191 protein-coding genes, 6 tRNA genes, 3 rRNA genes, 1 other RNA gene and 2 pseudogenes (1 of these 203 running past the window's edge) are annotated in these 230,686 nt (G+C 64.3%); 92 read left to right on the forward strand and 111 right to left on the reverse strand.

All coding sequences use genetic code 11. From position 1 onward, the window contains the following. Window positions 1–6: 6 nt before the first annotated feature. Together KDC96_RS09395 and KDC96_RS09400 are read left to right on the forward strand one after the other, a co-directional pair. Complete coding sequence (locus KDC96_RS09395; protein WP_212448199.1) at window positions 7–3,372, forward strand: autotransporter domain-containing protein; 3,366 nt, start codon at window positions 7–9, stop codon at window positions 3,370–3,372. A gap of 184 nt (window positions 3,373–3,556) precedes the next feature. Further along, window positions 3,557–5,050, forward strand: a complete 1,494-nt coding sequence (locus KDC96_RS09400) for an FMN-binding glutamate synthase family protein (RefSeq protein WP_212448200.1) — start codon at window positions 3,557–3,559, stop codon at window positions 5,048–5,050. Here KDC96_RS09400 and KDC96_RS09405 read toward each other — a convergent pair. From KDC96_RS09405 to KDC96_RS09425, 5 genes are all read right to left on the reverse strand, one after another. After that, on the reverse strand, window positions 5,047–6,549 hold the full coding sequence (locus KDC96_RS09405; RefSeq protein ID WP_212448201.1) for a pentapeptide repeat-containing protein: 1,503 nt from the start codon (window positions 6,547–6,549) through the stop codon (window positions 5,047–5,049). The two genes, KDC96_RS09400 and KDC96_RS09405, sit on opposite strands and share 4 nt — an antisense overlap. 75 nt (window positions 6,550–6,624) lie before the next feature. Further along, an RNA gene (gene rnpB / locus KDC96_RS09410) (RNase P RNA component class A) lies at window positions 6,625–7,044 on the reverse strand. Between the two features lie 38 nt (window positions 7,045–7,082). After that, window positions 7,083–7,805 (reverse strand): N-acetylmuramoyl-L-alanine amidase, encoded by a 723-nt coding sequence (locus tag KDC96_RS09415; protein ID WP_371815468.1) that lies wholly within the window; start codon window positions 7,803–7,805, stop codon window positions 7,083–7,085. Between the two features lie 4 nt (window positions 7,806–7,809). Next, window positions 7,810–8,463 carry a histidine phosphotransferase family protein gene (locus tag KDC96_RS09420; protein ID WP_212448202.1) on the reverse strand — a complete coding sequence of 218 codons (654 nt, stop codon included), beginning with the start codon at window positions 8,461–8,463 and terminating at the stop codon, window positions 7,810–7,812. 139 nt (window positions 8,464–8,602) lie between these two features. Continuing rightward, window positions 8,603–8,998, reverse strand: a complete 396-nt coding sequence (locus tag KDC96_RS09425; RefSeq protein ID WP_212448203.1) for a Mov34/MPN/PAD-1 family protein — start codon at window positions 8,996–8,998, stop codon at window positions 8,603–8,605. Window positions 8,999–9,015: 17 nt separating this feature from the next. On the opposite strand from KDC96_RS09425, the pseudogene KDC96_RS09430 reads away from it, so the two are divergent. The 7 genes and pseudogenes from KDC96_RS09430 to KDC96_RS09460 all read left to right on the forward strand — a co-directional run bounded on the left by KDC96_RS09430 (window position 9,016) and on the right by KDC96_RS09460 (window position 14,826). After that, window positions 9,016–9,968: pseudogene (locus KDC96_RS09430) on the forward strand (RluA family pseudouridine synthase). Between the two features lie 59 nt (window positions 9,969–10,027). Continuing rightward, on the forward strand, window positions 10,028–10,981 hold the full coding sequence (gene rpoH, locus KDC96_RS09435) for an RNA polymerase sigma factor RpoH (RefSeq protein ID WP_256438996.1): 954 nt from the start codon (window positions 10,028–10,030) through the stop codon (window positions 10,979–10,981). 109 nt (window positions 10,982–11,090) lie between these two features. After that, the gene (gene mtgA, locus KDC96_RS09440) at window positions 11,091–11,762 is read left to right on the forward strand and encodes a monofunctional biosynthetic peptidoglycan transglycosylase (RefSeq protein WP_212448205.1); all 672 of its coding nucleotides are present in this window, start codon (window positions 11,091–11,093) and stop codon (window positions 11,760–11,762) included. Between the two features lie 5 nt (window positions 11,763–11,767). Next, window positions 11,768–12,724, forward strand: a complete 957-nt coding sequence (locus tag KDC96_RS09445; protein WP_212448206.1) for a cation diffusion facilitator family transporter — start codon at window positions 11,768–11,770, stop codon at window positions 12,722–12,724. Then, entirely contained in the window at window positions 12,724–13,317 is a 594-nt protein-coding gene (locus KDC96_RS09450; RefSeq protein ID WP_212448207.1) for a sigma-70 family RNA polymerase sigma factor, read from the forward strand. The genes KDC96_RS09445 and KDC96_RS09450 overlap by 1 nt, the downstream gene beginning before the upstream one ends. After that, window positions 13,314–14,108, forward strand: coding sequence for an anti-sigma factor domain-containing protein (locus tag KDC96_RS09455; protein WP_212448208.1), 795 nt, complete (start codon window positions 13,314–13,316; stop codon window positions 14,106–14,108). Before KDC96_RS09450 ends, KDC96_RS09455 begins: the two co-directional genes overlap by 4 nt. A gap of 169 nt (window positions 14,109–14,277) precedes the next feature. Beyond that, window positions 14,278–14,826 (forward strand): fasciclin domain-containing protein, encoded by a 549-nt coding sequence (locus KDC96_RS09460; protein WP_212448209.1) that lies wholly within the window; start codon window positions 14,278–14,280, stop codon window positions 14,824–14,826. A 117-nt stretch (window positions 14,827–14,943) separates the two neighbouring features. Here KDC96_RS09460 and KDC96_RS09465 read toward each other — a convergent pair whose 3' ends face one another. The 3 genes from KDC96_RS09465 to KDC96_RS09475 form a co-directional block, all read right to left on the reverse strand. Continuing rightward, window positions 14,944–15,633, reverse strand: coding sequence for an aspartate/glutamate racemase family protein (locus tag KDC96_RS09465; RefSeq protein WP_212448210.1), 690 nt, complete (start codon window positions 15,631–15,633; stop codon window positions 14,944–14,946). Between the two features lie 137 nt (window positions 15,634–15,770). Next, on the reverse strand, window positions 15,771–17,042 hold the full coding sequence (gene clpX / locus KDC96_RS09470) for an ATP-dependent Clp protease ATP-binding subunit ClpX (RefSeq protein WP_212448211.1): 1,272 nt from the start codon (window positions 17,040–17,042) through the stop codon (window positions 15,771–15,773). 208 nt (window positions 17,043–17,250) lie between these two features. Then, window positions 17,251–17,955 (reverse strand): ATP-dependent Clp protease proteolytic subunit, encoded by a 705-nt coding sequence (locus KDC96_RS09475; protein WP_212448212.1) that lies wholly within the window; start codon window positions 17,953–17,955, stop codon window positions 17,251–17,253. Window positions 17,956–18,068: 113 nt separating this feature from the next. On the opposite strand from KDC96_RS09475, the gene KDC96_RS09480 reads away from it, so the two are divergent. Further along, window positions 18,069–19,565, forward strand: a complete 1,497-nt coding sequence (locus KDC96_RS09480) for an amidase (RefSeq protein ID WP_212448213.1) — start codon at window positions 18,069–18,071, stop codon at window positions 19,563–19,565. Between the two features lie 81 nt (window positions 19,566–19,646). Here KDC96_RS09480 and tig read toward each other — a convergent pair whose 3' ends face one another. Both tig and KDC96_RS09490 read right to left on the reverse strand, forming a co-directional pair. Next, a complete protein-coding gene (tig, locus tag KDC96_RS09485) occupies window positions 19,647–21,230 on the reverse strand; it encodes a trigger factor (RefSeq protein WP_212448214.1) in 1,584 nt (527 codons plus the stop codon). A gap of 57 nt (window positions 21,231–21,287) precedes the next feature. Next, window positions 21,288–21,372, reverse strand: a tRNA-Leu gene (locus KDC96_RS09490). 163 nt (window positions 21,373–21,535) lie between these two features. Here KDC96_RS09490 and KDC96_RS09495 point away from each other — a divergent pair. The 3 genes and pseudogenes from KDC96_RS09495 (at window position 21,536) to KDC96_RS09505 (ending at window position 23,777) form a co-directional block, all read left to right on the forward strand. Continuing rightward, a complete protein-coding gene (locus tag KDC96_RS09495; RefSeq protein ID WP_212448215.1) occupies window positions 21,536–21,820 on the forward strand; it encodes a DUF3297 family protein in 285 nt (94 codons plus the stop codon). Window positions 21,821–21,872: 52 nt separating this feature from the next. Further along, window positions 21,873–23,298, forward strand: a pseudogene (der, locus tag KDC96_RS09500) (ribosome biogenesis GTPase Der). Next, the gene (locus KDC96_RS09505; protein WP_212448216.1) at window positions 23,298–23,777 is read left to right on the forward strand and encodes a DUF2721 domain-containing protein; all 480 of its coding nucleotides are present in this window, start codon (window positions 23,298–23,300) and stop codon (window positions 23,775–23,777) included. Before der ends, KDC96_RS09505 begins: the two are co-directional and overlap by 1 nt. 69 nt (window positions 23,778–23,846) lie before the next feature. Here KDC96_RS09505 and KDC96_RS09510 read toward each other — a convergent pair whose 3' ends face one another. The 6 genes from KDC96_RS09510 to KDC96_RS09530 form a co-directional block, all read right to left on the reverse strand. Then, window positions 23,847–24,308 carry a hypothetical protein gene (locus tag KDC96_RS09510; protein WP_212448217.1) on the reverse strand — a complete coding sequence of 154 codons (462 nt, stop codon included), beginning with the start codon at window positions 24,306–24,308 and terminating at the stop codon, window positions 23,847–23,849. A gap of 273 nt (window positions 24,309–24,581) precedes the next feature. Next, window positions 24,582–25,070 (reverse strand): bacterioferritin, encoded by a 489-nt coding sequence (bfr, locus tag KDC96_RS09515; protein ID WP_212448218.1) that lies wholly within the window; start codon window positions 25,068–25,070, stop codon window positions 24,582–24,584. A gap of 161 nt (window positions 25,071–25,231) precedes the next feature. Beyond that, the gene (locus KDC96_RS09520; RefSeq protein ID WP_212448219.1) at window positions 25,232–25,423 is read right to left on the reverse strand and encodes a bacterioferritin-associated ferredoxin; all 192 of its coding nucleotides are present in this window, start codon (window positions 25,421–25,423) and stop codon (window positions 25,232–25,234) included. Between the two features lie 113 nt (window positions 25,424–25,536). Further along, window positions 25,537–26,523, reverse strand: a complete 987-nt coding sequence (locus tag KDC96_RS09525; RefSeq protein ID WP_249171741.1) for a DUF418 domain-containing protein — start codon at window positions 26,521–26,523, stop codon at window positions 25,537–25,539. Further along, window positions 26,460–26,804: a hypothetical protein gene (locus KDC96_RS16405; protein ID WP_249171742.1), complete on the reverse strand. Its 345-nt coding sequence runs from the start codon at window positions 26,802–26,804 to the stop codon at window positions 26,460–26,462. Before KDC96_RS16405 ends, KDC96_RS09525 begins: the two co-directional genes overlap by 64 nt. Window positions 26,805–26,936: 132 nt before the next feature. Continuing rightward, on the reverse strand, window positions 26,937–27,917 hold the full coding sequence (locus KDC96_RS09530; protein WP_212448220.1) for an SPOR domain-containing protein: 981 nt from the start codon (window positions 27,915–27,917) through the stop codon (window positions 26,937–26,939). A 259-nt stretch (window positions 27,918–28,176) separates the two neighbouring features. Here KDC96_RS09530 and KDC96_RS09535 point away from each other — a divergent pair, with 259 nt between their 5' ends. The 3 genes from KDC96_RS09535 to KDC96_RS09545 are packed head-to-tail and all read left to right on the forward strand — an operon-like array spanning window position 28,177 to window position 30,821. Further along, the gene (locus KDC96_RS09535) at window positions 28,177–28,893 is read left to right on the forward strand and encodes a ParA family protein (RefSeq protein ID WP_212448221.1); all 717 of its coding nucleotides are present in this window, start codon (window positions 28,177–28,179) and stop codon (window positions 28,891–28,893) included. A gap of 15 nt (window positions 28,894–28,908) precedes the next feature. After that, entirely contained in the window at window positions 28,909–29,415 is a 507-nt protein-coding gene (locus tag KDC96_RS09540; RefSeq protein WP_212448222.1) for a hypothetical protein, read from the forward strand. Next, window positions 29,412–30,821 (forward strand): tetratricopeptide repeat protein, encoded by a 1,410-nt coding sequence (locus KDC96_RS09545; RefSeq protein ID WP_212448223.1) that lies wholly within the window; start codon window positions 29,412–29,414, stop codon window positions 30,819–30,821. Before KDC96_RS09540 ends, KDC96_RS09545 begins: the two co-directional genes overlap by 4 nt. A gap of 76 nt (window positions 30,822–30,897) precedes the next feature. Here the strand turns inward: KDC96_RS09545 and KDC96_RS09550 are convergent, their stop codons facing one another. Then, on the reverse strand, window positions 30,898–32,127 hold the full coding sequence (locus KDC96_RS09550) for a dihydroorotase family protein (RefSeq protein WP_212452570.1): 1,230 nt from the start codon (window positions 32,125–32,127) through the stop codon (window positions 30,898–30,900). After that, window positions 32,124–33,140: an aspartate carbamoyltransferase catalytic subunit gene (locus KDC96_RS09555; protein ID WP_212448224.1), complete on the reverse strand. Its 1,017-nt coding sequence runs from the start codon at window positions 33,138–33,140 to the stop codon at window positions 32,124–32,126. The genes KDC96_RS09550 and KDC96_RS09555 overlap by 4 nt, the downstream gene beginning before the upstream one ends. Window positions 33,141–33,260: 120 nt before the next feature. Between KDC96_RS09555 and sppA the strand changes: the two genes are divergently transcribed. From sppA to KDC96_RS09570, 3 genes are all read left to right on the forward strand, one after another. Beyond that, entirely contained in the window at window positions 33,261–35,147 is a 1,887-nt protein-coding gene (gene sppA / locus KDC96_RS09560) for a signal peptide peptidase SppA (RefSeq protein ID WP_212448225.1), read from the forward strand. A gap of 77 nt (window positions 35,148–35,224) precedes the next feature. Then, window positions 35,225–35,299 (forward strand) — tRNA-Val (locus tag KDC96_RS09565). A gap of 123 nt (window positions 35,300–35,422) precedes the next feature. Next, window positions 35,423–36,124 (forward strand): hypothetical protein, encoded by a 702-nt coding sequence (locus tag KDC96_RS09570; protein ID WP_212448226.1) that lies wholly within the window; start codon window positions 35,423–35,425, stop codon window positions 36,122–36,124. Between the two features lie 21 nt (window positions 36,125–36,145). Here the strand turns inward: KDC96_RS09570 and KDC96_RS09575 are convergent, their stop codons facing one another. Continuing rightward, entirely contained in the window at window positions 36,146–36,823 is a 678-nt protein-coding gene (locus KDC96_RS09575) for a Fe2+-dependent dioxygenase (RefSeq protein ID WP_212448227.1), read from the reverse strand. An 86-nt stretch (window positions 36,824–36,909) separates the two neighbouring features. Between KDC96_RS09575 and KDC96_RS09580 the strand changes: the two genes are divergently transcribed. Next, the gene (locus KDC96_RS09580) at window positions 36,910–37,689 is read left to right on the forward strand and encodes a hypothetical protein (protein WP_212448228.1); all 780 of its coding nucleotides are present in this window, start codon (window positions 36,910–36,912) and stop codon (window positions 37,687–37,689) included. Between the two features lie 9 nt (window positions 37,690–37,698). Here the strand turns inward: KDC96_RS09580 and KDC96_RS09585 are convergent, their stop codons facing one another. After that, the gene (locus tag KDC96_RS09585; RefSeq protein ID WP_212448229.1) at window positions 37,699–38,334 is read right to left on the reverse strand and encodes a TetR/AcrR family transcriptional regulator; all 636 of its coding nucleotides are present in this window, start codon (window positions 38,332–38,334) and stop codon (window positions 37,699–37,701) included. 119 nt (window positions 38,335–38,453) lie between these two features. On the opposite strand from KDC96_RS09585, the gene KDC96_RS09590 reads away from it, so the two are divergent. After that, window positions 38,454–40,802, forward strand: coding sequence for a TonB-dependent receptor (locus KDC96_RS09590; RefSeq protein WP_212448230.1), 2,349 nt, complete (start codon window positions 38,454–38,456; stop codon window positions 40,800–40,802). A 109-nt stretch (window positions 40,803–40,911) separates the two neighbouring features. Here KDC96_RS09590 and KDC96_RS09595 read toward each other — a convergent pair whose 3' ends face one another. Then, window positions 40,912–41,253: a hypothetical protein gene (locus KDC96_RS09595; RefSeq protein WP_212448231.1), complete on the reverse strand. Its 342-nt coding sequence runs from the start codon at window positions 41,251–41,253 to the stop codon at window positions 40,912–40,914. Window positions 41,254–41,398: 145 nt separating this feature from the next. Between KDC96_RS09595 and serS the strand changes: the two genes are divergently transcribed. From serS to KDC96_RS09610, 3 genes are read left to right on the forward strand one after another with little or no spacing between them, the layout of a single operon-like run. Further along, entirely contained in the window at window positions 41,399–42,694 is a 1,296-nt protein-coding gene (gene serS / locus KDC96_RS09600) for a serine--tRNA ligase (protein WP_212448232.1), read from the forward strand. Further along, entirely contained in the window at window positions 42,694–43,458 is a 765-nt protein-coding gene (gene surE / locus KDC96_RS09605; protein ID WP_212448233.1) for a 5'/3'-nucleotidase SurE, read from the forward strand. The genes serS and surE overlap by 1 nt, the downstream gene beginning before the upstream one ends. 11 nt (window positions 43,459–43,469) lie before the next feature. Continuing rightward, window positions 43,470–44,678, forward strand: a complete 1,209-nt coding sequence (locus tag KDC96_RS09610) for a TrkA family potassium uptake protein (protein WP_212448234.1) — start codon at window positions 43,470–43,472, stop codon at window positions 44,676–44,678. On the opposite strand, the gene KDC96_RS09615 is transcribed toward KDC96_RS09610, so the two are convergent. After that, window positions 44,582–44,980: a DUF1761 domain-containing protein gene (locus KDC96_RS09615; protein ID WP_212448235.1), complete on the reverse strand. Its 399-nt coding sequence runs from the start codon at window positions 44,978–44,980 to the stop codon at window positions 44,582–44,584. The two genes, KDC96_RS09610 and KDC96_RS09615, sit on opposite strands and share 97 nt — an antisense overlap. A 74-nt stretch (window positions 44,981–45,054) precedes the next feature. Between KDC96_RS09615 and rimO the strand changes: the two genes are divergently transcribed. The 7 genes from rimO (at window position 45,055) to KDC96_RS09650 (ending at window position 55,516) form a co-directional block, all read left to right on the forward strand. After that, on the forward strand, window positions 45,055–46,464 hold the full coding sequence (rimO, locus tag KDC96_RS09620; protein ID WP_212448236.1) for a 30S ribosomal protein S12 methylthiotransferase RimO: 1,410 nt from the start codon (window positions 45,055–45,057) through the stop codon (window positions 46,462–46,464). Next, entirely contained in the window at window positions 46,461–47,288 is an 828-nt protein-coding gene (locus tag KDC96_RS09625; protein WP_371815469.1) for a transglutaminase family protein, read from the forward strand. Before rimO ends, KDC96_RS09625 begins: the two co-directional genes overlap by 4 nt. A 209-nt stretch (window positions 47,289–47,497) precedes the next feature. After that, a complete protein-coding gene (gene zwf / locus KDC96_RS09630; RefSeq protein WP_212448237.1) occupies window positions 47,498–48,952 on the forward strand; it encodes a glucose-6-phosphate dehydrogenase in 1,455 nt (484 codons plus the stop codon). Further along, window positions 48,945–50,750 (forward strand): phosphogluconate dehydratase, encoded by a 1,806-nt coding sequence (gene edd, locus KDC96_RS09635; protein ID WP_212448238.1) that lies wholly within the window; start codon window positions 48,945–48,947, stop codon window positions 50,748–50,750. The genes zwf and edd overlap by 8 nt, the downstream gene beginning before the upstream one ends. 2 nt (window positions 50,751–50,752) lie before the next feature. Further along, window positions 50,753–51,736, forward strand: a complete 984-nt coding sequence (gene glk, locus KDC96_RS09640; RefSeq protein WP_256438998.1) for a glucokinase — start codon at window positions 50,753–50,755, stop codon at window positions 51,734–51,736. After that, window positions 51,733–54,525, forward strand: coding sequence for a phosphoenolpyruvate carboxylase (locus tag KDC96_RS09645; protein WP_249171743.1), 2,793 nt, complete (start codon window positions 51,733–51,735; stop codon window positions 54,523–54,525). Before glk ends, KDC96_RS09645 begins: the two co-directional genes overlap by 4 nt. A gap of 121 nt (window positions 54,526–54,646) precedes the next feature. After that, window positions 54,647–55,516, forward strand: coding sequence for a L,D-transpeptidase family protein (locus KDC96_RS09650; protein WP_212448240.1), 870 nt, complete (start codon window positions 54,647–54,649; stop codon window positions 55,514–55,516). Between the two features lie 32 nt (window positions 55,517–55,548). On the opposite strand, the gene tilS is transcribed toward KDC96_RS09650, so the two are convergent. From tilS to KDC96_RS09675, 5 genes are all read right to left on the reverse strand, one after another. Then, window positions 55,549–56,445: a tRNA lysidine(34) synthetase TilS gene (gene tilS, locus KDC96_RS09655; RefSeq protein ID WP_371815470.1), complete on the reverse strand. Its 897-nt coding sequence runs from the start codon at window positions 56,443–56,445 to the stop codon at window positions 55,549–55,551. Between the two features lie 105 nt (window positions 56,446–56,550). Further along, window positions 56,551–57,546, reverse strand: a complete 996-nt coding sequence (locus tag KDC96_RS09660; protein WP_212448242.1) for a tol-pal system YbgF family protein — start codon at window positions 57,544–57,546, stop codon at window positions 56,551–56,553. Window positions 57,547–57,744: 198 nt separating this feature from the next. Beyond that, window positions 57,745–58,578: a helix-turn-helix domain-containing protein gene (locus KDC96_RS09665; RefSeq protein WP_212448243.1), complete on the reverse strand. Its 834-nt coding sequence runs from the start codon at window positions 58,576–58,578 to the stop codon at window positions 57,745–57,747. A gap of 165 nt (window positions 58,579–58,743) precedes the next feature. Continuing rightward, on the reverse strand, window positions 58,744–61,014 hold the full coding sequence (ptsP, locus tag KDC96_RS09670; protein ID WP_212448244.1) for a phosphoenolpyruvate--protein phosphotransferase: 2,271 nt from the start codon (window positions 61,012–61,014) through the stop codon (window positions 58,744–58,746). Window positions 61,015–61,095: 81 nt separating this feature from the next. Beyond that, window positions 61,096–61,263: a YdcH family protein gene (locus tag KDC96_RS09675; RefSeq protein ID WP_212448245.1), complete on the reverse strand. Its 168-nt coding sequence runs from the start codon at window positions 61,261–61,263 to the stop codon at window positions 61,096–61,098. A 187-nt stretch (window positions 61,264–61,450) separates the two neighbouring features. Between KDC96_RS09675 and KDC96_RS09680 the strand changes: the two genes are divergently transcribed. Together KDC96_RS09680 and KDC96_RS09685 are read left to right on the forward strand one after the other, a co-directional pair. Continuing rightward, the gene (locus tag KDC96_RS09680) at window positions 61,451–61,648 is read left to right on the forward strand and encodes a YdcH family protein (protein ID WP_212448246.1); all 198 of its coding nucleotides are present in this window, start codon (window positions 61,451–61,453) and stop codon (window positions 61,646–61,648) included. A gap of 151 nt (window positions 61,649–61,799) precedes the next feature. Further along, the gene (locus KDC96_RS09685) at window positions 61,800–62,258 is read left to right on the forward strand and encodes a DUF1465 family protein (RefSeq protein ID WP_212448247.1); all 459 of its coding nucleotides are present in this window, start codon (window positions 61,800–61,802) and stop codon (window positions 62,256–62,258) included. Here the strand turns inward: KDC96_RS09685 and glpK are convergent. Next, window positions 62,255–63,724, reverse strand: coding sequence for a glycerol kinase GlpK (gene glpK, locus KDC96_RS09690; protein WP_212448248.1), 1,470 nt, complete (start codon window positions 63,722–63,724; stop codon window positions 62,255–62,257). The two genes, KDC96_RS09685 and glpK, sit on opposite strands and share 4 nt — an antisense overlap. A 158-nt stretch (window positions 63,725–63,882) precedes the next feature. Between glpK and KDC96_RS09695 the strand changes: the two genes are divergently transcribed. Further along, window positions 63,883–64,761: an MBL fold metallo-hydrolase gene (locus KDC96_RS09695; protein WP_212448249.1), complete on the forward strand. Its 879-nt coding sequence runs from the start codon at window positions 63,883–63,885 to the stop codon at window positions 64,759–64,761. 75 nt (window positions 64,762–64,836) lie between these two features. Next, window positions 64,837–65,619, forward strand: a complete 783-nt coding sequence (locus KDC96_RS09700; RefSeq protein ID WP_212448250.1) for a hypothetical protein — start codon at window positions 64,837–64,839, stop codon at window positions 65,617–65,619. Here KDC96_RS09700 and KDC96_RS09705 read toward each other — a convergent pair. Further along, a complete protein-coding gene (locus tag KDC96_RS09705) occupies window positions 65,609–67,219 on the reverse strand; it encodes a class I adenylate-forming enzyme family protein (RefSeq protein WP_212448251.1) in 1,611 nt (536 codons plus the stop codon). The genes KDC96_RS09700 and KDC96_RS09705 overlap by 11 nt on opposite strands. Before the next feature lie 94 nt (window positions 67,220–67,313). Between KDC96_RS09705 and nadA the strand changes: the two genes are divergently transcribed. Together nadA and KDC96_RS09715 are read left to right on the forward strand one after the other, a co-directional pair. Then, window positions 67,314–68,342 carry a quinolinate synthase NadA gene (nadA, locus tag KDC96_RS09710; RefSeq protein ID WP_212448252.1) on the forward strand — a complete coding sequence of 343 codons (1,029 nt, stop codon included), beginning with the start codon at window positions 67,314–67,316 and terminating at the stop codon, window positions 68,340–68,342. Between the two features lie 38 nt (window positions 68,343–68,380). Further along, a complete protein-coding gene (locus KDC96_RS09715; RefSeq protein WP_212448253.1) occupies window positions 68,381–69,715 on the forward strand; it encodes a DUF2254 domain-containing protein in 1,335 nt (444 codons plus the stop codon). Here KDC96_RS09715 and KDC96_RS09720 read toward each other — a convergent pair. After that, window positions 69,712–70,632, reverse strand: coding sequence for a DMT family transporter (locus KDC96_RS09720; RefSeq protein WP_212448254.1), 921 nt, complete (start codon window positions 70,630–70,632; stop codon window positions 69,712–69,714). The two genes, KDC96_RS09715 and KDC96_RS09720, sit on opposite strands and share 4 nt — an antisense overlap. A gap of 67 nt (window positions 70,633–70,699) precedes the next feature. Here KDC96_RS09720 and KDC96_RS09725 point away from each other — a divergent pair, with 67 nt between their 5' ends. Continuing rightward, window positions 70,700–71,806 carry an alkene reductase gene (locus KDC96_RS09725; RefSeq protein WP_212448255.1) on the forward strand — a complete coding sequence of 369 codons (1,107 nt, stop codon included), beginning with the start codon at window positions 70,700–70,702 and terminating at the stop codon, window positions 71,804–71,806. 25 nt (window positions 71,807–71,831) lie between these two features. Here the strand turns inward: KDC96_RS09725 and KDC96_RS09730 are convergent, their stop codons facing one another. Together KDC96_RS09730 and lipB are read right to left on the reverse strand one after the other, a co-directional pair. Beyond that, window positions 71,832–72,146 (reverse strand): hypothetical protein, encoded by a 315-nt coding sequence (locus KDC96_RS09730; RefSeq protein WP_212448256.1) that lies wholly within the window; start codon window positions 72,144–72,146, stop codon window positions 71,832–71,834. After that, window positions 72,143–72,832 (reverse strand): lipoyl(octanoyl) transferase LipB, encoded by a 690-nt coding sequence (gene lipB / locus KDC96_RS09735; RefSeq protein ID WP_212448257.1) that lies wholly within the window; start codon window positions 72,830–72,832, stop codon window positions 72,143–72,145. Before lipB ends, KDC96_RS09730 begins: the two co-directional genes overlap by 4 nt. Window positions 72,833–72,930: 98 nt before the next feature. On the opposite strand from lipB, the gene KDC96_RS09740 reads away from it, so the two are divergent. After that, window positions 72,931–73,773, forward strand: coding sequence for a glycerophosphoryl diester phosphodiesterase membrane domain-containing protein (locus KDC96_RS09740; RefSeq protein ID WP_212448258.1), 843 nt, complete (start codon window positions 72,931–72,933; stop codon window positions 73,771–73,773). Here KDC96_RS09740 and KDC96_RS09745 read toward each other — a convergent pair whose 3' ends face one another. After that, entirely contained in the window at window positions 73,774–74,412 is a 639-nt protein-coding gene (locus tag KDC96_RS09745; protein WP_212448259.1) for a class I SAM-dependent methyltransferase, read from the reverse strand. Between the two features lie 112 nt (window positions 74,413–74,524). On the opposite strand from KDC96_RS09745, the gene KDC96_RS09750 reads away from it, so the two are divergent. Then, window positions 74,525–75,892 (forward strand): MFS transporter, encoded by a 1,368-nt coding sequence (locus KDC96_RS09750; RefSeq protein WP_212448260.1) that lies wholly within the window; start codon window positions 74,525–74,527, stop codon window positions 75,890–75,892. On the opposite strand, the gene KDC96_RS09755 is transcribed toward KDC96_RS09750, so the two are convergent. Then, window positions 75,889–76,233 carry an arsenate reductase family protein gene (locus KDC96_RS09755; protein WP_212448261.1) on the reverse strand — a complete coding sequence of 115 codons (345 nt, stop codon included), beginning with the start codon at window positions 76,231–76,233 and terminating at the stop codon, window positions 75,889–75,891. The genes KDC96_RS09750 and KDC96_RS09755 overlap by 4 nt on opposite strands. 149 nt (window positions 76,234–76,382) lie before the next feature. Between KDC96_RS09755 and KDC96_RS09760 the strand changes: the two genes are divergently transcribed. After that, window positions 76,383–78,506 carry a TonB-dependent siderophore receptor gene (locus KDC96_RS09760; RefSeq protein WP_212448262.1) on the forward strand — a complete coding sequence of 708 codons (2,124 nt, stop codon included), beginning with the start codon at window positions 76,383–76,385 and terminating at the stop codon, window positions 78,504–78,506. Window positions 78,507–78,512: 6 nt separating this feature from the next. On the opposite strand, the gene KDC96_RS09765 is transcribed toward KDC96_RS09760, so the two are convergent. Further along, window positions 78,513–79,070 (reverse strand): (2Fe-2S)-binding protein, encoded by a 558-nt coding sequence (locus KDC96_RS09765; RefSeq protein ID WP_212448263.1) that lies wholly within the window; start codon window positions 79,068–79,070, stop codon window positions 78,513–78,515. Between the two features lie 33 nt (window positions 79,071–79,103). Next, window positions 79,104–79,868 (reverse strand): class II aldolase/adducin family protein, encoded by a 765-nt coding sequence (locus tag KDC96_RS09770; RefSeq protein WP_212448264.1) that lies wholly within the window; start codon window positions 79,866–79,868, stop codon window positions 79,104–79,106. 137 nt (window positions 79,869–80,005) lie between these two features. On the opposite strand from KDC96_RS09770, the gene KDC96_RS09775 reads away from it, so the two are divergent. From KDC96_RS09775 to KDC96_RS16410, 9 genes are all read left to right on the forward strand, one after another. Then, the gene (locus KDC96_RS09775; RefSeq protein WP_212448265.1) at window positions 80,006–81,370 is read left to right on the forward strand and encodes an MATE family efflux transporter; all 1,365 of its coding nucleotides are present in this window, start codon (window positions 80,006–80,008) and stop codon (window positions 81,368–81,370) included. Between the two features lie 60 nt (window positions 81,371–81,430). Further along, a complete protein-coding gene (locus KDC96_RS09780) occupies window positions 81,431–83,803 on the forward strand; it encodes a chemotaxis protein CheA (RefSeq protein WP_212448266.1) in 2,373 nt (790 codons plus the stop codon). After that, the gene (locus KDC96_RS09785; RefSeq protein WP_212448267.1) at window positions 83,800–84,252 is read left to right on the forward strand and encodes a chemotaxis protein CheW; all 453 of its coding nucleotides are present in this window, start codon (window positions 83,800–83,802) and stop codon (window positions 84,250–84,252) included. The genes KDC96_RS09780 and KDC96_RS09785 overlap by 4 nt, the downstream gene beginning before the upstream one ends. Before the next feature lie 55 nt (window positions 84,253–84,307). Further along, window positions 84,308–84,673: a PleD family two-component system response regulator gene (locus KDC96_RS09790; protein WP_212448268.1), complete on the forward strand. Its 366-nt coding sequence runs from the start codon at window positions 84,308–84,310 to the stop codon at window positions 84,671–84,673. Further along, a complete protein-coding gene (gene cheB / locus KDC96_RS09795; protein WP_249171744.1) occupies window positions 84,670–85,815 on the forward strand; it encodes a chemotaxis-specific protein-glutamate methyltransferase CheB in 1,146 nt (381 codons plus the stop codon). The genes KDC96_RS09790 and cheB overlap by 4 nt, the downstream gene beginning before the upstream one ends. Before the next feature lie 4 nt (window positions 85,816–85,819). Further along, window positions 85,820–86,686 (forward strand): protein-glutamate O-methyltransferase CheR, encoded by an 867-nt coding sequence (locus KDC96_RS09800; protein ID WP_212448269.1) that lies wholly within the window; start codon window positions 85,820–85,822, stop codon window positions 86,684–86,686. A gap of 54 nt (window positions 86,687–86,740) precedes the next feature. Beyond that, window positions 86,741–88,288 carry a bifunctional diguanylate cyclase/phosphodiesterase gene (locus KDC96_RS09805; RefSeq protein WP_249171745.1) on the forward strand — a complete coding sequence of 516 codons (1,548 nt, stop codon included), beginning with the start codon at window positions 86,741–86,743 and terminating at the stop codon, window positions 88,286–88,288. Next, on the forward strand, window positions 88,285–90,099 hold the full coding sequence (locus KDC96_RS09810) for a methyl-accepting chemotaxis protein (RefSeq protein WP_212448270.1): 1,815 nt from the start codon (window positions 88,285–88,287) through the stop codon (window positions 90,097–90,099). Before KDC96_RS09805 ends, KDC96_RS09810 begins: the two co-directional genes overlap by 4 nt. Before the next feature lie 93 nt (window positions 90,100–90,192). After that, a complete protein-coding gene (locus tag KDC96_RS16410; RefSeq protein ID WP_249171746.1) occupies window positions 90,193–92,085 on the forward strand; it encodes a methyl-accepting chemotaxis protein in 1,893 nt (630 codons plus the stop codon). Window positions 92,086–92,202: 117 nt separating this feature from the next. Here KDC96_RS16410 and KDC96_RS09820 read toward each other — a convergent pair. The 6 genes from KDC96_RS09820 to KDC96_RS09845 all read right to left on the reverse strand — a co-directional run bounded on the left by KDC96_RS09820 (window position 92,203) and on the right by KDC96_RS09845 (window position 97,676). Beyond that, window positions 92,203–92,279, reverse strand: a tRNA-Met gene (locus KDC96_RS09820). A 284-nt stretch (window positions 92,280–92,563) separates the two neighbouring features. Next, window positions 92,564–92,678, reverse strand: a 5S ribosomal RNA gene (gene rrf / locus KDC96_RS09825). Window positions 92,679–92,801: 123 nt separating this feature from the next. After that, a 23S ribosomal RNA gene (locus KDC96_RS09830) occupies window positions 92,802–95,588 on the reverse strand. Window positions 95,589–95,853: 265 nt separating this feature from the next. Beyond that, window positions 95,854–95,929 (reverse strand) — tRNA-Ala (locus tag KDC96_RS09835). Window positions 95,930–95,937: 8 nt separating this feature from the next. Beyond that, a tRNA-Ile gene (locus tag KDC96_RS09840) sits at window positions 95,938–96,014 on the reverse strand. Between the two features lie 176 nt (window positions 96,015–96,190). Continuing rightward, window positions 96,191–97,676: ribosomal RNA gene (locus KDC96_RS09845) — 16S ribosomal RNA — on the reverse strand. Together the 16S, 23S and 5S rRNA genes with 3 tRNA genes alongside form the textbook arrangement of a ribosomal RNA operon. Window positions 97,677–98,286: 610 nt before the next feature. Between KDC96_RS09845 and KDC96_RS09850 the strand changes: the two genes are divergently transcribed. From KDC96_RS09850 to KDC96_RS09860, 3 genes are all read left to right on the forward strand, one after another. Next, window positions 98,287–99,861 carry a lipopolysaccharide biosynthesis protein gene (locus KDC96_RS09850; RefSeq protein ID WP_212448271.1) on the forward strand — a complete coding sequence of 525 codons (1,575 nt, stop codon included), beginning with the start codon at window positions 98,287–98,289 and terminating at the stop codon, window positions 99,859–99,861. Window positions 99,862–99,957: 96 nt separating this feature from the next. Next, window positions 99,958–100,929, forward strand: a complete 972-nt coding sequence (locus KDC96_RS09855) for an aspartyl protease family protein (protein ID WP_212448272.1) — start codon at window positions 99,958–99,960, stop codon at window positions 100,927–100,929. A 65-nt stretch (window positions 100,930–100,994) separates the two neighbouring features. Then, window positions 100,995–102,818 (forward strand): ABC transporter ATP-binding protein/permease, encoded by a 1,824-nt coding sequence (locus KDC96_RS09860; RefSeq protein WP_212448273.1) that lies wholly within the window; start codon window positions 100,995–100,997, stop codon window positions 102,816–102,818. A gap of 3 nt (window positions 102,819–102,821) precedes the next feature. On the opposite strand, the gene KDC96_RS09865 is transcribed toward KDC96_RS09860, so the two are convergent. The 6 genes from KDC96_RS09865 to KDC96_RS09890 all read right to left on the reverse strand — a co-directional run bounded on the left by KDC96_RS09865 (window position 102,822) and on the right by KDC96_RS09890 (window position 109,788). Beyond that, window positions 102,822–105,698, reverse strand: a complete 2,877-nt coding sequence (locus tag KDC96_RS09865; RefSeq protein ID WP_212448274.1) for a pitrilysin family protein — start codon at window positions 105,696–105,698, stop codon at window positions 102,822–102,824. Between the two features lie 97 nt (window positions 105,699–105,795). Beyond that, a complete protein-coding gene (locus KDC96_RS09870; protein ID WP_212448275.1) occupies window positions 105,796–106,200 on the reverse strand; it encodes an ACT domain-containing protein in 405 nt (134 codons plus the stop codon). Continuing rightward, window positions 106,200–107,537 (reverse strand): ATP-dependent protease ATPase subunit HslU, encoded by a 1,338-nt coding sequence (gene hslU, locus KDC96_RS09875; protein WP_212448276.1) that lies wholly within the window; start codon window positions 107,535–107,537, stop codon window positions 106,200–106,202. The genes KDC96_RS09870 and hslU overlap by 1 nt, the downstream gene beginning before the upstream one ends. Window positions 107,538–107,542: 5 nt before the next feature. After that, window positions 107,543–108,649, reverse strand: a complete 1,107-nt coding sequence (locus KDC96_RS09880; RefSeq protein WP_212448277.1) for an acyltransferase — start codon at window positions 108,647–108,649, stop codon at window positions 107,543–107,545. Window positions 108,650–108,705: 56 nt separating this feature from the next. Next, a complete protein-coding gene (hslV, locus tag KDC96_RS09885) occupies window positions 108,706–109,266 on the reverse strand; it encodes an ATP-dependent protease subunit HslV (protein WP_212448278.1) in 561 nt (186 codons plus the stop codon). Between the two features lie 36 nt (window positions 109,267–109,302). Beyond that, entirely contained in the window at window positions 109,303–109,788 is a 486-nt protein-coding gene (locus KDC96_RS09890) for an outer membrane protein assembly factor BamE (protein ID WP_212448279.1), read from the reverse strand. A gap of 215 nt (window positions 109,789–110,003) precedes the next feature. On the opposite strand from KDC96_RS09890, the gene KDC96_RS09895 reads away from it, so the two are divergent. From KDC96_RS09895 to KDC96_RS09910, 4 genes are all read left to right on the forward strand, one after another. Further along, the gene (locus KDC96_RS09895) at window positions 110,004–110,531 is read left to right on the forward strand and encodes a ubiquinol-cytochrome C chaperone family protein (RefSeq protein WP_212448280.1); all 528 of its coding nucleotides are present in this window, start codon (window positions 110,004–110,006) and stop codon (window positions 110,529–110,531) included. Next, window positions 110,528–111,049, forward strand: a complete 522-nt coding sequence (locus KDC96_RS09900) for a DUF177 domain-containing protein (RefSeq protein ID WP_212448281.1) — start codon at window positions 110,528–110,530, stop codon at window positions 111,047–111,049. Before KDC96_RS09895 ends, KDC96_RS09900 begins: the two co-directional genes overlap by 4 nt. A 110-nt stretch (window positions 111,050–111,159) precedes the next feature. Then, entirely contained in the window at window positions 111,160–112,320 is a 1,161-nt protein-coding gene (locus KDC96_RS09905; RefSeq protein ID WP_212448282.1) for an acyltransferase, read from the forward strand. After that, a complete protein-coding gene (locus KDC96_RS09910; protein WP_212448283.1) occupies window positions 112,317–113,156 on the forward strand; it encodes a sterol desaturase family protein in 840 nt (279 codons plus the stop codon). Before KDC96_RS09905 ends, KDC96_RS09910 begins: the two co-directional genes overlap by 4 nt. A gap of 33 nt (window positions 113,157–113,189) precedes the next feature. Here the strand turns inward: KDC96_RS09910 and ssb are convergent, their stop codons facing one another. From ssb to KDC96_RS09925, 3 genes are all read right to left on the reverse strand, one after another. Beyond that, entirely contained in the window at window positions 113,190–113,714 is a 525-nt protein-coding gene (ssb, locus tag KDC96_RS09915; protein ID WP_212448284.1) for a single-stranded DNA-binding protein, read from the reverse strand. A 152-nt stretch (window positions 113,715–113,866) separates the two neighbouring features. Continuing rightward, window positions 113,867–114,556: a COQ9 family protein gene (locus tag KDC96_RS09920; protein ID WP_212448285.1), complete on the reverse strand. Its 690-nt coding sequence runs from the start codon at window positions 114,554–114,556 to the stop codon at window positions 113,867–113,869. 1 nt (window position 114,557) lies between these two features. Further along, window positions 114,558–115,202, reverse strand: coding sequence for an ankyrin repeat domain-containing protein (locus KDC96_RS09925; RefSeq protein ID WP_249171748.1), 645 nt, complete (start codon window positions 115,200–115,202; stop codon window positions 114,558–114,560). 98 nt (window positions 115,203–115,300) lie between these two features. Between KDC96_RS09925 and KDC96_RS09930 the strand changes: the two genes are divergently transcribed. From KDC96_RS09930 to KDC96_RS09960, 7 genes are all read left to right on the forward strand, one after another. Beyond that, window positions 115,301–115,927, forward strand: a complete 627-nt coding sequence (locus tag KDC96_RS09930; RefSeq protein ID WP_212448287.1) for an SCO family protein — start codon at window positions 115,301–115,303, stop codon at window positions 115,925–115,927. Next, window positions 115,915–116,358 carry a YcgN family cysteine cluster protein gene (locus KDC96_RS09935; protein WP_212448288.1) on the forward strand — a complete coding sequence of 148 codons (444 nt, stop codon included), beginning with the start codon at window positions 115,915–115,917 and terminating at the stop codon, window positions 116,356–116,358. Before KDC96_RS09930 ends, KDC96_RS09935 begins: the two co-directional genes overlap by 13 nt. Continuing rightward, complete coding sequence (locus KDC96_RS09940) at window positions 116,355–117,077, forward strand: M48 family metallopeptidase (RefSeq protein WP_212448289.1); 723 nt, start codon at window positions 116,355–116,357, stop codon at window positions 117,075–117,077. The genes KDC96_RS09935 and KDC96_RS09940 overlap by 4 nt, the downstream gene beginning before the upstream one ends. Before the next feature lie 63 nt (window positions 117,078–117,140). Next, window positions 117,141–117,701: a DUF4402 domain-containing protein gene (locus KDC96_RS09945; RefSeq protein ID WP_212448290.1), complete on the forward strand. Its 561-nt coding sequence runs from the start codon at window positions 117,141–117,143 to the stop codon at window positions 117,699–117,701. 57 nt (window positions 117,702–117,758) lie between these two features. Beyond that, window positions 117,759–118,238, forward strand: coding sequence for a hypothetical protein (locus KDC96_RS09950; RefSeq protein ID WP_212448291.1), 480 nt, complete (start codon window positions 117,759–117,761; stop codon window positions 118,236–118,238). After that, entirely contained in the window at window positions 118,235–119,215 is a 981-nt protein-coding gene (ribD, locus tag KDC96_RS09955) for a bifunctional diaminohydroxyphosphoribosylaminopyrimidine deaminase/5-amino-6-(5-phosphoribosylamino)uracil reductase RibD (protein WP_371815554.1), read from the forward strand. The genes KDC96_RS09950 and ribD overlap by 4 nt, the downstream gene beginning before the upstream one ends. 11 nt (window positions 119,216–119,226) lie before the next feature. Next, window positions 119,227–119,850 carry a riboflavin synthase gene (locus KDC96_RS09960; RefSeq protein ID WP_212448293.1) on the forward strand — a complete coding sequence of 208 codons (624 nt, stop codon included), beginning with the start codon at window positions 119,227–119,229 and terminating at the stop codon, window positions 119,848–119,850. A gap of 65 nt (window positions 119,851–119,915) precedes the next feature. Here the strand turns inward: KDC96_RS09960 and KDC96_RS09965 are convergent, their stop codons facing one another. From KDC96_RS09965 to KDC96_RS09975, 3 genes are all read right to left on the reverse strand, one after another. Beyond that, entirely contained in the window at window positions 119,916–120,476 is a 561-nt protein-coding gene (locus KDC96_RS09965) for a GNAT family N-acetyltransferase (protein ID WP_212448294.1), read from the reverse strand. A gap of 203 nt (window positions 120,477–120,679) precedes the next feature. Then, the gene (locus KDC96_RS09970; protein WP_212452582.1) at window positions 120,680–121,855 is read right to left on the reverse strand and encodes an aromatic amino acid transaminase; all 1,176 of its coding nucleotides are present in this window, start codon (window positions 121,853–121,855) and stop codon (window positions 120,680–120,682) included. A gap of 105 nt (window positions 121,856–121,960) precedes the next feature. Then, window positions 121,961–122,866, reverse strand: coding sequence for a DUF1134 domain-containing protein (locus KDC96_RS09975; protein WP_212448295.1), 906 nt, complete (start codon window positions 122,864–122,866; stop codon window positions 121,961–121,963). A 271-nt stretch (window positions 122,867–123,137) separates the two neighbouring features. On the opposite strand from KDC96_RS09975, the gene KDC96_RS09980 reads away from it, so the two are divergent. Together KDC96_RS09980 and KDC96_RS09985 are read left to right on the forward strand one after the other, a co-directional pair. Further along, window positions 123,138–123,228: transfer RNA gene (locus tag KDC96_RS09980), tRNA-Ser, on the forward strand. Between the two features lie 92 nt (window positions 123,229–123,320). After that, window positions 123,321–124,460, forward strand: coding sequence for a hypothetical protein (locus KDC96_RS09985; RefSeq protein WP_212448296.1), 1,140 nt, complete (start codon window positions 123,321–123,323; stop codon window positions 124,458–124,460). Window positions 124,461–124,663: 203 nt separating this feature from the next. Here the strand turns inward: KDC96_RS09985 and KDC96_RS09990 are convergent, their stop codons facing one another. From KDC96_RS09990 to KDC96_RS10020, 7 genes are all read right to left on the reverse strand, one after another. Next, window positions 124,664–126,058, reverse strand: a complete 1,395-nt coding sequence (locus KDC96_RS09990; protein WP_212448297.1) for an acyl-CoA thioester hydrolase/BAAT C-terminal domain-containing protein — start codon at window positions 126,056–126,058, stop codon at window positions 124,664–124,666. A 77-nt stretch (window positions 126,059–126,135) separates the two neighbouring features. Further along, on the reverse strand, window positions 126,136–126,888 hold the full coding sequence (locus KDC96_RS09995) for a LytTR family DNA-binding domain-containing protein (protein ID WP_212448298.1): 753 nt from the start codon (window positions 126,886–126,888) through the stop codon (window positions 126,136–126,138). Window positions 126,889–126,913: 25 nt separating this feature from the next. Further along, complete coding sequence (locus tag KDC96_RS10000) at window positions 126,914–127,285, reverse strand: hypothetical protein (protein WP_212448299.1); 372 nt, start codon at window positions 127,283–127,285, stop codon at window positions 126,914–126,916. Further along, window positions 127,282–128,634 (reverse strand): alpha/beta hydrolase, encoded by a 1,353-nt coding sequence (locus KDC96_RS10005; RefSeq protein ID WP_212448300.1) that lies wholly within the window; start codon window positions 128,632–128,634, stop codon window positions 127,282–127,284. Before KDC96_RS10005 ends, KDC96_RS10000 begins: the two co-directional genes overlap by 4 nt. Before the next feature lie 66 nt (window positions 128,635–128,700). Further along, window positions 128,701–129,168: a hypothetical protein gene (locus KDC96_RS10010; RefSeq protein ID WP_212448301.1), complete on the reverse strand. Its 468-nt coding sequence runs from the start codon at window positions 129,166–129,168 to the stop codon at window positions 128,701–128,703. 242 nt (window positions 129,169–129,410) lie between these two features. Then, window positions 129,411–130,589 carry a hypothetical protein gene (locus tag KDC96_RS10015; RefSeq protein WP_212448302.1) on the reverse strand — a complete coding sequence of 393 codons (1,179 nt, stop codon included), beginning with the start codon at window positions 130,587–130,589 and terminating at the stop codon, window positions 129,411–129,413. Then, window positions 130,586–131,038 (reverse strand): hypothetical protein, encoded by a 453-nt coding sequence (locus tag KDC96_RS10020; protein WP_212448303.1) that lies wholly within the window; start codon window positions 131,036–131,038, stop codon window positions 130,586–130,588. Before KDC96_RS10020 ends, KDC96_RS10015 begins: the two co-directional genes overlap by 4 nt. A 226-nt stretch (window positions 131,039–131,264) precedes the next feature. Here KDC96_RS10020 and KDC96_RS10025 point away from each other — a divergent pair, with 226 nt between their 5' ends. Genes KDC96_RS10025 through KDC96_RS10045 form a run of 5 tightly spaced genes read left to right on the forward strand, consistent with a single transcriptional unit; the run spans window position 131,265 to window position 137,126 of the window. Then, on the forward strand, window positions 131,265–131,855 hold the full coding sequence (locus KDC96_RS10025) for a hypothetical protein (protein WP_212448304.1): 591 nt from the start codon (window positions 131,265–131,267) through the stop codon (window positions 131,853–131,855). Window positions 131,856–131,858: 3 nt separating this feature from the next. Continuing rightward, the gene (locus KDC96_RS10030; protein ID WP_212448305.1) at window positions 131,859–133,505 is read left to right on the forward strand and encodes a zinc ribbon domain-containing protein; all 1,647 of its coding nucleotides are present in this window, start codon (window positions 131,859–131,861) and stop codon (window positions 133,503–133,505) included. Continuing rightward, the gene (locus KDC96_RS10035) at window positions 133,505–134,650 is read left to right on the forward strand and encodes an FHA domain-containing protein (protein ID WP_212448306.1); all 1,146 of its coding nucleotides are present in this window, start codon (window positions 133,505–133,507) and stop codon (window positions 134,648–134,650) included. Before KDC96_RS10030 ends, KDC96_RS10035 begins: the two co-directional genes overlap by 1 nt. A gap of 23 nt (window positions 134,651–134,673) precedes the next feature. Continuing rightward, window positions 134,674–136,155 (forward strand): serine/threonine-protein kinase, encoded by a 1,482-nt coding sequence (locus KDC96_RS10040; RefSeq protein ID WP_212448307.1) that lies wholly within the window; start codon window positions 134,674–134,676, stop codon window positions 136,153–136,155. 17 nt (window positions 136,156–136,172) lie between these two features. After that, window positions 136,173–137,126 (forward strand): C1 family peptidase, encoded by a 954-nt coding sequence (locus KDC96_RS10045; protein WP_212448308.1) that lies wholly within the window; start codon window positions 136,173–136,175, stop codon window positions 137,124–137,126. Window positions 137,127–137,173: 47 nt separating this feature from the next. On the opposite strand, the gene KDC96_RS10050 is transcribed toward KDC96_RS10045, so the two are convergent. The 9 genes from KDC96_RS10050 to KDC96_RS10090 all read right to left on the reverse strand — a co-directional run bounded on the left by KDC96_RS10050 (window position 137,174) and on the right by KDC96_RS10090 (window position 152,809). Next, the gene (locus KDC96_RS10050; RefSeq protein WP_212448309.1) at window positions 137,174–139,540 is read right to left on the reverse strand and encodes a serine/threonine-protein kinase; all 2,367 of its coding nucleotides are present in this window, start codon (window positions 139,538–139,540) and stop codon (window positions 137,174–137,176) included. After that, window positions 139,533–140,279: an ECF-type sigma factor gene (locus KDC96_RS10055; RefSeq protein WP_249171749.1), complete on the reverse strand. Its 747-nt coding sequence runs from the start codon at window positions 140,277–140,279 to the stop codon at window positions 139,533–139,535. Before KDC96_RS10055 ends, KDC96_RS10050 begins: the two co-directional genes overlap by 8 nt. Before the next feature lie 39 nt (window positions 140,280–140,318). Further along, window positions 140,319–141,428, reverse strand: a complete 1,110-nt coding sequence (locus tag KDC96_RS10060; protein WP_212448310.1) for a hypothetical protein — start codon at window positions 141,426–141,428, stop codon at window positions 140,319–140,321. Then, window positions 141,334–141,678, reverse strand: coding sequence for a hypothetical protein (locus KDC96_RS10065; RefSeq protein WP_212448311.1), 345 nt, complete (start codon window positions 141,676–141,678; stop codon window positions 141,334–141,336). Before KDC96_RS10065 ends, KDC96_RS10060 begins: the two co-directional genes overlap by 95 nt. A 58-nt stretch (window positions 141,679–141,736) precedes the next feature. Next, window positions 141,737–145,777, reverse strand: coding sequence for an autotransporter outer membrane beta-barrel domain-containing protein (locus KDC96_RS10070; protein WP_212448312.1), 4,041 nt, complete (start codon window positions 145,775–145,777; stop codon window positions 141,737–141,739). Between the two features lie 98 nt (window positions 145,778–145,875). Then, window positions 145,876–146,541, reverse strand: a complete 666-nt coding sequence (locus KDC96_RS10075; RefSeq protein WP_212448313.1) for a response regulator transcription factor — start codon at window positions 146,539–146,541, stop codon at window positions 145,876–145,878. 81 nt (window positions 146,542–146,622) lie between these two features. After that, window positions 146,623–148,563, reverse strand: coding sequence for a sensor histidine kinase (locus tag KDC96_RS10080; RefSeq protein WP_212448314.1), 1,941 nt, complete (start codon window positions 148,561–148,563; stop codon window positions 146,623–146,625). Between the two features lie 177 nt (window positions 148,564–148,740). Further along, window positions 148,741–151,071 carry an EAL domain-containing protein gene (locus KDC96_RS10085; protein WP_212448315.1) on the reverse strand — a complete coding sequence of 777 codons (2,331 nt, stop codon included), beginning with the start codon at window positions 151,069–151,071 and terminating at the stop codon, window positions 148,741–148,743. A gap of 130 nt (window positions 151,072–151,201) precedes the next feature. Next, entirely contained in the window at window positions 151,202–152,809 is a 1,608-nt protein-coding gene (locus tag KDC96_RS10090; RefSeq protein ID WP_212448316.1) for a FecR family protein, read from the reverse strand. 200 nt (window positions 152,810–153,009) lie between these two features. Here KDC96_RS10090 and KDC96_RS10095 point away from each other — a divergent pair, with 200 nt between their 5' ends. After that, window positions 153,010–154,578, forward strand: coding sequence for a ShlB/FhaC/HecB family hemolysin secretion/activation protein (locus KDC96_RS10095; RefSeq protein ID WP_212448317.1), 1,569 nt, complete (start codon window positions 153,010–153,012; stop codon window positions 154,576–154,578). Between the two features lie 28 nt (window positions 154,579–154,606). Here the strand turns inward: KDC96_RS10095 and tssH are convergent, their stop codons facing one another. The 10 genes from tssH to KDC96_RS10145 all read right to left on the reverse strand — a co-directional run bounded on the left by tssH (window position 154,607) and on the right by KDC96_RS10145 (window position 166,070). After that, a complete protein-coding gene (gene tssH / locus KDC96_RS10100; RefSeq protein WP_212448318.1) occupies window positions 154,607–157,333 on the reverse strand; it encodes a type VI secretion system ATPase TssH in 2,727 nt (908 codons plus the stop codon). A 12-nt stretch (window positions 157,334–157,345) separates the two neighbouring features. Then, window positions 157,346–158,386, reverse strand: coding sequence for a type VI secretion system baseplate subunit TssG (gene tssG / locus KDC96_RS10105; protein WP_212448319.1), 1,041 nt, complete (start codon window positions 158,384–158,386; stop codon window positions 157,346–157,348). Further along, window positions 158,350–160,206 carry a type VI secretion system baseplate subunit TssF gene (tssF, locus tag KDC96_RS10110; protein WP_212448320.1) on the reverse strand — a complete coding sequence of 619 codons (1,857 nt, stop codon included), beginning with the start codon at window positions 160,204–160,206 and terminating at the stop codon, window positions 158,350–158,352. The genes tssG and tssF overlap by 37 nt, the downstream gene beginning before the upstream one ends. Further along, entirely contained in the window at window positions 160,206–160,736 is a 531-nt protein-coding gene (gene tssE, locus KDC96_RS10115) for a type VI secretion system baseplate subunit TssE (RefSeq protein WP_212448321.1), read from the reverse strand. Before tssE ends, tssF begins: the two co-directional genes overlap by 1 nt. 2 nt (window positions 160,737–160,738) lie before the next feature. Beyond that, on the reverse strand, window positions 160,739–161,530 hold the full coding sequence (locus tag KDC96_RS10120) for a type VI secretion system accessory protein TagJ (protein WP_212448322.1): 792 nt from the start codon (window positions 161,528–161,530) through the stop codon (window positions 160,739–160,741). Between the two features lie 24 nt (window positions 161,531–161,554). Beyond that, window positions 161,555–162,037: a type VI secretion system tube protein Hcp gene (locus KDC96_RS10125; RefSeq protein WP_212448323.1), complete on the reverse strand. Its 483-nt coding sequence runs from the start codon at window positions 162,035–162,037 to the stop codon at window positions 161,555–161,557. Between the two features lie 46 nt (window positions 162,038–162,083). Beyond that, the gene (gene tssC / locus KDC96_RS10130) at window positions 162,084–163,577 is read right to left on the reverse strand and encodes a type VI secretion system contractile sheath large subunit (protein WP_212448324.1); all 1,494 of its coding nucleotides are present in this window, start codon (window positions 163,575–163,577) and stop codon (window positions 162,084–162,086) included. A 67-nt stretch (window positions 163,578–163,644) separates the two neighbouring features. Continuing rightward, a complete protein-coding gene (gene tssB, locus KDC96_RS10135; RefSeq protein ID WP_212448325.1) occupies window positions 163,645–164,184 on the reverse strand; it encodes a type VI secretion system contractile sheath small subunit in 540 nt (179 codons plus the stop codon). A 100-nt stretch (window positions 164,185–164,284) separates the two neighbouring features. Continuing rightward, complete coding sequence (locus KDC96_RS10140) at window positions 164,285–165,307, reverse strand: ImpA family type VI secretion system protein (RefSeq protein ID WP_212448326.1); 1,023 nt, start codon at window positions 165,305–165,307, stop codon at window positions 164,285–164,287. Window positions 165,308–165,329: 22 nt separating this feature from the next. Further along, window positions 165,330–166,070, reverse strand: coding sequence for an OmpA family protein (locus KDC96_RS10145; protein ID WP_212448327.1), 741 nt, complete (start codon window positions 166,068–166,070; stop codon window positions 165,330–165,332). 504 nt (window positions 166,071–166,574) lie between these two features. Here KDC96_RS10145 and KDC96_RS10150 point away from each other — a divergent pair. From KDC96_RS10150 to tagH, 3 genes are all read left to right on the forward strand, one after another. Continuing rightward, complete coding sequence (locus tag KDC96_RS10150; RefSeq protein ID WP_212448328.1) at window positions 166,575–168,605, forward strand: type VI secretion system Vgr family protein; 2,031 nt, start codon at window positions 166,575–166,577, stop codon at window positions 168,603–168,605. A 61-nt stretch (window positions 168,606–168,666) separates the two neighbouring features. Continuing rightward, a complete protein-coding gene (locus KDC96_RS10155) occupies window positions 168,667–169,242 on the forward strand; it encodes a hypothetical protein (protein ID WP_212448329.1) in 576 nt (191 codons plus the stop codon). Continuing rightward, window positions 169,239–170,909: a type VI secretion system-associated FHA domain protein TagH gene (gene tagH / locus KDC96_RS10160; protein WP_212448330.1), complete on the forward strand. Its 1,671-nt coding sequence runs from the start codon at window positions 169,239–169,241 to the stop codon at window positions 170,907–170,909. Before KDC96_RS10155 ends, tagH begins: the two co-directional genes overlap by 4 nt. Window positions 170,910–170,921: 12 nt before the next feature. Here tagH and KDC96_RS10165 read toward each other — a convergent pair whose 3' ends face one another. Genes KDC96_RS10165 through tssK form a run of 6 tightly spaced genes read right to left on the reverse strand, consistent with a single transcriptional unit; the run spans window position 170,922 to window position 180,715 of the window. Continuing rightward, window positions 170,922–173,153, reverse strand: coding sequence for a serine/threonine-protein kinase (locus tag KDC96_RS10165; protein WP_212448331.1), 2,232 nt, complete (start codon window positions 173,151–173,153; stop codon window positions 170,922–170,924). Further along, a complete protein-coding gene (locus KDC96_RS10170) occupies window positions 173,153–173,881 on the reverse strand; it encodes a PP2C family serine/threonine-protein phosphatase (RefSeq protein WP_212448332.1) in 729 nt (242 codons plus the stop codon). The genes KDC96_RS10165 and KDC96_RS10170 overlap by 1 nt, the downstream gene beginning before the upstream one ends. Then, window positions 173,878–174,390, reverse strand: a complete 513-nt coding sequence (tagF, locus tag KDC96_RS10175) for a type VI secretion system-associated protein TagF (protein WP_212448333.1) — start codon at window positions 174,388–174,390, stop codon at window positions 173,878–173,880. Before tagF ends, KDC96_RS10170 begins: the two co-directional genes overlap by 4 nt. Continuing rightward, on the reverse strand, window positions 174,372–177,863 hold the full coding sequence (gene tssM, locus KDC96_RS10180; protein WP_212448334.1) for a type VI secretion system membrane subunit TssM: 3,492 nt from the start codon (window positions 177,861–177,863) through the stop codon (window positions 174,372–174,374). Before tssM ends, tagF begins: the two co-directional genes overlap by 19 nt. A 24-nt stretch (window positions 177,864–177,887) precedes the next feature. Further along, complete coding sequence (gene icmH, locus KDC96_RS10185) at window positions 177,888–179,378, reverse strand: type IVB secretion system protein IcmH/DotU (RefSeq protein ID WP_212448335.1); 1,491 nt, start codon at window positions 179,376–179,378, stop codon at window positions 177,888–177,890. After that, window positions 179,375–180,715, reverse strand: a complete 1,341-nt coding sequence (gene tssK, locus KDC96_RS10190) for a type VI secretion system baseplate subunit TssK (protein WP_212448336.1) — start codon at window positions 180,713–180,715, stop codon at window positions 179,375–179,377. The genes icmH and tssK overlap by 4 nt, the downstream gene beginning before the upstream one ends. 113 nt (window positions 180,716–180,828) lie before the next feature. On the opposite strand from tssK, the gene KDC96_RS10195 reads away from it, so the two are divergent. Then, window positions 180,829–182,178 (forward strand): M23 family metallopeptidase, encoded by a 1,350-nt coding sequence (locus tag KDC96_RS10195; RefSeq protein WP_212448337.1) that lies wholly within the window; start codon window positions 180,829–180,831, stop codon window positions 182,176–182,178. Between the two features lie 10 nt (window positions 182,179–182,188). Here the strand turns inward: KDC96_RS10195 and KDC96_RS10200 are convergent, their stop codons facing one another. From KDC96_RS10200 to hppD, 8 genes are all read right to left on the reverse strand, one after another. Beyond that, window positions 182,189–182,689, reverse strand: a complete 501-nt coding sequence (locus KDC96_RS10200) for a DUF4123 domain-containing protein (protein ID WP_212448338.1) — start codon at window positions 182,687–182,689, stop codon at window positions 182,189–182,191. A gap of 7 nt (window positions 182,690–182,696) precedes the next feature. Next, on the reverse strand, window positions 182,697–183,128 hold the full coding sequence (locus KDC96_RS10205) for a PAAR domain-containing protein (protein ID WP_212448339.1): 432 nt from the start codon (window positions 183,126–183,128) through the stop codon (window positions 182,697–182,699). 50 nt (window positions 183,129–183,178) lie between these two features. Then, on the reverse strand, window positions 183,179–186,322 hold the full coding sequence (locus tag KDC96_RS10210) for a CHAT domain-containing protein (RefSeq protein ID WP_212448340.1): 3,144 nt from the start codon (window positions 186,320–186,322) through the stop codon (window positions 183,179–183,181). Window positions 186,323–186,329: 7 nt separating this feature from the next. Further along, window positions 186,330–187,406 (reverse strand): hypothetical protein, encoded by a 1,077-nt coding sequence (locus tag KDC96_RS10215; protein WP_212448341.1) that lies wholly within the window; start codon window positions 187,404–187,406, stop codon window positions 186,330–186,332. Further along, on the reverse strand, window positions 187,403–195,127 hold the full coding sequence (locus KDC96_RS10220) for a filamentous hemagglutinin N-terminal domain-containing protein (protein WP_212448342.1): 7,725 nt from the start codon (window positions 195,125–195,127) through the stop codon (window positions 187,403–187,405). The genes KDC96_RS10215 and KDC96_RS10220 overlap by 4 nt, the downstream gene beginning before the upstream one ends. A 26-nt stretch (window positions 195,128–195,153) precedes the next feature. Next, window positions 195,154–196,863: a ShlB/FhaC/HecB family hemolysin secretion/activation protein gene (locus KDC96_RS10225; RefSeq protein WP_212448343.1), complete on the reverse strand. Its 1,710-nt coding sequence runs from the start codon at window positions 196,861–196,863 to the stop codon at window positions 195,154–195,156. Between the two features lie 224 nt (window positions 196,864–197,087). Continuing rightward, a complete protein-coding gene (locus KDC96_RS10230; RefSeq protein WP_212448344.1) occupies window positions 197,088–197,651 on the reverse strand; it encodes a VOC family protein in 564 nt (187 codons plus the stop codon). Continuing rightward, the gene (hppD, locus tag KDC96_RS10235) at window positions 197,648–198,766 is read right to left on the reverse strand and encodes a 4-hydroxyphenylpyruvate dioxygenase (RefSeq protein WP_212448345.1); all 1,119 of its coding nucleotides are present in this window, start codon (window positions 198,764–198,766) and stop codon (window positions 197,648–197,650) included. Before hppD ends, KDC96_RS10230 begins: the two co-directional genes overlap by 4 nt. 151 nt (window positions 198,767–198,917) lie before the next feature. Between hppD and KDC96_RS10240 the strand changes: the two genes are divergently transcribed. Next, a complete protein-coding gene (locus tag KDC96_RS10240) occupies window positions 198,918–199,445 on the forward strand; it encodes a VOC family protein (RefSeq protein ID WP_212448346.1) in 528 nt (175 codons plus the stop codon). Further along, on the forward strand, window positions 199,445–200,089 hold the full coding sequence (locus KDC96_RS10245) for a carboxymuconolactone decarboxylase family protein (RefSeq protein ID WP_212448347.1): 645 nt from the start codon (window positions 199,445–199,447) through the stop codon (window positions 200,087–200,089). The genes KDC96_RS10240 and KDC96_RS10245 overlap by 1 nt, the downstream gene beginning before the upstream one ends. Here KDC96_RS10245 and KDC96_RS10250 read toward each other — a convergent pair. Next, a complete protein-coding gene (locus KDC96_RS10250) occupies window positions 200,086–201,291 on the reverse strand; it encodes an acetyl-CoA acetyltransferase (protein ID WP_249171750.1) in 1,206 nt (401 codons plus the stop codon). The two genes, KDC96_RS10245 and KDC96_RS10250, sit on opposite strands and share 4 nt — an antisense overlap. Between KDC96_RS10250 and KDC96_RS16415 the strand changes: the two genes are divergently transcribed. Continuing rightward, on the forward strand, window positions 201,259–201,606 hold the full coding sequence (locus KDC96_RS16415; protein ID WP_249171751.1) for a hypothetical protein: 348 nt from the start codon (window positions 201,259–201,261) through the stop codon (window positions 201,604–201,606). The two genes, KDC96_RS10250 and KDC96_RS16415, sit on opposite strands and share 33 nt — an antisense overlap. Window positions 201,607–201,619: 13 nt before the next feature. Here the strand turns inward: KDC96_RS16415 and KDC96_RS10255 are convergent, their stop codons facing one another. Next, the gene (locus tag KDC96_RS10255; protein WP_212448349.1) at window positions 201,620–202,888 is read right to left on the reverse strand and encodes an acetyl-CoA C-acetyltransferase; all 1,269 of its coding nucleotides are present in this window, start codon (window positions 202,886–202,888) and stop codon (window positions 201,620–201,622) included. Between the two features lie 117 nt (window positions 202,889–203,005). On the opposite strand from KDC96_RS10255, the gene KDC96_RS10260 reads away from it, so the two are divergent. Further along, a complete protein-coding gene (locus tag KDC96_RS10260; RefSeq protein WP_212448350.1) occupies window positions 203,006–203,767 on the forward strand; it encodes a crotonase/enoyl-CoA hydratase family protein in 762 nt (253 codons plus the stop codon). A 1-nt stretch (window position 203,768) separates the two neighbouring features. Beyond that, window positions 203,769–204,932 (forward strand): acyl-CoA dehydrogenase family protein, encoded by a 1,164-nt coding sequence (locus KDC96_RS10265; RefSeq protein ID WP_212448351.1) that lies wholly within the window; start codon window positions 203,769–203,771, stop codon window positions 204,930–204,932. A gap of 317 nt (window positions 204,933–205,249) precedes the next feature. Here KDC96_RS10265 and KDC96_RS10270 read toward each other — a convergent pair whose 3' ends face one another. Continuing rightward, window positions 205,250–207,805, reverse strand: a complete 2,556-nt coding sequence (locus KDC96_RS10270) for a TonB-dependent receptor (RefSeq protein WP_249171752.1) — start codon at window positions 207,803–207,805, stop codon at window positions 205,250–205,252. Window positions 207,806–208,003: 198 nt separating this feature from the next. Beyond that, window positions 208,004–210,028, reverse strand: a complete 2,025-nt coding sequence (locus KDC96_RS10275) for a TonB-dependent receptor (protein ID WP_212448352.1) — start codon at window positions 210,026–210,028, stop codon at window positions 208,004–208,006. A gap of 115 nt (window positions 210,029–210,143) precedes the next feature. Between KDC96_RS10275 and KDC96_RS10280 the strand changes: the two genes are divergently transcribed. The 5 genes from KDC96_RS10280 (at window position 210,144) to KDC96_RS10300 (ending at window position 217,539) form a co-directional block, all read left to right on the forward strand. Next, window positions 210,144–211,652, forward strand: a complete 1,509-nt coding sequence (locus KDC96_RS10280; protein ID WP_212448353.1) for an NAD(P)/FAD-dependent oxidoreductase — start codon at window positions 210,144–210,146, stop codon at window positions 211,650–211,652. Between the two features lie 139 nt (window positions 211,653–211,791). Further along, complete coding sequence (locus tag KDC96_RS10285; protein WP_212448354.1) at window positions 211,792–212,553, forward strand: molybdopterin-binding protein; 762 nt, start codon at window positions 211,792–211,794, stop codon at window positions 212,551–212,553. A 21-nt stretch (window positions 212,554–212,574) separates the two neighbouring features. Next, complete coding sequence (locus KDC96_RS10290) at window positions 212,575–215,619, forward strand: DUF2339 domain-containing protein (RefSeq protein WP_212448355.1); 3,045 nt, start codon at window positions 212,575–212,577, stop codon at window positions 215,617–215,619. Window positions 215,620–215,646: 27 nt separating this feature from the next. After that, window positions 215,647–216,624: a polysaccharide deacetylase family protein gene (locus tag KDC96_RS10295; protein ID WP_212448356.1), complete on the forward strand. Its 978-nt coding sequence runs from the start codon at window positions 215,647–215,649 to the stop codon at window positions 216,622–216,624. 9 nt (window positions 216,625–216,633) lie between these two features. Then, window positions 216,634–217,539 carry a GNAT family N-acetyltransferase gene (locus KDC96_RS10300; RefSeq protein WP_212448357.1) on the forward strand — a complete coding sequence of 302 codons (906 nt, stop codon included), beginning with the start codon at window positions 216,634–216,636 and terminating at the stop codon, window positions 217,537–217,539. Between the two features lie 39 nt (window positions 217,540–217,578). On the opposite strand, the gene KDC96_RS10305 is transcribed toward KDC96_RS10300, so the two are convergent. The 3 genes from KDC96_RS10305 to rplK form a co-directional block, all read right to left on the reverse strand. Next, window positions 217,579–217,827: a hypothetical protein gene (locus KDC96_RS10305; RefSeq protein WP_212448358.1), complete on the reverse strand. Its 249-nt coding sequence runs from the start codon at window positions 217,825–217,827 to the stop codon at window positions 217,579–217,581. A 167-nt stretch (window positions 217,828–217,994) separates the two neighbouring features. Beyond that, window positions 217,995–218,687 (reverse strand): 50S ribosomal protein L1, encoded by a 693-nt coding sequence (rplA, locus tag KDC96_RS10310; RefSeq protein WP_212448359.1) that lies wholly within the window; start codon window positions 218,685–218,687, stop codon window positions 217,995–217,997. A gap of 4 nt (window positions 218,688–218,691) precedes the next feature. Continuing rightward, the gene (gene rplK, locus KDC96_RS10315) at window positions 218,692–219,123 is read right to left on the reverse strand and encodes a 50S ribosomal protein L11 (RefSeq protein ID WP_212448360.1); all 432 of its coding nucleotides are present in this window, start codon (window positions 219,121–219,123) and stop codon (window positions 218,692–218,694) included. 367 nt (window positions 219,124–219,490) lie between these two features. On the opposite strand from rplK, the gene KDC96_RS10320 reads away from it, so the two are divergent. Next, window positions 219,491–220,150: a PspA/IM30 family protein gene (locus KDC96_RS10320; protein WP_212448361.1), complete on the forward strand. Its 660-nt coding sequence runs from the start codon at window positions 219,491–219,493 to the stop codon at window positions 220,148–220,150. A gap of 3 nt (window positions 220,151–220,153) precedes the next feature. Here KDC96_RS10320 and KDC96_RS10325 read toward each other — a convergent pair whose 3' ends face one another. Genes KDC96_RS10325 through secE form a run of 4 tightly spaced genes read right to left on the reverse strand, consistent with a single transcriptional unit; the run spans window position 220,154 to window position 223,498 of the window. Further along, window positions 220,154–221,890, reverse strand: a complete 1,737-nt coding sequence (locus KDC96_RS10325) for a DUF5060 domain-containing protein (RefSeq protein ID WP_371815555.1) — start codon at window positions 221,888–221,890, stop codon at window positions 220,154–220,156. Beyond that, window positions 221,890–222,657: a kelch repeat-containing protein gene (locus KDC96_RS16420; protein WP_249171753.1), complete on the reverse strand. Its 768-nt coding sequence runs from the start codon at window positions 222,655–222,657 to the stop codon at window positions 221,890–221,892. The genes KDC96_RS10325 and KDC96_RS16420 overlap by 1 nt, the downstream gene beginning before the upstream one ends. A gap of 54 nt (window positions 222,658–222,711) precedes the next feature. Further along, the gene (nusG, locus tag KDC96_RS10330; RefSeq protein ID WP_212448363.1) at window positions 222,712–223,248 is read right to left on the reverse strand and encodes a transcription termination/antitermination protein NusG; all 537 of its coding nucleotides are present in this window, start codon (window positions 223,246–223,248) and stop codon (window positions 222,712–222,714) included. A gap of 40 nt (window positions 223,249–223,288) precedes the next feature. Further along, window positions 223,289–223,498: a preprotein translocase subunit SecE gene (secE, locus tag KDC96_RS10335; RefSeq protein WP_212448364.1), complete on the reverse strand. Its 210-nt coding sequence runs from the start codon at window positions 223,496–223,498 to the stop codon at window positions 223,289–223,291. A gap of 257 nt (window positions 223,499–223,755) precedes the next feature. On the opposite strand from secE, the gene KDC96_RS10340 reads away from it, so the two are divergent. After that, a complete protein-coding gene (locus tag KDC96_RS10340; protein ID WP_212448365.1) occupies window positions 223,756–225,303 on the forward strand; it encodes a sodium:alanine symporter family protein in 1,548 nt (515 codons plus the stop codon). 49 nt (window positions 225,304–225,352) lie between these two features. Here the strand turns inward: KDC96_RS10340 and KDC96_RS10345 are convergent, their stop codons facing one another. Continuing rightward, a complete protein-coding gene (locus tag KDC96_RS10345) occupies window positions 225,353–225,502 on the reverse strand; it encodes a hypothetical protein (RefSeq protein WP_212448366.1) in 150 nt (49 codons plus the stop codon). Between the two features lie 232 nt (window positions 225,503–225,734). On the opposite strand from KDC96_RS10345, the gene KDC96_RS10350 reads away from it, so the two are divergent. Then, window positions 225,735–226,238 (forward strand): hypothetical protein, encoded by a 504-nt coding sequence (locus KDC96_RS10350; protein WP_212448367.1) that lies wholly within the window; start codon window positions 225,735–225,737, stop codon window positions 226,236–226,238. Between the two features lie 318 nt (window positions 226,239–226,556). Here KDC96_RS10350 and KDC96_RS10355 read toward each other — a convergent pair whose 3' ends face one another. Then, complete coding sequence (locus KDC96_RS10355; RefSeq protein ID WP_212448368.1) at window positions 226,557–226,778, reverse strand: DUF6471 domain-containing protein; 222 nt, start codon at window positions 226,776–226,778, stop codon at window positions 226,557–226,559. 64 nt (window positions 226,779–226,842) lie between these two features. Between KDC96_RS10355 and KDC96_RS10360 the strand changes: the two genes are divergently transcribed. Then, a complete protein-coding gene (locus KDC96_RS10360; protein WP_212448369.1) occupies window positions 226,843–227,892 on the forward strand; it encodes an IS1595 family transposase in 1,050 nt (349 codons plus the stop codon). Between the two features lie 324 nt (window positions 227,893–228,216). Here the strand turns inward: KDC96_RS10360 and KDC96_RS10365 are convergent, their stop codons facing one another. Beyond that, on the reverse strand, window positions 228,217–228,660 hold the full coding sequence (locus KDC96_RS10365; RefSeq protein WP_212448370.1) for a hypothetical protein: 444 nt from the start codon (window positions 228,658–228,660) through the stop codon (window positions 228,217–228,219). A 94-nt stretch (window positions 228,661–228,754) separates the two neighbouring features. Here KDC96_RS10365 and KDC96_RS10370 point away from each other — a divergent pair, with 94 nt between their 5' ends. After that, entirely contained in the window at window positions 228,755–228,994 is a 240-nt protein-coding gene (locus KDC96_RS10370) for a helix-turn-helix domain-containing protein (RefSeq protein WP_249171754.1), read from the forward strand. Window positions 228,995–229,083: 89 nt separating this feature from the next. Further along, window positions 229,084–229,302 (forward strand): hypothetical protein, encoded by a 219-nt coding sequence (locus tag KDC96_RS10375; RefSeq protein WP_212448371.1) that lies wholly within the window; start codon window positions 229,084–229,086, stop codon window positions 229,300–229,302. A 291-nt stretch (window positions 229,303–229,593) separates the two neighbouring features. Here the strand turns inward: KDC96_RS10375 and KDC96_RS10380 are convergent, their stop codons facing one another. The 3 genes in view from KDC96_RS10380 to KDC96_RS10390 are tightly spaced (at most 1 nt apart) and all read right to left on the reverse strand, a layout consistent with a single transcriptional unit that may run on beyond the window. Continuing rightward, complete coding sequence (locus tag KDC96_RS10380) at window positions 229,594–230,169, reverse strand: hypothetical protein (RefSeq protein ID WP_212448372.1); 576 nt, start codon at window positions 230,167–230,169, stop codon at window positions 229,594–229,596. After that, window positions 230,166–230,333, reverse strand: a complete 168-nt coding sequence (locus tag KDC96_RS10385) for a hypothetical protein (RefSeq protein WP_212448373.1) — start codon at window positions 230,331–230,333, stop codon at window positions 230,166–230,168. The genes KDC96_RS10380 and KDC96_RS10385 overlap by 4 nt, the downstream gene beginning before the upstream one ends. A 1-nt stretch (window position 230,334) precedes the next feature. Next, on the reverse strand, window positions 230,335–230,686 hold the 3' portion of the coding sequence (locus KDC96_RS10390) for a hypothetical protein (protein WP_212448374.1). The gene runs 143 nt beyond the window's last position; the window shows 352 of its 495 coding nt (coding positions 144–495); its start codon lies beyond the right edge, outside the window; its stop codon occupies window positions 230,335–230,337.

Below are 230,686 nucleotides of genomic sequence, written 5' to 3' on the forward strand. Positions count from 1 at the left end.
CTGTAGATGTTCAAACGACATATTCTCTCGAGCGTTGGTGTAATCGGACTGGCCGGAGGGCTGGCGGCATCGCCCGCCTACGCCACGGAAGCCGAAGACGAAGCTGACACGATCGCGCTCGAAGCGCGGGGAACCTTCCAGGGCTTTCGCATCCAGCCGAACGACGCAATCATCGCCTTGCCCGATCAGGCCGCGTTCGTCCTGCGCAGCACCACCGGAGAAGTCGAAGCCACCCCGGTCGCGCCGACGCCGGAAATCATCGCCCGCGACGATGTCGGGCTGGCCGGATCGGTCGATGTCAACGATACCCAGCCATCGGTGGTGCAGCTGTTCAGTCAGCGCAATTCGGATGGCGGCATCTTCTTCAACTGCACCGGCACGGTCATCAATCCGCGCACGATCCTGACGGCGGCTCACTGCCTCAACGTGCGCTCGTCGGAAGCGTACGGCCTGCCCGAGACCGGGGCGGCGCGCACGGTGCTGGTGTCCACCGGGGTCGATTCCGGCGAGCGGTTCTTCAACTATTTCACGACCGGCAACAGCTATTCCGCAGGCGGGGTGGCGAGCAGCACCGATGTGATTATCCACCCCTCGTCGAACCTCGACGAGGGCGACCTGCCCTTCCCGTGGGCGGACATTGCGCTGGTCGCGCTGGACGAGCCGATCACCGATGTTCCGGCGATGCCGATCCTGCTTTCCCCGCTGAGCGAGCTGACCCACGTGATCCAGGTCGGCTACGGCGGCTTCGGCACGGCGGCTACCGGCGATATCGGCATCGGCTTCCTGCGCCGCGTGGGCGAGAACATGCTCGGCGCAGTCGCATCGCCCGCCGACCTGATCGATACGACCTTTCCCGGGTTCGCTCCGTCGGCAACCACGTTCGGAACCGAAACGCAGGCGTTCTATTTCACCGATTTCGATAATCCCGATCGCGTTGGACCTGGTCAGGACAGATGCACCTTCGACGGGTTCGGCATCACCTGCGAAAACCTCCAGGCGGTGCTGGATATCGACTGGTTTGCTGGCGACGCGCTGCCCAACGAAGTGGGCACTGCCGGTGGCGACAGCGGCTCGCCGCTGATTGCCGACCAGCTTGGCGGGCCTCCGGTGGTAACCGCCGTGCTGAGCGGCGGGTTCGACTTCTTCGGGGTCGGCAACACCTATGGCGACATCAGCTTCTACAACCCGCTCTATCCGTTCTTCGAATTCATCACCGAGAACACGCCGTACAAATACGTCTCTGCCAAGCGCGGGATCGGACTCTGGTCCGATCCGAACCGCTGGACGCAGGATCTCGATCCGGGATTCCTGATCGACGACGGCACCGGCAATCTGGTCAACGGCATTCCCGCCGGTTCGGAGCCGGGCGTGTACGAGACCGGACCGAAGCTCGGCACGATTCTCGGCGTCGATATCTCCGGCAATTCCGATCTGCAATCGATCGACCTTCCGCCCGAGGGTACGCCGAATTTCGGGGGCAACACCCCTGAATCCTCGGTGCTGCTCGGCCCGGGTTCGACCGGCTTCGTGCCCAACAACACCGACGGCACGCCGGGCACTTCCTTCGCGAACCCGGCGCAATACTTCGACGTCATCCTCAATCGGTTCGGCGGCACCGTGGTCGACATGGATGTCGAAATCGACAAGCTTACGCTCGACCACGTGTTCGCCGGCTTCGTCCTGCCCGAGGAATACGCGTTCCGCACCATCATCGGCTACGAACAGTTCAACGGGCTGGCGCAGATCGATGGAACGTTCGAAGCCGGTCTCGTCGCGCTGTTCGGCGGACTCACCACCGGCGAGGGCACGATCGCCTCGCCGGCGGTGTTCAACCTGTCGGCCGGCATCGCGCCGGGCGGGCTGTTCGGGATCGGCACGCTCACGATCGACGGAGACTACATCCAGGCCAGCGAAGGCACCTTGTTGGCCAATGTGCAGTTCAACGGTCGCAATGCCGATGCCGACCTGCTGGCGGTGACCGGAGATGCCAGCCTCGCCGGAAACCTGATCGTATCGGGTCGCCGGGGTGTGCGCTTCGGTCGTGAAGCGACCATCCTCACTGCGAGTTCGGTGCTGGGCGATTTCGACGACGTGTTTCTCATCACCGGCTCTCCGCTGCTGTTCGCCGAAACGCGGGTCGAAGGCGGAGACGTGATCGTCTCGATCAATGCGCTGCGGCTGCGCGACCTGTTCGGCCAGTCGAAGAATCTCGCTTCGCTCGGCGCGGCGCTGGATACGTTGCGCTTCGAGGGCCGGTTCGACGAATTTGTCGGCCTGTTCGATGTCATCGACAATGCCGGGATCGGGTCGCTGGTCCCGACGCTGTCTTCGCTGACCCCGATCAGCGCCTTCGAGCAGTCGTTCGTCGCGAACAGCTTTTCGCAGCGCTTCACTGGCCAGCTCGGCCAGCGGACACTGTCGCTGCGCGGGGCCAACGGCGCCGCGGCTGGCTTCTCGTCGGCAGGCGGCGCGACCTTTGCGATCGCCGGGACCAACCCGCAAGATGCCGGGAAGCTCGGCTTCTTCAGCACCGTCAGCGGGTCGTTCCTCGCCAGCGCGGCGGAGCGCAACACCGGCACCAATGCGTTCGAGGAAGCCGCCTTCACGCAGGCGGGCGAATTGACGCTCGGCGCCGATATGCGGGTCTCGGACCATGTCGCCGTCGGCTTCGCGATGACGAATATCCGCAACAGCGCGTCCAATGCCGGGGCTTCGTTCCGTCCGGACGACACCAGCATTGCCGCAGCCGCCTATGCCGCCGCGCAATTCGGGCAGGGTTTTGCCGACATGTATGTCGGCTTCTCGCGCCAGAATTACGGGGTCGAGCGAACCAGCTCGGGCGATTTCGCGCTCGCCTATGCCAGCGCGCAGGGTGCCGCCGAGGGTCGCCAGACCTTCGCCGGGATGCGGGTCGGCTACGCGATCGACGTGGCACCGGGCTTCGAGGTCGGTCCGGTCGCGAGCGTCGACTTCGTCCGCAGCAATATCGGCGGGTATGACGAAGTCGGTGCAGGCCTGTTCGGGCTGACGGTGCATGAACGCAGCTTCACTTCGGTCGGCACCAAATTCGGCCTGATGGGCGCGCTCGATACGCAGGTCGGCCGCACCGGGACGCTCTCCGCGTTCGGATCGGTCGCCTATGCGCGCGAGCTTGCCGACAGCGAGGACGTCGTCACGGCGAACTTCTTCGGTGCGCCGGACGTGCCGTTCTCGATCGTCAACGCGCTCGATCCGGAATGGGTGTCGGTCAATGCCGGGATCGAATTGTCGCTCGGTAGCCGCCTGAGCCTCAGCGCCAGCGGAACGTCCGATCTCGGACGCGGCGTGCTGACCAACAACCAGGGCCGGATGACGATAAGCTGGAAGTTCTAAGCCAGCGCCCTCGGTCCGCCGACAAAGCGGGCCATGAACAAATGACCCCCGCGCCGGGCGATCGGTGCGGGGGTTTCCTTTTGTCGGATCCCGGGAACTGGACAGGTCGGCGCCGCTGGATCAGTGTAACGACCTGTGATCTGCCGCGTATAACCTCGCGGCCGACACTGCGGGAGGACATGCCATGATCGACATTTTCAGCGGCCTATCCACGCTCTTCATTTTCGTTTTGGGCCTCGCCGCGCTTGCGATCGTGGTGCTGTTCTTCATCGATCGCTACCAGACCGCCGATACCGTTCGGCGCAACTATCCGGTGATCGGACGGATGCGCTACATCCTCTCCGACCTCGGCGAATTCTTCCGCCAGTATTTCTTCGCGATGGACCGCGAGGAAATGCCCTTCAACCGCGCCCAGCGCGACTGGGTCTACGATGCGGCGAAGCACGAATCGACCAATGTCGCGTTCGGTTCGACCCGCAATCTCGAGCCGGTCGGCACACCGATCTTCGTCAATTGCCCGTGGCCCACGCTGGAGGAGGACGCGGTCGAGGCCGCGCCGATGCGGATCGGCGATGGAGCGGCGCGCATTCCCTACGACGCGCCCTCGCTCTTCAACATTTCGGGCATGAGCTACGGCGCGATCTCGGTCCCGGCGGTGCGCGCGCTGTCGAACGGCGCGGCGATGGCGAAATGCTGGATGAACACCGGCGAAGGCGGCCTTGCACCCTATCATCTCGAAGGCGGCTGCGACATCGTGTTCCAGATCGGCACCGCGAAATACGGGGTGCGCGACGAGGATGGCAAATTGTCGGACGACAAGCTGCGCGAGGTCGCATCGCACGAGCAGGTGCGAATGTTCGAGATCAAGCTCTCGCAGGGAGCCAAGCCAGGCAAGGGCGGCATCCTGCCCGCCACCAAGGTCAATGCCGAGATCGCGAAGATCCGGGGTATCCCGGAAGGCGAGGACTCGATCTCGCCCAATCGTCACCCCGAAATCGGCAGCAATGCCGAGCTGCTCGACATGATTGCGCATATCCGCGAGGTCACCGGCAAGCCGGTCGGGATCAAGACCGTGATCGGCGCCTATGGCTGGATCGAGGAGTTGTTCGAAGAGATCAATGCGCGCGGGCAGGAGAGTGCGCCCGATTTCATCACCGTCGATGGCGGCGATGGCGGCACGGGCGCGGCGCCGCTGCCGCTGATCGACAATGTCGGGCTGACCCTGCGCGAGGCTCTGCCGATGCTGGTCGATTTGCGCGATGCGGGAGGGCTGAAGGACCGCATCCGCATTGTCGCGAGCGGCAAGCTGGTGACTCCGAGCGAGGTCGCGTGGGCGCTTTGCGCGGGCGCGGACTTCGTGATCTCGGCGCGCGGCTTCATGTTCGCGCTCGGCTGCATCCAGGCGATGAAGTGCAACAAGAACACCTGCCCGACCGGCATCACCACCCACGACCCCGCGCTGCAACGCGGGCTGGACCCGGCGAACAAAGCGGTGCGGGTGGCAAACTTCGTCGAGCAGATGCGGAAAGAGGTGGGCGTGATCGCGCATAGCTGCGGCGTGCCGGAGCCACGGCGTCTGAAGCGCTACCACGTGCGGCTGGTCTGCCCGGACGGACGCTCGCGGCCGCTGGACGAGCTGTGGCCGCCGGTTAGGCCGGAAGGCCAGGTCGCGGCCTAGGTCTCGGATAGCAGCTTGAGCGTGCCAAAGAAGGCTGGGTGCTCGCAATCGAAGAATTCGGCTGCTTCTTCGGGAGTGCCATGCCTGCTCCCGTCAAAGCGCGGCTTTAGCTTTCCTTCCCAAACGCGGAAGACCTGCACAAGTTCGCCGGCATTGTTGCGCGCCGAGTACCAACCGCTTTCGGGGTCATACTCGGTCGCCGCATTCCACTGACAGCTCTGTCCCGTATCCAGCGTCATCAAGCCTTCGAGCCTGATAGCACCGTCGCCAAGCCCGGTCAGGATGACCGTTTGGTATGACGTTTCGCGGATGGCCGGGAGCAAACGTTTGTACAATTCGCTCCGGCGCATTCGATCGGGCACCGGGACAATGTCGAGATCGAATCGCAGGGTCTCATCCTTGCCTAGATCGATCTCGGTTCCCAAACTCGCGAGCAATTCGGTGATCCGCTCATCGTAGAGTTCATAGAGGCATTTGGGCCGCTCGCATGCCGCGCGCTTTTCGCGCCACAGCCTTTGCTCGCCCACGATGCCGGGTACCCCGCGCCGACGTGCAAGCTGGAAGACCTTGGTCAGTTCTCCATCGAGGCGGCGCAGCGGGTGTCCCCACTGGCTGCATGTCTGTTGATCAGCGAATGTTTCCTGTCGGTCGCAATCGAATTCGGGAATTTGTCTCCTGTATCGCTCCGTCTCATCCATGAGCTTGTGAAACTCACTGTTCGAGAGTGTAACCGCGGTCGCACCCGACTGCTCGGAACCGTTGGCAACAACGACCGATGCACCGATCTCAACGTCTTTCAGAAGACGGACCGCCGATGGATTGATCCGCGTCCGCTCAAAGGTGGCTCCCTTGAAAGTGCGCCATCCGATAAAGCCCGATTCGGAAATGTCGGCATCGGTGAAATCGACGCTGTCATAGGTCCCACGGCCGGTTACGCGGCAATTGAGTTCCTGTGTGCCCGCACAGTGATAAGCGAAACCGCGCATGCTCGCTGCAGTGAAATCGGCGTCGAGAAGCTGGCTGTTGCCGAATGCGCCAATCCAGGCCCCACCATCCAACACGGCCTCGGAGAAATCGGCATTCTCTGCGTTTACCCCGACAAAGCGAGTGCCCGTGAGGTCCGCCTCGCTCCAGTCGGCGTGTTCGATGCTCGAATAGACCAGCGATCCCTGAGTGAATGTTGCGCGATGCGCCTTGCTCTCGGCGAGGATGCTGGAGTGAATGCAACCGCCTTCGAGGGTCTCCAGAAGGATTGAGATATCCTCTCCCGCCAGATTCGCGCCATAGACAATCACCGCCTCGCCGCCACCCTGCTTTGCTTGTGTGGCAATTTCGGCGGCAGTACCCATCGAGCGCGCGTCAATGACGGTCGAATTTTCGCCCAGGCTGCATTGTGCGCGGACCTCCGCGGCGCGCTCGGGGGTCAGCATCGCAATCTCGCCCATCGGCGTCACGATATGCGTCGCCGTGATCAGAACACTGGCGATGGTTTGAAGCATGCCTTTACCCGATTGCCCATTGTTATTCGCATTCCCGATATATTGTCGGACTTAAGCCATTGTGAATCCTGTGAATGCGTCAGGGGCCTCATAAGCCGGGTTCTGTCTCCGCAACCGGTATCTTGCGACCAGCGCTGCGGTGGCAGCCATTCGTCTAGGCCGTCCGTTGCCGAACGGCTCAAGCAGCCAACCCGGGCCTCTCGCGGCGAAGCGCCACTGCCTGCCCCGAAAGACAGGCGCGAGGCCCCTATTTGGCCTTGCTCCGGGTGGGGTTTGCCATGCGGACACTGTTGCCAGAGCCCCGGTGCGCTCTTGCCGCACCCTTTCACCCTTGCCTGTGCGCTTTAGGCGCCATCGGCGGTATACTCTCTGTGGCACTTTCCCTGAGCCTGCGCCGAAACGCCTGCCCGGCGGGCGTTACCCGCCACCCTTGCTTCGTGGAGCCCGGACTTTCCTCGGTATCTTCTCGATAACGCGGCTGCCTCAGCCCCCTGACAAGCGCCGCTTATACCAGACGCAACCTGTAGGGAAGCTTACCGCGCAATCCCCCGATCGCGATCGAGCAGCAGCTGGAACAGGATCGCGCCGATCTGCTGGTCGACCTGACCGTCGATCAGCTCCGGCCGCCAGCGACGCTGGAACGCCTCGACCGCCTTCGCTGGGTCGGCAATGTCGTAACCGAAACGTTCGAGCGCGAGCATGAACGCGCCGTCGTTCTGGAACGGGTCGCCCAGTTCGAGCTTTTCCGGCCGGGGCAGACACAATCCGTACCCGGCCAGCCGATCCCACGGGAACAGCTCGCCCGGATCGATCTTGCGGGCGGGCGCGACGTCGGAATGACCGACGACATTGGCACGCGGGATGTTGTGATCCTCGACGATCCGCGCCACCAGCGGCACCAGCGCCTCGAACTGGGCGTCGGAGAATGCGCGATAGCCGCCCGCGTGGCCGGGGTGGTCAAGCTCGATCCCGATGCTCGCCGAATTGACGTCCCTGATCCCGCGCCAGTACGAAGTCCCCGCGTGCCAGGCGCGCTTGTCCTCGGGCACCAGCTGGGTCACCACGCCTTCCTCGCTGATCAGGTAATGCGCGCTAACCTTCGCCTCGGGAGAGGTCATCTTGCCCAGCGCCGCCTCGATCGGCTTCATCTCGGTATAGTGCAGCACCAGCATGGTCAGCGGCAGCGCGCGTTCGTCGAAATTGGGCGAGTGGACGACCGCGTGGACCAGCTCCGATCGGCGCATGCGCTTGCCCATGCGGTTACCCGATCATCCCTTCGGGCTGCGGCAGCACCGCGCCGAGCACCAACGTCTTGTCGGCCAGCTTGTATTGCAGCCCGCCGCCCAGTTCTTCCGCCACCAGCGCAATCATGTGCGCGGCGGCCGTGCGGCTGGAGAGTTCGCCGCGCGCCAGATCGCCCTGCAGCGCCTTCCCGATCGTCTCGTCGAAGGCGATCCGTTCGCCATTCGCGCGGGTCACGATCTCCGCATTGCCGTCGCGCATTTCGGCGCCGATATCGAGCGTTCCCCCGCGCACCAGCGCATCGAGCGCGATCTGCGCGAGGTTGAGCATCACCTTCACCGCCGGTTTGGGCAGGCTGCTTTCCGACATGGCCCAGTTGATCTTCACCCCCTTGGCATCGCTCGCCAGCGCTTCGATCACGTCCTGCGCCTCCTCGACCGGCACCGCTTCGCCAAACCCGCCAGCCGCGCCGAACGCGAGCCGGAAAAACTTGAGCTTGTCGGTGCTGATCTTGGCGCTCTGTTCGAGCAGCTCGACGCATCGGGCCCGCATTTCCGGGTCCCTTTCGTCGGCGAGCAGTTCGAGCCCGTTGGAAAGCGCGCCGACGGGGCTGAGCATGTCATGGCACAGCCGCGAACACAGGAGCGCGGCAAGATCGGTTTGCGAAGTCATGAAGCGGTCGATTGTCCTACACGATGGAACACTTGGAACACCATCCTAAGGGCAAAACCGCCAGCCTTCCACCTCACCTTGGAAATTGCGCGCAGAAAGCCGGGGAAGCGGTGGAATCGTGCGGTCATCGGGGGCCGGATCAATGCCCGCACAGGGCGTAGGAAAGCGCGCGGAATCCTTCGCGGCGGTCTTGCCAGAATGCCAGCTCGTCGCCTGCGATGATCGCCCACAGCCTGCCATCGCCGGCCGCCAGCGCACGGTCTGTGGCGGACGGTACGGGATCGCCGCCGGGATGCGAGTGGAAATAGCCCAGGACGCAAAGCCCTCCCGCGCGTTCGCTGCGATGGGCATCGATCAGCGCCTGCGGATCGATCTCGAAATGGGTTGCAGGATCGGGATGGACGTTGCGGGTCTCGATCAGCCCGGTGACCCGCATGCCCTTGCCCTGAAGGATTCCGCAGGCTTCGTTGGGGTGAGCGTCCAACACCCACTGCCGCATGGCCTCAACCACCTCACTTGTCACCTCGATGCACATCGCGCATGGCCTTTATCATGCCCTCGGGGGAAATCATTACTGGAACCATCCCCGCCCCTGCCCGGCTCGACAAGGCCCTGGCCGAGGCGACAGAATTGTCGCGCGCACGGGTGCAGGCGCTGATCGCGGAAGGCCGGGTCGAAGTCGGCGGAGCCACCGCCTCTTCGGCGTCCGCCAAGGTCGCGGGGGGCACCCCGTTCACCATCACCGTGCCGCCCGCCGCCGAAGCCGAAGCACGCCCGCAGGATATCCCGCTCGCCATCGCGTTCGAGGACGAGCATATCGTCGTTGTCGACAAGCCAGCCAGCATGGTCGTGCACCCCGCAGCCGGCAATCGGGACGGCACGCTCGTCAACGCCCTGCTGCATCACTGTGCCGGCCAGCTATCGGGGATCGGCGGAGTGGCGCGCCCCGGGATCGTCCACCGCATCGACAAGGACACGTCGGGCCTGCTGGTGGTCGCCAAGTCGGATGCCGCGCACGAGGGGCTGGCCGCGCAGTTCGCCCGACATTCGGTCCACCGCCGCTATCTCGCGGTCTGCGGGGCCATCCCAGCCCTGCCGCAGGCACGATTTCGGGCCGAATCGGCCGCTCCGACGCCAATCGCAAGAAAATGGCGGTGCTCGAAAAGAATTCCTCGCGCGGCAAACATGCGGTTACCCATTACACGGTGCTGGACCGGCTCGAATCGAGCGCGCTGATCGAATGCAGGCTCGAAACCGGGCGAACCCACCAGGTGCGCGTTCACTGTGCATCAATCGGTCATGCGCTATTGGGAGACCCAGTGTACGGAAATGCCCCGAAAGTGTTGAAACCGGTGCTGAAATCGCTGGGATTCGCCCGCCAGGCGCTGCATGCGGCCGAATTGGGCTTCAGCCATCCAATCACCGGAAAAACAATGCTTTTCGAGGCCGGACTGCCCCGCGATATGCGGGAACTAATCGACGAACTTGCACGTTATAATCGATGAAAAGCGCAGCCAAATGCGCAAAACCAACGTATATGTAACCGAGTGGCCCGAAACGCCGGATGCCCATCAGGGGTCCGGCACAAGCGGTCGACAACAGAAAGGTTAGGGAAAAAGTGAGCAAGACCCCATTCGTCCCGGCGCTAGGCGGAGAGCAGAGCCTCAATCGCTACCTGTCGGAGATCAAGAAATACCCCGTGCTGACGGCCGAGCAGGAATACATGCTCGCCAAGCGTTATGCCGAGCACGAAGACCCGGAAGCCGCCGCGCAGCTGGTCTCCAGCCACCTGCGGCTCGTGGCCAAGATCGCGATGGGATATCGCGGCTATGGCCTGCCGGTCAGCGATCTCATTTCCGAAGGCAATGTCGGCCTGATGCAGGGCGTGAAGAAATTCGAGCCCGATCGCGGCTTCCGCCTCGCGACCTACGCGATGTGGTGGATCAAGGCTTCGATCCAGGAATTCATCCTGCGCAGCTGGAGCCTCGTGAAGATGGGCACCACCGCCGCGCAGAAAAAGCTGTTCTTCAACCTGCGCCGGATGAAGAAGCAGCTCGAAGCTTACGAAGACACCGATCTGTCGCCCGAAGACGTGACCAAGATCGCGACCGACCTCGGCGTGCCCGAGCAGGAAGTGGTCAACATGAACCGCCGGATGATGATGGGCGGCGACGGCTCGCTCAACACCCCGATGCGGGGCGGTGAGGAAGGTTCGGGCGAATGGCAGGACTGGCTGACCGACGATCGTCCGCTGCAGGACGAGACGGTGGCCGACGCCGAAGAGGCGCAGGTGCGGCACGAAATGCTGGTCGAGGCGATGGAAAGCCTCAACGAGCGCGAGCAGCACATCCTGACCGAACGCCGCCTGACGGAGAAGCCGCAGACGCTCGAAGAGCTGTCGCAGGTCTACGACGTCAGCCGCGAACGCATCCGCCAGATCGAGGTGCGCGCGTTCGAGAAGCTGCAGAAAGCGATGCAGCGGATCGCCGGAGAACGGCTGCTGCCGGGCGTCGCCTGACACGCACGGCGGCCATCGACGTGGCCTGAAAGATCACCAAGACCCTCCCCGGTTCGCGCCGGGGAGGGTTTTTGTTTGCTCCCCGCGACTTCGCCGCTAATCGACCAGCATGATCCGCACCGTCGCCCGCATTACGGCCAAGACCATCCTGTGGTTCGTCGGACTCAGCCTCGCGCTGGTGATCCTGTTCAAGTGGGTGCCCGTGCCCGTCACCGCGACCATGGTGATGGATGGCAACGGGATCACCAAGGACTGGGAGAGCCTCGAGAACATCGATCCCAACCTCGTCGCGGCAGTGATCGCGGCGGAAGACGGCAAGTTCTGCCAGCACAGCGGCTTCGATGCCGAGGCGATCGAAAAGGCGATCGAGCGCAACCGCCGGGGCGGGCGCATTCGCGGCGGCTCTACCATCAGCCAGCAGACCGCCAAGAACGTCTTCCTGTGGCAGGGCGGCGGTTATTTCCGCAAGGGGCTGGAGGCGTGGTTCACCTTCTGGATCGAGAATGTGTGGGGCAAGCGGCGGATCATGGAGGTCTATCTCAACGTCGCCGAAACCGGGATCGGCACCTATGGCGCTGAGGCCGGGGCGCAGCGCTATTTCGGGAAGTCCGCCGCGCGGCTTTCACCCGATGAAGCGAGCCGCATGGCGGCGGCGCTGCCGCTGCCCAAACAGCGCTCGGTCAAGAACCCGGGCGGGTGGCTGGCCCGTCACGGCAACACGATCGAAGCGCAGATCGGGGTCGTCAAGCGTGACGGGCTCGCATCCTGCGTCTATCAATGATGCCAATGGGTCACGCGCACGCACATCATCATCAAGATCACGAGCGGGGGCACGAGCACGGGCACGACCATGCGCATGGTCCCGGACACAGCCACGCTCCCAAGGATTTCGGCCACGCCTTCGCCATCGGCATCGGGCTCAATTCCGTGTTCGTCGTGGTCGAGGCGACTTTCGGCTTCCTTTACGGCTCGATGGCGCTGGTCGCCGATGCCGGGCACAATCTGTCCGACGTGCTGGCGCTGCTGCTGGCGTGGGGAGCGACGGTCGCCGCCAAACGACCCCCGTCGGACACCTTCACCTACGGGTTCAAGAGCTCGACCATTCTCGCCGCGCTCGCCAATGCGCTGCTGCTGGCGATCGCGATCGGTGCGATCCTGTTCGAGACCTTTCACCGCCTGTTCGAGCCGGTCGAGCCGCAGGGGACCGTGATGGTGGTGGTCGCCGGGATCGGAATCGCGATCAACGCGGGGACCGCGATGCTGTTCATGCGCGGGCAGGATGACCTCAACATTCGCGGTGCCTACCTGCACATGGCGGCCGACGCGCTGGTCTCGGTCGGCGTGGTGGTGGCGGGTTTCGCGATCCTGATCACCGGGCTGTGGTGGATCGATCCGGTAGTCAGCCTCGCGATCGTGGGGATGATCGCATGGGGCACATGGGGTCTGGCCAAGGACAGCCTCAGGATGAGCCTGCTTGCAGTTCCTGCAAGCATTGACGTTGGCGAAGTGCGGCGTCATTTGGCGGGGCTGGAGGGGGTGGAAACCGTGCATGACCTGCATATCTGGCCGATGTCGACGACCGAGACGGCGCTGACCGCGCATCTGGTGATGCCGGGCGAACCGTGTTCGGACGCGTTTCTGCGCGAGATCAGCGATTCGCTGCGCAGCCGCTTCGGCATCAATCATGCGACGATCCAGATCGAGCGCGGCACCGAAAACGATCCGTGCGGGGCCGGCTGCTGATGGAAGCCAACCCCGCATCCGGTCCGACGCCCGCCAGCGCCGAAGCGCGCGAAGCGTTGCGCGCGGCGATGGTGCGGCTGGGCGAAGGCGACAGCGCCGCGCTCGAAGAAATATACACCGCCACCCGCGTGAAACTGTTCGGCATCTGCCTTCGTATCTTGGGCGACAGGAAAGAAGCAGAAGACGCCTTGCAGGACGTATACGTCAATCTTTGGCAAAGAGCCGACCGGTACGATCCGGAACGCGCGAGCCCCATTTCGTGGCTCGCGACCTTTGCGCGCAACCGCGCCATCGATCGCCTGCGCACGGGCAAGGTGCGCGGCGGCGCGGTCCCGGTCGAGGAAGCCGCCCCCCTGCCCGACGAAACGCCGCTGGCCGACAGCCTGCTGATCGATGCCGAACAATCGGCGCAGATTCACCTCTGTCTCGGCAAGCTCGACGACAATGTGCAGCAGCATATTCGCGGAGCGTTCTTCGAGGGCCGCACCTACGCTCAGCTGGCCGAGGCTGCGGATGTGCCGCTCGGCACGATGAAAAGCTGGATCCGCCGTGCGCTGATGAAGCTGCGTGCCTGCCTGGAGGCGAGCGAATGAGCGGCCCCGAAGACATGGATCCGATGGACAACCGCGACGACAAGGTGCTCGCCGCCGAATTCTCGCTCGGCCTGCTCGAAGGCGAGGAACTGCTCGCCGCGCGCGGGCGGCTTGCGACCGATGCCGAATTCGCCGCGCGCAAGCAGTGGTGGGACGACTGGTTCGTGCCGCTGACCGATGCGGTCGGCGGTGCCGAGCCGGGCCCCGAGGTGTGGGACACCATCGCAGCACGGATCGCACAGCGCGGTGCGGGCGCTGCGCCGGTGTCCATGACCGGCGGGCCGGCGGCCGAAACCGGGACCGTCATCGAGCTCCGCAGCCGCCTGCGTCGCTGGCAGTGGACCGCCGGGATCACCTCCGCCGCCGCTGCAATCGCTTTGGCATTTCTCGTCATCCCCGACGGTCCGGCGCCAACCGACGACTTGCCACCCGGCATTGCCGGCCAGGCCTCGGCAGCGCCGCTGATGGCGACGGTGCCGATCGGCGACACCGGATTGCGGCTCGACGTCACCTACTTGCCCGAAAGCGAGCGGATGCTGGTGACCGCGATCGGCCTCACCGCCGACGGGGTGCACGATCACGAATTGTGGCTGGTCCCGGCGCAGGGCGACCTGCAATCGCTCGGCGTCGTCACCCCGGGTCAGATCGTGAGCGTCGATCTGCCCGATGACATCGCGCGCAACATCATCGACGGTTCGCAACTGGTGCTTACGCGCGAACCGATCGGCGGCAAGCCCGAGGGCGAAGCCGCCGGACCGGTCGTGGCCGAAGGCGCGTTCAGCCAGGTCTGAGCCCCGCGCGCCCGTCGCGGACGCCGGACAGTCCGGCGCGCAGTTCGCGATATTTCCCAGGTCTTTGCGATTTTTTCGCATCCGCCCCGCAGTCGCATGCGTAGCTCCAAGCGCAAGACCGGGAGGGCTTGCAGACCAAGGAGAACCCCATGCCTGTACCCCCAAGAGTTTGAAAGCCGCGGCGCTGGCCGCGATCGCTGCGACCACCGGTCTTGCCGCCATCGCCACCGCCCCTGCCGCCGCGCATCACCACAAAGCCGCCGCGCAGCAGGCTCCCAACATCGTCGAAACCGCGATGAGCACCGGCGTGCACGAAACACTGGTCGCCGCGGTCAAGGCCGCCGGCCTGGTCGATACCCTTGCGAGCCCAGGCCCGTTCACCGTTTTCGCGCCGACCGACACCGCATTCGCCAAGCTGCCCGACGGCACCGTCGCGACGCTGGTGAAGCCCGAGAACAAGGGCACCCTCACCAATATCCTGACCTACCACGCAGTCGCCGGTAACGTGACCAGCAGCGATCTCGTCAGCCTGATCAAGAAGCATGGCGGCGAAGCCAGCATCACCACGGTGGCCGGCGGAAAGCTGACGGCCCGCCTTTCGGGCGACACCATCATCATCACCGACGCAAAGGGCCGCGCGAGCGCGGTCACGCAGGCCGACGTGAGCACGTCGAACGGCGTCATTCACGTCACCGATGGAGTGTTCCTCCCGGCCTGACCCACCCCCCATCGCTTTGCGCTGCCCCGCCGTTCCCCCTCCCACTCAGGGGCAGCGCTTCACAGGACCCCGTCCGGCAATCCTCCATGCCGGGCGGGGTTTTGTGTGGGGGTGAGCTCAACTCAGTGCGAAGTCGACCGCCGCCTTGGCATGCAGTCGGGTCGTATCGAACAGCGGCAGCGGGCTGTGATCCTGATCGATCAGCAGCATGATCTCGGTGCAGGCGAGCGCGATACCCTGCGCGCCGCGCATTTGCAGATCGTCGATCATATTGCAGTAGAATCGCCGCGACTCCTCGCGGATTTCGCCGGCGCATAGTTCTGCGAAGATGATCCGGTGCATTTCCGCCCGGTCCTCGGATCCCGGCACTACAACGGCCAGGCCGCGCTCGGCCAACCGCTCGGCGTAGAACGGCTGCTCCATGGTGAAGCGGGTGGCGAGCAGCCCGACCGTATCGTGCCCCGCAGCCTTGATCGCCTCCGCCAGCGGATCGGCAATGTGCAACAGCGGGCAGGAAATGTGCTCTTCGACGCGCGGGGCGACGAGGTGCATGGTGTTGGTAGCGATCAGGATCGCTTCCGCGCCTGCACGCTCCAGCCCGGTCGCCGCCTCGCCCAGCATGTCGCCGAGCCGGTCCCACTCGTCCGCCTTCTGTAGCGCGGCGATGGCGTCGAAATCGAAGCTGTGCATCAGCAGCGGCGCCGAGACGATCCCGCCGCGCCGCGCGCGCACTTCGCGATTGATGATGGCGTAATATTGGGCCGAGCTTTCCCAGCTCATCCCGCCGAGAATACCTAAGGTTTTCATGGAGCGGCTCTAGCGGTGAAGTTCGGCACGAACCAGACGGTTCGCGCCGCGAACGGCGGGGCCGATTGGCCGCCCGAGATTATGCGAGGAAAACCAGCCGCGCGGATGCGCGCGCCCGGCGTTTGAGGGCGAACAGGCTAAGCCGCCGCTTCCTTCTCGGCGTCGTCGTCGTTCGAGTGAACGCGGATCGGGTCCTTCTTGCCTTCGACCACTTCGCCGTCGATCACGATTTCGGTCACGCCTTCCATGTCGGGCAGGTCGAACATCGTATCGAGCAGGATGCCTTCGACGATCGAGCGCAGCCCGCGCGCGCCGGTCTTGCGCAGGATCGCGCGTTCGGCGATCGCCTTGAGCGCATCGTCGGTGAAGCTGAGTTCCACGTCTTCGAGTTCGAACAGCTTCTTGTACTGTTTCACCAGCGCGTTCTTTGGCTCGTTGAGGATCGTCACCAGCGCATCGACATCGAGATCGTGAAGCGTCGCGATCACCGGCAGACGGCCGACGAATTCGGGAATCAGACCGAATTTCAGCAGGTCTTCGGGTTCGCTCTTTTCAAGCAGCTCGCCGACGCGGCGCTTGTCCGGATCGGCGACATGCGCGCCGAAACCGATCGAGCGCTTCTGCAGACGGTCGGCGATGATCTTGTCGAGACCGGCAAACGCGCCGCCGCAGATGAACAGGATGTTGGTCGTGTCGACCTGCAGGAATTCCTGCTGCGGATGCTTGCGCCCGCCCTGCGGCGGAACCGAAGCGGTGGTGCCTTCCATCAGCTTGAGCAGCGCCTGCTGCACGCCCTCGCCCGACACATCGCGCGTGATCGAGGGGTTTTCCGCCTTGCGGGTGATCTTGTCGATCTCGTCGATATAGACGATGCCGTGCTGCGCCTTTTCGACGTTGTAGTCGGAGCTCTGGAGCAGCTTGAGAATGATGTTTTCCACGTCTTCGCCGACGTAGCCGGCTTCGGTCAGCGTGGTCGCATCGGCCATCGTGAACGGCACGTCGAAAGTCCGCGCCAGCGTCTGCGCGAGCAGCGTCTTCCCGGTGCCGGTCGGACCGACCAGCAGAATGTTCGACTTGGCGAGTTCGACATCGCCCGCCTTGCCGCTGTGCTTCAGGCGCTTGTAATGGTTGTGGACCGCGACCGAGAGGTTCCGCTTGGCGCTGTCCTGACCGATGACATAATCGTTGAGCGTCGCGAAGATTTCCGACGGGGTGGGAACCTCGCCTTCCTTCTTGCCTGCAATTCCGGCCTTGGTTTCTTCGCGAATGATGTCGTTGCAAAGCTCGACACACTCGTCGCAAATAAACACGGTCGGTCCGGCAATCAGCTTGCGCACTTCGTGCTGCGACTTGCCGCAGAAGCTGCAATACAGAGTGCTCTTGCTGTCAGATCCGCTCAATTTCGTCATTCCTGTTCATCCTCGAATCCGCGCAACGCTTGCCGCAGGCAACCCGCCCGGATTCGCCGACTCTATCTTGCGCGCCGGGGGAATCAACACATGGCGCGCGTTTTTGGGTCCGGGCAGCCGCTCGAAACGGCCTGCTGTGCCGCATCGGACCAGCCATACTGCACCGCGTCCCACCCTGGGGCGTTTAGCGCAGAAACCTTTCCAACTGTTATTCGGGAGCCCCGCCGGAGCCTTCGTCCTTGTCAGATTCCTCGTTTTCGGGCCGGGTTTCGAACACCTTGTCGACGATTCCGAATTTCATCGCTTCTTCGGCTTCGAGGAAAGTGTCGCGGTCCATGGCCTTTTCGATCTCGTCGAGGGTCTGGCCGGTGTATTTCACGTAAAGATCGTTCATCCGCGCCTTGATCCGCAGGATTTCGCGCGCCTGGATCTCGATATCCGACGCCATGCCGCGCGCTCCGCCCGAAGGCTGGTGGACCATGATCCGCGCATTCGGCAACGCCACTCGCATGCCGGGCTCGCCCGCGGCCAGCAGGAAGCTGCCCATCGACGCCGCCTGCCCCATGCACACGGTCGACACGCGCGGCTTGATGTATTGCATCGTGTCGTGGATCGCCATGCCGGCCGTCACCACGCCGCCGGGCGAGTTGATGTACATGCTGATCGGCTTCGAGGGGTTCTCGCTTTCGAGGAACAGCAGCTGCGCGGTGATGAGCGAGGCCATGCCGTCTTCGACCTGCCCGGTGACGAACACGATCCGTTCGCGCAGCAGGCGGCTGAAGATATCGAAACTGCGCTCGCCCCGGCTGGTCTGCTCGACCACCACCGGCACCAGCGCGCCGGTAACGGGATCGCGCGTGAACTGGCCCTGGGTGCCGAAGGTTTCGCCGGAATTGCCGAGCAGGTCGATCATGAAGTCTATCCTCGTCCGAATGATTGCCCGCCTATGTCGGACGCCGCTGCGCAATCTTCAAGGGCATTAACTTTCGGCTTGGGGAAACCGACCGGAAATGACAGACAAGACCGATGACAATTCGCAAATCGGCCCCGCTGGCGGCGTTTTCTCTTCTCTTGGCCATTCCGGCTTTCGCATCCCCCGGACAGGATGTGCTTGCCCAGCTCGAACGCATTGCCGCGCTCGACGATGACGGGCCCAGGCTCAACGCCGTAATCGTCCAGGCCGAACCGGACAAGGCCGCCGCCGAGGCTCGGGCCGCTGCCGCCGCAGGGCTTCCGCTTCGGGGCCGGACAGTGCTGGTCAAGGACAATATCGAAACGCGCGAATTCGCGACCACCGCCGGCAGCCTCGCGCTGGCGAACAATGTCACCCGCCGCGATGCGCCGCTGATTGCGAACCTGCGCGCGGCAGGCGGGGTGGTGCTGGGCAAGACCAACCTCAGCGAATGGGCAAATATCCGCTCGGACGATTCGACCAGCGGGTGGAGCGCGGTCGGCGGGCTGACGAAGAACCCGCACGCGATCGATCGCAACACCTGCGGTTCGTCCTCGGGCAGCGGCGCGGCGGTGGCAGCGGGTTTCGCATGGGCCGCTATCGGAACGGAGACCAACGGATCGATCACCTGCCCCGCCTCGATCAATGGGATCGTTGGCTTCAAGCCGAGCGTCGGGCTCGTCAGCCGCACGCATGTGGTGCCGATTTCCTCTACGCAGGACACCGCCGGGCCGATGACGCAGTCCGTGAAGGACGCCGCGATGCTGCTCACCGCGATCGCGGGCGAAGACCCGGCGGACGCCGCAACCTTGGGCATTCCGCGCGTCGCCGACTACGCGACGGGGCTCGACGAGTTCTCGCTCGACGGGGTGCGGATCGGCGTGATGCGTGGCCAGATCGGCAATCGCGAGGATGTGAAGGCGGTGTTCGAGCGCTCGCTCGACGATCTGGAGCGCGCGGGCGCGGTGCTGGTCGATATCGAGTTCGCAATGAACAACGCGATCTGGGACGACAGCTTCACTATCCTGCTGTTCGAACTGCGCGAAACGATAGGCGAATACCTGCGCTCCATCCCGGAGATGGAGGGTGGCGAAACCCCGCGCAGCCTCGCCGACCTGATTGCGTTCAACACCGCCAATGCCGACAGCGAGATGCGCTGGTTCGATCAGGGCATTTTCGAACAGGCCGAATCGACCACCGACCGCGAGGCCTACGAAAAGGCGCGCGCCAATGCGCTGCGGATTGCCGGGCCGGAAACGCTCGACAAGCTTTTCGCCGAGCACGGCGTGCAATTCCTCGTCGCCCCGACGCGCGGGCCCGCGTGGGTCAGCGACCTCGTCAATGGCGACCATTTCAACGGCTCGATCGGGTTCGGATCACCCGCCGCGATCGCGGGCTATCCGCACCTCACCGTGCCGATGGGCGCGGTCGAGGGACTGCCGGTGGGGATCAGCTTCTTCGGCGCGAAGTGGGAGGATCACGCGGTTCTGAAAGCCGGTGCCGCATACGAACGGGCGCGGACAGCCACGCTGCCCACGCCTTCGTTCAAACGCTGGAAACCGGCCGAATAAGGGCGCTGTCCACCCGCGCGGGCGGGGGTAGTGCCGGACCGAAGGAAGGTCCCCGCCTGCGCGGGGACTCGCTTCGCTTGCCTACTTTGCCTTCTTTGTCGGGGCCTTCTTTGCCGGAGCCTTTTTCGCCGCAGGTTTCTTCGCAGCAGCCGTTTCGGCCGGGGCTTTCTTGGCCGCTGGCTTCTTGGCCGGAGCCTTCTTGGCTGCGGGCTTCTCGGCGGCGTCCGCCTTCTTGGCGGGGGCCTTCTTTGCGGGCGCCTTCTTGGCCGCGGGCTTCTTGGCCGCAGCCTTCTTCTTCGGCGCGGCCTTGGCTTTCGCCTTTTGCGCCTCGGCGTCCTCGTCCGCTTCGATAGCGGCTTGTAGTTCGTCCTGCGTCACTTCGCGCGTCGTGACATCGGCCTTGTCGAACAGGAAGTCGACGACCTTGTCTTCGTAGAGCGGTGCGCGCAGCTGGGCCGCAGCCATCGGCTCCTGCTGGATATACTGCATGAAGCGCTCGCGATCTTCCTCGCGATATTGCTGCGCCGCCTGCTGCACCAGCATCGACATTTCCTGCTGCGTCACTTCGACGCCGTTGGCCTGGCCGATTTCGGACAGCAACAGGCCGAGCCGCACCCGGCGTTCGGCAATCGCCTTGTAATCGTCCTTCTCGTCCTCGATCTGCTTGAGCGCATCCTCGGGATTGTCTTCCTTGGCCGCTTCCTGCTGCAGCTGCGCCCAGATCTGGTCGAATTCGGCATCCACCATGGTCTGCGGCACTTCGAAATCGTGGTGTGCGGCGAGCTGATCGAGCAGCGAACGCTTCATCTGCGTGCGGGTGAGCCCGGCGGTCTGCTGTTCGAGCTGCCCCTTCATGATCTCTTTCAGCTTGTCGAGGCTGTCGAGACCGAGGTTCTTGGCGAACTCATCGTCGATCGCGGTGTCGGTTTCGACCTTCACCGCTTTCACGGTCACGTCGAAGGTCGCTTCCTTGCCGGCGAGATGCGCGGCCTGGTAATCTTCGGGGAAGGTCACGGTGATGGTCTTTTCATCGCCGGTCTTCACGCCCGTCAGCTGCTCTTCGAAGCCCGGAATGAACGCGCCCGAACCGATCACCAGCGGCGCATCCTCGGCCTTGCCGCCTTCGAACGGCTCACCGTCGAGCTTGCCGAGGAAGTCGATGATCAGCTGGTCGCCCTCGGCCGCTTTCCTCGTTTTGGGCGCATCCTTGTAGCTCTTGTTCTGGCCCGCGATGTTGCCGATCGCTTCTGCGATCTGCTCGTCGGTGACCGGCACGACCAGCTTTTCGAGCTTCAACCCGTCGATGCTGGGCGCATCGACCACCGGCAGCACTTCCAGCTCGACCGTGAGCTCGACAGGCTTGCCCTCGTCGTAGCCCTCGTCCAGCTCGATCCGGGGCTGCATCGCCGGACGCAGCTCCTCGTCCTTGATCAGGCCGTCGACCGATTCGCGGATGGCATCGTTGACCACCTGCGCATGGATCTGCTCGCCGTGCATTTTCTTGACGAGGTTTGCCGGCACCTTGCCCGGGCGGAAACCCGGCATTTTTACCTGCGGCGCGATCTTCTTGATCTCGCCGTCGATCTTTGCCGCGATTTCCTCGGCGGTGATCGTGATCTGGTAGGCGCGCTTGAGCCCTTCGTTGGTCGTCTGCTTGGTCTGCATGGGAATGGTACTGAAGCCTTCTCGAATAACTGGGGTCCGGTCCGAAGCGCGGCGAACTGGTGCGGGCGAAGGGACTCGAACCCCCACATCTTGCGATACTGGTACCTAAAACCAGCGCGTCTACCAATTCCGCCACGCCCGCTAGCCCGAACGAAGCCGCGCGGGAAACCGACCGGCTCCCGCGCGTATCTGCGCGCCTCTATCGCTCGAAAGCGAAAAGGGCAAGCGCGGGCTGCCTGTGGAATGGGATATGGGGAGGCATATCGCGCTTGTTTAGATGAGCCCGCGATATTAGAGGCGCGCGAATGAGCGAAGACGAAAAGCCCACCACCCCGCCCGAACACCTCTCGGTCAACCCGCGCAGCCCACATTTCGACGCCGATGCGCTGCAACGCGGCGTCGGCATCCGGTTCAAGGGGCGCGAGCGCACCGATATCGAGGAATATTCGATCTCCGAAGGCTGGGTGAAGGTGCAGGCGGGCAAGACCGTCGACCGCAAGGGGCAACCGCTGCTGATCAAGCTCGCCGGCGAGGTCGAGGCCTGGTTCGAGGATCTCGGCGACGATCCGCCCGTCGCGAAAAAGGGCTGATCGCGCCGCGCTGCTTGCCAAGTCGGCCGGCAGTGGCCACTTGGCGAGCATCATGAAACCGCAGGTCATCATCATCGGTCGTCCCAACGTCGGCAAGTCGACGCTGTTCAACCGGCTCGTGGGCAAGAAGCTCGCGCTGGTCGACGACCAGCCCGGGGTGACGCGCGACCGGCGGATGGGCGATGCCGAGATCGCAGGCCTGCAATTCACCATCGTCGATACCGCCGGGTGGGAGGACGAGGACGAACTCACCCTGCCGGGCCGGATGCGCAAGCAGACCGAGGCAAGTCTGGAGGGTGCCGACGCGGCGCTGTTCGTAGTCGATGCGCGCGCCGGGCTGACCCCGCTCGACGAGGAGATCGCCCGCTACCTGCGCGAACACGACGTGCCGATCGTGCTGGTCGCCAACAAGGCCGAAGGATCGGCAGGCGAGAGCGGCGTGCTCGAAAGCTATTCGCTGGGGCTGGGCGATCCGGTCGCGCTGTCTGCCGAGCATGGCGAAGGCGTGGCCGACCTGTTCGCAGCGCTGTGGCCGATCATCGGCGAAAAAGCGGATGCGGCCGAAGCCGCCACCGATCTCGCCGAGAGCGAGGAAGAGGACGCGCCGCTCGGCCCGTTGAAGCTCGCGATCGTCGGGCGGCCCAATGCGGGCAAATCCACGCTGATCAACCGGCTGCTGGGCGAAGACCGCCTGCTGACCGGTCCCGAAGCCGGGATCACGCGCGATTCGATCGCGATCGACTGGCAATGGACCGATCCCAAATCGGGGGAATCACGCGATATCCGCCTGATCGACACGGCGGGCATGCGCAAGAAGCGCAACGTCGTCGAGAAACTCGAAAAGCTCTCGGTCGCCGATGCGCGCCGCGCGGTCGACTTTGCCGAGGTCGTGATCTTGCTGCTCGACGCGACGCAGGGGCTGGAACACCAGGACCTCAAGATCGCGTCGCTGGTGCTCGAAGAGGGCCGCGCGCTAATGATCGCGATCAACAAGTGGGACGTGGCCGAAGACCCCAGCGGGCTGTTCAACGGCATCCGCGCCGCGCTCGACGATGGGCTGGCGCAGGTGCGCGGCCTGCCGCTGTTCGCGGTCAGCGCCAAGACCGGCAAGGGCCTCGATCCGATGCTCGGCGCCGCGTTCGAGCTGCGCGACAGCTGGTCGAAACGCGTGCCGACCGCCGCGCTCAACCGCTGGTTCGACGATGCGCTCGAAGCCAACCCCCGCCCGCCCCGGAGGCCGGCGGATCAAGCTGCGCTACATCACCCAGGCCGGTACCCGCCCGCCGCGCTTCGTGGTGTTCGGCAGTCGCCTCGACGCGCTGCCCAAGAGCTACGAGCGCTACCTCGTCAACGGCATCCGCGCCAAGCTGGGCTTCGACGCGGTGCCGGTGCGGGTGACGCTCAAGAGCCCGAAGAACCCCTACAACGCCAACCGCGGCGGCGGAGGGAATTACAGTAGCGGCACGGACAAGTCGTGATGCTGCTGGAGCTACTGTCGGGCGGGATCGCTTCCGAACTGTTCGAGCGCACCGCCAGCACGCCAGCGGTGCAGAAGGCGCTGCAATCGAGCCTCGCCCCGGCGTTCCTGCTGGTCGGCATCGGCAGCATCATGAACGTCATCGTCGCCCGGCTGAACTGGATCGCGGGCCGGATCGAACGGCTCGAGGCGCATGAGGATCCGGACAAGGCCGCGCGCGTGCAGGCGGAAATCGACTGGCTCTATCGCCGCCGTCTGTTCGCGCGGCGCGCGATCATGCTGTCATCGCTGGCGGCGGTCATCATCAGTGTGGTGATCGCGCTGCTGTTCGTCTCGACCTATGTCGACGCCCAGATCGGAACCCTTATCGCGGTGCTGTGGGTCGTGACAATCGCCCTGCTGATCACCGGCCTCGGCCACTTTCTGCGCGAAACCAGCATAGCCGCGCGCGGCAGCGAGAGCTTTCGCAAAAAGCGCTGATGCAACGAGAAGGCGGGACATTGCTGCCCCGCCCCTCCATTCGGATCGGCTTTCGCCGGGTGCCGAGCGCTATTTCAGGTCGATCTTGCGCAACATGTAGGTCGCCTGGATCTTGCGGATCTTGTTGTAGAGCTCGAGCACGGTGGTGTTGGCCCTGTCGATGTTGGCTTTGCCGTAGGCATCGAGAAACGCCATGTAGCGCTCCTTGCTCGGGCCGATCATTTCGGTGCTGGGGAACACGACCACGAGCACCAAGTTGAAGTGGTTTTCCCCGTAGGGCACACCGTAGATCGCGAAGTCCTTGACCTGACCCAGGTCTTTCTGGACCTGGTTTGCCGCGACCCACGTGCTCTTCAGACCTTCGAGATAGGTTTCGAACTGGCCCGAATCGACCTTCACGAGCGTCATCTCGACGACTTCCTGCGACGGTTCGTAGTCTTCGTAGATTTCCATCTCGGCTGCGGCGGGTGCCGCGAGCGCCAGAGTGGCTGCGGCGATGCCGCCGGCGATCGTCTTGGTAATGATGTTCATCAAGTCCTCCAAAAGTCGGTTGGATTGCGACCCAATCGATTTGGAAGGCGTGCGACCTCTTGTGCGAGGTGCGATCCCGATGTGGCTATCCCCCTGATTCCGCTCCCATAAGAGGGAACCTGAACCCGCGCCGCAGGCAAGTCAAACCACGGGGCGGAAAAGGCGCGCTTTTCAGGTTTTTCAGATACTTATCGATCTTAGACCGATCGTGCCAGAGGCCCGCACAGCGCGCAGATCGCGGCTCGGCGACGCTTTGCGGCGATTCGCGCCGGTTTAGCCTTCGCCCTCGCCCGCTGCCTTGCTTTGCAGCTGGACGTAGTTCTGCAGGCCCATTTTTCCGATCATGTCGAACTGGGTTTCGAGGAAATCGACATGCTCCTCCTCGTTATCGAGGATGTGCGCGAACAGGTCGCGGCTGACATAGTCGCGCACGCTTTCGCAATATTCGATCGCGTCGCGCAGCAGCGGGATCGCGTCTTCCTCCAGCGCCATGTCGGCCTTGAGGATTTCCTCGACCGTTTCGCCGACGCGTAGATTGTGGATCGCCTGGAAGTTGGGCAGGCCATTCAGGAACAGCACGCGCGCGGCAAGCTTGTCGGCGTGCTCCATTTCCTCGATCGATTCCTTGCGCTCGTATTCGGCGAGCTTGGTCACGCCCCAATCGTCGAGTACCCGATAATGCAGCCAGTACTGGTTGATCGCGGTCAGCTCGTTGGTGAGTGCCTTGTTGAGGAATTCGATGACTTTCGGATCGCCCTTCATGGCGGAGTTTCCCTTCGCTAGCGTGCCTCGGCACCGGATCGGCGCACCAGCAGCGTGTGCCCTCCAGTTACAGGCTGCGCACCCACGTTGGCAAGGGCAGGGGAAACATTTTCGTTTAGAATCAGCGTATTGCGATCAATTCGCAGTTACGCGTCGCCAGCTTATACTGCGACGTTCTCGCAAGAAGCCAGCGCGCGTTCCTGATTGATAATTTCGCCAGCCTTGCCAAGGCATTGGCCGCAATTGGGACGCTTGCCGAGCGTCGCGTAGGTCGCTTCGGCATCGCCGCCGCTGCTCAGCGCGGCCTGCCGCAGGTCGGTTTCCCGGATAGCATTGCAAATGCAGATATACATCGGCGCTCGAATCACTCCTGCGAAGCGTTTGCAACACCTAGATATGCGAACCATTCTCAATAGCAAGTGGTTTTTGACTCCCCCCGCTGGTCGAACGATCGCTGTCGCCAGCGCTAGCGTTTCAGCTTGAAGACCTGCCCGTAGGTCAGGCAGCGCCACAGCCATTCGAGCGGGCCGTAGCGATAGCGGTCGAGCCACGGCTTCGACCATGCCAGCATCGCCACCCAGGCCAGCACCGTGACGACATACAGCTGCGGCCGGTTCAACTCGCCGAACAGGCCCAGCGCCCAGCCTTGAAACACGAACAGCATCACGATCGAGGTGCCGAGGTAATTGGTGAAGGCCGCGCGTCCCGCCGCCGAGATCCGCTGCCCCAGCCAGCCGGTCCACGCAGGCGAATATTCGACCAGCAGCGCGGCAATGCCCAGCACCATCAGCAATCGTGGCAGCGGGCTCCAGCCGACATAGACGGCGAGCATCGCATACCAGCCAAAGCCCGCATCCCTGAGGAACAGCCCCAGCCCGAAATGCAACGCAGCGCCGACCGCAAGACCGATCCATCCCCACAGGCGCATCTTCGCCGACGCGAATCCCCCGCTGAAAAAGCCGAGCCGATAAAGCGCCACGCCGAGAAGCATCAGCGGCAGGGTTTCCATGCCGAACAGCAGTGTGTTGGCCCACGGTTCGTACCAGTGCTCACCCACCCGGTGGGCGACAACGCCCGCATAATCCCCTGAACGCACCAGCGCAGTCTCGGTCGCTGCATCGGCCAGCGCTTGGGCCTTGCCATCCGCCAGAGCCTCGGTGGTTTCAGCCATTTCCGGGCTGTCTCCGAAACTGGTTTCGGCAACGAGATAGGGAAAGGTGAGCATCGCGCCATAGAGCAGCGCGCCGAACACATACCCGATCAGGCCGGTCCACAGCTGCGCATTCGCGCTCCATCGCAGACACGGGACCACAAGGAACCCGATAACCGCATAGTAGAACAGGATATCGCCATACCAGATCAGGTAGAAATGGATCATTCCGAACAGCATCAGGATGAACAGGCGCCACATCTGTCGCCAGCGAGTGCCGCCACGCGCCCAGGTACGCTCCATGAAGAGATACATCCCGGCCCGAACAGCAACGTGAAGAGCCCGCGCATCTTCCCGTCGATCAGCACAAGCTGGCCGATCAGGAGCCAATCGGAAACCGGGCCGTGTTCGGTCAGAAACGCATCCGGATACATATAGGCCTGGAACGGTTGGCCGAAGGCGACGATGTTCGCCGCGAGGATGCCCATCACCGCGATACCGCGAATGAAATCGAGGCTGCCGATCCGCTCGCTCGCGGTTACCGGCGCCAGCGCTGCCGCGGACACGGATTCGCCCTCGCGCATGGGTACCGAGCCGGTAGCCTGCGGTTGATCTCCTGCACTCATCGATTGCCCCCACCTGATCCCTGCGAAAGTCGGGCACCGTAGCAGGCGCTGTGGGGATAGAAAGTGGTGCCGGCGGGAAAAAGATGCAGGCTAGGGCTGAGCCACCAGGCACGGCTGGCCCTGGCGCTGGAGGGTGTCGCAGGCCTGCGCGGCCTCGTCACGACTGGCAAAGCCGACCGCCTGCAACCGGGTGACGCGGCCTGCCGGGACCAGCAGTTTGCTCGTACCTGCCAGCGCGCTATGGCCTGCGAGCCGGGCCCACAGCTTGTCGGCGTTGGCGCTCACGCCGAATGCGCCGAGCTGGACTTTCCACGATCCGGACCGGCTCGCCGCACGCGGCGAGGCCGGGGCGGGAACAGGACGAGCAACTGGCTGGGCAACGCGCGACGCGGATACGGGAGCCACCGACTCCCGGACCGGTGCCGCCGGAACCGGACGCTGGCCAAGATCGACTGCAGCAAGCTCGGCGGCGCGGCGCTGGCTCGCTTCGGCTTCTATGTCCCGCGCGAGCGATTGCGCCAGCTGGCGCTGTTCGATCGGGATGAACTGGTCCATCTGGGCCAGCGCGCCCGAGGCCTGCGGCAGGCCGGCGGATTGCGCGAGAGTCATCAGCGCATAGGCGCGGATCCAGTCCTTTTCGGCAAAGTCGGCGTTGAAGTGCGCCAGTCCCATTACGTATTGCGCGCGCGGGTCTCCGCGTTCGGAGGCCGCCCGGATCAGCGGCATCGCCGTTTCGTGTTTGCCCTGCTGGAACAGCAGCAGGCCGTAATTGTCGGCTGCCTTGACGTGGCCCCGCTGCGCGGCTTCGGCATAGAGATCGCGGGCGCGGGCGACGTCGGCCGCCACCCCTCGCCCGAGGCGATAGGCCTGCGCGAGGTTGAACAGCGCGTCGGCATCTCCGCGCTGGGCGGGTCCCTGCCATTCGCCCACCGCGCGGGTGAAATCGCCCTCGCTCCAGGCGTCCACCCCGGCCTTGACATCGGCCATCACGGGTGCGGCGGTGGCTGCGAAAATCGCTGCGCCCGCCGCTGCGACGAGGCGCGCCTTGGGGTTCGTGCGGATAGCGGTCATCGATAAAGCTCCTGCGCTGCCCCCGCGCGGGAGGGCGTCGTGGTTGGTCTCGTCGATCATAGTGAACAAAGCGTTAGCATTTGGTTGCCATGCTGCAGCAGCGATGGCGCGTGTCTGCCAGCCGCCCGATTCTCCGCTCGCACGCAGCGCAAAGGGCCGCTCGGCATTAACTCAAAATAAACGGTATCCTGCGATCCCCTTTCGGACAGGCCGCAAATTTGAGCGGCATCCAACGGGCTAATCCAGGGGGAACCAGGCGTTGCGTGTACTCGCTTTGGCATCGCAGAAAGGCGGATCGGGGAAGACGACCCTGTCCGGACACCTTGCCGTCCAGGCCCAGCGCGCAGGCGCCGGTCCGGTCGTTCTCATCGACATCGATCCGCAGGGCTCGCTCGCCGACTGGTGGAACGAGCGCGAGGCGGAATATCCCGCCTTCGCGCAGACCACCGTCTCGCGGCTCGCCAACGACCTTCAGGTCTTGCGCCAGCAGGGCTTCAAGCTGGCGGTGATCGACACCCCGCCGGCGATCACGATGGCGATCCAGTCGGTCATCGGCGTCGCCGAACTGATCGTCGTCCCGACCCGCCCCAGCCCGCACGATCTGCGCGCTGTCGGCGCCACGGTCGACCTGTGCGAGCGTGCCGGAAAGCCGCTGGTGTTCGTGGTCAACGCCGCGACGCCCAAGGCCAAGATCACCTCGGAAGCAGCCGTCGCGCTGTCGCAGCACGGCACCGTGGCTCCGATCACGCTGCACCACCGCACCGATTTCGCCGCCTCGATGATCGACGGCCGCACTGTCATGGAAGTCGATCCGGAAAGCCGCAGCGCCGCGGAAATCACCGCGCTGTGGAAATACATTTCCGATCGGCTCGAAAAGAATTTTCGCCGCACCGTGTTCGCCGCTCCGGCGGGACAGACCTCTGCCGCGGGCGTGCATCGCCCCGCTGGCGGCTTCGGCCGCCGGGTCGCGCAGTAAGAGGCGGGCCGCGCCATGTCCGAAGCCAGCTTTGCATCGCTTGGGCCAACCCTGCTCGCGCGCAAGGGCGGCGCCAAGCCGGCCATGCGTCCGCAGCTTGCGCCGCTCCCCGAGACCATCGCCGACGAGGCGCTGGAGGATCTCGGCTGGAACGACATGGGCAGCGAAGACGAACAGCGCAGCACCGGGGGCACGGACCATTCGAACAATGTCGTCGCGCTGACGCCTGACTGCGCTCCGGACGAAGCGCTCGAAGACGCAAGCCCGCTGGTCAAACGCCAGCAGAAAGATCTCGCCGATCGGGTGCTGGCCGAAGCTGCCAAGCCGAAAGGCAAAGCCGCAAAAGCCGGTCGCCGCGCGGCCTTTACGCTGCGGCTCGACGCCGAACGCCATCTCAAGCTGCGGCTCGCCGCAACGATGGAAGGCAAGAGCGCGCAGGTGCTCGTAACCGAAGCGCTCGATGCGCTGCTCGACCAGATCGACGATCTCGACTCGCTCGCAAAGCGCATGAAACGTACATGACAGACTACGCACAATTCAGGACGAAACAGGGGATACTGACCATGGATCGCACCACCAACCGCCGCCCGAACGGCCCGAAACTCGGCCTGATCATGACCACGGCGCTTGCCGGGGTGGCTCTGACGGGATGCACCGCGTCGGCCGCTCCGCAGGCCGAAACTTCGTTCAGCAAGGCGCAGGCCGCGCTTGAAAGCGGCAAGGTCGACAAGGCCGTCATGCACGCCGAAGCGGCGGTGCTGGCCGAACCGCGCAATCCGGGATTCCGCGCGCTGCTGGGCGCTGCCTATCTCGAGGCGGGCCGGTTCGAAGCCGCCGCCACCAGCTTCAACGACGCGCTCGATCTGGGCGACAGCGATCCGCGCACCGTGCTGAGCTATGCACTCGCCAAGACGGCGCTGGGCGACGGCGCCAGCGCGGTTGCGGTGCTCGAGCAGTACGAACGCGCGATCGACCCGGCCGATTACGGCCTGGCACTGGCCCTGGCCGGCAATCCCGAGAAGGGCGTGCATGTGCTCGTCAACGCGCTGCGCGGGGGCGAGAACAGCGCCAAGATGCGCCAGAACCTCGCCTATTCCTATGCGCTCGCCGGCAACTGGCGCGCAGCCCGCGTGATGGCGGCCGAAGATGTGCCCGCCGACCAGCTCGACGCGCGCCTCAGCGATTGGGCCGCGACCGCCAAGCCGGAAGACGTCCAGGTCCGCGTGGCGAACCTGCTGAATGTGACCCCGTCGAACGCGGGCGGTCAGCCGACCCAACTCGCGCTCGCCAATTTCCCGAGCCAGCAGACGATGGTGGCCGAAGCCGCCGCGCAAGCCGATATCGAGAGCGTCGCGATCGCCGAAGCGCCCGCCGCGCCCAGCGAAGCGGAAACGCTTGCCTTCGGTCTCGACCAGACCGCCGATGCTCCGGTTGCGCGCGTCGCCGCCGCTGTTCCGGCTCCGGCTCCGGCCGCCCGCGCACCGGCACGCCGCTACGTGTCGAACCCGGTCGTGCAGAAAGTTCCGGCGAGGGCCAGCGAGGAGCGCGCAGCGCCGACTCGCGTGGCGCGGAAATCCTCGCAGCGCCGCATGGCCGCGACCAGCGTCGCCAGCAGCAGCGACAAGGCGGCCGGCACGCATTTGGTGCAGCTCGGCAGCTTCGACAGCCGGGCGGTTGCCAAGGCCAAGTGGAGCGAATTCCAGCAGCGTTTCCCGCAGCTCAAGGATCACGACGTGGTGATCACCAAGGCCGAAGTGAACGGCCGGGTCTTCTACCGCGTCGCCGCCGCCGGTTTCGGCGTGCGCAGCGCTCGCGCGATGTGCGGCACTGCGAAATCGTCGGGTGTCGGCTGCTTCGCCTACACCAAGTCGAACCCGCCCAAGGGCGCGATCGACGACGGCGTCCGGATCGCCGCGCGCACGCGCTGACGGTCGCTTCGTTTCCTCAGCTCATTCGAGCTTCAGCGAAACTGCCCTCGGAGCCCTCGGCTCCGGGGGCGTTTTTTCAGATTGGCACGCCGCCCTTGTAAAGCGCGGTTACCCGGCCCTGCACGCCGTGCCGGTCGAAGGGTGTGTTGTCGGCTGTTGCGCTCATCCTTGTCCTGTCGACGAACCACGGCGCGTCGGGATCGATGATCGCAATGTCTGCCTGATGGCCTGCGACCAGCATCCCGGCGTCGACCCCGAGCAGCTTGGCCGGGTTTCGCGCCAGCAGATCGAATGCGCGCGCCAGGCCGATGACCTCGTCGCGCACCAGCTGCAAGACCATCGCCAGCAGGGTTTCGGCACCTGCCATTCCCGGTTCCGCATCGGCGAAGGGCAATCGCTTGCCTTCCGGTCCGCGCGGATCGTGACCGCTCGATATGACGTCCACGGTTCCGTCGGCGATCGCCGCGATCGCAGCCTGACGGTCCGCTTCGCCCCGCAGCGGCGGCGAGAGCCGCGCGAAGGTGCGGAAATCGACCACGTCGAGATCGGACATCATGAAATGCGCCGGCGTGATCCCGCAGGTGACGTTGACACCGCGTCGTTTCGCCTCGCGCACCAGATCAAACCCGCGCGCGGTGGTGATCTGGCGGAAATGGACCCGCGCACCACTCATTTCGGCGAGGCCGATGTCGCGAGCGATGGCGAGCGCTTCGGCCTCGGACGGCGCGCTCGGCAGTCCGAGACGGGTCGCAACTTCACCCGCCGTCGCCGCGGCCTCCCCGCTCAGGCCACTGTCCTCGGCATGCGACACCACCACCAGATCGAGCATCGCGGCATATTGCAGCAGCCGCAGCATCACGCCCGAATCGGCGATCCAGCGACGGCCGGTCGCAACCCCGCGCGCGCCAGCCTCCTTCATCAGCGCGATCTCGGCGAGTTCACGCCCCTCGAGCCCGCGCGTGGCGGCGGCGAGCGGGTGGACCCACAGATCGGGCTTGCCGCTCTTGGCAATGTAATTGACCCGGCTCGGGTAATCGAGCGGCGGCGACTGGTCGGGCATCAGCGCGGCGCGGGTGATCCCGCCGAAATGGAAGGCGGGTTTATCGATGGCGAACACGCCCAGATCGACCAGCCCCGGCGCCACCAGCTTGCCCTTCGCGTCGACCACTGCGTCGCCTTCTTCGGCCATCGCGTCGGGTCCAACCGCGGCAATCACACCCTTGTCGAGCCGGACGCTCCCCTCCTCGGCACCATGGATCGTGATCAGCGTGCCACCGGTAATCGTGACGGGCTTGTCCTGCTTCATGCCCATCCCTCCACGCTGCGCGCCGATCGCGTCAGGATATCGAGACACGCCATCCGGATCGCGACGCCCATTTCGACCTGTTGGGTGATAATCGAGCGATCGAGCATGTCGGCGACGTCGCTGTCGATCTCGACCCCGCGGTTCATCGGACCGGGATGCATCACCAGTGCTTCGGGCGCGGCACCGTCGAGCCGCGCCTTGGTGAGACCGTAGAGATGATGATATTCGCGCGCCGAGGGGATGAACTGCCCGGCCATCCGCTCCGATTGCAACCGCAGCATCATCACCACGTCCGTCCCGCTCAACGCCGCGTCGAAATCGTGGAACGGCTCCACCCCCATCGCCTCGATCCCGGCAGGCATCAGCGCAGGCGGCGCGCACGCGCGAACCTTTGCACCCAACGCCTGCAGGCACAGGATATTGGAGCGGGCCACCCGGCTGTGCAGGATGTCGCCGCAGATCGTCACGGTCAGTCCGTTGAAGTCCTCGCGCGGTTCCCCGCGCCGCCTGATCGCCTCGCGCAGCGCCAGCGCATCCAGCAGCGCCTGGGTCGGGTGTTCGTGGCTGCCGTCGCCTGCATTAAGGACCGGGCAATCGACCTTTTCCGCGATCAGCCGCGTCGCGCCGCTCGATCCGTGGCGGATCACGATCGCATCGGCGCGCATCGCGTTCAGCGTGATCGCGGTGTCGATCAGCGTTTCGCCCTTCTTCACCGAGCTTTGGGCGGCATGCATGTTGACCACATCCGCGCCCAGCCGCTTGCCCGCGATTTCGAAGCTGAGCAGCGTGCGGGTCGAATTCTCGAAAAAGGCGTTAATGATGGTCAGCCCCGCGAGCAGTCCCGCATGTTTGCTGCTCTGGCGATTGAGCGTGACCCATTGTTCCGCCTGGTCGAGCAGGTACAGAATCTCGTGCCGCTCGAGCTGTCCGATGCCGAGCAGGTCGCGATGCGGGAACGCCAGCCGCCCCGCCGGGAAGCGGCTTTGGTCCGTTTGAGAGTCCGCCGATGTCATTAAAGCCACGCCGTTAGACGAGTGCTGTCCGCCACTCAACCCATTGCCGCGCACGCTTGCCATGGAAATCTGGCGCGCAACGCCCTAGATCGGGCGGGAAAGCAACACGGGAACACAAGCATGAGCTTCGCGGGCAAAGTCTGGAAACTGCTGGTCGGGATCAAGGATGGTCTGGTCCTGATCTTCATGTTGCTGTTCTTCATCGCGTTGTTCGCAGTGCTTTCCGCCCGGCCCAGCCCCGGCCAGGTGCGCGACGGGGCGCTGCTGATCGACCTCGATGGATACGTGGTCGAGGAACGCTCCGAGATCGACCCGTTCGAAGTGCTGATCAGCGGCGAAGCCCCGGTCGGCGAATATTCGGTTCACGAACTGGTCCGCGCACTCGACGCGGCGGCGAGCGACGATCGGGTCAAGGCGGTGGTGCTCGACATGACCGGATTCCTCGGCGGCGGTCAGGTCCACATGCAGGCGGTGGGCGAAGCGATGGAGCGCGTGCGCAAGGCCGAAAAGCCGGTGCTGACCTACGCGCTCGCCTATGGCGACGATCACATGCATCTCGCCGCGCATGCCAGCGAAGTGTGGGTCGATCCGCTGGGCGGCGCGCTGATCGCCGGGCCGGGGGGCACCAACCTGTATTATGCCGACCTGCTCGACAAGCTGAGCATCAAGGCCCGCATCTACCGCGTGGGTGAATTCAAGTCGGCGGTCGAGCCGTTCTCGCGCAATTCGATGTCGGACGAGGCGCGCGAGAACCTCTCCAGCCTGCTCGGCGCGCTGTGGGACGAGTGGCAGGCCAATGTTAAGAAGGCCCGGCCCAAACTCGAGCTCGACCGGGTGACCGGCGATCCGGTCGCATGGGTCGAGGCTTCGCAGGGCGATCTCGCCCGGGCCGCGCTCGATGCGGGTCTCGTCGACAAGCTCGGCAGCCCCGCCGATTTCGGCGCGCGCGTGGCCGAAATCGCGGGCGAGGACAGCTGGAGCAAAGCCCCTGGCGCCTATGCAAAGACCGATTACGCGCCGTTCCTGTCGGCCCATCCGGTCAAGTCCGGCGGCAAGACGATCGGCGTCGTCACCGTCGCCGGAACCATCGTCGATGGCGATGCCGGGCCGGGTACGGCCGGGGGCGAGCGGATCGCGAAACTGCTGGACGAAGCGCTCGACGACGATTTCGCCGCGCTGGTGGTGCGGGTGGATTCGCCCGGCGGATCGGTGACCGCGTCGGAGGAAATCCGCCGCGCGATCGATCGCTACCGCGACAATGGCATCCCGGTCGCCATTTCGTTCGGCAATGTCGCTGCCTCCGGTGGCTACTGGGTGGCGACCGCGGGCGACCGCATCTTCGCCCAGCCCGAGACAGTGACCGGTTCGATCGGCGTGTTCGCCGTGCTGCCGACCTTCGAGGACGCTGCCGCCGAAATCGGCGTCAATGCCGACGGGCTGCGCACCACGCCGCTATCGGGACAGCCCGACCTGCTCGACGGGCTCACCCCCGAAGTCGATGCGATCCTGCAGGCCTCGGTAACGGATACCTACAACGATTTCCTCAGCCGCGTCAGCAAGGCGCGCAAGCTCGATACCGCGCGCGTCGACCAGATCGCGCAGGGACGCGTGTGGGATGGCGGCGCGGCGCGCCAGCTGGGTCTGGTGGACCAGTTCGGCGGGCTCGACGAGGCGCTCGCCTGGGCCGCAGGTGAAGCCGGGATCGAAGACGATGGCTGGCATCCGCGCTTCCTCGGCCAGGAGGTCAGCCAGTACGATTCGCTGATCCGCCGCATGGTCGCGGGCTCGGGCGAAAGCCGCCAGCCGCGTGGCGATCTGTTCGCGATGGCGGCGCGCGAGCGGGCGGGCATCTTCGCGCGGATCGCCAGCGATCTCGAGATGCTGAGCGGCGCGCGCGGGGTTCAGGCCTATTGTCTGCAATGTCCGACACCGGTCAGCGTCGCTTCGCTGTCCGGCAAGGATGCGGTGACCCTGTTCGGGCAGTTGCGGACGCTGATCGCACGATAGGCCGCAGGGGCGCTTGCCAAGCGCGTATCCGCGCAGTAAGTGCGCGCCCCTGTCCGGGAGAGACCTCCGACACGGACGGGCGCGTAGCTCAGTGGTAGAGCACACCCTTCACACGGGTGGGGTCGCAAGTTCAATCCTTGCCGCGCCCACCATCCTTCGGGACCTGACCAGCAGGACGTCTCCGCCAACCGGCTGACAGGGGTCGCTTGATGCGCCCCACATCCGCCGCGCGCCCCCTTCCCCCCTCATCCCATCCTCGCTACCCCTGTGTGGCAATGCAGCTGTTCGAAAGTCTCGTCGTCGCGCACGTCATTGCCGGAGCTACCGGGCTGATCGCCTTCTGGGTGCCGATTGCGGCGCGCAAGGGCGGGCGGGTGCATCGCCGGTGGGGGCGGATCGCCTGCTACGGATTCATGGTCGCGGGCGCGCTGGCGATCGCGATGGCGCTGCTGTCGCTCTACGGGCCGGAGCAGCGCATTCCGACTTTCACCGATCGCGCGCTGTTCGAGGGGCTGTTCGGCTGGATGATGCTCTATCTCGGGCTGCTGACCATCGGGTTCGCGGATTACGGGCTGGCGATGGTGCGGCATTCGCGCGATCGCGAGGCGCTGCGCCGACCGCGCTATCAGGTGCCGATGGCGGCAGTGGTGGTTTCGGCGGTCTGGTGCGGCGTCTATGGCTATGGGGTCGGCGATCCGCTGATGGTGCTGGTTGCCGCGATCGGAGTGGTCGCCATGATGTTGCAGCAGCGCTTCATCTGGCGCGCGTCGCCTGCGCGGACCGACTATGTCGGCGAGCATTTTCGCGCGCTGCTGGGCATGGGCATTTCGGCCTACACCGCGTTTCTTTCGGTCGGGCTCATCCGCGCGATCCCCGAACATGTCTTCAATCCGATGATCTGGGCCGGGCCGAGCGTGGTCGGGGTCAGCCTGATCCTATATTTCACGATCCAGACCGGGTCGCGAAAGCGTGGCTGACCGTCGCTGCGTGCGGTCAGGTCAGGTCCGGGCCCACATCCGCAACAGGTTGGCGATGTTCTTGTCGAGCGTGAGCAGTTCGACCGAGTTCGGCTCGAGCTGCTGGCGCAACGCGACCCGCAGGTTCTCCAGATCGAACAGCAATTCGCGCTGCGCCTGATCGGGAACCAGGCTCTCGATCCAGCCCACACAGGCGATCCGTTCGCCCTCGGTCACGGCGCACACCTCGTGAATGCTGGTCGCCGGATAGAGCACCAGCTGCCCGGCCTTGCCCTTGATCCGCGAGGTCATCCCGGCGGAGTGCACGACCAGTTCCCCGCCCTCGTATTCGTCCGGAGCGGACAGAAACAGCGTGAAGGCGAGATCGGTGCGCAACGCCGCCTTGTCGGAGCCCATGATCGCATTGTCGACATGCGCGCCGTAGTGCCCGCCATCGGCTGTCCGGCTGACGATCAGGCGGGTGAAGCGGCGCGGGCGGGCGGCGGCCTTTACCACCGGATTCGCCGCCACCAGCTTCAGCACGCGCTGTTCGATTTCCTGCCCGACCGGGCCGGTCATCACCGCCTGCCGGTTGTGCTTGACCGCCCCGGCGACCTTGCCCGCGGTCGCGCGCCCGTCGCGCCATTCGAGCGCATCGACCCGGCGGCGCAGGCCGGCAAGCTGGTCTTCGTCCTCGATCGCGGAAATCGTGAGTATCATCGCTGCTCTCGTCGGATAATCATTTGCACCGGCTCACCCTCGCATTATGGCTCTCGCCGATCACGAATATCGCCGGAGGACACGCAATGAAAGTCGAGTTGAAGACCTGGGCAGGACTGGGGCTGGCAACCGCCCTTGCGGGCGCGGGGCTTGCAGGGTGCGCCGGGGAAGGCGGCGAGAGCGGCGAAACCGCCCAGACTTCGCAGTCGGGCGAAGCCGGTGAGGCAGGCGAAGGGGAAGGCGGCGAAGGAGAAGGCGGCGCCATCGGGACCGAGGTCGCCGCGCTGTCCTTGCCGCAGCGGGTCGCCTTCATGTCGGGGCACGCGGCCGCAGGCATCGCGCTGTATCGCGCGGGCGAGAGCGAGGCGGCCGCGCCGCACCTGCTCCACCCGGTATCCGAAACCCATGCCGACGAACGCGCCGGTCTGGCGCAGCTGGGTTTCGATCCGGCGCCGTTTGAGCAGGTTAGCGCCGCGCTCGAGGCGAGGAAGCCCGCCGCACAGATCGAACCGCAGCTCAAGGCCGCCGAAGCCAACCTTGCCAAGGTGCGGGCGGCGGCAGGCGGCGATCCGGCCGAGCAGATCCGCTTCCTGATGGACGTGGCGTTCGAGGAATACGCAGTCGCGGTGCCCGAAGGCTCGGTTGCCGATCCCGGCGAGTATCAGGACGCCTGGGGATTCGTGAAAGTCGCGCGCGAGATCGCCGAAGATCTCGATGCGCCCAAGGCGGCGCAGATCCGCAAGACGCTCGATACCCTGCTCGCCCTGTGGCCCAAGGACGCGCCGATCCCGCCCGAAAAGCCGGCCGCGAAGGGTCAGGTTTCCGCCCTGACGGCGCGGGTGCTGCTCGATCTGCCGCCGACCTGATCCGGATGCTCAGTCGCGCCGCGCGATCCCGTTGGCGAGCAGCGCGTTGACCCGGGCGGCAATCGCGTCGGCGGCGACGGGTGCCTCACCCTCGCCCCAGACCGCGTAGCGCAACCCGACGAACACGTTCATTCCCATGATCGCCCAGGCTTCGACTTCGCCCAGTCCCGCCCGAAACTCGCCATCGGTCGAACCCTTGGCGAGCCGCTGTTCGATGCGTTCGGCAATCGTTTCGTAATGCATGCGGTAGCTCGCCGGGTCGACGAATTCGGCTTCGTCGATGATGCGATAGATTTCCTTGTGCTCGCGCGCGAACTCGAGAAACGCGGAGAGCGCCGCCCGCTCCACTTCGAGCGCGCTCATGTCTTCCGATAGCGCGGCGCGCGCACTGGATTTCACATTCTCGCTCATGTCCGCCACGAGCGCGCGGAACAAAGCGTCCTTGCTGTCGAAATAGGTGTAGAAGCTGCCCAGGGCGACTCCCGCACGGCGGGTGATCGAGCTGACCGAGGCTTCGTGAAACCCCTTTTCCCCGAACTCGATGGCCGAGGCGTCGAGCAGTTTGCGCAGGGTCTTGCGCCCGCGTTCGGTGCGCGGGGTCTTGCTGTCGGCGACCTTGGCCGCGCTGCCGGTCGGCTGATCCATGCCCTCCTCCTCTGGCGCTTGCCTACGGCGCACGGCGGCTGCGCACAAGTCTAAACTTGAAAGTTGGTTCACCTTTCAATATCAGGGCGTACATACGAGGGTTTGGAGAGGAACCGATCATGAATTTCACGCTTCGCAGCCGCGCGCTGCTGCTCGCCGGGTGCGCCGGAATCGCCGCATGGGCCGCGCCCGCTCACGCGCAATCCTCGGCCGACGATGCCGAAGTCGTGAACGACGACACGCAGGGCCCCGGTATCATCGTCACCGCACGGCGGCGCGAGGAAGCGCTGATCGACGTGCCCCTGTCGGTCACCGCGATCACCGGCGAAAGCCTGGAACAGCAGGGCGTACAGTCGCTGACCGAAGTGGCGCAGCAGGTGCCCAACATCACGCTCGAGGTCAGCCGCGGCACCAATACCACCCTCACCGCCTTCATCCGCGGGGTCGGCCAGCAGGATCCGGTCGCCGGGTTCGAGGCGGGCGTCGGCCTGTATGTCGACGATGTCTATCTCAACCGCCCGCAGGCCGCCGTGCTCGATATCTACGATGTCGAACGGATCGAGGTGCTGCGCGGACCGCAGGGCACGCTGTATGGCCGCAACACGATCGGCGGCGCGATCAAGTATGTCACCGCCCGCCTGCCCGACGATCCCAGCTTCAGCATCCGCGGCAGCTACGGATCGTTCGACCAGGCGGACCTGATCATCACCGGCTCGGTGCCGGTCGGCGACAGCCTGAAGATCGGCGCCAGCGGCGCGCGGCTTTCGCGCGGCGGGTTCGGCAACAACCTCAATCTCGGCACCGAGAACTACAACAAGGACGTGTGGGCCGCGCGCGGGACGATCGAATTCGACAATGGCCCGCTGTTCGTGCGCCTGTCGGGCGATTACGTGCGCGACGAAAGCGAAGCGCGGCAGGGATCGCGCCTGATCCCCAGCCTGTTTACCGGCGCACCGGTGCTCGACGACGTGTTCGACACGCGCGCGGGCCTCAACGTGGTCGACCAACAAGTCGAAGCCTATGGCGGCGCGCTCAATATCGCGATCGAGCTGTCGGACACGGTGACGCTGAAATCGATTACCGGCTATCGCGAGGACAAATCGACCACGCCGATCGATTTCGACAGCCTTCCCGCTGCCGATCTCGACGTGCCCGCGATCTACGAGAACGACCAGTTCAGCCAGGAATTGCAGCTGCTCTACGAAGGCGACCGGCTGTCGGGCGTGCTCGGGTTCTACTATCTCGACGCCAACGCCTTCACCGCCTTCGACGTCGCGCTGTTCACCACCGGCGCGCTGATCAACCTGCCGGGCCTCAACGCCCAGACGCTGGGCGATGTCGGGACCGAGACGTGGTCGGTGTTCGGCGATTTCACCTACGATATCACCGACACGATCAGCGTTTCGCTCGGCGGTCGCTATACCCGCGACAAGCGCACCAGCCGGGTGCTGCGCACGACCTTTATAGGCGGGTTTTCGGACCTGTTCGTGCCCGGCAGCACCGCGATCCCGATCGCCGTCACCAGCGATTTCGAGGGCAGCGAGACCTTCGAGGATTTCAACCCGCGTGCCTCGATCAGCTGGCAGCCGACGCGCAACCACAACATCTATTTCACCTATTCGCAGGGCTTCAAGGGCGGCGGGTTCGATCCGCGCGGCCAGACCAGCGCCGCGCCCGATCTCGATGGCGACGGGGACCGCGATTTCGACGACCAGTTCGAATTCCTGCGGTTCGGGCCGGAAACGGTCGACAGCTACGAGCTGGGCTGGAAGGCCTCGCTGCTCGACAACCGGCTCAACATCAGCCTCGCCGGCTTCATCGGCGAATATGACGACGTGCAGATCCCCGGCTCGGTCGGGCTCGATACCAATGGCGACGGGATCAACGACAGCTTCATCGGCATCACCTCAAACGCCGCGAGCGCCGACGTCAATGGCTTCGAATTCGAAGGCAATGCGCTGGTCGGTCGCGATTTCTGGGGCGATGGCAGCCGCTTCAACGTCAACTGGTCGCTCGGCTATCTCGATGCGGGCTTCAACACCTTCATCGATGCGTTCGGCAACGATGTCGCCGATCAGCGAGTGTTCCAGAACACCCCCGATATCACCGCGCACATGGGCTTCGTGCTGGGCGTTCCGGCGGCGGACGGCATGGTCGACTTCATCGGCCTCGCCTCGCTGCGCTCCGACGCGAGCCAGTTCGAAGTGCCCAACCGGTTCCTCGATCAGGATGGCTTCGTGCTGGTCGATGCCAGCATCGTCTACACCAGCGACAGCGGGCTGTTTTCGATCGGCGGGCACGTGAAGAACCTGTTCGACAAGGAATATATCGTCGCCGGGTACAATTTCGTCGCAGGGGGCACCCCGCCGGGCACGCCGTTCCGCTCCACGCTCGGCCTCGAAGGAACGCTGACGGGCTTCTACGGCGACCCGCGCCGGTTCTTCCTCACCGCCGAGGTGAATTTCTAGCGCTTTCGCCGCCGGAGTAAGGCCGGCTGCGCGACGGAGATTGCTCGCAGAAAACGAAAGGCCCGGCTCCCACAAGGGCAGCCGGGCCTTTTTCGTCCGATGGATCGGATCAGGTCGTCGGGGCGTTCGCCGCTCCGGTCTTGCCGGTGCCGTTCGCCGCTCCGCCGGGCGGCGGATCGATGATCGTGCCGGTGTCGGCTGCGGGCGAGGCGTTGCGCAGCGGCGTTTCGATCCTGTCGCCGGCATCGGTGCCACCGTCGCTCTGCCTGCGATCGAAAAAGCGTTTGGCGAAATAGCCGCCGACGCCGAGCACCGCGAGCGCCGGAAGGCTGACGCGGCGGACGATCATGGGGATGGCGGTTGCAATCGCGGTCCCGGCGATCCCGCCGGCGACGGGCGATTGCTTGGCAACTTTGGAGCCGATCGCGGCCCCGAGAATGTTCTTCAGCATGGTGTCTATCTCCTTATGCGAAACAACGCTTTGCAGGCGGGGTTGTTCCGAGGGCGGACGTGGGCAAGGCACCGGCGATCGCCGGGGGCCGGGAGCAGCCATTGCCCCTTTCCATCGGCAGGCGAAGCGGGCATAGCCCCTCGCCATGCACGACATCCGCATGATCCGAGACGATCCCGACGGCTTCGACGCGGCGCTGGCGCGGCGCGGGGCGGAGCCGGTGGCACAGGCGATCCTCGCGCTCGACGAGCAGCGGCGCGCGGTGACGACGCGGCTGCAGGATGCACAGAGCCGTCGCAACGAGGCATCGAGGGCGATCGGTCAGGCGATGGGCCAGGGTGACACCGAGAAGGCCGAGACGCTGAAGGCCGAGGTCGCGCAGATCAAGGCCGACATGCCCGCGCTCGAGGATGAAGAACGCGCGCTCGGCGAACAGCTCGAAGGCGCGCTGGCGATCATTCCCAACCTGCTCGCCGCCGACGTGCCCGAGGGCGCGGACGAGAGCGGCAATGTCGAGGTGTCAAGCTGGGGCACCAAGCGCGACTTCGACTTCGAGCCGCAGGAACACGCCGACATCGCCCCGGCGCTGGGGATGGATTTCGAGACCGGCGCGAAGCTTTCGGGCGCGCGCTTCACCTTCCTGCGCGGACACATGGCGCGCCTGCACCGCGCGCTCGGCCAGTTCATGATCGACCACCAGACGCGCGAGCACGGCTACACCGAATGCGCCCCTCCGGTGCTGGTCAAGGACGAGGCGATGTACGGCACCGACAAGCTGCCGAAGTTCGCCGAGGACAGTTTTCAGACCACAGACGGCCGCTGGCTCATCCCAACCTCCGAAGTCTCTCTCACCGCCAGCGTCATGGACCAGATCCTCGACGAGGCTGCCCTCCCCATGCGGCTCACCGCGCTGACACAGTGCTTCCGCTCCGAAGCGGGGGCGGCGGGCAAGGACACGCGCGGGTTCATCCGCCAGCACCAGTTCGAAAAATGCGAGTTGGTCAGCATCGTCAAACCCGAAGAATCCGAAGCCGAGCACCAGCGCATGCTCAACGCCGCTCAGTCGGTCCTGGAAGCACTTGAGCTGCCTTACCGCACCATGCTGCTGTGCACTGGAGACATGGGTTTCGGCGCGCGCAAGACCTACGATCTGGAGGTGTGGCTGCCCGGACAGGGCGCCTATCGCGAGATCAGCTCGTGCTCCAACACCGGCGATTTCCAGGCGCGGCGGATGAAGGCGCGGTATCGGCCCGAAGGCGAAAAGAAGACCGAATTCGTCCACACCCTGAACGGTTCCGGCCTCGCGGTCGGGCGGACGCTGGTGGCGGTGATCGAGAATTGCCAGCAGGCCGACGGCAGCGTCACGGTGCCCGCAGCGCTCGCGCCCTACATGGGCGGGATAACCCGGCTTGAGCCATCCGGAAAAGATTCAGGCACCTGATGCGCATCCTCGTCACCAACGATGATGGCTACCACGCGCCGGGCCTCGCCGTGCTGGAGGAGATCGCGCGGCAATTTTCGGACGATATCTGGGTCTGCGCGCCGTCGGAGGAGCAATCGGGTGCGGGGCATTCGCTCACGCTCAGCCAGCCGGTACGGCTGCAGAAATTCGCCGAACGGCGGTTCGCCGTCACCGGCACGCCGACCGACAGCGTGATGATGGCGCTGCGCGAGGTGCTCGACGATCCGCCCGACCTGATCCTGTCGGGAGTCAATCGCGGGGCCAATCTCGGCGACGATATCACCTATTCGGGCACCGTCTCCGCCGCGATCGAGGGCGCGCTGGCCGGCATCCGCTCGATCGCAATGAGCCAGGTTTACGGCCCGGCTGCGAACGGCCTGAGCGACACCTTCTCCGCCGCGCGCGAATGGGGGCCGAAAGTCATCGGCCCACTGCTCGACGCGCCGTTTGCCGAGCGCACACTGGTCAATGTCAACTTCCCCCCGCGCCCGGCGAGCGAGGTCAAAGGAATCCGCGTCGTGCGACAGGGCTTCCACGATTATTCGCGCGGCTCGATCGTCGAAGGGCGCGACCCGCGCGGCCTGCGCTATTTCTGGTTCGGCCTGCATGCAATCGAACACACGCTAGACCACGGCACCGATCTCGAGGCTATCGACGAAGGCTCGATTGCGGTGACGCCGCTGCAACTCGACTTGACGCATCATGCCACCATCGACACCCTCGCCCAGCGGTTCGAGGGGTAGGGACACGGGGCATGGCAGCGAGCGACAGCGACAGGATCTTCCCCAAGAAGACGACCCGCCAGGTCAAGATCGGCTTCAAGCCGCTGCGCCGCGCGGTCAGGATTCCGGTCTGGGGCGATCTCGGCATCCGGATCGGGCTCGCACTGCTGCTGATCTTCATCGTCATCATGATCCACTGGTGGGATCGCGATGGCCTGGTCGACAATTTCGACGGCGAGGTCAGCTTCCTCGACGTGGTCTATTTCACCATGATCTCGATCACCACGACCGGGTTCGGAGACATCGCCCCGATCAGCGAGCGCGCGCGGCTGGTCGAAGCGGTTATCGTGACCCCGATCCGGTTTGCGGTGTTTTTCATTTTCGTCGGTACCGCGTACAATTTCATCATCAAGCGTAGCTGGGAGAAGTGGCGCATGACCCGTATCCAGGAACAACTCAGCGGGCATATCGTGGTGCTCGGCTATGGCATTTCGGGGTCGGAAAGCGTCAACGAACTGATCGAGCGCGGCAGCAACCCCGCCAATATCGTGGTGGTCGACCCAAGCGAGGAACGGCTCAAGGAGGCCGAAAAGCTCGGCGTCAACGTGATGGCAGCCGATGCCACCCGCGACGAAACGATGAAGGCGGTGCGCATCCACGAATCGCAAAGCGTGCTGGTATCGGCGGGGCGCGACGACACCTCGATCCTGATCGTGCTGACCGTCCGCCACCTCGCGCCCAACGTGCCGATCAGCGTCGTCGTCCGCGCCGACGACAACGAATTGCTCGCCCGTCAGGCCGGGGCCGACAACGTCATCAACCCGGTGCGCTTTACCGGGCTGCTGCTCGCAGGCTCGGCCAAGGGCGCACACATCGCCGATTACCTCGCCGATCTCGCTTCGGTGACGGGCCGGGTTCAGCTGGTCGAGCGGGTGGTCGAGGACGACGAATGCGGCGCGGCCATCACCGATCTGAAGTCGGGCGGGCGCGGCCTCAGGATCTACCGCAATGGTCGCGCCATCGGGTACTGGGAAAAAGAATGCCAGAGCCTGCAGCGCGGCGATGTCATCGTCGAGATCGTGCCGACCGAAAACGGCAGTGCGAACGGCGACGAGATCGCCGAAACCGACCGCTCCAGCCGGAATCAGCGGAACAGCAGGAAGACCGCCCCCATCGAAGACATGCCGACCAGTATATGGCCCGAATCGATCAGGAAATGGGTCAATGTCTTGCGCAAGTAGAGGTAGTTGATCCCCATCGTCGGGATCATCACCCCGACCGCGAAGCCGATCGCCATCATCATCACCACATGCGGTGCGGGATCGGTGCGCTCCAGCAGATGCCACAGCACCATCGCGATCAGCACCTCGAACAGGAAAGACAGCCCGAAGATCAGCGGCATGTTGCCTGACTGCACGGCCTCGTCGGACATTCCCGCCGCCTTTTGCCATGCCTTGCCGAAGATCGCCCCGTACCAGATCGCACCCACGGCAAAGAACGCGGCAGCACCCGCCAGCACCGGCCACACAGAAAAGTCGCCCATAGTCATCACCCTCCCGACGCGACCGAACTGGTTGTAGCGCAAGTGCGGCAAGCGGTGTAGAGGCGCGGCCAATCATGAACACTCCCTCACCCCTTCCGGACCAGAAACGGGTCGGCATGGTCAGCCTCGGCTGCCCGAAGGCGCTGGTCGATTCCGAGCGGATCCTCACCCGGCTGCGCGCCGATGGCTACGCGATGAGCCCCGATTACCAGGGTGCGGACGTGGTGCTGGTCAACACCTGCGGCTTCCTGGACAGCGCCAAGGAAGAGAGCCTTGCTGCCATCGGCGAAGCGATTGCCGAAAACGGCCGCGTGATCGTCACCGGCTGCATGGGCGAAGAGGCCGACGCGATCCGCGCCGCGCATCCGCAGGTGCTCGCGATCACCGGCGCGCACCAGTACGAAGCGGTGGTCGAAGCGGTGCACACCCACGCGCCGCCCAGCCAGGGTCCGTTCGTCGACCTGATCCCGCAGCCCACCGGGCTCAAGCAGCAAAGCGATAGCCCAGACAACTATGTAAAGCTCACCCCGCGCCACTACAGCTATCTGAAGATCTCCGAGGGCTGCAATCACTCCTGTGCCTTCTGCATCATCCCGCAATTGCGCGGGAAGCTGGCAAGCCGCCGGATCGACGCGGTGCTGCGCGAGGCGGAAAAGCTGGTCGCGGCGGGGACGAAGGAGCTGCTGGTCATCTCGCAGGACACCAGCGCCTACGGCGTCGATACCCGGCACGAGGAACGCGATTGGAAAGGCTCACCCGTCCGCGCGCACATGACCGATCTGGCGCGCGAACTGGGGCAGCTGCGCACTTCGGACGGCACGCCGCCCTGGGTGCGGCTGCATTATGTCTATCCCTACCCGCATGTCGACAAGGTCATCCCGCTGATGGCCGAAGGGCTGCTGACGCCCTATCTCGACATCCCGTTCCAGCACGCGTCGCCAAACGTGCTGAAGCTGATGAAACGCCCTGCCAACGAGGCGAAAGTGCTCGATCGACTGAAGTCGTGGCGCGAAACCTGCCCGGATATCGCCGTGCGTTCGTCCTTCGTGGTCGGCTTTCCCGGCGAGACCGAAGCCGATTTCCAGTACCTGCTCGAATGGCTCGAGGAAGCGCAGCTCGACCGGGTCGGCGCGTTCCGGTTCGAACCGGTCGAAGGCGCGGCAGCCAACGCCCTGCCCGATCCGGTGCCGGAGGAGATAAAGGAAGAGCGCTACGCCCGGATCATGGAAGTGACCGAGCGGATCAGCGCCGCCAAGCTCGAAGCCAAGGTGGGCCGGGCCATCCCGGTCATCATCGACGAGGTGGGCGAGCCCGATGATGACGGCGACATCGGCGCCACAGGCCGCAGTCAGGCCGATGCGCCGGAGATCGACGGCGCGGTCTATCTGCGCAACGTGCCCGAACGTCTCGCTGCCGGCGACATCGTGACGGTGCAGATCGAAGACAGCGACGCCCACGATCTGTTCGGCGTGATCGCAGCGTGATCGACGAGCGCGCACGCGAACCCCTCATGCAGCTCAGGATATCCGCCAACTTCGCGTTCGAATTCGACCAGCCGACCGACGCTCTCCTGCAGTTCGAAGCGGCTGCCATTCCCGAACAGACAATCCATTCGGCGCGCACGCAGCTGAGCGAAACCGAGTACATGGCCCGCGTCCCGGCGCAGGATTCCATCGGGGAACGAATCTGGCTCCGCGCCGATGGCCGCTGCGAGGTCGCCTATGAAGCGGTGGCGGAACCGCACCGCCTGCGTTCCGGGATCGCATCGCTTGCCCAGCTTGCCGCGCACCGGCTGCCGGGCGAGACGATCGAATACCTGCTCGATTCGCGCTACTGCCCGGCCAGCCGGTTCCAGCCGTTCGTGGACGCGGAATTCTCGGGCACCAGCGGGGGCGCGCGGATCGAGGCGATCCGGTCCTGGATTGCGCAGACACTTGCGTATGCCCCCGGCTCCAGCGATGCGGGCACCGATGCGGTGGCGACGTTTATCGCCCGCCGCGGCATTTGCCGCGATTTCGCGCACCTGCTCGTCACCTTCGCGCGCGCATCCGCGATCCCGGCGCGCTACGTCGCTTGCTTTGCGCCCGGCGTTACCCCGCAGGATTTCCACGCGGTTGCGGAAGTGTTCCTGCCCGACCCCTCGCAACCCGATGGCGGTGCGTGGCAGCTGGTCGATGCTACCGGCATGGCGGACGCCACCGATATCGTGAAGATCGGCGTCGGGCGGGACGCCGCCGACGTGAGCTTTCTCACCAGCTTCGGCCCGAACCGGTTCCTGTCGAGCGAGATCGCGGTCGAACAGGTTTGATTGCGCGCGGGCAAGCATTCCTAGTGCCTCGCCGCTTTGCATGCCCGGCCGGGCGCGCTAAACGGAATTGATAACGGTATCAGCACGCCATCGATGTCTGCAAAATCCTGCAAATTGCCAAGATCGTTTGCAACGATGGACTGCGTTGGTAGAGCCTTAAATCTCCGATTACCTAACGTTCTTGGCGCAATTTGTGTGGGGTGGCGCGAATGAAAATTTCTGCGGATCGACTGCTGCTGTTCGGCGCGACCGGCGATCTCGCCCGGCGCATGCTGCTGCCGTCGCTTTGCGCGCTCGATGCCGACGGGCTGCTGTCGGAGAACCTCCGCATCATCGGCACTGCCCGCAGCGAGATGACCGACCAGGAGTTTCGCCAGCTGGCGCGCGAAGCGCTCGAAACCTTCCTCCCGGCCGAACGGCGCGGGGGGATGGCGAATTTCCTCAACCGGCTGAGCTATCAGGCACTCGATGCGACCACGCTCGAAGGGTTCGATGCGCTCGCCGAAAAGGTCGGCCCATCGACCAGCGCGGATGCCGATGGCGGCCTCGCGATCTTCCTTTCGACCGCGCCGAGCCTGTTCGGACCGACAATCGCCGGGTTGCAGCACGCCGGGCTCACCGGCGATCACGTCCGCATCGGCCTCGAAAAGCCGCTCGGCACCGACCTCGAAAGCAGCTGCGCGATCAACGACGCGGTGGCCGAGGCATTCAGCGAGGACCGGATTTTCCGGATCGATCACTACCTCGGCAAGGAGACCGTGCAGAACCTGCTCGCACTGCGGTTCGCCAACATCCTGTTCGAGCCGATCTGGAACTCGAACTACATCGAGCACGTCCAGATCACCGTCGCCGAAACGGTCGGACTGGAATCGCGCGTCGCCTATTACGACGACAGCGGCGCGCTGCGCGACATGGTGCAGAACCACATGCTGCAATTGCTCGCGCTGGTGGCGATGGAGCCGCCGACCAGCTTTGATGCCACCGCCGTGCGCGACGAGAAGGTCAAGGTGCTGCGCGCACTGCGCAAGGTCGAGGCGGGCGAAACGGTCACCGGGCAGTATCGCGCGGGTGCGATCGGCGGGCAGGCGGTACCCGGCTACGACGACGAGCTGGGCAAGGATTCGGACACCGAAACCTTCGTCGCGATCAAGGCGCATGTCGACAACTGGCGCTGGAAAGGCGTGCCGTTCTACCTGCGCACCGGCAAGCGCCTGCCCGAACGCGTGACCGAAATCGTGGTGAAGTTCCGCTGCGTGCCGCACTCGATCTTCGATGCCACGGGGTCCGGGCTCAATCCCAACCAGCTGCTGATCGGCATCCAGCCCGAGGAAAACATCACCCTGTCGCTGATGGCGAAGGTCCCCGGCCTCGGCACCGACGGCGTGCGGCTGCGCGAGGTGCCGCTCGAAATCACGATGCCCGACGCCTTCGTCGGCCAGCACCGCCGGATCGCTTACGAGCGCCTGCTGCTCGACCTGATCGACGCCGACCAGACGCTGTTCGTGCGCCGCGACGAGGTCGAGGCGCAGTGGCAGTGGGTCGACGCGATCCGCGCGGCGTGGGAAGCTGCGGGCACGAAGCCGAAGACCTACACGGCGGGCAGCTGGGGCCCGAGCGCGGCGATCGCGCTCGCCGAACGCGACGGAGTGAGCTGGCATGAGTGAACTCGACGACACGATCCACCGCGTCACGCAGCGCGTGATCGAAAATTCGCGCGCCAGCCGCGCCGCCTATCTCGACCTGATGAAGCGCGAAGGCGACCGCAAGCCCGAGCACAAGGATATCGCCTGTTCCAACCTCGCCCACGCCTTTGCCGGGGCGCTGGAAGACCAGCAGGCGATGAAGAACAAGCGCGGGCCGAATATCGGGATCGTCACGGCCTACAATGACATGCTGTCGGCGCATCAGCCCTATGGCCGCTACCCCGACCGGATGAAGATCTACGCCCGCGAAGTCGGCGCCACCGCGCAGGTGGCGGGCGGCACGCCGGCGATGTGCGACGGGGTCACGCAGGGCGAGGACGGGATGGAGCTGTCGCTGTTCAGCCGCGACATCATTGCGCTTTCGACCGGGGTCGCGCTGTCGCACCAGATGTATGACGGGATCGCCTGTCTCGGCATTTGCGACAAGATTGTGCCGGGCCTGCTGATGGGCGCGCTGCGGTTCGGCCATCTGCCGACGGTATTCGTTCCCTCAGGTCCGATGCCGAGCGGAATTTCGAACAAGCAGAAGCAGGAGACCCGCCAGAAATACGCTGCAGGCGAGATCGGTCGCGACGCGCTGCTTGAAAGCGAGCTGGGATCGTACCATTCGCCCGGCACCTGCACGTTCTACGGCACCGCCAACTCCAACCAGATGATGATGGAGATGATGGGGCTGCATATCCCCAGCGCGGCGTTCGTGCAGCCGGGCACCAAGCTGCGCCAGTCGCTCGACCGCGCCGCCGTCCATCGCATCGCCGAACTCTCCGGCACGACCGAGCGTACGCTGGCGCAGGTCGTCGACGAGAAGGCGATCGTGAACGCGGTGATCGGCCTTCTGGCGACCGGCGGATCGACCAATCACGCGATCCACATTCCAGCGATGGCCCGTGCTGCAGGGATCGTGATCGACTGGAACGACATGGCCGAGCTTTCGAGCGTGGTTCCGCTGCTGGCGCGGGTCTATCCCAACGGATCGGGCGACGTGAACCAGTTCCACGCGGCCGGCGGCATGGCCTATGTCATTCGCGAGTTGCTCGACGCCGGGCTGGCGCATCGCGACATCCTGACGGTGAGCGAAGGCGGGATGGACGCCTATACCGCCGAGCCGGTTCTCGACGGCGACGATCTCGGCTGGTCGCCCATTGGGGAAACCCGTGACGACACGATGCTGCGCGCAGTTGGTGAAGCGTTCCAGCCCGATGGCGGGATGAAGCTCGTCACCGGCAATCTCGGTCGCGCCTGCTTCAAGTCCTCTGCCGTCTCGCGCGAACGCTGGACCGTCCAAGCGCCTTGCCGCGTATTCCAGACCCAAGCCGACGTCGTCGCCGCATTCAAGGCAGGCGAGCTCGACAAGGACGTGGTGGTCGTGGTCCGGTTCCAGGGGCCGCGCGCCAACGGCATGCCCGAATTGCACGCGCTCACCCCCTCGCTCGCCGTCCTGCAGGATCGCGGTCACAAGGTCGCGCTGGTCACCGACGGGCGGATGTCGGGTGCGAGCGGCAAGGTGCCCGCCGCGATCCACTGCACGCCCGAGGCGAAAGGCGGCGGCCCGCTGTCGCTGCTGCAGGATGGCGACGTGATCCGTCTCTGCGCCGAGACCGGCGAGCTGTCGACCACCGCCGACCTTTCCGAGCGCACTCCGGCACCCGACCCCGAGGTCGCATGGGGCGTCGGCCGCGAGCTGTTCCGAATGATGCAGACCCATGCAGATGGTGCGGAGCGGGGAGCTTCTGCGATGCTGGCGAGCGCGGGGCTCTGATCTTGGCCGGAGGGACCGAAATCGTCGCGGTCGATATCGGCGGAACGCACGCCCGCTTTGCCATGGCGACGATCGCCGATGACGGCTCGATCACGCTGGGCGAGCCGGTCACCCTGCATACCGACGATCACGCCAGCTTTCAGACCGCGTGGGAGGATTACCGCGACCGGCAGGGCGGCACGCTTCCCGATGGCGTCGCGATGGCGATCGCCGGGCCGATCGACGACCAGATCATTCGCTTCACCAACAATCCGTGGATCATCCGCCCGCCGCTGATCCGCGAGAAACTCGGGTGCTCGCGCTTCACCATCGTCAACGATTTCGCCGCCGTGGCGCATGCTGCGGCGCGCGCACCGGCGGAGCAGTTCCTGCACCTTGCGGGACCCGATACCGAATTGCCCGCCACCGGCACGATCAGCGTTCTCGGCCCCGGGACCGGTCTCGGCGTCGCCTATTTCTGGCGCGGCGATGGCGGCGCGGTGCATGTCCAGGCGACCGAGGGCGGTCACGGCGATTTCGCCCCGGTCGACGCGATCGAGGACGCCATCCTCGCGCGGCTGCGCAAGCGTCACAACCGCGTTTCGGACGAGCGCGTGGTCTCCGGCCCGGGAATCGTCGATATCTACCAGACGCTCGCCGCGATGGAGGGCCGGGCGGTCATGGACCTCGATGATATCGCAATCTGGACCGCGGCGGCATTGGGCGATGACAGCCTCGCCGCCGCCGCGGTCGACCGGTTCTGCATGGCGCTGGGCTCGGTCGCGGGCAACATCGCGCTGATCCAGGGGGCGGGCGGCGTGGTGATCGCCGGCGGGCTTGGTTACCGTATCCGCGAGACGCTGCTCAACTCGGGCTTCGCCTCGCGCTTCACCGCAAAGGGTCGCTTCAGCGGGCTGATGGCGACCCTGCCGGTAAAGCTCATCGTCCATCCTCAGCCGGGCCTTTATGGTGCGGCCGCAGCCTTCGCCAAGGAGCATTGCGCGTGACCGAGAAACCCGTGCTGCAGCACGTCCCCGACCTGCTCGAACGGTTGCAGCAGCTGCACACCCGCACCCAGGAAACTCCGCTGTTCAACCCGGTGTTTCAGCTCGGGCTCGACCTGTCGCGCGCGCTCGAAGGCGGCGCGCTCGACCTCGACGCGCTCGAGGCGCTGGTCGAGGAACTCGAATGCGCCAGCCTGCAGGCCCGCGCCACGCGGTTGCGGCGTAACCTCTCCCCGGTCGCGCCGGACGCCAACGCGGCAACGCTGGGAGACGCTCTGACCCGGGACCATGACCTTCCCGCCTTTCGCGCCCGCTGGGAAACGCCGTTCCTGCACGCGGTTTTTACCGCACACCCGACCTTCCTGCTGACGCCCGGCCAGTCCGCTGCCGTTGCCGACGCAGCCAGCAGGGACGGCGACATCACCCGCTCGGTCTGCAGCGCCACGGGCGATCGCCCGGCGGTCACGCTAGATTACGAACACGGCGAAGTCGTGCGCGCGCTCGCTCACGCGCAGGATGCACGCTCGAAGATCGTCGGGCAGACGCTGCGCCACGCGGCGCAGCATTGGCCCGATCGCTGGCGCGAGCTGACACCCGTCCCGTTCCGCTTCGCAAGCTGGGTCGGATACGACATGGACGGGCGCACCGATATCAAGTGGTACACCTCGATCCGCTTCCGCCTGTCGGAAAAGGCCGAGAGGCTCGCCCGCTACACCGCCGATCTCGAACGGATCGATCCGGCGCACAAGCTGGTCGCCACCTTGCGTGCCGGGGCGGAACAGGCCGCCCGAAGCGCCGATGACTTTTCGCAGGATCTGAATGCGCCCGAAGACCTTTCCGCCGCCGCCAACCGGTTGACCGGTGACGATCCGGCCAAGCTCACCTCGCTCGAACCGGTGATCGCCGCACTCGAACACGAGGCTGCCGAGGCCGAGGTCGAACGCGCGATCGCGCTCAAGACGCTGGCCGCGGCGATGCGCGCGGACGGGCTCGGCATGGGGCACATCCACTTCCGGGTGAATGCCAAGCAGCTTCACAACGCGATCCGCAGCCGGTTGAAGGACCCTTCCGGTCTCGATCTCGCCAGCAAGGGCGCGATGGCCACGTTGCGGCGGATGCTGCAGGAGGTCGAGCCGCTGCGCACCAACTTCGCCAGCCTCGCGATCGAAAGCTCGACCGCGATCCGGCAATTCCTCGCGATGGCGCAGATCCTCGAACATATCGACGCCGACACCCCGATCCGCATGCTGATCGCCGAATGCGAGCAGCCCTCGACGATCCTCGCCTCGCTCTATTTCGCCAAGCTGTTCGGGATCGAGGACCGGGTCGACGTCTCGCCGCTGTTCGAAACCGAAAGCGCGCTCGAACACGGCGGGCGGTTTCTCGACGCCTTGTGCGCCGAGGAGCAATACCAGCACTATGCCCGGCTGCGCGGGCGCGCCTGCATCCAGACGGGGTTTTCGGATGCCGGGCGGTTCGTCGGGCAGATCCCGGCAAGCCTCGCGATCGAGCGTTTGCAGGGCCGGTTCGCGCAGGCACTGGCGAAGAACGGCCTCACCGATGTCGCCGCATTGATCTTCAACACGCATGGCGAAAGCATGGGTCGCGGCGCGCATCCGGGCGGGTTCGCCGACCGGCTGACCTGGCCGATGAGCCGCTGGGCGCGCAGCCGCTTCGTACGCAACGGGATCGCGCTAGAACCCGAAGTCAGCTTCCAGGGCGGCGATGGCTACCTGCACTTCGCGACACCCGAGCTGGCACAGGCAACGCTGACGCGGATCGTGACCGAGGAGCCCGAACGTTCCGAAGTGTGCGCCGACCCGTTCTACGAACGCACCGACATCAGCCTCGATTTCTACCGTGCGATCCGCGCGCATCAGCGCCGGCACCTGCGCAGCCAGACCTATTCGCGCGCGGTCACCGCGTTCGGCCTGGGCCTGCTCAATTCGACCGGCAGCCGCGTCTCGCGCCGTCAGTCCGATCTTTCCGCCGACCGCGACATGAACCTGCGGCAGATCCGCGCGATCCCGCACAATGCGATCCTCCAGCAGCTCGGCTATCCGGTGAACGTCATATCGGGGATCGGCAGCGCGGCCGATGGCAATTACGACGAGATTGCCGCGCTCATCGAGGACAGCGAGCGCGGACAGCAATTGCTGCGGCTGGCGCAGGCATCGAACGCGCTCGCCAGCATCAAGTCGGTCGCGGCGCATGGCGAGCTGTTCAATTCGGCATACTGGGCGAGCCGCCCCTATCGCGGGACCGAGCCGCATCTTTCCGCCGCCTGCGAATCGCTGGCGGAATATCTCACCAAGGACGACCGCACCGGGGTGTTCCGCCGCCTTGCCTCGCGTCTGCGGGTCGATGCGCTCAAGTTCCACCGCCTGCTGGGCATGCTTCCCGCCGAGGCGCCCGACCCGGACCGCGAGAACACACGGCGGATGATCGGCGCAGCGCAGTCGATGCGGCTGGCCTTGATGCAGCACATTTTTATCAAGGCGGTATCGGTGCCGGTGTTCAGCCGCGCCAACGATATCAGCCGCGAGGACGTGCTCGAAATGGTGTTCAGCCTGCGCGTCGACGATGCGCTGGCGCAGATGCGGCGCGCCTTCCCGACGCACTTTCCGCAGGCCAGCGATTTCGCGCTCGACGCACCGGCGGATTACCCCGACAGCGGCACCGAAGGCTACGCGCAGATCGGGCGCGAGCTGATCGACCCGATCGAACGCGCCTATGCCCTGATGCTGCGGATCGGCACGACGATCGCGAACCATTTCGGCGCACACGGCTGATCGGGCGCGAGGCTGCGAGACTCCGCTGTCGTTAACGAACTCACCCCGCGAACGTCCCCCGCAGGGACGTGGCTGCGTTAACCTCTGGAGATTACGCGGCTAACGCGCCATAATGCGCCGCATGATCAAGGGACTCAAACCGCTTCACATCGCCGCCACCGTTGCGATCGCTCTGGTCACCGGAGGCGCTTCCATCGCTATCGGGCAGTCGTCCGCCAACGAGGCTGCCGACGCCGCCGAGCAGGTCGCCGAGGAGGCGGTGAACGCGATCCGCGCGATCGATCCGACGACCGGTGGCGAATCGCTGGTGGTCGATCCGAGCCTGCCGCAGCCCTACGGGGCGCAAGTCGCACCCGAACTGCCGGTTCTGGACGAGCCGGTGGCACAGGACGCGCCTGAGATGGCTGCAAACGAACCGCCGCGCGGCCCCGCCGCCCGGATGATCTCGAACCCGCAGGTGCAATCGCTTCCGGCCCCGCAGCCCACGGCCCGGGTCCCCACCGCGAGCCGCGAACTGGCCAGCAGTGATCCGTTCGTCATCAAGAGCATCCTGCCGATCGAGGGCACGATCCGGTACGGCGAATGGTACTGGGACGAATCGCGCGCGCCGAAGAAGGGCAAGCTGGTGATCACCGTCGATCTCGACGCGCGCGTCATCAGCGCATTCCGCGACGGGCATGAAATCGGCACCGCCGTCGCGCTGCTGGGCACGCAGAAACACCCCACTCCGCTCGGCAGCTTCCCGATCCTCACCAAGGAAAAGGACAACGTGTCGGAAAAATACGACAACGCCCCGATGCCCTGGACCCTGCGCCTCACGTGGGATGGGATTGCGATCCACGGCTCGCCCGTGATGAACGGTTATGCCAGCCACGGCTGCATCGGCGTGCCCGATCCGTTCGCGGAAAAGCTGTTCGCCATCGCCAAGCGCGGCGACAAGGTGATCATCACCCGCGGAAAGATGATCGCGGTCGGCGACAAGCTTAGCTGATAGTTGCTGGGGCGGCTCGGGGGGGAGCCGCCTCAGTGGCTGGTGCGTGGCGGCTCGGTGGCGAACCGCCACGCCCTCATTTCAACCCCGGCGCGCTCGATCGCCTCGAAACCGGGAACGATCAGTACCCCGCCAAGCGATGCATTCTCGCCGCGCCACAGCCGGTCGAACGCCCGGCCCGCCTCGCTGCGGCTGACCGCGCCGCCCATCTCTGCAACGATGTGACGGATCGTTTCGATCGCGACGATGCGCGGAACATTGGCGTAATAGACGAATGCGCCATCATCGTCCGCGTGGACCATCTCTTCCCGATCGAGTTCGGCATACCATTCGATCGCGCGCCAGGCTTCGGCGAGGTGCTGCGCGCTGGTTGCCAGCGATTCCACCGATAGCCAATCATGCTGCGACAGATGCTCGCGAACGCGGACCCGATCGAACACGGGATCAGCGTTGGAAGGGTCGCGGGCCGGACGGATCCCGGCGCGGGCAACGATCGCCTCCAGCTCGGATTTGCGCCAGCCCAGCAGCGGCCGGATCAGCGGCGTCTCGCCATCGGGCAGCAACGCCGCCGCACGCACCCCCGCCAGCCCCGACAGCCCGCTGCCACGGGACAGGCGCATCAGCAGCGTTTCGGCCTGATCGTCGGCGTGGTGTGCGGTGGCGAGCGCCCCCAGCCGCCGGTCGGCCACCCAGCGACCCAGCGCAGCGTAGCGCGCCTCACGCGCCCGGGCCTGCAGGTTGCCGGGGCCGACCCGCACTGCGAGCGCCGTGAACGGAATGCCGCGTTCGCGGCAGGTCCGCTCGACCAGCGCGACCTCGCCTGACGCCTCGGCTCGCAATCCGTGATCGACGCTGGCCGCCGCGATATGACCAGGCAGCGCGCCGTGGGCCAGAAGCAGCAGCGCCATGCTGTCGGGTCCGCCCGACACCGCCAGCCCCAGCGGCCCGGTGCGCTCGGCTTCGGGCCACAGCGCATCGAGCTCCTCGGCGAAGCGACGGATCAGATCGGGATCGAGCGCGGTATCAATCGGCGCCTACTCGCAGGTCACCTTGCGGCGGTTGGCCTCGTACTGGTCGAGCAGCCGTCCGCTCGCCACTGCCGGATAGGTCTCGCCGAATTCGGCCAACGCGATGCAGGCCCGCCGGGTGTCGCCGAGCGCAATCATCGCTTCGGAGAGATACAGCAGGCTGTCGGGCGCGCGCGCGGCAGTCCGGTCGGACTGGTAATTGCGCAGGAACCAGCGCGCGGCCTCTTCGGCCATGCCGTCGTCCAGAAACGCCCGGCCCAGCAGGTTGCGACCGAATGTCATGCGCCAGTGCGACGGATACTTCTCCACGAAGTCCGACAATTGCTGGCGCGCTTCCGGGAAGAAACCGGCGTTCCACAGGCGGAACCCGTAGGAATATTCGTCGTCGCCTTCGTCGCCGGTTTGCGGCTTGGCGATTTCCTGCACCGCGGCGAGACGAGCAGCGCTGGGCCCGCTCGCCGCCTGGGGCGACGTGGTCGTTTCCCCGCCGATCGCCCGCGATGCGCCCGATCCGCTCGAAGCGCCGGTCATGGCGGCGAGATTGGTCTCGGTGGTGGTGGTTGCACCGGTGGTGGTGCCGGCCTGCGGGGTCTGGATGGCGGAAGAGGTGGCTGCGCCCGATTCCACCGCTGCCAGACGAGTCTCGAACCCGCTCAGCGCATTCTGGTTCTCCTCGGTGATCGAGGTCAGGCGCTGCAATTGCAGTTCCATCGCATCCAGCCGCGCGAGAATATCCGTCACCGCCGTGGTCGACGGTGTGGTCGAGGTGCGGGTGGCTGCGTTGGCGGTCTCGCTCGGGGCGATTTGCGGTTCGAAGAAGCGCCCGTCGCCGCCGGGAAAGACATTGCGCTGCAGCGCGCGGATCTCGGCCTCGATCTTGCGCAGACGCGCTTCGGATGTCTGGTCCTGCGCCAGCGCGGGGATCGGGCTGGTGGCCAGTGTCGAAACGGCAAGCGCGCCCGCGATAAGGCGAACGGACAGTGTCGTGTAGCGGCTCTTCATATCTGTCGGGCTCCCTCTCTTGCGTCGCGTGCTCGCCTGCCGGTCCGGCGAAACACGGTGCAGCGTTATTGCGCCCTGCAATCGCTGCCGTTGGGACAGTGCAACGCGGCGCATGAACAGCGCCCGAATCTGTGCCGGGAAGCGGCTCTCAAGTCGAGACCGGGGTGCCACCAAACGGTGGGAAATCGCGCGAAAGCGTCAGTCGGGGGTCGGGGTGACGGGGCCGGTCGCGTCCGCCCGGGCCAGCAAGGCAGCGGCGGAGATCGGCGTATCGCCCAGCGTTACAGGTTCATCGGACAATTTCGGAACCGACCGCCCATCGATCGTGATCGCCAGCGCGTCGGGGCGTCCGGTGTTGATGCGCGGCTCGGTCGCGTCGCTGGGCACTTCGAAGCGTTCGCCATTGGCCATCTGCTTTTCGAGCAGCCGGTCCCCGCCGTCCTCATAGAACCGCACCCAAATGCCGTCCTCGAGCGCGGTGAATACCACCTGCCCCGTCCCGCTCGGCGCGGCATTGGCCGTTGGCCCGGACGCGGTGGCCAGTTGCTCTGGCGGCTCCCCGGTCGCAGCCGCGTCGTTCCCCGAAATCAGCGGCGCCGGGCCGGTCCCGGCACCGAAATAGGTGCTGAAGAATGCCACCACGCCGACCGCGAGCAGCAAGGCGGCGAACGCGCCGAACCAGGCGAGCCCGGCGGACGGAAGCTTGGTCGAATCGCCCGGTTCCATCCCTCCCGCCATCACCACCCGATTGCTGTGCCGCTCGGCCATTTCCTCGCGCACGAGATCGGCGATCGCTGCGTCGTCGAGCCCCACCTCGCGCGCGTAGGTTCGGGAAAATCCGATCGCATAGGTGCGCGACGGGAGCGACTCGAAATCGCCGGCTTCGATCGCCTGCAGGTGGCGCAGCGGAATACGGGTTTCGGCGGAAACGTGGTCGAGATCGACCCCCTTTTCCTCGCGCGCAAGGCGCAACCGGTCGCCCGCCCCCAAAAGGGGCAGCTCCTCGGCTGCATTTTGCTGATCGTTTGTCATGACCCGGTCCACGGTTCGATGTGGCTATCGTCCTATATACGCACAAAGTCGGTGCGAGCGCTACGTGTCAATGATTCGCGGACGCCGGCGGGGTCTCATCGGGCGAGCCGCCCCGCAGCCCGGCTGGGCCGCATTCGCGGACGATCACTCGCCTTGCCCGTGCGTTCAATCGAACTCGATATCGCGCTCGGCAGCCCATGCGGCGAGCTCGCTGCGGAGGTCCATGGCGGGCTCGTTCAGCCAGCCGTTCATGACCTCTGCAATTTCCGCGAGATCGACCTTGCGGACCAGTTCCTTGATCGGGCCGACCGCCGCCGGCGTGATCGACAGCCGCCGGAACCCGATCCCGAGCAGCGCAAGCGCCTCGAGCCGTCGCCCGCCCATCTCGCCGCAGACAGCCAGATCGACCCCGCTGCCGGTGGTCGATTGCACCACCCGCCGCAGGAACCGCAGGATCGACGGGCTGAGCCAGTCGTAGCGCTGGGCGATCTTGGGATTGGCGCGATCGGCGGCGAACAGGAACTGCGTCAGGTCGTTGGTGCCGATCGAAAGGAAGCTCAGCTTGGGCAGCAGCACGTCGAGCACCTCGGCGAGCGCGGGCACTTCGAGCATCGCGCCGAAATGGATCGCTTCGGGCAGCAGTTTCTTGTGCTTGCGCAGAAACTTGAGCTGTTCGTCGAACACCGCCTTGGCGGCGTCGAATTCCCACGGCTCCGACACCATCGGGAACATGACGTAGAGCGAACGCCCGGCACTCGCTTCGAGCAGCGCGCGGGCCTGCGCCTTCATCAGCCCCTCGCGCTCCAGCGCCAGCCGGAGCGCGCGCCAGCCCATCGCCGGGTTTTCGTCCTGGTCGGCGATTTCCGACGCGAGATAGGGTACCGATTTGTCGCCGCCGATATCGACCGTGCGAAAGATCACCGGCTTGTCGCCCGCTGCATCGAGTACGTCGCGATACAGCCGGGTCTGCTTTTCGCGCTGCGGCAGAGTTGCCGAAACGAGGAACTGGAATTCGGTGCGAAACAGCCCGACCCCGTCCGCGCCGGTCATTGCCAGCGAGCTGATATCGTCGCGCAGCCCGGCATTCATCATCACCTGGATGCGCGTGCCGCAGCGCGTAAAGGGTTCAACGTCGCGCAGCTCGGCATAGGCAGCCTGCTTCTCGCGCGACTTGGCGAAGCGCGCCTCGAAAGCTTCGGCGACCGGTGCGGTCGGACGGATCGTCGCCGTTCCGGCAGCGGCATCGAGCAGGATCTCGTCGCCGTCGCGAATGAGCCCGCGAATACCCTGCGCGCGGCCGAGCACCGGCACGCCCATGGCGCGTGCGACGATCACCACGTGCGCGGTCAGCGAGCCTTCTTCGAGGATTACCCCCTTCAACCGGCGGCGATCGTATTCGAGCAGCTCTGCCGGGCCGAGATTGCGCGCAATCAGGATCGTATCGTTGCGCAGTCCCTGCGAAGCGGCCGTACCAAGCTGGCCGGACACGATCCGCAGCAAGCGGTTGGCCAGGTCCTCCAGATCGTGCATCCGGTCGGCAAGCAACGGGTCGTCGATCTCGCGCATCCGCATGCGGGTGTGCTGCTGGACCCGCTCGATCGCGGCCTCGGCAGTAAGCCCGCTGTCGATCGCCTCGTTGATGCGCCGCGACCAGCCTTCGTCATAGGCGAACATCTTGTAGGTCTCGAGCACCTCCTCGTGTTCGCCGCCGACCCCGAATTCCGCCTGCCCTGCGAGACCGTCGATCTGTTCGCGCATCTTGTCAAAAGCGCGGTAGACCCGCTGGCGCTCGGCTTCGGTATCCTCTGCCACGACCTGGGTGATCTGGACCCGGGGCTGGTGATAGACCGCCTGCCCCACACCCAGCCCGCTGACCAGCGTCAGGCCGCCGACGCTCAGCATCCCGGTCTGCCCCTCGGTCAGCCCGCGCGCTTCTTCCTCGTCGATCAGTTCGGCATTGGCGATCAGTTCGGACAGTACCATCGCAGTGGTCTGCAGCGCTTCGATCTCGACGTCTTCATAGCGGCGCGGATCGACATGCTGGACGCACAAAACCCCGACGGCGCGTTCGCGGTAGACGATCGGCACCCCGGCAAACGAATGGAATTTTTCCTCGCCGGTTTCGGGGCGGTACTGGAAGTCCGGATGCGCCTTGGCCTCGGCCAGGTTGAGCGTTTCGACATTGTCGGCAATCGTCCCGGTCAGACCTTCGCCGATCGCCATCCGGGTGACGTGCACTGCGCTCTGGTTCAACCCGCGCGTGGCGAACAGTTCGAGCATGCCCTCGCGCAGCAGGTAGATCGAGCAGACCTCGCTGGAGAGGCATTCGCCGACGATCTCGACCACGCGATCGAGCTTGGCCTGCGCGTACATGCGCGAGGCCATGACTTCGTGCAGTCGCGTGAGGATTTGGCGGGCAGCGGCGGTGGCGGTCATGTCTTGACCGGACTAGAGAAGCCGCACGCCAAAATCAAAGCATGCGAGAGCGGGTGAAGCGCTTTTCAGGGCATGGCGCGTTCAAGTGCGGCCGATTTCTTCCTTCAATCGCAACTTCTGTTTCTTGAGATGTTGGATCGTCGCGGCATCGGGTGCGGGGCGGGCCATCTCTTCGCGAAGCTTGGCTTCGAGGCCGGCATGTTTGGATTGGAGCGCAGTAACGTGTGATGCAGCTGCGGACGACGCCATAGATGATCTCCTTCACTGTCGGGGGGCTGCCCCCGGGGAGCGACTCGTCCGTTGCGGACGAACCGCACAATTCAATCAAACCACAAGATGATTAACTTGCAAACCTATTCATTCGGGTGAATCGGTACCACCACCGCTGCGCACGGCGAGCGGACGGAAAAATGGCACGAAGGGATCGGACCGGCGGATGAATGAGCAGGAGCTTCGCAAACGGCTCGAATTGCTCAAGACCGAGCACCGCGATCTCGACGCGGCGATCGCGGCCTTGACCGAAGCGGGCTCCACCGACCAGTTGCAGATCGCTCGGCTCAAGAAGCGCAAGCTCCGGCTGAAAGACCAGATCGCCATCATCGAAGACACGCTGCTGCCCGATATAATCGCGTGATTCAAAACCCTTGGTCGACGTTGCGGCACGCCCGGACGGGTTAACGCAGGCGCGATTCTGTCTCGCTGCGGGACGCATTTCGATAAGGCCGGGAAATCATACTTATGGGTCTGGAGAAGCACCGACAGCAGGCGTAGCGACCGGAATTGCCATGACTCGCACGACCAGCCTTTCCCGCCCGATTATCGAGGCGCTGTACAACGAGGCGCTGGTGCTCGCCGACGAGGTCCGGGCGGTATTTGCGATGGGAACGCGGGAACCCGATATCGGGGACGACACGCTGGTGCGGCTCGCGCTCTCCACCGAAGGACTCAAGACCACAACCCGGATGATGCATGTGCTGGCATGGCTGCTGAACCAGCGCGCGTATTTCTCCGGCGAGCTGAGCGAAGGCCAGGTGCGCAGGCACGGGGCACTGCCGGAAGATCGCCCTGCCGATCCCGCCCAGCTGCAACTGCTCGAAGAGGGGACGTGCGACCTGATCGAGGAGACCGAGCGACTGCACCGCCGCATCGCCCGGCTCGACGCGGCGTGGCGCAGGAATTTCGAGCTCACCTCTCCGGTGCGCGCGTTCCAAGAACGGATCGGGCGCGAGTTCGAGCGGGGCTAGGCCGCCGCCAGCGCCTTGCGCCAGCGTGACAGGCGCTCCTGCCGCCGCGCGTCGTCCATGTCCGGTTCGAACCGGGTCAGCGTTCCCCGCATCGCTTCGGCAGCGCTTGCCAGATCTGGCTGGACGCCGGCGCCCGCCGCGGCCAGCATCGCAGCGCCGAGCGCGGTGGTCTCGACAAAGGCCGGGCGTTCGACCGTGATGCCGAGCATGTCGGCAAGGTCCTGCGCCATCCAGTCGTTCGCCGCCATGCCGCCGTCGATCCGCAGGGTCTCCCACGCCGTGCCGTCGGCGGCAAAAGCCTCGGCCAGATCGTGGGTCTGGTGCGCCATCGCTTCCAGTGCGGCGCGCGCCAGCTGTGCCTTGCCGGTGGCGAAACTGAGCCCGGTGATCACCCCGCGCGCATCCGCTTTCCAGTGCGGTGCGCCGAGGCCGGACAAGGCGGGCACGATCGTGACTCCGCCCGAATCCGGGATCGAGCGGGCGAGCTCTTCGGTCTGGCTTGAAACCTCGACGATCCCGAGCGAATCGCGCAGCCATTGCACAAGGCTTCCCGCCACAAACACCGAACCTTCGATCGCATAGGTCCGCTCGCCCTCGATCTGGGTCAGCACCGTGCCGAGCAGGCGGTTCTCGGACCGCGGGATCGCGATGCCCTGATTGGTCAGGACGAAGGCACCGGTGCCGTAGGTTGCCTTCGTCTCGCCAGGTGCGAGGCAGGCCTGGCCGATCGTCGCAGCCTGCTGGTCGCCGGCGAGACCGGTAATGGGTATGCGCCTGCCGAACAGCCCCTCTGCCGTCTCGCCCAGCGCACCCGACATGTCGATCACGCGGGGCAGCGCTGAGTGCGGCACGCCGAACAGGTCGCACAGACCCGCGTCGAATTGCGCGCCGCCCAGTTCGAGCAGCAGCGTGCGGCTGGCATTGCTGGCGTCGGTCACGTGATCGCCGCCAGTCAGTTTGAACATCAGCCAGCTTTCGATCGTACCGAAGGCGAGCGTGCCCTTGTCGGCCGCCGCTCGCACCTCCGGCACGTTGTCGAGCATCCAGCGCATCTTGGTGCCCGAGAAATACGGATCGAGCAGCAGGCCGGTGCGGCGCTGCATGTCGTCTTCGTGCCCGGCACCGCGCAATTCGGCACAGAACGGTTCGGTCCGCCGGTCCTGCCACACGATCGCGCGGGTCAGTGGCTCACCGGTTGTTTTGTCCCACGCCACCACCGTCTCGCGCTGGTTGGTGATCCCGATTGCCGCGATGCAGGCTGCCCCGCCCGCCTTGGGGATCACCTCGAGCGCGCAGGCGAGCGCCTTGTCCCAGATCTCGGCCGCATCGTGCTCGACCCAGCCGCTCTGCGGATAATGCTGCGTCAGTTCCTTCTGCGCACTCGCGACGAACACCCCGTCGCTGGCGAACAGCATCGCGCGGGTCGAGGTTGTGCCTTCATCCAGAACAAGAATGTAATCGGACATTGGTCTCTCCGGGCAGTGCCCCAGCCACCCGCTCCCTCCACCCTTCCACCCGGAGCCTACCGGGATATTGTCCGGGTGGAAGGGTGGAGGGAGCGGGTGGCCCCGGCTTCGAAACAAGAAATTCGACTTCTGCCGATCTCCCATCCATATGCAAGCCCATGGCAGGCATACCTCCCAAACCCTGGCCTACGGGCGAGGCCGAGCAGCTTGAACCGCTGGTCAGGCGCGTGCTCGCGCCCAATCCCTCGCCCTACACCTACACCGGCACACAGACGTACGTAGTCGGGCGGTCGGAAGGGCCGGATTGCGCGGTAATCGATCCCGGCCCGAACGAAGCCGATCACCTCGACGCCATCACCGCCGCAGTCGGTGGGCGCACGGTGCTGGCGATCATGTGCACGCACACGCATCGCGACCACTCCCCCGCTGCCGCGCCGCTCTCCGAGCGGACCGGTGCGCCGGTTGTCGGTTGCGCTCCGCTGGTGCTCGCCACCGACCTGCCGCGTTCGGACGAAGCGTTCGACACCACCTATGCGCCCGACCGCGTGCTCGAAGACGGAGAACAGATGCGCGGCACCGGCTGGACGCTGACCGCGGTCGCCACTCCGGGCCACACCTCCAACCATCTGTGCTACGCGCTGGAGGAGAGCGGCGCGCTATTCACCGGCGATCACGTGATGGGATGGTCGACCAGCGTCGTCATCCCGCCCGATGGCGACATGGGCGATTACCTGGCGAGCCTCGAAAAGCTGATGGCGCGCGAGGACACAGTTTACCACTCGGCCCACGGCGCGGCGATCACCAGGCCGAAACAGCTGGTGCGCGGCATGATCGGCCACCGTCGCCAGCGCGAGAACCAGATCCTGCGATTGCTGGGCGAAGCGGCACGTCCCGTCGCCGACTTCATCCCGGAGATGTACAAGGGTCTCGACGAGCGCCTGATCCCGGCCGCCGAGATGAGCGTGACCGCGCATCTGATCGACCTGGAGAGGCGCGGGATGGTGGCGATCGAGGGCGAGGTCTGGCGGGCGAATTGACGCCCACGACCATCCGGACCTAAGCTGCAACAAACAATCGGGGCGCTTGTATCTTCAGGGGGGAGGATCGAGCCAATGGCTACCGCCGCTGCGCCGGAAACAGGCGCTTACGCGCGTGTCGAAGGCACACGCTTCTTCGTCGTCATGGCCGTGGTCATGTCGCTCACCATCGTCGCGGGTTTCGTACTGCACCTGGCAATGGGTCGCTCCAGCTTCGCCGTGCCGTGGCCGTATCACCTGCACGGCATGATCTTCATGGGCTGGATCGGACTGTATCTTGCCCAGCACGTGTCGATATCGACCGGAAACCGCTCGCTCCACGCCGGACTGGGCAAGCTCGCCTATCTCTTCGTGCCCGCAATGGTCGCCAGCGGCACGCTGATCATGATCGTCGTTGCCCGGCGCACCGGCGGTCCGTTCTTCTTCCATGTCAGCGAGTTCCTGTGGAGCAACATCATGGTGCTGTGGTGCTTCGGCGCCCTTGCATGGTGGGCGCTGCGGCGGCGTCGCTACAGCGGATGGCACCGACGGCTGATGCTGTGCGCCATGGCGATTCTCACCGGTCCGGGCCTCGGGCGATTGCTGCCCTTGCCGCTGATGATCCCGAATTCGTGGTTGATCACCACACTGGCAACGATGATCTGGCCGGTCATCGGAATATATGCCGACTGGCACCGGGACCGCCGGGTCCATCCGGCCTATCGGTGGGGCCTCAGTGCCTACGCCGCGACCTTCGCGGTCTCGATGGCCTTGGGATACTCGCCGTTGGGGATCGCCGTCACCGAATGGGTGATCGCAGGCACGCCCGGTGCGGACAGGCCGATGGAACCGTTCCTGCCCGATGGCTTCACGATGTAAGTTGCCCCTTGGCGAAGCTCTCCGCCAGCGCGAACTTCTGGATCTTGCCCGAACCCGTCAGCGGGAATTCGCTGACCCACACCCAATGCGCCGGGGTCTTTTGCGGCGAGAGGCGCTCGCGGAGGAAGGATTTGAGCTCATCGTTCGAAGGTCGCTCCGCGCCTTCCGCCAGGCGCATAAAGGCGGCGACGATCTCGCCCCATTTCTCATCCGGGACTCCCGCCACGGCCAGTTCGGCAATCGCCGGATGCTCGAGCAGCGCCGCCTCGATCTCCGCCGGAAACAGGTTCTCGCCGCCGCGAATGATCATCTCCTTCACCCGGCCGGTGATCTTCACATAGCCGCGCGCCGACATGCTGCCGAGATCGCCGGTGTGCAGCCAGCCCTCCGCGTCGATCGTCTCTGACGTCGCCTGAGGATTGTCGTCGTAGCCGACCATCATGTTGAAGCCGCGCAGGCAGATTTCGCCCTGCTCGTCCACGGCGCAAACTGTGTTGTCCTGCGGATGGCGGATCGAGACTTCCATATGCGAGCACGGCTGACCGATCGTCTCGGTCAGGTCCGTGCCGCTATCGGACGGCCAGGCTGCGGTGATCGCGGGCGAGGTCTCGGTCTGGCCGTAGACGATCAGGATCGGCACCCCGAATGTCTCCTGTGCGGCCTGGTTGAGCGCGGGCGGGACCATCGCTCCGCCGCTCACCACGGTCTCGACGCTCGAGACGTCGGTGCCGGTCGCCTTGGCCGCTTCGATGATCGCGAAGATCATTGTGGCGACCCCGCCGAGCACTTCGGGTTGTTCGCGCTCGATCGCCTTGGCGACCGCCACCGGATCGAACACCGATACCAGCATCAAGGTCGCGCCATGCGCCAGCACACCGAGCACGCACACTGCGCTGCCTGCGGTGTGGAACAGCGGAAACGGGCACATTACGGTCTTGCCCGGTGCCAGGTCCCAGCGGGTGAACACGTCCCAGTTCGATTGCACCAGACCGTGCTGGTGCAGCAGCACGCCCTTGGGAAAGCCGGTGGTGCCCGAGGTATACTGGATCATGCAGATATCGTGCGGTTCGGTCGGCCGCAGCTCGCCATCGCCCTCGCCCGAAAACAGCTCAGCGTGGTCGGTAATGTCGATGACGAACTCCGACGCAGCGAGCCCGGCGGCGGCCTCGTCGACCACCGGGCGCAAGGCCGATCCGCGTACGTTCGGCTGGTAGTAGACCGCGCCCGAGCCCGATTGTTCGAGCACGTAGCGCACCTCGCGCGCGATGAAACTCGGATTGACGGTGACGATGGTGAGGCCCGCCATCGCCGCGCCCAGCTGCACCAGCACCCATTCGGGGCAATTGCCGCCCATGATCGCGATCCGCGTCCCCGCCGGGTGTCGCGCCGCCAGCGCCCGCCCGCACTTTTCGGCATCGGCGAGCAGCTCGGCATAGGTCCATTCGCGCCCTACCGTCCCGTCCGCCAGCAATTCGCGCAGCGCCTTGACATCGGGCCGCTCAGCCACCTGTTCGCGCAGCATCGCTTCGATCGTCCGCTCGCGATACTCGGTGTCGGCCTGTGCCGGGCAATAAGCCTCGGCAAGATTCAGTTCGTACATCGGTTGCTCTCCCCGCGTTTGGCTAGCACAAGGAGGCTCGCAAATCGCACCGAAATCCCTATGTCGGGCGCGCAACAGCTAGCGGGGTCAGTCCATGAGCATCGAAACCAGGGTTCCAACGGGCGACGACCTGCTCGCCGAGATCGACCGGCTGCGCAAGGAGCGCAACGCGGTGATCCTCGCGCATTACTACCAGACGCCCGATATCCAGGACATCGCGGATTTCGTCGGCGACAGCCTCGAACTGTCGCGCAAGGCGGCGGACACCGATGCCGACGTGATCGCGTTCTGCGGGGTCAAGTTCATGGCCGACACCGCCAAGATCCTCTCGCCCGAAAAGATCGTGGTGCTGCCCGACATGGATGCCGGGTGCAGCCTCGAAGACTCATGTCCGCCGGAGAAGTTCAAGGCCTTCCGCGAGGCGCATCCCGATCACATCGCTCTGACCTACATCAACTGTTCGACCGAGGTGAAGGCGCTGTCCGACGTGATCGTAACCTCTTCCAGCGCCGAGACGATCCTGCAGCAGATCCCCAAGGATCAGAAGATCATCTTCGGCCCCGACCGGCACCTCGGCGGCTGGCTGTCGCGCAAGTTCGACCGCGAGATGCTGCTGTGGCCGGGCGTGTGCATCGTGCACGAGGCGTTTAGCGAAACCGAGCTGCTCAAGCTGATGGAACAGCACCCCGGTGCCCCGGTCGCCGCGCACCCCGAATGCCCGCCCGCGATCATCGAGCACGCCGATCATGTCGGCTCGACCAGCTCGATCCTCAAATTCGCCAAGGAATTCGAAGGCGATACGCTGATCGTCGCGACCGAGCCGCACATCATGCACCAGATGGAAAAGGCGCTGCCGGAGAAAACTTTCATCGGCGCGCCCGGCGCGGACGGCAACTGCAATTGCAACATCTGCCCCTACATGGCGCTCAACACGATGGAGAAGCTCTACGTGGCGCTGCGCGACCTCGAGCCGCGCATCGAGATCGACGAGGACTTGCGCCTCGCCGCCAAGAAGAGCCTCGACAAGATGCTCGAAATGGCAAGCAGCACTGTGGGCAAGGGCGATATCGGCGCGGTCGAGATCGAGGACGTGCCCGCCGGCGAAGTGCCGAGCGGAGATTGAAGCGCAACCATAACAGCGTCTCGGGCGTTTAGTCGCACATGACCGCGCAACTCCGCTTCTGGCTCGCGCGCCTTCGGGCGAATTACTGGTTCTATCCGACGCTGTTTTCGGTGGTCGGGGCGATTCTCGGTTTCACCATGGTTGCGCTCGATCGCGCTGGCTTCGGCGCGTCGCTCGAACACTATGAATGGCTCGTGCCGGTACGCCCCAGCGGCGCGGCGGACATTCTGAGCGTCATGGCGAGCAGCATGATCGCGATCGCTTCCACCGTGTTCTCGATCACCATCGTCGCGGTGTCCTTCGCCAGCGGCACCTACGGCCCGCGCCTGCTCGCAAACTTCCTCGAGGATCGCGGCAACCAGATCAGTCTCGGCACCTTCGTCGGCACCTTCGTCTATGCGATGATCGTGCTGCGATCGGTGCGCAGCGAGGACGAGACGCCGGTAGAGGGGGTCACCGCCGGCGCGGACATGGCTGCATCGGGCTTCACCCCGCAATTGGGCGTGCTGGTGGCGTATTTCCTGATGGCGCTGTGCATCGGCGTCTTGGTGTTCTTTCTCAACCATGTGCCCAGCTCGATCCGGATCAACAAGGTCCTCGAATCGATCGGGGAACGGCTGATCGCGGCGATCCGCGACAAATATCCGGTCGAAAACGAGTTTTCCGACGCACGCCCGTCCGAAGGCGGCGATCCGCTTCTTGGCGAGGACACCGGCTATATCCAGATGATCGATTACGACGCGCTCGAGCAAGTGGCGCGCGATTGCGGCGGAACGTTCTCGCTGAGTGTGCGGACCGGCGATTTCGTGCATCGCGGGCTGCCGCTGATGGACGTCGACGGCTGCGATCCGGATGCGGTGGCCGAAGCTGTGCGCGACGCCTTCACGCTCGGCCCGGTGCGCACGCCCGAACAGGATCCGCAGTTCCTGATCGACGAGCTGGTCGAGATCGGGCTGCGCGCGCTTTCACCCGGGATCAACGATCCCTTCACCGCGATCACGGCGCTGCACTGGCTGGGCGCTGCGACGTCGGAAATCGGGCGACGGGACCTGCGCAAGGATGCGTGCGACGACGACAGCGACACCGACGCCGATCGGTGCCCGGTGATCCCCTGCGCCGACGGGTTCGAGCACTACGTCACGCGTGGTTTCGGCGCGATCCGCAGCGCGGTCGCGACCAGCGTCACCGCCTCGCAGGTGATGTTCGATACGCTCGCCAACGCTGCCGCTCCAATTCGCGACGAGGGACGTCTTAGGGTGCTGCGCGAACAGGGCAAGCTGCTGATCGAACAGGCCCGCACGGTGCTGGAGGGGCCCGACCTGGACCTGATCGAGCAGCGTCACGAAGCCTTCGACCGCACCTTCTGGCGTTAAGGGCGGATGGCCGGCTGTGGCGGAATGCGCGCCGCGCTGGCCCGTGCCACCACCAGCGCGCTGCCGAGCAGGACCATCCCTGCGATGTCGAGCGGCAACAGCACTTCGCCGAACCGCGCATAGCCGATCACCGCCGCCACGGCAGGCTGGGTCAGCAGCGCCAGCCCGATCACCAGCGGCGGGAAGTGTCCGAGCGAAAACACCAGCAGACCCTGCCCGATCAGCTGGCTGGTGACGAACAGGATCAGGATCGGGGTCCAGTCGGTCGGCCACACCGGCTCGCCCAGCGCCAGAGCAAGTGCGAGCAGGAATGGACAGGCGAAGACGCTGACCCAGACCAGCAGGCTCCACGATCCGAACCGCGCGCGTTCGCCTTGCAGGGTCAGCAGGTAGACCGCGTAGAGCACCCCTGCGGTCAGGCAGAACAGGTCACCCGCGAAGGTCTGCGTCGAGATTTCTAGGCTGCGGCCGAGCAGGATTCCGGCCCCGCCCAGCGCGCAGGCGATCGCCAGCCATTCCAGCCCGCGCGGCAGCATGCGGGCCATGATGAAGCCCCAGAACAGCAAAATAATCGATCCGGCATTGCCGAACAGGGTCGCATTGCCGAGCCGGGTCATGCCGATCCCGATATGCCAGCTGGCAAGGTCGCTCGCGAAGGCAAGCGCGCCGATCGCGACCAGCACCAGCGTCTTGCGCGGCATCCCGGTCAGTCGCTGGCCGGCCATCCGGGCGAACACCACCAGGAACGGCAGCGCCAGGAACAGCCGCCAGAACCCCGCGCTGACCGGGCCTGTATCCGCCTCGCGCACGAGCCACGGGCCGATCGCCAGCGCGAAGTTCCCCGCCAGCAGCGCGGCGAGCAGCAGCCAGCCCTTTGGGCTGACAAGCTTTCCTTCGCTTGCCCCCTCTTTTTCCATGGTTGCGCCCTAGCCCCATCGCCTCCAAGTGGATAGCCAATTGCAACCCAATGGAGGAATGCCACGCATGCACGACGCCCTGTTCCAGCCGCTCACGATGGGCGCGCTCGAAGCCAGAAACCGCATCTTCATGGCCCCGCTTACCCGGGGCCGCGCCGCCGATCCGATGTTCGTGCCCAACGCGCTGATGGCGACCTATTATCGCCAGCGCGCGGGCGCCGGGCTGATCCTGACCGAAGCGACCGGGATCAGTGTCGAAGGGCTCGGCTGGCCGTCCGCTCCCGGCATCTGGAGCGACGAGCAGGCCGACGCATGGAAGGCGACGACCAAGGCGGTGCACGATGAAGGCGGCCTGATCGCGCTGCAGCTGTGGCACATGGGGCGGATCGTCCACCCCTATTTCCTCGACGGGGAACCGCCGTTTTCGGCGAGTGCGACCAAGGCTCCGGGCGAAGCGCATACGCCGATCGGCAAACAGGAATACGTCACCGCGCGCGAAATGACGAAGGAAGACATCCAGCGCACCATCGCCGACTATCGCCGCGCGGCGAAAAACGCGAAGAAGGCCGGGTTCGACGGCGTGCAGCTCCACGGCGCGAATGGCTATCTCGTCGACCAGTTCCTGCGCGACGGGACCAACCATCGCACCGACGAATATGGCGGCTCGCCCGAGAACCGCACCCGCTTCATGCGCGAAGTGCTCGAAGCGATCGTCGATGTGTGGGGCGCCGACCGGGTCGGCATTCGCCTGTCGCCCAACGGCGATTCGCAGGGTACCGACGATAGCAACCCGCCGGCGACTTTCGGCGCGGCGGCGAAAGTATGCGAGGAACTGGGCCTTGCGTTCGTCGAGCTGCGCGAGCCGGGACCGGACGGAACCTTCGGCCAGACCGACGTGCCCAAGCAAAGCCCGCTGATCCGCGAGCTCTATTCGGGCGCGCTGATCCTCAATTCGGATTACGACGCCGCGCAGGCCGAAACCGACGTCAACAGCGGCAAATGCGACGCGGTAAGCTTTGGTCGCCCCTACATTTCCAACCCGGATCTCGCCGAGCGGATCAGGGTCGGCGCGCATCTCAACCCGAACAAGGACGTGCCCAAGAGCTGGTATTTCCCGATCGCGCAGGGATACGTCGACTATCCCACGCTCGAACAGGAACAGGCCATCGCCTAGCCGGTTCGCGGGAGTGGCCCGCGCGCTATTGTTCTTCGGTCGGTTCGGCGCTTTCGGGCTCCGGATCGACCGGTTCACCCTCCTCGTCACCCGTTTCCGCATCGCCGGACGCGCCGGACGAAGCCGCAGGGTCGCCGGCCGCGCCCGCCGGGCGTTCGGCTGGGGGGGACTGCGACCGCAGGTCTTCGAGGTGCAGCATCTCGTCAGAGATGGAACCGCCGAGCAGGTCGCCAGCAACCTCGCCGCCCTGTTCAACCGCGCCCGGATCGGCATCGTCTGCGTCACCGCAGGCAGCCGCAAGCAGGAATGCAGGCAAAGTGAGGAGGATCGCCGGTTTCATCGGCACGCCTTTCGCCCCGTTTTGTCGAGCGCGTCAAGAAAATCATCCGCGCGCGCGATCAGGGCCTCGTCCCATTGCGCCTGCGACACGCTCTTGCCGAGCCGGGCCAGGCTGGTGACGCCGAATTCCTCGATCCCGCACGGAATGATTCCGCCGAAATGCGACAGGTCCGGGTCAAGATTGACCGAAAAGCCGTGCATCGTCACCCAGCGGCGCACGCGCACGCCGATCGCACCGATCTTTGCTTCGCTGCCGTCGATATCGCGCGTCCAGATGCCGACGCGACCGTCTGCGCGCCATGCCTCGACGCCGAAGTCCGCCAGCGTTGCAATCACCCAGCCTTCGATCGCGTGGACGAAACAGCGCACATCCCTGCCGCGCCGATTGAGATCGAGCATCAGGTAGCCGACCCGTTGTCCCGGACCGTGATAGGTGTAGCGACCGCCGCGCCCGGTCTCGACCACTTCGAAGCGCGGATCGACCAGTTCGGCCGGATCGGCACTGGTGCCCGCGGTGTAGACCGGCGGGTGTTCGAGCAGCCAGATCAGCTCCGCAGCCTCGCCCGCCGCGATCGCGCCATTGCGCGCTTCCATCGTGTCGAGCGCCTGCTTGTAGGGCACAGCCGTGCTGTCGCGGCGCCATTCGACGCCCGCTTCACCCGATATTGGCTGTGCATTGCTCGCCATGGCAATTGCGTGGGAGCATCGGGCACGGTTATCAAGAGGGAATGACGCCTAGGGCCGCTCCGCACGGGAGCGGACACAGCAATCGGGGGACGAAGGACATGCAACTCAACATGGGACAGGCGTGGAGCGATGCCACCGGCATCCTCGGGGCCAATCGCGACACCGTGCTGGCGGTCGCGGGGCTGTTCTTCTTCCTGCCGAGCTTCACGCTGGCGCTGATCGTTCCAGAAGCGATCAACCCCGCACCGGTCAACGCGCCTCCCGGCACGGACCCGCAGGTGGCGATGAACGCCGCGTGGGAAGCGGTGGCCAAACAGTACATCGACAATTGGCCGTTGTTCCTGCTGCTGTCACTCGCGCAGTTCATCGGGACCCTGAGCCTGCTCGCGCTGCTGACCGACCGCGCCCGGCCGACAGTCGGCGAAGCGCTGCAACGCGGGCTCAAGAGCACACCCTCCTATCTCGCCGCCCAGATCTGTGTCGCCTTGTTCGCGGGGGTGGTGGTGGGCGTGCCGCTCGGCCTGCTGGGAGCCTTTGCGCCCCCGGCGCTGACCATCATGGTCGGGCTGGTGCTGGTCCTGGTGCTGCTTTATCTGATGATCAAGTTCTCGCTGATTGCCCCGGTGATCGCGATCGAAAGCGAGCTCAACCCGATCAATGCCATGCGTCGGTCGTGGCAACTGACCAAGGGGAATTCATTCCGGCTGGTCGCGTTCTTCCTGCTGCTGATCATCGCCATCGGGGTGGTTTCGCTGCTCTTCACCCTCGTCCTCGGCACCGTGTTTGCCGCGTTCGGCGATCCGGTCGCGAATATCGGCACCGCCTTGGTGTCGAGCCTCGTCAACGCGGCGGTTGCCGTGCTGGTGCTCGGAGTGCTCGCCGCGATCCACCGGCAACTCTCCGGATCGACCAGCGAGGCGGTGGCCAATACCTTCGAGTGATCAGCTGGCGGGTCGATCGCCCTTCCACGCCCAGTAGAGCGCGCAGGGCAGGATGTTGAGCCATTCGAAGCCGCTGTCGATCCGATCGAAATGCGGCGCGGCTTCGTCCCGCACGGTCGATGAGAACTGGTAGGCGAGAAATGCGCCGCCCGGCTTGAGCACGGCATGCGTGGCCTTGGCAATCGCGGCGCCGACGCCGCCGGGCAAGGTCGAGAACGGCAGACCCGACAACACGTAATCGGCTGAATCCACACCAAGATCTGCAAGGACCGCTTCGACATCCTCGGCCGATCCCTGCACCGCGTGAAAGCGTGGGTCGCGAATGGTGCGCGAGAGGTAGTCGATGAACAGCGGGTTGGTATCGATCGCGATGAAGGTCGCATCGCCGCGCATCCGTTCGAGCACGGGACGGCAGAACGTGCCGATCCCCGGGCCATACTCGACGAACACCTCGCACCGCCCCCAGTCGACCGGTTCGAGCATCCGCCGAATCGTGAAGCGCGACGACGGAATGATCGAACCGACCATGCGCGGATGTTCGAGGAAGCCGCGAAAGAACACAGCCCATTGCGCCGCATATTGACGCCAGCGAGCGCGCCAGCCGGCCCTGCCGCCGAGAGCCAACTCGTTCGAAGTCATGCAATTCTCCAGATACTCTGATCGCTCGCGCCGCTCGGCAGCCCTGTGTCCGACCTTGCAGAGCCGCAATCGCATTGCAAGCGTGGAGACGCTGGCCTAGCTGCGATCTGCGATGGCCGATGCCGATTCCGAGATAAGGGCGCAGCGCGCCAGCGCGATCACGGGTTCAATCCCGCGGGGCAGGATGGCGTTGCTGTTCACCGTGATGCTGGTGACGGCTGCGGGCAACACCGCAATGCAATCGGTGATGCCTTCGATCGGCACCGCGCTCGAGGTCGACGATGTCTGGATCAGCCTCGCCTATAGCTGGTCGGCGCTGCTGTGGGTGTTTTGCGCGCCGGTATGGGCGCGGCGATCGGACCGGCGCGGGCGCAAGGCGATGATGGCGCTGGGCCTGATCGGATTCGTCGTGTCGATGGCGCTGTGCGGGCTGGTGCTGTGGGCCGGCCTGTCGGGATGGATTACCGCGTTCTGGGCCCTGCTCGCTTTCGCCGCCGCGCGCAGCCTGTATGGCGGCTTCGGCAGCGCCGCACCGCCGGCGGTCCAGGCCTATGTGGCGGCGCGCACTCCGCGCAGCGAACGGACGCAGGCGCTGTCGCTGATCGCTTCGAGTTTCGGGCTGGGCACCGTGATCGGTCCGGCGCTCGCCCCGCTGATGGTGCTTCCGCTGCTGGGGCCGGGTCTGACCGGCCCGTTCATCTGGTTCGCCGCTCTCGGGCTTGGCGCGCTGTTCGTGCTGCGCCTGCGCCTGCCGGATGACGAGCCGCAATTCGCCGCGCGCGGGCAGGCCTATGATTCTCCCTATACGGGCGGATCGGGCGGTGCGCCGGCCGATCAGCCGCACGACGATGACGACGAGACCGAGGAAACCGGCGAACCTGCCCGGCTCAGATGGTTCGAACCGCGCCTGCGCCCCTGGGTCACCGCCGGGCTGATCGGCGGCCATGCGCAGGCGATGATCCTGGGCATATCGGGGTTCCTGGTGCTCGATCGGCTGGGCCTGCGCGACACGCCCGAAGCGGGAGCGGGACCGGTCGGGCTGGTGCTGATGAGCGGAGCGATCGCGACCCTGCTGGCGCAGTGGGGCCTGATCCCGCGCTTCGACCTGGGCCCGCGCGCGGCGACGCTGTCGGGCATCCTCGTCGCAGCCGTGGGTGTGGCCATCCTCGGCGCAGCGGGGGAACTGCATACGATCGCGCTCGGCTATGCCATCGCATCGCTCGGGTTCGGGCTGTTCCGCCCGGGCACGACCGCCGGGACATCGCTGGCGGTATCGCGCGCGGAGCAGGGCCAGGCATCGGGCATCGTCGCGTCGGTCGCGGGCGCGAGCTTCATCTATGCGCCGGCGCTCGGTGTGCTGCTCTACAATGTCAGTGCATGGCTCGGGTTCGGCCTGATCGTCTCGCTGTGCCTGATGGTGGCGCTGTTCGGCTGGAGCAGCCTCCAGGCCGACGGCGACCTCACCCGCGACCGCGACTAGAGGATTTCAAGCACGCGGTCCTGCGGCCGGCACAGTCGCACGCCCTTCTCGGTCTCGACCAACGGGCGATTGATCAGGATCGGATCGGCTACCATCGCCTCGATCACGGTATCGGCAGCGGCATCGGGCAGCCCGCGCTGTTCGGCATCGGTGCCGCGCAGGCGCAGGCCTTCGTTGGGCGACAGGCCCGCATCCCTGTAAAGCTGCACCAGCTTGTCCCGGCTCGGCGGCTCCTTGAGATATTCGACAACGGTCAGATCGACCGTCGAGAGGTTCTCCAGGATCGCCAGCGTCTTGCGCGACGTGCCGCATTTCGGATTGTGCCAGATGGTCGCTTTCATCGTCGATTCTCCCGTGAAATGGTGCCCGCTCCGCTAGCCGAGCCCCGGCCCGAAAGCCACAGTGGAAGCTTTTGCGAAAAGTTCTCAATTTCCGTCTTGCAGTTGCGAGTAAGTTGCAATAGCGACTGCGCCAACACGAAAGGAACCCGATGATTCGTCGCCTCTCCCGCGCTTCCCTGTTGCTCGGATGCGCCGCGATTTGCGCTCCGCTCGCCGCCGAAACCACGTCCGAGGCTGAGCAGCCCGAGCGCGAATACCTGCCCTCCACGATCGTCGTCTCGGGTGAACGCGAAGACTATGCCAACGATGACGGATCGAGCGGGACCAAGACGCCGACGCCGGTGATCGACGTGCCGCAGGGCATCAGTTTCATCACTTCGGACCAGCTCGAGGATCAGTCGATCCGCCAGCTCGGCGAAGCGGTGCGCTACATCCCCGGCGTCAGCCTAGAAACCGGCGAAGGGCATCGCGACGAGATCTTCATTCGCGGGCAGGAAAGCACGGCCGATTTCTATGTCGATGGCCTGCGCGACGATGCGCAATATTACCGTTCGCTCTACAATGTCGATCGGGTCGAGGTGCTCAAGGGCGCCAACGCGCTGATCTTCGGTCGCGGTGGCGGCGGCGGGGTGGTCAACCGCGTTTCGAAACGCGCACGGATCAACGGCTTCGCCGCAAGCGCCGATGCCTCGGTCGACACGTTCGGCGCCTTCGCGCTGCTGGGAGACGTCAACGCCACGCTTTCCGAAAGCGCCGCAGTGCGGCTCAACGCGACCTACGACGCATTCGACAACAACCGCGATTTCTTCGACGGCTATTTCGTCGGCATCTCGCCCACCGCGACGTTCGAGCTCGGCCCCGATACCCGGCTGTTCGCAACCTATTCCTACGATTACGACACCCGCACCGTCGATCGCGGCAACCCGTCGGACAATGGCAGGCCGCTGTTCGGTTTCCGCGACACGCTGTTCGGCGATCGCGATTTCAACGAAACCGAGGCGGAGACCCATATCGGCCGGGTCCGGATCGAGCACGATTTCTCAACCGGCCTTTCGGCCAATGCCTCGGTGCAATATGCCGATTACGACAAGGTCTACGCCAACATCCTGCCGACCGGCCTGGTCGATGTAGGCGGCGTCACCAGCGTCCGCTTCACCGGATACGAGGATAGTCAGGATCGCCAGAACTTCATCGCGCAGGCCAATCTGGTCGGCACGTTCGAGACCGGTGCGATCGGCCATACCCTGCTCGCCGGGATCGAGTTCGTATCGCAGGATTCGTTCAACGGCCGCCGCAACGCGTTCTTTTCCAACGCAGCGGGCGGAACAACCAGCGCCTTCGTCACGCCGTTGACCGACGTCTTCGCCTTTCCGGCAATCGGCCTCACCGCACCGGTCCGCGCGCGCGACAGCGAGCTCGGCGTGTTCTCCGCGTACATCCAGGATCAGGTCGCGATCGGCGAGCATGTCGAGATCATCGCGGGATTGCGCTACGAACGGTTCGATCTCGAGACGGTCGAGGCCATCACCGGCGTCCCCGGCGCACGTATCGACGAGGAATTCAGCCCGCGTGTCGGCCTGATCGTCAAGCCGCAGGACAATCTGTCGATCTACGCGAGCTATGCGACCAGCTTCCTGCCGCAGTCGGGGGATCAGTTCTTTCTGCTGACCCCGACCGAAGCCGCGTTCGAGCCGGAAAGGTTCACCAATTACGAGCTGGGCGTCAAATGGGCGCCGACGCCCGACCTGATCGCCACCGCCGCGATCTTCCGGCTCGACCGCACCAACACGCGCGCGACCGATCCGAACAACACCGGCCTGACCGTGCTCACGGGCGAAAGCCGCGTCGAAGGGTTCGAGCTCGCACTGACCGGGTCGGTGACCGGTTTCTGGCAGGCCAATCTCGGATACACCTGGCTCGACGGCGAACTGCGCAACGACAACGCGTTCGGCAGCGCGGGCGCGCGATTGCAGCAGCTGCCCGAACATCAGATCACGGCCTGGAACCGGTTCGATCTTACCGAACAGTTCGGGCTGGGCCTGGGCGTGATCCACCAGTCGCAGCAATTCGCCAGCTTTTCCAACACGGTGATCCTGCCGAGCTACTGGCGGTTCGACGCGGCGGCCTATTACACGGTCAGCGACCGGGTCAGCCTGCAGGTCAATATCGAGAACCTGTTCGACGAAGACTATTTCGCGAGCGCCCATGGTGACAGCAACCTGCAGCCGGGCAAGCCGTTCGGCGCGCGGTTCGGCATCAGGGTGGCGATGTAGCCGCGGCTATTCCTCGGGGCTTTCCGGGGACGGCACTCTCAGCGCAGGCACGCTCTGCGCGGCGTCTTCTGCACTGATGCCGGGGGCCGGGGCGGCGCTGATGCTTTCGCGGCGCTGGGCGACCCGCCCGGCCCGCTGGATCGCGTCGACCAGCCGCGGGTAGACACCGCATCGGCACAGATTGGTGATCGCGGCTTCGATCTCCAGCTTGTCCGGCGCCGGATTGCGCTGGAGCAGCGCCGCCGCCGCGATCGTGATCCCGGGCGTGCAGTATCCGCACTGGATCGCCTGTTCGGCTACCAGCGCCTGCTGCACCGGATGCGAGCGATCGCGGCTCAGCCCCTCTATGGTGGTGATGAACCGCCCTTCGGCCTCCGCGATCGTGATCCTGCACGATCGCAGCGCCGTTCCATCGACCAGCACCATGCACGCGCCGACGCAATCGCCGCCACCGCAGCTCTTGGTGCCGGTAAGGTTGGCCGCTTCGCGCAGCGCGTAGAGCAGCGGCATGTCGGGATCGAGATCGAATTCGACCGGCCGATCGTTGACGGTCATGCGCGGCATGAGCGCATCCTGTTACTGCGGGTTGTCAGGAGATCAGCTGCGCCAGCTGTCGTCGATCTTGTCGACCCGGCGTTTCCACGCTTCGAAATCGAACACGCCCGACCCGCCTTGCGATTGCATCACATGGAGATCGCGCTGGTGCACATCGACGACGTCCTGCGGCACGACATTGGGATTGCCCATGCCAAGCGTCGCGACCTGGATTTCGCAGGCGCGCTGCAGCGCCCACATCTTCACGAACATGCCCTGGATGGTCTTGTCCATCACTACAGGACCGTGGTTGCGTAGCATCAGGATCGTGTGATCGCCGAGATTCTCGACCAGCCGCTCGCCTTCCTCGGCGCGCACGGTGACGCCTTCGAAATCGTGATAGCCGACCTGGTCCTGGAAATTGCAGGCGTAGAAATTGGTCGGCAGCAGCCCGTCCTTGTGGCTGCACACCGCCATCGTCGCGGTGGTATGGACGTGGCAGATCGCCTGCGCGCGCTCGCCCAGATGCTTGTGGAAATAGGCGTGCTGGGTGAAGCCTGCCTTGTTCACCATGTAGGGCGAACCGCCGACATTGTTGCCCTCTACGTCGATCTTGACGAGATTGGATGCCGTGACCTCGTCATAGAGCAGGCCGAACGGATTGATGAGGAACGTGTCTTCCTCGCCCGGAACCTTGAGCGAAATGTGGTTGTAGATCGATTCCGACCACCCGAGGTGATCGAAAATGCGGTAGCACGCCGCGAGGTCGAGCCGCGCCTGCCATTCTTCCTTCGAACACTCGATTGTGGGTTTGAGCTGCGTTGCCATCGGATGTTCCCTTCCGCCTGAATCTCGATTTGCAACCCATATCGCATGATCGCGGGCGGCTGCACAAGGATTCCCGCGTTTCGCGCAAGCGCATTCTCTTTGCCACGATGCCGCAGCACGGCTAGGCGCGAGATCGCATGAGCGGAAGCGGCAAGAGCACGGCCAAACTGGTCAACGGGAGCATCCCCGGACATCTGGTCGGTCAGACGCTGCCGATGATCATCGGCGTGGCCGCGATCATGTCGATCGGTCTGGTCGATGCCTATTTCATCGGCCAGCTGGGCAGCGAGCCGCTGGCGGCGATTTCCTTCATCTTCCCGGTGTCGGTTGCGCTGTCGAGCCTCGGCGTGGGTGTCATGGTCGGGATCAACTCGGTGGTCGCCCGCGCGCTGGGCGAAGAGGACCCGGAAAAGGCCGCAAGGCGCGCCAATTTCGGGATCGTGTTCGCCGCAGGCTGCGGTCTGCTGTTGGCGCTCGGCGTGTACCTGCTGCTCGATCCGCTGTTCACGCTGATGAACGCGCAGGCCAACCTGATGCCGTTGATCCGCACCTACATGGTGCCCTTTGCCTTCGGGTTTCCGCTGTTGCTGACGATTATGGGAATCAACGGTGTGCTGCGCGGACAGGGCGAAGCGCGCAAGACCAGCTATGTCTCGCTCACCTATGCTGCGGCCAACTGGGTGCTCGATCCGATCCTGATCACCGGCGCGTTCGGGTTCGAGGGGTTCGGGATCCTCGGTGCGGCCTATGCGACGATCATCGGCTGGGGCCTCGGCGTGGCGATGGCGGTATTTCTGGCGCGCAAGGCCGATATTCCGATCAATCCGGGGCTGCTGCGCGATTGCAGCCTGGTCGATCCGGCCACATCGATCCTCAAAGTCGCGGGTCCGGCGGCGTTTTCCAACGCGATCAACCCGATCGGCCTGTCGATCCTCACCGCGCTGATCGCCTCGGCAGGGCAGGATGCGGTCGCGGGCTTCGGCGCGGCAGGCCGGTTGCAGAGTTTCGCCATCGTGCCGCTGCTCGCCCTGTCGGGTTCCATCGGGGCGATCGTCGGACAGAACTGGGGCGCGAAGGAATACGGCCGGGCGCGGCTGGCGGCACTCTACGCCTTCGGGTTCTGCATCGTCTGGGGCCTCGCGATCGCCACCGCACTGTTTGCCGCGGGCCAGTGGTTTGCCGGCTTCTTCACCGAAGAACCGGCGGTCATCCGCGAATTCGACCTGTACCTGCGGATTGCCGCCTGGGGCTATGCCGGGTTCGGCCTGCTGATCGTCGCCAATGGCATCCTCAACGCGGTCGACCGCGCGACGTTCGCGCTGGGCCAGTCGGTAGCCCGGGTTTTCCTGGTGATGTTACCGGTTGCGATGCTGTTGCAAGCAAGCTGGGGGAGTGCCGCAATCTACAGCGCCGAACTTGCCGCCAACATTGCCGGCGGACTGAGCGGTCTCGTGCTGATTTACTACGTGCTCAGAATGCGCGCTCCCGACGCGGCCAGGTAGCCGTTCGTTAACCAACGTCCCGCATAGAGTATCTCGCTACGAACGAGGGGCGCGTGCGACATGGATGAGCTGCTGGCGGAATTCGTCGCAGAAACGCGAGAGATGCTGGAGGCGAGCGAGGGCGAGATCGTCGCCTGGGAAGCCGACCCGGCCGACCGCGCGCGGCTCGATACGATCTTCCGCTTCGTCCACACCGTAAAAGGCAATTGCGGCTTCTTCGATTTCCCGCACCTCGCCGCACTCAGTCACGCCGCCGAAGACGCACTTGCCGAAGTGCGCGCAGGTCGGCGCGAGCCCGACAGCGCGCTGGTCACGTCCGTGCTGGCGATCATCGACCGGATCGCGCAAATGGTCGATGCCATCGAAGCGGGAGAGGACTTCGCGCAGTCCGGTGATGAAGCGCTGATCGCCGCGCTCCGGCCCGCCGATGCGCGATCTGCGGCGGTCCAGCCACCGATCGGAGACTCGCATGCGTCGCCCACACCCCCCAGGAAATCCGACACCGCAATTGCCGCACCGCGCAGCATCCGCCTCCCGGTCGAACTGCTCGACCGCGTGATGAGCGGCGTTTCCGACATGGTGCTGGCGCGCAACGATCTCGCGCATCGGCTGCGCCAGGCGGGGACCCAGCCCACCATCGACGGGCCGTTCGAACGGCTTACCGCGATCCTCTCCGACGTACGCGACGCGGTCACACGGATGCGCATGCAGCGGATCGAAACGCTGTTCGCGCCGCTGCCACGGCTGGTTCGCGACCTTTCGGCCGAACTCGGCAAGCAGGTGACGCTCGACCTCGAAGGCGGCGACGTCGAACTCGACCGCGAAATGATCGAAATGGTGCGCGATCCGTTGACCCACATCATCCGCAACGCAATCGATCATGGCATCGAATCTCCCGCCGATCGCGCTGCGGCCGGCAAGCCGGAGGCTGCATTGCTTTCGATCGCCGCCCGCCAATCGGGCAACACGATCTCGATCGTGGTGGGCGACGATGGACGCGGCCTCGACGAGCGGCGGATCGCTGCCAAGGGTTTGGCAACGGAGCTGATATCCGAGAGCGAGCGCGACCAGATGAGCCGCGAGCGGTTGCTGCAACTCATCTTCCAGCCCGGGTTTTCGACTGCCGAAAGCGTAAGCACGGTTTCTGGGCGCGGAGTCGGGCTCGACGTCGTGCAGCAGAACCTCGAACGGGTCGGCGGCAGCATCAAGGTGTCGAGCACTTCGGGGGTCGGCACCCTGTTCACGCTGCAGATCCCGCTGACGCTGAGCATCATCACAGGGCTGACTGTCGAAGTCGGCGAACAGCGCTTCGCCATCCCGCAAAGCTATGTCGAGGAAATCGTTCACTCGACGGCGAACGCGCTCGATCTCGCGCAGCTCGGCGATGCCGCGCTCGTGACATTTCGCGGCGAACGGATTCCGTGCCTGATGCTCAGCGACGTGCTCGGCCTGCCATCGCGCGCGTTCGCGAACGGCGATCACACGATGGTGCTGCTTCGGCTTGCCAGCGGCGATCTGTTTGCGCTCGCGATCGACGGAATTCATCATCACGGCGACCTCGTGGTCAAGCCGCTCGCGCCCGCGATCATGAAAACCGGCATCTATGCCGGTTCGACGCTGCTCGACGACGGGCGCCCGATCCTGTTGCTCGACGTGACCAGTATCGCCAATCGCTACGGCCTGGTGTCGGATGCCCGTACCCGCGTGCTGGCCGATGCCGGGGAGAGCGAACAGGATGCACCGCGCGAAACCGTCCGCGCGATGCTGTTCACGGGCTTTGACGGTCGTCGCAGCGCGGTCCGGCTGGGACTCGTGCAGCGCATCGAGACGGTCGATGCGGTCGCAATCGAAACCAGCGCGGGCAGCGCCTGCGCGGTCATCGATGGCGTGATCCTGCCGCTGGTCGGACTGCCCGAAGGCCCCGTTCCCGCCGACCGGGTGCGGCTGCTCCGCCTCGGCGACGGGGCGAGCGAATTGCTGCTGGCGGTGCGCGACATCGAAGACGCCGTCGCACTCGATCATCCGCTCAAGCCGGTGCGCGACGATCCGCTGGTCGAAGCGGTCACGCTGCAGGAAGGACGCACCGTCGCCCTGCTCGACGCCCACGAACTGTTCGCCCGCCACGGCGAAGCGCCGCAAGCCACGGCTCGTCCGCTGTGCCGTGTGCCCGACGACGAATGGTCGCGCGCGATCCTCGCCCCGCTGGTGGAATCGGCGGGTTACGAAGTGTCGAGCGAACCCGGCGACAGCGCCGACGTAACGATCGTGTTTGCCGACGAGCCGCACACAGGCGAGGCGCGCGATCAATCGGGCGCCGTGATCCGGCTGCGTAGCCGCGCCGATGCCCCGAACCCCGATCAGACCATCTACCGCTACGATCGCGACGGCCTGATCGCCGCCCTGCGACAGGCCGCCACGGGAGGCCCGGCATGACCAACCTGTTCGTCATGACCACGATCGCCGGCAAAAGCTGTGCCCTGCCCGCGCACGACGTCCAGTCGGTGATCGAACTGGGAAGCATCACGCCGGTGCCGCGCGCGCCCGATCATATCTCCGGAATCACTGCACTGCGCAGCCAGGCTCTGACCGTGATCGATTGCCGTCGCGCGCTCGGCTTCGATACCGCCGAGCGCGCCGCCGATCCCCGCGCGGCGGTGGTCCACCTCGATGGGCACGCCTACGCGCTGATGGTCGATTCGATCGAGGATATCGCGTCGGCCAGCGACGAGCCCGGGCAGGTGCCGGGAGGGTTCGGAAGCCAATGGTCGCGGGTCGCGACCGGGATGATCGAGACCGCGACAGGACCCGCGCTGCTGATCGACCTCGCCGCGCTGATTTCCCCACCGCGCAAGAAGGAGCCGGAAATCGGGGCGGCCGCTTAATCCAATTTACACCGCTGCAAACTAGCTTTCCGGCAAACAATAGTCAGAGGCCGCCATGAAATCCTGTCTGATCGTCGATGATTCGCGAGTAATTCGCAAAGTCTCGCGGCACATTCTCGAAACGCTGGGTTTCGACGTGCGCGAGGCCGAGCATGGTCGGTCGGGGCTGGAATGCTGCGCCGAGGCCATGCCAGACGTGATCCTGCTTGATTGGAACATGCCGGTCATGACCGGGATCGAATTCATCACGCAACTGCGCCAGCGGCCCGGCGGGGACAAGCCAAAGGTGGTATTCTGCACCACCGAGAACGACGTTGCGCATATCCGCGAGGCGATCCAGGCCGGCGCCGACGAATACGTCATGAAGCCGTTCGATCACGAAACGCTCCAGATCAAGCTACAGCTGGTCGGTTTTGCGTGAACGCACCATCCGCCTCTCCCAAAGACTGGAGCGATCCCGGTCCGGCGAGTGACCCAAAGACCCGCAGGAAGGGCGCGCGGGACGCTATCCGGGTCCTGATCGTCGACGATTCGCTGACAGTGCGCACCATCCTCAAGCGCATGGTCGAAAGCGATCGCGCGCTGCAGGTCGTCGACACGGCGAGCAGCGCCGAACGCGCCATCTTCCAGCTGCGCACGACGCGCGCGGACGTCATCCTGCTCGACCTCGAAATGCCCGGAATGGGCGGGCTCGATGCGCTGCCGACGCTGCTCGACACCGCAGCCGGAGCGCAGGTCCTGGTTGTCTCGTCGCTCACCGAAGCCGGAGCCGAACATACGATGGCTGCGCTGTCGATGGGTGCTGCCGATACCATGCTCAAGCCGCGGCCGGGCGAATTCACCGATGCCTATCGCAGCCAGCTGGTGGCGAAGATCCGCGCATTGGGCGGGCGCGAAGAACCGCGCGCGCAAGCCGGGGCGCAAGCGCGGGCGCAGCCCGAGACGGTGCCCGACGCTGTGCGATCGGGCAAATGTCCGGAAGTGCTGGCTATCGGTGCCTCGACCGGCGGCATCCACGCGCTCAACCAGATGTTGCGAACGCTGCCGCCCGAATTCGATCTGCCGATCCTGATCACACAGCACCTGCCGGATTCGTTCATTCCCGTATTTGCCCGCCAGGTCGAGATGGCCGGTGCGCGGCGCGCCCTCGTCGCCAGCGAAGGGACCGAAATCCGCCGCGGAGAGATCGTCATCGCCTCCGGCAACGGACACATGGTGATCCACCGGGTCGGCGATCGACTGGTCGCCCGCGTTTCCTGCGACCCGGCTGCGAGCGGCTGCCTCCCTTCGGTCGATCCGATGCTGAGCAGCGTCGCGCGAGCCTGCGACGGTGCCGTGCTCGCGGTGCTGCTGTCCGGAATGGGCCGCGACGGGGCCGACGGGGCGCGCGAGGTGTTCGAGCTGGGTGGGACGGTGTTCGCGCAGGATGCCGGCTCATGCGCCGTCTGGGGAATGCCAGGAGCGGTCGTCAAGGCCGGGATCGCCAGTCGGGTGGCTCCGCCCGAAGCCCTCGGCGACGCGATCGTCAAGCTGGCGCGCGTCCGTGCGTCCTCGGCGAGCTGAGGCCGTGGAAGTTAGCCAGGCCTCCCTTCAGATCATCGCCGATCTGCTCGCCGAGCGAACCGGACAGCACCTGACCGAGAATCGCCGCTGGCGGATCGGCACCGCGCTGGCAGGACTGTTCCGCGAACACGGCATCAGCAATGTCGACCAGCTCGTCTGCCTGCTCGCGCAACCCGGTTCGAGCCCCTACGGGCCCGACCTGGCGCAGGAGGTGGTCGAAGCCCTGCTCAACAACGAGACCTACTTCTTCCGCGACAAGCCGACTTTCGACCAGCTGCCCGAACATGTCCTGCCCGAGCTCGCCCGGCGCCGTGCTTCGCGCCGCCGACTTTCCATCTGGTGTGCGGGATGTTCGACCGGACAGGAGGTCTATTCGCTCGCGATGCTGTTCGCCGACCAGGTCGAGCAATGGGACGGCTGGACGATCGACATACTCGGCACCGACGTGTCTCACAGCGCCATTACTGCAGCGCGCAGCGGGCTCTACAGCCAGTTCGAAGTCCAGCGTGGTCTCGGCATTGCGCAAATGCTGCGGCATTTCGAAGAATCTGCGAGGGGCTGGGAGATCGCCCAAGCGACGCGCTCGATCGTCCGTTTCCTGCATCACAATGTCCTGTCCCGGCCGCCCGCTCGACAGCCGTTCGACCTGATCCTGTGCCGCAACGTGCTGCTGTATTTCGATCCGCCGACCCGGCAGATCGCATTCGACCGGCTTCGCGCCGCGCTCGCGACCGACGGGTTCCTGATGCTCGGCGCGGGCGAAACCGTGGTCGGACAGACCCGTGCGTTTCTGCCGTCCGAAGACAGGGCGAGCATTTACGAGGCGGTGCCAGATGAGCGGGTTTACGCTAAGTTAGCCAATGCCCTCTAGCACCCTCAAGCGGTCGCAACGCGCCAGAAAAAGGGTGCAAATCGGGGAATACGGGTGCCTGAATTGAGCAAGCCATGGCGGCTCACGCCGACCGGCCTCGTCACGATGCCACTCGCCATCCTGTCGTTCGTCTTCGCATTGATACTGATGGTCGTGATCGCCAGCGACCAAGTGGAACTGCTCAGCCCCGCTCCCCTGCTGATCGCCGGCGCGCTGATGTATGCTGCGACCGTTTTCCTGCTCGCCCGCACGGGCTACGCCAACGTCCGCGAACTTGAATCGCTCGGCAGCACCGACAGTCTCAGCCTGCTGCCCAATCGACGTGCCCTGCACGCCGATGTCGAACGCCTGTCGCACGGCGACGAAGAGGTCGCGATCGCCTTGATCGACCTCGACAGTTTCAAGCAGGTCAACGACCATTACGGCCACGCCGTCGGCGACCTGCTGATCAAGCGCTGCGGAGAGCTGCTGCGCGAAACCTGCGGCGATGAGGCCCGCTGCTACCGTCTGGGCGGCGACGAATTCGCCGCCGTGATGGGTGGCCCCGTGGCCGGCACGATCCTGGAGGGGATTTGCCGTACCCTGATCGAAAATCTGGCAGTGCCGGTCGAGGTAGCCAACCGCTCGATCATGGTCGGGGCCAGCATCGGCCTTGCCCGCAGCACCGCCGATCAGCGCCTCCCTTCGACCGAGATGCTGCGTCGCAGCGACGTTGCGATGTACATGTCGAAGCGCGGCGGGAAGATGCGCTGCACCTGGTTCAACGAGAATTTCGATCGACGCCGCGAAGCTGTGCGCGAGCTCGACGACGAGATGCGCGCCGGGCTCGACAACGGTGAATTCGAGCTCGCCTATCAGCCGCTGGTGGATGCCAGCAACGGCTCGATCGTCGCGGTGGAATCGCTGCTGCGCTGGAATCGCGCCGACGGGCGCCGGATCGGCCCCAATGTGTTCATACCGGTGGCCGAGGATTCGGGCCTGATCAATGCCATCGGGCTGTGGGTCTTGCGCCAATCCGTGGCCGACGCGCTGCGGTGGGACGATATCTCGCTGTCGGTCAATATTTCGGCGGCGCAGCTGCGCAATCCTGAATTTCCGGTGCAGCTCGGCGAGGTCCTCGAGCAGACCGGATTCCCGCCGCACCGGCTCGAACTCGAAATCACCGAGACCTGCCTCGTGCTCGATCCCGTCGTCGCCGAACGCACGCTCGATCTGATCCGCGGCTTCGGCGTCAATATCGCGCTCGACGATTTCGGAACCGGCTACGCGTCGATCGGCTTCCTGCGCCAGTTCCGGTTCGAAAAGCTCAAGCTCGATCGCAGCCTGATCGAGCGCGCCGGTGAAGACGATGGCAGCCGCGCGATGATGCTTTCGAGCATTGCCATGGCGCGTGCGCTCGACATGGGGGTCACCGCCGAAGGGGTGGAAACGCACGAACAGGCCGACATGGTCCGCACGGCTGGCTGCGACCAGATCCAGGGGTGGCTGTTCTACAAGGCGTTGCCCTCCGACGAGATCGACCGGCTGATCGCCCTGCAAAAGCACGAAGCCCGCGAGCAGGGAGACGGCTGGGCCAAATCGCGGAACGGGAAGGCGGCATGAGCGCGCTTCGGGAAATCGCGATCGATCTGGCCGCCGAGCGCGCAGCCCAGTCCGAACACGATGCGTCGCCGCACAATCGGAGAAAGGGACGCGTCGCCACCTGGTTTGCCTCGCTCACGATCGGGCGCAAGATTCGCGTGTTCTTCGGCGTCAATCTTACCTTCGCGCTGATCGCCGGCCTGTTCGTGATCTTCGGATTCCTCCAGCTCGCCTGGCGAGCGGAAAGTATCAACGCGACGCACGACCGTGCGCTTGCCGCCGAACGGCTGGTCGTCGATCTCAGCGAAGCGCAGCGTCACGCCAGTCGATTCCTGTTGGAGGGTGAGCCCGCCCGCGCCCGATCGGCGCTCGATCGTCTTGACCGGGCCGAAGCCAAGGTCGAGCCGCTGCGCACGACAATCGCCGACATCAACCCGATCGCGCACGACCGCTTGGCAGAGGTCGCGAACGCCATAGCCGATCTCAAGAACCGGCTGTCCGCATTCGATCCGGACGCTCCCAATATCGCCCGGCGCGAGAGCGAGGCGAGCGCCGCAATGGCCACGGGAGGCGCGCTGCTCGATGCCGGGCAGGAAGTCGCTGGAATGCTCAGCGCGGATGCCGATACCGCGTCCGATGCGGGCACTGCGGCGATCTGGACCATGCTGTTCGTCTGGGTCGGACTGACCGCCTTGCTGGTGTTCCTGACACTGGCGGCCGAACGCTATTTCCATCGCAACGTCAGCGGTTCGCTGAGCGAAATGACCGCACAGATGAGCAAGCTCGCCAGCGGCAATAAGGACGTGGTCATTCCCGGTCGGTCGCGTCAGGACGAGATCGGCGAAATGGCGCGGGCAATGCAGATTTTCCACCGCGCGGGCGTGCGGCTCGAACGTCTGAGCCGCGAGCAGGCAGACAAGGCCAAGGCCGAGCTCGAAGAAAACACCCGCGAGCAGCTGCGCGAGCAGGAGGCGCGTAGCGAACGCGAGCGCATGCTGCGCGATCTCGCCGATCAGTTCGACCGCACCGTCGGCGACGTAGTCGGCGGCGTTGCGGCGGCTTCCAGCCAGCTGCAGGCCACCTCCGAGACCATGGCGAACACGGCGGCCGAGACCAGCCGCCGCACCGGCGAGGTCGCGGAATCGATGGAGATCGCCAATCGCGGCGCGACGTCGGCAGCTGCCGCGAGCGACGAGTTCGCCATGTCGATCGGCGAAATCAGCCGCCAGGCTGCTTCCTCGGCCGAGCTTGCGCGCGAAGCCGCCTGCTCCGCGTCCGAGGCCGACACCACCATTTCGGCGCTGTCGGAATCGGCACAGCAGGTCGGGCAGATCGTCGAGCTGATCCAGACGATTGCCCAGCGCACCAATCTCCTCGCGCTCAACGCCTCGATCGAGGCCGCGCGCGGCGGCGAGGCGGGGCGCGGGTTCGCCGTGGTCGCGAGCGAAGTGAAGGAGCTGGCGACGCAGACCAGCCGCGCAACCGAACAGGTCGCCGACCAGATCCGTGCGATGCAGGAGACCACCGGTGCCAGCGTCGGTGCGCTGCGCTCGATCGCCGAACAGGTCAAGGAGCTCGAAACCACCGCGATTGCGATCGCCAGCGCGGTCGATCAGCAATCGGTCGCGGGCCAGGATCTGGCGCGCAGCATCGATCTCGCCGCGCGCGGAACCGAACGCGTTGCCGGCCATCTCGACGATGTGCGCGAACTGTCGCTGTCGACCGGCGCCGCCGCCAGCCAGGTGCTGACCAGCGCCAACGATCTCGAACAGCAGGCGTCGACCTTGCGGGCCCAGGTCGATCGTTTCCTCGCCAAGATCCGCACCGGTTAATCCGGACCCCCGCGACGCGACGGACCAAATCAAGTCTTTATAAAGGATTTTCGTTCAGAAATTCGGTCGAATAACCCGTGGGGGGAAATCGGCATGAACATGATGGCACGTCAGGACGAGCTTGAGGAGCAGGCCGTGCCGATGCCGTTGTCGGAGATGTTTCCGGAATTCGGTACCGACACCGAGGCCGCGATCGCGGCTGCGTCGGCCCTCGACGACAAGCCTGAAGGGCCGTCCCAATCATCGACCTTGCTTGAACGGTCGGGCTGGTTTCGCGATTTGCGCCTCGCCGGAAAGATTCACGCGATCTTCGGAACCTTTTTTGCGATCGGCTTTGCGATGTCGCTGGTCCTCGGCCTCGGGCTCACCGAATTGTGGTTCCGGTATCAGGTCTCGGCCCAGGTCCAGGATGCGGTCATAGTCTCGACCGAGCTGCGCGGCACCACGGGAGACCTGCGCTACAACACCGCTCGCTTCCTGTTCGAGCGCGAACCCGCCGTGCTCGATCGCCAGCGCCAGAGCCATGCCGCCGCGATGGCACAGGTCGAAATGATCGACGCGACCGTCAGCCAGCACGTCCCGAGCCTTGAATCGCGGGTCGACCGGATACGAACAAATCTCGCCGAATATGGTGCCACATTCGATCAGTTGAAATCTCTGGCAGCTAGCGAGGGGCGAACAGCGCGATCGGAGGCGCTGGCATTCCAGATTTCCGATCGCGGCGATGCGCTGTTCGAAGAGGTTCGGGTTTTCACCGAGGACCTCGCCCGGGTCGGCGAAACCCAGGAGCGCAACGGGATAGACTACTTCTTCACCATGGTTGCGATCGTCGCCGGGCTGGCGGTGGTCGCTGGTGCCATCCTGTTGCTCGGCCTCGCGTATCTCTCACGGGATTTTTCACGCAAGATCAGCGCAGTGACCCAAGGCATGACCCGGCTGGCTCACGGCGACGATGACTTCGAAATTTCCGGGCGCGAACGCAAGGATGAGATCGGGGCGATGCTGCGCGCGCTCGGAAGCTTCAAGCGCGCCAATCGTCAGCTGCAGGTTTGGGCTCGCGAGCGCGCCGAGCGAGCGGAAGATGAAATTCGCGTTCAGCGTGAGCGACAGCGCGAACGCGAAGACGAGGAAGCGCGCAAGAAGGCGCTGTTGACCGAGGTCGCCGAGCAGTTCGAACGTACCGTCGGCGAGGTTGTGCACCGGGTCGCCGACGCCTCGACCGAGTTGCACAGCACCGCGACCCGGATGGCCGCCACGGCAGAAGAGACCAGCGATCGCACCCGGCGCGTGGCCGACGACATGGCCGAGGCCACTCGCGGCGCGACCTCTGCAGCGGCTGCGAGCGACGAGTTTGCACTGTCGATCAACGAAATCAGCAATCAGGCCGCGTCTTCGAGCGCGTTGGCCCGGCTTGCCACCGATGCGACGACCGAGGCCGACACCACCATTTCGGCGCTGTCGGAATCGGCACAGCAGGTCGGGCAGATCGTCGAGCTGATCCAGACGATTGCCCAGCGCACCAATCTCCTCGCGCTCAACGCCTCGATCGAGGCCGCGCGCGGCGGCGAGGCGGGGCGCGGGTTCGCCGTGGTCGCGAGCGAAGTGAAGGAGCTGGCGACGCAGACCAGCCGCGCAACCGAACAGGTCGCCGACCAGATCCGTGCGATGCAGGAGACCACCGGTGCCAGCGTCGGTGCGCTGCGCTCGATCGCCGAACAGGTCAAGGAGCTCGAAACCACCGCGATTGCGATCGCCAGCGCGGTCGATCAGCAATCGGTCGCGGGCCAGGATCTGGCGCGCAGCATCGATCTCGCCGCGCGCGGAACCGAACGCGTTGCCGGCCATCTCGACGATGTGCGCGAACTGTCGCTGTCGACCGGCGCCGCCGCCAGCCAGGTGCTGACCAGCGCCAACGATCTCGAACAGCAGGCGTCGACCTTGAACGGTCAGGTCAGGGACTTCCTCGCGAAAGTGCGCGAGGGGTAGCGCCGCTTCGCGCACCCGTCTTTTCCCTCGAATGGCGCTGCCGCAGTGCGAACGGCGACCGTGGTCGCCAGCCGTGTGCCGAGCGACGGTCAGCATTGTGGAATTGAGTGAAGAGGTTGGTTGCGGGGGTTGGATTTGAACCAACGACCTTCAGGTTATGAGCCTGACGAGCTACCGGACTGCTCCACCCCGCGATACCGTTCTTGCCGGCTACGAGCGCCAGCGGCCGCATTTGCAGCCCCGGCTTTCCTCGCGCCTGACGGCGCTGCGGGCGGCCGGTCGGCCCTGCGGATCCTTCGGACCCGATTGGCCTGATCCGCGACTCCCGTCCCGGACCGACACCCCAGGTCATGACCCTGGGAAGCACTGGCTTCTTCCCCGCAGCTGTGCGCTCCAGAGACGCCAAAAGGGCCGCCCTTTGCAGGTCAGCCCTTCGACTTGTGAATGGGTTTTTTCCGCGCGTCCCACAGGCTGCAATGCCTGGCGGCGACCTACTCTTCCGTGCCTTGAGACACAGTACCATCGGCGCTGTCTGGTTTCACGGCCGAGTTCGAGATGGGATCGGGTGGGTCACAGACGCTATGGCCACCAAGCAATGAAGCCTGTGGGATGCGGGTTAAATCGATGCACCTTGTTCAAGGTGTGTTGGGCGTATCTGGCTGGAGAATTCCTCCACCGCAGACAGCCTTGCAGGGCTGTCGTTGACAGTGCGAACTCTCAAGCGCGATTTGAACTATTAGGACTGGTTAGCTCCACGCATTACTGCGCTTCCACACCCAGCCTATCAACGTCATGGTCTATGACGGTTCGAAGATACCTAATCTCAAGGGAGGCTTCCCGCTTAGATGCTTTCAGCGGTTATCCCGTCCGTACATAGCTACCCAGCGGCACGCCTGGCGGCATGACTGGTACACCAGAGGTACGTTCACCCCGGTCCTCTCGTACTAGGGGCAACTCCTTTCAAGTATCGACGCCCACGGCAGATAGGGACCAAACTGTCTCGCGACGTTCTGAACCCAGCTCACGTACCACTTTAATTGGCGAACAGCCAAACCCTTGGGACCTGCTCCAGCCCCAGGATGTGATGAGCCGACATCGAGGTGCCAAACGATTCCGTCGATATGAGCTCTTGGGAATCATCAGCCTGTTATCCCCGGCGTACCTTTTATCCGTTGAGCGATGGCCCTTCCACGAGGGACCACCGGATCACTATGACCGACTTTCGTCTCTGCTCGACCTGTCGGTCTCGCAGTCAGGCAGGCTTATGCCATTGCACTCTCGCAGACGGTTTCCAACCGTCCTGAGCCTACCATCGCGCGCCTCCGTTACTCTTTAGGAGGCGACCGCCCCAGTCAAACTACCCGCCACAGAGGGTCCCACTACCGGATAACGGTAGTTGGTTAGACATCAGAAAACAGCAGGGTGGTATTTCACCTATGGCTCCGCTTGGACTGGCGCCCAAGTTTCAAAGCCTCCCACCTATGCTACACAACTCTTTCCTAATGCCACTCTGAAGCTGCAGTAAAGGTGCACGGGGTCTTTCCGTCTAACCGCGGGTACTCCGCATCTTCACGGAGAATTCAATTTCGCTGAGCATATCCTGGAGACAGTGGGGAAGTCGTTACGCCATTCGTGCAGGTCGGAACTTACCCGACAAGGAATTTCGCTACCTTAGGACCGTTATAGTTACGGCCGCCGTTTACTGGGGCTTCAATTCGGAGCTTGCACTCCTCCTCTTAACCTTCCAGCACCGGGCAGGCGTCAGACCCTATACGTCGTCTTGAAGCCGACTTAGCAGAGTCCTGTGTTTTTGATAAACAGTCGCTACCCCCTGGCCTGTGCCCCCGCTAAAAGTTGCCTTCTAACGGGGCCTCCTTCTTCCGAAGGTACGGAGGCAATTTGCCGAGTTCCTTCAGGATACTTCTCTCAAGCGCCTTGGTATACTCTACCTGACCACCTGTGTCGGTTTCGGGTACGGTCTATACGGAGAGGCTATTTCCTGGAACGACTTGGCAGCATGACCAATCCAATAAGGCCACACTACTTCCGCCATCCGTCACACATCTCCAGGCCCACGAATATTAACGTGGTTCCCATCGACTACCCCCTTCGGGCTCGTCTTAGGGGCCGGCTCACCCTGCGCCGATTAGCGTTGCGCAGGAACCCTTGGTCTTTCGGCGAGAGGGCATCTCACCCTCTTTATCGCTACTCATGTCAGCATTCGCACTTCCGATATCTCCACCGTCGGTTACCCTTCGGCTTCATCAACTTACGGAACGCTCCGCTACCGCTGCAGTAAACTGCAACCCTAAGCTTCGGTGCATATCTTTAGCCCCGTTACATCTTCGCCGCAGGAACCCTTATTTAGACCAGTGAGCTGTTACGCTTTCTTTAAAGGATGGCTGCTTCTAAGCCAACCTCCTGGTTGTTTTGGGATTCCCACATGCTTTCCCACTTAGATATGACTTGGGGACCTTAGCTGTAGGTTAGGGCTGTTTCCCTTTTGACGACGGACCTTAGCACCCGCCGTCTGTCTGCCAGACAAGACTCGATGGTATTCGGAGTTTGGTTAGGTTTGGTACCGCTCGCGCAGCCCTAGCCCATCCAGTGCTCTACCCCCATCGGCATACATCTGACGCTCTACCTCAATAGATTTCGCGGAGAACCAGCTATTTCCCGGCTTGATTGGCCTTTCACCCCTAAACACAACTCATCCGAGCATTTTTCAACATGCAACGGTTCGGTCCTCCAGTGCGTGTTACCGCACCTTCAACCTGGTCATGCCTAGATCGCCGGGGTTCGGGTCTAATCCAACATACTCAGTCGCCCTATTCAGACTCGCTTTCGCTTCGCCTACACCTAACGGCTTAAGCTCGCATGCTAGATTAAGTCACTGACCCATTATGCAAGAGGTACGCTGTCACCCCCTATGGGGCTCCAACTGCTTGTAAGCATCCGGTTTCAGGTACTGTTTCACTCCCCTAATCGGGGTGCTTTTCACCTTTCCCTCACGGTACTGTGTTCGCTATCGGTCATGTACGAGTATTTAGGCTTGGAGGGTGGTCCCCCCATGTTCAGACAGGATTTCACGTGTCCCGCCCTACTCAAGTCCTTTTCAATCGCTTTCGCATACGGGGCTGTCACCCGCTATGGCCACACTTTCCAGAGTGTTCTGCTAGTTTATGAAAAGGCACTGGCCTGGTCCCGGTTCGCTCGCCACTACTACGGGAATCTCGGTTGATGTCTTTTCCTCCGGGTACTGAGATGTTTCAGTTCCCCGGGTTTGCTTCACCAAAGCTATATATTCACTAAGGTGATACCTTATCCACCTCTCTCGTTGGCCCCGAAGGACCAATGAAAGAAATGGTGAAGGTGGGTTTCCCCATTCGGAAATCGCCGGATCAAAGTTTGCTCACAACTCCCCGACGCTTATCGCAGCGTGCCACGTCCTTCTTCGCCTGTACATGCCAAGGCATCCACCAAATGCTCTTACCTCACGCTTGAGAATCCACACCATCAACGACAGGCCTGCATAAAGACCGGTTCGTCTTCGCGATGATGCGGAGGAATTATCTCAGCCAGATAATCAATTTGATTGATTTGTGATGATATCGATCACGCGGAACTCTGACCCGAAGGTCGTTATCCTTTGCGACGATACCGCCACGGCATCGATTTAAAAACCCATTCACAATGTCAAAGACGGCGACTGAAAGTCGCCTGACCCGCCGAGGCGGGATCCGCTTTCGTTTCATCTATCGGAATACCTGGTGGAGCCTATCGGGATCGAACCGATGACCCCCTGCTTGCAAAGCAGGTGCTCTCCCAGCTGAGCTAAGGCCCCTTAGGTAATGGTGGGCCTGAGAAGATTTGAACTTCTGACCTCACCCTTATCAGGGGTGCGCTCTAACCAACTGAGCTACAGGCCCACACCTGTCCTTCGCCGACCTTGAGGCCGCGAGGGGCGTGAGCCGACTCAGGCAAACAGCACCCTGAAGCGCTGTTTTCCGATTGATGAAAGGACATGAGGACGACGGCAATGTTCTTTGGAAGCTGCGAAGCACTTCCCGGGACAAGCCCAGGCGCTTTCGCAAACAATCCTTAGAAAGGAGGTGATCCAGCCGCAGGTTCCCCTACGGCTACCTTGTTACGACTTCACCCCAGTCGCTGATCCCACCGTGGCTCGCTGCCCCCTAAAAGGTTAGCGCACGATCTTCGGGTGAAACCAACTCCCATGGTGTGACGGGCGGTGTGTACAAGGCCTGGGAACGTATTCACCGCGGCATGCTGATCCGCGATTACTAGCGATTCCGCCTTCATGCTCTCGAGTTGCAGAGAACAATCCGAACTGAGACATCTTTTGGAGATTAGCTAACCCTCGCGGGATCGCTGCTCACTGTAGATGCCATTGTAGCACGTGTGTAGCCCAGCCTGTAAGGGCCATGAGGACTTGACGTCATCCCCACCTTCCTCCGGCTTATCACCGGCAGTTTCCTTAAAGTGCCCAACTAAATGATGGCAACTAAGGACGAGGGTTGCGCTCGTTGCGGGACTTAACCCAACATCTCACGACACGAGCTGACGACAGCCATGCAGCACCTGTCACTAGGTCCCCGAAGGGAAGGAGTCTGTCTCCAGAAACCGTCCTAGGATGTCAAAGGCTGGTAAGGTTCTGCGCGTTGCTTCGAATTAAACCACATGCTCCACCGCTTGTGCAGGCCCCCGTCAATTCCTTTGAGTTTTAATCTTGCGACCGTACTCCCCAGGCGGATAACTTAATGCGTTAGCTGCGCCACCCAAGCTCTATGAGCCCGGACAGCTAGTTATCATCGTTTACGGCGTGGACTACCAGGGTATCTAATCCTGTTTGCTCCCCACGCTTTCGCACCTCAGCGTCAATACCTGTCCAGCGAGTCGCCTTCGCCACTGGTGTTCTTCCGAATATCTACGAATTTCACCTCTACACTCGGAATTCCACTCGCCTCTCCAGGATTCTAGCTTTCCAGTTTCAAGGGCAGTTCCGGAGTTGAGCTCCGGGATTTCACCCCTGACTTAAAAAGCCGCCTACGCGCGCTTTACGCCCAGTAATTCCGAACAACGCTAGCTCCCTCCGTATTACCGCGGCTGCTGGCACGGAGTTAGCCGGAGCTTATTCTCCAGGTACTGTCATTATCATCCCTGGTAAAAGAGCTTTACAACCCTAAGGCCTTCATCACTCACGCGGCATTGCTGGATCAGGGTTTCCCCCATTGTCCAATATTCCCCACTGCTGCCTCCCGTAGGAGTCTGGGCCGTGTCTCAGTCCCAGTGTGGCTGATCATCCTCTCAGACCAGCTATAGATCGTCGACTTGGTAGGCCATTACCCCACCAACTATCTAATCTAACGCGGGCCCATCTAAAGGCGATAAATCTTTGGTCCGAAGACATTATCCGGTATTAGCTCAAATTTCTCTGAGTTATTCCGAACCTAAAGGCAGGTTCCCACGCGTTACGCACCCGTGCGCCACTAACCCCGAAGGGCTCGTTCGACTTGCATGTGTTAGGCATGCCGCCAGCGTTCGTTCTGAGCCAGGATCAAACTCTCAAGTTTGTGTCACATACTAGGCAGGCACGGGGCGAACCCCGCCAACCTGCCAGGCATGAGCTTCAAGGAGCCGATACCTGCACTGTCAAACGTAATGGATACGAATGAACATGCATCACCCAAGCCGCCTGTGGAGGCGAACGAGGATGTGGCAATCGGCTTCAAGTTAACCGGTATCCGGAGCCTTGAGGTCCCCGGACCGGGCGCCGTCGCCCACATGTCCCTTCATCAAAAACCAACAATGTCAAAGAGCCAACCAACAAGCAGAAGCGGACAGCGATGGCTTCCCCGATTTGATACCGGGGGACCGGCTATCCGTGCGTGTTGGCGACCAACCCAGCGGAGCGGGAAAATCCCGGCAGCGCCGCGTCGGTGACAGGGCATATATGGGTGCCCTCGGATTCGGTCAACGCCTTTTTGCAATTTTATTTCGTGGTGGCGCAAGAATGGCGGATTTCCGTCAGTTCCGCCCTTCCCTCGCGCATCCGAAATGGGGACGTGCGAGCCGATCTCAACCCCGGATTAACGATCGAAGCCCCTGGAGCGCCGCGATTCACCTGTGAGTCGTCGCTCTGCTCGCGCAGAATCTTCACCTTTCGCGGTTACAGGCCAACCCATGAATCGCGACCTCGCTTCTTCCGAATCGATCCGGGAGCCGGATCCGCTCGCCCCGCGCGACGGATCCGAGACCACTCCCGACGACAGCGGATTCGCCTCGCGCGTGCGCTCGGCGGTCGCGTGGCGCTGGGGCACTCAGGTCGCGGCGCAGATCATCACCTGGACATCGACCATCCTGGTGGTCCGTCTGCTGGACCCGACCGATTACGGGCTGTTCGCCATGAGTCAGGTGGTGCTGACCGCGCTTGCCTTTCTCAACGGTCACAGTTTCGCGACCTCGCTGGTCCAGACCGAGCGGATCGACGAACGCCGGATCGGGCAGATCTTCGGATTGCTGCTGATGTTCAACGGTGCCCTGGCTGCGATCCAGTTTGCCTTTGCGCCCTATGCCGCCGCCTATTTCGGAGAACCGTTGGTCGCGAACATGCTGCGCATTCAGGCGATGATCTTCCTTACGGTCCCGTTCACCGCGCTACCTGCCGAATTGCTGGCGCGTCGCCTCGAGTTTCGCCGCCAGGGTCAGGTCAACATGGCGAGCGCGGTGGTCGGCGCGGCGCTGGCGTTGACACTCGCGTGGCAGGGGTTCGGCGTATGGTCACTGGTCTATGCGCCGATCGCGATGTTCGTCACCCGCGCAATCGGACTGACCATCGCCGCCGGCCTGCGGATCCGGCCGATCTTCGACCCGCGCGGCGCGTGGGATCTCGTCACCTTCGGCGGTACGCTGACCCTGTGCCAGCTGTTCTGGATCGTCCAGAGCCAGAGCGACATCGTCATCGCCGGCCGATCGATGCCGACCCACGACCTCGGGCTCTATTCCGAGGCACTGTTCCTCACCCTGATCGTCACCGGACGTTTCATCCCGCCGATCAACGAGGTCGCGCTCGCCGCCTATTCGGAGCTGCATCGCGCCAAACGCCCGCTCGGACCCTATTTTCTTAAGACCGCGCGGATGGTCATGATGGTCAGCGCTCCGATCTACATCGGCCTTGCGCTGACCGCCGAAGACGCGATCCTCACCTTGTTCGGACAGAAATGGGCCGGGATGATCCCGATCGTCGGCGGGCTGGCGCTGGTGATGCCCGCCTTTGCGCTGCACCTGATCTGTTCGCCGGTGACCAACGCCATGGGGCGCCCCAGGGTCTACCTCACCACCAGCGTCGCGGGTGCGATCGTCATGCCGCTCGCATTCCTGTGGGGGGTCGATGGCGGGTTCGGTGCGCACGACACGCCGGCGATGGGTCTCGTCCATGCCTGGTGGCTTGCAGCCCCGGCGCTGTGCCTTTTCACCCTGGCGATGACGCTGCCGCGCATCGGGGTTTCCCCGCTGGCGCTGGCGCGCGAGCTCGCGCCGATCGCGCTGGCTTGCGGGATGATGACGCTCGCTGTCGTCGCGGCGCAACGTTTCGCGCCGTTCGGTGCGCCGTGGACCGAGCTCGCCTGGAATGGGCTGGTCGGGGCAAGTGTCTACGCCGCGACCTTCTGGTTCGGCTTCAACCGGCTGGTGCGCGAGACGTGGGCGATGCTGCGCGAACGCGAAGCGTCTCCGGCCGCGGCGCTCTCCCCTGCCTGACCGCGCGACGCCCGATTTGGGCGGAGCATCATTGTCTGGTATCTTGGCACGGACGGCGCGGAACCACTTCGGGCGCGCCGGACGGGATAGGACCACATGATCACGCATTTCTGGGCGCTGCCGGCACTGTCGATTGCGCTGTTCGATATCGGCGTCGAGCCGGTGAAGCCGGTCGAGGAGCAGGCGGTCGCCCCCAACCTGGCCGACCCGACGACCGAAATTCTCGACCTCGACGAAGAGCGCAACCAGCGCCTCACCATCCCGGTGATGATCGGCGGAGCGGGTCCGTACGATTTCATGATCGACACCGGCAGCCAGGCGACTGCCGTCACGCACGAGATCAACGAAAGTCTCGGCCTGACCCGGCTCGGCACCGCGACGCTGGTGGGCATGGCGAGCCGCCGGACGGTCGATATCGTCGAAGTCGACAACCTCGAGGTCGGCAGCCACACGATCAACAATCTCGTCTCCCCCGTGCTGTATCGCGCGCATGTCGGCGCGGACGGGATCATCGGGCTCGATACGCTGCAGGATTTCCGGGTGCTGATCGACTTCCGCGAGGAGACGATCGCGGTCCAGGACACCACCGCTTCGCAGGATCGCAAGGGGTTCGAGATCATCGTGCGGGCGCGGCAGGAGCTGGGTCAGCTGCTGATCACCGACGCGCTGGTCGAAGGAGTGCGGGCGACCGTCATCATCGATACCGGCGCACAGGGGAGCCTCGCCAACACCGTCCTGCAGGAACGGATCCGTACCAAGCGCGCTTCCGAAGTTACTTCGACCGACGTCAACGGCGTCTCTCTCGTGGGTCAGATGTCGTATGTCCGCTCGCTCGAGATCGAGGGGCTGACACTTACGAACATTCCGCTGGCCTTTGCCGATGCGCCCGCTTTCGAAGCGCTCGGGCTGAAGGACAAGCCGGTGCTGTCGCTCGGCATGCAGCATCTCAAGCTGTTCGACCGGGTCGCGATCGACTTTTCGCGCCAGCGCATCCTGTTCGATCTGCCACGCGATGTCGCGCGGGCGATGCGCCGGGCGAAGCGCCAGAACGGGGTGCGGACCTTCTGACGCCGCACCGGCAATAGGGCGTTGCGCTTGCGCGGGGCACCTGCGCGCCCCACATCGCGGTCTTCATGACTGCCCATCCCGCCCAGACCGAAACACGAGTGCCCGACGCTGAAGGCTGGCACACGCTGCGGCGATTCCTGCCCTATCTGTGGCCGAAGAAGAACCGCGGGCTGCGGGTGCGCATCGTCACCGCGATGCTGTTCGTGCTCGCCGCCAAGGGCGTGATGCTGGCGCTGCCCTTTGCCTATAAGGGTGCGGTCGATGCGATGGCCGGACCGGTCGGCGACGGGGCCACGGTGGCACTGGCGCTGGTCGCCGCCTACGCGCTCGGCCGGTTCACCTCGGTGCTGTTCGACAACCTTCGCAACATGGCATTCGAGCGGGTGGGACAGGACGCGACGCTCAGCTTCGCCGAAGACGTGTTCCACCGGCTGCACCGCCTGTCGCTGCGATTCCACCTGTCGCGCCGCACCGGCGAAGTGACCAAGATCATCGAACGCGGAACCAAGAGCATCGACATGATGCTGTACTTCCTGCTGTTCAACATTGCCCCGACCGCGATCGAATTGATCGCCGTCGGCGTGATCTTCTACATCAATTTCGGGTGGGAGCTGGTGTTCGCCACCGGCCTGACGGTGGTGGCATATATCGCGGTCACGCGCTGGATCACGGAATGGCGCGCCGCGCTGCGACGCGAAATGAACGACCTCGATGGGCAGGCACTGCACCGCGCGGTGGATTCGCTCCTCAATTTCGAGACGGTCAAGTATTTCGGAGCCGAACGCCGCGAAGAGGCGCGCTACAGCCAGGCCGCGCGCGCCTATGCCGAGGCGGCAGTCAAGTCGGAGAACTCGCTCGGGCTGCTCAACATGACGCAGTCGCTCATCACCAACCTGCTGATGGCGGGGGCGATGGCCTATACCGTGTGGGGCTGGAGCAAGGGGCAGCTGACGGTCGGCGACCTGGTGTTCGTGAACACCTACCTGCTCCAGCTGTTCCGCCCGCTCGATCTGCTGGGATGGGTCTATCGCACGATCCGGCAGGGGCTGGTCGACATGGCCGAGATGTTCCGGCTGATCGATACCGATATCGAGGTGCGGGATTCACCCGGCGCGCCCGCTCTAGTGGTGCGCGAACCGCACATTACATTCGACAACGTGACGTTCGGCTACGAGCCTGGACGCACGATCCTCAACGGCCTCAGCTTCGAGGTGCCCGCCGGTTCGACCGTGGCGATCGTCGGCCCGTCCGGCGCGGGCAAGAGCACGATCGCGCGGCTGCTGTTCCGCTTCTACGATCCGCAAGGCGGACATATCCTGATCGACGGGCAGGACATCGCAGCGGTGCAACAGGAAAGCGTGCGCGCGGCGATCGGGATCGTGCCGCAGGACAGCGTGCTGTTCAACGATACGCTCGCCTACAATATCGCCTATGGCGCCGAGGATACGGACATGGCGACCGTCGAGCAGGCCGCGCGCGACGCGGCGCTGATGCCGCTGATTAAGCGCCTGCCCGACAGGTTCGAAACCACGGTGGGCGAGCGCGGGCTCAAGCTTTCGGGCGGCGAAAAACAGCGTGTCGCAATAGCGCGGACGCTGGTGAAGGATCCGCCGATCCTGGTGCTCGACGAAGCGACCAGCGCGCTCGACACGCGCACCGAGCAGGAAATTCTCGATACGCTCAAGCGGCTTGAGCGCGGGCGCACCACGATTGCGATCGCGCATCGGTTGTCGACGATTGCCGATGCCGATCGCATCCTGGTGCTCGATCACGGCCAACTGGCGGAGAGCGGAACGCATGCCCAACTGCTTGCAGCAGCTGGCCTCTACGCCGAGATGTGGCAACAGCAGGCCGCCGAGCGGCGCGAGGAAAAGGAGGCGGCTGAGTAGCCGCTATTCCGAATCAGCGCCTTCCGGTTCCCCCGGCGACCGGCGCAGGTTCGCCGATGCCAGGTCCAGCTGGTCCGCCGGGATAACCTCGACCTCTCCCCGCACGTCCTTCAGCGCTTCGAGAAATTGCGCGGAATTGCCGACGATCACCACCGTCGCCTTGGCCGGATCGACGTAGTCCTGCGCTGCGGCGCTCGCCGCCTCGGGCGTGACATCGGACAGGCGCTGCGCGAACCGCACCGCCTCGGTCGGTTCCAGCCCCTGCTGCAGCAGGTCCGCCACGATCGCGTTGAACCCGCCGCTGGTCTCCAGCGCACGGGCCCGGCTGCCCGCAAGATACAGGCGCCGCCGCTCGAGCAGATCGTCGTCCAGCGGCTCGGTGCCGAGGCGTGCAAACTCCTCGAGGAATATCTGCACCACTTCGTCGGCGGTTTCGTTCTTGGTCTGCGCGCTTGCCGTCAGAATCGACGCGTCGGCACGGTCGGCGAAGCCCGAATAGGCCCCGTAGCTGAGCGAGCGCTTGGTGCGGACTTCTTCGAACAGCCGCCCGCTCGATCCGCCGCCCAGCACGCTGTTGGCGAGTTCGAGCGGATAGTAGTCGCTATCGACCCGTGACGGCGCGCGCACCGCGGCGATCACCGCCGCCTGTCCCGCATCGGGCATGTCGATCACAATGGTGCGGATCGGCTGGGCATCGCCCGCCGCCGCTTCGGGCACAGGCCCGGTCGGCGTCGAAACGCTCCAGTCCCCGAACATCGATTCCGCCACCGCCATCGCGCGGTCAGGCGTGATCCCGCCGCTGACGACGATCTGCATCCTCTCGGGGTGCACATAGCCCGCGCGGTGACACAGCAGGTCCTCGCGGGTGATCGCCGCAAGGCTCTCCGACGTTCCGTCGGGCTGGGTTCCGTAGGGGGCATCGCCATACATCGCGACCCGCACGACGTAGCGCGACAGCCCGCCCGGTTCCTTCATCGAGACCTGCAACCCGTCCATCGCACGCTTGCGCTCGCGATCGAATTCGCTCTGCGGATAGGTCGCGCCGCGCACGATCTGCGCAGCAAGCGCACCGGCCGCTTCGAGATTGGACACCGGCGCAGTCAGGCTGAAGCTGGTGCCGTCGCTGCCAGCACCTGCCCCGAAAACGGCACCGAGGCTTTCGAACCGGGCCGCGATGGCTGCGGCATCCATCCCCTCGATCCCCTTGTCGGCAAGGATTGCCGCCATTTGCGCGATACCCGCCTTGTCGCGCGGATCGGTCTTGCTGCCACCCGGAACCAGCATCGATATCGTCGCGATCGGCACATCGCCGGTTTGCACCGCGACCACGCGAATGCCGTTCGACAGCGCGCCTTCGACAATCTCGGGCTCGGCGACCTCGGGCGACGGTCCCGGTCCGGGAGGCGCCATCCGTTCGCTCTCCGGCCGGACCTGCCGGATCTGGCCGGTGGCCGGCGGCAGGGTGCGGAATTCGGGCATCGGCACCGGGTTCGCATAGGTCGAAGGATCGTCCTCGCCGGCGGTGTAGGTAATCGTCACCCGCTTCTTCGGATCGAGATAGCGTGCCGCGACACGCCGCACATCGGCAGCGGTGACCTCGGTAATCTCGGCCAGGCGCTTATCGGCGAAGTCGGGGTCGCCGCTCGATACCAGCGCTTCGCCGAGCTCGAACGCCCGCCCGCGTGCCGTTTCGCGGCGCCGCAGCGTGCTGGCGACGATTTCGCTCTTCGCTTCGGCGATCTCGGCTGCGGTCACCGGTTCGGTGCGGATGCGCTCGATCTCGGCGTCGAGCGTTTGGGTCGCCTGCTCCATCGCTTCCTCACCGCTGACGATCACGTAGGCGGCGATCTGGCCTGCTTCGCGGAACAGCGAAACCGATGCGATCGCATCGACTGCCTGACCGCTGCGCACGAAGGCATCGTCGAACCGGCTGCTGTCGCCGCGCGACAGGATCGCTTCGAGCACTTCGAGCGCGGCGGCATCCGGATTGGTCGTGGCCGGGCCTTTCCACAGCGCACCGACCACCGGCAGCGGCACGTTCGGCGCGGTCGCATTCACGGTGCGCGGCTGCGTGAGTTCGGGCTCGCGGATATCGATGGCGAGATCGACCGGATTGGCGCGCGGCGGAATGTCGGCGAAATACTGGTCGACCAGCTCGCGCAGGCGCGAAAGCTCGAAATTGCCGGCCACGATCAGCGTCGCCGTGTCCGGCCCGTAGTATGCCTCGTAGAAAGCGCGCGCATCGTCGAGCGTCGCGCTGTCGAGATCCTCGATCGAGCCGATCCCCGGGCGGCGATGCGGCATCAGGTCGAACGCATTTTCCGGAAGGACGAAGCGCTGCAACCGGCCGTAGGGCGGCGCGAGCACGCGCTGGCGCAGTTCCTCCTTCACCACCCCGCGCTCGGTCTCGAACACTTCTTCGTCGACCACGACCTTCGCCATTCGCTCGCGGTGGGTCCACAGCATGGTTTCGAGATAGGCAGCGGGCACCTGCTCGTAATAATTGGTCCGGTCGATCCAGTTCGACGCGTTGCGCGTGCCGCCGATATCGGCGGTGAGGCCGTAGATCATGTTGTAGGGCATGTTCTCGGTCTTGCGGCTGAGAATATGTTCGAACAGGTGCGCGAAGCCGCTGCGCCCGTCCGGGTCGAGCTTCGATCCGATATCGTACCACAGGGAGGTGGTGACGGTGCTGGTCGTGCCGTCGGGGAGCGCGATGACCCGCAGGCCATTGCCGAGCGTCCACATCGTGTAATCGATCTCCGGCGCGCTCAGCGCGGTGGTCGCTGCGTCGGCATTCGCATGGTCGTCGGCCAGAGCCGGTGCAGCAGCAGCGAATGCCATGGCGGCTGCGCCCGCCAGCATCATATTCCTGATCATCGAGTTGGTCCCCGTTTGCGTTTCGGGCACCGGTTAAAGCGCACCGCCGCCTCGGGCTCAAGGGATGAACCCCGTCAGGCCTGCAAAATGCCGATTCCTATCGACGCGCGTCTTCGGAAAGGCCCTGCAGAATGCCCAGCGCCTGCTCGCGGCGCGTCCACGGAACGAACAGATGATCGTGGTGGTATCCCGCAATCGCGTTGCAGGCGATACCCGCCTCCGCAAGCGCAGCGGACACCGCTGCCGTAAGCCCGACGCCTTCGAGGTCCGATTGCAACTGCAGCGTGATCCGCGCGAACAGCGCTCCCCCGGGTTCGGGCTCGAGCGCTTCGATCACGACGGTCGCCGCCTCGTCTTCGCGGATCAGGGCGAAGGGTTCGCCGACCCACTCGGCACCTGCGTCCTCGTGCGGCAGGGCGAGGAAGCGATAGGGTGCGGCATGGAGCCAGGGTGCCATCCCGGCCAGCATGTCATCGAGACCGCTGACGGGCTTGTCCGGCATCAGAGGATGTATTTCGACAGATCGCTGTCGCCCGCCAGATCGGCGAGGCGCTCGCGCACATAGGCGGCGTCGATCGTGATCGTCTCGCCAGCGTGCTCCTCAGCCTCGAAGCTGATTTCCTCGAGCAGTTTTTCCATCACCGTCTGCAGCCGCCGCGCGCCGATATTCTCGACGCTCTCGTTCACCTGCGCCGCGATCTTCGCGACTTCGGCGACGGCGTCGTCGGTGATGTGGAGCGTCACGTCCTCGGTCCCGATCAACGCGCGGTATTGCTCGACGAGGTTGGCGCGGGTCTCGGACAGAATCCGCACAAAGTCCTCTTCGGTCAGCGCGCGCAACTCGACCCGGATCGGCAGGCGGCCCTGCAGTTCGGGCAGCATGTCGGACGGCTTGGCGACGTGGAACGCGCCGCTGGCGATGAACAGCACGTGGTCGGTCTTCATCGGGCCGTACTTGGTCGAAACCGTGGTGCCCTCGATCAGCGGCAGCAGGTCGCGCTGCACGCCTTCGCGGCTGACGCTGCCGCCGCGCACGTCGCTGACCGCGATCTTGTCGATCTCGTCGAGAAACACGATGCCGTTGGTTTCGGCATTGGCCAGCGCGACGCGGGCGACGTCGTCCTGATCCATGCGCTTTTCGGCTTCCTCGTCGACCAGCTTGTCCCACGCATCGGGCACGCGCAGCTTGCGCCGCGCGGTCGGCTTCTTGCCGAACGCCTTGCCCATCATGTCGCTGAGATCGATCATCCCGACATTGCCGCCCATATTGCCCATGTCGAACGGCATCGAGCGGTCTTCCGCGACTTCGATCTCGACCTCGACATCGTTCATCGCGTTCTGGACGATCCGCTCGCGAAAGCTTTCGCGCGTCGCTTCGGACGCGTTGTCGCCGACCAGCGCGGTCAGCAGCCGCTCCATCGCGGCTTCGGAAGCGGTTTCGCGCACCGCGTCACGGCGGCGGTCCTTTTCGAGCCGGATCGCTTCCTCGACCAGGTCGCGGGCGATCTGTTCGACGTCGCGCCCGACATAGCCGACCTCGGTGAACTTGGTCGCTTCGACCTTCACGAACGGCGCCTCGGCCAGCTTCGCCAGACGGCGGCTGATTTCGGTCTTGCCGCAACCGGTCGGGCCGATCATCAGGATATTCTTGGGCGTCACTTCGTTGCGCAGTTCCGCGCCCAGCCGCTGCCGCCGCCAGCGATTGCGCAGCGCCACAGCGACCGCGCGCTTGGCATCCTTCTGGCCGACGATATGCTCGTCCAGCGCCGCGACGATGGCTTTCGGGGTGAGATTGTCCAAACCGGGAGTGTCCGTCTCTTGTGTCGTTGTCTTCAGCATGCCGCTCATGTGGCGTCGGCGAGGCGAGGTTCAAGCCGTGCGCGCTTCGCGTCCACGGCAAACTGACGGTTGAGCCAGCGGGTCATCGGCCGCTCGACATGGCGGAAGAACAGCCACGACAGGCCATAGACCATCGCAAAAGCCAGCGCGAAATAGGCCCACGGCCCGCCATAGAACCGCAACTGCCCGAACACCCACATCGCGATCCACGCGATCGGCACGTGCAACAGATAGACCGCGTAGCTGCTGTCCCCCGCGAGCGTGATGAACCGCGGAAACGGCAAGCGCAGCGGCCCGCCGACGATCGCGGTGAAGAGCAGGATGGCGGGCAGCGCGCACCAGCGCAGATAATCGACCCCGTAGCCGACGCCCGGATCCGGCGGGACCGCGAAGACCGTGGCGGGAACGAACGCGGCGGCGCACGCGATCCGGAACCAGGCGGGAAGCCGCCGCCCGCTCACCGCCAGCCAGCCGAGCGCCATGCCGACGATGAACAGCAGGAAGATCGGCTGGGTGAAGGTATGCAGGACCGGCGACTCGAACCGCATGGTCAGCCCGACCAGCGACAGCGCGAGGCAGGCCGCGCCGGTGAATGCCATCGCCGCGATCCGCCCCTGCGCGATCATCACGCCGAACAGCATGTAGAACACCATTTCGTAATAGAGCGTCCAGCCCGGCCACAGCACCGGCAGCGGCTTGCCCCCGCCCCCGCCAACGCCGTCGGGCCAGTAAGGAATGAGGGCGATCGACTTGGCGATCTTCTCGGTGCCGAACCACTGGCCCTGCAGCACCAGCATCACGATGACGAACAGGATCGTCGCGATCCAGTAGGGCGGCATCGCGCGGATGATGCGGCGTACCCAGAATATCCGCCGCGCCTGCGGATCGCCGAACAGCGGCCCGGAAGAGACCACCATGATGTATCCGGAGATCAGGAAGAACACCATGATCGCGGCATTGCCGGGCAGGTTCGCGCCCAGCTCGAACCCGAGCCCCGGCCCGACATGGCTGGCAAAGCCCCAGCCGACATGGCTGACGACGACGATCAGGCCGGAAAGCGCGCGCATCAGCTGGATGTGGGTCAGCTTGCCGTCGTGAATTTGAGCGCCCATCGCTCCCCCGGCCCGTGCTGCGATCAGCCGCTGACGCCGGGACGGCGCGCCGTCAGCTAGACGCTTTCGAGCGTTACATTGCCGTTGGTGAACACGCAAATGTCGGCAGCGACGGCCATCGCCTTGCGCGCGATGGTTTCGGCGTCGTCCTCGTATTCCGCGAGGGCGCGCGCGGCGGCGAGCGCGAAATTGCCGCCCGATCCGATCGCGGCGATCCCGCCTTCGGGTTCGAGCACGTCGCCATTGCCGGTCAGCACCAGCAGCGTGTCCTTGTCGGCAACGATCATCAACGCTTCGAGATTGCGCAGGTACTTGTCGGTTCGCCAGTCCTTGGCGAGCTCGACCGCGGCGCGCAGCAACTGCCCTGAATATTGTTCCAGCTTCTTCTCAAGCCGTTCGAACAGGGTGAAGGCATCGGCTGTCGCGCCGGCGAAACCGGCGATGACCTTGCCGCCCTCGCCGATCCTGCGGACCTTGCGGGCGTTGGGTTTCATCACGGTGTTGCCCATCGAGACCTGCCCGTCACCGGCAATCACGGTGGTGTCGTCGCGCCTGATGCCGACGATCGTGGTGCCGTGCCATTGGACAAGGCCGTGGCTGTCGCTGTGCTGTGTCATGCCGCGAGATATGGGCGCTCGCCCTGGCCGATCAAGCTACGGACCGCCCGGACCCGCTCCCGGCGCGCCAACCTGGCCGATATTGCCGAACAGATCTTCGAGGAAGCCACGCTCCCGGCCCAGAGTGGGCGTCTTGTCGCCATCAGGCTGGAGGTAGACCACCTGGTCGATCCCGCTGCGTTCGACCGCAGCGACATTGCCCGACGCATCGAACTTTACCGCGAGCACGCCGTGATTGCGGATGCGCGGGCGCACGAACGGCCGGCGTCCGGTGACGCTGGAAACGTAATACCAGGTCGGATCGCCGTACTGGCTGGTGAAGCTGGGGCGGCCCAGCGTGCCTTCGACCGAGCGCTGGTTGTCGATCCCGGGCTGGATCGAATCGAGCAGCACCTGATCGGTGATGTAGCCGCGCGATTCGCGGATCGAGGTGCATCCCGCAACGCTTGCGGCAGCGCCCGCCAGCAGCACCGCCAGCCACAGCTTGCGACGACCAGTATCGATATTCCGAAGAGCTTGCATCGAGCCGTTCTATCCCGTCCATTGCCGTGCGCACGCAGCGCACTATATCGCATTGCGAAGGGCTTTAGGGGCCTCGGCCCGGCCTTGCAACGCCGCTGCCGCAAGCAGCTGGGGTGAAGCGGTTGAATTGCGGCTGAATGCGGTGGAACATCGCTGCGGCCCGGGGGTTGGCCTCACATCCGCCTTTCAGTCAAGAACAGGAATCGAAGCCCGCCATGTCCTTTATCTCACGCCTGCTCGGAACCGCGCCCGATCCGCGCGAAAGCGTTCGCCCCCTGTGGCACCGCGTGGTCGAGCTCGCACGCGAGCCGGGCTTTTATACCGATTGCGGGGTGGCTGACACGGTGGGGGGACGGTTCGATCTGATCACCGCGATCCTGTGCACCGTGATGGTGCGGGTCGAGGCTTCCGACATGCGCGCCGAAAGCGCACTGCTGGCGGAACTGTTCGTCGAGGACATGGACGGGCAGCTGCGCGAATTCGGGATCGACGACGTAGTGGTCGGCAAGCACGTGGGACGGCTGATGAGCGCGCTCGGAGGCAGGCTGGGAGCCTATCGCGGGGCGCTCAACGCGAAGGATCGCGAAAAGCTGATCGCCGCCGTCACCCGCAACGTCACCTTCAATGACGATCAGGACGAGGCGAAGGGTGCCGCCTGCGTTGCCGACAAACTGCTTGCCCTGTCCGGAAGGCTCGCCGACCGCAGCGACGAGGAGCTGATCAAGGCGAGCGGGATCTGGTGAGCGCGCCCGAACTTTCGCGACCGGTGAAGGTCCGCCCGCTCACGGGCGATCCGGTGCTGGTCGAAGCCGACGCGGCGGAGCGTGCGGCGCTGGCGGAGCGGTTCGGACTGTCTGCGGTGAACAGCCTGCGCGCCGAGATTGAACTCGAAGCCAAGGGCAAGGCGATCCGCGCCACCGGCGACCTCGAAGCCGAGATCGTTCAGGTGTGCGCGGTCTCGGCAGAGGATTTTCCCGTGTCGATCCGCGAGCCGATAGACCTGAGGTTCGTTCCCGAAGGCGCGTCTGCGGCCGATGAGGAAGAGATCGAACTCGAAGCCGACGATTGCGACGAAATCGAATATGCGGGCGAGACCTTCGATCTCGGCGAAGCGGTAGCGCAGACGCTCGGCCTCGCGATCGACCCCTATGCCGAAGGCCCCAATGCCGAGGCCGTGCGCAAGGCGGCAGGTATCCGCGGCGACGACGCGCCGAGCGGCCCGCTGGCCGAGGCACTGGCGGCGTTGAAGAAGGACGACTGACCCCGGGCTGTGCCTATGTGGCACAGCGAACCGCCCCGGATTCGCGTTGACATCCTTCGGCCTCGGGTGTCACCTGCCCCCTTGGGGGAAATCGGACCGCGCAGGGAGACATGCAGGATTCCGGGGGGAACTACTTTTCGTTCGCAAAACAGGCCTATCACAACCCATGGCTTGATTTGCTGCGATCCCTTGCAATCTTTCTGGTCCTGCTCCGGCACGGAGCGGTGATTGAGAACACCGGTCCGCCCGAAGGCGCGCTGTCCAACTTCTTCCTCAACGGCTGGGCCGGGGTCGACCTGTTCTTCGTCCTGTCGGGTTACCTTATCGCAAGCGGATTGATCCGGCGGTTCGGCGCAACCCGATCGCTGTTTCCGGTCGGTTACTTCAAGGACCGCATCCTCCGCATCGTGCCAGCCTATTACGCGGTGCTGCTGCTGTGCCTGCTGGGATTCTTTCCGGGTTTCCGGATCCTGAGCGAGGATCCCGGCACGAGCTTCGTCGCGCACCTGCTGTTCCTGCAGGATTACACCGGGTCCGACATCAATGTCGTGTTCTGGTCGCTGGGCGTCGAGGAGAAATTCTACATCATCGCACCCGTCCTGGTGCTCCTGCTCCTCAAGGCCGGGTCGTGGCCGACGCGGCTCGCGCTGGCGGCCGGCATCCTGCTGGTTTCCCCGCTGGGCCGCGGCCTGACCTTCGAAGCGATCGATCAACCGGTTGCCTATTTCGATTTCTTCCATGCGATGCGCAGCCCGTTCCACATGTCGCTCGAAGGGTTCGTGGTCGGCATTGTCGTCGCCATGTTCCGCGCGAACGGCCGGGCGCTTTCGCGGACCCTCGCGCTGGCGGGATTGTGCATCAGTGCCATCGTTCTGGTGCTGTGGCTCGGCTCGCACGATTTCTACGCCGACATCACGCGCATCGATGCCTGGCTGCAGCCGACGGCGCTCGCTCTGCTGTTCGGCGTCATGCTGCTTTGTGCCGCGTCGCTTGCGGGCGAGGAGCTGAAATTCGAGCCCTTCTTCCGCGTGAACGCGCGGCTGAGCTACGCTCTCTACCTGGTGCATTTTCCGCTGATCCCGCTGGCTTTCGCCCTCGGCAAAGCGCAGCACCCGCTCATCTTCTGGGGGTGGTACCTGCTGGTTGCCTACGCGGCTGCACTGGTGCTGCATTTCGGTGTCGAGAAGCCGTTCCTCAATCTCAAGCAGCGGCTCAACGCCCGCGCATCCCCGGCACCGCCTGCCGCGCAAACGGAGGTGGCATCGCCATGACCTTCCTCGAAAACTATGCGGACCGGTTGGTCTACCTGCTGTGCGCCGCGATGATCTTCATCCCGCTGGAACGCATTCTCCCGCGGATCAGGGAACAGAAGATCGTGCGCGCCAACCTGACGCTCGACGTACTCTACATGCTGCTGGGCGCGCTGGCGACGATGCTGCTGTCGGTGTTCTTCATCGCGATCGTGGTGAGCCTGCTCGGTCCCTGGATACCCGGCTCCGCGTCCGAATTCGTTGCCTCGCAGCCGGTCTGGCTACAGGTCATCCTGCTGATCGTGGTGGGGGACTTCTACTATTACTGGGCGCACCGCACATTTCACGCAGTCCCGCTCCTGTGGAAATTCCATGCGGTTCACCATTCGATCCAAGACCTCGACTGGGTCGCCGCGCACCGGACGCATCCGGTGGATACCGCGCTTACCAATTCGGGTGTCCTGATCCTGGCGATCCTGCTCGATTTCAGCGTTCTCGCGGTCCTGATCTTCAGCTTCCAGTTCTTCTGGCATTCGCTGCTCAAGCATTCGAATGTCGCGGTCGGATGGGGACCGCTGCGGTGGGTCTACCTGACTCCCACTTTTCACCACTGGCATCATGCCAATGTGAAGGAAGCGTATGACAAGAACTTCGCCGGGCAATTGCCATTGTGGGATGTGCTGTTCGGCACCGCCATCATGCGCGAGGACGAGGGTCCCGCCCGATACGGCGTCGACGATCCGGTACCGGTCACATTCCTCGGCTCCCTCGCTTACCCCTTCCGGCCGCGCCGCAGCGATGACGACAACCCGGCGGACCCGGGCAAGCCCGGCCTGGAGGAGCTGGCGCGGGATTGAAGGCGGGCACAATACCGCCCGGCAGGCGCCCGATCAGAACGGAATATCGTCGTCGAGATCGTCGTAGCCACCACCCTGGCCGCCGCCCGAGCCGCCGCTTCCGCCACCGGAACCGCCACCGCCCTGGTTCCAGCCGCCTCCGCCGGAGCCTCCGTTCTGGCCGCCGCCATAGCCGCCTCCGCCACCCGAACGTCCGCCCCCGCCCGGGGCGCCATCGAGCATGGTCAAGGTCCCGTCATAGCCGCGCAGCACGACCTCGGTGGTGTAGCGGTCCTGCCCGCTCTGGTCCTGCCACTTGCGGGTCTGCAGCTTGCCTTCGATGTAAACCTTGCTGCCCTTCTTCAGATAGTTTTCGGCTACGTTGACGAGACCTTCGGAGAAGATCGCGACGTTGTGCCATTCGGTGCGTTCCTGCCGCTCGCCGGTGTTGCGATCCTTCCACGTCTCGCTGGTTGCGATCCGCAGGTTGCAGACCTTCCCGCCGTTCTGGAAACTGCGCACTTCCGGGTCCGCGCCCAGATTGCCGATCAGCATGACCTTGTTGAGCGAACCCGCCATCGAAAAACCCCTTCCCGTGTCATATGCAAGCGCGGCGATCGGGCCGCGCGATTCTCAACGGGTCATAGGACAGGCGACCGGGCGACGCGACCCGGCCAGGCGCTTTTCCACCTCCAATATGGCGGAAACTACGTATTCTTCGCCTTGGGTGGCTATCGACTTGGGTAGCGCAACCGTCCGAGAAAACGGGTCAGGCTGGGCAGCTCACGGTCGGAATTGAGCAGTTTGGCCTTGGCCTTTTCGAACCGCATCACCCCGTCGATCCGGCGATCGAGAAATTCGAACGTCTTCGCCTTGCTCTCGCTGTCGTCGTTCACGAACACGGCAAGCGTCGCGCTGTAGATGCCCGACAGGATCGCGCGCTTGGTGTAGTGATTGTAATCGGTCGCGGTGTCGCCCGCGAGCCGCCACATCAGGTCCGCCGAACGCCAGCCGATCTGGAGCGCGCGCGGCGCGTTGTGCGGCATCGCCATGACGGCCAGCGCGCGGCGCACCGCCTCGTCGATATCCATCACCGCCTCGAGCCGGAATGCGACCAGCGTACGGATCCGCTCGCGAATCTTGAGCGCCGCCAGCCTATCGGCCGGCCATTCGCGCTCCATCGCCTGATCGACGCTGATCACCCAGGCATCGATCATGTCCATCGCGCGGCCGTTGAGCGGCTTTTCGGGAAAGGCAAGCTTCGCGATATCGGGATCGGCACCTGCCATTTCCGCCGCCGCGAGCAACGCCGTCTCGGTCCAGCCATCGAAGATCGCCGATGCGGCAATGTCGGGAGCCAGCGCAATGCGCAATTCGTCGAGCGTTATGTCGGCGAAGTGGGTCGGTGATGGAGTCGTCATGTCAGAAAGAAGGGCCGTATTGCCGAGTGGTTCCCTCTTTCTCGCGATTGGCATCGGCAGCGGCGAATTCCTGCATGATCCGTTCGTTGCCATTCATCAGTTCGGCATAGTCGCGCGCCGAGCGCCCCGAATTGTCGTTCTGATCCGGGTTCGCGCCCTGCGCGAGGAACCGGCGGACCAGCTCGACATTGCGCTGGTGCACAGCGGCGATAAGCGGGGTTTCGCCCTGCTGATCGGTGACATTGACCTGCGCCCCGCCCTTGATCAGTTCTTCGACCCCGTCGACGAAGCCGAGCGTCGTGGCGACCTGGATCGGGGTGAGCCCGTTGCGATTGCGAATGTTGGGATCGGCGCCGCGCTGGAGCAGAAACCGGATCCACAGCACATCGCGCCGCTTGGCCACCACGTGCAGCCCGGTATCGCCGGTGGTGATATCGCGCGCGTTGATCACCGTCGTGCCGGGCTCGTTCAGCATCTGGGTGACGGTGTCACCGTCGCGCTCATCCACCGCTTCGAGAAACTTGTAGCCATCAGAGTATAGCTGCGCGGAGGCCGGAGCGATTGCAGCCACGCCTACGAACGCTGCAAAACTCGCACTGGCAATCGCGATGCCGCGCCCTAACTTGCGCAAAACGGAGCGCCCCACGGTTTGATCCTTTCGCTTTTCCTGCCACATACCGCGAGAAACATTCCAGCGGTCGGGCCGATCTTCAAGCCCGATGCGTCAACGCCAGTTAGCAGAGCATGAACCACAACGCCAAGCCTTCGTCCAACCCGCTCCGTGCGCTCGCAGCTTTGGCGATAGGCGCGGCCCTCACGCTGTCGGCCTGCAGCGGTCCGGTCGACGCTGGACCGGGAGAGCCGCCGCTCGCAGGCGCCGATATCGGCGGCGAATTCGCGCTGTCGGGACCAGGAGGCGAAACCGTGCGCTGGAGCGATTTCGACGGGCGATACCGGATCGTGTATTTCGGCTACGCCTATTGCCCCGATATCTGCCCCACCGATGTGCAGCGGATGACGCAAGGGCTCAATATCGCGAGCGAAGCCGATCCCGATCTCGCCCCAAAGGTCCAGCCGATCTTCATCACGATCGATCCCGAACGCGACACCCGCGAAGTGGTGGACGAGTTCACCGGTGCCTTTTCGGAGCGGCTGATCGGGCTGACCGGTACGCCCGATCAGGTGAAGGCCGCAGCCGACACCTTCCGCGTCTATTACGAAAAGGGCGAGAGCACGCCCGACGGCAGTTATCTGATGAACCATTCGAACATCGTCTACCTGTTCGGCCCGAGCGGCGAGCCGCTGGCCACCTTGCCGGTCGACCAGGGTGCCGATGCGGTCGCCGCCGAAATCGCGAAATGGGTGAGTTGAGGGACGCCTTCTGGGAGCTCCCGCTGGCGGAGCTGACCCGTGCGGAATGGGAGGCGCTGTGCGACGGGTGCGGGCGGTGTTGCCTGCACAAGATCGAGGATGCCGATACCGGCGAAATCGCCGACACCAACGTCGCCTGCAAGCTGCTCGATACCGGAACGGCGCAATGCCGCGACTATCGCAACCGCAAGGCGTTCGTCCCCGATTGCCTGCGGCTGACGCTGGCGATCATGGACGATGTGCCGTGGCTGCCGACGACCTGCGCCTATCGCCGCCGCGCCGCCGGGAAGTCCTTGCCGGAATGGCATTATCTCATCAGCGGCGATCGCGAAGCGGTGCAGCGCGCCGGCGTTTCGGTGGCTGGCCGCGTTGTGAGCGAAACCGATGCGGGGCCGCTGGAGCACCACATCGTCGAGTGGGAGCGGGCATGATCGACTGGCTCAAGCGCGGAGCGACCGATCCCGAGATCGAACTGGGCGGCGAAACGCTGCCGATCGTGCTGCGCCGGCATCCCCGCGCCAAGCGGCTGACCTTGCGGCTCGCGCCGGACGGCAATTCGGTGCAGATCACCTTGCCGCAATGGGCGCGATCGCACGAAGCGATAGCCTTCGCCCATGCCCGCGCCGAATGGCTCAACGCGCAGCTGGCGAAGATCCCGCGCGCGGCCGAACCGGCACCGGGCGGCGACGTGCTCTATCGCGGCGAAAGGCTGGAGCTCATCTGGGATGAGAGCGCTCCGCGCCGACCCCGGCATGCCGGGGGAACGCTTATGCTCGGCGGCCAGCAGTCGGGCTTCGTTGCCCGCGTGCGGCGATGGATGGAGCGCGAGGCGCTGGCGCTGTTCGAAGCCGACGCGGGCGAATATTGCGCCGCAGCCGCGCTCGATCCGGTGCCGGTCGCGCTGTCGCGCGCGCAAAAGCGCTGGGGCAGCTGTTCGGACAAGGCCCGTATCCGGATCAACTGGCGGCTGGTGCAGGCTCCCGACCCTGTCCGCCGATCGGTGGTCGCACATGAAGTCGCGCATCTGGTCCATTTCGACCACAGTCCCGACTTTCACGCGCTGCTCGGCGACATCTACGAAGGCGACGTCAAGGTCGCCGACCGCTGGCTGAAGCAGCACGGTCGCTCGCTCTACGCGAGCTTCGGGTGATTCCCGATCGCCCCGCGTGGACTACGTAGGTCTTCGTTAACCCTGATTGCTTAAAAAGCGGTCATGTTTCGACGCGCTGCCCTTATTGCGGCTGCAATCAGCCTTGCCATTCCGGCTCCCGTTCCGCTGCGAGCGCAGGGCGCGTGCCCCAATTGCGACCTGCCGCCGGGTTGTCGGGGCAACGGCAACCAGAAAAAGCCGCCGAAGAACGGACGCAATTGCCAGCGGCTCGAAATCACGATCGAAAGCGACGTCGACTTCGGTAGGCTGGTGTTGCTCGGCAAGGGCGAAGGGCGCGTGCTGCTCGACCTCGACACGGGCGAGAAGCGGCTGATCGGCGATATCGACGACCTGGGCGGGATCGCGGTTTCGGGCCGCGCGGTGATCTCCGGCGCACCGCTCGAAGAAGTGCGTATCGCCATGCCCAACGAAGTGGCGATGCGCGATCCCACCGGCGGCCGGGCGACGATGCGCGATGTCGTCACGACCCTTCCCGCCATGCCGCGGCTCGATATCGATGGGCGGCTCGAGTTCCGGTTTTCCGGCACGCTGGTGATCGACGCCGGGACCGACGGCGCCGGCAAGCTGCGCGGACGGGTGCCGATCAGCGTCGAATATCCCTAGCCCGGTTTCGCCGCAGGAGGCTGGCGTCCCTGCCGCCAAGTCCCTATATCACCGCGCATGTCGGTATTTTCGAAGTCGCGCTTCAACCCGGCCCCGGGGATTGCGGATTTCTGGCACGAGGTCCGGAAACCCAACCCCTATCGGTGGCCGATCCTGTTCGTCTCCATGCTGCCGTTCGGCGTTGTCCTGTACTGGCTTTCGGGCGAAACGGTCTACAAGGACCCCGAACGCCCCAGCATCTCGTACATCACCACGTTCGATCCGGACCGGACCGACGACGAGATTACCGCCTCGAACCTCGAGAACCAGGAGGTGAAGGAACTGCGCGAACAGGCCGAGGCCGACCTCGCGCAGCGCAAGCGCGATCTCTACAAGGCACTGGGCGCTGCGGCGGGGATGGATGTCGAAGAGATCGAACAGCGCGCCGATGCGGAGCGCGCCGCCGCCGAAGCCGAAGAACAGGCGCAGCGCGACGCGATGTTCGGACGCAGCGCCGAAAGCACCGTGAACCGCCCGGCCGAAGGCTCCAATCCATAGCGGTTCACACCCCCGACGATCGGACCTGGATGGCCGCCGCCGCGCGGCTGGCCGCGCGGGCCCGTCCGCTTTCGCGCCCCAACCCCGCCGTCGGCGCGCTGCTGGTGCGCGACGGGCGCGTGTTGGCGAGCGGCTGGACCCAGCGCGGCGGACGCCCCCATGCCGAAGCGCAGGCGCTTGGCAGGCTCGGCTCCGGCGCCGCCGGGGGAGCCACGCTGTATGTAACGCTCGAGCCGTGCGCGCATGAATCCGCGCGCGGCCCCGCCTGCGCCGATGTGGTTGCGCAGGCCCGTCCCGCCCGCGTCGTCATCGGCCAGCGCGATCCCGATCCGCGCACCTCGGGCCAGGGGATCGCGCGGCTGGAACGGGCCGGGATCGCCGTGGCCACACTCGACGACCCGGCTTCCGCGCGCAGCCTCGCCGGCTATCTCACCCGGCAGCACCTGGGTCGCCCGTTTGTCACGCTCAAGCTCGCGCTCTCGCTCGACGGCTGTATCGCGCTTGCGGACGGCACCAGCCAGTGGATTACCGGCGAGCCCGCGCGCGCGCATGTCCACGCCCAGCGTGCCCGGCACGATGCGATTCTCGTCGGCGGAGCCACCTGGCGCGCCGATCGCCCACGGCTCGACGTGCGCCTGCCGGGCCTCGAACAGCGCAGTCCGGACCGCCTGCTGCTCACCCGCGGGGTCAAGCCCGAAGGCGTCTCGATCATCAACCGTCCCGACCAGATCGGCGAACTCGGCGCAGTGCACTATCTCTATGTCGAAGGCGGCGCGCAGACCGCAGCCAGCTTCCTGCGCGAAGACCTCGTCGACGAACTGCATATCTACACCGCGCCGATCGTGATCGGAGCGGGGATGCGCGCGATCGCCGAGATCGGCCTCGCGGATCTCGCAAACGCCCATGGGCGCTGGGAAAAGCGCGAGGCACGCCAGCTTGGCAGCGACGCGTTCTCGGCCTATCTGCGGGTGCGATAGGGAGGGGCTCCATGTTCACCGGTATCGTAACCGCCATCGGCACCATCACCAGCACCGATCAGCGGGGCGATCTGCGCGTGCGGATCGCCGCGCCGCTCGATCCCGCCAAGATCGACATCGGCGCCTCGATCGCGTGTTCGGGCGTATGCCTGACCGTGGTCGATCGCGGCGGCAGTGCTGGCGAAGCGTGGTTCGACGTCGATGTTTCGGGCGAAACGGTGTCGCGCACGGTCGGCGGAATGTGGGCCACAGGGCGCGCACTCAACATCGAGCCCTCGCTGCGGCTCGGCGACGAGCTGGGCGGGCACATCGTCACCGGCCATGTCGATTCGATCGGCGAGGTGGTGATGGCCCGGGCCGAGGGGGATTCGTGGAAGGTCGCGATCCGCGCGCGCGCCGAGATGGCACCGTTCATCGCCGAAAAGGGCTCGATCACGGTCGACGGCGTCTCGCTAACAGTCAACGACGTGCGCGACCGGCCCGACGGGATGTGCGATTTCGCGCTCAACATCATCCCGCACACCGGCGCTGTGACGACGCTCGGCGACCTGGCGGTGGGCGACCGGGTCAATCTCGAGATCGACGTGCTGGCGCGCTACCTCAAGCGCATGCAGGGGCTGGCGAAGGCGAGATAGCTCGGTCCTCGCCCCGGGAAGCGAAGCTGTGCAAAGCACACTAGAGCCGGGGCGACGAGGGTTTTCTAGTCCCGCGCCAACGGCCCGCTCTCAAACCCTTCCCGCGTAATCGCGTACACCAGATGCAGCACCCGCTTGCCCTGATACCGGTCGAGCTCGGTGCGCCGCGTCCGTTCTGCACCGATCTGCTCCAGCGCGATGCGTGAACGGTAGTTGGTTTCGCCCACCCGGAAATCGACCCGTTCGACGCTCCGGAATGCATGTTCGAGCATCAGGCGCTTCATCTCCGGATTGATGCCCTGGCCCCAGTATCTGCGCGCAAGGAACGTCCAGCCGATCTCGACCGAGCCGCCGTCCTCGGGATCGTACGCCTGATAGCGGGTCGAACCGATCACTGCGCCGGTCTGCGGATCGATCACCGCCAGCGCCCCGCGCTTGGCCAGCGCGTCGTCGAAGAACACGCGGAACACGTCCTCGCGCCAGCGGTCGTGCATCGGGTGCTGTTCCCAGATGCCGGGATCGCTGGCGACCGCGAACAGCGCCTCCCAGTCGTCTTCCTTCAGCGGCCGCAAATGCACCCGCTCGCCTTCGAGCGTCGGCTGGCGGTCCAATTCGGCTGGCGCCATCGAAATCCCGCCTTTCCTACTCCCCCGGTCCGTGCCTAGCTGCTTCGATGCCGGTTTCACCCCTCATTTCCCTTCGCGCGAGACGCGAAACCGGGTTGGAAAAGTGTCAACTTCGCTTCGAGACCAATTTCCACGGATATATCAGAAGGTTACCGCCAAAACGGGCGCTTGACACAGTGTCAGGTGTGTCAACTTCGGCCTTGTCAGCCCGTAACAGCCGCCAGCGCGTCCACGAACTTCTCGATATTGCCCGTGGTCAGCCCGGCGATATTGATCCGGCCCGATGCCGCCATGTAGATGCCGTGCTCCTCACGCAGCTGCACGACCTGCTCCTTCGTCACCGGCAGCATCGAGAACAGCCCGTTCTGCCCGCCAAGCGGTGTGAGGTCGACGCTCCCGACGGTGCCCGCCTCGGCCAGGGTTGCGCGCACCTGGCGCATGCGCCCGCGCATCTGGTCGAGCTCGTCGAGCCACATTCTGGTGAGATCGCTGTCGCGCAGGATCAGGCGCACCGCCGCCCCGCCATGATCGGGTGGCATCGACCAGCACGCACGCGCGAGCGCGTTGGCGTTCGAGAACGCCGTGTCGAGCGTGTCGCCGCCATCGGCGAGGACGTAGAACGCGCCGACGCGGTCGCGGTACATGCCGAAATTCTTGTCGCAGCTGTAGCAGATGAAGGCTTCGGGAACCTTGGCCAGCACGCTGCGCATTCCCGCGGCGTCTTCCTCAAGTCCCTCGCCGAGCCCCTGATACGCGGAGTCGATGATCGGGAAGACCCCGCTTTCGACGATCGCGTCGCCGATCGCTTCCCACTGATCGGCGGTGTAGTCGATGCCGGTCGGGTTGTGGCAACATCCGTGCAGCAGCACCGCTTCGTCCGGCCCCGCACTCCGGATCGCACCGAGCACGGCATCGAGATCGGCGGTGCCGTCGGGCCGGGAATGGTCGAACGTCGCCATCTCGATGGCAAGATCGTTGAGGATTTGCGCATGGTTGGGCCAGCTGGGAACGCCCATGTGCAGCCGGGTCATTCCCGCCTTCTGCGCCAGCGCAGCCGCCAGCCGCACCGCGCCGGTTCCGCCGGGGGTCTGCATGCCCTGGATGCGACCGCCCATCGTCGCATCGGTTCCGAAAATGTAAGGCATCAGCGCGTTGACGAAGCCCATGTCACCTTCGGGCCCCAGATAGCTCTTCGAATCCTGCTGATCGACCAGCATCTGCTCGGCTGCCTTGATCGCGCCGAACACGGGCGTGTCGCCCTGCCCGGTGCGGTACACGCCGACGCCGAGGTCGATCTTGTCGGGCCGCTCGTCGGCGGCGTGGAGCTTGATCAGGGCGAGAAGCGCGTCGGGCGCCTGGGCTTCGAGTCGGTTCAGCATCATGCGCGAGCCTTGCCGTGCGCGCGGACGAGCCGCAACCGCCTTTTGCACCGTTTTGCCCCCGCGCGACCTTGTGCGGCCGTCGCGGGCTGGCTTGCTACGACCTCAGAAGGGCAACCAGCGCTGCGTCTTCGAGAATTTCATGTAACCTGCATTGACGCCAAGCCGCAGCCCGGCGCCGACACGGATCGGGATCAAGACCACATCGCCCTTGCGCAAATAGCTCACGTGCAGCCCGCCGACGAGATAGGCCTGGCCTTCCCCCGCCGGATAGCGCTCGTACAGCTCTTCGCTGTCGTACAGGTTGTAGACCAGGACGAACGAATTGGCGGCGTTGGCACCCACGTCGAAACCGATCGAGGGGCCCGTCCAGTAGACCTTGCGCTGGCCTTCGACCTTGTGATGCAGCGTGCCCGAGCCATAGCGCGCGCCGAGCACGAAAGCGCCGCCGGCTTCGCGGCCGACGATATAGGCATTCGGTTCGCCCTGTTCGCGCAGCAGGTCCTCGATCAGGCCGGCCAGCCCTTCCGCGCCCTTGCCGAACACGCCTTCGGCTGCGCCGATCAGGTCGTCCTCCCCGTAGGTCGAGCTCGATTGCGCGGTTTCGGTGGCGGTATTCGCGGGACCGACGCCGCTGGCCGGATCGACCCATTGCGGGTTGTCCCCGGCGTTGCCGGTCTCGTCGTACGACGAGAATTCATCGTCGAAGCCGGGGGCGGTCGTGGTGACGACGTCGGTCGAAGCAGAGGGACTGGCGGGAACGGGCGTCGCGCTGGGCCAGGCGCCAGCCGAGCGGGAGCCGTTCTCCGGATTGGCGAGATCGGCATCGATGCCGCCAGTTGGCTGGGATTGTGCAGGGGCCGAGGCGAAGGCATCGTCGGGATCGAACGTCTCGAGATCCTGTGCGTTCGCCGGCGCGCCCAACAGGGCCAGCGCCGCGATCCCTGCGAGCGCCGCGCGCACCGGTGTCCGCGCCCATGTCGCCAGACTTTTCTCGATCGAAACCTTCATCTTGCAGCCTTTCCGGAACCGCGTGCGCATTCCTGCACCGCTAAGCAGAGTCCTTCACCCCGCATTCGACAATCGCAAGTCGGTGAAGCGAATCGAAAACGCGGTGAACCGAATCGATTAGGAGGGGCGGGCTGAACGAAGGGCGAACTCGCCGCGATCGCATCTGCACCGTGAGCGGCGCGGCCTTTTTCTCGCATCCGACCTTGCCGCCCGCAGCCAGCCCGATTATAGCGCGCGGCTCGCAGCCGGTCAGGCTATGACGGCTGCGTGCGGAGACGTGGGTGAGTGGCTGAAACCAGTTCCCTGCTAAGGAACCATACCTACTACGGGTATCGAGGGTTCGAATCCCTCCGTCTCCGCCACCTATACCATCCATTGAGATCCCGGAAAGTCCCTCGAGGCCAGGCGGCGCGATACCGGGCTCGGGTCACTTTCGCTCGTGACTTTGAAGGAAGTGCACGCGAACGCCTTCGCGATACGGCGCGATATCCTGCGTGGCAAAGCGGTCACCTTCATCGCAAGAGCCATACCTGCCAAGATAGCCGGAAAGATCGTGACCTATTGTCACGACGTGACTCCGCCCATACCACTTGAAGCCGCAAATCTCGTTTGCGCGGAGGTCATTATGTACGTCATGCGATACCGCTCCGTCGATTGGCTCCCAGTCTCCTGCCTTCTGGCACTGGCGTCTTGTGCGCACCAGGATCTCACTCCAACGCATCACCCGAACCGCGCGCTTGTCGCCGAGGCGCGCTCGCTCGCGACATCGCTAGAAGCCGGCGTCTGGCCCGGCCTTGCTACAGGCAATTTTCGAGTGTTACTCGTTGATGGCGATACCGAGGAACTGCTTTGTTTCGCCAACGAGCCGCCATCAGGTTTTCTCAGGAACAGTTACGACGAGAAGCTCGGTTGTTCTGTCGCGACGCGTTCGCGCGTGTTTGATCCGACATTTCTTGCAACATTCCCACTCGATGATGGCATTTCGACGATCGTGATCGGGACTCCGGAAGCGACGGGAAAATCGAACGAGGAGTGGGTCGTCACCGTCCTTCACGAACACTTCCACCAGTTACAATTCGCATGCCCCAATTATTTCCAGCGGACCCTGGACCTGGGGCTTTCAAACGGAGATCAGACCGGGATGTGGATGTTGAACTATCCCTTCCCCTACCAGGACGAGGATACGGCGGATGCAGCGCGGGAACTGGGTGTTTCATTGGCCGAAGCGCTGCAGGCAGACGACAGAGATCTGGCTGAAAGCCTTGCGAAATTTCTAACGGCCCGCCGTTCCTTTGCAGCGACGATAGGCGCGGCAGACCTGCGCTATTTCGATTTTCAGGCATGGCAGGAAGGCACCGCCCGCTACGTCGAGCGCAAGGCCGCAGCCGCATGGACCGCGCATTCGGCAACCCGATCGAGTGAGAATGATCGCCTGATATCCGCACTTAACGCCGTTGATATAAGGCAAGATGGCCGGGTTGCCTTCTACGAACTCGGTGCTGGAGAAGCGGCCCTTCTGGACAGGGTCAACCCGGCGTGGGCTGACGGCTATTGTGAAGGCGACCTGTCATTGCATTCGCGGTTCGAGCGATAATCCATTTTCCAACGAACGCTTAAGGCCATTTCGGGATCAGGGCAGCCGAGGGAGTCGCTTTGCGTCCGGCGTCGGAGAGCTCAACGATGCGGCCCGCTTTCACGCGAGTATCGATCTCGCAAAGCGCTCGTACGTCAAGCAATGGATCTCCGGACAAGGCGATCAAATCACGAGAATTTCTCCCAAGTGCGAAGGCGTGCGCGCTATTTCAGAGTGCGCGCAAAGAAAGCGAGGATCCGCGCCCAGGCATCGATCGTCGCTCTCCCGGTTGCATCGAGATCAGGATCGCGCGGGTCGGACGAATCCGATCTCCAGACCCGCGTCGGGTAGGTTCCGTCACCGCAAATGCCGTGTCCGGCTCCATCATAGACATGCAGTTCTGATTGGCTGCCTCGCCCTGCAAGACGCATCCGAGCATCGAGCTTTCGAGCCATGTCGCCGGAAGCCCATACTTCGTCGCGACCGCCGCCCAACCACAGAAACGAAGCGTTCGCGGCCTCGACCGGTATCTCTGCTTCTTGCGCCCCTGCCCCCAGCTCGGCGCGCTTTGCCTCGTAGAAGCCGGTATTCGTGTGAAAGCCACTGCGATCGCCATCGAGAGGGATGTAAGGAAGCGGGCGACCATTCCAGCTGAACGAAGAATACTGCTCCGGCGGCTCTGCATCGCTCGTTTTCCGGTTGCGCTCATCGCCCACACCGTATCCTTGCCAGACGACGTCGGTCGGAACGCAGGCTGCAACCGCGTCAATCCAGGGAAGGCGGACTGCCGCGACTTCGGCGTATTCAGCACCCTTGGAATGACCGTATACGCCCAACCGCGTCACGTCGGCTTCGGGCCTCGCGGCGAGCCATTCGCGGACACTGGTCAGCATTTCGATCGGCTGATTCACATGGGCGTTCGGGATTCCTTCGATATTGCTGAGGTCCCAAGCGAAATAGTTGAAGGCAAAAGCGGCGTATCCGTGTGCTGCGAAGCGCTGGGCCAACGCCTCGGCTGCCGCCCGATCTCCGCCTTCGCTACCATGCAGCAAGATCAAAGCAGGATGACTCTCACCGTCTGCGGGTGCGGCATAGGCGCCGTTCAGACGGCCCTGGGCAACCTGCTGCACAATCAGGTTTTCGGGGTTCCCGAACGTCAGACGTGTGCGTGCCACAATGTCTCCATTGCGCGTGACCAGCACGACACCCTCGCCGGCCGGCACGGAAGCAAGATCGAACTGGGCTGGCAAGAACGGATCATCTGCATGCGAGACGAGGGGCCTGCCCGACCACAGAATGCCGTATGGATCGGTGCCGGAGAATGTTCCGGCGATCGGCGCTGTTTGCCAGAGTCGTACCCGCCCTTCGGTATCAGCACGAAAATCTGCCCAGGCATGGAGAGGTTTGCGAATGGGCCTCCACACGTTTTCGGGACCCGATTCCCATACTTCGAACATTCGCACGGTATGAACCCGAACCCGTTCGCCAGGGTCCAATTGCTCGATCTCAATCTGAGGGGCAAGTCCTGCGACGATGTCGGCGCCAGCAATCTGGACATCTTCGGCGAGGACGGGAACCGGGGTGAGGGCGAGCAGGCCCGCTACGATCAACGCTTTCATGCGCCGGTCCTATCGTATTCCTCGCTGCGTGATCAAAAATTCCATGAGCGGTCGAAACGGGCGACGAACGCGCGGCTTTAGGCGACAAGCTTCTTCAGGCAAGCGGCACCGGCGCGGCTCACCTGGACATCGGGCCCGCTATTCATTCGCGCGATCATGCGGCCGCCGCCCGCGGGCTCTGCAAGGCATAGATGGTCGAGATTGATGATCGCCGAGCGATGGACCCTGACGAAACGTGCCGGATCGAGCAAGCGCTCGAATTCCCCGAGGCTCATCCGGACCAGATGCTTGTCGCCGCGCATCGTGACCTCCGCGTAGTCCTGTGCCCCGGTGATGGAAACGATATCGGCGACATCGATCGGGCGCAGCCCGTCCCCATCCTTGACGAGGTACCGGTTGAGCGGTGCATCCCGGCTATCGACAATCGTCACTTGCGCAGCCTCCCTTCCGCCGCGGATGGCATAACAAATTGCCGCAACAAGCGCATACAGGATCAGGCCCTGAAACAGCTGCCATGTGGCAGCGGGCCCGCTGAACCCGAACGGCGCGTAGTCACCCCCGCGCATTCCAATGATGAAGCCAAGCAAGACGGCGACCATCGAATACCATGCCAGCGCAAAAACCGGCGCCATAAGGACGTGCAGCACGATCTGGCGGTGCACCGGCCAGCGAACCAGTACGTCACTCAGGAATCGGTGTACCGCTGCCGTCAGCAGCACCAGCGGTCCGACATTTGCCGCAGCATCGACAACGGTCGTCAATCCGCGCGGGCCCTGAGTGATGGCGAACACCGATGCATATAACAGCCACAACAAGGCCGAACCTCCCAACCAGAGCTGGACGACGCTGGGAGGTCTATTGATTGTCATCGCCCGTGATCCGGGAAAATGCGGCCAGCTCTGCAAACAGTCCGGGTGAGAACGACTTGCGCTCGGCGATTTCGCCATCGCATTTCGATCTGGCGTCGAGCCCGAGATGTTGAGCTCCCGGCAGGACGTTCACGGAAACATCAAGATCGCGCAATCGCTTGACGGCAACAGCAGTGTCGGTCGAATCGTCGAACTCGCTGAAAACGAAAACTGCCTTGCCATCATAGGCGCGCCAGATCGGCAGAGGGTCAAAGGCGGGATCGAGCACCGTAAACCACGCATTCTCGACATCCAGCCCTTCGCTGCCCGGAAACAGCCAGTCGCGAATGGCTGGATCGCTGGAAGCCTCGCGCGTCAACTCATCGAGCCGGGGGCCTTGCTCCGATCATATATCGCATCGAAAAAGGCCGACTGTTGGGCCAGCGCCTTCTCGCGCGCGGATGCCGGGATTCCGGCACATTCCATTCGCACATCGGTGTTGTAGAGGTTCTGCTCGCGCACCGTAAACGCTGCCCCTGCCGCTCCCAACAGGAAGACATCTGCTGGCTGTGAGCCTTGCTCGATCGCCTTGGCAACCACCCATCCGGCCTGGCTCGAACCGGCGAGGCCAACCCTCTTGGGGTCAACCTCCGCACGACTGCGCAGATACCCCATCGCCGATGCGGCATCGCGCGCCAGTACGTCGAAACCTGCTGCGTCGCCGTTGCCCTGCGACGCGCCGCTGCCGCGCTTGTCATACGCCAGAACGACCCGTCCTTGCGCGGCAAGCGCATCGGCGAGCACGGCGATTATCGAGGCGTAGCCATCGCGATCCTGCGGGCCTGAGCCATGTACCAGCACCGTGGCGGGGAGCCGCTGATCGGGATTCTTTGGGTGGTATATCGTGCCTGCCAACCGGGTGCCGTCAGCCGCAGCGAAGGTAACATCCTCCATCGCGTAAGGCGTGCTGCGCGTCGCTGTTGCCGTGCGCGCGTCCTTCGCCATTCTCAACGTCGCACTCGGTGCATCTGCTACCGGCGCAAATGCAAATCCGACAGTCTCGCTGGCTGGCAGAACCTGATCGCCGCCAGTCCATTCGAGGCCCGATTTCCGGTTCAGTCCGCGCCAACTCTGATCGCAGGTGTTGCGCAGGAACAGGCGGACAACCGACCGGGTCACCACCAGATCACAACCGTCCGGCAGCCGGTAGCGGCCCGCAAGCAGGCCATAGTAATCCCGGTCGAGATCGTTTTCGTCCGCACGCACCAGCAATGGACCCGGCGCTTCCTCGAAATCCACGATAGTTGCGGAGGTACTGCGGTCGCGAACCAACAGCCCATCGGGGGATTGCTCCGTTTCAAAGCCGCCGTAGCTCGTTTCGCGACCTCCAAATCGCAAACGGTAGAATCCGCGGGCGTTTGCGCCCTGACGCTGTGTCACCCGAAAGTTGAGATCGAGCGGCAGTCTCGCGTCAATCTGACCGAAGAACCCGGCAAAGGACGCCGCTATCGCGTCCCTGCCCACCGCACGCTCCTCTGGCGCTCCGTCGTACGCGTAGATTACGGTCGCGTTCTCGGCGTATTGCGCCGCCGCAGCATCAGCGTCGCGGGAGACATAGGCATCGGCGAGCGCAACGAACGCCTCATCACCCAGCGCGGGCGCAGATACGCAGCCAGCCAGAAACAAGGCACCGGCCAGGACAAGCGATCGCCTCCGAATCCTGATCACTGTTCCGCGCTGCCTCCCGCAACCCCTTGTCTGCCTCAGCAACGTGTCACGAGTCGATAGCGCGCTTCAACCCATGCAGGCAAAATTCCGATCAACGAACCGTTTCCGCAGGTGATCGCGCACCTCAAGCCGGTCGTTGCAACAGCACGGCGGATCGGCCGAGATCGCGGGGCCATCAACCGGGCTTGATTCTCCGGACAACGAATTCCCCTGCCTTGCCGCTGCTGGCCGCGGAGCGTTGCCAAGCCCGGCACGCATACAGCAGCCTTGCGTCAACTTGCATCCGAAGCCGCCTGCTCCTGACACGAAACCGATCGCCCGGCAGAACGCAGCGACGCAAGCGCTTGTTCCGTCCTGGCGGATGATGATGAATCGACTCGGCCGGTCGCTCCGATCGGCGTAGAAAACCAGCGTGGAAAGGTCGTGCGACGCGGTTTCCATTTCGAGGCTCGCTTCCGCGCCAATGGTTTCGCGAATGATGCCGATCAGGTCGCTGTGCGGGCTGTCGAGCGGCACTAGCGTCGATTGCTCCATAGTGCATTTGAGAAGCGGCGAGCGAACTCGATCTTCACAGCGAGGATGCGGCGCAACGCGAGGACCTGTCCGGCAGCTTCGAAGTGTTCCGCATAAGCGGCCCTTCTTACTTCGGCGTAGCTGGAGAATTGCTCGAAATGCTCCGGCGTCTCGGCCGGCGCCCGATAGTTGGGCGAACCGCGCGCCGCATCGTTCGGACAGGCTCGCGCAGCCCTTCGCAGGCTCACACCCCGGTCGGAGGCCTAATTGATACCGGTCACGCTGATCGAGGCGGGCAGCAGGTCGGAGCTCTTGTGCAGGTTGAGCAGCTGCTGAACGATGGCAACCACTTGCATCGTGCGGCTGCCTACCACCGCGCCATCTTCGCAAGAGGCCGATTCCTCCGCAGGGATGAAATAGCGTTCACCGCCGAACCGCGTCGCAACGAGGGCGCGTCCGGTTCCGCGATCGACGGTCATGATCGGCCGGAACTGGCGCACCGGGCCACCAACAGAATCGCAGTCTGTGTTGGCAAATGGCAGCAAGTACTGGCTTCCCCGCCGCGCAGTGCGGACATATTCTCCCAGGAAATAGATGACTCCCTGGGTCGAACGAAAGCGCGGCACGATCACCACACCTTCCGCGTCGAGAAGCGGGGTTGCAGTGTCGTTGCAGCGCGGCTCCTTCAGCTTCTGGACCATCACGGAATTGCTCGACCCGGTCAGAAACAGGGTATCGCCAGATAGCGACACGCCTTCGCGTCCGATCAGTTCGAGGAAGGCGCTGATTTCGGTGCGTCTCGTTTCGGAGTCGGTGTCGTTGTCCTGAAGCTTCTGCAGGTCGATCAGGTCGGAGAAATCCGCCAGCGGTCTGGACGAGACCGTCGGTCTTGCAGCGAGTTCGAAATTGCACAGCAATGCGCCAAACCGGGCGGTCTGTTCGGGTTCGTTGCTGACCGAAAACGCCACCCGTTCGGGTTCGCCACGGCGATAGACATCCACCCGTTCGATAAATAGTGCCATGATCAGCTGATCGGGCCAGCCCGCATCGAGATAATAGGCAACGGTCTGCGCCGTGATCGGTTGCTGGATGCCGCGCTGGAAAGTCTCGGTCGCCAGCACGGATGCCCTGAAATTGGGCGCCGTCCTCGCGCTGAGGCCGGCGCCGGGTTCGAACGTGTCCGTGCCGCTCTTGAGCGCGGCATCGATTCCGACACTGCCGCTCACCTCGACATTGCCGTTCACTTCGCTGACGGCGGTAAAGTGCAGCGGGAAGCGATGGCTGGCGCGCACGATATTGAGCAGCGTCAGCTCGTCCTCGACTTCTGCCACCATCTGGTTCTGATCTATCGCGACACGCTGCAATTGCGGGGCGAAGGCGCATCCGGTGAGCAAACCGGCCCCCAGCGCCAGACCCAGCAATCGCAGCGCTCCGGCGATCATGCGCCGATGCCTTCGACGCCGAAATCGCGGCGCGCGGAAACGATCGTCACGACCATACCGGCCAGCGCATCGAGCAGGACGATCAGCGTGATGATGAAGAACGGAGCCGTGGCGAAGCTTTCCAGCACCACGAATTCCATCAGGCATATGATGAACAACAGCATCGACAGCATGTGATTGATGATTCCGGCCGACGCGGTGCTGGTCGCCTTCACTACCTCGATGAACAGGAAGGCCACGGCGAGCGCGACCAGCATGTCTGCCCAGCTCAGCTGCAACGTTACCCCCGAAAGCATCGGCACGCTGACGACCGTCGCGTCGATCGTCGCGAGAATGGCCGGCGGGCCGCCAGGCGCCGCATCGCCCGAGAAGAACGCCACGAGATTATACACCAGCACCGGTATCGCGAGGTACGGGAATACGTCCGAAAAAATTTTGATCCGATTCATCGACTCTTTCCGCCTTTGGTTAGTGAGGGATCGAATTTCCTGCGACGTCAGAGGAGTAGCCATGGTGAAGTTCTCGTCAGAAAATGGGTGGAGCGACGCTCGACACACTTTATTGACAAGATATTTCCATTAGTCAAGTAATAACAATCTGAATTCGATTTTGTAGTGCAAGTAATTACCGTATTACTTGATCTATATTTGTATGCCGTAATAGACCGGGGGACGTATGAAGCAAGCCCAGGAAGCATTGGAGGCGACGCGCCAAGGCGCGCAGGCGGCGATCGACAGTATCCCGCCGGATGCCTGGCCGATGATCGACATTGCCTTTCGCATCACGATCGCAGTCACGATCGTGTGGCTCATGCTGGTGATCGTCGCCTGGTGGCGAAGGCGCGCCTACAATCTGACGGTCGCATCGACCGCCCGGCGCAACAAGAAGGCACAGCCGGAATTCCTGTCGGTCGACGAAAAGGCTCGCGCCAAGGCAATCGAGCGGGGCGAAAGGCATGAGGACATGCTCGAGGATCGCGAACGCGAGGAAGAGATAGCCGCTCTCAAGGCGGCCAAGGGACCGCTCAGCCTTGCTGCACGCTTTGCCTCGCTGACCTCACTCATCATGTCGCTGTTTACCCTCGCTTCGGCAATGAGCGGGGTCGTCCTCGGCGTCGGCAGGATGGGCGACTACCTGCAGGAGGCGGGGACCTCAGGACGCCTCGAATATCTGCTGCGCGAACACACGGTTGGTTCCATCATCGTCGTGCTCGTGATCGCGATCCACATCTATCAGTATTTCAGCAAGAAAAAATGGGAGGCTTGAGCCATGGAAAGTAACCCTCTGGTCCTGTCCGATCCAAATGTCCTCGCCGAGTTCGCGCGCGAGGAGCTGTTCAAGACGATCTTCGAGAAGCGTTTCGCTGCGCCGCCCGATCTTGCCGCGCTGCTGTTTCGCGACGGCGCTTTCATCGATGCCTTCAAGGGCACGCAATTCTCGGTCGGCGGGCTGTGGGAGAACATCAAGGGAATGGTCGGCGGGTCGCATCACTATGCGATCATGCTCGCCGACCTGAAGCCGTTCCAGGTGCGGTTCCCGATCCGCGGTATCTCGAAGGACAAGGTCGAGATCGCCGGGGTGGCGACCCTTGAAATGCAGCTCAATCCCGACCGGGCCGGCAACATTCTCGGCCTGATGCGCGGCGTCGGTCGCCAGAACACCGATGCCGACAGCGGCGAGGCTGCCTCGTCCGGTCGCAAGGCGCTGTCGGTCTATGACGTTCAGCAGCGGCTCGAACCGCAATTCGAAGACCGCATTTTCGAGCACGTCCTCGGCCGTCACAATGCCGACGAGATACGCGGCAACCGTGGCATGCAGGATCAGATGCAGGCCGACATGATGACCGAGGCCGAGCGGATCGCGGGCGACCTCGGGCTGCTGGTCCGCAACGCTTCGATCACCTTTGCCATGAACGATGCCGAACGGCAGGAATTCGAAAAGGCCCGGATCGAACGCCAGCAGGCCGCGATGGACCACCAGCTCGAACTGCTCAAACGCGAAGTCGAGCGCCAAAGCGAAGCCACCGAGGTCAAACTCAGCGCGGTGGTAGACCTGCAGAAGCTCGAACAGGCGGGCGAGGACGAAATCAAGCTGATGGTCCTCAACAGCGAGGTGACGTTCGTCGACGCGCGTGAAGCCGCCGCGCGTCGGCAGGAGGCCGAGGCGCTCGACCATGAAATCAAGATTCTGGGCCAGGAACGTGCGGCAAAATTCGCGATGGAGCTGGAGGACTCGGCGCATTCGTTCGACGTGCACAAGGCGCAGGAACGGGTCCGGGCGTTCCAGCGCGAGACCGAGGAACTCGAGACCAAGCACAATATCAGGCTGACAGCGCTGGCCACCGATGCGCAGATCGACGTGAACGAGAAGACCGCCTTCTCGAACATAAAGGTCGACGATGCGCAGGTCGGATCGAAGCAGAAGCAGACCAAAGGCTGGAACGAGATCGCGCATGAGAATTTGCGCAAGACTACCGACGTCGAACTGGAAAAGGCCGATCGCGAAATCGCGCGCAAGATCCGCGAAGGCGAATCCGAAGCCCAGAACCGGGTCGCGCAGATGGCTGCGGCCGCGGGCATGACCGCCGAACAGATCGGCGCGATCACGGCAAGCTTCAGCCCGGAAGCGGCGCAGGCGGCGATCGCCCAGGCTCAGGCACGCGCTGCATCAGGCGAAAAGATGGTCGAAATCGTGCGCGAAATGACCGCCGAAAGCCGCGAACACGAACACCGCATGCTCGATACCGGCATGAAGGGCGCCACGGGGGTCGCGGCCGGGGCCGGTGGCAAGGGCGCGCCTGCATCGACGGATGGCACAGCCGGGTCCGCAGCCAAGGTCGAATGCGTCAATTGCGGCAAGGTTCTGGCGGCCAAGGACAAGTTCTGCACCGCCTGCGGGCACCGGATGCGGACCTGATGCGTCGGCTGAGTGTCCCCAAGGATTGCTGCAGCGCAACGCTGGCCGCCGATGCCGGAGGACAATGGTGCGGCGAATGCGGCCAGCCGCTGGTGCGATGCATGGCCTTTGCCGAATGCGGCGGCCTGGTGGGTGCGGACGGGCAATGCCAGGTCTGCGTCGGGCCGAAACTGATCATCGAACCGGGCGCGACAATGCACGCGCCGGTCGGCGGATCGGTGGCATTGCCGTTCGCACTGATGAACGCCTCTGCCCGCGACCGTCCGCTGTTCGTCACGGGCCTGTGGAGCCGCGAAGCCGGGGACTGGCGCAAGGAACGGCTCGGCTGGGAGGAACTCGGTCCGCAGGAGCGCGCGCCCGCTTCGGTGATCGCGCGCGAAATCGACAAGCCCGGCATGCACGAGATCGAGATCATGTTCGCGGTCGCGACCCGGTACAAGCAGCGCGAGGAACGCTTCGCCTTTTCGACCAGGGTGCTGCTGACCGTGCAGGGCGAAAGCAGCTCTTCCGGGCCGACCATCCAGATCTCGAGCGAGAACGAGATGAACGGCAACGTTATCCAGATCCACGACAACACCGCCGGAAGCGAAGAAGGCTCCGGCAAGGTGATCGAAGCGATCGACATGAATGTCGTGCGCCTCGACCGCGAGGAAAGCACGCTCGGCCTGCGCGGTATGCAGGGAAAGTATCATGTCCGCCGGTCTGCCGAATTTCACTTCGAAGGGTTTCCCGAAGACGACCATGTCCCTTCCGGATTGCCCATCATGACGCCCGATGGCTTGCTGGCATTCGGCCGCGAGCGCTCGCGCGAGAAAGGCGGCGCAAGCGATGTCAGGATTCTTGCAACCGCACCGGAAGGGCGCGTCGACAACGAACTGTCGCTGCTGATTTCCCGGCGCCATTTCGATGTGTTCGTCGAAAACGACTGCCTGGTCCTGCGTGTTCGCGGGCGCAACGGGTTGCAGGTCAACGGCAAGGTGCTCGCCACAGAGGAGCGGGTGCCACTGCAGGACGGGGACACGATCGAACCCGTGCGCGACCACCCCGAAATGCTGGCGCTCAAGGTCCGTTTCGACCGCGAACACAGCCGCGTGACGGGCGTGAGGATCGCTCGCAAACCTTCGCTAGGGGGCAATTCCCAATGACGACGTGCAGCAAGTGCGATCACGTGAATTCCGCAGACGCCACCTTTTGCGGCCAGTGCGGGGAACCGCTGAAGCAGGAACTCGTGGGGGACATCGCCCCGGATATCGACTCGATGCAGACGGTGGGGATGTTCGAGACGGTGGGCCGCGGCGAAAAGGCCATGGCGAAGGAGCTCGAGTTTGCCGAGGGCGATGTCTTTGCCGGTCGCTACACGATCCAGTCGCTGATCGGTCGCGGAGGCATGGGAGTCGTCTACAAGGCGATCGACCGCCATGGCGAGCGCGAGGTCGCGCTCAAGCTGATCCGGCCGGACCTGTTGGCGGGACCGGAAGCGGTGAAGCGGCTGATCGCGGAAGGGGTCACGACCCAGGAACTCGCGCACCCCAACATCGTACGCGTGTACAACGTCGACGAGGCCGGCGACGTGCCGTACGTGGCGATGGAATATGTCGCAGGGACCACGCTGGCCGAGTGGCACCGGGCGCGCATCGCGGAGCGCGAGCAGGTGCCGGTCAGGGTGGCCGCGCGGATCGTCATGGAATTGCTTGCGGGGCTCGAAGCAGCGCACGACACCGGGATCATCCACCGCGATCTCAAACCGCAGAACATCATCCTGACAGCCGAGCCCGACGAAAAGAACGCGTCGGTCAAGATCCTCGATTTCGGGATCGCGCGCGTGGCCGGTGCAGACGAAAACCTTGCGGGAACGACGCTCGGCACGGCCGGCTACATGGCTCCCGAACAGCGCACCGATCCCGACCTGGTCGACAAGTCTGCCGATCTCTATGCGCTGTCGAAGATATTCTACAAACTGCTGATGGATGCGCTGCCAGATACGATGTGGCAGCCCCCGTCGGCGAGCCGATCCGAAGTCCCCGAACAGGTCGACGCGCTGATTCTTGCGGGAATATCAGTCAATCGCAACGCGCGGCCGCAATCGGTCGAGGATTATCGCTCACGCTTGCTCGCTGCCATGAACAGGCGACCTGCGGACGGAGGCAATCACGGGCAACCCATTCAGAACCTCCACAACGGCGGGGGATCGAGCGGTGCCGAAACAGGATTGGCGACGCTGACTTCCAACCCGGCAATCCTGGCAGGCATTGGATGTCTGGGTGCCTTCGCGCTTATCGTACTGGTCGTGATGAGCCTGCCTGATTCGTCGGACGGACAAATCGAGCCTGGGTCTCCCTACGCAAAGCTCTCCGGCGTCTGGTACGATGGCGCAGGTCAGCCCTCTCCGTTTTCGGTCGCTTCGGACGGTGCGTTCAAGAGCAGCGGCATGGATGCGACCTACGCCGTTCCCTTCACGGTGTCTGGCCGGTTCGTCGGCAACAATGCAACCTACCAGTACCAGTCGGACCTCGGGAGTTTTCAAGGCACGCTGTCCTGGGACGGGCAGGATTGCCACGTCGACAACGAGCTCAACGTCAATGGCCAGATGATTGGCGAACGATACCACATCAACCACATGCCGGGTGAGCCTTGCCCGGATGGATTCTAGGCCGAAGGAGAGGCAAAGTGACTGACCTGACCTATGAGGGCCACCCGTTGAACGGCTGCCTGTTCGAAGCGAGCCCGGCGCCGGCGCCTACTCTGGAAGCGTCGGGCAACGCCGTATCGACATCCAACATTCCCAGAGCGATCGATCTGCGACCGTATTGTTCGCCGGTCGAAAATCAGCAGCAAACCAACAGTTGCGTGGCGAACGCCATCGTCGGCGCGGTCGAACTGCTGCAAAAAAAGGATCGGCGCGATGAGCGCGACCTTTCGCGGCTGTTCCTCTACTACAACGCCCGCAAGCTGGGTGACCGCGCGGATCGCGACGAGGGGACGTTCATTCATCACGGCATGGCTGCAGTGCTGGCCCATGGCATCTGCGAAGAGCGCATGTGGCCGTTCCAGCAAGTTGCGGTCAACCAGGTGCCGACCCAGGGCTGCTATGAGAACGCGACCCATTACGAAGCGATCCAGTTTGCGCGGACCCCCGGTGCGTCGGCCATCGCGGCGCTGGCGCAGGAATTGCCAGTCGCCTTCGGCATCGTGTTGCCCGGAGAATGCTACAAGGTGGCCGCCGAAACCGGGATTATCCCGTCGCCCGATATCTTGCCGGTGCAGAGCCCGCCCAGCGGCCATGCGATGCTGCTGGTTGGCTACGACCTTGGCGAGAAGATGTTCATCGTCCGCAATTCATGGGGCCCGGGCTATGCCAAGGAAGGCTACATCCTGATCCCGTTCGACGTGATGTTCAAATACGCCCATCCGGATCAATTCTGGACCATCGGCGCGATCGAACGCGCGCCGGGCCTGCGATTGATGGGCATGGGCGTGGAAGAAGCCGCGATCAGCTACGGCGCGCCGGTGGCGCGCTCGGGCGCAAGGGACGGCGTGGCACAGCAACTGCGCGGCGAAATCGAAGGTCGACTGGGAGAGGCGAAGCGCGGCTTTGCGGATCGGCTGCGCGGCAAGAACTAGCCGGGCCGACCACCATGGAGGCGCTTTGCCAGGCGCGCTCCGATCGCTCAGCCCGCACAGTTCGCCAGGGCCTGCTTCAACGGCACGATGCTGTTCTGCTGATCGATCGCGGATATCTCGATCCGCTCGCCCAGCCTTTTCCACGCCCGCTCGGCTTCGCGATAGGCTGCGCATCCGGCCTCCAGCTGTCCCGCTTCGGCGAGCATTTCGGCATAGGTCTGACGCGCGCCGACGACATCGCGGAAATAGCCGTCGTTGCCCGGCTCCGCTTTGGATCGGGCAATGCGCGCGTCGAGGATCTTGCGGGCCAGTGCCACCGCTTCGCTGTTGCGGCCAAGCGCGGCCAGCACGTAGACCTTTTGCGAATACAGCGTTTCGCGCCGCTCGATCGCTCCGGCATCGTCGGGATCGCGATTGATGATGAATTCGGCGTAGCCCTCGGCCTGCTCGAGGTCGGCAAGCGCCTTTGCATGTTGCTCCATGTCGCTGAGGACCAGCGACCTCCGGAACAGGAGAGCTATAAGGCTCAGGCGGCGGTCGTCCCGCAGTTCGGCGGGTCCGTTCCTGAAGAGATCGTCATAGATTTCGAATGCCTCGTCGAGCGGCGGCAACGACGATCCATCCTCCGGACTGTCGATCGAAAGATACCAGGATCGGGTGTATCCCAGTTCCGAATTCGTGCTCGCCAAGGCAAGCCGCGCATCGGGTTCACCTGCCTTGTAGGCCGGATCGGCGCGGATTTCCGCCACCAGCTGTTCGAGGCGCTTTACGCCTTCTTCTCCCTTGTCGATCCAGACGAAAGGTTTGGCCGCCTGAAGTCTCGACCGGTACCAGCTGAACTTGTGCCCGCGTTTGTCCGGACCGGATCTCATCAATTCCCCGAACAGAGCGGCGGAGCGGTCGGCCGATACGATTGCGCCTTCGTTGTCGTCATCGGCGATGAACCGCATGATGGCATCGGAATAATGCGCTTCGGCCAGTGCCGTCTTGATGTCGGCATTGCCGGGATCGGTCCGATACAAGGCCTCGAGATCGGCGATCGCCCGGTCGAGGAATTTACGAGCGTCTTCGCGACGCCCGAGATTGGCGCCCTCGGGATTGCCGGACACGGTCGATAGCCGGTGGTATCCCCGCGCAATCTCCAGCCTCAGGCCGGGATCGAGATCGTCGGCTGCGCCCAACCGTTCGAGATAGGCCCGGGCTTCATCGGCGATCCGGGACAGCGCCTTGGTGTTGCCCGAGATCGGTTCCAGCTCGTCGTACAGATCGAACAGCATGAAATTTGCGATCCCGCGAACTTCGGAAAACCGTTGTTCGGCCTCGTCGCGGGCATCGACCGCCTCGCTCCACCACCAGGTCGTGGTCGTCGCGCCCATGGCAAGGGCTAAGGCGAGCAGGGCGAGTGTCTTGTTGCGCGTGACCCATTTCGTGAAACGGTACGGCATGCTGTCGGGCATTGCGGCAACCGGGCGGTTGGACAGATAGAGCCGGATGTCTTCGGCAAACAGGTCCATCGAAAGATACCGCTTCTCGGGCTGCTCGGCGGTGGCCTTGGCGATGATCGCGTCGATCTCGCGGGTGCGTGGCTCGGGCATGATCTCCGCCAGCATCCGGCCTGCGGAAAAGACATCGCTCAGCACCGTCGCCGCCGCGCCGGACATTCGTTCTGGTGCCGCGTAACCGGGGGTCAAAGTCGCTGCCCGGGCCGGCGCCGCACCAATGACTTCGGCCTCCTCCCCGTCTGGCCGCGCGATCCCGAAATCGATCAGCTTGGCCTGACCATCCTGATCGATGAGGACATTGGCTGGAGTAAGATCGCGGTGAACGATCAGATTGCGATGCGCGTAACCGGCGGCCTCGCATATCTGGATGAACAGGTTCAGCTTTTGCTTTTCGTCAGGGGCTTTCGCGCCGATCCAGGCCAGCAGCGGAATACCGTCGATCCGCTCCATCACGATATAGGGCTGGCCATCGGGAGTAGCGCCGCCATCGAACAGCCGTGCGATATGCGAATGGTTGAGTTGGGCGAGGATTTGGCGTTCGCGGTTGAATCGTTCGATCAGCTGTTCCGAAAAGAACCCCGGCTTGATCAGCTTGATCGCGACGCTGTGTTCGAAATCGCCCTCTTCGCGTTCGGCGGCATACACCGTGCCCATTCCGCCCGAACCGATGACGCCGGTAATCCTGTACGCTCCGACGCGATCGGGCGGAGGGGGTGGCTCGACCGTCTCCATCGCCGCGCCCGTCTGCATCGAAGCGACGTGGTCGGCATGGTTCAATGCGGTGATGCGGCGCAGCAGCGTTTCATCGCCGGCGACCTGCTCGCGCAGCCAGCCTTGGCGCAAGTCCTCATCGATATCGAGCATCGCTTCGAACAGCGAAAGGGCTTTGCGTTCGAGCGACAGGTCATCCATCGGTGATTTGCCGCGACATGGCATCGGCAAGCCAGGCGCGCGCGGTCTGCCAGCGCCGCTTTACGGTTGGCTCGGACCAGCCGGTGACTTCGGCAACGTCACTGATGGTCATGCCTCCGAAATAGCGCATCTCGACAATCTCCGCGAAGCTCGGTTCGATGGCCTCCAATCGTATTAGCGCAGTATCGAGCTCATGCAGATCAGTCCGTTGGGGGCCTTCGAGATAAGTCTGCAATTCGACCCGCTGGTGTTCGCGCTTGTTGGCGTGGCGGGCGCGCGCCTGATCGACCAGCACGTTGCGCATCAGCCGCGAGAGCAAGGCGAGCAGATGCGCGCGATCCTTGATCGAGGGATCGACGCCGAGAATGCGCAGCATCGCTTCATTGATCAGGTCATGGGTCGAGAGCGAACTCTTGCTCTCGTCGCGCAGTCGGGCGGCGGCGATCTGCTCCAGCTCGGGCAGGACCCGGGCGATGAGCAGATCCCGGGAATTGAGCTCCCCTCCCCGCCACTCGAGAATCAGACGTTGTGTCTCGGCCTGTCCAGTCAGTGCCCCCTCCTGCCGCTGCCCCTTCAGCGCTGTTCGACCTCGTCTTTTTTCGTGCGCGGTGGAGATATCATCCGGTGGGCGACAGAGTGCAAGCGTTCTTCGCAGGTTTCGAAGAATGGGGCCGTCGGAGGAGGTGCACCGATTGGCGGAGTGGAGGTGATCGAATCGAGAGAGGCCTCGGAGACCCACCGCTCAGCACCGTCGGCAGCTTCCCGGCCAATTTCGGCCTCAGCGTCCGATATTCTCGCACAGCATCTCGCGTTCGCGCCCCGAAGCCATATAGGTTCCCCCGAACGTGCTTCCCTGAGACTTCTGTTCGAGCCCGATGACGTAGGAGAAGCACTTTCCGTCCTTGCGCTTCACTGCCAGCGCGGCCTGCTGATCGCGCGACAGGATGATGCCCGTGACGGGGTTGCGGCGAACGGTCCAGCCGTGGCTCAGGAGATTGACGCGGAGGACCTCGCTGCCTGCAAATTCACCCTGGGTCCAGGCGCTGGATCTGAACGCGGATGCGAAATCGCGCTCGGCCGCCGCATCTCGGCGGACTGCCGGCCGCAGCCGCATGGCCGCAATTCTCGCCGCAAGTGCTTCAGCCCGGCCCTGCCTGACCGATTCCAGCGATCCGAGTTGCGCCATGGCATCCCCGGCTGCCGAGCGTGCAGCAAGCACGTCGGAATTGTCGGGGTAAAGCCTGGCAAGTTGAGCCAGCTGCTCGACGCGGTAGGCCATCAGGAAATACTGAGCCATGGCCAGATCGTCGCGACCATCGCTGTTGCGAAACCTGTCGAGGTCGGTCGAGGCAATCGCTCGAGACAGATACTGGGCGTGACGCGATGCCGTGGTCGCAACCCTGGTCGCGTACCCGTTTCCGGAATCGTTGGCCATCGCGATCAGATCGGCGGTCAGCGCTTCATCCAATTTCGCGCGAAAATCCTCGAGGGCTTGCATGGCCTGTGTCTGGGCCGCGTCATTGTCGGCAATGAAAGCCCGGTGATCGGGAACGAAGTCCGTGATCTCGGCGACGATGGCCTTGACCAGATCAGCCTGGCGGCGTTGTTCCTTGCGCTGCGACGCTGCATCACCGCTTGATGCGCTCACCCGCGTCGACGCTGCACCGGGCGCCCCGGGGATCTCGAGCCGCGGAAGCGACTGCGCGCTGGCACAGTGGTCCGCCACTGGCGAAGGAACTCCAAACGCAGCTATCGCCGCAACACCGGATACCCCGGCAAGCCTTCGAAACAGGTCAGCCATTGTCGCCTCCCTCGCTCTCGGCCGCTTGGCTCGCGTCTCCGGAAAATTCATCGATGCAGACATCCAGCGCGGATTGCTGCTGTTCATCCGTGGGCATCGCCTCTGATGTCATCTGACCATTTTCGATCAGGCGATCGATCGTGCAGTCGCAAATCCCGGTCGCCGCGTCCTGCGGGATCTGCTGCAACACCGCGACACTCACGCATTGCCGTTTGGCAGAGTTGATCGTGAGCTCGCCGAGCGGTTCGGCGGGCACGGTCGGCTGTGCCGGTTCGTCGCAGGCAGCAAGCGCCAATGCGAACGAAGCTGTCAGAAACATCGAAAGCTGGGTCTTCATCGTGAACATCCTGTGTTGGTGGCCCGCCACCGGGCCATGAAAGAACTGTGGCTGCCCATCAGAACCCGAAGGACACCGCGACATGCACGCCGGTGCTGCGAAAGGTCTCTGCCCCGATCCCGTCGTGGAAGACGGACAGGCTCGACCGGAAGCTCCCGCCGCTGAACAGATCGACGCCGCCCTCGACCCGGGCTCGCAACCCGTCGTCCAGAACCGAATTCGTTGCGGTGCCAAAGGTGTAGATGCCTTCAAGCTCGGCAAAGGGTCTTATCGACCAGCCTCCCTCGAGCAGCAGCGCGTGCTGTATTCGCGGCCGGAAGCTCACGTCTCCCTGCGACACCGTCTGGCCGGGGATCGTTATGTCGAGACTGTCGGTATAGGCTTCTGCCTTCTCAGACAGGTGCCGAACGGCGATTTCCGGCCGGATCCGGGTCGACTTACCCAGATCGAATTGGCCGACGATGGAGCCCGAATAGAAGCTCCTGCTGGTTTCGAAGCTGTCGACAAAGGAACCCAGCGGCGAAAGCCGGTTGTCCGAGGCACCCCACGCGGCGCGCAGCTCGCCAAACAGCCCGGGCGCGAGCCGCGCCATGGCATAGGGCCCGACCATCCAGCCGTCCCCTTCCGCTTCGCCTGCGGCGAGGGTTCCCTTGTCCCTGAATTCGTCGAACTGGCCGAGCACGCCGACCAGAAGGTCCTTGCCGACGAGATAATCGGCACCGATGTGGACGATCCGGAAACTGCCCTCCTGCGATCCCAGTCTGGTGTCGGCAAAATACGCTTCGGTCCACAGGTCGAACAGTTTCGGACCCCGCTCGCGATCACCCAGGGCCGACGCTGCGGTCGCAAGGCTGGTCGAAAAGCTGGCTTGCCCCGATCCCAGCGCCATGGAGAATGGCAGGGCCGCCGCTCCCGGCACTGGCACGCCGTAGGCGACAGCACCGCCGCCGCTACCCCCCATCCCGCCATTGAGCCGATCCAGACGCCGCTGCAGGTCCGGCTGCATGGAAAGGATCAGCGCGTTTCGGCCGGTCAGGAAATCGGTGATCGCGCTGACGGCTGCTTCGCGCGAATTGGCACTGGTGAAGGTGCAGACCAGATCCTCGTTCGGCGCGAGCGCGATGGCCACGCTCCGACTGGCGAGATCGACGACGGAATCACTGTCATTGCAGCTGATCTCGGTGAGCGCGAGCCCGGCCACGGACAAATCCGCTACGCTCACGCTGTGCGACCCGGCTGCCACGCCGGTTGCGACCAGCTGGCCGGTGCCGTTGTTCGTCGCGAGGCTGCCGTTGAGCGCGGCAATGTCCGATGTGAAGGTGAAGCTGGTATCGGAACCGATCACACGCTGGACGATCGTCACTGTGCCGACACCGCGAACGCCGATCGTGACCGTGTCTGCCGCCGAAGTGACCTGCCCGTCGCTGACGGTCAGGCTGAAAACGAGATCCTGAAGCCCCTGCACAACCGGCGCGGTGAAGGTCGGCGTCGCACCGGACGGGTTGCTGAGCGTCACGGCAGGGCCAGCCACCTGAGTCCAGGCGTAGGTCAGGGGATCGCCATCGGGATCGCTCGAACCGGACCCGTCGAGGGTTACGGTGCTGCCGCTGTCGATCGGCCCCTGGTCGGTTCCGGCATCGGCCACCGGCGGCGCGTTGGGCGCGACCGTGATTGCTACGCTGTCGAGTGGGGACGACACCAGCCCGTCGCTCACGACCAGATCGAATGTCAGGACCTGCGCCGTCGTCGTGCTGAAGGGCGCCACGAAGCTGGGAGAGATCGCAGCGGCATCGCTCAGCGTTACCGCCGGCCCGCCGGTTTGCACCCAGGCGAAGGTAAGCGGATCGCCATCGCCGTCGAGAGAGCCACTGCCGTCCAGCGTGACCTGCGCTCCTCCCGCGACGCTGGCATCGGCACCGGCATTGGCGATCGGACCGATATTGCCCGGGATCGTGACATCCACCGTATCTTGCGGCGACGTCGCGATCCCGTCACTGACGACAAGGCCGAAGGTGAGCACCTGAGCCGCCGCCGTCTTGGCCGGAGCGATGAAGCTGGGGTTCTGGGTGGTCGCATCGTTGAGAACCACCGCAGGCCCGCTCACCTGTGTCCATACCAGGGTGACCGGATCGCCGTCCGGATCGGTTCCCGAGCCTTCGAGGAAGACTTGGGAACCGCCCGGAAATGTCGCATCGTTCCCGGCATTGGCAGAGGGATCGGCATTACCGGGGATGGTGATGTCCACAGTGTCGGGGGCCGAGCTCGAATTGCCGTCATTCGCGACCAGCTGGAACGTGAGGACCTGCGGAGCCGCCGTCTTCGCCGGGGCGGTGAAGCTGGGAGTCAGCGTCGTCGCACCGCTGAGCGTCACGCCCGGCCCCGCACTCTGTGTCCACTGATAGGTCAGTGGGTCGTTCTCGAGGTCGCTGGCCGTGCCCGAGAGCGTCACGCTCGAACCGCCCGTCGCAGTCGCATCGGGCCCGGCATCCACCGTTGGCGCGACATTGTCGGGAATGGTGATGGTCACCGTATCGGCTGCCGAGCTCGCAATGCCATCGCTAACGATCAGCTCGAAAATCATCGTCTGAACCGCAATCGTTGCCGGCGGGACAGTAAAGGTCGGATTGGCGGTCGTGGCGCCGGAAAGCGTCGCCGCCGGACCGCTCACCTGCGTCCACTGGTAGGTAAGTGGATCGCCATCGCCGTCGACAGAGCCCGATCCGTCGAGCGTCGCCGATGTTCCTCCGCCAAGCGTCGCATCCGGACCGGCATTGGCGGTCGGCCCGACATTGCCGAGGATGGTGATGTCCACAGTGTCGGGGGCCGAGCTCGAATTGCCGTCATCGGCGACCAGCTGGAAGGTCAGCAACTGCGGAGCCGCCGTCTTGGCCGGGGCGATGAAGCTGGGAGTCAGCGTCGTCGCACCGCTGAGCGTCACGCCCGGCCCCGCACTCTGTGTCCACTGATAGGTCAGCGGGTCGTTCTCGAGGTCGCTGGCGGAGCCGCTGAGCGAAACACTGGCACCTGCGGAAACGGTCGCGTCCGGCCCGGCATTGACTGTCGGCGCGGCATTGTCGGGAACGGTTATCGTGACGCCGTCCGCAGCCGAGCTCGCAAGGCCATCGCTAACGATCAGCTCGAACGTCAGGGTTTGCGCGGCCGTGGTCGCCGCCGGGGCGGTGAAGCTTGGATTGACCGTGTTGGCACCATTGAGCGTGACCGCCGGGCCACCCGTCTGCGTCCAGCTGTAGGTGAGGGCATCGCCATCGCCATCGGTCGAGCCCGATCCGTCCAGAGTGCCCGTGGTGCCGCCACCGACCGTACCGTCGGGACCGGCATTGGCGGTGGGCCCGACATTGGCGGCAACGGTGACATCGACGGTGTCAGTGCTGGTGTCGAAGCCGTCACTGGCGGCCAGGCTGAAGGTCAGCGTCTGCACCGCGTTGGTCTTGGCCGGGGCGACAAAGCTCGGCGTCAATGTGGTCGCGCCCGACAACGTCACCGACGCGCCCGTCGTCTGAGACCACTGGAAGGTGAGCGGATCGCTTTCGAGATCGGATGCCGAGCCGCTGAGGGTGACCGAGGCAAACTGGGTGGTGCTCTGGCTGGACCCCGCATCGACGGTCGGTTCGTTGTTGGCACGCAAGTTCAAGCATGAGCCACCGGCCGCTGCGAGCACGCTGTCCGGGATTTGCACCTGGCTGATAATCGGCGAGCTTCCGCTCATCACGTCGCGATGCTGGATATACTTGTCGTACCGCGACGACCCCAGCGGCACGGTGGCGTCGAGGAAGCGCGAGAAGGTCGTGGTTGTCCCGAACGTGGAGACCTGGGTGAATGTTGGCGTGACGCCGGCGGAGCCCCCGAAATTGGCGATCGCGATGGCATAGAAATCGATGTTGCCGCCATCATCGACGTTGGCCGTCACGCTTTCGTCCCAGGAGATCCGACAGGTTGCCCCGATTGGCGTCGCCTGAATGTTGGTCACACTGTTGACGATTGCCGCCTCTGCGCGGTCGGCCTGGCCAATCATCGCTGCGATCGTCAGGATAGCCGCGCCCGTCTTGAGGTAGGCTCTGTGATTGGTCTTCGCAGGCATCGGTGCATCCCCCCGGAATTCAAGTGGGGTTGTGCTATCCATTCTCGCCAGACGGGTGATCCCACGAATATGGGGACACGGGATATTTGCGGGTGTCGCTAGAGCTTGAGCTGTCCGGTCTTGAGCGCTTCGTAAACCGCCTCGCTGCGGGAATTGACCGCGAGTTTGCCGTAGACGGTTTTCACGTAGCTGCCGACGGTAAGCGGCGAGATGCCCATTTGCGCGGCGGCTTCCTTGTAGGTCAGACCGCGAGCGAACAGATTGAGCAGTTCGACCTCGCGCTCGCTCAAACCGTCGCTTTCATGGACCGCGCTGTCGACCAGCGGCGCGCTCCCGCGAAACCGCTCGAGCAAATAGATCGCCGCCGCCGCGCTGATCGGTGCTCCGCCATCGAGCGTGGCGCGGATGCCGTCGGCGATATCTTCTGGCTCGCTGTCCTTGAGCAGGTATCCGTCCGCACCGGCGGAGATCGCCCCGACCACGGTTTCCCTGTCGCCGAAGCTGGTGACGATCAACACCTTGGTGTCCATCGCCTGGCGGATTTCGGGCACGAGATCGAGGCCGCTGCCGTCGGGAAGTCCGATATCGAGCAGGAACAGGTCCGGCTCCAGCCGGATCAGGTCGCGCGCGCCCCGAACCGAGGAGGCCGCCCCGGCGAGGTCGAAATCGACCTGTGCGGTGATGATATCGATAAAATGATCGAGCAGGTTCGGATCGTCCTCGACGATCGCGATCCGGCTGGTTCTGGGTTTGTCGCTCGTCATTCGCATTCGGCTCCCCACCGCTCGCGCATTGCGTCGCGCAGCACAGCAGAGTTGCTCCGGCAACCCGTAAACGTGGGTCCGTTAGTCGGCACGGCGGTCTGCAATGGCCTGAGCCTCATCGCCGTGCGGGATCTCCAGGCGGACCGTCGTGCCCGTTTCGCCATGCTCGATCGCAAGCCTACCACCGATAGTGGCAGCGCGCGCCTGCATGTTGTCGAGCCCCCGCCCGCGACCGCTGCGGCGCGCGATCCCGGTACCGTTATCCGTCACTGCGATCACCACGGCAAATGCGGGGTCTTCGCTTGCCTTGATCGCGATGGAAATGCGGTCGCCGCCCGAATGCTTGAGCGCATTGGTGTAGGCCTCCTGCAGGATGCGGAATATTTGCAGGATCGTGCGCGGGCCGTACTCGGGCAGGGGTGTTGCGCGATCCTGTTCCCACACGCAATCGAACCCTGCCGCCCTGGCCCTCGGCACGACCCGCTTGCGGAAGATGGCAAGAGCAGAGGCGAGCGATTCTCCGACCGAATCCATCGAATCGATCATCAACCGCATTTCGTCGATCACCTGCTGCAATCCCTCGGCATAATCCTCGGGCTGGGCCTTGCCGCGCTTCGCCATCATCAGCATCGACATCAGGCTGCTTCCGAGCCCGTCGTGCATGTCGCGCATGATCCGTTGGCGTTCCTGCCCGTGGGCCTCGAGCCGGACGAACGCCTTTTCACGGGCATGGGCCTCCTCAAGCTCGGCCGTACGCGCGTCCAGCTGGGCTTGCAGCAGCGTATTGATCTGCGCGGAAGACTGGAACAGCCGGAAATTGCGACTGAAAAAGGCGACCGCAAACGCCAGCAGGAACAGCGGCTGGCTGAGCGTGAGGTAGGGCGTGTTCCGCCCCCAGACCATGATGTTGAAGAGAAAGATGGCAACCAGCATTCCCAGCGTGATGAGGATCGCCGCTTCCCAGTGGCGATCTTCCCTGACGGTCCAGAAATGCCACACCATCCGCGCGAGCATCAGCGCCATGAACAGCATCCCGGCCTGATCGAGCAGGTCGGTTGCTTCGTCCCAGGATCGATCTCCCTGAACCAGCAACAGCATGGCGGCGATCGCCGACGCTGCCACAGCAAATATCGCCAGCACCAACGGCTTGAAATACCGCAGCGGCTTGCCCGACCATTGATCGATCAGGATCGGCCAGCACGCCGACAGAAACAGCGTTATGAACGCGTAATAGAACCCTCTGGCGAAACCGTGCAGCGGTATCTCCGCCCAGAGGTAGAAATGGCTGCGCAGCGACCAGATCGCGGTGAGCAGGAACAGCCACGACAGGAACGCCTTGTTCTCCGACCGGAGCAAGGCGACCAGAACAAGCAGCGCGAGCACGCAGCCGACCGTGAGCGAAATGATTTGCCCGGAACCCAGCAGGAAATTCTTCCATCCGAACGCGTTCGACACCGCATCATATTCACCGAGCAGCAGCGGCAGATTGCCCGCCAGCTGCGGAATGTCGTAGGTTCGAATGTGATCTATGGTGTTGGTCCCGGGTCGCAGCAGTCCGGGCGGAATGCGGATGATCTGCTTGGTCAGGCCGTGATAGGTGACATCGGGCAAGGCCATCCTGCCTTCGCCCGACAGCACCTGCCCGTTGACATAGATCCTGGTATTGCTGCCGCCGTTCTGGTCGAGCAAGGCCAGGCCGCTCGACGGGACCTGCGTCAGCGCGAACCCGGCTCGCAGTCCGTGATAGCCTCGGGGAAAGTGAAGGCTGGATTCGATCTGCGTTTCGCGGAATTGCGCTTTGGCAATGCCCTGCAGTTCCGGCGATTCCAGCCTGGCCGCGCTCAGACTGGTCACGTCGATGAATTCGACCGCATCGGTATCCGGCTGAATGAAGACCGGGTTGAAGACGCCCCAGAAGAAGATCTGGACCGCCAGCACCGCAGCCAGCAACCGTGCCAGCCTGCCCAAGCGCGAATCGCCTTCGAGCCGGTGAGCCTCGATAGCTGTCGGGTTGTCCTGCAAGATTTGCCGCCCCCGTTTCTGTTTTCGGCAGGCCCACCCGTTCTCGGGGGACTTCCCCATGTCTATGGGGATGCGGGGCTCAGTCATACCCCTATTCATGGGGGTTCCCACTGCCGGCTGGCGGGTGCCGACACACGCGGGACACGCCCGGGGGGGCGAGTGCGAAACGACCGCCTGTCAGGCAGCGGCACCGTATTGGCGGCTCTCGCGCAGCATCGCGGCAAAGTCGCGCCACGGCATCGGGCGACCGATTTCCCAGCCCTGCGCATAGTCGCAACCGCGTTCGCGCAGGATCGCCAGGGCCTCCGCATCCTCGACCCCTTCGGCGACGATCACGAAGCCCAGCGCATGCGCCAGGTCGATGGTCGATTGCACCATGATCTGGTCCTTGCGATCCGCCACCAGATTGCGGATGAAGCTCTGGTCGAGCTTGATCTCCTGCGCCGGGAAGCCCTGCAGGTAGTTGAGTGAGGCCTGGCCCGTGCCGTAATCGTCGATCGAGATCCGCGCCCCTGCGGCATGCAGCCGTTCGAGCGCACTGCGCGCGGTGTCTGAATCGACCAGCGGCGCGCTTTCGGTAATCTCGAGCGTGATGCCGCCCAGCCCGGTCGCCGCTCGTTCGAGCCGACCAACCGCAGCGGCAATGAAGTCTCCATCGGAAAGCAATTGCGCGGACACGTTGACGGCGAGGTTCAGCGCGTGGCCGTGCACCGCCGCCTGGTCGCGCCGCGCCAGCGCCTGGTCGAGCACGAACAACGTGAGTCCGCGAATTCGTCCCTTTGCCTCGAGGATCGGGATGAAGTCTGTCGGCGAAATCCGGCCAAGCTGCGCGCTGTCCCACCGCACCAGGCACTCGCCATCGGCAATCGCCCCGTCGGCGAGGCGGAGCTTGGGCTGGTACACCACCGAGATTGCGCCATTGGCGAGCGCGTCGTCGAGCTCTCCCAGAAGGCGCTGCCTGAACTGCGTCTCTTCCTGTAGCGCACCGGCGTTGGCCGACCAGCTCAGTCCGCGCTTGCGCGCCAGCTCCGATGCGGATTCGGCATCCGCGATCGATCCGGCGGCGCTTCCGAAATGAACCGAAAGGCGGAAACGTTCCTCCCCGATTTCGAACGGCGCGTTGAACAGCGTTCGCGCCGTCTCGAACGCATCCTCCGGATCGCCCGCATGGGTATCCGGCATGAACCATGCGAACACCCCGCTTTCGAGCCGGTAGACGGTCTCGACCCCTGTAAGCAGACGCAGGCGGCGCGCGATGGCGCGATCCATCTCGGCCAGTCCGGTGGCACCGAGAACCATGATCACGTCGCCGAAATCGGCAATCCGTGCGACCGCAACCGCAGCCGTGGCACGGCGTTTGAGCGCGCCGGACATCGCCACGCGATTGAGCAGGCCCGAGGCGGTATCGGTCAGCCGTTCCGTCTGCAGGTCGACCGTTGCGGACAGGGTGCGCCGGGCAATCACGAACGCGACCAGGAACATCAGGGGTGCAGTCAGGGGAAGGTACGGCCCGGTAGCCTGATCGAGTACGAGAGCGGTCAGCGCCATCGCGGCGGCCACCCCGCCGGCCACGATACTGCCCGACGATGCGCCCCGCGAACTGCGGGCGCGATGGCCGAGAAACCCGGCGAGCAACACCACGGCCACAGCGAGCATCGCCCACTGGCTCAAGGTGCTGCGCACCCGGTCCTGCAACAGCGTTTCGGCCGCCTGGACCTGGATCGCAACGCCGGGCTGCACGCCGAAAAAGGCGGTGGGATACCGATCGAACAGCTCGATCGCGGTGGCACCGATCACGACCCGCCTGCCCGCCACATCCTCGCGCGGAACCCGGCCCTCGATCAGGTCAATGAAGGATATCCGCGGGATCGTCGCGGGATCGATGGCCTGATCGATCCGGAACGAACTCTCGACCTCGCCTCCGGTTCGGGCGAGCATGTTCACCAGCGAAGGGCGCGCGACCCCGCCGGTCACGATCCCGTTCGGGTAATCGATCACGCGACCGTTGGCGGAGGGGAAGACGTTGACCGAGGCGACGAAGGTGTGTTGCCGAAATTCCGGGATCGGCATCGCTTCGGAAATGGTCGCGAGCTCTCCCGCCCGATTGACCTGGCGAAACGTGGGCACGATCGCGGGCTGGCCGATTTCCGCAAAGGCTGCTGCCAGTGCCGCATCGTCCTGCGGCGTCGAACGTGCGGAAAAGTCGACATCGAAGGCGATCTGTTCGGCCCCCAGCCGGTCGAGCTCGCGGATCGCCTGCGCATGGTAGCGGCGCGGCCATGGCCATTTTTCCAGCGCCTGCAGCGAGCGACCGTCGATCTCCACGATCGCGATCTCGCCGGAAGCCGGCGCGACGCGCAGCTGGTCGCGGCCGTCGCGCAGGTTCGCTTCGAACCCGTCGGCCCCGCCCGTCGGGATCAGCGCGATCGCGACGAGCAACGCCGCGACGAGCGCGACCGCCCCGATATGGGCGTCCTTGGTCTCACGCGAGAATCGCGCCAGCCACACTAGACGTCTCCTGCTGCGCGGGGACTGGTTCCCGCCAGCATCATCCTATGAAGCAAAAGGGTTACCGCGCCGTTTGCGCGCGGGACACACCCGGTCGATACCGGCGCGCAGTTTCAATAATTACAGAGGTTTACGGGGAGCCCTTGCCGCCGCCCTTGCCCGGTCCTCCGCCCTTGCCGTGACCTTTGCCCTTGCCCTTGCCGCGGCCGCGATTGTCTTCGTCATCATCGTCATCGTCGTTGCCATGGCCCCGGTTGCCATCGTCATCGTCGAGATCGAGGTCCAGATCGGCCCCAACATCGATGATGACGCCCTGACTGCCTTCGGTGTCCCCTCCGAAACCGAGATCGAGTTGCGCAACCGCAGAGGCTTCACCGACATCGATATCGAGCTCGATACCGCTTCCGTCCGCCTCGTCGGCGCTCAGGCGACCCTGGCCGTTGCCCTTGTCGGGGTTGTCGTCGTCATCGCCGTCGTCGTCGTTGCCATGGCCGCGGTTGCCGTCGTCGTCGTCATCTTCGTCGTCGTCATCAGGCCCGGAGGTCAAACCCAGATCGGCACCTACGTCCTGTTCCTCGGAACCGCCGTCGATCCCGGCGTCGATCCCGGCGTCGATTTCGATGCCGACCGGATCGTTGCCTGCATCGACATCAAGCTCGATGCCGCTGCCATCGGCCTCGTCGCCGCCGCCCTTGCCCCGTCCCGGATTGGTTTCGTCGGAGCGATCGGGGTCGTTGCCATGGCCGTTGTCGCCATCGTCGCCGACGATTTCGACGTCCGCCGAGCCTTCGTCGACGGGAGCTTCGGCCGATGCGCCACTTCCGATCACCTCGGTGTCGTCTCGATCGCTCCCGACGCCCTGGTCCCGCTGTTCGACCACGACCTGCCGAGCGGTGCTGCGCGCGCCGAAGATCGTCTCTGCAGCGCTGTCATTGCCGTTTTCCGCGCCCGCAAGCGCGGCTCGTATCAGTTCGCCTCCCGCAACGTCGTCGTCCAGCAGGCTGAGCGCAATCGGCGATCCTTCCCGGTGGCCGTTCGCGGTGCGCTGTGCCGCCGGGGTCGAGCCGGAAGCGCCCGGCGCGCCGAGATTGCCCGACCTGTTGCTGCGCGCCTGCGGCGGAGTTGCCCGGAATTCGGGCGAACCGCGAACGACTGCGCCCGACAGGTCTTCGCCCGCGCGGCTGCCCGCGATAACCACCAGCTCGCCGGCGTCGCTGCCTTCGACCAGCCCGATCAGCCCCGGGGTCAGCAGCGCCGCTTCCAGATCGTCCCCGGTCGCGACTTCGACGGCGCCTTCGGTAACCTGCACGCTCGAACGCTCCGCGCCGACCGACACGTTGAAGGTCGTGCCTTTGACCACGGCGGCGAGATACGGCGTCTTCACGCCGAAGTGCGGGGTGGATTTCTTCTCGATCTTGAACAGTGCGTTGCCGAGATACTGGAAGAACTGCACCACCGGTCCGCTCTTCTCGGGAACCGCGACCTGCAGCTTCGCATCGGGTGAGACGACCACGAATTCCTTGCCGCGCACCAGCACCGCGCGGCCCTTGTTTCCGGTGCGGAGGATGTCGCCGGGCAACAGCACGGTGTTCTGCCGCGCGTCCAGCACCGTGCCGCCGCGCTCGACGGTGACGTTGCCGCTCGCTTCGGAAACGCGCCAATCCGGTGCGGCCGCGAACGCGCTGGTACTGGCGAGCAAAGCCGCCAGTGCGAGCGATTTCTTGGCATGTCCCAGCATCAGAGCCTTCCCGGTCGTATTCGAACCTTTGGTACGCTTCCGTTTTGCCCGGCATGACACAAGGAAGAGTGAAAACGGCTGCTTTCCAGAAAGTTAATTCGGGCATCGGAGTAAGGAATTCTTAGCCGCGAGTGGTTACCGGCAGACCCGTTATGGGGGCTTTGCCGAAATCGCTGCGACTACTGGGCGCAGGTGCGCTGATGGTCGCGCCAGCCCACGCCTTGCAGGCTGCACAAGCCGACGGCCCACCGCGCATTGCCTTTTCCGATGTGCTCGCCGTCCAGCCGGAGGGAAGTTACGATCGCGGCAGCGCCCCGCAGGCCGACCAGATCGGAGCGGTCGTGGTGCGCGGCAACGAAGCGATCGAGGACGCCCGTTACCAGGAGGTGGTCGAACGCTTCTTCGGCGAGCCGCTCAATCAGGAAGTGCTCGAACGGCTGAACGACGAACTGGCCCAGCTGGCGCGCGAACAGGGTTACCCCTATGCACGCACCACGATCGACGAGGATGCGGCGGCGCTCGGGATGATCGAGGTGATTGTCGACGAAGGCCGGATCGATGCTATCGCGATCGAGGGGGCCGAGAACGCGCAGGCCCGGCGGATGCTCGAAGGCCTCGTCGGCCGCCCCGCGCGGCGCGAAGAGCTCGAAAGCGTCCTGCTGCGCATTTCGGACATTCCCGGCCTATCGCTGCGCGGCGCGAGACTGCGGCGCGAGGGCGATCAATCCACTCTCGCGGTCAAGCTCGAACAGCGTCCCCACGAAGCGCGGCTTGCCGCCGACAATTACGGCACCAGGAGCTTCGGCCCGGTGCGGGCCAGCGCCAGCACCGCGCTGTTCGGGGTCCTCACCGCGTCCGATGCCATCCGCACCTCGGTGCGCGTGAACCCGGTCGATTTCGACGAATTGCTGTTCGCTTCGTCATCCTACGAAACCCAGATTTCCGACAGCGGCATCACCGCGCAGATCGGCGGGGCTCTCGGCGAGACCGCTCCCGGCGGCGCGCTCAATGGCTCGGACATCAACGGCGACACCCTGCGCGGTTTCGCGACCGTCACGGCACCGCTCAAGCGATCGAAGCAATCGAGCCTGTGGGTCGATACGGAATTCGCCTTCATCTCGATCGAGCAGGACGATCTCGGTGCCTTGCTGCGCGACGACACGATCGTCAGTGCGTCGGTCGGCTTGCGCACGCGGTTTGCGATCGCCGGGGGCGGGTTCGTGCGCACGGGCGTCTCGCTGGAACGCGGCCTCGGCATTTTCGGCGCGACGCGGCTCGGCGATCCTTCCGCCTCGCGCGGCGACGGCGACGGGGTCTACACGAAATTCCGGTTCAATGCCGATACGCGCGTCCCCCTGACGAAGCGCCTCGACCTGTACCTGTCCGCCGCCGGACAACTGGCCGACCGCCCCTTGCTCGCCAGCGAGGAACTGTCACTCGGCGGGGCCTACCGCGTGCGCGGTTACGATTTTGCCGAGGTGCTGGGCGATGAGGGTATCTACGGACTCGCCGAGCTGCGGTATCGCGTGAACACCGACGATCTGCCGTTCGATTTCCTGCAATTCTACAGCTTCATCGATGGCGGCTACGTGTCGGATATCGATCAGACCGGGGGCGAGGGATCGCTGTTCTCCGCCGGGCCGGGGGTGCGCGCGCGGATCGGTTTGCTCGATTTCGAAGTCGAAGGCGCCTTCCCGCTGGGCGGAAGCGGCGAAAGCAGCGATCCGGACGGACCGGAAATCAATGTGCGGGCGGGGGTGAGCTTCTAGCCCCATCGGCAATCCCCGGCACGGGCGTCTATTCGAAGTGATAGACGAACCCGCTATCCGAGGATTTCACTTCGATCCGCTTCACCTCGAGCCCGTCCATCTGTTTTTCGAGCAACTGCACAGACATTTCGGGCAGCATCGTGTTGGTCAGGATGTTGTCGATCATCCGACCTCCGGAATCGGCATCGTTGCAGCGCGAAACGATGTGTTCGACCACGTCGTCGCCATAAGCCATCTCGATCTTGTGGTTGCCTGCGATCCGTTTCACGATCCGGTTCAGCTGGAGCTCGACGATCCTGCCGAGCATCTCCTTGCTCAGCGGGAAGTAGGCGAGCTGCACCGTACGGCCGATCAGCGCGGGCGGGAACACCTTTAGCAGTTCGGGCCGCAATGCGACCGCCATCGCCTCGGGCTCGGGCGCAAGCTCGGGGTCGGCGGCCATGTCCATGATCAGATCGGTGCCGACATTGCTGGTGAGCAGGATCAGCGTGTTCTTGAAGTCGATGTAGCGCCCTTCGGCATCGTTCATGAAGCCCTTGTCGAACACCTGGAAGAACATCTCGTGGACGTCTGGGTGCGCCTTCTCGATCTCGTCGAGCAGCACCACCGAATATGGCCGCCGCCGCACCGCTTCGGTCAGCACGCCGCCCTGACCATAACCGACATAGCCCGCCGGTGCGCCCTTGAGCGTGGAGACCGTGTGCGCCTCCTGGAATTCGCTCATGTTGATCGTGATCATCGATTCCTCGCCGGCGAACAGCAGCTCGGAAAGGACCACGGCGGTCTCGGTCTTGCCGACGCCCGAGGGGCCGCACAGCATGAACACGCCGACCGGCTTGTTGGGATTGTCGAGTTTCGCACGGCTCGTCTGGATCCGCTTGGCGATCGCATCCATCGCGTGATCCTGGCCGATGACCCGCTGCTTCATTCGCTCTGCCAGGTCGAGTGTCGACTTGATCTCGTCCTTGACCATTCGCCCGACCGGGATGCCGGTCCAGTCGGCGACCACCGACGACACCGCATCGGCATCGACAACCCCGAACACCATCGGATCGTCGGCCTGCGCTTCTTCCAGCGCTTCGAGCGCAGAGGCGAGCGCGGCTTCGGCGTCGGCTTCGGACAGGCCGGCCTCGGCCTGAACCTCCTGGATCGTTTCGCCTTCCGGTGCGGGTTCCTCTCCCGGGTCATCGCCTTCGGGTGCTTCGGCTTCGCTCGCGGTCCCGCGCGCCTTGCTGAGCGCGTTGCGGGCCTCGACCACTTTCGCCAGCGCCTCCTTCTCGGCGGTCCACTTGGCCTCCGCCTCTTCGAGCGCAGCCTTCGCCTGATCTATTTCTGCCGTGATCTTGAGGTGACGATCGTCGGACCGGTATTGCGCGCCGCGTTCGCGTTCGACCACTTCCCGTTCGACCTCGAGCAGTTCGAGTTTGCGTTGCCGGTCTTCGACCCTCGCCGGGGTTGCATGCTGTGACACCGCGACCCGCGCCGCTGCCGTATCGAGCAGGCTCACCGCCTTGTCCGGCAATTGCCGCGCGGGGACATAGCGCTGCGATAGGGTCACCGCCGCATCGACCGCTTCGTCGAGCACGACGATGTTGTGATGCTCTTCCATCATCGGTGCGACCGAGCGGATCATGAGGATCGCCTTGTCGCGATCGGGCTCGGCGATGTCGACCGTCTGGAACCGCCGCGTCAGCGCCGGATCCTTCTCGAAATACTGGCGGTATTCCGCATAGGTCGTCGCGCCGATCGTGCGCAGATTGCCGCGCGCCAATGCCGGTTTGAGCAGATTGGCTGCATCCCCGGTGCCCGCCGCGCCGCCGGCACCCACCAGCGTGTGGATTTCATCGATGAACAGGATTATCGGCGTGGCAGAGCCTTCGACCTCGTCGATCACCGAGCGCAGGCGCTTTTCGAACTCGCCCTTAACACTCGCGCCCGCCTGCATCATGCCGATATCGAGCGCGCGCAAGGTCACGCCTTGCAGCGCGGGCGGAACGTCGCCCTCGGCCAGCCGCTTGGCGAAGCCTTCGACCACGGCGGTCTTGCCGACCCCGGCCTCTCCGACCAGGATCGGATTGTTCTGCCGCCGCCGCAGCAGAATATCGACGATCTGACGCACCTCGGCATCGCGGCCGATAATCGTTTCAACCTTGCCGTCGCGCGCCTGCTGGGTGAGGTCGGTCGAGAATTGCGCCAGCGCGCCGCCCTCGCCGGTCGGGCCACCGCCGTCCGCCGCTGCGCCGCTGCCATCGCTGGCCGCGCCCGCCACCTGCGTCGTCTCGGTCGAACCCTTGGTAATCCCTTCGAAATCGCGCGCCAGCCGGTTGGCATCGATCTTGCGGAATTCCAGGCTGACGTTCTGCAACGCATTGCTCAGGGTCTGGGTTTTGAGCATGCCGTAAAGCAGGTGCCCGGTGCGCACCTTGGCTGCGCCGAATTGCAGCGAGGCATAAAGCCAGCCCTTTTCGATCGCCTCCTCGATCTGCGGCGAAAAGTCCGAGATCGCGCTCGCCCCGCGCGGCAAGGCGTCAAGCGCGGCAACGGTGTCTCGCGCCAGTTGCGTGTCGTCGATATCGAAGGCGCTGCGGATCGAGGCGAGATCGTTCTGCGCGTCCTGCAGCAGGATGTGCAGCCAGTGCACCAGCTCGACATAGGGATTGCCGCGCATCTTGCAGAATCCGGTGGCGCTTTCGATTGCCTTGAGGGCCGTCGGGTTGAGGCGCCCAAACAGCGCGGAACGGCTAATCTCGGTCATTGCGTTTCCCCTCTAAATTCTTCCGGCAGCACCGAATGTCAGCGCCGACCGGCGCAGGTGGACATCGGTGCGCACATCATCGTTCGCGGCCATCTTCGGATCGGTTCCCACCCATGACGACCAGCCGAGCCGCGCATTGCCATCGAGCCGGGCAGGCTCGACCTTCGATTGCGGCAGGCACAAAGTAATGCTCCATTCGAGATGCGACGGCGCCAGCGCATCGAGCGCTTCGGCTGCCACGCGGAACAACGCGCCATCGGGTTGCAAGCGCCTGAAATCGCCCAGGTCGCGGGCGTGGATCTTCACCTCGAAATTGTCGGCCACCAGGTAGGCACGCGAGCCGATCACCGCTTCGCCGAGGCGGTTGTGCTGGGTTCCCAGCCTAGTCTGATCGCCCGGTTCGATCCGCTGCAACACCGGCACGAATTCGCGCAATCCCACCTTGAGGTCGAGCAAGTGCGCCAGCCCGCCCCGGATCGCGCCCGCGCTTCGCCGCGATGCGAACAGCGCGGCGTAGTGCAATCTCGCGACCGACGGGAACGCGCTGCGTTCATGCGAGCCTTCGGTTGCACCGGTTAGACGATCGACATAGCTCGCGAACCGATCGTGCTCGGGCCGATCGGCCTGGACCGCCGGCTGCGAAACCGCCCAGGCCCGGTAGAACAATTGCAGGAACCGACCGGCCAGCAGATCGAGGAAATCGCCGAACGGGCGGGTCTTGGCGTATCGTCTCTCATAGGCGGCGAATTCGGTGAAATGCAGCGGCAGCGGCGACATCGGTCCGGTCAGGCCGAGCCAGTATCCGCCCGCCTCCGCGCGGCCTTCCCGGATGTCGACTTCGCCCAATGTCGGTGCCGGAAAATGCGTGTGCGGAATCTGTTTCAGCCGCACGATATCCTGGTTGGGTTGTTTGCTGCGCCCGACCGGCGGCTTGTCCATCGCACGAGCCGACAGCCCGCGCACCAGCGCGAACAGGCTGAAGCGCTTTGGCACCTTCGCCGCCTTTTCGGCAAAGGTCAGATAGGCTCGCGGGTGCCGATCCTCGGCGGCCATGCAGCAACCTCCCCTTGCAGCTTGGTGTGAAAATGCGATTCGGTGAAGGAATTGACGGTCACGAAGCCCGACAGGAACCGTTCCACCACCGCGGTGAACAGGAACATCCGCGCCTGGTCGAACGCGGCATCGTCCAGCTCGATCGAAACCTTGAGTCCGCGCGCCAGAGCCATCCGCCCGAGGCCGGGCACCCTGCGGGTCACATGCTCCCCCTTGACCGACACGATCCCATCGATCTGGGACCGCATCACCGGATCGTCCGGCCGCCCGTACAGCGCGAGGTGGTTGCGCAGGATTTCGCCGTCCTTGCCCTCTTCACCGACCAGCGTCGCGTAATTGGGCGTGAGGTGTCCGATGATCCGCCAGGCCGCATCGCCCAGCCCCAGCGGCGGCAACGGCGCGCTGGGCGAACGCACCACCTTGATCGCGCGAACGGGAATTCCCCCTGCCGTAAGGTGACTGTCGCCCCCGAACTTGAGCTCCATCGGCAATTCGCGATTGGTGACCAGCGCGCGCAGCGCAAGATCGTGAATATCGTCGAGTCGCGAGGGATCGCCCGGACTTGTCAGCGAGATGTATGTCTCGGTCCCGATATAGTCCTCGCGCCCGCGCAGCCGCCGTTCCTTGCGCGACAGGCGGCGCATGCTGATGTTGGTGGTGAAGAACAACGCCGAGCGATAATCGTAAAGCAGCGATCCGAACGCATAGAGCGGCGCGACATCGCGCGGATCCTGGTTCGCACGGTCATAGGCCTGGACCTTGAGCAGGCGATAGATCTCGAAATCGAGCGGACCGTCGCGATCGGCGACAACTTTGAACTCGTGCTCGGTATCGCTGTACGGAATCCGGCTGAGTTGTTTTTCGAACAGGTTGATCGCCGGGGTGGCGTAGAGCCTGAAATTGCGCTCGCCGACCGATTGCACCAGTATGTCCGACGAGCGCGAGAACAGGAACGTGATCTCGACCGCCTTGCCGGACAGCGCGAACGCCTTGCGCAGCGAACGCAGCCGGACGAAGCGGAAGCGCTCGGGACAGGCGAAATATTCGGTCAGGGTGCGATATGCGGAAAGCGTCCGCCCGTCGGAAGGCAGCAGGCTGCAGTCGTCGTCGAATCCGTGCTGCAGCGGTGTGTCGAGCAGCGCGTATTCATCGCCGGTCGAGTCGCGCGGGCGCGCTACCACCCCGATCGTTTCGCCCACCATCTGGCGTAGCAATTCGTTGGGTACGCCTTCGCCGCCGTCGAGATAGATGTCGATCTCGTCGCATTCGACCGCCGACAGATCGATGCCCTCCTGCGGTTCGAACCGCAGGGTCAGCGCCGCCTGCGCGCGCACTCCGGCCTTGGCCGCGAATTTCGATGCCGCCGCACGACTCCCGACATACTCGGCCGAGGTCAGCCTGACCGGCCAGAGCGTGACTTCGTGCCCGGTTTCGAAGAACACCGGGGTCCTCGAACTGCCGGGTGGCTCTGCGGTCAGTCGGGTCCGGCGCGCGACCTTGTGCCCGGTGAGCAAACCCGGATCCCCCGGCGTCGGTTCGAACGCGGCGATGCAGATCGACGGCGTCGGCGCGAGATAATGCGGCTGCACCGCCTGCAGCAGGTGCTGCGTAAATTCGGGAAACTGATCGTTGATCTTGAGATGGACGCGGCTCGAAAGAAAGGCCACGCCTTCGAGCAACCGTTCGACGTAGGGATCGCGATCGGTGCTGTTGAGGCCCAGCCGGGTGGCCACGGTTTCGTGGTTTTCAGCGAATTCGAGCGATTGCGCCCTGAGGTATTCGAGCTCGGCTTCGTAGTATTCGATCAGCCGGGGATCCATTATTCGCGCACCTCGACGGTCAGACTTTCCAGATCGATGTCGGTCTTGAGCCGGATCGGCATCAGCTGCGGCCCGCCGAGAATCTCTCCTTCGATCAGGAAGCTTACCTTCCCGGGGCTGTCGGCCCGGCCCTGCGGCTCGACACGCAGGGTCTTGGGATCGAGCCGAGGCTCAAATCGGCGGATCGCGCGGCGGATTTCGCGCGCCTGTTCACGCTCGGAAGCGATGCCGTGCGAACGCCCGGCAAAATCGCGCACACCGAAATTGACTACGGAATCGCGCACCCGCGGATGGTTGGAAAGGTCCTGCGCCGACTCGAACGAAATCGTGTTGAGCAGCCACACGAGATCGCGCTTGATCGAGGCGCGGAGCGATTTCTCGGTGAAGCGCTCGACATTGGCGACCGCGAAATTGCGGAAATCCTCGCGCGCGACGGTCGGCATGTCGTTCTCCGCCGACAAACCGCCGAAATCGTTGCCCGAAACCAGCTTGTCGAACAGTGTGGGTGTCAGGCGGACCTTTGCGGGCATGGTCAGTCGCTGCGGAATTCGACCTTGCGCAGCTGCTGCAAGGGCAGTTCCGATCCATCGGAAAAGGCGAACAGGCGGTGGCCAAGATAGTGGCCCGTATGATCGTCGCCGGCCCACACGGTCGCGGTGCCGCGCACCACACCGGGATCGTCGGCAGCGTCGCTTCCGGGATAGCGGGCGGGGATGAACCCGGCCACGCGGGCTCCCTGCCTGATGCCGAATTCGGCCGGGGTCCAGATCGTGTCGCGCAGATCCTGCGCCTCGTTGATCGTCAGCGATTCGAGCTCCGAAAACGGGATCAGGCCGTAACGGCCTGCGATGATCGCTTCGGTGACCGGCCCGAACCGCGGATCGGCATCCGCGATCCAGTCGAATTCGATACCGGCGTCGGTAGTGCCGGCACTGGTCGGTGCCGCATCGAACGCCTCGGCATAAAGCGCATCGGCGTCCGCCGCGCCCTGCTGGCGCGCCTGGATCGCCTTGGCGAGCGTTTCGCCCCACTCGATCTTGGCGAGGATGGGTGCAGGCTCTTCGCCTGCAAAAACCTTTGCGCGGTGCTCCTCGGCATCCATGCACTGGTTGTAGGCAACCGCGAGCATGCGCGCTTCCGGGTCCAGCTTGGCTATGGTTTCCAGCTGGGCCTTGGCGCGTTCATATTCACCGAGCAGCGCAAAAATCTGGAAGAGGAACATGCGAACCGGGATGTCTCCCGGATTCGCACGCACCTCTTCGATCAGCTGCTTGCGAGCACCGCCGATATCGCCGGCGGCGAGCAATTCATCAGCTTGTGGCATGACATCTCAGGACGCGAGCGCGCCTTAGCCAGCCTTGTTGAGCAATACGTCGAAGAAGCCTTCGACCTTGCCTTTCGACGTGCCCTTTTCATCGCGCTGATCGTAGATCTGCTTGATCTTCGCGTAGGTCAGGCTGCCGCTTTCGTCGGCCATTTGCGAGGCCGAGAAATTGTAGGTGTTGATGACGACGTTATCGAGTTCGTATTTCAGGAAATCGATCTTCTTGTCGTCGCCGACATTCGACTGGAACGAAATTACGCCCTTGGGAATGACCTTGCCGGAGGCACACGCCTTGAACAAGGACACCGACGTTTTGTCGACTTCCTTGGTGAAGGCGATGTCACCCATATTGGCCTGGCCCTTCGAGACGGTTTTCGAAGCATTGTTGTACGACGACGAGTTGAAAGCGGAAAAGCTGCAACTGGACAGCTTGATCTCTTTCTCGTGGCCATCGTCTGTCGCTTCGCCCTCAATGCCGTCAAGCTTGAGGAATGACGAGACTTCCATTTCATTTCTCCATTAATTCGAGTGAATTAGTGAAACCCAGGCAAGGTTATCCTTGTCCTTGGGGAAGCTGCGACACCATACTGACGCTCACATCCATGCCTTCCAACTGGTGGTGCGGCACGAACAGGAAGCGACTCTTGTAGTAGCCCGGATTCTCGGGATCCGCTTCTACTGTGACTTCGGCCCGCTTGAGCGGCAAGCGTGCCTTTGTTTCTTCCGACGACGAATCCGGATCCGCCGTCACGTACTGGTGAACCCAGTCGCTCAGATCGGCCTGCAATTGCGGGCCTTCGCGCGTTCCGCCGACCCAGTCGCGCACCATGCACTTGAGATAGTGCGCAAACCGGCAGCTTGCGAACAAATAGGGCAGGCGTGCCGCCAGCCGGGCGTTCGCGGTGGCGTTGGGATCGTCGTATTTCGCGGGCTTGTGCACGGTCTGCGCGCCGATGAAGGTCGCGTCGGTCGTGCCCTTGCGGTGGATCAGCGGCAGCAGGCCAAGCTCGGACAGCTCGGCTTCGCGGCGATCCGAAATCGCCACTTCGGTCGGGCATTTCTGGTCGACTCCGCCTTCGTCGGTGGGGAAAGTCGCCATCGGCAGGTCGTTGACCGTGCCGCCCGATTCCACCCCGCGGATCCGGGTGCACCAGCCGTATTCGCGGAACGCGGCGTTGATGCGCACGCCCATCGCATAGGCGGAATTGACCCACAGATGCTTGTCGTGTTCGCCGTTGGTGACTTCCTCGAACTCGAACTCCTCGATCGGGTTGTCCTTCATCGAGTAGGGCTGGCGACCGAGAATGCGCGGCATCGTCAGCGCCAGATACTTGCTGTCGTCGGACTTGCGGAACGCGTTCCACGCCTGGTGCTCGGTCGTGTCGAAGCGATTGGCGAGATCGCGCGGATCGGACACTTCGGTCCAGTCGTCCATCCCGATCAGGTTCGAATCCGCCGCCGCGATCATCGGTGCATGCGCGGCCGCCCCGATCCGGGCCAGGCCCTTCATGATGTTGAGGTCCTTGGACGTGTGATCGAACTGCAGATCGCACACGAACGCGCCGTACGGCGTGCCGCCGAGCTGGCCGAATTCATGCTCGTAGATCTTCTTGAACAGCGGGCTCTGGTCCCACGCAGTTCCGCGATATTGCTTGAACATCGAGGACAGTTCGGACCGGCTGATGTTGAGCACGCGGATCTTCAGATCCTGCCCGGTCTCGCTCCCCGAAACGAGGTAATCGAGACCACGCCATGCCGATTCCAGCTCCTGGAATTCGGGATGATGCATGATCGCGTTCATCTGGTCCGAAAGCTTGCGGTCGATTTCGGCGACCATCCGGTCGACGGTGGAGAAGACGTCGTCGCCCATCTTCACGGCACCCGACAGCGCCTGTTGCGCCAGGGTGGCAACCGCTTCCTTGATCTTGTCGCGGCTATCGTCCGTCCGCGGCTTGAAATCGCGCTGGATCAGTTCGGAGAAATCGTCGAACGCGATCGCCTCCTGAGCTTCCTGCCCTTCCTTCAGTTTGCCCGCATCAGTCGCCATGTAATCCTCCGTATCCCACCGTATTCACCGCACAGCCCATTGAACGGGCCGTGACCGGAACAGGTGCTTACTCCTCGGTTTCCGCCGCGTCGGCCGTGGCCTCGCCTTCGGCCTCGCTCTTCGCTTTCGCTTCGCTCAACGCCTTCAACAGGTTCTCGTCCTTGAGCACCTTGTCGAGCAGTTCGGTCGCGTTCTGCTTGCCATCCATCATGATGAGGAGGTCGTTGAGCTGCTGGCGCGCCTCGAGCAGCTTGGCCAGCGCCGGAACGTTTTGGGCAATCTTGCCGGGCTCGAAATCGTCCATCTTCTTGAACGTGAGGTCCACACCAAGCTTGCCTTCGCCTTCGATCTCGTTGTCGACGAGGAAGGCGGCGCGCGGCGAAATGGCCGCCATGCGCTTGTCGAAATTGTCGATATCGAATTCCGAGAACTCGCGGTCCTTCAGGTCCTTCTTGGCGACTTCGCTCTTGCCCGAAAGGTCGGACATGACACCCATCACGAATGGCAGTTCGACCGACTTGCGGGCCCCGTAGGTTTCGACATCGTACGAGATATGCACGCGCGGCGAACGATTCCGGCTAATGAATTTCTGCCCTGAATCTGCCATTGAGACTTCCCCCTTCAGCTGGTTGCAGTTCCGGGAACGCCGAAACCGCCGTCAATTCGACTCGGACGCGAACCCGGGAAGTTTTTGTTATTAATGAGCATCATTCCATATCATCCCGCTCAAGCAAAACGTTTTTCGCATCATCGACGCTGTTGGGAACGATGTCTTCGAGTATCTCCATGAAATCCTTGGTAACCCAGCCGCGCAGCCGCGCAACTGCAACCTTGAGCGGATGCCCCGGTTCGGCCCGCATGTAATATTGTTCGACCGCGGTCAGGGCCTTGATCACGTCATCGCGCGAGCGCACCGCGCCTCCGAACGCGGCCCCGCCATCTCCGATCGGGCCTGCCGCATCGCCTGACCCGGCGTCCTCGCCTCCGTCGCCGTCGTCTCCCGAATCGAGCCCGGCGAGCTTGGCGAAAGCGGTTTGCACCACCTCGATGAAGTCGCGCGTGGTCGAAAAATCGGGAACCTCGGCTTCGCCCTTCTCGCGCAGCGCGGTCTCGATCCGGTCGATCGAAGCCTGATAGGACGCCAGCAGATCGACGATCGCGGCCTTGCCGTCGTCATCCATCTGGTCGAGCATCCGCATGATCTCGGGGTAGGCTTCGGCAGAAGCGCCCAGGTCCTCGGCTTCGCGCAGCTGGTCGGCGGTCACCCGCGAGCGCCCGTCGTCCAGTATCGGCAGCTCGAGAAACGGCAGCGCGAACGCGCCGCGCTTGGCCAGATCCTCGCAGATCAGCGGACGGCCAGCCGGGCCGTAATCGCCGTCCGGCGTGGGATAGACGTGGTCCCAGTGATCCTCGAGCAAGCCGGCCGCGTATTGCAGGCCGCGATCGACGACAGCCGGATCGCGCATGACGAACCCGCACCGGGCGTACGCCACGCCGAGAAACAGATCCTTGGTCTTGTCGCTCAGTTCCTCGATCAGCGCGAGAATCTCTTCCCAGTCGACCGGAGCCGGCTCGGGATCGCCCTCTTCCAGTTCGACGACCTTGGCGTCGATCGGGAAGTTGATTTCAAACGCGGTACGGAGCCGGTCGAATTCGAGGCTCTCGTCCATGTCTTCGCCGGCCGGAGCATCGTCCGACACCGGCGCCAGCAATTCCTCAAGCGATTTCACGAGCCCCCATATCCCTGTCGAATCAGTCGACAATAACGGCTTCGACCCGTTGGTTGACCCGGTCGGTCGGCTTGGTGTCGTCCAGCGGTTGCGCGCTGCCATAGCCTTCCGATAGCAGCTGGTCGGCGTTGACTCCGGCCTCAATCAGCGCTTCGCGGACTGCGGCGGCACGCGCCTGGGACAGCGGCAGGTTGATCGTATCGCTGCCGGTCGCGCTGGCATGCCCTTCGATCCGCAGTTTCAGCGGCTTGCCGGCGGTCTGCGATTCCTGGAGCACCTGCACCAGGCTGGCGATTTCCGATTTCGCCGCCTCGGTAAGCTTCGACGAACTGGTCGCGAAGGTCACCAGCAATTGCGAGCGCCCGCTCATCTTGGCCTTGATCTCGTCGGTCACCTCGACCGCAGGGGCTGCGGTGACGCCGCGACCGGCGGTGCGCGTGGCGGGGATGCTGCGAGCGCGCGTGACGCGGCTCGAACGGTTCGCCGACTCGACTCGGCGCGAAGCAGTCGGACTGGTGACTGCTGCCGTCGTAGCCCGGCGCGCGGCGCGGATATCGGCCGATCCCATCAGGCCGCTGCGCGATTCCTGGCCATCGATGGTTTCGGGCTCGCGCTCGTCTTCGGCTGCAGCGACTTCGCCGCAGATATCGAGCAGGTCGCAACGCATCTGCGCGACACGCTCGGGATCGGCTTGCTGCGCGCTGGCAGCCGACGAGGCACCCAACGCGATTGCAACAGTCAGAATTGATACGGAAAATTTCATCACACAGCTCCACAAAGCAGCGCGCCCCTAAAGCTGGGAGCGCAGATTTCTACATGCGGCCGGCGGGGCCTCTGAACGACCCTCTGCAATTACCATAGGGGTATCAGCTTGTGCCCTCCGAGACAAGTTGAACGAGCCCTCCGCGCCGCAGTGCGTCGGCGGTGTCCCAAATCAAGCCATTCGCGCCGCAAAACTGAAAGCGGTGAAACCGATCCGACCCTGCTTGTAAAGCAGTATCAGGAATTTAGTTTACAGTAATCAGTCGATTACAGCGCACGAAACCCTGCAGGTCGGCCCGACATGCGCGGAAAGGTCCCTGGGCAGGGACTTTCGCTGCATCGCCACCGTCCCCGTGCCGACGAATACGATTCTCTTTGCTTGTGAAATGGAGCGCTTATTGCTTATCTATAGGCAACCGATTGGCGTGTTTGGCGCCCCCATCGCAATGGGCAGGACGTAACGGCGTCCTCAGGTCGCAAGCTCAAATGGTTCATGGAGACCAATATGACGACCCAGAGGCAACCCGAAGGCGGTGGAAGCGCGTCCGAACATCGCGAGACGCGAATTATCGCCGGTCTCGGCGGTGAGCAGGTCGAATTCCTCGGCATGACCACGCGCGAGGCGATCTCCGAACCGTTCGAGGTCGAACTCAAGATCGTGGCGACCTTGAAAGAGATCGATTTCTCGTCGCACCTGGGTGAAAACATCGCGATCGAGATGTCCGAAGAGAACAAGCCGGTCCGGTTCGTCAACGGCATCCTGACCGAGTCTGTGTTCCTGCGCGAAGAGCTCGACGGCTATTATTACAGCCTGACGCTTCACCCGTTCACCCATTTCATGGACAGCCAGCACGGCTTCGCGATCTATCAGGAGCAGTCGGTCGTAGACATCATAAAGGACGTGTTTCAGCGCGCCGGCATGAGCACTGGCGACTACGATCTGCGCCTCGCCGGCTCCTACCCGCAATACGAATACTGCGTGCAATACGCCGAAAGCGACTTCAATTTCATCTCGCGGCTGATGGAACAGGAAGGGCTCTACTACTGGTTCGAGCATAGCGATTCCAAGCACGTCATGGTCATCTGCGACAAGGCCAGCAAGCACAAGGCCGGCAAGGTCGAGACCCTGACCTTCAATCCATCCGCAACCTCGACCCTGTCGTATCGCGTCGGCGAAGGACTGGGTGGCCAGCACATACTCGAAGCCTGGACCGAGCGGGTCTCCAGCTCGGGGCACGAACGCGTTTCCCTGCGCGACTATGATTTCAAGAAACCGGACAAGGCAGTCGACGGGACGGCGACCGACAAGAAGCAGCACCCGCACGACTCCAAGGAATTTTACGATTACCCGGGGCGTTTTATCGAGGAGAACGAAGCCAAGCGGTACAGCCAGGTGCGGCTCGAGGAATTCCGTGCGCTGCGCCGGACCTTCACCGGCCAGACCAGCGCAAAGGGCATTTGCGCGGGCGACACGGTCAAGATCGACAACCACCCGACCGACTGGTTCAACGGCGAATTCCTGATCATCTCGACCTTCCATTCGCTGCGTTCGCAAGGGTACCATTCGGGCACCGGCAATCGCGATCACGACACGGTCAATTTCATCGCCATCCCGGCCGAGACGCAGTATCGGGCGCGGCGCCTGACGCCCAAGCCGCGCGTGATCGGAGTCGAGTCGGCGATCGTCACCGGCCCGGCCGGCGAATCGATCTACACCGACGAATACGGCAGGATCAAAGTGCGCTTCCACTGGGACCGCGCCCAGACGCAGGACGAACAATCGACCTGCTGGATTCGCGTGTCGCAGACCGGTGGTCTCGGCAACGTGATCCTCCCGCGCGTCGGCCACGAAGTGCTGGTCGATTTCCTCCACGGCGATCCCGACCAGCCGGTGATCACCGGGCGCGTGTTCAACCAGGAGCACATGCCGGTCTACGATCTCCCCGCGAACAAGACCCGCGCGCTGTGGCGGACGCTGTCCTATGGCAACATGAATCCGTCCTACCCGCAGGCCGAGAAGCTCGACACCGGCGAACCGAAGGCCAACGAGATCCGGTTCGAGGACAAGGGCGGAGAGGAAGAAATCTTCGTCCATGCCGAGCGCGATATGAACGTCCGCGTCCGCTACGACATGACCCGGCACGTGGGGCACAACGAAGAGATCAAGGTCTTTTACGACAGCGATCGCTACGTGAAGAACGACGAGAAGGAAAAGATCGACGGCAACCGCGAATACGAACTGAAGAAGAACGAAAAGAACACCATCACCGAGGGCAGTCGCACCACCACGATCAACAAGGGCGACGACACGCTCACGGTCGACATGGGGAACATTTCGATCAAGGCCAGCATGGGCAAGATCAAGATCGAGGCCTTTCAGGAGATCGAGCTCAAGGTCGGGAAGAGTTCGCTCAAGCTCACCCAGACCAATCTCGATGGCAAAGCGCTCATGGCGAATTTCAAGGGCGACGCGATGACAGAGGTTTCCGCAGGTGGCATTTTGACCGAAAAGGGCGCGCTGATTAAGATCAATTAGGGCGGTTGCTGGATAGGGGGCATATGCCGGGGATACGACCAGCATCACGGCGGGAACGATCATGACCGAGTGGACCATCGTCTTGTGGAGCGCCGCGCGCCAGATTGCCGAAGAGGCAAACCTGCCGCGGTCGGCCTGGCCCGACGACGACGTCGCGCCGCAGGATTTCTTCAGCAGCCTGCGCAAGGGCAACGATCCGGTCATGGCGCTTGCCTACGCCGCGGCCGCCCTGCCCAAGCTGGAGGCGATCGACTGGGCCCTGCATGCCTTGCCCGACCTCGACGAAGCCGACCCCGATTACGCGCGCCGTCGCCTGCTGCGCGATGCCGCGTATCGCTGGGTTGGCGAACCCGACGACGACAACCGCCGCGCCATGTACGACCTCGCCGATGCCTCGAGCGGCGAATGGCCCGAAACGCTGATCGGTCTCGCGATCTTCTTTTCGGGCGGCTCGATCGGGCCCGAGGAAAACAGCCCGGTCACCGTCGACGCCAATATCTGCGCCAGCCTGATCGGCGGGGCGCTGCAAGCGGCCATGGCGGAATACATCCGGAGCCACCCCGAATTCGCGTCCCGGGCGCTCGATCTGGCGGACAAGGTCGCGAGCCGCGGTCGCGAGGCACTTGCCACGACATGACGCTGACTCTCAGAATCGTGAATCGAACGGCGCTGGAAAACGGCAGCCCGACCGAACTGGTGCTGCGCGATCGCGGTGCCATCATCGGACGCTCGATGACCTGCGAATGGTCGCTGCCCGACGATACCCGGACGCTTTCCGGTCGGCACTGCGAAATCCAGTACCGCCAGGACGACTATTTCCTGATCGACGACAGCACCAACGGCACCTTTCTGGGCGACTCGGCCGAACGGATCGCCGGTGCGCACAAGATCGGCCCGGGCGAGCGCTTCAGGCTGGGACCCTACATCATCGAGGCGCGCCTGTCCGGCCCGGCGCTCGAGCGGTATCGCAGCGCCGAGGCAGCGGTAGAGGAATCGCGCAAGGGCCCCGAGTTTCTCGGATGGGACGATGTCCCCGGCACGCGCCCTTCCGCCCAGAAACCCGCCCCGCAGGAATTCGCCGCCGATGGCGGCTGGGAAATGCCCGGCGCAGCGCGGGAACGCTCTTCGGGGTGGTCCGAAGACGACAGCAAATCGACCCACGAACCGAGCGCCGACGACATCTTCGATACGTTTGCCGGGTCGAACAAGGTCGACTGGTCGAACGCCTCGTGGACGGTCGATCCTAAATTCGATCCCTTCGCCGTCGGACCCGATACCGAAGGCGGCGGGTTCGCCCCGCTGGCCCCGCAGAAACCGCCGCCGGACGACGGGTTCGCTCCGATCGAACCGGGCATACGCGGACATGACAACAGCAGCGGCGACTTTCCGGAACCGAGCCGCGATCCATTCGGCGGACCGCTCAATCCGGGCGAACAGGCCGCAACGGCTTCGGACCCGTTCGGAGGGCCGCTCGACGGCGGGGCGCAACCGGCTCCCGCCTCCGACCCGTTCGGCGGTCCGTTGGGCGGAGAATCCGCGCAGCCGACCGGCAAGGACCCGTTCGGCGGGCCGCTCAATGGCGCGCCTCCAGACGATCCCCCGGCACCGCTGCCGGATCTCGACACGACCGTCCCGCCGCGCAGCCCGCAGGACCCCGTAGCGCAGCAGGCCGCTCCGCCGCAGGAGCCACAGGCAGCACCGGTCGCAGCGCCCCCGTCCGTCCCGCCCGACGCGGTCTATGCCGCGCTGCTCGGGGCGATCGGCGTGCCTTCGAACCAGGTCGAAACCAGCCCTGACGAGGCCGCGGCGAAAGCGGGCCGGATGCTGCGCCATCTGCTCGCCGGACTGATGATCCTGCTCGAAGCGCGGGCCAGGGCCAAGGACGAGATGGGCGCGAGCGCCACGCAATTGCGTTTCGACGGCAACAACCCGCTGAAATTCGCCCGCAATGTCGACCAGGCCCTGCAGATGATGCTCAACCCCAAGCTGCGCGGCTATATGGAAGCCGAGCAGGCGATCGAGGATTCGTACCGCGATCTCCAGGCGCATCAGATCGCCACGCTGAAGGCAATGCAGGGGGCGCTGCGCGAGACGATCAACCGCTTTTCGCCCGCCGCGATCAGCGAGCGTACCGAAAGCAGCGGATTGCTCGCCAAGGTGCTGCCGGGCCAGCGCGAGGCGGCGCTGTGGAAGGCCTATGAGAAGCAGTTCAGCGGCGTGGCGCAGGGATCGGCCGAGGCGTTTCTCGAAGTCTTTTCGAAAGAATTCCGCAAGGCGTACGAAGACGCCGTCAACACCGATTGAGCGGCGCTGCGATCAGTCGGCCTGCTGGTCCTCTACCGAGAACCACACCGCATCGGCTTTCCACCCATTGGCCTGCGCGCTCTGGCGGAACCGGGTGGCCCAGGCCTCGTCGAATTCGGTTCCGCGCCCGACCAGATCGCCCGGCAAGGCCGATCCGCCGGTCAGCACGATTGCGCCATAGCTCTGCTTTCCGCTGCCCTCGAATGTAAGCGCGAAGGGCAACACGAATCCGCGCTCGGTCTTGTTGCCCTGCATCTGGTTCGCCAGCCCTTCGAGCGAAGCCCGCGTCGGCTCGAGCGCTTCGATCCCGTCGGCGGTGTTCCAGCCGAGGAAGGCAACTTCCTCGTTGGCCCCGAGATTGTCGATGCGGATCACGACCCGCGCATAATTCTGCTCTTCGAGTGACGACCCGTCGGCCAGTGTGATCGCCTGGCGTTTGGCTTCGTAGACGTCCTGCGGGGTCGAAATCAGCGGCTGCGGACTGCGCACTTCGCGCAGCGCGTCGAGCGCCGCACAGTTTTCCGCCGTGAACCGCACCACATCGCTGAGGTCGATCGAAAACGAGGAAGCACCCGCACCTTCCAATGCATTGAGCAGGCTAGTCTGTGCGGCTGCAGGATTGGCTGCACCGCCAACGAACCGCGCGGTGTTCCCGCTCGATCCGTCATAGGTGAGCCACGCGCACTCGATCCCGTCGATCGCCCGCTGCGCAAGCTGTTCGAACTGCGGACTGCCGAGCGCGATCGCGGCGCCTTGCGCACCCGCCTGCCCTTGCCCGGTGCCTGCGCCCTGGGCGGTGCCATCGCTGGGCGGTGGCACATCGCCTCCGCCGAGGTTGGCCACCACCACGATCCCGACGACCGCCAGCAACACCGCCGCAACCCCGCCCCCGATCAGAGCCACGCGGTTCTGCGCGATGCCATCGGGCAGGGCCCCCTTGAGCGATCCGATCATTCCGGCGAGCGCACCGCCCGTCGGCTTTCCTTCCCCGTCGGATCCGGCGCCATCCGGCTTGAACCGGGTCGCATCGCCGGCAGCAGAGAGCGGTTCGAAGCCGGTCGCCGCCGCGTCGCCCGATGCCTCGCGCAGCCGTAGGTTGAACTCCGCCATCGATTGCGGCCGATTGGCCGGATCGGGTTGCAGCGCCATCTCGAACGCGGCGTGAAAGCGCGGCGAGAGGTCCGACAGGTCCGGCACCGACTGGCGCTTGCGCACAGCGTCAGACAGCGATCCGCCCATGTCCGAAGGTTTTCCCGCCGCCAGCGCACGCAGGGTCAGCGCGAGGCTGTAGATATCCGACCACGGCCCGACATTGCGATCGTATTCGCCGAGCTGTTCGGGGGCGACATACTTGAGCTTGCCCGCAAACCCGTCGCCCACGATCGTCGCGCCGCTATCGGTCGCGTCCTTGGCGATCCCGAAATCGATGATCTTGGGCCGCGCCGGATCGCCTTCGGCCAACAGGATGTTGTCCGGGGCAATGTCGCGGTGGATCGCGCCGAGGCTGTGCGCAGTGCCGAGACCAGCCGCGAGCTTCTGCGCGAGGTCGGCGAATTCGTCGTCGGTCAGCTTGATCGAGCCGAGCCGGTCTTCGAGACTCGGCCCGTCGATGAATTCGGTCACCAGGTAGGGACGCCCACGATCGTCGCGCGCGGCCATGCGGTACGGCACGATTGCTTCGTGATGCAGCCGCGTGAGCATTTCGGATTCTTTGGCGAACATCGCCGCGACCAGCTCATCCTGCGCCATATGCGGCAGCATGACCTTGATCGCCACCCGCTCGGAAAGCTGGTGGACATTGCGTGCCTCGTAGACTTCGCCCATCCCGCCGCGCGCCAGAAACCGCTCGATCCGGTAAATGCCGTTGAGCACGTCGCCCTTGGTGAATTGCTGATCGCCTCGCGGCCCTGCAGGCGCGGGTGGAGGCGGCGCAGGGGAGGGCGCGGGCGCTGGGGGCGGAGGCGATGTCGGGGGCGGTGACGAAGCGGGCGGAACGGAGGGCCGGATCTCGGTCGGTTCGTGACCCGCAGCGGGCGGAGGCGGCGACGGCCGGATCTCGGTCGGCTCGTGACCGGCACCAGGATCAGGGACCGGCTCGGAAGGCGGCTCGGGCGACGATTCGTCCGTGACATCGGGCGCGTCCGACGGCTCGGGCGGCGGCTTCTTGCCACCCCCGTCAGCCTTCCCGCCACCACCCTTCGGCTGGTAGACGGTGCGATCATCATCGCCGGTGTCGTCGCCCATCAATCGATACTTCCGATTTCGACCACGATTGCGGTCACATTGTCCGGTGCGCCTTTGGCATGCGCGCGCGCGATCAATTCGTCCACCGCCTGCTGCGGATCGGGCAGCGCCATCAACCTCCGGATATCGTCTTCGGGCACCGGCCCGCTCAAGCCGTCGCTGCACAGCAGGAAGCGATCGCCGGGTTCGGCCTCGTCCTGCACGATATCGACCTGAACCTCGGGTTCGACACCGAGCGCGCGAGTGAGCACATGCGACATCGGGTGCCCTTTGGCATCGGCCGGCGAGAGGATTCCCTGATCGAGCAGGTCCTGCACATGGGTGTGATCAACCGTCAGCTGGAACAGCCCGCCCTGCCGGAAGATGTAGGCGCGGCTGTCTCCGACCCACACAATCGCGAACCGGCGGTCGCGCAGCACCAGCCCCACTGCAGTGGTTCCCATTTTCGAAACCGCCTGCTGCTCGGCCAGCTGCGCCAGCGACGCGTTCACATTGTGGACCTGATCGGCAACCCGCGTCACCGCGTGTTCGAAATCGGGCGGCGCAACGAACGTTTCGAAGGCCGCTGCCGCTGTCTGCGAGGCCAGCGCGCCGTTTTCGTGCCCGCCCATTCCGTCGAACACCAGCCACAGCCCGCTCGCATCGTTGAGGTAGTACGAATCCTCGTTGTGCGGACGCACGAGGCCGGGATCGCTCCGGCCAAAGCTCTTGAAGGCATAATCGATCACGCGAAATGCTCCCGCACCTGTGCCCACGACGCAACGGCAGATGGCGAAGGAAGGCGCGGGTCGGCGCCCTCGGGCAGGAACCAGTCTTCGCCGCCGTTGTGCAAGACCGCACCATCTCGCTCGATCCCCGCGAGGGTTTCGTGCAGCCGATCCCCATCGCTGCGTGCCTCGAGCGCCTCGATCAGCGCATCGTAGATCGCTTGGGTGCGCATCTGTACCGGACAGATCGCGAGGATCGGAAACAGGCGTCCAACCGCGTCGACGCTCGGCATCAGCACCGCGTTCGCCCCCGCCCCCTCGAACAGCCACGGCGCAGCACATTCGTACGCCTCGCCGAAATCATCGCCGAGCTGCGTGCGGCCGAGATCGAGCCAGTCGCTCATCCAGCGATCGAGCGGGCCGCGCAACGCATGGCCGATCCCGCGGGCAAGGAAGTCGCCGTGGCCCGGAATCTTTCCGATTATCGCGGGGAGATCGATCGCGCTCCGGATCACAGCTTCTGCGGACACTGCACCGACCACAGGCCGCCTCCGCTGAACGGATTCAGGTCCTCCGGAAACGAAACCACGAATTTCGCCCGTCCCGGCCCCGGGTTGAAGACCGCTTCGATCTCGGTCTCCGAAAGGTTGCTGATCCGCGCCCGGTCGAACATGCGAAACAACGACCAGGGCCCCTTCTTGGTGTCGCGAAAAATCACCGATTCGATCGGATCGAGTCCCTCGATCCCCTGGTTTTCGTAGATCTTGATTTCCGACGATTGCACCATCCCGCCACCCAGTTGCCAAACGATCTGGTTGGTCGAATTCCCGTCGAGATCGAATTGCAGCGGGATCCCGCCGGTAATGAGTTCGACGCGGCTGACCTTGGCACCGAGATCGGACAGCTCGATGCCCAGCGGCAGCCCCTCGCTCAGCGCGCTGGAGAGTGCAGCGGCCTTCTGGAAGTTGCCGGGAGCGGCGGGATTGAACTCGGCTGTCACAGGATCCTGGCTGTTCCAGCGCCAGTAATCACCGTCGCGATCGAGATACGGACCGAGCCTGGCACTGACGAACTGGGTCACCTGGCCGCCGGCACCGAATGCCCCGCGAACGTCACCGACGCTGGCGTCGGCGGCAGAACTTCCATTGAAAGGATACTTGCCTTCGACCGCAGCCTCGCACGAAGGCGCCACGGTCTCGGCGTAGTACTGGGATGCCTGCGTGGTGAGCGTCTGGTCGCCTGCGCTTTCCCCGCCTTCGGCGACCTTCTGTGCGAAATTCTGAACCAGGTCGGGCACTTCGAGCGCGGCCACTTCCAGCGGAGCGATGGCTTGCGCGATCGCGGCGGCGGGGCTGTCGGAGGTCCGCGAACGCTGCGCCTCGCGCACCCGGGTGAAGGTTTGGCGCACGATATCGATAAACGCGTCGATCTCGCCCGGTTCCTCGCCATCTCCAACCCACGCGTTGACCTCGCTGAAGTGCTGGGCGATCTGGGCGTCGGCGGTCAGTCCGCGCGCCGCGTTGGACGCGCCACCGAGCCGCGTGGCGACCCGCGCAAAGCGGTTGCGGTTGACCCGTTCTTCGAGCATGCGCCCGCCCTCTTCCTCGAGCGAGTTGTCGAACGTCGTGTTCTTGCGGACTTCTTCCAGCACCAACTTGAGCGGGGAAACACCCTTGGTGAAGGCGCTGAACGCGCGCGGATCGTTGAAGTAGTCCGCCGCCTTGAGCGAATCGATAACCTTCTGCCACTGTTCGATATATTCGTTGGCATAGGCACCGGCGATGCCGCCATCGAGGTTGCCGAGCTCGCGCTGGATGCTCGCGGTTTCGGAATCCTCGCCCAGCACCCACAGCTCATCGCGCAGATCCCGCCCGATCAGTTCCTTTTGCAGGCGGTAGGCATTGAAGCCTTCGAGCGTGAAGAAGTACGGGACATTGAGCGCCATCACTTCTTCGGGATTGGCAAAGGCGGCTGCATCGCCGGGCTGGAGGATGTCGCCCATCATCCAGTCCTTGGACGGATCGGCCGCCTTCGCCCGCATGATGATGTAGGCACGCTGGGCGAGGCTCATCGTACCCACGCTGGCGCGCGAAGCGGCAACCAGATCGGCGTCGAGCGGCGCACGCTGTCCGGCCCAGCTCTGCGAAATCTTGGGATCCTCGACCAGCGCCTGCAAATGGTTGCCGAGCCGGGTCCGCAGTCCTTCGTACTCGGCTCCGGGATATTGTTCGTAAGCCCAGTCGCGGCCTAGATATTCGGTCACGGCCTCGCCGTCGATCTGGCCCTGGGGAGCGGCCCCGCCCAGCATCAGATAGACCTTGAGCGGTTCGTAAAGCGCAACCGGATTGTTCATTTCCTGCTGCATCTTTTCTTCGAGCCGCAGGAACACGCGCGGCAACAAGATGCGCCTCAGCGCTGTGCGATATGCCTCTTCGTTGCGGCGGCTCAGGCCCCACTGGAACAGGCCCCAGCGCATCCACAGCGAAGGGCTGCCCTGCTGCCGCGCGGCATAGCCTTCGGGCAGGTTGCGCAGCTGGTCGAGCAGCGGAACGAGCTGTTCGAGCGGAGTGTCGCTGCCGCCGACCCGGACCAGATCGGCGCGCATCGCATCGCGCTCCTGTTCGATCTCCGCCGCGGCGATCTCGGTCTGGTTCTGGAAGTCGCGATTGCCGAAGAAGCTGACCGTCCAGAGAGCGATCGCAAGCAGGCTCAGCGCCGCGATTCCGCCGACCATCGCGGTCAGCCGGATCTGGCGTTTGCGAACTAGCGCCGGATCGGACACCGGCAGGCCCGCTTCGCCAAAGGCCACATCGGTGAGCAAGCGGTTGAGGAAGTAGGCCTTTCCGCCTTCGCGGTTCGCCGCGTCGTCGCGGCTGTAGGCCTGCGATACCCCTTCGAGAATCCGGTCGATCGCGCTCCCGTCCTGGGTCCCGGACGTCAGGTAGAAACCGCGCAAGACGCCGCTCGGCCGATCCTCGTTGATGAATGCGCCTTCGACCAGCCGATGCAGTGCCGGTCGTAAAGCGTGGACCTGTCCCGGAAATCCGAGAATGAGCCCGCGCCTGCGCATGTCCTTCTCGTCCTCGAGCCGTTTGGGCATGCGCGCGGCCAGATCGTTGGCGAACTGATCGAACGCGCTGGTCACATCCTCCGAAGACACCCGCCTTTGCGGCCAGTCGAACGTGTGCCCGACCACGGCGCGGCGTCCATCGACGTCGAGATCGCCGAAAAACTCGGTCAACCCGGCGAGCAGATCGCTCTTCGTGATGAGCAGGTAGACCGGCAATTCAGTCTCCAGCGTCTCGCGGATTTCACGCAGTCGCCGCCTGACGATCGCCGCGTGCTCGTCGATCACCCGCACGTCTCCGCGCAACAGGTCGTCCGCCGGAATCGCGACGAACACCCCGTTGACCGGCTCGAACGGACGATGCTTCTTGAGCATCTGGAGCAGCCGCGTCCAACCGGCGCTGTCTACGTCGCGGTCCGAATCCTGCGTGGTGTAACGCCCCGCCGTATCGACCAGCACGGCCTCTTCGGCGAACATGAAGTCGAGGTTTCGCGTGCCGCCGGTACCCTGCAGCGTCTGGTCGGAAAACGGGAAGCGCAGCCCGGAATTGACCAGCGCGGTGGTCTTGCCGGCACCCGGCGGGCCGATGATGACGTACCACGGCAGCGAATAGAGATAGTTGCGCTTCTTGCCGCTGGCCTTGCGCAGCGCTTTCAGCGCTTCGGCCATGCGCTGTTGCACCGCCGCTGCTTCCTCGTCGCCCGGATCGGGGCCGGCCAGCTCCTTGGCCAGCGCGGCCTCGGCCTTCTTGGCGCGCCAGCGACGGATAAAGAACCACAGCAGCCACAAGGCGACAAACCCGCCTGCGAAGGTCAGCCGAACCCACAGCGGCTGCATCCACTCGACGAACAGCGGCAGGCCGACCGAACACAGCAGGATCAGCAACAGGATCATGCCGATCGAGATCGTCCACCAGCTCGTGAAGAACTTTTTCATCGTTGTCCTCCCACCAGCCTCCGCCTAGTCGCCAAGCTCCACAACGAACTCCACCCGCCGGTTCTGGGCCTTGCCCTCGGCTGTGTCGTTCGAAGCGAGCGGCACCGTGTCGCCGAGCCCGGTCACGGTCACCCGCGATGCATCGGAAAGCTGCGCGCGCACGATCCGCGCCACCGTCTCCGCCCGCGCAGTGGACAGCGCCATGTTGTCCGGGAATTCGATGGTCGAAATCTGGTCGGAATCGGCATGGCCTTCGACCGTCACCGGGCCCTTTTCGAGCTCGATCGCCTGTCCGATCTTGGTGAAAATCGGTTCGCGTCCAGCCGTCAGCTGATCCGATGCCGGCTCGAACAAGGTCCCAATCGTGGTGCGCACCCGGTTGCCTTCGACGGTCACGAGGCCCTGCGAAATCTCGCTCGACAGGAACTCACGCAGCCGTGTCTCGGTCTCGCTCGGCGGCAGGGCGAGCTGGGTAGCGTTGCGGGTGAGCGACACCGGCTCTTCCTGCAACAGCCCGGCAACCCGATCGTAGGGCGATGATCCGCTGGCCATCAGCGCAAGGAAGAACATCAGGAAGATCAGGAAGCACAGCGCGCCGGCGGCCGCCGCAGCGAGGCCGACCATCGCCCAGAAATTGTTCGGCTTGCGCGGCGCATCGGCGCCCTTCCAGTGGCTCACCAGATCGCGATGCGAGAGACTGCGCACGTGTTCGAGCGCGGCGATCAGACTCGCCATCACCTGCTGTTTCTTGCTGTACCCGTCGCTCATCGCCCGGGTCCGGCCTTCGAACCCGGCGGCGAGACAAGCGTGGAACAGCTCGATCAGGTCGCGGTTGCTGGCCGGGTCGCGCAGCATCTCCTGGACGAAGTCCCAGAACCGGTCGCCGCCGATGCTCTCGCGAAAGAAGGTAACGACCATGTTGCGCTGCGCCCATTGCGCCCCGCCCCCGCCGACGCCCGGCAGATTTTGCGCGATATCGTCGATCGTCGCGCACACGGCATATTTCGCGCGCTGGCGCACGCCCTCGCTGTAGATCGGCTGGATCGCAGATTCGAACTTGCCGATCGCTTCGCGCGCGCGGCGATGGAATTCGCCAATCGAAATCTGCCAGCGCCCCGATTGCAGCGCGGCGGCCATCGCCAACACCGGCGCGGCGTGCGCCATCATCGGATTGCGATCGTCGCGCGGTTGCGAGGGCGGCGGAACCGTATCGTGGAATTCTTCAGAGTGGGTATCGACCGCCGGACCGGCTTGCCGGGCCTGCGGTGCCGGGCCCGAGAACGGGTCATCGCTCAGCGGCTTGAACGAACCGCCCGATGCCGGTGGTGGCGGGGGCGGGGCTCCGGCAGGAGCTGGTGAATCCCAATCGTCGGTGCTGCTGAAACCGCCGGACGCCGGCTCGCCGCCGTCCTGACCAGGTCCACCAGGCGGGTTCGATCCGGAACCTGCGCCGCCGCCCTTGCCCCTCAAGGGAGAGGGGCGAAACACCGTCTTGTTCCGGTCGTCCCCGCTCATTTCTTCTGCTTAACCGCCCATAGTTCGAGTTTGAGTTCCGGCCAGTCGTCGGCCACGAACAGCCCCAGTGCCGGGGCATCGTAGACTTCGGCCCAGTCGGCCGCCCCGCGATCGAGCTCGAAATAGACGTAGCCCGGCAGCACGTGCAGCTGCGTGGGCGGCGTGGTGGTGTGGCGCAAGGCGATGCCCGATTGCAGCTGGTTGGCCACCAGCTCGCGCATCTTGGTGTTCGGCCCGATCTTGCAGACCGAAGGAAACCGCTTGCGGATGTCCTCCATCGACTTGGTCTTGTCTGCCACCGCAAGGTAGATGTAGCTCTGTTTGAGCAGCGTGCGGTTCTTGATGACGTGCATGAAGGATCCGGGGCCGCGCGCCTCGAGATCGAGCGGTTCGACCGAGCGATCGAATTCGCCCGATAGCAGCGTTTGCAGCAGGTCGATGACCGGATCGAAACAGCCCTGCAGGTTTTCGTGATCGTATTCGGGCAGTTCGGGCGGACGGCGTTCCTTGCGCGTCAACGTGGAGATTTCGCCCGCCATCCCGACCAGATTTTCGAACAGGCGTTCGGGATGCACCGCCGGGAGCGTGGCGAGATGGCGCAGGATCGCGCCCCAGCGGTTGAGCGTCTGCAACAGCAGGAACGCGCGATACGTATCCTGCCCGCCTTCGATCGTTTCCGCCGCGCGCAGCGCCAGTTCGCCGACCATCTGGTCCGACCGGCCGATCAGGTCGGTCAATGCACCCTTGAGCCGCGTCGCCCGGATATCGAGCGCGGGCGGGATATAGCGGTCGTCGAACACCAGTTTCTTGCCCGACACTTCGCGCACCCGGGCCACGCCGAGCAGCAGGCGTCCGTCGGTTTCGTCGGGCGTCATGCCGAACCGCAGGTTGGGCGCTGCGGTTTCGATCGCCTCGATCGCGCGGTCGGTCGAAAAATTGTCACTGACCTGCGTTTCGCCGACCGCGAAGCGGGCGTCGAGCGATCCGGCCTCGTCCTCGGCGAATTCGATCGCTCCCGACTGGCGCGGAGGCAATGTGACGTAGATATCGGCGTCGCGGGCCTGCGCACTGACCGCGAGCGGTGATGGCGGCGGCTGGTCGCCGGGGATCGAAAACGGCGTTCCGTCCGGCATGATGCCCTTGGCCGATTTGATCGCGAACTGCCCCAGCTCGGCGAGCCCGACATCGATCTCGACTTCGGAAAACCCCCAGGAATACGGCAGCGCCCAGTCGTGCCGCGCCGCGAAGAACGACTCGAAAAAGCGATCCTGCGCCTGGAAATGCTGCGGGCGAAGGAACATGCCTTCGCGCCAGGCAACACGGTTGCGATCGCTCATGCCTTGCTCCCCCTTTCCCGAGCAACTAAGCATACCCCACGGGCCAGATAAAGCACGCTATTTGGGCCCGCGGAGATTTTTCTTTCGCAATTCGATGCGTGGGTGCGGAGGAAATGGAGCGCGAGACGACCTCTTTCGATCCCAGGACGTGGGTGGACCCGAAGCCGGTGTCCGCCCCGGTCGAGGATGTGCCGGAAGAACCCGCTCCCCAAGGCAGGCCGCTCAAGCCGCTGATGATTGCCGCGCCGGTTGCGTTGGTTCTGGCCGCAGGCGGGGCGTATTTCCTGTGGCCGGACAGCGCCGGCGATGCCGGATCGGTATCCGCGCCCGTATCGACCGCAACCGCATCGTCCCGGGCCGAAACGCCGGTCGACGCGACGTCGGTCAGGATCATCGAGGTGCGCGGCGTTGACGAACTCGGTTTCTCGCTCGAAGCGATGGGCGTTCCGACCGGCGACGCATTCGCGCTGGCGCAGGAGGCGATTGCCGCGCTCGGCACCGAGGACCAGGTGCGGATTGCCGTCGAACTTGCCGATGCCGGAAAGGACAAGGCCGTCCGCACCATCAGTGCCGAATTGCCCAATGGCAGCTCGGTTAAGCTCACCCGCCAGCGTGACGGCACCTTCAAGCGCGATACGATCGTCGCCACCGCCACCACCCGAGTGCGATCGATCAGCGGCACGATCAACCAGAACACCTTTTATGCATCCGCCGTCGAAGCCGGTCTGCCCGACAGCCTGACGACACCGTTCGCCAAGGCGTTTTCGTTCGATTTCGATTTCCAGCGCGAAGTCGCGCTCGGCGATCGTTTCCAGGCCACGTGGGAGGAATCGGTCACCGACAGCGGACGCAACGTCGTCCCCCCGCGCCTGCTGTATGTCCGGCTCGAAACCGACAGCGGCAGCAAGGCCTATTACGCCTTTACCCCGCCGGACGAGACCGAGCAGCGCTGGTTCGACGAGCGCGGCCAGGGCAACGAACGCGGGCTGATGCGGACCCCGGTCGACGGCGCGCGCATCACGTCCAAATACGGCTATCGCACGCACCCGATCTCGCAGCGCCAGAAGAAGCACAACGGCGTCGACTTTGCGGCTCCGACCGGTACGCCGATCTACGCGTCGGGCGATTCCACCGTTGCGTTTGCCGGTCCACGCGGGTCGGCAGGGAACTTCATCCGGCTCGATCACGGCGAGGGGATGCAGACCTGGTATATGCACCTCAACGCCTTTGCCGACGGGCTCGTGCCGGGCAAGGCGGTGCGGCAGGGCGAAATCATCGGCTATGTCGGCACCACCGGCGGTTCGACCGGCCCGCACCTTCATTATGAGATCCGCATCGAGGGCGAACCGCTCGATCCGCTCACCTTCAGGACGTCCGAGGTCGAAGCGCTCGCCGGAGAAGCGCTGACCATGTTCACCACGCAGCGGGACACCACCAAGGCCGCGGTCGAGAAGAAACGCTGACCGCGGCATGTCAGGCCTGCGGCTGCGGCGCGGGGGTGGACGCGCGGGGCTGTGCGAACGAGGATTGCAACGCTCCGTCCCAGCTGTAGCGACGGCGTCCCTCGGCCCCGAGATCGGCGATCACCGCAGCGATCTTCTCGAAGAACGGCGCAACCTCGTCCTCGCTGCCCTCTTCCACGAAGGTTACGAAAACACGCGGATCCCAGAACCGGAACAGCACCACGTCGCCCAGCGGAAGCCGGGCGGTGGTGAACTTGCGCAGGTGACGCCGCAGGGCGGGCAGATCGAGCGACGACTGGCACACGATGCCCCAGTACCGCCCCGGCTCGTGCTTGCGCCACAGATCGGGCAGTTGCTCGCCGTCGATCAGCTCGACCAGATAGGGCAACGCCGCCCGGGTTTCTTCCGAATAGTCATCTTCGTAGAGGCACACATGCTTCGAAGATTGCGTCACAACCGGGTAGAGCCGGGGATCGGCAGCTCCGTCGACGATGGCGAACCAACCGCTCACCCGCGGCCTACCGGTTGCAGAGGCGGCAGAACGGCTTGGCGTCCTTGAACGCCGCGATCAGCGCCTTGGCCTGGAGGTCGGGCGCACTGAACGGCACCTTGCTCGACATGCCCATGCCCGCTCCCGCTGCCCCGCCCGGAGAATTGGCCCCGTCACCGATCAGCACCGTTGGCGCACCCATCACGATCACCCCGCCGTGCGCGGTCATGTCGCCGATCCGGGCCGCCGGCAGGCTGCCGACCAGCACCGTCATCGATCCCTTCACGATCACGTCGGGCGGACCGGCGCAGATGCATTGATCGCTCACCCGCGCCTGCGGCATCATGCAGGTCAGCACATTCGGCTGCCCCTTGATGATCGGCCCGCCGACATGCGGCACCGGCCCGGGATTGACCATCGGGCAGGTGTGCATATCGGTGATGCGGGCGGCGGGTGGCATGATCGATCGGGTCCTTTCGGTTCGGTTCGGTTCGGTTCGGTTCGCGCTCCCTAGCGGGCCGCCACTTGCGGCGCAGCCTGGTCCAGCATCCGGTTATCGGTGTCGCCGACCACGAAGAAGCTGCCCCAGAAATAGGGGTGCGACATTGCGGGATCGCGGATCATCCGGCGCTGCGCCTGGTTGAGCGCGGTGGCGATATCGCTGGTGCGCCCGCTGCGATAGAATTCGCGCATGAAGACCTCGCTCTCGCCGGTGTTCGGCGTCTGCCAGTAGGTCGCCATGACCGCGCGCGCCTGCGCCGCGAAGAACGATCGCACCAGCCCTTCGAGGTTCGAACCGGGCTGCGCATCGCCGGTGAGCCGCGCGGCGCGTTCGCCGATCGCCGACGCCGTCTGGCACGCCGACAGGACGACGAGGTTCGCATCGAGCTTGAGCCGGGCGATTTCCTCGAAATCGAGCAGCAGGTCGGACTGGCCCTCGCTCCCGAACGAAGTCAGCAGCGCCGACGGCGATTGCGCGCAGCCGAACATGCCTTCGGTAAGGCCGTGGGTCGCGAAGTGCAGCACCTTGTAATCCGCCAGGTCGCCGCCCGCCCTGCCGCGGTCCAGCACGGCCGTATCCGAAAACGCCGCATCGCGGATCAGCGTCGGCCCGCCGGTGATGCCGAGCTCCTCCGCCGCGTATCCGATCTCGTCCGCCGGGATCGGCGCGAACCGTCGGCTGAGCCCGGCGAGCTGCGCGGGCGAAATCAGGCAATTGCCGATCTTGATGTCGCCCCCGGTGCTCGGGACGGTGGTAATCGGCTGCGGCGAGGCGAAACCGATCAGGTCGCGCGTCGCCTGCGATCCGGGAAGGTTGCGGGACACGATGAAGCTGAGCGGCGACATCGCCACCGAAGTCGGCATCAGGGTCGCAAGGAATTCGACCTGGCTGTAATCGAACCGATCCTGCTGCTGCGTAAAGCGCAGCGCCGCCCGGCGATCGCTGACCAGTACCGAGGCCGGCAGGCCGGCGAGCACCTTTCCGCCGTCGACCACCAGTTCCTGCTTGCTGCGCAGCACCTCGTCCACGTCGCGGAACAGGTTCTGGTACAGCAGCGCAGCGAATTCGACGTCGAACTCGACCAGATCGCCCTGAGCGATGCGGCCATCGATCGAATTGCGCAGCTCGTTGGTGAAGAACAGCAATTCCTCGAGCGTCGCCCCGGGACGGATGGGAGACGCGCGGTCCTTCTCGACCAGCATGCCGAACACCCGATCGCCCATCGCGGAAAACCGGACATAGGCTTCGCCGGGCCGCAGAACCGCCTGGAGATCGGCGAGCGCTGCGGGCTTGCTCGAAACCTGGCTAAGCGCAGCTTCGCCCTGCAATTCGGCATCGAGCTCGAAATAGGCCGACTGCAAGCGGGCCCGTTCGCTTTCCAGCTCGCCTATTGGCTGGCCGAGCTCGCGCGCGTCCTCGATATTGAGATCGAGCTGGCTGATCTGGCGCAACAGATCCTGCTCCTCGCGGCGCTTGCCGCCGACGCCCGATTCCTCGGCGACGATGTCCTGCAACGCGCTCAGCTGCCGCGCTGCGCCCGATTCCCCGGCAATCTGCAGCACTTCGAAATAACGCGCCGCCGCATCGTTATCGCCAGCTTCGATCAGATCGGCGAGCTGATCGAGATAGGGCTGCAGCAGCGAAGTGGAGAAACTGGCGCTTTCGTCGCGCGCATCGACCAGCGCCTGCACCGCCTTGTAATAGGCTTCGTCGGTTTCCGCGCGCGAAGCGCCCGACCGCGCCACCAGCGAAGCGCGCTCCAGCAGCAATTCGGCGATGGCCGGATCCCGGCCGGTGCCCGACCGTGCCAGCGCGGCACGCGTGAGCGCAGTGATGGCGTCGTCGAATGCTGCCACCGCGGGAACGAAATCCCCGTTGAAGGCCGAGATGCGCCCCGACTGGCGCAGCAATCTCGCATTGAGCCAGAACAGGCCGTCCTGCCGGATATTGGCGCTGTCGAGCACGGTCGACAGATCGCTGAGCCCGCTTCTCGCTACCGTGATCGCGGCGGCCGCGCCCTGCGGATTGTCGAGCGCCAGCTCGGCCACGCTGCGGGCCCAGTTGCCCTGCACCCGCAGGAACGCTTCGCGCAGCGCTTCCTGATCGGGCAGCGCGATCGCCGAGCGGACATCGCCCGCCTCGTTTGACCCCGCGTTCAGGCGAACCAGCGTGCCGGGATCGCTGAGATCGCGCGCCGTGCCCAGTCCATCGGTCGAAAGGAATGCGAGGATCGAGCGGGCTTCGGCGAACCGCCGCTGGTTGAGGGCATCGAGGCCGCGATAGATCTGCAACTTGGGCCGCAGGATACGCTGTTCGGCGCTGCCCAGACGCGAAATCTGCTGTGCCGCCGCATCGAGATTTCGCTTCGCCGAACCGAAATATTCGATGTTCGAATCCGCCAGGCCCGCCTCGAGCAACAATTCCGCCCTGATCTGGGGTGGCGCGTCATCGGGCAGGTCCGCCAGCGAAGTCCGTAGGAACCGTGACGCCGCCGCGTGAAGGCCACGAAAGTTCAGCGCGGTTCCCCGGCCGAGGACCGAAGCCAGCGCTTCCCCCGCAGCGTCGTCGGACACGGCCAGCCGCGCACCTTCGGGCAGGGCTGGAACCGAGCCGGCGGCGATCGGGTTGCGGGCCGAGGTCGCGTTTTCCGGGCGATCGAGACCGGCGATGATCCGCGCAGCCTGGTAACCGGGCCCGACCGAGTTGGGCGCCGCAGAAATCTGGTAGGCTGCCCCGCGATGGTCTGCATCGATCACGATCGCCTCGAACCCGAGCGCCGGATCGAGGCAGCGGCGCGCGCTTGCACTTGAAAAGCCTGCGAGTTCGACCGCGATCGTTTCTCCGCAAACGAGCGATGCGCCGAACGTGCTGCGATCGCTTGTCGAATCGAACGTCCGGACCCGCGCGAGCGCACCCGAGGTCACGCCGCGGCAGTTGACCGAATAGGCATCGCTGAACTTGGTCTTTTCGTCGCCGAAGCTCGGGTCGGTCCAGTTGGGCGACGCGGTGCACGGATCGCCGCTGGCGTTGGTTCCGAGCGCGAAGGCGGCGGCAGGCGTTCCCGACTGCCCGGTCGCACAGCCCACCAGCGCGAGGCTCAGGGCCACCCCGCACAGCGCCAGCGTGGTGCGCCGGTTGGCTGGCATCGTCATGGATTGGTTATGACTCAATGCAGGCTCCGTCTTGATCGCGTTCGCAGTCGTCTTCGGGTTCAGCCGCAGCATCGGAGAACAAGCCTTCGTTGTTGGTGCCGACCAGCGGGTCGAACGGGACTTGCAGGCTGTCGGCGGTGAGCAGCGAAACCGCTTCGCGAGGAATGGCAATGGTGGTGCTCCCGATGATCGTCGTCACGCAGTCCGCCCCGCTGCCGATGATGCATCCGTTGACGCGCGAATCGGTGATGCTGACGCCTCCTCCGATGATGATAACATTGCCGCCCGCTAGCGCAGCAGCCGTTCCCACCAATTCGTTGATTTCGCCAAACAATGCAAAGGCGTTGGTATCGTCGGTCGCGTCGAGCGTCAGCGTGCCCGGGCTGCCGGCGCCGCCGAGTTCGACGCCGGTGTAGATCGTTCCGCCATCCGCCGGCAGCGCGGTGTTCTGGAACAGCGCGGAATTGCCGTAGGCGATCCTGATGTTGCCGACCCGCAGATAGACCGGGTCGTTGATCCTTGCTCCGCCCAGGCCGCCCGCAAGCAGCGGGTTGTACAATAGCGAGTTGGCATCGCCGACGAAATTGCTGGCAATCTCGCCGCTGGCGAGACCGGCGACCGCGTCGATCAGCGCCTGCTGGCCAAACACGATATCCTCGCCGCGCAGTTCGAAGGTGGCACCGCCGAAATCGATGGTGGCGGATTCGATATCCATGACGATCCGGTCCGCCAGCATCGACCCGGTGTCCGCGTCGCCGCCAAAGCGGAACAGGCGCGATGCACCGGCGCCGCTGATATCGCCGGTGATCCGGATGATGCTGTCGGGGCCCCCGCTGGTCGCCAGCACGACTTCATCAGAACCGGTCTGGTCGGCGAACGAGACATCGCCGATCGCGATCGTGCGATCGACCGCGTCGATGATCAGGGTGCCGACATCGATCCGGTCGAGTTCCGCATCGGACAGCTGGAACCCGCCGGTGCCCGAACCCAGGCCGATATCCTCTCCCGGTGCGGCGCGCAGCGTGAGGCTGGAGCCGCCGATGGCAACGCCGGCCTGCAGATCGGCGTCGGCGGCCTCGATCACCGCCGCCCCGTGGTCGAGATTGCCCCGACACTCAGCAGGCCGCCCGTCGTGATTGCGAGTTCGCGCGCTCCGATGCTTGCCAGCGATACCCCATCGGCAGCTTCGATCGTGGCGTCTCCGCCATTGGTCGTGAGCGCGTCAGTACTGATGCCTCCGGCGCTCGTGAGCGCGACATTCGCGCCCGACACCGCTCCTGCGACGGTGAGGTCGGTAGGCGGCGTAACGGTACCGATGGAAATGTCACCTGCGCCGCTGTTGTCGCTGTCGGCGGCCGCGCTGGCGAGTGCGATCGCCCCATCGGCGTCGAGCCGGATTGCGCCCGTCGCGGCCATCGCTCCGGCCGCAATCGCTGCGGCATCGACTTCAATCGCCCCGGCCGTTGCGGTCACATCCTGCGCGCCAAGTTCGCCGATCGCAGTGACACCCACGCTCGCGGCCGTCACGTCACCTGTAAAGTCCACCATCGTCGGGTTCGCCGCGTCGCCGATCCGCAGGGCACCGCCCGCCGAAACGCCACCGGCGGCAATCGCCCCGGTCGTATCGAGCGCGATATCGGCACTCGCGGTCAGATCGCCGAGATCGAGCGCACCGCCAGCGGTGCTGTCGACATCGATCGCCCCGCCTGCCGTGGCGGAGATCGAAGCGGTGGTGATCGCCCCGCCGCTTTGCAGCAGTGCATCGCCACCAGCCGCGCTGACGGCGCCTACGGTGATTTCGCTTGCGGTGAGGCTCGCGTTGCCGCCGGTCGCAGTGATCGCGTCGCCGGTCAGCGTCCCGGCGCTCGCAAGCGTCGCATTCACACCCGACGCCGCGCCGCTGATGGTCAGCGCGCTCGGCGCAGTTGTCGTCCCGATCGACAGGTCGCCCGCGCCGTTCGCATCGCTGTCCGCGATCGCGCTGGCCAGGACCACCGCTCCCGCTGCGTCGATCGTCAGGTCGCCGGACGCGGTGGTGGCTCCCGAAGCGACAGAGCCGCCTGCGATCAGGGCGTTGCCGCCGGTCGCGGCTGCGCTGCCGAGACCGATCGCGCCGCCGCTTTGCACCGAGAGATTGACCCCGCTTGCGGCTCCGGCAACGGTCACGCTGGATGGAGCGGTGACCGCCCCGATGGCGAGATCGCCGGTGCCGTTCATGTCGCTATCCGCAACAGCGCTGGCCAGCGCCACCGCACCCGCGGCGTCTGCCGTGACAGTCCCGGTTGCGGCCACCGCCTGCGCGGAAATCGCTGCGGCGTCGAGGTCGATGGCTCCTGCCGTTGCGGTCAGGTTCTGCGCCGTGAGGGTGCCGGTCGATGCAACCGCCATGCTTGCAGCGGTGGCGTTTCCGGTGAGGGTAACCGCGCCGGGCGCGGCGGTCGCGCCGATCTGCAATGCGCCCCCGGCTGCGACCGTATCTGCCGTCAGCGAACCCGTGGTATCGAGCGTGATGCCGGCACCGGCGGTGAGATCCCCCAGGTCGAGTGCACCGCCGCCGGTGCTGTCGACATCGATGCCGCCGCCCACCATGCCGACGGCGGTCGCCGTGATCGAACCGGTGGTAACATCGCCGCTCGCCTCGATCACCGCGTTGCCGCCCGTCGCCACCACGTCGGTAAGGTCGATCGTGTTGGCGCGCAGCGTCAGGTTGCCGTTGGTGGAAAGCCCGTTGATCAGGTTCAGATCGTCGGCCTCGAGCGTAACGTTGGCACCGCTCACCGAAGTGTTGATGGTCAGCAGGCCGGGCCGCGTTACCGTGCCGATCCGCACGTCGCCCATGCCGTTCATGTCGCTGTCGGCGGTCACCGTATCGAGGGTAATCGCGGTAGTGGCGTCGGCGGTCACGTCATTGGTCGCCTGAACCACGGTAGCTGTCAGTGTGCCGCCGATCAGCGCCGCGTCGCCGCCGGTCGCCGTGACGGTCGTGACATTCATGGTCGTCGCATTCAGCGCCGCGTTCACACCGCTGCTCGCGCCGGTGATGGTCAGCTGCGACGGCGTTGTGGTGCCGCCGATCGCGAGGTCGCCCGCGCCGCTGGCATCGCTGTCGGCGACCGCGCTGGTCAGGCTGATCGTGCCCGCCGCATCGAGCGCGACATTCCCGGTGGCCGCGACAGCCTGCGCCGCGATCGAACCCGTGTCGATATCGATGTTGCCTGCACTCGCGGTCAGATTGAGCGCCGCCAGCGCGCCGGTCGCGTCGATATCCATGCTCGCTGCGGCGACATTGCCGGTGAAGGTGACAGCGCTCGGCAGCGCCGTCGCGCCGACCGTGAGCGCGCCGCCCGCCGTGACCGTACCCGCAGCCAGCGTCCCGGTCGTGTCGAGCGCGATGCCGGTGTCCGCAGTCAGATCGCCCAGCGCCAGCGCGCCGCCCGCCGTGCTGTCGACGTCGATCCCGCCGCCCGAGCCCGCAGTTACCGCCGTGATCGAAGTGGTCGTAATCCCGCCGCTCGCGGTCAGCTGCGCATCACCGCCGGTAGCGCTGACAGCGCCGAGCGCGATCGAAGCGGCATCAAGGTCAATCCCGCCCGCACTCGCGGTCAGGGTGGTTCCGGTCAACGCTCCTGTGGTGTCGATGACGATCGCGGATCCAGGCAGGGTTTCGGCGGCGAACACCAGGACCGAGGTTCCCGGCGCACCGAGGAACGACGGGGCAAACAGGTCGACCCCGCTGCCATCGGCGCTCACCGCGCCTTGCAGGTCGACCGCTCCGCCCGCATCGATGACGATATCGTCGCCAGCCGTTGCACCGGGAATGGTGACGGTGCCGGTGACGGTTTCGATCCGCAGATCCTCGCCTGCCGACAACTGCCCGGTCGCGACCGATCCGCCCGCATGCAGGCCAATCGTGCCTGCGGTGGGAACACCCGCGAGCGCGGTCGAAACTGCGCCGCTGGCGATATCTCCGGAGGCCGAAACAAAGATGTCGCCGCTGTTCGCGTTGACCGTGCCGGTTGTGATATCGCCGGAAATTCCGGAGGAATTCAGCGTAACGCTGGAACCCAAGCCGTTCGACACGACATTGGCCGTGGTCAGGCCACCGGAGGTGGCAGCCAGGGCGATCGACCCGGCGCTCGATGTCACGTCGGCAAGGTTGGTTGTCCCAGCCCTCGCCGACACACCCGCACCTTCCGTCGTTCCCGCAATCGTCAGGGTTACCGGGGCGGTCGTCCCGCCGATCGCGACGGCGCCGGTGCCGTTGGTGTCGCTATCTGCGGTCACGCTCGCCGCAGAGATCGACGTTCCCCCGTCGAGCTCGACGTTGCCGGTCGCCGACAGCGCGCCGAGGACCTGTTGGTTGGCATCGATATCGATCAACCCTGCGGTCGCGGTGATATCCTGCGCCGCAACCGAGACCGCAGCTCGCAGGGTCACGCTCGCTGCGGCGACATTGTCGGCCAGGCTGATCGTCTGCGGCGCCGCCGCCGATCCGACGTTCAGCGCTCCGCCCGCATTCACGGCACCGGTCGCGAGCGAGCCGGTCGTGTCGATCGCGATTCCGCTATCGGCGGTGAGTACGCCAAGATTGAGCGCACCACCGGCGGTGCTGTCCACGTCGATCGAGCCGCCGCCGCCGGACGTCACGGACGTAATCGAAGTGGTGGTCGTGTTGCCTGCGGACGTCAGCTGCGCATCGCCGCCGGTCGTGCTTACCACTGCTGCGATGATCGAGCCCGCATCGATGTCGATCCCGCCCGCGCTGGCGGTCAGGTCGGTCGCGGTCAGCGCGCCCGGCGTGTCGATATCGATGTTCGACATCGGCAGGGTTTCGGCCGCGAACAACAGGCTCGATGCGCCCGGCGCGCCAAAGAAAGAAATCGCGAAGAAGTCTACCCCGGTGCCATCGGCGGTCACCGGGCCGAGCAGGTCGATCGCTCCGGCAGCCCGTATGATCGCATCGTCGCCGACAGTCGCCCCTGCCAGCGAAACGGTGCTGCCGACGGACTGAACCAGCAGGTCCTCACCCGCTGACAGGATCGCGGTCGTGATCGATCCGCCGGCATGGATACCGATCGAACCCGCCGTCGGAGCGCCCACCAGCGCGGTCGAAACCGGCCCGGTCACGACATTGCGTGCGGCCGAAACCAGAATGTCCCCGCCGTTGGAATTGATCGATCCGGAGGTAATGTCGCTGGTCGCGCCGCTCGCCCGCAAGCTCACGCCCGAACCGATGTTGTTCGCTACCACGTTGCCGGTCGTCAGACTGCCCCCGGTCGCGGTCAGAGCCAGCGACTGATTGACGGTGACGTTTCCGGTCTGGACCGTGCCGGTTCCGATCAGGCTCGCCTGGTCGGCAGTAACGGCACCGGTCGTGATCGTGCTCCCCGCAAAAACGTCGATCGCGCCCAGCGGAGCTGAAAGGTCTTGCGACATGAAGGTTCCGGTAGTGTCGAGATTCATGCTGCCGGCCGCGACATTGCCGGTAAAGTTGATCGAGGAAGGTATCGCGACACCGCCGACGGTCAGCGCCCCGCCGGCATTGACCGTGCCGGCGCTCAGCGTGCCGGTGGTGTCGAGCGCGATCGCGTTGTCGGCGCCAAGATCGCCAAGCACCAGCGCACCGCCCGCGGTGCTGTCGACGTCGATATTGCCGCCGACCAGCCCGGCCTCGATCGCCGTGATCGACGTGGTGGTGATGGCGCCCGTCGCGGTCAGCAGCACATCGCCGCCCGTCGCGGAAACGGCCCCTGCGGTAATGGTCGGCGCATCGATATCGATATCGCCCGCGGTTGCGGTTAGATCGTTGGCGACGAATGGCGCGGTGGTGTTGAAAGCCAGGCTCGCGGCGGTCAGATTGCCGTTGAGGGTGATCGTGCTCGGCTGGTTCAGAACACCGATCAGCAGATTGCCACCGGCCACAACATCGCCGAGCGTCAAGGTCCCGGTGGTGTCGAGCGCAATGTCGTTGGTGGCCGTGAGGTTGCCGACATCGAGGGCGCCGCCGAAGCCGCTGTCGACATCGATATTGCCGCCGAGACCGCCTGCCTCAGTCGCAGCGATCGAGGTGGTGGTGATGTTGCCGAAGGAGCTGAGCGTCGCGTCGCCCCCGGTCGCGCTCACCGCGCCCGCGGTGATCGTCGGCGAAAACAGGATCAGGTCACCGTCGGTCGTGGTCACGTCGAGCAGCACCAGCGGATTGAACGTCGAAAACGCGAAGCTCGCCGCCGTAATGTTGCCGTTGAAGGTTGTCGTGGCCGGAAATGCCGTGCTGCCGATATCGAGCGCGCCACCTGCGTTGACCTCACCAAGAACGAGATTGCCTGTCGTATCGAGCGTTATCAGTCCATCCGAAGTCAACGGACCTAGCGTAACCGCTCCGCCGAGAGTGGAATCGACATCGATTGCCCCGCCCATCCCGCCGGACTCGATCGACTCGATCGAAAGCGCGGAGATGAAACCGGGTGCATTGAGGGTGACATCGCCGCCGGTTGCGCTGAGATGCCCTGTATCGATCGAGGGCGCATTGATCGTGATCTCGCCGTTGGTCGCGGTCAGATCGCCCGAAGTATACGCGGTGACGACATTGATAATGAACTCCGCCGCAGTCTGAGCGCCCGTGATGTTGACGTTCGAGGGCATATTGACGAGGCCGATGTTGATCTGGCCGTTGGGCGCGTTGATATCTCCGGTCGTCAAGGTGCCGAGCGTATCGATAAACACCCGGCGCGCCGTCAGATCGCCAAGGTTGAGATTGCCGCCGCCTGTCGAATCGACATCGATATCGCCGCCCGTACCCATCACCCGCGTGGCCGTGATCGCTGTGGTCGTGATATTGCCGATCGCCTGCAGGCTGACGTCGCCGCGAACGGCACTGACCGCTGCGGCATTGATCGTCGTGCCGGAGAGGGAAGTGTTGCCGCGCGTCGCGGTGACATTGCCGAGATTGAGCGTCGTGGCGTTCATGGTGACATTGTCGCCCGCGCTGGCTCCGGTAATCGTCACCAGCGACGGCGGTGTGATCGTCCCGATCAGCAGATCGCCCGCATCGTTGAGATCGCTGTCCGCCGTGGCACTCGTAAGGGTAACGGTGCCCGCCGTATCGATGTTGATGTTGCCGGTTGCGCTGAGTGCCCCGGCGGTGAGCGAGCCGGGATCGATCACGATGTCGCCCGCCGTCGCGATCAAATCGAGTGCATTGACTGCCCCCGGCGTGTCGAGGTCCATGCTTTCGACAATCACATTTCCGTTAAATGTGATCGAAGAGGGCGCATTCGCTGCGCCGACCGTCAATGCGCCGCCGCTGTTGATGGAATCGGTGGTCAAAGCGCCGGTAGTATCGAGGGCAATGTCGCCGTCTGCGCCAAGGGCACCAAGGACGAGGGTTCCGCCGGCCGTGCTGTCGACGTCGATATTGCCGCCGACCATGCCGACCTGAAGGGCAGTGATCCCATTCGTGAATACGTCGCCAACGGCTTCGAGCGTGACGTCGCCTGCGGTGGCCGTCACCACCGCCAGATTGAGCGAGCCAGATGTTTGCAGGGTGGTGTTTGCCCCGCTCAGATCGAAAGTAGCAGTGACGCCGCTCGGCACGGTCGAGGTTCCGATCAACAGATCGCCCGCTCCGCTAGTGTCGCTGTCCGCAGTCGCGCTCTGGAGCGACACGGCACCCGCGCTGTCGAGCACGATGTCGCCCGTGGCCAGGAAGTCTGTCCCGGTGATCGACGCAGCGTCGATATCCAGGTCCCCTCCCGTCGCGGTCAGGTCGACAACGCTGACAGCGCCCACAGCGTCGAGATCGAGATCGCTGCCGGATATGTTCGCGGTCGCGGTCAGATCGCCGTTCGAATTGAGAACGACCCGGCCGGTGCTCGAAAACTGGCCGCCGATCTCGACGGTGGCCGTCGACGGACCCGATGCCACGAGCGCGATCCCGGTGTCGGTCGCAAGGGCAGTCGTCGCAGCGACGGTCGCATCGATATCGAGCAACGCGTTGATCACGCCGGCCGCAGTGAACATCGCGAATTCCGCCGATGCGCCCTGGATGCTCCCGTCGATCGATTGTGCCGCCACCGTCGTCCCGGCATTGACCGTGTAAGTCAGCGGGCTGCCGGGCGTGAAGCTGACATCGACATCGGCGGCGGTGACGAAGATCGCCCGGCCCGTGCCGGCGTCGAACGATCCGGTCAGGTTGAGCTGTTGCGAGACGAAGGCGAGCGAACCGTCGGTGACAAAGCTGGCGTTGCCCAGCGCCTGCACCGCGCTGGTCGAAACGCCCGCGAAATTGAGCGTATTGGTGCCGTTGCCGAACACGTCGGTGGCTTCGTAGAAATCGAAGATGTCCTGATTGGCGACGTCGAGGGTCGATGCGAAGAACGACCGCGCGTTGATCGCGGTGTCGTTGCCGAACAGGATGCCGTTCTGGTTGATCAGCCAGAAATTGATGTTGGCGGCGTTGATCGTGCCGTTGATGCTGGACGGATTGCCTCCGATCACCCGGTTGAACAGAGTGGCTTCGCTGAGCGCGAGCCCAGGATCGATGGTAACGTTGACCGTGTCGCCCATCCCGACGTTGAAATCGGTCCATTCGGCGACGACGACAGCAGCCTCGACCTCGATGTCGGTGGTCGTCGCGTTGGTGTCGGTCACCGTCAACCGGTTGGGCGTGCCCCCGCTGTCCACCGCCGAACTCAGATCGGCCTGCCGCACCAGCTGGGCATGCGCGACATTGGGAAGCGCCGCGATGGCCGCGACAGCCGTGGTCATGAGCATCCGGCTGCGAAATTTCCTGCTTGCGACTGCCATGTCGATCTCTCCTGTCGCTACCGGGCTCAACGGAACAATGCCGGGAATTTCGTGGTCAGCGAAAACAGCACCCGGTCCGGTGGCCGCTCGGTGTCCGAAAACAGCGGCCGGTCGAGCGGTTTTGCGTAGACCACTTCCGCATTGAGCGCCGCGCCGAGCGAAAAGCGCAGTCCCCCGCCCACCGATTTGAGGGTCCGCCGCGGATCCGGCGTCCCGCGGTCGAGATTCTCGACCTGCACGATGTCGAAGAACCCGAACAATTGCAGCCGATGGCGCGCCGATTCGAGCACCGTCGCCCCGAGTTCGGCAAGTCCGCCGATCGCGCGGTCGCCGCTGTTGGCGCCGGGATCGTAACCGCGCCCGATGCTGAGATTGCCGATCGCGTATTCGTCGAAATTCAGCAGCGGCTCGTCGGTCCACTGCCCCTCCACCCGACCGCGCAGATCGAAGATCGAGCCGGGGAACCAGGTCACGTCGGCACCGCCTCTAAACACCAGCGCCTGGGCATCGCCGAACGGCCGCGAAGCCGTAAGACCGTCGGTTATTGCGGTGCCGAACTGGTTGCGCGAGGTCGCGCCAAACACGCCTATGCCCTGGCGCACCTCCAGAAAGCCGCTGTACAGCAACGAGGTCGAACGATCGATCCGGCGGCGCTGGCCGTCCATCTCCGCGCGAACGAACACGGTCCGGATCGAATCCTTGCTCAGCGGCACCGGCCCGACCGAGGTTTCCTGCTCGATATAGTCGAAGCCGAGCGTAACGTCGGCTGCCGTCGCCGGGGTGCGGATCAGCGGGTAGGAAACAGACAGATTGCCGACCAGCGTTTCGGTTTCGAGGTCGAGATTCTCGATGCTGGGCCGCGCGGATGCGAACACCACGTCGACACCCACCCGGATATTGTCACGACCGATCCCGAATTCGTGCCCGCCCTGAACGATGATCTGTTCGTCGAAATCGGCGGTGGTCTGCGCGGCAACATAGGTGATGTCGGACAGGCCGGTGAGCCCGTAATACTCGAACCGGCCGAATGCGGTTTCGCGGCCGATGCTGCGGGCGTTGGAATTGCGCACGTTGAAATAGGCTGCGAACCGTTCGAAATCGACCGAAAGGTTGCCGATGACTTCGCCGGGGGTTTCCCCCGAAGGAGCCAGCGCGAGCCGCACTTCCAGCCCCGGCATGTCGTTGGCGTTGAGCAGAATCCGCTCGGCCTCGCGCTCGTTCAGCGGATCGAGCTGGCGCAACGGCTCGATCGCCTGGACCAGAGCATCGCGATAGGGGCCGGCATCGCCGGTGATGCGGATTTCAGAAATGCGGGCCGAGATGACATCGAGCCGCAGCGTCCCGGAAAGCTCCTGCTGCGGCACCTGCACGGTCGCAATCCAGCCATCGCGGCGCAGTGCGGCGTTCGCCGCATCGCGCACGTCGCAGATCACCGAAAGCTGGCGTTCGCCTACCGGTGTTTCGACCCGCGCCAGCGTCTGCGCCAGCTCGGGGGCCAGTTCACCGCCGCGCACGTCGACGAATTGCACCCCGTCCAGCGAAACCGTGAGATCGCTCTCGTCGAACGGGCAATTGGCGCGCAGCCCGGCATCGCGCTCAACCCGGATATTGGCGCGATCGGACGGACGTTCTTCGGTATCGGGGAGCTCGAGTTCCTGACTGGTCTGCCCTGTAGACTGGGCCGCAGCCCGATCGGCACCGGCCAGCACAAGCGCAATGGCCAGGCCCGATACCAAGGTAGAACATTTCGTATGCGCAGCGGTCGCGACAGACGTCATCCAGCTTCCCCCGGAAATTGTCAGACCTGCAGACTTATCGGCGCGACCTTGTCTCGTCAGGTGTGCCTAGGGGTATGGACGACCCGAAACAGAGTCAACCAATCAATAATTCCTGACAAGACAGCGCCTTGTAGGTTTTCGCCACTCTTGGGAGCGCGGGTCGCGGAAACCCCCGGATAAGGCTAGGAATCCTGCCCGTGCTCCTGGCGGGCGATCTCATGGAGCCAATCGGCGTGCCGCGGCGCCTTCTTCGTCCTGCTCCACTCGTCGAGCATCATCGGCGCGACTCGCTTGAGCTCGGCATATTGCTCGTCGGTTCCGATATCGGCGGCGAGTTCGACGCGGTGGCCGTTGGGATCGAAAAAGTAGATCGACTTGAAAATGCCGTGATGCGTCGGGCCGAGCACGTCGATGCCTTCGCCTTCGATGTGAGCCTTCGCCGCCAGCAGCGCAGCTTCGTCGGGCACGCGAAACGCGAGGTGCTGGACCCATTGCGGCGTGTTCGGGTCCTTGCCCATGTCGGGCTGATTGGGCAGTTCGAAAAAGGCGAGGATGTTGCCGTTCCCCGCATCGAGGAAGACATGCATGTACGGGTCATACTCGCCGGTCGAGGGCACATGGTCCTCGGCGAAGGCAGTGGTGTAATCCATGCCGAGCACGCGACCGTACCACTCGACCGTCTCCCTGGCGTCCTTGCAGCGATAGGCGGCGTGGTGGACGCCGGCGAGGTTGACAGGGTGGCTCATTCGGCTGGCTCTTTGGCTTTCGTGTCGAGCACACCGCGCGCGATCTGGTCGCGCTCGATACTTTCGAACAGGGCCTTGAAGTTGCCTTCGCCAAAGCCGTCATCGCCCTTGCGCTGGATGAACTCGAAGAACACCGGCCCGACCTGCGCTTCGGCAAAGATCTGCAGCAGCAGGCGCGGCTGACCGCCTTCGGTCGTGCCATCGAGCAGGATGCCGCGCATCTTGAGCGCCTCGGCATCTTCGCCATGGCCCGGCAGGCGCTCGTCGAGCATCTCGTAATAGGTCGCGGGCGGCGCGGTCATGAACGGCACGCCGAAGGACTTGAGACGATCCCAGCAGGCGACCAGATCGTCGCAGATCAACGCGATATGCTGGATGCCCTCGCCGTTGAATTCGCGCAGGAACTCCTCGATCTGGCCCTTGCCGCCCTCGCCCTCTTCATTGAGCGGGATGCGGATCTTGCCGTCGGGCGCGGTCAGCGCCTTGGAGGTGAGGCCGGTATATTCGCCCTTGATGTCGAAGAAGCGGATCTCGCGGAAGTTGAACAGCGTCTCGTAATAATCCGCCCAGTACTTCATCCGGCCGGTGTAGACGTTGTGCGTGAGGTGATCGATCGTGTGGAAGCCTGCGCCTTCGGGGTTGGGATCGACGCCGGGCAGGTAATCGAAATCGATGTCGTAGATCGTCAGGCTCTTGCCCTCCGCCCCGGCATAGCGATCGACCAGATACAGGATCGCGCCGCCGATGCCCCGGATCGCGGGGATGCGCAGTTCCATCGGGCCGGGTTCGTTGGCGACCGGCTCGGCGCCCGCTTCCAGCAGGTGGTCATAGGCCTTGGCCGCGTCGCGCACGCGAAATGCCATGCCGCAGGCCGAGGGGCCGTGTTCGCGCGCGAAATACCATGCGGCGCTGCGCGGTTCGTAATTGGCGATGAGGTTGATCCCGCCCTGACGCCACAGATCCACATCCTTCGAACGGTGCTTCGCCACGCGGGTAAAGCCCATGGCTTCGAAGACCGGTTCGAGCACGCCCTTTTCGGGCGCGCAGAATTCGACGAACTCGAATCCGTCGAGGCCAGCGGGATTGTCGAACAGATCGTGGGCGTGCTTGGTCATGAAATCGGGTCTCGTACAAAAGTGCCAATATAGTTACGTTTGAAACTAAATACGCGTTCGGCGCGCTTTTGTCAAAGCCGTAATTGGGATGTTTGTGCGCGCAATTGCATGTCTCGTGCTTTCCGGGCAGGCTCATGCGCCGGAGGCACGCATGATCAAGACCAAGGGCATCAATCACGTGGCGCTGGTGTGCCGGGACATGAAGGAGACGGCGGCGTTCTACGCCGACGTGTTGAAAATGCCGCTGTTCAAGACGGTTCAGCTGCCCGATGGCGGCCAGCACTTCTTCTTCGATTGCGGCGGCGGCAATGCCATCGCGTTCTTCTGGTGGGAGGATGCACCGCCCGCCGCGCCGGGGATCGCATCGGTCAGGGAGTTCCCCTTCGATGCCAAGACCGCGGTGGGATCGATGAACCACCTCGCGTTCGACATGGCCGAGGAAGAGCTAGAGGCGGCGCTCGATCGGCTTGAAGACGCGGGCGTCCCGCATACCCACGCAGTGTTCAACCACGACGATAGCCCGGCTGGCTACGCGCGCGAAAAGCACGAAGGGGTATTCGTACGCTCTGTCTACTTCACCGATCCCAACGGCATCATGCTCGAATTCGCGGCCACGACGAAAAGGTTCGGACCCGAGGATATCGCACACGAACCCGCCACGGCGAAGGCAACCGCCTGATGCCGCGCCTGCGCGAAGTGCCGAAGGGCGAGGCGGACGAGAAGGTGGCGCTGCCGCTCTATGCGATGCTGTTCGGGACACGCGATCCTGTCACCGAACCGGGCACGGCCACCGGCACTCCGGGCGACTGGTGGACGGTATTCGCCAATTCGCCTGCGACGCTCAAGCATGCCGCGCAAGGCTTCGCCTATTATCGCTCGCCCGAGCGCAAGCTCGATCCGGTGCTGCGCGAGCTGGGGCAGACCTGGGCCGGATGGGCGACCGGCAGCCAGTTCGTTTTCTCGCAGCATTGCAAGAGTCTGCGCGGGTTGGGCGTGTCGGAGGAAAAGATCGAAGCCCTGCCGGTCTGGCAGACAGCGGGATGCTACGACGAGAAGGAACGGCTGGTCCTCGCCTACGCAGATCGCCTCGTGTCGCATGGCGGGCGCGTGCCCGACGCGCTGTTCGCGCAGGTCCGGGATGCCTTCTCCGACGAGGAGATCCTCGAACTCACCTACATCACCTGCATGTACCACATGCACGCGATCATGAGCCGCGCGCTGCGGACCGAGTTCGACGATCGTGACGATCCGATTACCGAGGTTGCGGCGCCCGATGACTTCGATGCACTCGATTTCCTCGGCGGGGAGCGCGGGAAAGATTAGGCCAGTCGGCCGAAATGCCGCCCGCTATCGTCGCGTGAAACCGAAAGCATTGCACCGAAGGGTGCGCCGCCTTTGAATAGGTCGACCGTCGGCGCGTGTGCCGCATCTGCACGGATCAGGGCCCTTTTCCCCATGGAGTCGCGGACGATTACCGAACTGATGACTTTCTCTTTTTCTTCCGCCCACGTGTAGCTTTCGACCATCACGATGCCTTCGGGGCGATCGGTCATCGGCTCAGGCGTCTGCGGCACTGACATACGATCATAACGAACGCTGTCATTCCAGCTTGCGGGATCGGTCGAGTAAATCCCTGTCGCATACTTGCTGAGAACGCCTCCATTCGCACCGACGAGCGCATAGCTGCCGCGGTCCTTGCGCACACGCTGCACAGCCTCGGCGATGGCGTGGGCTGAATAATTGTTGCCCGCCCCTCCGAAGAACGGCAGCCCTCCCGTCAGGGTCAGCCCGCGGGGATCGTCAGGCGCGATCTCGAAATGATCGATCACGTTGAATACCGGCGCTGCAAAGCACGAGTAGAGGTCCATACAGGAGATGTCCGACATCGCCTTGCCGGAATGATGGAGCGCGCGCTTGATAGAGGCGATGGCGGCAGGGCTGCGAGACAGGTCCGGACGGTTCAGGACCTTCAATTCGTCCGCCGTCGTCGAGGCATGGATGTAAACCCACCGGTCTTCAGGAATGCCCAGCTGCTTCGCTTTCCCGACTGACGAGAGGATGATTGCCGCGCCCTGATTCACCTGGTCGCGCGCCACCGTCATGCGGGCATAGGGTTCGGCGACGATCCGGTTCCTTTCGGTAATCGTGGCAAGCTCCCCCGCGCTGCGCTCGACCGGAGCCGCAGCATGAGGGTTGGCCGCCGCGACCTCGGTGAACGGCGCGAAAAGTTCGCCGATTTTTGCCCTGTACGCTTGCGGCGAAAGCCCGAGGCGCGCCCGTCGCGCATTGTCCACGCAGGCATAACCGCCAATCACGCCTTTCGACCCGTGCGATTGCCACACCTTTTCGAAAATGCGTTCCGGGCCATAGCCGCGATCGTCCATCGCCCCTTCGACTTCCTCGGACCAGTCCGGCCTCTCTCCCCGTTTCAGGAGGTTGAGCACTGTCGAAATCGCCTCGGATCCGACGATGGCCGCGACATCGTATTCGCAATGGGCGATGCGTTCGGCGACTTCACCGACCATCTTCTGGTTCGCTTGCCCACCGGTAACTTCAAGGATTGCCATGTCGGGGTTCGCGCCGACTCGCTGCGCGATCGAGCGCGGCGGATTGTTCGATTTGCCGAATGGCGCAACTGCGCTCGCGTAGGAAATCTCGAACTGCCGGATCGCGACCAGCGTCTCGATCGCCTCCGCAACTTTCGTGTCGGCATGGCAATCGTCGATCGCCGCCTGCAAGGCCTTTCCGGCCAGGTCCATGTGCGAAAGCGCTTCGTAACCCTCGTCTTGCGGTCGCTCCGAGTGCTGCCCGACGCCGATGATGATCGGCGTGTTGTCTGACACGGCCACGGGTTCAGTCGACAAAATCGTCGACCCGCTCGACGATAATCGCCGGGGCCATGCCGCCCGCCGCGCACATCGTCACCAGCCCGGTCTTGAGATCGCGCCGCTCGAGCTCGTCGATGATGGTGCCGATCAGGATGGAGCCGGTCGCGCCGATCGGGTGACCCAGCGCAATCGAGCCACCATTGACGTTGACCTTGTCCCAGTCGAGCCCGAGATCGCGCACGAATTTGGCGGCGACCACTGCGAACGCTTCATTGATTTCGAACAGGTCGATGTCGTCGAGGCTCATTCCGGCCTTTTCCAGCACCTTCTTCGCCGCCGGCACAGGCGCGTTGAGCATCAGCGTCGGATCGTCGCCCATATTGGCGGTCGCGACGATCCGCGCGCGAGGTTTGAGACCGTGCTTCTGCGCGTAGGCCTTGGAAGTGACGAGCACCGCCGCCGCGCCATCGACCACGCCCGAGCTGTTCCCGGCATGGTGGAAATGCTGGATTTCGACGTCGGGATACTTCTGGTTGATCAGCCCGCGGAAGGTCGTGCCTTTCGCATCGAGCGGCACGTCAGCGATCTTGGTGAAGGCGGGTTCGAGCTGGCCCAGGCCCTCCATCGTCGTCTGCGGACGCGGATATTCGTCGCGGTCGAGTACCAGTGTGCCATCGTCCAGCGTCACGGGGACGAGCGATTTGGCGAACCGGCCATCGTCGATCGCCGCGGCGGCGCGCTGCTGCGAGCGGTAGCCGACTTCGTCGAGCTCTTCGCGGGTGAAACCCTCAATCGTCGCGATCGCGTCGCCGCAAATCCCCTGATGCGATTGCGGATGCACCGCCTGCAGCCGCTCGTTGTAGCTGCCCATCATCGGCGGCTTGATCCCGGCCTGCATCTTTTCCTTCGACATCGCGGCGGTCAGGCTCATCATCTCGGTGCCGCCCGCGACGACGCAGTCTTCCATCCCGCTCATCACCTGTGCCGCCGCGAGGTTCACCGAGGTAATCCCGCCGCCGCAGAACCGGTCGAGCGTCGTGCCGCTGGAGGTGATGTCGTAGCCCGCGTCGAGCGCCGCCATCCGGCCCATGTCGCCCGCCTGCATCCCGTCCTGGGTCGAGACCGACCAGATCACGTCGTCGACGGTCGCGGTATCGAGCTTGTTGCGTGTCGCAATCGCCTTGAGCACGGTCGCGGCGAGGTGCTGCGGGTGCTGTTCGGCCAGCGCGCCCTTGCCCTGCTTGCCGATCCCGCGCGGGGTGCGCACTGCGTCGATGATGTAAGCTTCGCCCATGAGGTCCTCTCTCGAATTATCGAAATTGCGGTTGACGTTTCCGTAAGCCTTGCGCACTCCTCACACAAGAATTCAGTTTCAATTCGAAATGCCAAAATGGATAGGGAGTGAGAGCCTGTGAGTGAAGAAGTCCTGACGAGCGTCGAGGACGGCGTCCTGATCGTCACCATCAACCGTCCTGAAGCCAAGAACGCCATGTCCAAGGCGGCGGCCGAGGGCATCGCGGCGGCGATGGACCGGCTCGACAGCGAGGACGATCTGCGGGTCGGCATCCTGACCGGCGCGGGCGGCACGTTCTGTTCGGGCATGGACCTCAAAGGCTTCCTGCGCGGCGAAAGCCCTACGGTCGAAGGCCGCGGTTTCGGCGGCGTGGTACAGGCCCCTCCGGCCAAGCCGCTGATTGCCGCAGTTGAAGGCTACGCACTGGCAGGCGGCCTCGAACTGATGATCGCCTGCGATCTCGTCGTCGCGCACAAGGATGCGAAGTTCGGCATTCCCGAAGCCAAGCGCGGGCTTGTCGCTGCGGCGGGCGGCGTGATGATGCTGCCCGACCAGATCCCCGAGCGGATCGCGATGGAACTGGCGCTGACCGGCGACTTCATCGGGGCCGATCGCGCCTACGAACTCGGCCTGATCAACCAGGTGACCGATGGGGCTGCGCTCGACGCGGCCAAGGCGCTCGCCGCCAAGATCGCCGCCAACGGCCCGCTCGCGGTCAAGGTGTCCAAGCAGGTGATGAAGGAATCGCGCGGCTGGGCGATGGAGGATCGCTACAAGAATCAGGCGCAACTTATCGCGCCGGTGTTCGTATCTGAAGACGCCCGCGAAGGCGCCGCCGCCTTCGCCGAAAAGCGCGCCCCGAACTGGAAAGGGAAATAGTATGCCCGTAATCGACGTCCCCCAGCCCGATTTCATGAACGACGAGGAGATATCAATCTTCGCCGATGCCGTGGGCAAGTTCTACCAGCAGCACGCCCCGGAAAAGCGCGTCCAGAAATGGCGCGATGAGGGCCAAGTCGAGCGCGAGTTCTGGAACGAGGCGGGCGCAGCAGGCCTGCTCGGCGTTTCGGTGCCGGAAGAATATGGCGGACACGGCGGCGACTTCCGGCACGATATCGTCGTGATCGACCAACAGGCGAAACACGGCGTCGATGGCTTTGCCGCGAGCCTGCACAACACCATTATCCTGCCCTATCTCGTGCGCCACGGCACCGAGGAGCAGAAGCAGAAGTACCTGCCCAAGCTGGTGACCGGCGAACTGGTCAGCGCCATCGCGATGACCGAGCCGGGTGTCGGCTCCGACCTCCAGTCGATCACCACCACCGCGCTCAAGGACGGCAATGGCTACCGCATCAACGGGGCCAAGACCTATATCTCGAACGGCCAGACCGCCGACTTCATCGTCGTCGTCGCCAAGACCGACCCGAACGAGCGCGCCAAGGGCATCTCGCTCATGCTTCTCGAGACCGAGGGCGCGGAAGGATTCCAGCGCGGCAAGAAGCTCGACAAGATCGGGCTCGACGCGGCCGATACGTCGGAGCTGTTCTTCGACAATGTGTTCGTTCCGGCGGAGAACGTGCTCGGGGGCGTCGAAGGCCAGGGATTCTACCAGCTCATGGGCGAACTCGCGCAGGAACGCCTCGTGATCGCCATGGGCGCTGCAACGGGCATCGAGAAGGCGCTGGAGACCACGATCGAATATGTGAAGAGCCGCAAGGCCTTCGGTCAGACGATCTGGGACTTCCAGAACACCCAGTTTGTGCTCGCCGATTTGAAGGCGCGCGGCACGGCGGCGCGGGTGTTCGTCAACGACTGCATCGGCAAGCTGCTCAAGGGCGAGCTCGACGTTGCCACGGCAGCGATGGCGAAATACTGGGTCACCGAGCTGCAGGGCGAAGTCGTCGACAAGTGCCTGCAATTGCATGGCGGCGCGGGCTACATCAACGAATACCCGATCGCGAAAATGTACCGCGATGCGCGCATCACCCGGATCTTCGGCGGCTCGAACGAAGTCATGAAGATGCTGATCGCGCGCTCGATGTAAAACATCGAGCGCTTTTTGTGCTTTGCGAAGGCGCATCCGCGCCTTCGTCCTCGGTGCTGATCCTCCCTCACTCCGCTCGGTCGGGCACCTGCGGGCGGCCGCTTGGCCTTGCGACGCCTGCGGCGTCGAACTTAGCCTAGCCTAGCGACTGTGTCGCGGAGCACGGTCGCGTAGCGACCGCAAGGGCGACCGCCCGCCCGCAGCGGGTCCGGAGCGAAGCGAAGGACATCTAGCGAGGACGATCGCCCGGATAGGCGATCACAAAAAAAGAGCGGCTCGACTGATCGAGCCGCTCCGTTTTTGGTCGGTAGCGCTGCTTAGAACTTGGCGCGCAGCACCACGCCGTAAGTGCGCGGTTGCAGCGAGAAGGCCGACCGCGAGTTCGCCGCACCGCTGCCGCGCAGGGTGGTGTTGAAGGTTACCCCACGCGTCACGTTGTCTGTCAGGTTGTTGACGAAGCCCTCGATTGCGAACTGGCCATCGTTGAACCGCAGACCGGCGCGCAGGTTGATGAACTCCTTGCCGTCCTGCACGTCGCCGATGATCAGCGGTGCCGCATCGATGGCCGCCTGCAAGCTGCCGGCAGCCGCGATCTGGGCGGCGCTCGGCGGGACAATCGCTTGGGTCGAGGTGCGCTGATCGTCTTCGAGCCGGATCTGGCCGGTTGCGAAGAACTCGACCGTGTCGGTGATCGGCTTTTCCCACAGGGCACCGAAGATCGCGACGAAATCGGCTGCGTTGGTCAGGGTGTTGCCACACAGCGAATTGACCGTCACCGAAGTCGATGTGCCGGCGCAATCTTCGGGATACCGCGCGTCGAGGATCGTCGCCGAGGCGTTGATCGACAGTTCGGGCGACACCCGCCACAGGCTTTCGATCTCAAGTCCGGTCGACTTGGCGACCGGGACGTTGAAGGTCTGGAACGCCGTGCCGGTGAATTCGAGCACCTGGAAGTTGCTGAACTCCTCGTAGAACGCGGCAACGTTGAAGGTCAGCGCATCGTCGATGAGGCGGCTCTTGAACCCGATTTCGTAGGCATCGACCTCTTCCGAAAGGAAGGTCGGATCGGCACCTGCGACTGCGGCGGTGGTGTCGAGGTTGATCCCACCCGCCTTGTAGCCGTGCGTGAAGCTCGCATACACGTTGATCGGCGAGCTGAATTCATAGCCGAGCCGGATCGTGTAGATCAGTTCCTCATCGCTGAACTCGCTCTGGAAGGTCCGGACCAGCGGGAGCGCGGCAGACTGCGGAAGGTCAGCCGGGGCGGTAAAGCCGAAACAGCCCAGTCCGATGAAGCTCGGGCGAAGGGCCGCCGGAATGGCTCCAAGCGCGCCAAGCGTCGCCGGGCAGATCTGGTTGTTCACCGCCGTCTGCGTGAAGCCGCCGTCCTTTTCTTCCCAGGAATAGCGCGCACCAAGCGTCAGTTCGAGCCCGTCGGTGAGTTCGAAGCTGTTGTGGGTGAAGATCGAATAGCTTTGCGCGCTCTGCTGGAACCGGTTGGTGTTGCTCGTCCCCGCCGGATCAATTCCGGTGAACAGAGTCAGCGGATTAGCCCCGAGCGCTCCTGCGGTCGGCACGAACAGCAGGGCGCCGACGTTTTCGCCGTAATCCTGACCGAGTGCGAAACTCACCGACTGGTCGATTGTCTCATCCGAGTAGTACCCGCCGATGATGTAATTGAGCTTGCCGTCCATCGCCTCGCCCTGCAGGCGCAATTCGGCAGTGAAGGTCTCGAGTTCGAGCACCAGACCATCGACATCGAAGATATCGAGCGCCGTGAAATCCGAATCGTACTGCTCGAAGGATTCGTATTTGCGCCACGAGCCGATGAAGATCAGGTCCGCGCTGTCCGAGATCGGAAACTCGACTTCGCCGGTTACGCCGAAATTGTCGATGTCGGCAATCGGCGCGGCATTGGCCGATGCGATCCGCTCATTGAGCGCCTTTTCGAAGGTCTTCTGACCGAACGGATTGGTTGAAACCGTGGGCTGGCCGTTGCCTGCGCTGGGTCCAAGCCCGACCGCTGCGTAGGCCCCGCCGGTGATCAGTGGCGATTGGAACAGTTCGATCGGGCTGCAGCAGCTCGACTGGCTTTTCGAAAAATCGCCGATGATTCTGCCGCGGAGACCGCTTTCGGTATCCCACCCGATCTGGCCGCGGACCAGCCACTGGTCGACATCGTTGGAATCGCCGAACGGCGTGCCGTTGCCATCGACCAGCGTTATGAAGCCGTCACGCTCGCGATAGGCACCCGTCAGGCGCACGGCCAGAGTGTCCTGGACGATCGGAAGGTTGACCCCGCCCTGCAGGCTGATTTCGTCGAAACTGCCGTATCCGGCGTTCACGAAGCCGCCGAACTCGGAGACATCCGGGCGGACGGTCGTAATGTTGAGCGCACCGGCCGAGGTATTGCGCCCGAAGGTCGTGCCCTGCGGACCGCGCAGCACCTCGACCCGTTCGATGTCGACGAATTCGCTGAGAGCCACGCCCGGACGTGATTGATACGCACCGTCGATGAAAATACCGACTGCGCTTTCAAATCCGATGTTGTTCGACGTTGTCCCGACGCCGCGAATGCGCAGCACCACGGAACCCGACGCGAGCTGCGCCTGACTGCTCGAAAAGCTCGGTGCCAGCGTCGTGACTTCCTGGATGTTGTCGACACCCTGGTTCTGGAGCTGCTCCGGCGTGACAGCGGTCACCGCCAGCGGAATATCCTGCACGTCCTGCGCGCGCCGGGTGGCGGTCACGATGATGACGTTTTCATTCGGCCTTTGGGCCGCCTGCTCTTCGGCATCTTGAGCAAATACCGGTGCCGTAATCGAACTGCAGGCCATGAGGCCGGCAGCGTAAGCTGCGAGCTTGCGTGTCATAAAATTCCCTCTCCACAAACCATGTTTCTGGTTTTGTACGCGCAACCCTATCAGGGCGCGGTGTTCTGCCAAGAGTCCGCGACGGGTTTTTGCAATAAGGTGCAAAAATGCAACAATAGACGCTGCAATGCAGCATCGCTGCGCAACTGCAGCATTTGGCCTAATTTTGTTGCGCGGCGCATCTGGCGGGTGCCGCGATCACCAGCCGTAGCGCAGACCGAACCACACCGTACGCGGTGCCCCCAGATCGATCGACCCACCCGAATTGCGGGTCACGATCGCCTCGTCGAACAGGTTCTCCCCGCGCAACACCAGGCTCAGGCGGTCGACCAGCGGAGCCTCGGCGAACAAATCGAGCGTAGTTGCCGCAGGCAGTCGATCGGTTTGCTGGTCGTCTTCGAACTGAGCGCCGACATGGCGCAGGGTTGCGGCCACCCGCCAACCTTGCGCGGATAACCAGGCAAGCGTAGCCGAGCCGGCGATGCGGGGCGTTTGCGGCGGGCGGTTGCCGTCGAGCGCCACCGAAGCCCCCTCTCCCGCGATGGTCGCGTCGGTATAGGCAAGCGAGGCATCCAGGCTGAAATCGCCGACCACCGCCGCCAGCGCAGCCTCGATCCCCTGCGCCTCGATCGCGGGCAGGTTCTGGCGTTCGCGCAGATTCGGCGCGATGGTCACGTTGGCGATCGCGTTTTCGACTTCGTTATCGAACGCCGTCAGCGACACCACCAGGGCATCGATCGGCTGCCAGTCGAACCCGATCTCGAACCCTTCGAGCCGTTCATTCACGAGTGCGGCATTGGCTTGGGTGACGACCGGGAACACCACGAAGGGCCGGTACAGCTCGTTGAGGGTCGGCAGGCGCAGCCCGGTATAGGCGGCAGCCCGCAGTTCGAGCCGCCGGGTCGCGTAGAACAGGGCGCCCGCGCGCCAGCCGAGCGTCCAGTCCGAACGGTCGGGCGCGAGCGTTTCGCCGATCAGCGATCCGTCGGCATCGAGCGCGCGAAAGAACCCGTCCTCGATCCGCGTGTGATCCGCGCGCAACCCGCCCGTCAGCAGCAGCGGCCCGATCTGCCAGTCGTCCTCGACAAACACGCCGAGATTGCTGGTGCTGCCTCCCGCCCGACGGCGCTCGCGCAGAGCTCCGGTAAAGGCGCTGTAGGCTTCTTCCTGCAATTCGCCGTCGGATCGGCGATAATCGACGCCAAGCCGGACGTTATGCGCCTCGGCCAGAGGGGGACGGATCTCGATCTTCCCGCCCAGCCCGGTCGAGGGCGTGTTGCGCTGGTCGAGGACGCGGGTGAAGCGGGTCGAGCTGATCACCACGTTGGAAAAATTGCGCGCCTGGACATAGGCCAGCGCATCGAACTGCCAGTCTCCCCGACCGACCAGCCGCAGGCTGGCATCCTGCCCTTCGCTGGTGGAATCCGCCCCGTCGAAACGCAGCGTCCGGGAATCGTCGAATACGCGGCCGCTCGCCTGCAATTCAACATCGGGCGCGAGCGGGGCCACTGCGCGCAGGCCGAGGGTCCAGCTGTCGAACGCGGCGCGGGCGGTGGCGGGCACGCGCTGGCCGGGCGGGGTGGTGAGGAAGCCCTGGCCCCGGTCCCAGCGCCCGCTGACGACCGCGAATCCGGAACCCAGCTTCTGCGCCACCGCAACGCTCGCTTCGGTCTCCTCGCGATCGTTCGCGAGCAGGCTCGCCGAAACCGGGCCCAGCGTCGCTGGCCCTGCGCTTTCGAGCTCGATCGTGCCGGCCAGTGCGCCGGCCCCGAACGGTCCGGACCCGCCGCCGCGGGTCACCCGTATGCCCGAAAGCAGCTCCGGCGCGATCGAAGAGAGTGGTATGTAGCCAAAGAACGGATCGCCGATCGGCACCCCGTCGAGCGTGACCAGCGCGCGGCTTGTCGCATTGCCGCCGAGCGCGCGCAGCGTCACACCCTGCGCACTGGGATTGGCCGAGCGGCTGTCCGAGCGGCGGAATTGCTGAAAGCCCGCGACGTTCTGGAGCACGTCCTCGATCCGGCCCGAGCCGCTCGAGATGATGGCTTCGCGGTCGATTTCGGTGACCGAATAGGCCCCGGTCGACAGCGCCTGTTCCAGCCCGTCGCCGGTAACGATAATCTCGTCCGCCAAATCATCGCCAGATGTGCCGTCTTGCGCAATCAGCGGAGCGGACGCACAAAGGAGAACGACAGGCGCGGCGAAGCGGAACTTGGTATTCATGGCCGCGGCGCCTAGCCGATTGGGCAGTTGCAGTCAGTTGCAAAATGCAATCATGACTCGCATTTGTGCAATGCGTGTGCTTACATTGATGTAAGTAGGGAAGAGAGAGGCCCCGATGCTAGCGACACCCCCCGATTTTGATGTCCTCATTGTAGGCGCCGGCATTTCCGGCATCGGCATGGCCGCGCATATGAAGATGAAGGCGCCGCATCATTCCTTCGCGGTCGTCGAACGGCGCGACAATATCGGCGGCACCTGGGACCTGTTCCGCTATCCCGGCATCCGCTCCGACAGCGACATGCACACGCTCGGGTTCGATTTCGAACCGTGGAAGCACGAAAAGGCGATCGCCGACGGGCCGTCGATCCTCGAATATCTCGACCGCATCGCCGATGAACGCGGCATCCGCGAGCATATCCGTTTCGGCCACAAGGTGATCTCGGCCGATTTTCGCGAGGACGAAGCGCGCTGGCATGTCGAGCTGGAGCGCGATGACGGCTCGCGCACGCAGCTGACTGCGAACTTCCTGTATCTCGGCTCGGGCTATTACGATTACGACGACCCCTACGATGCCGGGTTCGACTTCTCCGAGTTCGACGGCGAGGTGGTCCACCCGCAATTCTGGCCGCAGGACATGGATTACACCGGCAAGACAGTGGTGGTGATCGGCTCCGGCGCGACCGCCGTCACGATCGTTCCGGCAATGGCCGACAAGGTCGACAAAATCACCATGCTCCAGCGCACGCCGACCTGGATGATCTCGCGACCGGCGAAGGATGGACTGGCGAACCTCCTGCGCAAGATCCTGCCCGAAACCTGGGCCTATGCGATCACCCGTTTCAAGAACATCCGGATGCAGGATTTCACCTTCAAGGTGGCGCGCGAAAAGCCGGAAAAGGCCAAGGAGAGCCTCTACAAGGGCCTCGAGAAGGCGCTCGGCCCCGATTACGACAAGGCCGATTTCACCCCGCCCTACAATCCGTGGGAACAGCGGCTGTGCCTGGTTCCGGACTCCGATTTCTTCGAGGCGATGAACTCGGGCAAGGCCGATGTGGTCACTGGCCATATCGACCGGTTCGAAGCGAACGGCGTGCGGCTCAAGTCGGGCGAGCTGCTCGAAGCCGACATCATCGTTACCGCGACGGGCCTGAAGATGTGCGTCGCGGGTAAGATCGCCGTCAGCCTGAACGGCGAGCCGGTGAACTTCCACGAGCGGTTCTATTACAAGGGCTGCATGTTCTCGAACCTGCCGAACTTCGCGGTGGTGTTCGGCTATCTCAATGCCAGCTGGACGCTGCGGGCGGACATCAATTCGGATTACATCTGCCGGGTGCTCAACCACATGCGCGCGACCGGCACCGACCTCGCGACACCGGTGCTGACGCCGGAAATGGAAGCCGGGATTGAGGAAGACGACATCTACGATTTCTCGTCCGGCTATATCCAGCGCGCCAAGGCCATCCAGCCGCGCAACTCGGTAAGCTTTCCGTGGCGGCTCAATCAGGAATACGTGGTCGATCGCAAGCTGATGAAGGAGGACCCGGTCGATGACGGGTTGCTGACCTTCGCCAGAGCCGGAGCCAATGCACGCGGTGCCGATGAACAGCTGGAAGCGGCTGAGTAAGCGACAGCTCGTCATTGCGAGGAGCCGAAGGCGACGCGGCAATCCAGAGCCGTTGTGCGATCCGCTCTTGATTGCTTCGCCTTCGGCTCGCAATGACGAACCTCTTTTCGTCGCGGCGCACTTCCCCTAACCCCACTCCATGACCTCTCCCGACAAGATCTGGACAGCCGGCCTCGTGGTGATCGGCGACGAAATCCTCTCCGGCCGGACTCACGACAAGAACATCGCGCAGGTCGCCAGCTGGCTGCAGGTGCAGGGCATTCGCCTCGCCGAGGTGCGCGTGGTGCCCGATGTGCAACAGCGCATCGTCGAAGCGGTCAATGCCCTGCGCGCAGCCAACGACTATCTCTTCACCACCGGCGGGATCGGCCCGACGCATGACGACATCACCGTCGACGCGGTGGCCGAGGCGCTTGGCGTGCCGGTCGTCATCCATCCCGAAGCACGCGCGCTGCTCGAACGCTATTACGCCGACAAGGGCGGGCTAAACGAAGGCCGGCTGCGCATGGCGCGGGTTCCCGACGGCTCGGATCTGATCCCCAACCGCATGTCGGGCGCGCCAGGAATCCGGCGCGGCAACGTGGTGCTGATGGCCGGGGTCCCGCACATCTGCGCCGGGATGCTCGATGCGCTGACCGGCAAGCTGGAAGGCGGAGCGCCGCTGATTTCCGAAACGATCGGCTGCTGGATTCCCGAAAGCGAGGTCGCGCACCTGCTGCGCGAAGTCGAGGAAGCGCACGAGAATTGCCAGATCGGCTCGTATCCGTTCTTCCGCGAAGGCAAAGTCGGGGCGAACTTCGTGATCCGGTCGACAAACCGGAACGTGTTGCAAAGCGCGGTCGACAGCCTGTGCGACGGGCTGGCCACCAGCGGCTTCGATTTCACGCCGGGCGGGATCTAGGACAGGCAGCGGGGGGACGTCATGGAAGGCTTGCTGATCCTCTTCGTGTTGGGGATATTCTTCGGACCCTACATCCTGATTGCCGTCCTGTGGGGCAAGGTCGGACGCCTTCAGTACCAGCTCGACCGCGTCAGGGACTGGGTCAACCGCCGCCAATACGAGACCCTGGCGCCCGAACAGGGCCCGGTTTCCGAGGCAACAGGAACCGGGAAATCGACAGTTGATCGGGGAGTTACCCCGGCCCGTCCTGCCGAGCCCGAGGTGGCTGAGCCGGAGCCGGAGCCGGACGAACCATCGCCGCCCGCACCCGAGACCGTGCCGGAGCCGGAGCCGGAGCCGGAGCCGGAGCCGGAACCGGAATTGCAGGCCGCTGCTGCCCGGCCCTACGCGGCGCGCGACACGGCCGCAGTCGAAGCCGTCGAGGTCGAAACGGTCGAGCCCAAACCGCGCCGACAGTTCGATTTCGAGGACATCTTCGGCCGCCGCCTGCCAATCTGGGCGGGCGGGATCGCGCTGGCGATCGCCGGCATCTTCCTGGTGCGTTATTCGATCGAAGCCGGATTGATCACCCCCTCGGTCCGCGTGGTGATGAGCTTCCTGTTCGGTGTTGCGCTGATCGGCGGAGCCGAAGCTGCCTACCGGTTCGAAAACCGCATCGAGGACGAACGAGTCAGGCAGGCGCTGGCGGGCGCGGGCATCGCGACCCTGTTCGGCGCGTTCTACCTGGCGGGCACGAGCTACGGCCTGATCGGTGCCACCGCCGCATTTGTCGGACTGGCCGCCGTGACGGCAGGTGCCATCGCGCTTTCGTTTCGGTTCGGCCTGCCCTGCGCGGTGCTGGGCCTGGTTGGCGGGTTCGCGGCCCCGGTACTGGTCGAAAGCGACAGCGCCAACGTCCCGCTGCTCGCGCTCTACCTCGCGCTGGTTACCGGCGGCCTGGCGTGGACCGGGGAGAAGCAGGGACGGCGCTGGCTCGGCTACGCCGCGCTGGCGGTGGGCCTGGGATGGGGCCTGTTCCTCCAGCTGCTGGGGGTCGAGGGCAGCTCCGATCTCGCTGCGGTCGGTCTCTACCTGGTGGTGCTCGGCAGCGTGCTCCCGGCATTCCTCGCCGCGCGCGGCGGGCCGAACCCGCTGCAACTGGCGGCGGGCGGCATCGCCACCCTGCAGATGGCGGTGCTGGTCGGCAATGCCGGCTTCGCGCCGCTGACATGGGGCCTTTACCTGCTGATCGCAGCGGGTTTGGCAGCGCTGGGCTGGCGCTATCCGGGACTGCGCGCGGGCTCTGCGATCGCGGCCTTCATCGGCCTGTGGCTGATGGCGCTGTGGCCCGACCCGTCGCCGGGTTTCTATACCGTCGTGGCTGCGACGATGACGGCGATTTTCTGCGGAATGCCGCTGTTTTACGAGACCCGCGGTGACGGCGGACTGCTGGGCCGGGCACAGGTTGCCATCTTCACGCTCGGACTCGGCGCGATTTCCTATGTCCAGTTCGGCAGCCTCGACAACATCTCCGGCCCGGCGATGCTGGTCGCGGCGTTGACGGCGCTGGCTGCCCCGCCGCTCGCGATGTTTGCGCTGCGGTGGCGCAGCGGCACCGCGCTCGCCTTCCGCGACGACCTGCCGCTGCTCGGTTCGGGCTATGCTTTGCTGCTGCTCGCCGCCCTGATGCCGACCGCCGCTTGGGTAGCGCCGGCGGTTGCTGCGGCGCTGGCACTCGGCATTCTCGCGCTGCTGTGGCGACGCACGGACGATGTCCTGGTCGCCGCCAGCTGGAGCGGCGTCGGGGTCATGCTGTTCGCACTCACCGTCACGCCCGATTTTCAGAACGAGATCCTGCGCCTGTTCGGCGAAGGCGGCTTCGATCCGATGGCGATCGCGATCCTGCGCTGGGCCGCGTGCTGCGTGCCGCTGCTGGCGCTCGGCGCGATCCGGCCCGAAAGCACGTCGCGACCGCTGGCAGACGGGCTGGCCGCTCTGGTCGCCTATGGTGCCGTGGCTCAATTGCTGCCCGGCGAGGCGCTCGCCTGGTTCGCGGCGATTGCCGGGGTGGCGGTCCTCGCCCTGCGCAGCGAGCGGTTTGCCGGATGGGGAGCGCTGACAATCATCGCGGCGCTGTGGGCCGTCGCCCCGTTGGCGCGGTGGTTCGTCGCCGGCGGGCTGTCGCTGACGGGCGAACCGTTCCTCGCAACCGGAGCGATGTCACCGCGCGACCTTGCGCTCCACCTCGCTCCTGTGGTGGCAGCGGGTCTCGCCATTGCCTGGCGCGCGCCCGAACCGACCAAGATCCAGCGCGCGGGCATTCTGGCGCTGGCCGGAATCGCTGCGCTCATCGCGCTGCACAGCCTCTACAAGCTGGCTTGGGGTGTCGATTCGCTGTTCCGGTTCGAACGGCTGGGCCTTGCCGAACGCACGATCTGGGAGGCGCTGCTCGTTGCTGCAGCGCTGGCGGCGGCGCAATTCGCACCAGGGCGATTTGCCAGGCCGCTGAGGCTCGGCCCGCTCGCCGCGGCGCTGGCGCACTTCGCGCTCTACACGCTGCTGCTGCACAACCCGCTCTACAGCGTCCAGCATGTCGGCCCGACCCCGTTTGCGAACTGGCTGATCGCCGCCTACGGCGTCGCGCTTGCCGCGCTGGTCCTGCTGCGCGAAGAGGCCGGTCGCCTGCATGCACACGGCCGCCGCGCGATCGACGTCGCGATGATGGCGCTGATCAGCCTGCTCGCGGTCTCGCTGCTGCGGCAGATATTCTCGGGCAGCGTGCTGACCGCCAGCGCGATCGGCCAGACCGAAAGCCTGCTGCTGTCGCTGCTCGGCATCGCGCTGGCGCTCGGCTTCCTGTGGTGGGGCTCCCACGTCGCGCAGCGGACCTGGCGGATCGGTTCGCTTGTGCTGATGCTGGGCGCGGTGCTCAAGGTGTTCCTGATCGACGCTGCGGGGCTCGACGGATTGCTGCGGGTGGCGAGCTTCATGGCGCTCGGTTTCAGCCTGATCGGGATCGGCTGGGTCTATTCGCGGCAGCTGCGGCGCAGCGCACCCGACCCGGAGGCGCTCCAAACCGCCCCTTAACCCTTCTTTGCTAGGCTCGCGGGCGCAATGACATGCGTCTACATCACCATCGACACCGAGTATTCTTCGGGGTTAGTCGACGGGCTCGGCCCGGCAGACCGGGCGGAAAACTACGCCCGTTCGATCGCCTGCATCACGCCCGAGGGGCCGGCCGGGATCACCCACAAGCTCAAGGTGCTCGAGGAATTCGGCCAGAAGGCTGTGTTCTTCGTCGATCCGATGCCGGCGCTGATCTGGGGCGTGGCGTCGATCGAGGATATCGTCGCGCCGATCCTGGAGGCCGGACAGGACGTGCAGTTGCACTGCCACACCGAATGGCTCGCCATCGCGGGCGCGGCCAACCCGCTGGCCTCGGGGCGAACCGGGCAGAACCTGTTCGAGTTTCCGTTTGATGAGCAATGCGCGCTGCTTGCCTACGGCCGCGACGTGCTGGTGGCGGCAGGCGCGCCCGCTCCGATCGCCTTTCGCGCGGGCAATTACGGCGCGAACGACGATACCCTGCGGGCGCTGGCGGAGATCGGCCTGCGTTACGATTCCAGCCACTGCCCGGCCCTGCCCGAAGGCGCGAGCCGCATCAGCCTGGGCGAGGAGGACCGCGACCCGGTGCGACTGCACGGCGTGATCGAAGTGCCGGTCGGCAGCATCGGAACGCTCGGCGGCGGACAGCGCCATGCCCAGATCACCGCGCTGACGCTTGCGGAAATGAAGGCCGCGATCCGCCACGCGCGCGACACCGGGCATCCGTGCTTCACGCTGGTCAGCCATTCGTTCGAGCTCATCAACCGCCGCAAGCTGGCGGTGAACAAGATCGTGCGCCGTCGCTTCACCGGCCTGTGCCATGCTTTGCGCGACATGAGGCGCGTGAAAACCGGCACGTACCGCGACGACCCGCCCGTTCTGGCCGAAGGGGATGCTCCCAGCGAGCCCCTGCCCGCCAGCCCGGTACGCACCAGTATGCGGCTGGCCGAACAGCTGGTCTCGAACACGCTCTACGGCGCGCTCTAGGGTCGGGCGATGCGCAAGGCGACCTCCGTTTCGATCGACTTTACCGTGGGTTCGCGGAGGCTGTTCGCCGTGCAGCGGCAGCTCGCGTCGTGGTCGTTTGCACTCGAGGACGTGCTGGCCGATGGTGCGCCGGCAATTTCGCCGGAGCCGGGACCGGACGGCCTGCGGGTCCTGTCGGCTCCGACCGCGTCGATCCCGGATATCATTCGCCAGTATCCCGACCATCTGATCGGTGGGCGGCAGGATTACCGACGGCACTATATCGACATGGCGGGCTCGTACGACGATTACCTCGCGGGGTTCTCCGGCAAGACGCGATCGACGCTGCGGCGCAAGCAACGCAAGTTGATGGGCGAGGGCTGCCGGATCACCGAGCACCGCACCCCGGCGGAAATCGAGCGCTTTCTCGAGGCCGCACATCCGCTTTCGGCGAAGACCTATCAGGCGCGGCTGCTCGATGCCGGGCTGCCGGACACGCCGGCGGCGCGCGCTGCGATGCTCGAAGCTGCCGGGAACGACCGGATGCGCGCTTTTCTCCTGCACGGGCCGGATGATCCAATCGCGTACCTGTCGCTGCCGGTGTCGGGGCGGACACTGGTCTATGCGCATCTCGGCTACCATCCGGAATGGGCGCGACTGTCACCCGGCACGGTGTTGCAGATGGAAGCTCTGGGGCGTCTTTTCGCCGAACAGAGGTTCGCCTTTTTCGATTTCACCGAAGGCGAAGGTGCGCACAAGACGATGTTCGGGACCGACAGCGTGCCCTGCTCGAGCTTCGTTCTGCTCGAACCGACTATCGCCAACCGCGCCCTGCTCGGCGCGCGCAAGGCGTTCGACAGCCTGATCGCCAGGACCAGAGGCGTGGCGCAGCGTTCGGGTGCGCTGGGGCGGGTGAGGAGCCTGTTGCGGGCCTGATGAGCGGGATCGAGGCTAAGTCTCGAGGTCGAAAACCGCTTATGCGTCGAGTGTGGAACGCGGCTCGCCTGCGCTCTGTTCGCGGTACGGTTCGCGCAACCTGCGCAGCTTGACCCGCTGCCCTGCGCGGTGGCGCTCGGCATTCCTGGCGGCGCGCCCCATCCACACGAACAGCACGAAGCTCAATAGGACGAGGATGGCGAGCAGGATCGTGCGCGTGACATCCAGAAAACCGTATCCCACCGGAACGGTAACCGCTTCGAGCGCGATTAGCGTTCTCACATTCATCGATACAACTCCTTTGCCAATTGCAATGCGCAAATCGGCAAAGGTTTCCGGTGTGTTTCAATCTGCTGCCGCGATCCGTCGCGCGCCCGGTGCGTCCGGACGGAAACGCAAAGGGCCGCGAGCTTGCGCGCGCGGCCCTTCAGGAATTCGGTCGGTGAAAGAAAAGCTTACGCGCCTTCCACCTCGGACAGGTCGACCTTCAGGCCCGGGCCCATCGTAGTAGTCAGCGAGATCTTCTTGACGTACTTGCCCTTGGCACCCGTCGGCTTGGCTTTCACCACCGCCTCGGTCAGCGCCTTGAAGTTCGCTTTCAGGTCTTCGTCCTTGAACGACAGCTTGCCGATGCCGGTGTGGATGATGCCCATCTTCTCGACGCGGAATTCGACCTGGCCGCCCTTGGCGTCCTTGACGGCCTGCTCCACGTTCGGGGTGACGGTGCCGAGCTTCGGGTTCGGCATCAGGCCCTTGGGACCCAGCACCTTGCCGAGACGGCCGACCACGCCCATCATGTCGGGCGTCGCGATCACGCGGTCGTAATCGAGATTGCCGTTCTGCATGTCTTCCATCAGGTCTTCGGCGCCGACCTTGTCGGCCCCGGCGGCGGTCGCCTTGTCGGCGTTGTCGCCGCGCGCGAAGACCGCGACCTTCACGTCCTTGCCGGTGCCGCTCGGCAGCGAGACCATGCCGCGGACCATCTGGTCGGCGTGGCGCGGATCGACGCCGAGGTTCATCGCGACTTCGACCGTCTCGTCGAACTTCGCCTTGTGCTCGCGCAGGGTCGAGATCGCTTCGTCGACGCTGTAGAGCTTTTCGTTATCGAGGCCGGCGAGGACCTTCTGCTTCTTCGTCTGCTTTGCCATCGGATCAGCCCTCCACCACTTCGAGGCCCATCGAACGGGCGGAGCCTTCGATGATGCGGGTCGCCATTTCGATGTCGTTGGCGTTGAGATCGGCCATCTTGGTCTGCGCGATCTCGGCCAGCTGCGAACGCTTGATCGTTCCGGCGACTTCCTTGCCCGGCTCCTTAGAGCCCGACTTGAGCTTCGCGGCCTTCTTGATCAGGAAGCTCGCCGGCGGCGACTTCGTGGTGAAGGTGAACGACCGGTCGGCATAGACCGTGATCGTGGTCGGGATCGGGGCGTTCTTTTCAAGGTCCTGCGTCGCGGCGTTGAACGCCTTGCAGAATTCCATGATGTTGACGCCGCGCTGACCGAGCGCGGGGCCGATCGGCGGGCTCGGGTTGGCGGTGCCGGCGGGCACCTGGAGCTTGATGTAGCCCTCAATCTTCTTGGCCATAACTGGCCTCCTTTCTCACTGTCCCCCGGATCAGGGTCCGGGGTCATGTTAAGCGGTCGAGCAGCCCGTTCTCACGAACCTCCCGCGTGGAGTTCCCGTCGATGTGATGGGAGCGGCGCAGATAGGCGCGAAGCCAACGGAAATCAACCGAAAGGTGATTCGGTTGCGCAACGGGCGAAGAGGGCGATTCGCCAGCACGAATTGCGACCGTTTTTCCAAGGGATTCGGTCCTCCGGCTCCCGAGCCGGCACGATCATCCGGAGTAGAATTGCGCGCGGCGTCATGCTCGTCGGTTTCGAGAAGCCCCTTCAATTGTTAAGTATTCCAGACTATTGCTCTCGCCAAAGACAAACCAAGGGGGCAATCCGTGATCCATGTCGCGATCCGTGTACGCGAACTCGTTTCGAGCAATGTCGATAGCCTGGTCAGCAGGGCCGGCGACCAGCGCAAGATGCTGCGGCTGCTGCAATCGGAGATCGAGGAAACGCTGATCACGCTGTACGGCGACCTTGCGAAGCTCAGGCGCGCGCACGAGCGCAAGGTCCAGACCGCCGCCAAACTGGCGGAAACCGCGGAAGAGTGGACGGCCAAGGCCAAGGTCGCGGTCGATCACAAGCGTGAAGACCTGGCTCGCGCGGCGTTGCTCACGCGCGAGAGCGACCGCAAGAGGGTCGCGGCGATGCGTGCCGAGGCCGCCACGCTGGCCGAAGAACTGGCCGAGATCGAAGCGGCCGTCGCCGAACTGGAAACCAAACGCGCGCAAGTCGGGGCGCGGATCGCGGCTGCCACGGGTGATGCCGAAGGGTCCGCAGACGCGGATGCCGGCAGCGACAGTCGCACCGCCAGAAGGCTGGATCGGATCGACGCGCTCGACCGCCGGGCAAGTTTTGCGGAAAAGGAGAGCGACGAGCCGTCGCCCGATGCCGTCGATGCCGAGATCGCCGCGCTCGGGCAGGCCAGCGCGATCGACGCCGAGCTTGCGGCGATGAAGCAGCCCGCCAAACGCGCTCGCAAGAAGGCGAAGTAACTCCTAGCGCTTCTGCGCTTCCCATTCCCGCCGGATCGCCGCTGCCTTGCGCCACAGCAGGTCGCGCGAGCGCAGGTCTTCGGCAGTCAGATCGTTGTGCGGGTGGTGCGCGCCGAAATACCATTCGACCCCCTGCCCGCCCGCCGCCAGATGCGCGCGCATCGCAAGCGCAAGCAACCGGTCGTGGCCGTCGGGCGAATTGGCGTCAGGCACCGCGCCGTCCTGCCATGGTCCGATCTCGTCCATGCTGATGACCCACGGCCGACCCGCCTCGCGCGACAGGCGCAGCCATTTCGCCGTCTCGGACCCCACCATCTCGGGATCGGACACCTGGAAGGACAGCCCGTCGAGACCCGGATAGCCGAGCAGCGGGGTCAGGATTGCATCCTTGTCCACCGCTTCGGAATGGGTGTGGAGCAGGATCGGGCGGTCATAGGGATCGATTGCCGAAATCCAGTCGATCATCGCCTTGCGCTGCGCAGTGTTCTGGCCTTCGGGCCGCCAATGCACCGGTCCGTTTTCCTCGCCGAGATTCCAGATCAACCCGTTGTGATGGGCGAAGCGCGCCGCCAGCTCGCTAAGGTAGAACCGCCGCTCGCGCCCGGTGTCGCCGCCATCCATCAGCAGCTCGTTTTCGGTTTCCTGCAGCACCACATGGAGCGCGATCCCGCGCGCCTGCATGTGTCCGAAAACCCGGTTCCATTGCGCCAACTTGCTGATATCGAAACGGAAGAAGTCGCCGGGTTCGGCATGCGGCCAGACATCCTTCCCGTCGCCCGCAACATTCCAGGTCAGGAAATACTGCGAATTGACGCCGACAGCGGCGAGATAGTTGATCGCGCCCACCAGTCCTCGCCCGCGTCCCGCGCCCCATTGCGGATCGCCCGCGCGCCAATCATTCACATGGGGGGCGAAGCGGTGCAACTCGCTGCCGCTGTCGGCCTCGCCATCGCGCGCGTTTCCGCCGACCCGCCAGGTGCCGTCGAACCCGGTATAGGCGAGCAGGTTTTCGGGGCTGTTGCTGCCGCTCTTGTACCATCTGCGTCCACCATTCACGCGCATCGCCCCATCGCGCGCGTGCAAGGGCCCCAGCGCCCGGCCGGTCCAGCCACCCGATCCGTCGCTGTTCTCGGCAACGGCGAGATTGCCGGACCAGCGCCCTCCCGGCAGCGTTTCGCCCGCGTCCGGGTCGAGATCGATCGCGATGTCTTCTCCGTGTGCGAGTCGAGCGCTCCAGCGCCATTCGCCCGCATCAGGCGGCGTGAAATGAAGCCGCCAGATCCCGCCCGATTCCGCGCCGCTGTCGGCGGCGTCCCCGTCACCCGCGAAAAAGCCGCGCACGGCGATCGGCTCGCCTCCGCTCACCGGGGTGAAGGTCGCCATCAGCCGGTGATCGGTAAAGGTCGTGCGGTCGGCTTCGGCGAACTCCTGCGCGACAGCGAAATCGAACATCACCGGGTGATGCGCCATTCCCGCAAGCGGCAATTCGGGACCGGGCACCGCGAACGCCTCGATCGAGGTCAGTTCGGGACCGCCGCCACGATTGCCCGATCCCGACGCGACGAAGGCCTGTCCGTCGGCGAGGACGATACCGGTGCCGTGGCGCCCTGCGATCAGCGCAGGCCACTGGGCTCTCGCCAGCGTATCGGGGGCGAACACCTCAACCGCCGCATGCGCCGCCGGCTGCGCGCCGCTTTCCCCGCCGGCATAGACCAGCCTGCCATGCACCACTGCCGCCATCAGCCCGGCCCGGGGTTCGGCAAGCGTGAAGGCGGGAACAGTTGCCAGCCAGCGATCGTCGGCGATGTCGAAGATGTCGCCCTGCGGCTCGGTCGGCTCGAACCCGTTGTCGGGATCTTCGCCGGTCCTGCGCCCCCCGGCCGCGAACAGGCGGTTGCCATGGGCGAGCATTTGGAAATGGTCGCGGCGGTGCGCCATGTCGGCATGGCGTCGCCACTTGCCGGTGGCGAGTTCGTAGCTGTCGAGCCAGCCGACTGTGCCTCCGAGGTGGCCATTGGTAATCCCGCCCGCCCACCAGATGCGCCCGCCATAATGGACGACTCCGCCGCCCCCCGCAGGCGGTCTGGCGGCAGCGCGATGCCTTCGGCGAAGCGGTCTTCGCGCGGAAGGTAGCGCCAGACACGATCGGGCGGTGTTTCGTTCGGCCAGCCACCGGTAAAGGCGCCAACGATCCAGATTTCATCCCCGACAACGATGGGTTGAAAATGGTGCATCTCGAACGGAGGCGTCGCACCTTCTGTCCAGGTGCGCGTCGTCGGATCGAAGATATCGACGGGCCTCATCCCGCGTCCGCCGATCAGGTAGAGCTTGCCGCCGAACGCGATGAAGCCGGCCTCATGCCGCGCGCTTGGCTGCCCTTCGGCGGTGACGGTACGCCACGTCGGCCCGGGTGGAGAGCTCGCACCGGGCGGCGCCGCGATGCACGACGACAAGACGAGCGCCGCCAAGGCGGCAAAGGCGAGCCTGAAGATTACCGGCAGTTGCACGCCGCCAGCATGCGGCGGAGCGCAGGATTGGGCAACCGTGAATTGCCGGCGGTCTTACTTGACCAGTTCGACCTGTTCGAAATCGAGCTCGACCGGTGTCGCACGGCCGAAGATCGAGACGCTAACCTTGACCTTCGCCTTGTCGAAATCGAGTTCCTCGACCACGCCGTTGAAACTCGCGAACGGGCCGTCGAGCACCTTGACCTGGTCGCCGATCTCGTAATCGACGCTGATGTCCTTCTTGGGCGCGGCCTTGGCTTCCTCGACCCCGCCGAAATAGCGCGCGGCTTCCTTCTCGCTGATCGGTTGCGGCTTGTTGCCGCTCCCCAGGAATCCGGTCACCTTCGGCGTGTTCTTGACGAGGTGGTAGATGTCGTCGGTCATGTTGAGCTTGGCGAGGACGTAGCCGGGCATGAACTTGCGTTCGACCTGCACCTTCTTGCCGCGCTTGATCTCGGTCACGGTTTCGGTCGGGACTTCGACCTCCTCGACGCCTTCGGACAGGCCCAGCCGCTCGGCTTCGGCGATGATCGCATCGCGGACCTTGTTCTCGAAACCGGAATAGGCGTGGATGATGTACCAGCGGGCCATGAATCGTCCTTGAAGATTGAAAGCGTGAAAAGGCTGCGCGTCAGATCAGCGCAAGCAGGAAATTGACCACCGCGCGGAACAGGCTGTCCAGTCCGAGGAAGAAGAGCGCCAGGATCACCATGAAGATGAACACGAAGATCGCGGTCCGGATAGTCTCCTCGCGCGTCGGCCACACGACCTTGCCGGTCTCCGCGCGCACCTGGTTCACGAATTCGGGGATCGAGGTCTTGCGCTTCTTCTCTTCGGCCATGATGGCAGCCTTCGTCCTTAACTGCGGGTTCGCTTCCGCTTTCAGGTAGGGCTCCGCGCCGCCCCGGACAAGGTCCGGGAGGGGCTGGCTGGCTACCGATGTCGGAAGACGGCGCAGCCATTACGCGCGGTGTTGCACAAAATCAAGCGTGCCGGGCTTCGTGCGCGGGGGCTAGCCATCGCCGGGCCGCCGCATTAGCGTGCGCCGCAGTTCAAGGTCGCGACGGGATCGGGCCGCACTGAGGGGACTTTAAGCACATGGCAGCCAACGAAGCCGGGTCGACATCGCTCGTCGACCGCGTCGTCAACGTTTCGGACTTCATCTGGGGAGGCGAATGGCAGGGCGAGCAGATCCTGCAGATCGGCGGAATTCCGATCCCGCCGATGACGGTGATCCTGCTCGGCATCGGGCTGTGGATGATGATCGGTCTCAAGTTCTATCCGATCATCAAGTTCGGCTCGGCGATCAAGGGGCTGTTCGCGGGCCGCAAGGGGTCCGGTTCGGGTGAAATCTCGCCGTTTGCAGCCCTTTCCACCGCGCTTTCGGGACAGGTCGGCACCGGCAATCTCGCCGGCGTCGCCTTTGCGATCGCGTGGGGCGGTCCGGGCGCGGTGTTCTGGATGTGGGTGACCGCGCTGATCGGCATGGCGCTGGCGTTTGCCGAAGGCTCGCTCGCGATCCGCTATCGTGAAACCACCAGCGACGGCACCAAGCGCGGCGGCCCGATGAGCTACATCATGATCGGGCTTGGGCCGAAATACACATGGCTGGCGATCGTCTTCTGCATCGGAACGCTGTTTTCCGCGCTGGTCACGGGCAACTCGATCCAGTCGAACGAGGTCGCGACCGGGCTCTACGAGCTGTTCGGTATCGAGCGCTGGGTCGGCGGCCTGATCGTCGCCATCGCGGTGTTCGTCGTCATCATCGGCGGGATCAAGTCGATCGGCAACGTCGCGGAAAAGGTCGTGCCGTTCATGGCCGCAGCCTACATCGTGCTGGCGATCATCGCGCTGATCCTCAATGCGGGCGACCTGCCCGAAACCTTCAGCCGGATCTTCGCGGGCGCGTTCAACAACCAGGCGGCCGAGGGCGGCTTCGTCGGCGCAGCGATCATCATCGCGATCCGCGCCGGTGTGGCGCGCGGGCTGTTCTCGAACGAGGCGGGCCAGGGGTCGACCCCGATTGCGCACGCGGTCGCGCAGACCGACGATCCGGAACAGCAGGGTCGCATGGCGATGCTCGGCACGTTCATCGACACGATTGTGATCTGCACCATGACGGCGCTGGTGATCCTGACCGTCCAGGGCGATTTCACCGGCGGCGGGCAGGCGGTAGAGCATGTCTGGCAATCGGACCTCAGCACGGTCGAGACCGCCGGTGTGGCCACCACCATCGCTGCCTACAGCGCGGCTTTCCCGACGCTGATCGCGGGGATCCCGCTGGGGACGCTGGTGGTCAGCGTCGCGCTGATCCTGTTCGTATTCACCACGCTGCTGACCTGGTCGTATTACGGCGAGCGCGCGATCACGTTCATCTACGACCGGGTGCCGGGATCGACCCTGCGCGGCGAAAAGGTGCTGCACATCATCTGGCGGGTGATCTGGTGCGTCGCGATCTTCGTCGGCGCGACCCAGCCGTCGCAGCTGGTGTGGCGTCTTGGCGATATCTCGAACGCGGCGATGGCGCTGCCCAACCTGCTGGCGCTCGCGCTGCTGTCGGGCGTGGTGTTCAAGCTGGCCAAGGGCGAGCGGAGCGCGGGGCGCGACTACGGCGCGGAAACGCCCGAAGAGCCGGAGGAGTACTAGGCAAGCCGGGCGGGCGCATCCGCATCGCAAGACGCGCCCGCATCACGGCCTAGTTGCGGCCAAACAGCCGTTCGAGCCAGCTTGGCTCCTCCATCGGGCGGATGGGACCATAGGCCAGCGCCCGCAGCGACGGATCGCTGTAGGGGCGCGGGCTGGTCCAGCTGTCGGGCCGCGAACTGCGGAAACTGTAGTGACTCATTTGGATCTCCAGACTCGTTCCAAAACTCGGTTCGGCGATGAAATCGCACGGTTCGTCTGGCGCGAAGCTGACCGAACCGGTTAGGTTTCATTCAGGAGAACGGGCGAACGACGCCTGCGGTTCCCCGTCAGGCGGTGTGTGCGTCCGGAGAGAAAGGGAAATGCGGCCTTTGCCAGCAAACGCACCAAGAGCCATCTAGCGCTTTCCGCCCGCCCCAGCGATCCTATGGGGCATGGCAAAAACAAACAGACTAGCTTCGAACGAAAGGAAGATGCGTGCCCTCCTTGGTGAGCGGCGCGATCTGGAGAATCGGATTCAAAAGGCCGAAAAGCTCGTTGGCAACATCGACACGATGAAGGCTCGGCTACAAGAGATCGAGAATCGAATCGAGAACGGCATTCGTTGGATTCAGGATGACCATCCGAGTTGGACGCCTGATCATCTCGATCCAAAAAAGCCCTTTGTGCATCATAATCTGATCAAGTTCGGCAACGGGACCAAGCTGACCCTTGCGATCCTTCGTGAGGCGTTCGAGCCGATGACAGTGCGAGAGATCGCAGCCGAGGCCATCCGCAGAGAGGGTCACGAGACCTTCACAGATGAAGAGCTTGATACAGCCGCCAATACCGTCAACGCGGGCCTCAAGCGCCAGATTCAGCTTGGAGCCCCCATCTCCCACGATAACCACTACCCACGCCGGTGGTTCTCACTCGTGGAAAATGGCGACGAACTATAGAGCACAACTATAGAAGTTGATTGTGACACGTGATTTTCAAATAAAACTTGAGCTATTCACTTTACAGATTGACTATTAATAGCGACTCGGACAAATATGAATGGCCATTGCCAAGACAAAAAACCCTTGCAAGGTCAATATTTTTCTTTAAATGACGATTCGTTCGCTTGAGAAAGCGAAACCCCAGAGCGGCGGCAACCGATCTGGGGTCTCTTTCACACGCCCCTTTGTCATAGAAAGGAGGGTGATGTCGTGCGCATTACACGCGCCACGCAGCGCTATTACTTGACTCCGATATAGGAGTCCAGCCGGAAATGATCACTCGGTGAGCCGTAGGGTCTCTACGTTCATCACGGCCAACGCGGAGAGAAAGAAATCTGCCGTGAAGGACCCTCGGCTCACCTTGTTCCTGATCGACGCCTCGGATGCCTCGATCCCCTCTGCCGCCAACAACTCAGACAGATCGGCATAGCTCACCTCGCGCCGGACCATTTCGGCGCGGAGGATTCGGGCTGCCAGCTTATCACCTTTTTGGGACATAAATCTCACATATGACATATTTATCGCCAGAAGTGACACAAAGGCTCTTGCGAATCTGGGACATATGTGTCACATCCGATACGAACGTAACGTATCGGAGGAAAAAGCGAAACACTTTCACACTTCATCGGCTTCCGTCAGCCTTGGTATTCTCGACATCACCGATATGTCCGAGGACGAATGCGAGCGTGCGGTTGAGCTAATCCGGTTCGCTAAGACGAACGGAGAGCCACACTGCGTTTGGTGTGATTGCGAGGTCGCCTACAGGATCAATCGGACGGTCAAGAATCGAAAGACAGGCGAAGTTCGCACGCGCCGCCTATTCAAATGCAAGAAGTGCCTCAAGCAGTTCTCCGTGACATCGGGGACCGGTTTTCATGGCCGGAAGCTCAGCTTTAAGAAAATCCTCCTCGGCGCTCTGCTGTGGGTGGATACCGAGTCTGGGTTGGCCGGGCTCGAAATGAAACGTCAACTCAAGTGCAATCACAAATCGGGTTGGCACCTTGGGCAACGTCTCCGCCACACAGCAACCAGTTACGTCACTTCGGAACTGGTGGAAGGTGACTTCGAGATGGACAGCACGTCGTTTGGTGGCAGCGTCCGCAAAGCCAACGAGGCCGAAGCTCGCAAGAAGCAGCCACGCCGCGACGAATCCAAAGTCACAACTGTCTCGATCCTGAGGGAAAGGAAGCCCGGTGGGCGCGTCGTACCGTTTCTCGGAAACGAAGCGCAGTTAGCTAGAGTGATCGGTCAGGTTGCCGACATCGAAGGGCGGCCGTTTGTTGACGAACATTCAGCGTGGAACGCCCTCTTCGCGATCTTCCCCGAGGTCAAACAGATCAAGCACAAGGACCGTTATTCGGACGGCAAGGGCGTTTCGACGAATTTGGCGGAATCCTACTTCTCACGCTTCAAGCGTATGTATCGGGGAGTCTACTTCTCGTTCTCCTCGCAATATGCTCACGTCTATAACGGCGAAGGTGCGTGGCGGGAGCGCCACTGCCGTGTCCCGAACGGCGATAAATTCGTCAATGTTCTGGCGGGCGTGCTCCACCACCCGCCAACACCCATGAAAGGCTATTATCAGCGGACGCGGCGCAGGAAGGCCGTGTAGTGGCTACCTTCACGATTCACTTGATAGGCCAGTCGTTGCCGCTCACGATCGATCTCGACTGCCAAAGTGTCGATGAGCTTGCAGAGTTAGTCGCGCAGTCCAGGTTCGTCCTTGGTCATTTGGAGGACGCCGACGAGGATGGTGTTTGTCGGCGTGTAATGGTGGCGACCGGTCGGATACAGTGCGCAATTGAAGCCTAGACGATCACATATCCGACAAGCAGAAACAGGCCCCCAATTACGAGCGTCATGAGGCCTTTGATCAGATCACGAGCGCCCCGGCTAACAATGGCTGCGAGGATGAGAAGGCCAATCAACCAGAGCATCAAATCGGCTCGACCGCGCCCGTCCGGACGTTGACCAAGTAGTTAGACTGCCCAGTTCCATCCCGGTTTGTTATGCACCCAATTCCGTAATGGGATTGGTCAACCTTCAACATCTCGTATGGTATGGCACAAAGATAGCCTTTCACGTTGATTGAAGCGCTCACATAATCCACCGATTGTCGCCACCGCTTCTCCTCTTCTGGCGATCTGTCCTCATCTCCTGAGAACGCCTCAAGGATGGCCTCTTCCAGAGCCGTAGTGTCATCGGAAGGAGGCTCGCTACTAATTGCGTCACCGAGGACGGTTGCTTGCGGTTCTGTTTGGGAACCCTTGATCGTCTCACCCTCCTGAGCAACCGAACGCTCACGCCCTGCCTCTCCAAGGGCAGCCACAAATGCAATGGCCAGAACGATCGCCCCAGAGCCTTTGACCACCCAGTGCATTGATTATCCCTCCTGCCAAAAGAATCGCGCCAAAGGTTAACAGCGGGATTCATACTCCGTGGACTGATAGTCCGCACTGTCGAGATTGGGAAGGGTGGACCCATATCTCGACATTCTCGGCCAACGCATCCGCGCCAAGCGGAAGGAACTCGGCATGTCGCAAGAAGGTTTAGCCAATGAGGCTGGGCTCGATCGCAGCTATGTCGGCCGGATCGAGAGAGGCGAGCACAACCTGACCTTTGTCTCGCTGGTGAGGCTGTGTCGGGCGATGGGGTGTGACGTGGCCGCTCTGACGGGCGACATACCAGCAGGCACAAAACAAGGCTTAACCTAAACTTGACTTTAGGTTAAGATTTGAGTATACTCTGTGTCGCTCGATTGCGATGGGCTAGCGAGCATCCCCACATATTATTGGAAGGTACGATGGCGAAGGAATATCCTAGCCGACGTGAGGATTGGTTCGTCCCACATGAGACGACCCTCAAGCTGCCTGACGGACGCGAAATCACCGTAGACGGCATCCCCTATGAAGGCTGGGGCACCGCCCCCGGTGTTTGGGGAATTGTCGAAAATTACGAATACACGAAAGAAGGTGGACTAAGGTTCGATTTCGTCCATCGCTGGGTCATTCCTCAGCGATGATGTTGCCCTGTTCATCTAAGGGCACCCCGTTGTTGCGGCAACGCGTCCAATTGGGACAATCGTCTGTCATCATGTCCGAGGCATTCGGATGAGTGCAACGGTCAGAGCGATCATTGGGGTCTTCTGAGTATCGGCGGTCGGGTATTGGCCCAAATGTGACGACTGCGGCGAAGCCGCAAACATCGCATCGGACACCGAAGTGCCTTGCCTCGTAGCGCTGCTGATTCATTTCGAAACGCCCATCACCAATCTAATAGACACGGAGCGGCTATGCGACCTGAGACTTAAAGATCAGTTGCTTTCGCCACCCTCTTTTGGGCGCGAGGGAGTAGCTGTCTTTTTGATTTCAGGAAAATCGACTTGAAAGGTTCCGAGATGGATAAATAAGCGCTGAAAACGCCCAATTCTCACTAACCCCTCAGTGATCCCCATGTGCGTTCTGGTTTGATTTTCGCAATCATTCGCGAGCGCTCTCAATTCACTGACACAGTCACCTTCGATTTCAGCCCTAGCTTGGTTCCACTCGCGTAAATCATCCTCACTAGGATCAGGCGTAGCGCGAATATCGTTGGCCAGTTTTTCCCAAGCTTTCATCCATTCCGCATGGCGAGCACCTGTTGCCCCGAAACCGTAGACTACCTGTCCTATGGCAAGTGCAGAGATCAACAAAGCCGCCAATTGTGCGATGAGAGTAGGTCCTCCTTGTATAAGGCTAACGAAAACGCTCGTCCCCGCGATGATAGATATGAGGTTCGAGAGTTTATCTAGGCCGATCAAAAAAGAAGCGCGCCGCCTGTGGTATCGTGCTGAATACTCCGCACGGTATTCCAGTCTGAAGCGCTCGTCGAGGCGCTGCTCTTCATTCACTTTTTGTTCGGTCGAGTAGGAGGCTTTAGGTTTGAAGTCACCTTTTGCTCGGTGAGCGGTCGGGTGCCTTTACCACTATCACGCAACTCCGTTTTCTGCGTGCTGATGACACTCTTGTCTTGCGATTTGTCTTTGCCAGCTTTGTTTTCGGGCTTATCAGCCATATTAGACCCCATTGCTTTCTGCTTGTGTGAGCACATCGGACGACCAGACTTCGGTATTTGGATCATCGTCCAAAACCACTTTCCAGCGAGTGAAGCCGATCGCGGTCGTCGGCACCGAAGACCGGATTACCCCATCATTGAGCCGCAAACACTGCCGCATCATGGGACGCTCGTTCTGCAATCGAACATAAAGTCCATCCGGTGCGACCCAAGCCGATGTATTTTCTGAATTTGTCGCTGACGATAAGTCAACCTCAGCCCTAAGCTCATCGACGACGGCTGCATGGCCTGACAGGTTATCGATAAAAACTGTATGCAGGGAATGGCTGCTTGGCGCTTCCCCAGACAAAGGA

This window comes from Erythrobacter sp. JK5, assembly GCF_018205975.1.
In the GTDB taxonomy this organism is placed as follows: Bacteria; Pseudomonadota; Alphaproteobacteria; order Sphingomonadales; family Sphingomonadaceae; genus Erythrobacter.

Excerpts from the sequence above, each read along its gene's own strand:
- KDC96_RS09395 (WP_212448199.1), top strand. The coding sequence starts at position 7 with ATGTTCAAACGACATATTCTCTCGAGCGTTGGTGTAATCGGACTGGCC.
- KDC96_RS09400 (WP_212448200.1), top strand. The coding sequence starts at position 3,557 with ATGATCGACATTTTCAGCGGCCTATCCACGCTCTTCATTTTCGTTTTG.
- KDC96_RS09405 (WP_212448201.1), bottom strand. The coding sequence starts at position 6,549 with ATGCTTCAAACCATCGCCAGTGTTCTGATCACGGCGACGCATATCGTG.
- KDC96_RS09415 (WP_371815468.1), bottom strand. The coding sequence starts at position 7,805 with ATGGGCAAGCGCATGCGCCGATCGGAGCTGGTCCACGCGGTCGTCCAC.
- KDC96_RS09420 (WP_212448202.1), bottom strand. The coding sequence starts at position 8,463 with ATGACTTCGCAAACCGATCTTGCCGCGCTCCTGTGTTCGCGGCTGTGC.
- KDC96_RS09425 (WP_212448203.1), bottom strand. The coding sequence starts at position 8,998 with ATGTGCATCGAGGTGACAAGTGAGGTGGTTGAGGCCATGCGGCAGTGG.
- rpoH (WP_256438996.1), top strand. The coding sequence starts at position 10,028 with ATGCCCATCAGGGGTCCGGCACAAGCGGTCGACAACAGAAAGGTTAGG.
- mtgA (WP_212448205.1), top strand. The coding sequence starts at position 11,091 with ATGATCCGCACCGTCGCCCGCATTACGGCCAAGACCATCCTGTGGTTC.
- KDC96_RS09445 (WP_212448206.1), top strand. The coding sequence starts at position 11,768 with ATGGGTCACGCGCACGCACATCATCATCAAGATCACGAGCGGGGGCAC.
- KDC96_RS09450 (WP_212448207.1), top strand. The coding sequence starts at position 12,724 with ATGGAAGCCAACCCCGCATCCGGTCCGACGCCCGCCAGCGCCGAAGCG.
- KDC96_RS09455 (WP_212448208.1), top strand. The coding sequence starts at position 13,314 with ATGAGCGGCCCCGAAGACATGGATCCGATGGACAACCGCGACGACAAG.
- KDC96_RS09465 (WP_212448210.1), bottom strand. The coding sequence starts at position 15,633 with ATGAAAACCTTAGGTATTCTCGGCGGGATGAGCTGGGAAAGCTCGGCC.
- clpX (WP_212448211.1), bottom strand. The coding sequence starts at position 17,042 with ATGACGAAATTGAGCGGATCTGACAGCAAGAGCACTCTGTATTGCAGC.
- KDC96_RS09475 (WP_212448212.1), bottom strand. The coding sequence starts at position 17,955 with ATGATCGACCTGCTCGGCAATTCCGGCGAAACCTTCGGCACCCAGGGC.
- KDC96_RS09480 (WP_212448213.1), top strand. The coding sequence starts at position 18,069 with ATGACAATTCGCAAATCGGCCCCGCTGGCGGCGTTTTCTCTTCTCTTG.
- tig (WP_212448214.1), bottom strand. The coding sequence starts at position 21,230 with ATGCAGACCAAGCAGACGACCAACGAAGGGCTCAAGCGCGCCTACCAG.
- KDC96_RS09495 (WP_212448215.1), top strand. The coding sequence starts at position 21,536 with ATGAGCGAAGACGAAAAGCCCACCACCCCGCCCGAACACCTCTCGGTC.
- KDC96_RS09505 (WP_212448216.1), top strand. The coding sequence starts at position 23,298 with ATGCTGCTGGAGCTACTGTCGGGCGGGATCGCTTCCGAACTGTTCGAG.
- KDC96_RS09510 (WP_212448217.1), bottom strand. The coding sequence starts at position 24,308 with ATGAACATCATTACCAAGACGATCGCCGGCGGCATCGCCGCAGCCACT.
- bfr (WP_212448218.1), bottom strand. The coding sequence starts at position 25,070 with ATGAAGGGCGATCCGAAAGTCATCGAATTCCTCAACAAGGCACTCACC.
- KDC96_RS09520 (WP_212448219.1), bottom strand. The coding sequence starts at position 25,423 with ATGTATATCTGCATTTGCAATGCTATCCGGGAAACCGACCTGCGGCAG.
- KDC96_RS09525 (WP_249171741.1), bottom strand. The coding sequence starts at position 26,523 with ATGGAGCGTACCTGGGCGCGTGGCGGCACTCGCTGGCGACAGATGTGG.
- KDC96_RS16405 (WP_249171742.1), bottom strand. The coding sequence starts at position 26,804 with ATGCGCGAGGGCGAATCCGTGTCCGCGGCAGCGCTGGCGCCGGTAACC.
- KDC96_RS09530 (WP_212448220.1), bottom strand. The coding sequence starts at position 27,917 with ATGACCGCTATCCGCACGAACCCCAAGGCGCGCCTCGTCGCAGCGGCG.
- KDC96_RS09540 (WP_212448222.1), top strand. The coding sequence starts at position 28,909 with ATGTCCGAAGCCAGCTTTGCATCGCTTGGGCCAACCCTGCTCGCGCGC.
- KDC96_RS09545 (WP_212448223.1), top strand. The coding sequence starts at position 29,412 with ATGACAGACTACGCACAATTCAGGACGAAACAGGGGATACTGACCATG.
- KDC96_RS09550 (WP_212452570.1), bottom strand. The coding sequence starts at position 32,127 with ATGAAGCAGGACAAGCCCGTCACGATTACCGGTGGCACGCTGATCACG.
- KDC96_RS09555 (WP_212448224.1), bottom strand. The coding sequence starts at position 33,140 with ATGACATCGGCGGACTCTCAAACGGACCAAAGCCGCTTCCCGGCGGGG.
- sppA (WP_212448225.1), top strand. The coding sequence starts at position 33,261 with ATGAGCTTCGCGGGCAAAGTCTGGAAACTGCTGGTCGGGATCAAGGAT.
- KDC96_RS09570 (WP_212448226.1), top strand. The coding sequence starts at position 35,423 with ATGCAGCTGTTCGAAAGTCTCGTCGTCGCGCACGTCATTGCCGGAGCT.
- KDC96_RS09575 (WP_212448227.1), bottom strand. The coding sequence starts at position 36,823 with ATGATACTCACGATTTCCGCGATCGAGGACGAAGACCAGCTTGCCGGC.
- KDC96_RS09580 (WP_212448228.1), top strand. The coding sequence starts at position 36,910 with ATGAAAGTCGAGTTGAAGACCTGGGCAGGACTGGGGCTGGCAACCGCC.
- KDC96_RS09585 (WP_212448229.1), bottom strand. The coding sequence starts at position 38,334 with ATGGATCAGCCGACCGGCAGCGCGGCCAAGGTCGCCGACAGCAAGACC.
- KDC96_RS09590 (WP_212448230.1), top strand. The coding sequence starts at position 38,454 with ATGAATTTCACGCTTCGCAGCCGCGCGCTGCTGCTCGCCGGGTGCGCC.
- KDC96_RS09595 (WP_212448231.1), bottom strand. The coding sequence starts at position 41,253 with ATGCTGAAGAACATTCTCGGGGCCGCGATCGGCTCCAAAGTTGCCAAG.
- serS (WP_212448232.1), top strand. The coding sequence starts at position 41,399 with ATGCACGACATCCGCATGATCCGAGACGATCCCGACGGCTTCGACGCG.
- surE (WP_212448233.1), top strand. The coding sequence starts at position 42,694 with ATGCGCATCCTCGTCACCAACGATGATGGCTACCACGCGCCGGGCCTC.
- KDC96_RS09610 (WP_212448234.1), top strand. The coding sequence starts at position 43,470 with ATGGCAGCGAGCGACAGCGACAGGATCTTCCCCAAGAAGACGACCCGC.
- KDC96_RS09615 (WP_212448235.1), bottom strand. The coding sequence starts at position 44,980 with ATGGGCGACTTTTCTGTGTGGCCGGTGCTGGCGGGTGCTGCCGCGTTC.
- rimO (WP_212448236.1), top strand. The coding sequence starts at position 45,055 with ATGAACACTCCCTCACCCCTTCCGGACCAGAAACGGGTCGGCATGGTC.
- zwf (WP_212448237.1), top strand. The coding sequence starts at position 47,498 with ATGAAAATTTCTGCGGATCGACTGCTGCTGTTCGGCGCGACCGGCGAT.
- edd (WP_212448238.1), top strand. The coding sequence starts at position 48,945 with ATGAGTGAACTCGACGACACGATCCACCGCGTCACGCAGCGCGTGATC.
- KDC96_RS09650 (WP_212448240.1), top strand. The coding sequence starts at position 54,647 with ATGATCAAGGGACTCAAACCGCTTCACATCGCCGCCACCGTTGCGATC.
- KDC96_RS09660 (WP_212448242.1), bottom strand. The coding sequence starts at position 57,546 with ATGAAGAGCCGCTACACGACACTGTCCGTTCGCCTTATCGCGGGCGCG.
- KDC96_RS09665 (WP_212448243.1), bottom strand. The coding sequence starts at position 58,578 with ATGACAAACGATCAGCAAAATGCAGCCGAGGAGCTGCCCCTTTTGGGG.
- ptsP (WP_212448244.1), bottom strand. The coding sequence starts at position 61,014 with ATGACCGCCACCGCCGCTGCCCGCCAAATCCTCACGCGACTGCACGAA.
- KDC96_RS09675 (WP_212448245.1), bottom strand. The coding sequence starts at position 61,263 with ATGGCGTCGTCCGCAGCTGCATCACACGTTACTGCGCTCCAATCCAAA.
- KDC96_RS09680 (WP_212448246.1), top strand. The coding sequence starts at position 61,451 with ATGAATGAGCAGGAGCTTCGCAAACGGCTCGAATTGCTCAAGACCGAG.
- KDC96_RS09685 (WP_212448247.1), top strand. The coding sequence starts at position 61,800 with ATGACTCGCACGACCAGCCTTTCCCGCCCGATTATCGAGGCGCTGTAC.
- glpK (WP_212448248.1), bottom strand. The coding sequence starts at position 63,724 with ATGTCCGATTACATTCTTGTTCTGGATGAAGGCACAACCTCGACCCGC.
- KDC96_RS09695 (WP_212448249.1), top strand. The coding sequence starts at position 63,883 with ATGGCAGGCATACCTCCCAAACCCTGGCCTACGGGCGAGGCCGAGCAG.
- KDC96_RS09700 (WP_212448250.1), top strand. The coding sequence starts at position 64,837 with ATGGCTACCGCCGCTGCGCCGGAAACAGGCGCTTACGCGCGTGTCGAA.
- KDC96_RS09705 (WP_212448251.1), bottom strand. The coding sequence starts at position 67,219 with ATGTACGAACTGAATCTTGCCGAGGCTTATTGCCCGGCACAGGCCGAC.
- nadA (WP_212448252.1), top strand. The coding sequence starts at position 67,314 with ATGAGCATCGAAACCAGGGTTCCAACGGGCGACGACCTGCTCGCCGAG.
- KDC96_RS09715 (WP_212448253.1), top strand. The coding sequence starts at position 68,381 with ATGACCGCGCAACTCCGCTTCTGGCTCGCGCGCCTTCGGGCGAATTAC.
- KDC96_RS09720 (WP_212448254.1), bottom strand. The coding sequence starts at position 70,632 with ATGGAAAAAGAGGGGGCAAGCGAAGGAAAGCTTGTCAGCCCAAAGGGC.
- KDC96_RS09725 (WP_212448255.1), top strand. The coding sequence starts at position 70,700 with ATGCACGACGCCCTGTTCCAGCCGCTCACGATGGGCGCGCTCGAAGCC.
- KDC96_RS09730 (WP_212448256.1), bottom strand. The coding sequence starts at position 72,146 with ATGAAACCGGCGATCCTCCTCACTTTGCCTGCATTCCTGCTTGCGGCT.
- lipB (WP_212448257.1), bottom strand. The coding sequence starts at position 72,832 with ATGGCGAGCAATGCACAGCCAATATCGGGTGAAGCGGGCGTCGAATGG.
- KDC96_RS09740 (WP_212448258.1), top strand. The coding sequence starts at position 72,931 with ATGCAACTCAACATGGGACAGGCGTGGAGCGATGCCACCGGCATCCTC.
- KDC96_RS09745 (WP_212448259.1), bottom strand. The coding sequence starts at position 74,412 with ATGACTTCGAACGAGTTGGCTCTCGGCGGCAGGGCCGGCTGGCGCGCT.
- KDC96_RS09750 (WP_212448260.1), top strand. The coding sequence starts at position 74,525 with ATGGCCGATGCCGATTCCGAGATAAGGGCGCAGCGCGCCAGCGCGATC.
- KDC96_RS09755 (WP_212448261.1), bottom strand. The coding sequence starts at position 76,233 with ATGAAAGCGACCATCTGGCACAATCCGAAATGCGGCACGTCGCGCAAG.
- KDC96_RS09760 (WP_212448262.1), top strand. The coding sequence starts at position 76,383 with ATGATTCGTCGCCTCTCCCGCGCTTCCCTGTTGCTCGGATGCGCCGCG.
- KDC96_RS09765 (WP_212448263.1), bottom strand. The coding sequence starts at position 79,070 with ATGCCGCGCATGACCGTCAACGATCGGCCGGTCGAATTCGATCTCGAT.
- KDC96_RS09770 (WP_212448264.1), bottom strand. The coding sequence starts at position 79,868 with ATGGCAACGCAGCTCAAACCCACAATCGAGTGTTCGAAGGAAGAATGG.
- KDC96_RS09775 (WP_212448265.1), top strand. The coding sequence starts at position 80,006 with ATGAGCGGAAGCGGCAAGAGCACGGCCAAACTGGTCAACGGGAGCATC.
- KDC96_RS09780 (WP_212448266.1), top strand. The coding sequence starts at position 81,431 with ATGGATGAGCTGCTGGCGGAATTCGTCGCAGAAACGCGAGAGATGCTG.
- KDC96_RS09785 (WP_212448267.1), top strand. The coding sequence starts at position 83,800 with ATGACCAACCTGTTCGTCATGACCACGATCGCCGGCAAAAGCTGTGCC.
- KDC96_RS09790 (WP_212448268.1), top strand. The coding sequence starts at position 84,308 with ATGAAATCCTGTCTGATCGTCGATGATTCGCGAGTAATTCGCAAAGTC.
- KDC96_RS09810 (WP_212448270.1), top strand. The coding sequence starts at position 88,285 with ATGAGCGCGCTTCGGGAAATCGCGATCGATCTGGCCGCCGAGCGCGCA.
- KDC96_RS16410 (WP_249171746.1), top strand. The coding sequence starts at position 90,193 with ATGAACATGATGGCACGTCAGGACGAGCTTGAGGAGCAGGCCGTGCCG.
- KDC96_RS09850 (WP_212448271.1), top strand. The coding sequence starts at position 98,287 with ATGAATCGCGACCTCGCTTCTTCCGAATCGATCCGGGAGCCGGATCCG.
- KDC96_RS09855 (WP_212448272.1), top strand. The coding sequence starts at position 99,958 with ATGATCACGCATTTCTGGGCGCTGCCGGCACTGTCGATTGCGCTGTTC.
- KDC96_RS09860 (WP_212448273.1), top strand. The coding sequence starts at position 100,995 with ATGACTGCCCATCCCGCCCAGACCGAAACACGAGTGCCCGACGCTGAA.
- KDC96_RS09865 (WP_212448274.1), bottom strand. The coding sequence starts at position 105,698 with ATGATCAGGAATATGATGCTGGCGGGCGCAGCCGCCATGGCATTCGCT.
- KDC96_RS09870 (WP_212448275.1), bottom strand. The coding sequence starts at position 106,200 with ATGCCGGACAAGCCCGTCAGCGGTCTCGATGACATGCTGGCCGGGATG.
- hslU (WP_212448276.1), bottom strand. The coding sequence starts at position 107,537 with ATGCTGAAGACAACGACACAAGAGACGGACACTCCCGGTTTGGACAAT.
- KDC96_RS09880 (WP_212448277.1), bottom strand. The coding sequence starts at position 108,649 with ATGGGCGCTCAAATTCACGACGGCAAGCTGACCCACATCCAGCTGATG.
- hslV (WP_212448278.1), bottom strand. The coding sequence starts at position 109,266 with ATGACACAGCACAGCGACAGCCACGGCCTTGTCCAATGGCACGGCACC.
- KDC96_RS09890 (WP_212448279.1), bottom strand. The coding sequence starts at position 109,788 with ATGCAAGCTCTTCGGAATATCGATACTGGTCGTCGCAAGCTGTGGCTG.
- KDC96_RS09895 (WP_212448280.1), top strand. The coding sequence starts at position 110,004 with ATGTCCTTTATCTCACGCCTGCTCGGAACCGCGCCCGATCCGCGCGAA.
- KDC96_RS09905 (WP_212448282.1), top strand. The coding sequence starts at position 111,160 with ATGCAGGATTCCGGGGGGAACTACTTTTCGTTCGCAAAACAGGCCTAT.
- KDC96_RS09910 (WP_212448283.1), top strand. The coding sequence starts at position 112,317 with ATGACCTTCCTCGAAAACTATGCGGACCGGTTGGTCTACCTGCTGTGC.
- ssb (WP_212448284.1), bottom strand. The coding sequence starts at position 113,714 with ATGGCGGGTTCGCTCAACAAGGTCATGCTGATCGGCAATCTGGGCGCG.
- KDC96_RS09920 (WP_212448285.1), bottom strand. The coding sequence starts at position 114,556 with ATGACGACTCCATCACCGACCCACTTCGCCGACATAACGCTCGACGAA.
- KDC96_RS09930 (WP_212448287.1), top strand. The coding sequence starts at position 115,301 with ATGAACCACAACGCCAAGCCTTCGTCCAACCCGCTCCGTGCGCTCGCA.
- KDC96_RS09935 (WP_212448288.1), top strand. The coding sequence starts at position 115,915 with ATGGGTGAGTTGAGGGACGCCTTCTGGGAGCTCCCGCTGGCGGAGCTG.
- KDC96_RS09940 (WP_212448289.1), top strand. The coding sequence starts at position 116,355 with ATGATCGACTGGCTCAAGCGCGGAGCGACCGATCCCGAGATCGAACTG.
- KDC96_RS09945 (WP_212448290.1), top strand. The coding sequence starts at position 117,141 with ATGTTTCGACGCGCTGCCCTTATTGCGGCTGCAATCAGCCTTGCCATT.
- KDC96_RS09950 (WP_212448291.1), top strand. The coding sequence starts at position 117,759 with ATGTCGGTATTTTCGAAGTCGCGCTTCAACCCGGCCCCGGGGATTGCG.
- KDC96_RS09960 (WP_212448293.1), top strand. The coding sequence starts at position 119,227 with ATGTTCACCGGTATCGTAACCGCCATCGGCACCATCACCAGCACCGAT.
- KDC96_RS09965 (WP_212448294.1), bottom strand. The coding sequence starts at position 120,476 with ATGGCGCCAGCCGAATTGGACCGCCAGCCGACGCTCGAAGGCGAGCGG.
- KDC96_RS09970 (WP_212452582.1), bottom strand. The coding sequence starts at position 121,855 with ATGCTGAACCGACTCGAAGCCCAGGCGCCCGACGCGCTTCTCGCCCTG.
- KDC96_RS09975 (WP_212448295.1), bottom strand. The coding sequence starts at position 122,866 with ATGAAGGTTTCGATCGAGAAAAGTCTGGCGACATGGGCGCGGACACCG.
- KDC96_RS09990 (WP_212448297.1), bottom strand. The coding sequence starts at position 126,058 with ATGAAAGCGTTGATCGTAGCGGGCCTGCTCGCCCTCACCCCGGTTCCC.
- KDC96_RS10010 (WP_212448301.1), bottom strand. The coding sequence starts at position 129,168 with ATGGAGCAATCGACGCTAGTGCCGCTCGACAGCCCGCACAGCGACCTG.
- KDC96_RS10015 (WP_212448302.1), bottom strand. The coding sequence starts at position 130,589 with ATGATCGCCGGAGCGCTGCGATTGCTGGGTCTGGCGCTGGGGGCCGGT.
- KDC96_RS10020 (WP_212448303.1), bottom strand. The coding sequence starts at position 131,038 with ATGAATCGGATCAAAATTTTTTCGGACGTATTCCCGTACCTCGCGATA.
- KDC96_RS10025 (WP_212448304.1), top strand. The coding sequence starts at position 131,265 with ATGAAGCAAGCCCAGGAAGCATTGGAGGCGACGCGCCAAGGCGCGCAG.
- KDC96_RS10030 (WP_212448305.1), top strand. The coding sequence starts at position 131,859 with ATGGAAAGTAACCCTCTGGTCCTGTCCGATCCAAATGTCCTCGCCGAG.
- KDC96_RS10035 (WP_212448306.1), top strand. The coding sequence starts at position 133,505 with ATGCGTCGGCTGAGTGTCCCCAAGGATTGCTGCAGCGCAACGCTGGCC.
- KDC96_RS10050 (WP_212448309.1), bottom strand. The coding sequence starts at position 139,540 with ATGGATGACCTGTCGCTCGAACGCAAAGCCCTTTCGCTGTTCGAAGCG.
- KDC96_RS10060 (WP_212448310.1), bottom strand. The coding sequence starts at position 141,428 with ATGAACAGCAGCAATCCGCGCTGGATGTCTGCATCGATGAATTTTCCG.
- KDC96_RS10065 (WP_212448311.1), bottom strand. The coding sequence starts at position 141,678 with ATGAAGACCCAGCTTTCGATGTTTCTGACAGCTTCGTTCGCATTGGCG.
- KDC96_RS10070 (WP_212448312.1), bottom strand. The coding sequence starts at position 145,777 with ATGCCTGCGAAGACCAATCACAGAGCCTACCTCAAGACGGGCGCGGCT.
- KDC96_RS10075 (WP_212448313.1), bottom strand. The coding sequence starts at position 146,541 with ATGACGAGCGACAAACCCAGAACCAGCCGGATCGCGATCGTCGAGGAC.
- KDC96_RS10090 (WP_212448316.1), bottom strand. The coding sequence starts at position 152,809 with ATGCTGGGACATGCCAAGAAATCGCTCGCACTGGCGGCTTTGCTCGCC.
- KDC96_RS10095 (WP_212448317.1), top strand. The coding sequence starts at position 153,010 with ATGGTCGCGCCAGCCCACGCCTTGCAGGCTGCACAAGCCGACGGCCCA.
- tssH (WP_212448318.1), bottom strand. The coding sequence starts at position 157,333 with ATGACCGAGATTAGCCGTTCCGCGCTGTTTGGGCGCCTCAACCCGACG.
- tssG (WP_212448319.1), bottom strand. The coding sequence starts at position 158,386 with ATGGCCGCCGAGGATCGGCACCCGCGAGCCTATCTGACCTTTGCCGAA.
- tssF (WP_212448320.1), bottom strand. The coding sequence starts at position 160,206 with ATGGATCCCCGGCTGATCGAATACTACGAAGCCGAGCTCGAATACCTC.
- tssE (WP_212448321.1), bottom strand. The coding sequence starts at position 160,736 with ATGCCCGCAAAGGTCCGCCTGACACCCACACTGTTCGACAAGCTGGTT.
- KDC96_RS10120 (WP_212448322.1), bottom strand. The coding sequence starts at position 161,530 with ATGCCACAAGCTGATGAATTGCTCGCCGCCGGCGATATCGGCGGTGCT.
- KDC96_RS10125 (WP_212448323.1), bottom strand. The coding sequence starts at position 162,037 with ATGGAAGTCTCGTCATTCCTCAAGCTTGACGGCATTGAGGGCGAAGCG.
- tssC (WP_212448324.1), bottom strand. The coding sequence starts at position 163,577 with ATGGCGACTGATGCGGGCAAACTGAAGGAAGGGCAGGAAGCTCAGGAG.
- tssB (WP_212448325.1), bottom strand. The coding sequence starts at position 164,184 with ATGGCAGATTCAGGGCAGAAATTCATTAGCCGGAATCGTTCGCCGCGC.
- KDC96_RS10145 (WP_212448327.1), bottom strand. The coding sequence starts at position 166,070 with ATGAAATTTTCCGTATCAATTCTGACTGTTGCAATCGCGTTGGGTGCC.
- KDC96_RS10150 (WP_212448328.1), top strand. The coding sequence starts at position 166,575 with ATGACGACCCAGAGGCAACCCGAAGGCGGTGGAAGCGCGTCCGAACAT.
- KDC96_RS10155 (WP_212448329.1), top strand. The coding sequence starts at position 168,667 with ATGACCGAGTGGACCATCGTCTTGTGGAGCGCCGCGCGCCAGATTGCC.
- tagH (WP_212448330.1), top strand. The coding sequence starts at position 169,239 with ATGACGCTGACTCTCAGAATCGTGAATCGAACGGCGCTGGAAAACGGC.
- KDC96_RS10165 (WP_212448331.1), bottom strand. The coding sequence starts at position 173,153 with ATGGGCGACGACACCGGCGATGATGATCGCACCGTCTACCAGCCGAAG.
- tssM (WP_212448334.1), bottom strand. The coding sequence starts at position 177,863 with ATGAAAAAGTTCTTCACGAGCTGGTGGACGATCTCGATCGGCATGATC.
- icmH (WP_212448335.1), bottom strand. The coding sequence starts at position 179,378 with ATGAGCGGGGACGACCGGAACAAGACGGTGTTTCGCCCCTCTCCCTTG.
- tssK (WP_212448336.1), bottom strand. The coding sequence starts at position 180,715 with ATGAGCGATCGCAACCGTGTTGCCTGGCGCGAAGGCATGTTCCTTCGC.
- KDC96_RS10195 (WP_212448337.1), top strand. The coding sequence starts at position 180,829 with ATGGAGCGCGAGACGACCTCTTTCGATCCCAGGACGTGGGTGGACCCG.
- KDC96_RS10205 (WP_212448339.1), bottom strand. The coding sequence starts at position 183,128 with ATGCCACCCGCCGCCCGCATCACCGATATGCACACCTGCCCGATGGTC.
- KDC96_RS10210 (WP_212448340.1), bottom strand. The coding sequence starts at position 186,322 with ATGACGATGCCAGCCAACCGGCGCACCACGCTGGCGCTGTGCGGGGTG.
- KDC96_RS10220 (WP_212448342.1), bottom strand. The coding sequence starts at position 195,127 with ATGGCAGTCGCAAGCAGGAAATTTCGCAGCCGGATGCTCATGACCACG.
- KDC96_RS10230 (WP_212448344.1), bottom strand. The coding sequence starts at position 197,651 with ATGAGCCACCCTGTCAACCTCGCCGGCGTCCACCACGCCGCCTATCGC.
- hppD (WP_212448345.1), bottom strand. The coding sequence starts at position 198,766 with ATGACCAAGCACGCCCACGATCTGTTCGACAATCCCGCTGGCCTCGAC.
- KDC96_RS10240 (WP_212448346.1), top strand. The coding sequence starts at position 198,918 with ATGATCAAGACCAAGGGCATCAATCACGTGGCGCTGGTGTGCCGGGAC.
- KDC96_RS10245 (WP_212448347.1), top strand. The coding sequence starts at position 199,445 with ATGCCGCGCCTGCGCGAAGTGCCGAAGGGCGAGGCGGACGAGAAGGTG.
- KDC96_RS16415 (WP_249171751.1), top strand. The coding sequence starts at position 201,259 with ATGGGCGATGCGTTCGGCGACTTCACCGACCATCTTCTGGTTCGCTTG.
- KDC96_RS10250 (WP_249171750.1), bottom strand. The coding sequence starts at position 201,291 with ATGGTCGGTGAAGTCGCCGAACGCATCGCCCATTGCGAATACGATGTC.
- KDC96_RS10255 (WP_212448349.1), bottom strand. The coding sequence starts at position 202,888 with ATGGGCGAAGCTTACATCATCGACGCAGTGCGCACCCCGCGCGGGATC.
- KDC96_RS10265 (WP_212448351.1), top strand. The coding sequence starts at position 203,769 with ATGCCCGTAATCGACGTCCCCCAGCCCGATTTCATGAACGACGAGGAG.
- KDC96_RS10270 (WP_249171752.1), bottom strand. The coding sequence starts at position 207,805 with ATGACACGCAAGCTCGCAGCTTACGCTGCCGGCCTCATGGCCTGCAGT.
- KDC96_RS10275 (WP_212448352.1), bottom strand. The coding sequence starts at position 210,028 with ATGAATACCAAGTTCCGCTTCGCCGCGCCTGTCGTTCTCCTTTGTGCG.
- KDC96_RS10280 (WP_212448353.1), top strand. The coding sequence starts at position 210,144 with ATGCTAGCGACACCCCCCGATTTTGATGTCCTCATTGTAGGCGCCGGC.
- KDC96_RS10285 (WP_212448354.1), top strand. The coding sequence starts at position 211,792 with ATGACCTCTCCCGACAAGATCTGGACAGCCGGCCTCGTGGTGATCGGC.
- KDC96_RS10290 (WP_212448355.1), top strand. The coding sequence starts at position 212,575 with ATGGAAGGCTTGCTGATCCTCTTCGTGTTGGGGATATTCTTCGGACCC.
- KDC96_RS10295 (WP_212448356.1), top strand. The coding sequence starts at position 215,647 with ATGACATGCGTCTACATCACCATCGACACCGAGTATTCTTCGGGGTTA.
- KDC96_RS10300 (WP_212448357.1), top strand. The coding sequence starts at position 216,634 with ATGCGCAAGGCGACCTCCGTTTCGATCGACTTTACCGTGGGTTCGCGG.
- KDC96_RS10305 (WP_212448358.1), bottom strand. The coding sequence starts at position 217,827 with ATGAATGTGAGAACGCTAATCGCGCTCGAAGCGGTTACCGTTCCGGTG.
- rplA (WP_212448359.1), bottom strand. The coding sequence starts at position 218,687 with ATGGCAAAGCAGACGAAGAAGCAGAAGGTCCTCGCCGGCCTCGATAAC.
- rplK (WP_212448360.1), bottom strand. The coding sequence starts at position 219,123 with ATGGCCAAGAAGATTGAGGGCTACATCAAGCTCCAGGTGCCCGCCGGC.
- KDC96_RS10325 (WP_371815555.1), bottom strand. The coding sequence starts at position 221,890 with ATGGCGGCAGTGGTGCATGGCAGGCTGGTCTATGCCGGCGGGGAAAGC.
- nusG (WP_212448363.1), bottom strand. The coding sequence starts at position 223,248 with ATGGCCCGCTGGTACATCATCCACGCCTATTCCGGTTTCGAGAACAAG.
- secE (WP_212448364.1), bottom strand. The coding sequence starts at position 223,498 with ATGGCCGAAGAGAAGAAGCGCAAGACCTCGATCCCCGAATTCGTGAAC.
- KDC96_RS10340 (WP_212448365.1), top strand. The coding sequence starts at position 223,756 with ATGGCAGCCAACGAAGCCGGGTCGACATCGCTCGTCGACCGCGTCGTC.
- KDC96_RS10345 (WP_212448366.1), bottom strand. The coding sequence starts at position 225,502 with ATGAGTCACTACAGTTTCCGCAGTTCGCGGCCCGACAGCTGGACCAGC.
- KDC96_RS10350 (WP_212448367.1), top strand. The coding sequence starts at position 225,735 with ATGGCAAAAACAAACAGACTAGCTTCGAACGAAAGGAAGATGCGTGCC.
- KDC96_RS10355 (WP_212448368.1), bottom strand. The coding sequence starts at position 226,778 with ATGTCCCAAAAAGGTGATAAGCTGGCAGCCCGAATCCTCCGCGCCGAA.
- KDC96_RS10360 (WP_212448369.1), top strand. The coding sequence starts at position 226,843 with ATGTGTCACATCCGATACGAACGTAACGTATCGGAGGAAAAAGCGAAA.
- KDC96_RS10365 (WP_212448370.1), bottom strand. The coding sequence starts at position 228,660 with ATGCACTGGGTGGTCAAAGGCTCTGGGGCGATCGTTCTGGCCATTGCA.
- KDC96_RS10375 (WP_212448371.1), top strand. The coding sequence starts at position 229,084 with ATGGCGAAGGAATATCCTAGCCGACGTGAGGATTGGTTCGTCCCACAT.
- KDC96_RS10385 (WP_212448373.1), bottom strand. The coding sequence starts at position 230,333 with ATGGCTGATAAGCCCGAAAACAAAGCTGGCAAAGACAAATCGCAAGAC.